General features: G+C 63.8%; 201 protein-coding genes and 17 pseudogenes (2 of these 218 cut by a window edge). 104 read left to right on the top strand and 114 right to left on the bottom strand.

The features are described from left to right. The 9 genes and pseudogenes from ACPTTC_RS33200 to ACPTTC_RS33160 form a co-directional block, all read left to right on the top strand. Position 1 carries a 1-nt sliver of a MarR family winged helix-turn-helix transcriptional regulator gene (locus tag ACPTTC_RS33200; protein WP_423395559.1) on the top strand. Its footprint begins 446 nt before the window's first position, so only 1 of the gene's 447 nt is visible here; the start codon falls outside the window, past its left edge; only part of the stop codon is in view: it crosses the left edge, with 1 base visible at position 1. Between the two features lie 95 nt (positions 2-96). Then, entirely contained in the window at positions 97-738 is a 642-nt protein-coding gene (locus ACPTTC_RS33195; protein ID WP_423395558.1) for a paraquat-inducible protein A, read from the top strand. Then, a complete protein-coding gene (locus tag ACPTTC_RS33190) occupies positions 735-1,373 on the top strand; it encodes a paraquat-inducible protein A (RefSeq protein WP_423395557.1) in 639 nt (212 codons plus the stop codon). Before ACPTTC_RS33195 ends, ACPTTC_RS33190 begins: the two co-directional genes overlap by 4 nt. Then, a complete protein-coding gene (locus tag ACPTTC_RS33185; RefSeq protein WP_423395556.1) occupies positions 1,366-3,006 on the top strand; it encodes an intermembrane transport protein PqiB in 1,641 nt (546 codons plus the stop codon). Before ACPTTC_RS33190 ends, ACPTTC_RS33185 begins: the two co-directional genes overlap by 8 nt. Then, positions 3,003-3,710: a PqiC family protein gene (locus ACPTTC_RS33180; RefSeq protein ID WP_423395555.1), complete on the top strand. Its 708-nt coding sequence runs from the start codon at positions 3,003-3,005 to the stop codon at positions 3,708-3,710. The genes ACPTTC_RS33185 and ACPTTC_RS33180 overlap by 4 nt, the downstream gene beginning before the upstream one ends. Before the next feature lie 251 nt (positions 3,711-3,961). Next, entirely contained in the window at positions 3,962-5,464 is a 1,503-nt protein-coding gene (locus ACPTTC_RS33175; protein ID WP_423395554.1) for a hypothetical protein, read from the top strand. After that, positions 5,461-8,922: an ATP-binding protein gene (locus ACPTTC_RS33170; RefSeq protein ID WP_423395553.1), complete on the top strand. Its 3,462-nt coding sequence runs from the start codon at positions 5,461-5,463 to the stop codon at positions 8,920-8,922. The genes ACPTTC_RS33175 and ACPTTC_RS33170 overlap by 4 nt, the downstream gene beginning before the upstream one ends. A gap of 13 nt (positions 8,923-8,935) precedes the next feature. After that, positions 8,936-11,689: an RNaseH domain-containing protein gene (locus tag ACPTTC_RS33165; RefSeq protein ID WP_423395552.1), complete on the top strand. Its 2,754-nt coding sequence runs from the start codon at positions 8,936-8,938 to the stop codon at positions 11,687-11,689. A gap of 288 nt (positions 11,690-11,977) precedes the next feature. Next, positions 11,978-12,612, top strand: a pseudogene (locus ACPTTC_RS33160) (transposase); the annotation flags it as partial. 141 nt (positions 12,613-12,753) lie between these two features. Here the strand turns inward: ACPTTC_RS33160 and tnpC (ACPTTC_RS33155) are convergent. From tnpC (ACPTTC_RS33155) to ACPTTC_RS33125, 7 genes and pseudogenes are all read right to left on the bottom strand, one after another. After that, the gene (gene tnpC / locus ACPTTC_RS33155; RefSeq protein WP_423391979.1) at positions 12,754-14,304 is read right to left on the bottom strand and encodes an IS66 family transposase; all 1,551 of its coding nucleotides are present in this window, start codon (positions 14,302-14,304) and stop codon (positions 12,754-12,756) included. 51 nt (positions 14,305-14,355) lie between these two features. After that, entirely contained in the window at positions 14,356-14,649 is a 294-nt protein-coding gene (gene tnpB / locus ACPTTC_RS33150) for an IS66 family insertion sequence element accessory protein TnpB (protein WP_057929670.1), read from the bottom strand. A gap of 44 nt (positions 14,650-14,693) precedes the next feature. Further along, a complete protein-coding gene (gene tnpA, locus ACPTTC_RS33145) occupies positions 14,694-15,095 on the bottom strand; it encodes an IS66-like element accessory protein TnpA (protein WP_423391978.1) in 402 nt (133 codons plus the stop codon). Between the two features lie 261 nt (positions 15,096-15,356). Further along, entirely contained in the window at positions 15,357-15,995 is a 639-nt protein-coding gene (locus ACPTTC_RS33140; protein WP_423395551.1) for an IS110 family transposase, read from the bottom strand. Next, positions 15,992-16,932: pseudogene (locus tag ACPTTC_RS33135) on the bottom strand (IS3 family transposase); the annotation flags it as partial. The gene ACPTTC_RS33140 and the pseudogene ACPTTC_RS33135, both read right to left, overlap by 4 nt. Before the next feature lie 47 nt (positions 16,933-16,979). Continuing rightward, positions 16,980-17,621, bottom strand: coding sequence for a glutathione S-transferase family protein (locus ACPTTC_RS33130; RefSeq protein ID WP_423394050.1), 642 nt, complete (start codon positions 17,619-17,621; stop codon positions 16,980-16,982). A 45-nt stretch (positions 17,622-17,666) separates the two neighbouring features. After that, positions 17,667-18,092 (bottom strand): annotated as a pseudogene (locus tag ACPTTC_RS33125) (IS66 family transposase); the annotation flags it as partial. Positions 18,093-18,144: 52 nt separating this feature from the next. On the opposite strand from ACPTTC_RS33125, the gene istA reads away from it, so the two are divergent. From istA to ACPTTC_RS33110, 3 genes are all read left to right on the top strand, one after another. After that, positions 18,145-19,623 (top strand): IS21 family transposase, encoded by a 1,479-nt coding sequence (istA, locus tag ACPTTC_RS33120; RefSeq protein ID WP_224755808.1) that lies wholly within the window; start codon positions 18,145-18,147, stop codon positions 19,621-19,623. Next, on the top strand, positions 19,616-20,413 hold the full coding sequence (gene istB, locus ACPTTC_RS33115) for an IS21-like element helper ATPase IstB (RefSeq protein ID WP_060091270.1): 798 nt from the start codon (positions 19,616-19,618) through the stop codon (positions 20,411-20,413). The genes istA and istB overlap by 8 nt, the downstream gene beginning before the upstream one ends. Before the next feature lie 86 nt (positions 20,414-20,499). Then, the gene (locus tag ACPTTC_RS33110) at positions 20,500-22,038 is read left to right on the top strand and encodes an IS3 family transposase (protein ID WP_423391215.1); all 1,539 of its coding nucleotides are present in this window, start codon (positions 20,500-20,502) and stop codon (positions 22,036-22,038) included. Positions 22,039-22,067: 29 nt separating this feature from the next. On the opposite strand, the pseudogene tnpC (ACPTTC_RS33105) reads toward ACPTTC_RS33110, so the two are convergent. The 3 genes and pseudogenes from tnpC (ACPTTC_RS33105) to ACPTTC_RS33095 form a co-directional block, all read right to left on the bottom strand. Continuing rightward, positions 22,068-23,351 (bottom strand): annotated as a pseudogene (gene tnpC / locus ACPTTC_RS33105) (IS66 family transposase); the annotation flags it as partial. Positions 23,352-23,382: 31 nt separating this feature from the next. Continuing rightward, entirely contained in the window at positions 23,383-23,745 is a 363-nt protein-coding gene (gene tnpB / locus ACPTTC_RS33100) for an IS66 family insertion sequence element accessory protein TnpB (protein ID WP_423395550.1), read from the bottom strand. After that, a complete protein-coding gene (locus tag ACPTTC_RS33095) occupies positions 23,721-24,248 on the bottom strand; it encodes a transposase (protein WP_423395758.1) in 528 nt (175 codons plus the stop codon). The genes tnpB (ACPTTC_RS33100) and ACPTTC_RS33095 overlap by 25 nt, the downstream gene beginning before the upstream one ends. Positions 24,249-24,277: 29 nt before the next feature. Between ACPTTC_RS33095 and tnpA (ACPTTC_RS33090) the strand changes: the two genes are divergently transcribed. The 3 genes from tnpA (ACPTTC_RS33090) to tnpC (ACPTTC_RS33080) are packed head-to-tail and all read left to right on the top strand — an operon-like array spanning position 24,278 to position 26,667. Continuing rightward, the gene (gene tnpA, locus ACPTTC_RS33090) at positions 24,278-24,709 is read left to right on the top strand and encodes an IS66-like element accessory protein TnpA (RefSeq protein WP_423391977.1); all 432 of its coding nucleotides are present in this window, start codon (positions 24,278-24,280) and stop codon (positions 24,707-24,709) included. Further along, on the top strand, positions 24,706-25,050 hold the full coding sequence (gene tnpB, locus ACPTTC_RS33085; RefSeq protein WP_089339208.1) for an IS66 family insertion sequence element accessory protein TnpB: 345 nt from the start codon (positions 24,706-24,708) through the stop codon (positions 25,048-25,050). Before tnpA (ACPTTC_RS33090) ends, tnpB (ACPTTC_RS33085) begins: the two co-directional genes overlap by 4 nt. Before the next feature lie 30 nt (positions 25,051-25,080). After that, positions 25,081-26,667, top strand: coding sequence for an IS66 family transposase (gene tnpC / locus ACPTTC_RS33080; protein WP_423391976.1), 1,587 nt, complete (start codon positions 25,081-25,083; stop codon positions 26,665-26,667). A gap of 177 nt (positions 26,668-26,844) precedes the next feature. Here the strand turns inward: tnpC (ACPTTC_RS33080) and ACPTTC_RS33075 are convergent. Together ACPTTC_RS33075 and ACPTTC_RS33070 are read right to left on the bottom strand one after the other, a co-directional pair. Further along, a pseudogene (locus tag ACPTTC_RS33075) lies at positions 26,845-27,027 on the bottom strand (transposase); the annotation flags it as partial. A gap of 55 nt (positions 27,028-27,082) precedes the next feature. Further along, complete coding sequence (locus tag ACPTTC_RS33070; protein ID WP_423395549.1) at positions 27,083-27,535, bottom strand: IS110 family transposase; 453 nt, start codon at positions 27,533-27,535, stop codon at positions 27,083-27,085. A gap of 45 nt (positions 27,536-27,580) precedes the next feature. Between ACPTTC_RS33070 and ACPTTC_RS33065 the strand changes: the two are divergent. After that, positions 27,581-28,102 (top strand): annotated as a pseudogene (locus ACPTTC_RS33065) (integrase core domain-containing protein); the annotation flags it as partial. A gap of 460 nt (positions 28,103-28,562) precedes the next feature. Here the strand turns inward: ACPTTC_RS33065 and ACPTTC_RS33060 are convergent. Both ACPTTC_RS33060 and ACPTTC_RS33055 read right to left on the bottom strand, forming a co-directional pair. Next, positions 28,563-28,853, bottom strand: a complete 291-nt coding sequence (locus ACPTTC_RS33060; RefSeq protein WP_423395548.1) for an H-NS family nucleoid-associated regulatory protein — start codon at positions 28,851-28,853, stop codon at positions 28,563-28,565. Between the two features lie 350 nt (positions 28,854-29,203). Then, entirely contained in the window at positions 29,204-29,938 is a 735-nt protein-coding gene (locus ACPTTC_RS33055) for a hypothetical protein (protein WP_423395547.1), read from the bottom strand. A gap of 341 nt (positions 29,939-30,279) precedes the next feature. On the opposite strand from ACPTTC_RS33055, the pseudogene ACPTTC_RS33050 reads away from it, so the two are divergent. The 3 genes and pseudogenes from ACPTTC_RS33050 to ACPTTC_RS33040 all read left to right on the top strand — a co-directional run. Further along, a pseudogene (locus ACPTTC_RS33050) lies at positions 30,280-30,636 on the top strand (TrlF family ATPase); the annotation flags it as partial. Next, positions 30,636-31,241, top strand: a pseudogene (locus ACPTTC_RS33045) (integrase core domain-containing protein); the annotation flags it as partial. The pseudogenes ACPTTC_RS33050 and ACPTTC_RS33045, both read left to right, overlap by 1 nt. Before the next feature lie 103 nt (positions 31,242-31,344). Beyond that, positions 31,345-32,592, top strand: a complete 1,248-nt coding sequence (locus tag ACPTTC_RS33040; protein WP_423395546.1) for an MFS transporter — start codon at positions 31,345-31,347, stop codon at positions 32,590-32,592. Between the two features lie 163 nt (positions 32,593-32,755). Here ACPTTC_RS33040 and ACPTTC_RS33035 read toward each other — a convergent pair whose 3' ends face one another. The 4 genes from ACPTTC_RS33035 to ACPTTC_RS33020 form a co-directional block, all read right to left on the bottom strand. Further along, complete coding sequence (locus ACPTTC_RS33035) at positions 32,756-34,312, bottom strand: hypothetical protein (protein WP_423395545.1); 1,557 nt, start codon at positions 34,310-34,312, stop codon at positions 32,756-32,758. Next, a complete protein-coding gene (locus tag ACPTTC_RS33030) occupies positions 34,309-35,073 on the bottom strand; it encodes a hypothetical protein (RefSeq protein WP_423395544.1) in 765 nt (254 codons plus the stop codon). The genes ACPTTC_RS33035 and ACPTTC_RS33030 overlap by 4 nt, the downstream gene beginning before the upstream one ends. Positions 35,074-35,363: 290 nt before the next feature. Then, positions 35,364-36,308 (bottom strand): nucleoside-diphosphate kinase, encoded by a 945-nt coding sequence (locus tag ACPTTC_RS33025; protein ID WP_423395543.1) that lies wholly within the window; start codon positions 36,306-36,308, stop codon positions 35,364-35,366. A 3-nt stretch (positions 36,309-36,311) separates the two neighbouring features. After that, the gene (locus tag ACPTTC_RS33020; RefSeq protein ID WP_423395542.1) at positions 36,312-37,115 is read right to left on the bottom strand and encodes a phytanoyl-CoA dioxygenase family protein; all 804 of its coding nucleotides are present in this window, start codon (positions 37,113-37,115) and stop codon (positions 36,312-36,314) included. 131 nt (positions 37,116-37,246) lie between these two features. Between ACPTTC_RS33020 and ACPTTC_RS33015 the strand changes: the two genes are divergently transcribed. From ACPTTC_RS33015 to ACPTTC_RS33005, 3 genes and pseudogenes are all read left to right on the top strand, one after another. Beyond that, the gene (locus tag ACPTTC_RS33015; RefSeq protein ID WP_423395541.1) at positions 37,247-37,390 is read left to right on the top strand and encodes a helix-turn-helix domain-containing protein; all 144 of its coding nucleotides are present in this window, start codon (positions 37,247-37,249) and stop codon (positions 37,388-37,390) included. Between the two features lie 12 nt (positions 37,391-37,402). Further along, complete coding sequence (locus tag ACPTTC_RS33010; protein WP_423395540.1) at positions 37,403-37,669, top strand: hypothetical protein; 267 nt, start codon at positions 37,403-37,405, stop codon at positions 37,667-37,669. A 116-nt stretch (positions 37,670-37,785) separates the two neighbouring features. Next, positions 37,786-38,184 (top strand): annotated as a pseudogene (locus ACPTTC_RS33005) (transposase); the annotation flags it as partial. A 76-nt stretch (positions 38,185-38,260) separates the two neighbouring features. On the opposite strand, the gene ACPTTC_RS33000 reads toward ACPTTC_RS33005, so the two are convergent. The 11 genes from ACPTTC_RS33000 to ACPTTC_RS32950 form a co-directional block, all read right to left on the bottom strand. Next, positions 38,261-40,057 carry a DUF4910 domain-containing protein gene (locus ACPTTC_RS33000; protein WP_423395539.1) on the bottom strand — a complete coding sequence of 599 codons (1,797 nt, stop codon included), beginning with the start codon at positions 40,055-40,057 and terminating at the stop codon, positions 38,261-38,263. Continuing rightward, entirely contained in the window at positions 40,054-41,340 is a 1,287-nt protein-coding gene (eno, locus tag ACPTTC_RS32995; RefSeq protein ID WP_423395538.1) for a phosphopyruvate hydratase, read from the bottom strand. Before eno ends, ACPTTC_RS33000 begins: the two co-directional genes overlap by 4 nt. A 308-nt stretch (positions 41,341-41,648) precedes the next feature. Further along, positions 41,649-42,608, bottom strand: a complete 960-nt coding sequence (locus tag ACPTTC_RS32990; protein WP_423395537.1) for a TauD/TfdA family dioxygenase — start codon at positions 42,606-42,608, stop codon at positions 41,649-41,651. Further along, the gene (locus tag ACPTTC_RS32985) at positions 42,605-43,558 is read right to left on the bottom strand and encodes a hypothetical protein (protein ID WP_423395536.1); all 954 of its coding nucleotides are present in this window, start codon (positions 43,556-43,558) and stop codon (positions 42,605-42,607) included. The genes ACPTTC_RS32990 and ACPTTC_RS32985 overlap by 4 nt, the downstream gene beginning before the upstream one ends. After that, positions 43,558-44,604, bottom strand: coding sequence for an aminotransferase class I/II-fold pyridoxal phosphate-dependent enzyme (locus tag ACPTTC_RS32980; protein WP_423395535.1), 1,047 nt, complete (start codon positions 44,602-44,604; stop codon positions 43,558-43,560). Before ACPTTC_RS32980 ends, ACPTTC_RS32985 begins: the two co-directional genes overlap by 1 nt. Further along, a complete protein-coding gene (locus tag ACPTTC_RS32975) occupies positions 44,601-45,665 on the bottom strand; it encodes an alkaline phosphatase family protein (protein WP_423395534.1) in 1,065 nt (354 codons plus the stop codon). Before ACPTTC_RS32975 ends, ACPTTC_RS32980 begins: the two co-directional genes overlap by 4 nt. Beyond that, on the bottom strand, positions 45,649-47,724 hold the full coding sequence (locus tag ACPTTC_RS32970; RefSeq protein WP_423395533.1) for an FAD/NAD(P)-binding protein: 2,076 nt from the start codon (positions 47,722-47,724) through the stop codon (positions 45,649-45,651). The genes ACPTTC_RS32975 and ACPTTC_RS32970 overlap by 17 nt, the downstream gene beginning before the upstream one ends. Next, on the bottom strand, positions 47,721-49,130 hold the full coding sequence (locus ACPTTC_RS32965) for an amidase (RefSeq protein ID WP_423395532.1): 1,410 nt from the start codon (positions 49,128-49,130) through the stop codon (positions 47,721-47,723). The genes ACPTTC_RS32970 and ACPTTC_RS32965 overlap by 4 nt, the downstream gene beginning before the upstream one ends. Before the next feature lie 3 nt (positions 49,131-49,133). After that, a complete protein-coding gene (locus ACPTTC_RS32960) occupies positions 49,134-49,319 on the bottom strand; it encodes a hypothetical protein (RefSeq protein WP_423395531.1) in 186 nt (61 codons plus the stop codon). A 15-nt stretch (positions 49,320-49,334) separates the two neighbouring features. Continuing rightward, positions 49,335-50,570: a hypothetical protein gene (locus ACPTTC_RS32955; RefSeq protein ID WP_423395530.1), complete on the bottom strand. Its 1,236-nt coding sequence runs from the start codon at positions 50,568-50,570 to the stop codon at positions 49,335-49,337. A 68-nt stretch (positions 50,571-50,638) separates the two neighbouring features. Beyond that, entirely contained in the window at positions 50,639-50,851 is a 213-nt protein-coding gene (locus tag ACPTTC_RS32950; RefSeq protein WP_423395529.1) for a hypothetical protein, read from the bottom strand. Between the two features lie 185 nt (positions 50,852-51,036). On the opposite strand from ACPTTC_RS32950, the pseudogene ACPTTC_RS32945 reads away from it, so the two are divergent. Then, positions 51,037-52,051 (top strand): annotated as a pseudogene (locus ACPTTC_RS32945) (IS30 family transposase). A 438-nt stretch (positions 52,052-52,489) separates the two neighbouring features. Further along, positions 52,490-52,843, top strand: a pseudogene (locus ACPTTC_RS32940) (transposase); the annotation flags it as partial. A 1,234-nt stretch (positions 52,844-54,077) separates the two neighbouring features. Here ACPTTC_RS32940 and ACPTTC_RS32935 read toward each other — a convergent pair. Further along, positions 54,078-55,166 carry a hypothetical protein gene (locus ACPTTC_RS32935; RefSeq protein WP_423395767.1) on the bottom strand — a complete coding sequence of 363 codons (1,089 nt, stop codon included), beginning with the start codon at positions 55,164-55,166 and terminating at the stop codon, positions 54,078-54,080. Here ACPTTC_RS32935 and ACPTTC_RS32930 point away from each other — a divergent pair. Together ACPTTC_RS32930 and ACPTTC_RS32925 are read left to right on the top strand one after the other, a co-directional pair. Continuing rightward, positions 55,132-55,533 (top strand): phosphoribosyltransferase-like protein, encoded by a 402-nt coding sequence (locus ACPTTC_RS32930; protein ID WP_423395528.1) that lies wholly within the window; start codon positions 55,132-55,134, stop codon positions 55,531-55,533. The two genes, ACPTTC_RS32935 and ACPTTC_RS32930, sit on opposite strands and share 35 nt — an antisense overlap. A 350-nt stretch (positions 55,534-55,883) precedes the next feature. Further along, positions 55,884-56,567 (top strand): hypothetical protein, encoded by a 684-nt coding sequence (locus ACPTTC_RS32925; protein ID WP_423395527.1) that lies wholly within the window; start codon positions 55,884-55,886, stop codon positions 56,565-56,567. 253 nt (positions 56,568-56,820) lie between these two features. Here ACPTTC_RS32925 and ACPTTC_RS32920 read toward each other — a convergent pair whose 3' ends face one another. The 4 genes from ACPTTC_RS32920 to ACPTTC_RS32905 all read right to left on the bottom strand — a co-directional run bounded on the left by ACPTTC_RS32920 (position 56,821) and on the right by ACPTTC_RS32905 (position 59,664). Next, positions 56,821-57,150, bottom strand: coding sequence for a hypothetical protein (locus tag ACPTTC_RS32920; protein WP_423395526.1), 330 nt, complete (start codon positions 57,148-57,150; stop codon positions 56,821-56,823). Between the two features lie 161 nt (positions 57,151-57,311). Next, positions 57,312-57,947: an Atu1372/SO_1960 family protein gene (locus tag ACPTTC_RS32915; RefSeq protein ID WP_423395525.1), complete on the bottom strand. Its 636-nt coding sequence runs from the start codon at positions 57,945-57,947 to the stop codon at positions 57,312-57,314. A 4-nt stretch (positions 57,948-57,951) separates the two neighbouring features. Continuing rightward, entirely contained in the window at positions 57,952-59,172 is a 1,221-nt protein-coding gene (locus ACPTTC_RS32910) for an MFS transporter (protein ID WP_423395524.1), read from the bottom strand. Between the two features lie 105 nt (positions 59,173-59,277). Next, positions 59,278-59,664 carry an ectoine synthase gene (locus ACPTTC_RS32905; protein WP_423395523.1) on the bottom strand — a complete coding sequence of 129 codons (387 nt, stop codon included), beginning with the start codon at positions 59,662-59,664 and terminating at the stop codon, positions 59,278-59,280. Positions 59,665-60,628: 964 nt separating this feature from the next. Between ACPTTC_RS32905 and pabB the strand changes: the two genes are divergently transcribed. Further along, a complete protein-coding gene (gene pabB / locus ACPTTC_RS32900) occupies positions 60,629-61,831 on the top strand; it encodes an aminodeoxychorismate synthase component I (RefSeq protein ID WP_423395522.1) in 1,203 nt (400 codons plus the stop codon). On the opposite strand, the gene ACPTTC_RS32895 is transcribed toward pabB, so the two are convergent. Together ACPTTC_RS32895 and ACPTTC_RS32890 are read right to left on the bottom strand one after the other, a co-directional pair. Beyond that, positions 61,812-62,078, bottom strand: a complete 267-nt coding sequence (locus ACPTTC_RS32895; RefSeq protein WP_423395521.1) for a hypothetical protein — start codon at positions 62,076-62,078, stop codon at positions 61,812-61,814. The genes pabB and ACPTTC_RS32895 overlap by 20 nt on opposite strands. A gap of 19 nt (positions 62,079-62,097) precedes the next feature. After that, positions 62,098-63,606 (bottom strand): PLP-dependent aminotransferase family protein, encoded by a 1,509-nt coding sequence (locus tag ACPTTC_RS32890; RefSeq protein WP_423395520.1) that lies wholly within the window; start codon positions 63,604-63,606, stop codon positions 62,098-62,100. A 14-nt stretch (positions 63,607-63,620) separates the two neighbouring features. Here ACPTTC_RS32890 and ACPTTC_RS32885 point away from each other — a divergent pair, with 14 nt between their 5' ends. Both ACPTTC_RS32885 and ACPTTC_RS32880 read left to right on the top strand, forming a co-directional pair. Further along, the gene (locus ACPTTC_RS32885) at positions 63,621-65,132 is read left to right on the top strand and encodes an MFS transporter (RefSeq protein WP_423395519.1); all 1,512 of its coding nucleotides are present in this window, start codon (positions 63,621-63,623) and stop codon (positions 65,130-65,132) included. Further along, positions 65,113-65,643, top strand: a complete 531-nt coding sequence (locus tag ACPTTC_RS32880) for an enoyl-CoA hydratase-related protein (protein ID WP_423395518.1) — start codon at positions 65,113-65,115, stop codon at positions 65,641-65,643. The genes ACPTTC_RS32885 and ACPTTC_RS32880 overlap by 20 nt, the downstream gene beginning before the upstream one ends. Before the next feature lie 189 nt (positions 65,644-65,832). Here ACPTTC_RS32880 and ACPTTC_RS32875 read toward each other — a convergent pair whose 3' ends face one another. The 10 genes from ACPTTC_RS32875 to ACPTTC_RS32830 all read right to left on the bottom strand — a co-directional run bounded on the left by ACPTTC_RS32875 (position 65,833) and on the right by ACPTTC_RS32830 (position 73,313). Further along, a complete protein-coding gene (locus ACPTTC_RS32875) occupies positions 65,833-66,120 on the bottom strand; it encodes a hypothetical protein (protein WP_423395517.1) in 288 nt (95 codons plus the stop codon). A gap of 49 nt (positions 66,121-66,169) precedes the next feature. After that, entirely contained in the window at positions 66,170-66,442 is a 273-nt protein-coding gene (locus tag ACPTTC_RS32870; RefSeq protein ID WP_175965334.1) for a hypothetical protein, read from the bottom strand. A 63-nt stretch (positions 66,443-66,505) separates the two neighbouring features. Further along, positions 66,506-66,703 (bottom strand): hypothetical protein, encoded by a 198-nt coding sequence (locus tag ACPTTC_RS32865; protein ID WP_423395516.1) that lies wholly within the window; start codon positions 66,701-66,703, stop codon positions 66,506-66,508. A 101-nt stretch (positions 66,704-66,804) separates the two neighbouring features. Further along, complete coding sequence (locus ACPTTC_RS32860) at positions 66,805-67,053, bottom strand: hypothetical protein (RefSeq protein ID WP_226200187.1); 249 nt, start codon at positions 67,051-67,053, stop codon at positions 66,805-66,807. A 128-nt stretch (positions 67,054-67,181) separates the two neighbouring features. Further along, complete coding sequence (locus ACPTTC_RS32855) at positions 67,182-67,364, bottom strand: hypothetical protein (RefSeq protein WP_423395515.1); 183 nt, start codon at positions 67,362-67,364, stop codon at positions 67,182-67,184. Between the two features lie 616 nt (positions 67,365-67,980). Beyond that, complete coding sequence (locus tag ACPTTC_RS32850; RefSeq protein ID WP_423395514.1) at positions 67,981-69,006, bottom strand: CDP-6-deoxy-delta-3,4-glucoseen reductase; 1,026 nt, start codon at positions 69,004-69,006, stop codon at positions 67,981-67,983. Between the two features lie 74 nt (positions 69,007-69,080). Next, a complete protein-coding gene (locus tag ACPTTC_RS32845) occupies positions 69,081-69,587 on the bottom strand; it encodes a disulfide bond formation protein B (RefSeq protein ID WP_423395513.1) in 507 nt (168 codons plus the stop codon). Beyond that, a complete protein-coding gene (locus tag ACPTTC_RS32840; RefSeq protein ID WP_423395512.1) occupies positions 69,584-70,984 on the bottom strand; it encodes a pyridoxal phosphate-dependent decarboxylase family protein in 1,401 nt (466 codons plus the stop codon). Before ACPTTC_RS32840 ends, ACPTTC_RS32845 begins: the two co-directional genes overlap by 4 nt. Before the next feature lie 36 nt (positions 70,985-71,020). After that, positions 71,021-72,247, bottom strand: a complete 1,227-nt coding sequence (locus ACPTTC_RS32835) for an MFS transporter (RefSeq protein ID WP_423395511.1) — start codon at positions 72,245-72,247, stop codon at positions 71,021-71,023. A 112-nt stretch (positions 72,248-72,359) separates the two neighbouring features. Continuing rightward, positions 72,360-73,313, bottom strand: coding sequence for an iron-containing redox enzyme family protein (locus ACPTTC_RS32830; RefSeq protein ID WP_226200176.1), 954 nt, complete (start codon positions 73,311-73,313; stop codon positions 72,360-72,362). A gap of 192 nt (positions 73,314-73,505) precedes the next feature. Here ACPTTC_RS32830 and ACPTTC_RS32825 point away from each other — a divergent pair, with 192 nt between their 5' ends. From ACPTTC_RS32825 to ACPTTC_RS32790, 8 genes are all read left to right on the top strand, one after another. Beyond that, positions 73,506-73,943: a 2Fe-2S iron-sulfur cluster-binding protein gene (locus ACPTTC_RS32825; RefSeq protein ID WP_423395510.1), complete on the top strand. Its 438-nt coding sequence runs from the start codon at positions 73,506-73,508 to the stop codon at positions 73,941-73,943. A gap of 67 nt (positions 73,944-74,010) precedes the next feature. Then, on the top strand, positions 74,011-74,295 hold the full coding sequence (locus ACPTTC_RS32820; RefSeq protein WP_423395509.1) for a hypothetical protein: 285 nt from the start codon (positions 74,011-74,013) through the stop codon (positions 74,293-74,295). Between the two features lie 12 nt (positions 74,296-74,307). Next, positions 74,308-74,751, top strand: a complete 444-nt coding sequence (locus ACPTTC_RS32815) for a hypothetical protein (RefSeq protein WP_423395508.1) — start codon at positions 74,308-74,310, stop codon at positions 74,749-74,751. A gap of 13 nt (positions 74,752-74,764) precedes the next feature. Beyond that, positions 74,765-76,090, top strand: a complete 1,326-nt coding sequence (locus tag ACPTTC_RS32810; RefSeq protein WP_423395507.1) for an ATP-grasp domain-containing protein — start codon at positions 74,765-74,767, stop codon at positions 76,088-76,090. A 2-nt stretch (positions 76,091-76,092) separates the two neighbouring features. Next, positions 76,093-77,415, top strand: coding sequence for an ATP-grasp domain-containing protein (locus ACPTTC_RS32805; RefSeq protein ID WP_226200170.1), 1,323 nt, complete (start codon positions 76,093-76,095; stop codon positions 77,413-77,415). A gap of 33 nt (positions 77,416-77,448) precedes the next feature. Further along, positions 77,449-78,693, top strand: coding sequence for an ATP-grasp domain-containing protein (locus ACPTTC_RS32800; RefSeq protein WP_423395506.1), 1,245 nt, complete (start codon positions 77,449-77,451; stop codon positions 78,691-78,693). Positions 78,694-78,721: 28 nt separating this feature from the next. Continuing rightward, positions 78,722-79,045, top strand: coding sequence for a ferredoxin FdxA (gene fdxA, locus ACPTTC_RS32795; protein WP_423395505.1), 324 nt, complete (start codon positions 78,722-78,724; stop codon positions 79,043-79,045). Positions 79,046-79,130: 85 nt separating this feature from the next. Then, positions 79,131-79,517 (top strand): nuclear transport factor 2 family protein, encoded by a 387-nt coding sequence (locus ACPTTC_RS32790; protein ID WP_423395504.1) that lies wholly within the window; start codon positions 79,131-79,133, stop codon positions 79,515-79,517. Between the two features lie 73 nt (positions 79,518-79,590). Here the strand turns inward: ACPTTC_RS32790 and ACPTTC_RS32785 are convergent, their stop codons facing one another. Next, complete coding sequence (locus ACPTTC_RS32785) at positions 79,591-80,625, bottom strand: helix-turn-helix domain-containing protein (RefSeq protein ID WP_423395503.1); 1,035 nt, start codon at positions 80,623-80,625, stop codon at positions 79,591-79,593. An 825-nt stretch (positions 80,626-81,450) separates the two neighbouring features. Continuing rightward, a complete protein-coding gene (locus ACPTTC_RS32780) occupies positions 81,451-82,056 on the bottom strand; it encodes a TetR/AcrR family transcriptional regulator (protein WP_423395757.1) in 606 nt (201 codons plus the stop codon). 110 nt (positions 82,057-82,166) lie between these two features. On the opposite strand from ACPTTC_RS32780, the gene ACPTTC_RS32775 reads away from it, so the two are divergent. The 4 genes from ACPTTC_RS32775 (at position 82,167) to ACPTTC_RS32760 (ending at position 86,652) form a co-directional block, all read left to right on the top strand. Then, positions 82,167-83,222, top strand: coding sequence for a sugar phosphate isomerase/epimerase family protein (locus ACPTTC_RS32775; protein ID WP_423395502.1), 1,056 nt, complete (start codon positions 82,167-82,169; stop codon positions 83,220-83,222). Positions 83,223-83,251: 29 nt separating this feature from the next. Then, positions 83,252-84,136 carry an alpha/beta fold hydrolase gene (locus tag ACPTTC_RS32770; protein WP_226200158.1) on the top strand — a complete coding sequence of 295 codons (885 nt, stop codon included), beginning with the start codon at positions 83,252-83,254 and terminating at the stop codon, positions 84,134-84,136. A 2-nt stretch (positions 84,137-84,138) separates the two neighbouring features. Then, positions 84,139-85,077, top strand: coding sequence for an alpha/beta hydrolase (locus ACPTTC_RS32765; RefSeq protein WP_423395501.1), 939 nt, complete (start codon positions 84,139-84,141; stop codon positions 85,075-85,077). 339 nt (positions 85,078-85,416) lie between these two features. Then, positions 85,417-86,652, top strand: coding sequence for an MFS transporter (locus ACPTTC_RS32760; RefSeq protein ID WP_423395500.1), 1,236 nt, complete (start codon positions 85,417-85,419; stop codon positions 86,650-86,652). Positions 86,653-86,679: 27 nt separating this feature from the next. On the opposite strand, the gene ACPTTC_RS32755 is transcribed toward ACPTTC_RS32760, so the two are convergent. The 3 genes from ACPTTC_RS32755 to ACPTTC_RS32745 are packed head-to-tail and all read right to left on the bottom strand — an operon-like array spanning position 86,680 to position 89,146. Then, on the bottom strand, positions 86,680-87,411 hold the full coding sequence (locus ACPTTC_RS32755) for a polysaccharide deacetylase family protein (RefSeq protein ID WP_423395499.1): 732 nt from the start codon (positions 87,409-87,411) through the stop codon (positions 86,680-86,682). Positions 87,412-87,434: 23 nt separating this feature from the next. After that, complete coding sequence (locus ACPTTC_RS32750) at positions 87,435-88,001, bottom strand: hypothetical protein (protein WP_423395498.1); 567 nt, start codon at positions 87,999-88,001, stop codon at positions 87,435-87,437. Further along, positions 88,001-89,146 (bottom strand): glycosyltransferase family 4 protein, encoded by a 1,146-nt coding sequence (locus ACPTTC_RS32745; protein ID WP_423395497.1) that lies wholly within the window; start codon positions 89,144-89,146, stop codon positions 88,001-88,003. The genes ACPTTC_RS32750 and ACPTTC_RS32745 overlap by 1 nt, the downstream gene beginning before the upstream one ends. A gap of 615 nt (positions 89,147-89,761) precedes the next feature. On the opposite strand from ACPTTC_RS32745, the gene ACPTTC_RS32740 reads away from it, so the two are divergent. Further along, entirely contained in the window at positions 89,762-91,063 is a 1,302-nt protein-coding gene (locus tag ACPTTC_RS32740; RefSeq protein WP_423395496.1) for a dicarboxylate/amino acid:cation symporter, read from the top strand. Between the two features lie 532 nt (positions 91,064-91,595). Then, the gene (locus tag ACPTTC_RS32735) at positions 91,596-93,530 is read left to right on the top strand and encodes an SMP-30/gluconolactonase/LRE family protein (RefSeq protein ID WP_423395495.1); all 1,935 of its coding nucleotides are present in this window, start codon (positions 91,596-91,598) and stop codon (positions 93,528-93,530) included. Here ACPTTC_RS32735 and ACPTTC_RS32730 read toward each other — a convergent pair. Next, complete coding sequence (locus tag ACPTTC_RS32730) at positions 93,505-93,903, bottom strand: hypothetical protein (protein ID WP_423395494.1); 399 nt, start codon at positions 93,901-93,903, stop codon at positions 93,505-93,507. The genes ACPTTC_RS32735 and ACPTTC_RS32730 overlap by 26 nt on opposite strands. Here ACPTTC_RS32730 and ACPTTC_RS32725 point away from each other — a divergent pair. Beyond that, positions 93,887-94,726, top strand: a complete 840-nt coding sequence (locus tag ACPTTC_RS32725) for a peptidyl-prolyl cis-trans isomerase (protein WP_423395493.1) — start codon at positions 93,887-93,889, stop codon at positions 94,724-94,726. The genes ACPTTC_RS32730 and ACPTTC_RS32725 overlap by 17 nt on opposite strands. A 25-nt stretch (positions 94,727-94,751) precedes the next feature. Here ACPTTC_RS32725 and ACPTTC_RS32720 read toward each other — a convergent pair whose 3' ends face one another. Continuing rightward, positions 94,752-95,189, bottom strand: coding sequence for a GNAT family N-acetyltransferase (locus ACPTTC_RS32720; RefSeq protein ID WP_423395492.1), 438 nt, complete (start codon positions 95,187-95,189; stop codon positions 94,752-94,754). 125 nt (positions 95,190-95,314) lie between these two features. After that, entirely contained in the window at positions 95,315-96,220 is a 906-nt protein-coding gene (locus tag ACPTTC_RS32715) for a LysR substrate-binding domain-containing protein (protein WP_423395491.1), read from the bottom strand. Between the two features lie 162 nt (positions 96,221-96,382). Between ACPTTC_RS32715 and ACPTTC_RS32710 the strand changes: the two genes are divergently transcribed. After that, entirely contained in the window at positions 96,383-96,883 is a 501-nt protein-coding gene (locus ACPTTC_RS32710) for a lipocalin-like domain-containing protein (RefSeq protein ID WP_423395490.1), read from the top strand. Positions 96,884-96,895: 12 nt separating this feature from the next. Here ACPTTC_RS32710 and ACPTTC_RS32705 read toward each other — a convergent pair whose 3' ends face one another. Beyond that, positions 96,896-97,252 carry a hypothetical protein gene (locus ACPTTC_RS32705; RefSeq protein ID WP_423395489.1) on the bottom strand — a complete coding sequence of 119 codons (357 nt, stop codon included), beginning with the start codon at positions 97,250-97,252 and terminating at the stop codon, positions 96,896-96,898. 132 nt (positions 97,253-97,384) lie between these two features. On the opposite strand from ACPTTC_RS32705, the gene ACPTTC_RS32700 reads away from it, so the two are divergent. Then, positions 97,385-98,680, top strand: a complete 1,296-nt coding sequence (locus ACPTTC_RS32700) for an MASE1 domain-containing protein (protein WP_423395488.1) — start codon at positions 97,385-97,387, stop codon at positions 98,678-98,680. A 13-nt stretch (positions 98,681-98,693) separates the two neighbouring features. Then, on the top strand, positions 98,694-99,509 hold the full coding sequence (locus tag ACPTTC_RS32695) for an alpha/beta hydrolase (RefSeq protein WP_423395487.1): 816 nt from the start codon (positions 98,694-98,696) through the stop codon (positions 99,507-99,509). 15 nt (positions 99,510-99,524) lie between these two features. Here ACPTTC_RS32695 and ACPTTC_RS32690 read toward each other — a convergent pair whose 3' ends face one another. The 7 genes from ACPTTC_RS32690 to ACPTTC_RS32660 form a co-directional block, all read right to left on the bottom strand. Then, positions 99,525-100,547 (bottom strand): MerR family transcriptional regulator, encoded by a 1,023-nt coding sequence (locus ACPTTC_RS32690; protein WP_423395486.1) that lies wholly within the window; start codon positions 100,545-100,547, stop codon positions 99,525-99,527. A 62-nt stretch (positions 100,548-100,609) separates the two neighbouring features. Further along, a complete protein-coding gene (locus ACPTTC_RS32685) occupies positions 100,610-101,581 on the bottom strand; it encodes an amidohydrolase family protein (protein WP_423395485.1) in 972 nt (323 codons plus the stop codon). A 1-nt stretch (position 101,582) separates the two neighbouring features. Continuing rightward, positions 101,583-102,530 carry a YncE family protein gene (locus ACPTTC_RS32680; protein WP_175956907.1) on the bottom strand — a complete coding sequence of 316 codons (948 nt, stop codon included), beginning with the start codon at positions 102,528-102,530 and terminating at the stop codon, positions 101,583-101,585. A gap of 43 nt (positions 102,531-102,573) precedes the next feature. Beyond that, positions 102,574-103,866, bottom strand: coding sequence for an MFS transporter (locus tag ACPTTC_RS32675; RefSeq protein WP_423395484.1), 1,293 nt, complete (start codon positions 103,864-103,866; stop codon positions 102,574-102,576). A gap of 194 nt (positions 103,867-104,060) precedes the next feature. After that, on the bottom strand, positions 104,061-104,978 hold the full coding sequence (locus tag ACPTTC_RS32670) for a dihydrodipicolinate synthase family protein (protein WP_423395483.1): 918 nt from the start codon (positions 104,976-104,978) through the stop codon (positions 104,061-104,063). 8 nt (positions 104,979-104,986) lie between these two features. After that, a complete protein-coding gene (locus ACPTTC_RS32665; RefSeq protein ID WP_011356645.1) occupies positions 104,987-106,159 on the bottom strand; it encodes an L-rhamnonate dehydratase in 1,173 nt (390 codons plus the stop codon). A gap of 50 nt (positions 106,160-106,209) precedes the next feature. Continuing rightward, positions 106,210-107,265, bottom strand: coding sequence for a 4-hydroxythreonine-4-phosphate dehydrogenase PdxA (locus ACPTTC_RS32660; protein ID WP_423395482.1), 1,056 nt, complete (start codon positions 107,263-107,265; stop codon positions 106,210-106,212). 114 nt (positions 107,266-107,379) lie between these two features. Here ACPTTC_RS32660 and ACPTTC_RS32655 point away from each other — a divergent pair, with 114 nt between their 5' ends. Further along, a complete protein-coding gene (locus ACPTTC_RS32655; protein WP_423395481.1) occupies positions 107,380-108,327 on the top strand; it encodes a LysR family transcriptional regulator in 948 nt (315 codons plus the stop codon). A gap of 363 nt (positions 108,328-108,690) precedes the next feature. Here ACPTTC_RS32655 and ACPTTC_RS32650 read toward each other — a convergent pair whose 3' ends face one another. Both ACPTTC_RS32650 and ACPTTC_RS32645 read right to left on the bottom strand, forming a co-directional pair. Next, a complete protein-coding gene (locus ACPTTC_RS32650) occupies positions 108,691-108,828 on the bottom strand; it encodes a hypothetical protein (RefSeq protein WP_423395480.1) in 138 nt (45 codons plus the stop codon). 96 nt (positions 108,829-108,924) lie between these two features. Further along, positions 108,925-110,202, bottom strand: a complete 1,278-nt coding sequence (locus ACPTTC_RS32645) for an MFS transporter (RefSeq protein WP_423395479.1) — start codon at positions 110,200-110,202, stop codon at positions 108,925-108,927. Between the two features lie 649 nt (positions 110,203-110,851). Between ACPTTC_RS32645 and ACPTTC_RS32640 the strand changes: the two genes are divergently transcribed. From ACPTTC_RS32640 to ACPTTC_RS32595, 10 genes are all read left to right on the top strand, one after another. Further along, positions 110,852-111,379: a CS1 type fimbrial major subunit gene (locus ACPTTC_RS32640; protein ID WP_301756559.1), complete on the top strand. Its 528-nt coding sequence runs from the start codon at positions 110,852-110,854 to the stop codon at positions 111,377-111,379. An 89-nt stretch (positions 111,380-111,468) separates the two neighbouring features. Then, positions 111,469-113,724, top strand: coding sequence for a TcfC E-set like domain-containing protein (locus ACPTTC_RS32635; protein ID WP_423395478.1), 2,256 nt, complete (start codon positions 111,469-111,471; stop codon positions 113,722-113,724). A gap of 33 nt (positions 113,725-113,757) precedes the next feature. Beyond that, positions 113,758-114,444 carry a pilus assembly protein gene (locus tag ACPTTC_RS32630; RefSeq protein ID WP_423395477.1) on the top strand — a complete coding sequence of 229 codons (687 nt, stop codon included), beginning with the start codon at positions 113,758-113,760 and terminating at the stop codon, positions 114,442-114,444. After that, on the top strand, positions 114,444-114,917 hold the full coding sequence (locus tag ACPTTC_RS32625; RefSeq protein ID WP_423395756.1) for a hypothetical protein: 474 nt from the start codon (positions 114,444-114,446) through the stop codon (positions 114,915-114,917). Before ACPTTC_RS32630 ends, ACPTTC_RS32625 begins: the two co-directional genes overlap by 1 nt. 242 nt (positions 114,918-115,159) lie before the next feature. Then, on the top strand, positions 115,160-116,131 hold the full coding sequence (locus ACPTTC_RS32620; RefSeq protein WP_301756562.1) for a hypothetical protein: 972 nt from the start codon (positions 115,160-115,162) through the stop codon (positions 116,129-116,131). A gap of 8 nt (positions 116,132-116,139) precedes the next feature. Continuing rightward, the gene (locus ACPTTC_RS32615; RefSeq protein WP_423395476.1) at positions 116,140-116,445 is read left to right on the top strand and encodes a hypothetical protein; all 306 of its coding nucleotides are present in this window, start codon (positions 116,140-116,142) and stop codon (positions 116,443-116,445) included. An 89-nt stretch (positions 116,446-116,534) separates the two neighbouring features. Further along, entirely contained in the window at positions 116,535-117,530 is a 996-nt protein-coding gene (locus tag ACPTTC_RS32610) for a hypothetical protein (RefSeq protein WP_423395475.1), read from the top strand. 8 nt (positions 117,531-117,538) lie between these two features. After that, positions 117,539-118,090, top strand: a complete 552-nt coding sequence (locus ACPTTC_RS32605; RefSeq protein WP_423395474.1) for a hypothetical protein — start codon at positions 117,539-117,541, stop codon at positions 118,088-118,090. A gap of 195 nt (positions 118,091-118,285) precedes the next feature. Continuing rightward, entirely contained in the window at positions 118,286-118,993 is a 708-nt protein-coding gene (locus ACPTTC_RS32600) for a hypothetical protein (protein ID WP_423395755.1), read from the top strand. Between the two features lie 165 nt (positions 118,994-119,158). Next, positions 119,159-119,845 (top strand): hypothetical protein, encoded by a 687-nt coding sequence (locus tag ACPTTC_RS32595; RefSeq protein ID WP_423395473.1) that lies wholly within the window; start codon positions 119,159-119,161, stop codon positions 119,843-119,845. A 39-nt stretch (positions 119,846-119,884) separates the two neighbouring features. On the opposite strand, the gene ACPTTC_RS32590 is transcribed toward ACPTTC_RS32595, so the two are convergent. The 4 genes from ACPTTC_RS32590 to ACPTTC_RS32575 all read right to left on the bottom strand — a co-directional run bounded on the left by ACPTTC_RS32590 (position 119,885) and on the right by ACPTTC_RS32575 (position 122,675). Continuing rightward, positions 119,885-120,970: an ATP-binding protein gene (locus tag ACPTTC_RS32590; RefSeq protein WP_423395472.1), complete on the bottom strand. Its 1,086-nt coding sequence runs from the start codon at positions 120,968-120,970 to the stop codon at positions 119,885-119,887. 2 nt (positions 120,971-120,972) lie between these two features. Next, positions 120,973-121,710, bottom strand: coding sequence for a response regulator (locus tag ACPTTC_RS32585; protein ID WP_423395471.1), 738 nt, complete (start codon positions 121,708-121,710; stop codon positions 120,973-120,975). Positions 121,711-122,038: 328 nt separating this feature from the next. Continuing rightward, positions 122,039-122,377: a hypothetical protein gene (locus tag ACPTTC_RS32580; RefSeq protein ID WP_423395470.1), complete on the bottom strand. Its 339-nt coding sequence runs from the start codon at positions 122,375-122,377 to the stop codon at positions 122,039-122,041. A 142-nt stretch (positions 122,378-122,519) separates the two neighbouring features. Next, positions 122,520-122,675 carry a DUF3309 family protein gene (locus ACPTTC_RS32575; protein ID WP_175965363.1) on the bottom strand — a complete coding sequence of 52 codons (156 nt, stop codon included), beginning with the start codon at positions 122,673-122,675 and terminating at the stop codon, positions 122,520-122,522. A gap of 209 nt (positions 122,676-122,884) precedes the next feature. Here ACPTTC_RS32575 and ACPTTC_RS32570 point away from each other — a divergent pair, with 209 nt between their 5' ends. The 7 genes and pseudogenes from ACPTTC_RS32570 to ACPTTC_RS32540 form a co-directional block, all read left to right on the top strand. Further along, positions 122,885-123,559, top strand: a complete 675-nt coding sequence (locus ACPTTC_RS32570) for a histidine phosphatase family protein (protein WP_423395469.1) — start codon at positions 122,885-122,887, stop codon at positions 123,557-123,559. Positions 123,560-123,578: 19 nt separating this feature from the next. Then, positions 123,579-124,610: a phosphotransferase gene (locus tag ACPTTC_RS32565; protein WP_423395468.1), complete on the top strand. Its 1,032-nt coding sequence runs from the start codon at positions 123,579-123,581 to the stop codon at positions 124,608-124,610. Between the two features lie 43 nt (positions 124,611-124,653). Next, complete coding sequence (locus ACPTTC_RS32560; RefSeq protein WP_423395467.1) at positions 124,654-125,418, top strand: SDR family oxidoreductase; 765 nt, start codon at positions 124,654-124,656, stop codon at positions 125,416-125,418. A gap of 7 nt (positions 125,419-125,425) precedes the next feature. Continuing rightward, the gene (locus ACPTTC_RS32555) at positions 125,426-126,184 is read left to right on the top strand and encodes an SDR family NAD(P)-dependent oxidoreductase (RefSeq protein WP_423395466.1); all 759 of its coding nucleotides are present in this window, start codon (positions 125,426-125,428) and stop codon (positions 126,182-126,184) included. A 33-nt stretch (positions 126,185-126,217) separates the two neighbouring features. Continuing rightward, the gene (locus ACPTTC_RS32550; protein WP_423395465.1) at positions 126,218-127,462 is read left to right on the top strand and encodes an acyl-CoA dehydrogenase family protein; all 1,245 of its coding nucleotides are present in this window, start codon (positions 126,218-126,220) and stop codon (positions 127,460-127,462) included. Between the two features lie 76 nt (positions 127,463-127,538). Further along, entirely contained in the window at positions 127,539-128,444 is a 906-nt protein-coding gene (locus ACPTTC_RS32545) for a LysR family transcriptional regulator (RefSeq protein ID WP_175956864.1), read from the top strand. Positions 128,445-128,461: 17 nt separating this feature from the next. Then, positions 128,462-128,566, top strand: a pseudogene (locus tag ACPTTC_RS32540) (allantoate amidohydrolase); the annotation flags it as partial. A gap of 14 nt (positions 128,567-128,580) precedes the next feature. Here ACPTTC_RS32540 and ACPTTC_RS32535 read toward each other — a convergent pair. From ACPTTC_RS32535 to ACPTTC_RS32515, 5 genes are all read right to left on the bottom strand, one after another. Next, positions 128,581-129,600, bottom strand: a complete 1,020-nt coding sequence (locus ACPTTC_RS32535; protein WP_423395464.1) for an AraC family transcriptional regulator — start codon at positions 129,598-129,600, stop codon at positions 128,581-128,583. A 100-nt stretch (positions 129,601-129,700) separates the two neighbouring features. Next, positions 129,701-130,897, bottom strand: a complete 1,197-nt coding sequence (locus ACPTTC_RS32530; protein ID WP_423395463.1) for a porin — start codon at positions 130,895-130,897, stop codon at positions 129,701-129,703. A 135-nt stretch (positions 130,898-131,032) separates the two neighbouring features. Next, the gene (locus ACPTTC_RS32525) at positions 131,033-132,217 is read right to left on the bottom strand and encodes an MFS transporter (protein ID WP_423395462.1); all 1,185 of its coding nucleotides are present in this window, start codon (positions 132,215-132,217) and stop codon (positions 131,033-131,035) included. Continuing rightward, positions 132,214-133,626 carry a D-arabinono-1,4-lactone oxidase gene (locus ACPTTC_RS32520; protein ID WP_423395461.1) on the bottom strand — a complete coding sequence of 471 codons (1,413 nt, stop codon included), beginning with the start codon at positions 133,624-133,626 and terminating at the stop codon, positions 132,214-132,216. Before ACPTTC_RS32520 ends, ACPTTC_RS32525 begins: the two co-directional genes overlap by 4 nt. A gap of 73 nt (positions 133,627-133,699) precedes the next feature. Then, complete coding sequence (locus ACPTTC_RS32515) at positions 133,700-134,926, bottom strand: amino acid deaminase/aldolase (protein ID WP_226200052.1); 1,227 nt, start codon at positions 134,924-134,926, stop codon at positions 133,700-133,702. Positions 134,927-135,356: 430 nt separating this feature from the next. Here ACPTTC_RS32515 and plcR point away from each other — a divergent pair, with 430 nt between their 5' ends. After that, positions 135,357-136,070: a phospholipase C accessory protein PlcR gene (gene plcR, locus ACPTTC_RS32510; RefSeq protein ID WP_423395460.1), complete on the top strand. Its 714-nt coding sequence runs from the start codon at positions 135,357-135,359 to the stop codon at positions 136,068-136,070. A 66-nt stretch (positions 136,071-136,136) separates the two neighbouring features. Then, positions 136,137-137,513: a pectin acetylesterase-family hydrolase gene (locus ACPTTC_RS32505; RefSeq protein ID WP_423395459.1), complete on the top strand. Its 1,377-nt coding sequence runs from the start codon at positions 136,137-136,139 to the stop codon at positions 137,511-137,513. A gap of 71 nt (positions 137,514-137,584) precedes the next feature. Here the strand turns inward: ACPTTC_RS32505 and ACPTTC_RS32500 are convergent, their stop codons facing one another. The 4 genes from ACPTTC_RS32500 to ACPTTC_RS32485 all read right to left on the bottom strand — a co-directional run bounded on the left by ACPTTC_RS32500 (position 137,585) and on the right by ACPTTC_RS32485 (position 142,994). Beyond that, the gene (locus ACPTTC_RS32500) at positions 137,585-138,718 is read right to left on the bottom strand and encodes a J domain-containing protein (RefSeq protein WP_423395458.1); all 1,134 of its coding nucleotides are present in this window, start codon (positions 138,716-138,718) and stop codon (positions 137,585-137,587) included. A gap of 108 nt (positions 138,719-138,826) precedes the next feature. Then, positions 138,827-139,141 (bottom strand): DUF4148 domain-containing protein, encoded by a 315-nt coding sequence (locus ACPTTC_RS32495; RefSeq protein ID WP_423395457.1) that lies wholly within the window; start codon positions 139,139-139,141, stop codon positions 138,827-138,829. Positions 139,142-139,294: 153 nt separating this feature from the next. Continuing rightward, the gene (locus tag ACPTTC_RS32490; RefSeq protein WP_423395456.1) at positions 139,295-141,679 is read right to left on the bottom strand and encodes a DNA polymerase II; all 2,385 of its coding nucleotides are present in this window, start codon (positions 141,677-141,679) and stop codon (positions 139,295-139,297) included. A 334-nt stretch (positions 141,680-142,013) separates the two neighbouring features. Beyond that, positions 142,014-142,994: a LysR family transcriptional regulator gene (locus ACPTTC_RS32485; RefSeq protein WP_423395455.1), complete on the bottom strand. Its 981-nt coding sequence runs from the start codon at positions 142,992-142,994 to the stop codon at positions 142,014-142,016. Positions 142,995-143,097: 103 nt separating this feature from the next. Here ACPTTC_RS32485 and ACPTTC_RS32480 point away from each other — a divergent pair, with 103 nt between their 5' ends. Next, positions 143,098-143,472: a nuclear transport factor 2 family protein gene (locus ACPTTC_RS32480; protein ID WP_423395454.1), complete on the top strand. Its 375-nt coding sequence runs from the start codon at positions 143,098-143,100 to the stop codon at positions 143,470-143,472. Positions 143,473-143,770: 298 nt separating this feature from the next. On the opposite strand, the gene ACPTTC_RS32475 is transcribed toward ACPTTC_RS32480, so the two are convergent. After that, positions 143,771-145,345: an EAL domain-containing protein gene (locus tag ACPTTC_RS32475; RefSeq protein ID WP_423395453.1), complete on the bottom strand. Its 1,575-nt coding sequence runs from the start codon at positions 145,343-145,345 to the stop codon at positions 143,771-143,773. Between the two features lie 394 nt (positions 145,346-145,739). Here ACPTTC_RS32475 and ACPTTC_RS32470 point away from each other — a divergent pair, with 394 nt between their 5' ends. After that, entirely contained in the window at positions 145,740-145,907 is a 168-nt protein-coding gene (locus tag ACPTTC_RS32470) for a hypothetical protein (RefSeq protein WP_423395452.1), read from the top strand. Between the two features lie 149 nt (positions 145,908-146,056). On the opposite strand, the gene ACPTTC_RS32465 is transcribed toward ACPTTC_RS32470, so the two are convergent. After that, entirely contained in the window at positions 146,057-146,362 is a 306-nt protein-coding gene (locus tag ACPTTC_RS32465; RefSeq protein WP_423395451.1) for a hypothetical protein, read from the bottom strand. A 74-nt stretch (positions 146,363-146,436) separates the two neighbouring features. Next, a complete protein-coding gene (locus ACPTTC_RS32460) occupies positions 146,437-147,483 on the bottom strand; it encodes an AraC family transcriptional regulator (RefSeq protein WP_423395450.1) in 1,047 nt (348 codons plus the stop codon). Between the two features lie 94 nt (positions 147,484-147,577). Between ACPTTC_RS32460 and ACPTTC_RS32455 the strand changes: the two genes are divergently transcribed. From ACPTTC_RS32455 to ACPTTC_RS32445, 3 genes are all read left to right on the top strand, one after another. Next, positions 147,578-148,597 (top strand): sterol desaturase family protein, encoded by a 1,020-nt coding sequence (locus tag ACPTTC_RS32455; protein ID WP_423395754.1) that lies wholly within the window; start codon positions 147,578-147,580, stop codon positions 148,595-148,597. 36 nt (positions 148,598-148,633) lie between these two features. After that, complete coding sequence (locus tag ACPTTC_RS32450) at positions 148,634-149,314, top strand: alanyl-tRNA editing protein (RefSeq protein WP_423395449.1); 681 nt, start codon at positions 148,634-148,636, stop codon at positions 149,312-149,314. A gap of 229 nt (positions 149,315-149,543) precedes the next feature. Continuing rightward, complete coding sequence (locus tag ACPTTC_RS32445) at positions 149,544-150,074, top strand: YcxB family protein (RefSeq protein WP_423395448.1); 531 nt, start codon at positions 149,544-149,546, stop codon at positions 150,072-150,074. Between the two features lie 89 nt (positions 150,075-150,163). On the opposite strand, the gene ACPTTC_RS32440 is transcribed toward ACPTTC_RS32445, so the two are convergent. The 3 genes from ACPTTC_RS32440 to ACPTTC_RS32430 all read right to left on the bottom strand — a co-directional run bounded on the left by ACPTTC_RS32440 (position 150,164) and on the right by ACPTTC_RS32430 (position 154,082). Continuing rightward, positions 150,164-151,783: a histidine-type phosphatase gene (locus ACPTTC_RS32440; RefSeq protein ID WP_423395447.1), complete on the bottom strand. Its 1,620-nt coding sequence runs from the start codon at positions 151,781-151,783 to the stop codon at positions 150,164-150,166. A 179-nt stretch (positions 151,784-151,962) separates the two neighbouring features. Further along, entirely contained in the window at positions 151,963-152,397 is a 435-nt protein-coding gene (locus ACPTTC_RS32435; protein WP_423395446.1) for a phosphatase, read from the bottom strand. Positions 152,398-152,723: 326 nt separating this feature from the next. Next, on the bottom strand, positions 152,724-154,082 hold the full coding sequence (locus tag ACPTTC_RS32430) for an NAD(P)/FAD-dependent oxidoreductase (protein ID WP_423395445.1): 1,359 nt from the start codon (positions 154,080-154,082) through the stop codon (positions 152,724-152,726). A 100-nt stretch (positions 154,083-154,182) separates the two neighbouring features. Here ACPTTC_RS32430 and ACPTTC_RS32425 point away from each other — a divergent pair, with 100 nt between their 5' ends. Next, positions 154,183-155,136 (top strand): LysR family transcriptional regulator, encoded by a 954-nt coding sequence (locus ACPTTC_RS32425; RefSeq protein WP_175956836.1) that lies wholly within the window; start codon positions 154,183-154,185, stop codon positions 155,134-155,136. Between the two features lie 33 nt (positions 155,137-155,169). On the opposite strand, the gene ACPTTC_RS32420 is transcribed toward ACPTTC_RS32425, so the two are convergent. Further along, the gene (locus tag ACPTTC_RS32420; RefSeq protein ID WP_423395444.1) at positions 155,170-155,370 is read right to left on the bottom strand and encodes a hypothetical protein; all 201 of its coding nucleotides are present in this window, start codon (positions 155,368-155,370) and stop codon (positions 155,170-155,172) included. 194 nt (positions 155,371-155,564) lie between these two features. On the opposite strand from ACPTTC_RS32420, the gene ACPTTC_RS32415 reads away from it, so the two are divergent. From ACPTTC_RS32415 to ACPTTC_RS32400, 4 genes are all read left to right on the top strand, one after another. Beyond that, positions 155,565-156,482, top strand: coding sequence for a helix-turn-helix domain-containing protein (locus ACPTTC_RS32415; protein ID WP_423395443.1), 918 nt, complete (start codon positions 155,565-155,567; stop codon positions 156,480-156,482). Between the two features lie 286 nt (positions 156,483-156,768). Further along, the gene (locus ACPTTC_RS32410) at positions 156,769-157,014 is read left to right on the top strand and encodes a type II toxin-antitoxin system RelE/ParE family toxin (RefSeq protein ID WP_423395442.1); all 246 of its coding nucleotides are present in this window, start codon (positions 156,769-156,771) and stop codon (positions 157,012-157,014) included. Between the two features lie 2 nt (positions 157,015-157,016). Next, entirely contained in the window at positions 157,017-157,379 is a 363-nt protein-coding gene (locus ACPTTC_RS32405; RefSeq protein ID WP_423395441.1) for an addiction module antidote protein, read from the top strand. 577 nt (positions 157,380-157,956) lie between these two features. After that, a complete protein-coding gene (locus tag ACPTTC_RS32400) occupies positions 157,957-158,844 on the top strand; it encodes an NAD(P)H-binding protein (RefSeq protein ID WP_423395440.1) in 888 nt (295 codons plus the stop codon). A 25-nt stretch (positions 158,845-158,869) separates the two neighbouring features. On the opposite strand, the gene ACPTTC_RS32395 is transcribed toward ACPTTC_RS32400, so the two are convergent. After that, a complete protein-coding gene (locus ACPTTC_RS32395) occupies positions 158,870-160,072 on the bottom strand; it encodes a benzoate/H(+) symporter BenE family transporter (RefSeq protein ID WP_423395439.1) in 1,203 nt (400 codons plus the stop codon). 182 nt (positions 160,073-160,254) lie between these two features. Continuing rightward, positions 160,255-161,280 carry a fatty acid desaturase gene (locus ACPTTC_RS32390; protein ID WP_423395753.1) on the bottom strand — a complete coding sequence of 342 codons (1,026 nt, stop codon included), beginning with the start codon at positions 161,278-161,280 and terminating at the stop codon, positions 160,255-160,257. A gap of 301 nt (positions 161,281-161,581) precedes the next feature. Between ACPTTC_RS32390 and ACPTTC_RS32385 the strand changes: the two genes are divergently transcribed. Next, positions 161,582-162,409 (top strand): phosphate/phosphite/phosphonate ABC transporter substrate-binding protein, encoded by an 828-nt coding sequence (locus tag ACPTTC_RS32385; RefSeq protein ID WP_423395438.1) that lies wholly within the window; start codon positions 161,582-161,584, stop codon positions 162,407-162,409. 125 nt (positions 162,410-162,534) lie between these two features. Here the strand turns inward: ACPTTC_RS32385 and dbpA are convergent, their stop codons facing one another. From dbpA to ACPTTC_RS32355, 6 genes and pseudogenes are all read right to left on the bottom strand, one after another. Next, entirely contained in the window at positions 162,535-163,932 is a 1,398-nt protein-coding gene (gene dbpA, locus ACPTTC_RS32380; RefSeq protein ID WP_060358332.1) for an ATP-dependent RNA helicase DbpA, read from the bottom strand. Beyond that, a complete protein-coding gene (locus ACPTTC_RS32375) occupies positions 163,929-164,126 on the bottom strand; it encodes a hypothetical protein (protein ID WP_059237929.1) in 198 nt (65 codons plus the stop codon). The genes dbpA and ACPTTC_RS32375 overlap by 4 nt, the downstream gene beginning before the upstream one ends. A 370-nt stretch (positions 164,127-164,496) precedes the next feature. Further along, complete coding sequence (gene mqo, locus ACPTTC_RS32370; protein ID WP_423395437.1) at positions 164,497-166,158, bottom strand: malate dehydrogenase (quinone); 1,662 nt, start codon at positions 166,156-166,158, stop codon at positions 164,497-164,499. Between the two features lie 509 nt (positions 166,159-166,667). After that, a complete protein-coding gene (locus ACPTTC_RS32365; protein ID WP_423395436.1) occupies positions 166,668-166,955 on the bottom strand; it encodes a hypothetical protein in 288 nt (95 codons plus the stop codon). A gap of 64 nt (positions 166,956-167,019) precedes the next feature. Continuing rightward, a pseudogene (locus tag ACPTTC_RS32360) lies at positions 167,020-167,166 on the bottom strand (Lrp/AsnC family transcriptional regulator); the annotation flags it as partial. A 39-nt stretch (positions 167,167-167,205) separates the two neighbouring features. Next, on the bottom strand, positions 167,206-168,075 hold the full coding sequence (locus tag ACPTTC_RS32355) for a mechanosensitive ion channel family protein (RefSeq protein ID WP_175956813.1): 870 nt from the start codon (positions 168,073-168,075) through the stop codon (positions 167,206-167,208). A gap of 340 nt (positions 168,076-168,415) precedes the next feature. On the opposite strand from ACPTTC_RS32355, the gene ACPTTC_RS32350 reads away from it, so the two are divergent. Both ACPTTC_RS32350 and ACPTTC_RS32345 read left to right on the top strand, forming a co-directional pair. Then, entirely contained in the window at positions 168,416-169,783 is a 1,368-nt protein-coding gene (locus ACPTTC_RS32350; RefSeq protein ID WP_423395435.1) for a M23 family metallopeptidase, read from the top strand. A gap of 165 nt (positions 169,784-169,948) precedes the next feature. Continuing rightward, complete coding sequence (locus ACPTTC_RS32345; RefSeq protein WP_423395434.1) at positions 169,949-170,233, top strand: DUF3144 domain-containing protein; 285 nt, start codon at positions 169,949-169,951, stop codon at positions 170,231-170,233. Positions 170,234-170,332: 99 nt separating this feature from the next. On the opposite strand, the gene ACPTTC_RS32340 is transcribed toward ACPTTC_RS32345, so the two are convergent. Next, the gene (locus ACPTTC_RS32340; RefSeq protein WP_423395433.1) at positions 170,333-171,166 is read right to left on the bottom strand and encodes a fucose-binding lectin II; all 834 of its coding nucleotides are present in this window, start codon (positions 171,164-171,166) and stop codon (positions 170,333-170,335) included. Positions 171,167-171,285: 119 nt separating this feature from the next. Then, positions 171,286-171,675 carry a fucose-binding lectin II gene (locus ACPTTC_RS32335; protein ID WP_175965404.1) on the bottom strand — a complete coding sequence of 130 codons (390 nt, stop codon included), beginning with the start codon at positions 171,673-171,675 and terminating at the stop codon, positions 171,286-171,288. Positions 171,676-172,617: 942 nt separating this feature from the next. Between ACPTTC_RS32335 and leuA the strand changes: the two genes are divergently transcribed. Further along, on the top strand, positions 172,618-174,327 hold the full coding sequence (gene leuA, locus ACPTTC_RS32330) for a 2-isopropylmalate synthase (protein WP_423395752.1): 1,710 nt from the start codon (positions 172,618-172,620) through the stop codon (positions 174,325-174,327). 435 nt (positions 174,328-174,762) lie between these two features. Here leuA and ACPTTC_RS32325 read toward each other — a convergent pair whose 3' ends face one another. After that, the gene (locus ACPTTC_RS32325; protein ID WP_423395432.1) at positions 174,763-175,536 is read right to left on the bottom strand and encodes an AraC family transcriptional regulator; all 774 of its coding nucleotides are present in this window, start codon (positions 175,534-175,536) and stop codon (positions 174,763-174,765) included. 134 nt (positions 175,537-175,670) lie between these two features. On the opposite strand from ACPTTC_RS32325, the gene ACPTTC_RS32320 reads away from it, so the two are divergent. The 4 genes from ACPTTC_RS32320 to ACPTTC_RS32305 all read left to right on the top strand — a co-directional run bounded on the left by ACPTTC_RS32320 (position 175,671) and on the right by ACPTTC_RS32305 (position 180,366). After that, positions 175,671-177,089, top strand: coding sequence for an efflux transporter outer membrane subunit (locus ACPTTC_RS32320; RefSeq protein ID WP_423395431.1), 1,419 nt, complete (start codon positions 175,671-175,673; stop codon positions 177,087-177,089). 47 nt (positions 177,090-177,136) lie between these two features. After that, a complete protein-coding gene (locus ACPTTC_RS32315; RefSeq protein WP_423395430.1) occupies positions 177,137-178,255 on the top strand; it encodes an HlyD family secretion protein in 1,119 nt (372 codons plus the stop codon). Continuing rightward, positions 178,252-179,835, top strand: a complete 1,584-nt coding sequence (locus ACPTTC_RS32310) for an MDR family MFS transporter (protein ID WP_423395429.1) — start codon at positions 178,252-178,254, stop codon at positions 179,833-179,835. Before ACPTTC_RS32315 ends, ACPTTC_RS32310 begins: the two co-directional genes overlap by 4 nt. A 126-nt stretch (positions 179,836-179,961) precedes the next feature. Continuing rightward, complete coding sequence (locus ACPTTC_RS32305; protein ID WP_175956806.1) at positions 179,962-180,366, top strand: peptide ABC transporter ATPase; 405 nt, start codon at positions 179,962-179,964, stop codon at positions 180,364-180,366. A gap of 169 nt (positions 180,367-180,535) precedes the next feature. On the opposite strand, the pseudogene ACPTTC_RS32300 reads toward ACPTTC_RS32305, so the two are convergent. The 6 genes and pseudogenes from ACPTTC_RS32300 to ACPTTC_RS32275 all read right to left on the bottom strand — a co-directional run. Further along, positions 180,536-180,655, bottom strand: a pseudogene (locus ACPTTC_RS32300) (XRE family transcriptional regulator); the annotation flags it as partial. 57 nt (positions 180,656-180,712) lie between these two features. Next, on the bottom strand, positions 180,713-181,522 hold the full coding sequence (locus ACPTTC_RS32295) for a prolipoprotein diacylglyceryl transferase family protein (RefSeq protein ID WP_423395428.1): 810 nt from the start codon (positions 181,520-181,522) through the stop codon (positions 180,713-180,715). A gap of 344 nt (positions 181,523-181,866) precedes the next feature. Further along, positions 181,867-182,460 (bottom strand): DUF4410 domain-containing protein, encoded by a 594-nt coding sequence (locus ACPTTC_RS32290; protein WP_423395427.1) that lies wholly within the window; start codon positions 182,458-182,460, stop codon positions 181,867-181,869. 220 nt (positions 182,461-182,680) lie between these two features. Continuing rightward, positions 182,681-183,688, bottom strand: a complete 1,008-nt coding sequence (locus tag ACPTTC_RS32285; protein WP_423395426.1) for a hypothetical protein — start codon at positions 183,686-183,688, stop codon at positions 182,681-182,683. Positions 183,689-184,014: 326 nt separating this feature from the next. Then, complete coding sequence (locus ACPTTC_RS32280; RefSeq protein ID WP_423395425.1) at positions 184,015-184,491, bottom strand: GNAT family N-acetyltransferase; 477 nt, start codon at positions 184,489-184,491, stop codon at positions 184,015-184,017. 203 nt (positions 184,492-184,694) lie between these two features. Further along, the gene (locus ACPTTC_RS32275; RefSeq protein ID WP_423395424.1) at positions 184,695-185,732 is read right to left on the bottom strand and encodes an aldo/keto reductase; all 1,038 of its coding nucleotides are present in this window, start codon (positions 185,730-185,732) and stop codon (positions 184,695-184,697) included. A 130-nt stretch (positions 185,733-185,862) separates the two neighbouring features. Between ACPTTC_RS32275 and ACPTTC_RS32270 the strand changes: the two genes are divergently transcribed. The 3 genes from ACPTTC_RS32270 to ACPTTC_RS32260 all read left to right on the top strand — a co-directional run bounded on the left by ACPTTC_RS32270 (position 185,863) and on the right by ACPTTC_RS32260 (position 188,596). Beyond that, the gene (locus ACPTTC_RS32270; protein WP_423395423.1) at positions 185,863-186,750 is read left to right on the top strand and encodes a LysR family transcriptional regulator; all 888 of its coding nucleotides are present in this window, start codon (positions 185,863-185,865) and stop codon (positions 186,748-186,750) included. A gap of 173 nt (positions 186,751-186,923) precedes the next feature. Further along, entirely contained in the window at positions 186,924-187,223 is a 300-nt protein-coding gene (locus tag ACPTTC_RS32265; RefSeq protein ID WP_226198896.1) for an ArsR/SmtB family transcription factor, read from the top strand. Positions 187,224-187,243: 20 nt separating this feature from the next. Further along, the gene (locus ACPTTC_RS32260; RefSeq protein ID WP_423395422.1) at positions 187,244-188,596 is read left to right on the top strand and encodes a pyridoxal phosphate-dependent decarboxylase family protein; all 1,353 of its coding nucleotides are present in this window, start codon (positions 187,244-187,246) and stop codon (positions 188,594-188,596) included. Between the two features lie 83 nt (positions 188,597-188,679). Here the strand turns inward: ACPTTC_RS32260 and ACPTTC_RS32255 are convergent, their stop codons facing one another. Beyond that, complete coding sequence (locus tag ACPTTC_RS32255) at positions 188,680-188,805, bottom strand: hypothetical protein (protein ID WP_423395421.1); 126 nt, start codon at positions 188,803-188,805, stop codon at positions 188,680-188,682. A 264-nt stretch (positions 188,806-189,069) separates the two neighbouring features. Between ACPTTC_RS32255 and ACPTTC_RS32250 the strand changes: the two genes are divergently transcribed. From ACPTTC_RS32250 to ACPTTC_RS32240, 3 genes are all read left to right on the top strand, one after another. After that, positions 189,070-189,537 carry a cupin domain-containing protein gene (locus ACPTTC_RS32250; protein WP_175965417.1) on the top strand — a complete coding sequence of 156 codons (468 nt, stop codon included), beginning with the start codon at positions 189,070-189,072 and terminating at the stop codon, positions 189,535-189,537. A 327-nt stretch (positions 189,538-189,864) separates the two neighbouring features. Then, the gene (locus ACPTTC_RS32245; protein WP_423395420.1) at positions 189,865-192,324 is read left to right on the top strand and encodes a GH92 family glycosyl hydrolase; all 2,460 of its coding nucleotides are present in this window, start codon (positions 189,865-189,867) and stop codon (positions 192,322-192,324) included. Positions 192,325-192,391: 67 nt separating this feature from the next. Next, on the top strand, positions 192,392-195,049 hold the full coding sequence (locus ACPTTC_RS32240) for a GH92 family glycosyl hydrolase (protein ID WP_423395419.1): 2,658 nt from the start codon (positions 192,392-192,394) through the stop codon (positions 195,047-195,049). Positions 195,050-195,071: 22 nt separating this feature from the next. On the opposite strand, the pseudogene ACPTTC_RS32235 reads toward ACPTTC_RS32240, so the two are convergent. Then, positions 195,072-195,224: pseudogene (locus tag ACPTTC_RS32235) on the bottom strand (ArsR family transcriptional regulator); the annotation flags it as partial. Positions 195,225-195,348: 124 nt separating this feature from the next. Between ACPTTC_RS32235 and ACPTTC_RS32230 the strand changes: the two are divergent. Beyond that, positions 195,349-196,176 carry an SDR family NAD(P)-dependent oxidoreductase gene (locus tag ACPTTC_RS32230; RefSeq protein WP_423395418.1) on the top strand — a complete coding sequence of 276 codons (828 nt, stop codon included), beginning with the start codon at positions 195,349-195,351 and terminating at the stop codon, positions 196,174-196,176. Between the two features lie 79 nt (positions 196,177-196,255). On the opposite strand, the gene surE is transcribed toward ACPTTC_RS32230, so the two are convergent. The 3 genes from surE to ACPTTC_RS32215 all read right to left on the bottom strand — a co-directional run bounded on the left by surE (position 196,256) and on the right by ACPTTC_RS32215 (position 198,253). Further along, positions 196,256-197,035 (bottom strand): 5'/3'-nucleotidase SurE, encoded by a 780-nt coding sequence (gene surE, locus ACPTTC_RS32225; RefSeq protein ID WP_423395417.1) that lies wholly within the window; start codon positions 197,033-197,035, stop codon positions 196,256-196,258. A 182-nt stretch (positions 197,036-197,217) separates the two neighbouring features. Continuing rightward, on the bottom strand, positions 197,218-197,526 hold the full coding sequence (locus tag ACPTTC_RS32220; protein ID WP_069250570.1) for an AzlD family protein: 309 nt from the start codon (positions 197,524-197,526) through the stop codon (positions 197,218-197,220). Beyond that, positions 197,519-198,253 (bottom strand): AzlC family ABC transporter permease, encoded by a 735-nt coding sequence (locus ACPTTC_RS32215; protein ID WP_423395416.1) that lies wholly within the window; start codon positions 198,251-198,253, stop codon positions 197,519-197,521. The genes ACPTTC_RS32220 and ACPTTC_RS32215 overlap by 8 nt, the downstream gene beginning before the upstream one ends. Positions 198,254-198,377: 124 nt before the next feature. On the opposite strand from ACPTTC_RS32215, the gene ACPTTC_RS32210 reads away from it, so the two are divergent. Next, positions 198,378-198,836, top strand: a complete 459-nt coding sequence (locus tag ACPTTC_RS32210) for an Lrp/AsnC family transcriptional regulator (RefSeq protein WP_012365188.1) — start codon at positions 198,378-198,380, stop codon at positions 198,834-198,836. Positions 198,837-199,062: 226 nt separating this feature from the next. Next, positions 199,063-199,632, top strand: coding sequence for a hypothetical protein (locus ACPTTC_RS32205; RefSeq protein WP_175965421.1), 570 nt, complete (start codon positions 199,063-199,065; stop codon positions 199,630-199,632). A 122-nt stretch (positions 199,633-199,754) separates the two neighbouring features. Here the strand turns inward: ACPTTC_RS32205 and ACPTTC_RS32200 are convergent, their stop codons facing one another. The 3 genes from ACPTTC_RS32200 to ACPTTC_RS32190 form a co-directional block, all read right to left on the bottom strand. Beyond that, positions 199,755-200,042, bottom strand: a complete 288-nt coding sequence (locus ACPTTC_RS32200; RefSeq protein WP_423395415.1) for a helix-turn-helix domain-containing protein — start codon at positions 200,040-200,042, stop codon at positions 199,755-199,757. Then, positions 200,029-200,370, bottom strand: coding sequence for a type II toxin-antitoxin system RelE/ParE family toxin (locus ACPTTC_RS32195; RefSeq protein ID WP_423395414.1), 342 nt, complete (start codon positions 200,368-200,370; stop codon positions 200,029-200,031). The genes ACPTTC_RS32200 and ACPTTC_RS32195 overlap by 14 nt, the downstream gene beginning before the upstream one ends. Positions 200,371-200,585: 215 nt before the next feature. Continuing rightward, on the bottom strand, positions 200,586-201,218 hold the full coding sequence (locus ACPTTC_RS32190; RefSeq protein ID WP_423395413.1) for a LysE family translocator: 633 nt from the start codon (positions 201,216-201,218) through the stop codon (positions 200,586-200,588). A gap of 304 nt (positions 201,219-201,522) precedes the next feature. Between ACPTTC_RS32190 and ACPTTC_RS32185 the strand changes: the two genes are divergently transcribed. From ACPTTC_RS32185 to ACPTTC_RS32165, 5 genes are all read left to right on the top strand, one after another. Continuing rightward, the gene (locus ACPTTC_RS32185) at positions 201,523-203,280 is read left to right on the top strand and encodes a ShlB/FhaC/HecB family hemolysin secretion/activation protein (protein WP_423395412.1); all 1,758 of its coding nucleotides are present in this window, start codon (positions 201,523-201,525) and stop codon (positions 203,278-203,280) included. Positions 203,281-203,343: 63 nt separating this feature from the next. Continuing rightward, complete coding sequence (locus ACPTTC_RS32180; protein WP_423395751.1) at positions 203,344-206,589, top strand: GLUG motif-containing protein; 3,246 nt, start codon at positions 203,344-203,346, stop codon at positions 206,587-206,589. Between the two features lie 601 nt (positions 206,590-207,190). Next, a complete protein-coding gene (locus ACPTTC_RS32175) occupies positions 207,191-210,295 on the top strand; it encodes an ATP-binding protein (protein WP_423395411.1) in 3,105 nt (1,034 codons plus the stop codon). 617 nt (positions 210,296-210,912) lie between these two features. After that, positions 210,913-211,584, top strand: a complete 672-nt coding sequence (locus ACPTTC_RS32170) for a response regulator (RefSeq protein WP_175956773.1) — start codon at positions 210,913-210,915, stop codon at positions 211,582-211,584. A 181-nt stretch (positions 211,585-211,765) separates the two neighbouring features. Further along, the gene (locus ACPTTC_RS32165; protein WP_423395410.1) at positions 211,766-214,852 is read left to right on the top strand and encodes an ATP-binding protein; all 3,087 of its coding nucleotides are present in this window, start codon (positions 211,766-211,768) and stop codon (positions 214,850-214,852) included. A 344-nt stretch (positions 214,853-215,196) separates the two neighbouring features. Here ACPTTC_RS32165 and ACPTTC_RS32160 read toward each other — a convergent pair whose 3' ends face one another. From ACPTTC_RS32160 to ACPTTC_RS32140, 5 genes are all read right to left on the bottom strand, one after another. Next, positions 215,197-215,739, bottom strand: a complete 543-nt coding sequence (locus ACPTTC_RS32160) for a fimbrial protein (protein ID WP_423395409.1) — start codon at positions 215,737-215,739, stop codon at positions 215,197-215,199. A 228-nt stretch (positions 215,740-215,967) separates the two neighbouring features. Then, positions 215,968-217,017 carry a fimbrial protein gene (locus tag ACPTTC_RS32155; RefSeq protein ID WP_423395408.1) on the bottom strand — a complete coding sequence of 350 codons (1,050 nt, stop codon included), beginning with the start codon at positions 217,015-217,017 and terminating at the stop codon, positions 215,968-215,970. A 26-nt stretch (positions 217,018-217,043) separates the two neighbouring features. Beyond that, positions 217,044-219,749 (bottom strand): fimbria/pilus outer membrane usher protein, encoded by a 2,706-nt coding sequence (locus ACPTTC_RS32150; RefSeq protein ID WP_423395407.1) that lies wholly within the window; start codon positions 219,747-219,749, stop codon positions 217,044-217,046. Between the two features lie 114 nt (positions 219,750-219,863). After that, complete coding sequence (locus ACPTTC_RS32145) at positions 219,864-220,628, bottom strand: fimbrial biogenesis chaperone (protein WP_423395406.1); 765 nt, start codon at positions 220,626-220,628, stop codon at positions 219,864-219,866. A 103-nt stretch (positions 220,629-220,731) separates the two neighbouring features. Continuing rightward, positions 220,732-221,274, bottom strand: coding sequence for a fimbrial protein (locus tag ACPTTC_RS32140; RefSeq protein WP_423395405.1), 543 nt, complete (start codon positions 221,272-221,274; stop codon positions 220,732-220,734). 691 nt (positions 221,275-221,965) lie between these two features. Here ACPTTC_RS32140 and ACPTTC_RS32135 point away from each other — a divergent pair. From ACPTTC_RS32135 to ACPTTC_RS32115, 5 genes and pseudogenes are all read left to right on the top strand, one after another. Further along, positions 221,966-223,290 (top strand): annotated as a pseudogene (locus tag ACPTTC_RS32135) (response regulator); the annotation flags it as partial. A 1,188-nt stretch (positions 223,291-224,478) separates the two neighbouring features. Continuing rightward, the gene (locus ACPTTC_RS32130; RefSeq protein ID WP_174920271.1) at positions 224,479-225,072 is read left to right on the top strand and encodes a fimbrial protein; all 594 of its coding nucleotides are present in this window, start codon (positions 224,479-224,481) and stop codon (positions 225,070-225,072) included. A gap of 55 nt (positions 225,073-225,127) precedes the next feature. Beyond that, the gene (locus ACPTTC_RS32125; RefSeq protein WP_174920273.1) at positions 225,128-225,844 is read left to right on the top strand and encodes a fimbrial biogenesis chaperone; all 717 of its coding nucleotides are present in this window, start codon (positions 225,128-225,130) and stop codon (positions 225,842-225,844) included. A gap of 122 nt (positions 225,845-225,966) precedes the next feature. Then, positions 225,967-226,662, top strand: a pseudogene (locus tag ACPTTC_RS32120) (FimD/PapC N-terminal domain-containing protein); the annotation flags it as partial. 121 nt (positions 226,663-226,783) lie between these two features. Continuing rightward, positions 226,784-226,836, top strand: the start of a protein-coding gene (locus ACPTTC_RS32115) for a fimbria/pilus outer membrane usher protein (RefSeq protein ID WP_423395404.1). It continues 1,639 nt past the right edge of the window; only the first 53 of its 1,692 coding nucleotides appear in the window; its start codon is at positions 226,784-226,786; its stop codon lies off the right edge, out of view.

The raw sequence follows: 226,836 nt of genomic DNA, 5'->3' as shown, positions 1-226,836 counted from the left end.
ACCCGTTACGTCGCAGCTGCTCCTTGCTGGTCGGCTTTGAAGCACTCGTCTCTACCGCCACCTGCTTCCTTAAACCTATCGAGCGAGTGTCGCCTCATGCCACAGACCGCGCTGATTGCCTGCCATATATGCGACACATTGCTGCGTAAGTCGCTGCTTGCCGGCGGCACGCACGCACGTTGTCCACGTTGTAACGAACTGCTGTATCGAGCCGGAGCGTTGCCGCTCGACCGAGTTTGTGCGTTCACGCTCGCCGCATTGATCACGTTCGTCATCGCGCAGGTCTGTCCGATCCTTGAGATGAACGTGAACGGCATGCACGTGCAGACTACGCTGCTCGGTGCGCTGGAGGCATTGTGGAATCAGGGCATGGGCGTCGTTGCCGCGATGGTGTTCTGCGCCGCGCTGCTGTTTCCGCTCGCTGAGATGGCGGCGCTGCTCTACGTGATGTTGCCGTTGCGCTCCGGCCGTATTCCGCCCGGTTTCGGCACGGTGTTGCGCGTGATCGGACTGATGCGCCCGTGGGGGATGATCGAGGTGTTCATGCTGGGTATCCTCGTCACGATCGTGAAGATGGTGAGTCTCGCTCGAGTGGTGCCCGAAGCGGCTCTGTTCGCGTTTGCGGCGCTCACGCTGATGCTGACCGTTGTCGTGATGGTCGACCCGTGTGTGTTATGGGATCTGGCGGACGGACTTCGCAGCGACAACGATACCGACGGTGGAGATGCGATCCGATGAAGATTACCGCTGCTCGGGAAGGCATGGCGAACTGCCACGTCTGCGGTCTTGTTCAGCCGTTTGCTGTTGATCTGCAGGGGGCGCGAACGCATTGCGCACGCTGTGGCGTCGCGCTGCACCTGCGCGCTCCGAACAGTCTCGCGCGCACCTGGGCGCTCCTGGTCGCGGCAATGATTCTGTACGTGCCGGCCAATCTGTTGCCGATGATGCGCACGTCGTCGATCGTCGGCTCACAGTCGGACACGATTATGAGCGGTGTCGTCTACTTCTGGGTGTCGGGCGACTGGCTGCTCGCGGTGGTCGTGTTTGTCGCCAGCATTCTCGTACCGATGCTCAAGCTCTGCGTCCTGCTGATCCTTGTGATCACCGCGCAGCGCCGTTCCTCCTGGCGTCCGATGCAGCGGACCAGGCTCTATCGGGTTGTCGAACACATTGGCCGCTGGTCGATGCTCGACATCTTCGTCGTGACGCTTACCGTTGCGCTCGTCCACTTCCGTTCGCTCGCCGTCATCACTGCCGGCCCCGGAGCGCTCGCATTTGGCTCGGTCGTAATCCTGACGATGCTAGCGTCGTTGCAGTTCGATCCTCGCCTGATTTGGGATCCAGTCGAAACCTCTGAAATTCACCATGAATAGTCCCAAAGTCCCGCAACACGATTCGAACGCAGGCGCTGGCCAACCTCCGTCCATTGCCGATCCGGTGATCGCTAAGCGTGCCGGCTGGTTGCCGTCACTCGTGTGGCTTGTGCCGCTGATCGCCGCGCTGATCGGCGTCGGCCTTGTCGTCAAATCGGTGCGCGAGCGCGGGCCGGAAATCACGATCAGCTTCTCCAATGCTGAAGGGCTCGAACCCGGCAAGACACAGGTGAAATATAAGGATGTCGAAGTCGGAACGGTCGAAACGATTCGACTCGCGAAAGATCTGTCGCATGTGCTGATTGATGTCCGGCTTAAGAAGGAAGCGGAAGATTTCGCTGTGAAGGGCGCGCGGTTCTGGGTCGTGCGGCCACGCATTGGCGCGACCGGCGTATCGGGGCTGGGCACGCTGCTGTCGGGCGCATACATTGGCGTCGACGCTGGTCGTTCAAAGGAAGTCGAGCGCACGTTCACTGGGCTTGAAACGCCACCAGCCGTGACGGGCGACCAGCACGGCACTCAGTACGCGCTGCGTGGTGATTCGCTCGGCTCTATCGATATCGGTTCGCCTGTCTATTACCGGCGCGTACAGGTTGGGCAGGTGGTCGGCTTCTCGCTGGACAAGCTCGGCACGGGCGTCACGTTCACGGTGTTCGTCAACGCGCCGTATGATCAGTACGTCCGCGAGAATTCGCGCTGGTGGCAGGCGAGCGGCGTTGATCTGCGCCTCGACTCGAGTGGGCTCAAACTCAATACGCAGTCGCTCGCGACGGTGATTCTCGGCGGTATCGCGTTCCAGTCGCCGGCCGATCACCCAGTCGGCGAGGTGGCCGCGCACGATATGGTGTTCCAGCTCGCGTCGGACGAGACACAAGCAATGCGCGATCCTGACGGCGAACGCGAACACGTCGTGATGAATTTCAACCAATCGCTGCGAGGGCTCGCGGTGGGTGCGCCGGTCGACTTCCGGGGTATCGTGCTCGGTGAAGTCACGAATATCGGCATCGACTATGACTCGAAGGCGAAGAACTTCAAGATGCCCGTGGCGATGAACCTGTATCCGGAGCGGCTCGGTAAGAGTTTCAGGGATGCGATTCGGAGCAAGGGGGAGCTGGAGCGTAGGCAAATTCTGCAGCGGCTGGTCGAGCACGGGCTGCGCGGGCAGTTGCGTACAGGCAACTTGCTGACGAACCAGCTCTATGTGGCACTGGATTTTTTCCCGACGGCTCCGGCTGTGAAGGTCGACATCAGCCAAGAGACGGTTGAATTGCCTACCGTGGCGAACACGCTCGACGAATTGCAGTCGCAGGTGGCTGACATTGCGAAGAAGCTCGACAAGGTACCGTTCGACCAGATCGGCGCGAATCTGAACAGCGCGCTTGGGAATGCGAACAAGCTGTTCAAGCAGCTCGACACGCAGGTGGCGCCGCAGGCGCGCGACACGCTGTCGGCAGCGAAGCAGACCTTTACCGCCGCGGAGGCGACGCTGCAGCAGGACTCGCCGCTGCAGTCCGACGTGCGCGGCGCGTTGAAGGAACTGACGCATACGCTGCAGTCGCTCAACATGCTCGCTGATTATCTGGAGCGGCACCCCGAATCGCTGCTGCAAGGCAAACCTGGAGACAAGCCATGACCGCACGCCTGCAACGACTGACTTGCCTCGCCTCGGGCGCCGGGAGTGTCGCGATTGCGGCAGCCCTGCTGGCTGGCTGCGCGTCGCCACCAGCGCGTTTCTATACCCTGGGGACAGACAATGTTGGCACGTCGAGCAGCACGCCGGCCTCACCGCCGTTCCTGATCCAGGTGCTCGCCGTCAACGTACCCGATCAGGTAGCGAGAAACCAGCTTGTCATCCAGAAGAGCGCCACTCAAGTCGCGATTCTAGAGCAAGAGCGCTGGGCGTCGCCGCCCGCCGACGAAATCCGGCGCACCCTATCCGGCGATCTTGCTACGCAGCTTGGCACGATCGATGTCGAGAATTCCGGGCATCCACGTGACATGCCCGTGTACCGCGTCAGTGTGAATGTAGTGCACTTCGACTCATGGTTAAACAAGCAGGTCGCGCTTGGCGCCGTGTGGAGTGTGCGCTCTGTCGGCTCGCAGGTGGTGATGACCTGTCGCACGGACGTGGTCGAGCCTGTTACAGATGGCTATGACGCGCTTGTCTCGGGCCACAAGAGAGCTCTCGGTCAACTGGCGAGAAGCATTGCAGTAGGGGTTCGGGCGATGGAAGACGGGCGCACGCGTATCGCGACATCCACCGAGCCGGGGCGGCCCATGAAGGCGAACACTTCGATCGCGAACCTATCAGCTCCGGTTGCGGCTTGCCGTAATTGACGGTCACGAATCCTCCGGTGTACGTCGCACGGGCATCGTCAAATCAGAGTTTGCGGCAAACGATATCGAAGTCCACGAATTCTCGACAATGTTTGATAGCAGCAACGCGAGGAAGATGATGATCGATATGGAAAGACAACGCGCGGTGCAAGCCTGTATTTGGGGGGCGGACCGCAGGGGCCGCGTAGGCGGTTCATTTCGAAGGAAATGTGCTGAGGTAGGGCATCGGTCATGAGTGGAATATTCCACTCATGACCGTGGAATATTCCACTGTGACGAAAATGTCCTCCTTGGCGCGGGCGTTGCAGAAGGAACAGGAGTGGTCCGGCTCTATGGACGAGCTTGTCCGCAAAGCGACAGCGCTGTGCGTGGCGCATGCAATTCGAGAAAATGTCTATCTCCCTGAAATCACCAAAGGCCTCGTAAAGAGCTATCGCTCGTATCGTATCCTTTCGCCCGCAGATGGAAAGAAGTTTGGATGGCACCATCTTGTGCAACTGATTGCTGCCCGCTTTCTCGTATCGCTCGGTTGGAAACGGGGTGAGGTTGGCACATATTTGCAAAGATACTCGGCAGAATTTCTTGCGTTGCATCTTGAAACTATCGACGATGTTCTCCGGACAAGTGAGGCCTCAGACCTTGTCATCGAAAAAATCGACTTCGAGAACGCAGCGGTCGCCACTCAGCTCCTTGCAGCCGGCATCGTGCAGCAGTATCAGTCGATTCGAGATGGTGCTGTCCTTGTTCACGATGCAACGATGAGCCCGCTGCTGTCGCAGGCCATGCTGTTGCTAGCAAGCTTCTACGTGTCTGCGGGCAAAGAGGACACTGTCGGATCGGTTCATGCTTTATTGGACAGGTGCCGGCATCCCCTGTCGGCCGACGCATGGCAGTTGGAAGTCTATTCGAATCCGGCGTTTCCTTATCACGGAATCCGTCTGCTTGATCCAGATCGCCGAATTCCAACACTCGACTGCGCCGAGCTCGCCCGGCAATCGTACTCCGAGCTTGATTTGCGGGAAAAGCTCGCGTTTGACGCGTTGCGGGCGATCAGCGAGCAATTCGTCGGTCGCCAGGAAGCAGCATATTCGGAGCTCAGACGTAGTGTGACGGAGCACCCTGTGACAACGACGCAAGAGTTGCAGAAGTTCACAAGGACTCTCAACTTGCAGCTCGCGGGCCCTTTCCTGTCAAGCTGCTACGAGCTTGTCCAGCCGCACCACTTGGTTGGTGGGAAGATGTATCTTTGCGAATGCTGTGGCGTTCCAATGAGGCGTTCTAGCGCAATCTCGACGCTTGTTGCATGTCCGACGCCTCAATGCAAGCAATTCGATAAGCCGCTGGAGAATTTATCCTATGTGTGGACATCAGATACGGTTGTAGCCAAGTCACATATCCTGATGTACTGGATCGGTCCAGGTATCGACGAGTGCACGCTTTATCGAAAAGCGAATGTTCATCAGCTGGGTCCCCGAATGTACCCTGCTCTGGACGCTTGCGATTTGAGTCTCCAGGACGACAGCGTCGGCATTGATGTAAAGAGCTATTCCAGTCCATTTATTCTTGCAGATAAATTAAACAAAGGGAACCTGGGTCTCGCGCCATTCAATAGGCGAATTGTCGCTATCAACGATCAGGCAATATCACGCTTCCGAGGCTACCTTGATATTGTGCGCGCCCGATATTCTGGCTCGCTCACGCTGGAATTTATGTCAGTCGGTCAGTTGCTGGCGAAAATGGAGAATTCATTTTGACGCCCCAACGCTTAAATCAACTCGGACTGCAGCGCCTCGATCTATTGTGCGGATTCATGCACCATGAGCTAGGCGAGAACTCACTTGTTCACGCTCCGGTGCTCCTGATGGGATATCAGTCCGTCACAGGTAGCACGCTGCTGAAGAGCAAGCAGATCGCCTTGGAGAACCTACGTCGATGCTGCAGTGGGCTTGGAACGCTCGCGGCGCTGCGAGCGGCGGCGGGGCGATACAACGACTTCGCAAGCTTCACTGCTGAAGGAAAAGGCTTTCGATTCGAGATCAACGAAAAGACACTGGAATTCAGTCCGATTTTTGATTTGATTAGTGATCCTCTTCAGACTGCACTTAGGGAACTTTATCTCCCCGCCGCGCCGATCGCTCATGATTTATCGTCTGCCGTTCCCGATCGGGAAATGTGCGTCAGTATTTCTTTTGATGGGGAAACCCGCCGCTATCCGATCAAGGGACTACCCCAAAACTTGCAGCCACCACCCAAGCATGCTGAGCGGAAACGTCGTCGTACGGCGTTGACGATTGCATGGGCTGACTTGATAAAAGAAGCCGAGCAGATGGATGCGATCGATCAAGAGATGAAGCGGTCGCGACCAGGAAACTGGGCGAAACGCATGCGTGCCACGAATTTGATGTCGCCAAGCGAAGCAGGCACGCTCGTCTCGGAGCCGTCCATCACGCTTCAGGGTGTTAAGCATCTGATCGGAGTTCCTGGCGCCGGAAAAACGACGTTGCTTGTCTGTCTACTGCGCTACCTCGGTGTGCGCGGCATCAAGACAGCGGTATTTTTTCCATCAATTGAGGTTTGTCGCCAGTATCTGGACGATCTGCGGCGCTATGACGTTGCGGCAGGCTTACTTGTCGGCCAAAGTCAAAAATCGAAGCAAACTCATGCATTCAAGCTCGCGGAATCGCTCGCCACGCACGACCCACTGCGCGGATTTGGCAGTACTGTAACTTCAACCCCATTGTTTGAGGGCGTCTGTGCGTTGCCGTGCTTGACATCGGCTCCGGCCAACGCGTTCTCCGTCGAGGACCATTTCTGCCGCTCGATCTTGCAGTCGAAGTCAAGCGATGGCACTACCAAAAGCAGGAAAGGATCTGAGCCGCATCTTTGTCCTGTGTGGACACTGTGTTCGCGTAACAAGGCATCACGCGAATTACCGGACATGGTGATATGGCTCGGGCACATTCGTTCCGCAGACACTCATGTACCACCTCATACAACGACCTACAACGAACGCTACTTTGACCTGATCGCTCGCAATTTTGATGTCGTCATTTTCGATGAGGCAGATAGCGCGCAGCAAGCGTTGGACATGAGTGGCATCGCGCAACTGAAATTGTCGGGATATCGATCTTCGTTTCACCACGATATTCAGGATGCGTCGCTTCGTGTCCTTGCGATCGGGGCAAACGCACGACTTCGTGACGAGAGCTTTGTGCAATTTTCACTTGAGTGTGCCGAGTTCGAAAAGCTGAACATTAGTCTCATCTCTGCGATCCATCGTCTCGACGAAAGGCACCGTAATGCACTCAGCGGTCTGCTCCTAACGCCCTTACGACTGATCGGTGACTGGTTGACTCCAAAACACGATGGCAGTCTCAGTCCATTGTCCGGCCGGATGGATATGCAGGCGCGAGCAAAAGAGGCGTTGAGCTATATTTGGGAGGATGCTGCCATAGCCGCGTTTCAGTCACGCAGGGAAATAGCAACTGAATCGCCGCGGCGCGACAGTCGTCGTTGGCGCAGGGTGGCCGAGACACTCAAGCGTACGCTTGCAAGCGTTGATGAAGATGCCAATAGGCTACGGCTGGAATTGACGGCATGGCTCAACACGACATCACTTCGAGATCGAAATGCGCAAGAAGACACGATCGAGGAGATCCTGTCACCCTACGTGCAGTCGAGTGATCCGGCGACGCGGAAAATGCTCGTCCGGCTTCTAATCTCAGTCACGTTCACCGTGCTGTCGTATCGCCGTCTGGAATTTCGACTGGAGGCGCTCGCCAGCGACGGCGTGATTTTGCCAATCAGAGTTGATGAACGCTGTTCGGCAGAGTTGCTCATGTCCTGCCCAGACAACCTGCTGGGTAGTTTGTCCGGCGTACGCTTCTTTACCGATCAAGAGGTTCAGTCGAAGCGCACCAATGACCGCGACGTGAAATTGCAATACATCGTATTCTCAGGCGCACCCCGCGCGTTCATGTATCGTCTTCATCAGTGGATAGCGGAGGCCGATGGGGTACGAAGCGGGCCCGCGGTACTTTTGACTAGTGCCACCAGTTACTTTCCTAGCAGTCCAGCATTTCATCTTGCGATCGAGCCTTCGTACTTGTTGCGTAGAGCGGAGCCGACGACGTCGGATACACCGTCCTACTACGCTTTCCGGCCGATTCCCGACCCGGACTCGCTCGAGCATGAACCGTTGCGCTACAGCGGAGTGAGTTCCGAGCGCACTCGTCTTAACAACTTACAAAAAATGGTCGCGGGCTTGCTCGATGGAGGGCCTCAGAAAGCGCGACTTGTCACGGATTGTGCCACCTTTGACGTCCAGCATGGGATAGGTCGTAAGGCCGCATTCGTGGTCAATAGTTACGATCACAGCCTGATGCTCAAGCAATTCATTGATCAACGCTATCCCGCATGGCGAGATCGCACTATCGCTGTCGTCAACAAAATACCTTCAAATGCTTCGCTACAAGGCTATGTCACGTCGAGTATGGTCGAGTCGTTGGGCGACAGTGCCGACTGGGATATTTTGATTTTTCCTATGGGAGCGCTAGGTCGCGGTACCAACGTCGTGTTTAGTAACGGACCTCGTCAACGTGACGCCACAATAGGAACACTGTACTTCCTTACGCGCCCACACCCCTCGCCGGACGATCTGAATTTTCTCGTGAGCATCGGAGCACAGTCGACCGTCGAATTCGATCGCCGTGACCTCACGGCCACTGAAAATCTGGACGATTTTTCGCAGGAGCTCAAGCAAGCCCGGAGCCTGCTATATCGCAATGTGGGTCACCTCTTGCGGCATCCTCTTTATGCTAGATCGCTCGGTAAAGAACTATTTACGCCATTTACCGCCAACGTTGCCGTGCCTTTGTTACAGACGATTGGTCGCGCTATGCGCAACGGATGCCCTGTGCAATGCTTTTTTGTAGACAGGTCATGGGCCGAGGAATCCAGTTTCCAGCGTGAGGACACCGAGGCAACCAGTATGCTAATTCAGTTGCGTCGGATTTTGGAGAAAGGGATAACGTCGAGCAACCTGCGGGAGGCGCTCTTGTTCAAAGAGTTGTTTGGATCATTTTATTCCGCATTGGAAAATATATCTGGACTTTATTCGTCGAATGTCGAGCAAGTGAAAAATTGCAATAAAGACGATGGCGGTGATATTAATGCGTCGCCGTTATGGGAAAGCAACAGTCCCGTACAGTAAAAAGGACCAGCGAATGAGTATCGAATATAAGCATATCTCGATGGCGCTTCAGTTTAATGCGATTGCTCCAGCCTTTGACAGCGAGATGGTAAGCATCGGCTGGACTGACGATGCAGCACAGACACTCAGCTGGATCGCGAGTCAGGCTGCCAGCAACGCAAAGCAACGTCGCGGAGTCGGTATTCTTCATCTTCCTTTTGTGACGTTGTCGACGCGGCTTCAATTGATTCAACCGGGGTGGGTATCGCTTTCGCGTGATGTTGAAACAAAGCGCATAATGAATTCCACTGAGATTTTACCGTTCGGTTACGTGCACGCAGATCAGTTGCGTGAGCAAGATGTTGTTGACGCGGTCGCGCACTGGATTGACGGTCCGCTTACTCATTTTGCGATAAAATTTGGCGTACCCATCGTGGGTATCGAACAGATGCGTAATTGCGTTGCCGGAAACAAATTACTCAGATTCGAGCGTCATAGGATCCGACTGTTCCCTTGGGGAACAGTGCCGAAAGGGCAACCAAGTCGATATCACGTAACCGCTGGTGAAATAGCGTCGATGCTCGAGGGTGTCGAAATTTTTCCGGACCTTGGCTCCGTTTTTCGGGTCGTAGATTCACCGCAATTTGATGCAGCTGAGCTGATGACTTTGCCAACAACCGCGGATGGCCATGATTTTAGCTTGGTCTGCAGCGTTTCGATCCAAACCGTTCCAGGGACTTCGCAACCGATCATCTACCTCAGGTTCTCACGTCGTCGTTGGGCGACCTCACTTGTTAAAAATCCGTTCAAGATTGATCGCATTGGTGGCTTTGTGTTTGCTCCAGGTCAGCGCCCCGGTCTCGCGTTTCGATTCGATCTGGACTACGTTCGTAACACTGGATGGAAGACTGACCAAGCCTATGAGCAGCTCGAGTCAGCGCTTTCCCTCACCCCGGGATACTCTCATGAAAAGATTGTTTGGTATCCATCTGGAGGTGACACGCGTGCCTTGGTCATGCAACGCGCGGGCTTGGCAGAAACACCCAAGTCGCGACTGAAAGCCGGTGTCCCGGTTGCGGACCAACTTGCAGGATTCGAACGTATCGTCGAGCGATTGAGCTCGCATGGTTTCGAGCCTTTTTCCGACTTCTTCGAAGTAAAGCGGAATACCCCTCGTCTACCTCGTCTCAGCGTCCTGCGTGCACCGCTTATCCTGTCACAATTGCTCGAAGCAACGACCGAGGAGGACAACGATGAAGAGCCTTCTACTCCCGAACTGCTTGATAAGCGAGTACTGGCGCTCACTAAAAGATCGTTGAGTGACTGGTTTGGCAGCAAGAGACCCGTGCTAGATCGACGTTACTCGAACGTCGCTGGAGTGGTAAGTGAAATGGTGCACGCCAGTGGTATCGCTGACGATAACGAACGTAGAACGCTTTGCATTCTGGTGCAGTCACCTCTTGAGAAGGTCTGGATGCAGACGGTTGCTCGTATGATGCTCGGGAAAGCCGTCGATGTACTGGTTGGGGAAATTCCTATCGGTGCACACGGTCCCCGCGAAGTATTGGAAGGGAGCGAGCCAGGTACTGGAAAAATGGAGCGCATGACCTTTCGCTGTAATGTTTGGGCGAACTTCGCCAAGAGTCTTGGCCTTGGACCACGTCCGATGTTTTTAATCCAGGCTGATGATTGGTATTCTGTTGATGGCAAGCGTCTTCCGGATGACTCAATCAACAAACCGGCATGCCGCCGCACACTTGCCACTGAGTTGGGAGCGACCGTGCAATATTTGCTACCCGCGCGTGCTCAAAAGTTGGACAACTATCTGATGCGGTTGCAGGCCGCTATTCTGGATCTGGTTTACGGTCACTCTGGTTGCGTCATGGGCCTCGTCCCGGCAATCGAACGTGCGTTCCCCAAGGAGAAGACGCGACCGCGACAGGTCGTCGCTATCGGATCCGTCAGTCTGTTCATGGGAGAAAGGCGAGGGACAGTCGTTGCGGCGGTTCGTATTGATTCGAAAGACAGCCGACCGATGATCCGATTGGCTCATCTGGAAAGCGAGCCGATCTACACTGATTGGATGCGGTTCGACGAAGGGTTAGGCTATGTGGCTAGGCGAACTCGACTTGAGTTGCCGAATAAGAAAAACGCACCCACCTTCTTTCAAAAGTTCCTGGCCGAAGTGTTGGATGAGGCGGCCGAACGGGACCCAAATTCAGTTGTGTTCATCGACTCGACCCGAAATGCAAGCATGTGGACACGCTTAACGGATCGGGCTGCCAAATTCGGACAGCAAGCCCTCGACGGTGAGACGGGTGGGAGAGAGAACTGGAGCGGGCTGCGCATCATTCGGGTACGGGACCAGGCGCCTACTATGGTGGCTCTGCGCGAGCACGATATTACACATGCCGACGGTAACCGCCTTGCAGTGGCCACGTCTGTTATGAGATTGTTCTCAGTATCCTGCAGTCTGGCACCTACCTACTGGTCCTATGGCCCGCCTGGTCAAACTAAGCGCGGAACGAGTTGTTATAGAAGCATGCTGCTTCCCGATCGACGGGGTGGAGGTGCATCGCTCTTCACGCCACAATATGGCCAGCACCAGACTCCGCGAGGCACGGAGTTTGTCATCTTGCAGGCCCAACCAGATGATGATCCCGACCAGCTCGCTATCTTTTCGGAATTGCTCCGGATCGGTGTTCCGCAAGCTCGAGGTGATATCTGGGTTAAGGTGCCGTCACCGCTTTTTGCGATCGACAAACTTGGAGACTATATGCGCTATTGACTGAATACATCGAGGAAATTTGAAGCAGTACATGTAGACATAACTTTGAGAGCTGTGCGTCGGTAGGTTATGGTTTGGTCGGCCCGAACGACTCGGCTAGCATCATCAGTCCAAGGCAATACGCCGACGCAGTAAAGCGGCCCTTTGGGCAGACGCATCAGCAACTCCCTAGTTGTCAGCCGACCACAATGACGTTGCCTTTCAATCTGACCCTGACCCAAGAAATAGTCCGGTTCAAAAGTAGAGAAATTCGGCATGATGTGTCCGAGCGGACACGAAGGCCATGCTATGAAGACGAGCAAGTTTACGGAAGAGCAGATCGCATTTGCACTGAAGCAAGCCGAGCTGGGTACGAAGGTCGAAGAGATCTGCCGCAAGCTCGGAATTAGCGAGGCGACTTTCTACAATTGGAAGAAGAAATTCGGAGGGTTGGGACCTTCTGAGTTGCGCCGGTTGCGCCAGCTCGAGGAGGAAAACGCGAAGCTGAAGCGACTCGTGGCGGACCTGAGCCTGGATAAGGCCATGCTGCAGGACGTACTAGCAAAAAAGCTCTGAAGCCTGCCCGTCGGCGCATGTTGATCGATGAGTTGCGTGATCGCTATCGAACGAGTCTGACGAAGACCTGTGCGTTGTTTGGCATGTCTCGTTCGCTGTATCGGTATCAGTCAGTCGCACGCGATTCGTCGGTACTGCTCATGCGTATCAAGGAGATCACCGCCACGCGCGTGCACTACGGGTATCGACGCGTTCACGTGGTCCTGCGACGGGAAGGCTGGCGAGATAATTGCAAGCGCGTCTACAGGCTGTATCGGGCGGAAGGCCTGTCGCTGCGGCATAAGCGGCCGCGGCGCAACAAGTCGGCACGACTACGGCAGCCTAAGCATATCGTGACTACGATCAACGAAATCTGGAGTATGGATTTCTCTATGGTCCACCCGCAAACCGCAAGCGCAGACTGGTGGCGATAGACGACTCGCGTTTATCTATCCGGCCTATAGCGATCCGATCGTAAGCACCCGATCAGCACCGTAGCGCATGTCGTTGACGGAGGGGTATCCGCGATGCTATCGGATGGGATCGACGTGAGCGGTAGACGGCAACAACGGCGCCACATGCCACGGCAGCAGCTCATCGACGCGATTGACCGGATGGTCAGCGATACGCTCGAGCACGTAAGCGAGATACGCCTCCGGATCGAGGCCGTTCAGGCGCGCCGTGCCGATCAGGCTATACATCGCGGCGGCCCGTTCACCACCGGAGTCGGCGCCGGCGAACAAGTAGTTGCGCCTCCCGATCGCGACGCCACGCAGCGCCCGCTCGGCGATCAGGTTGTCGATCTCCACCTGCCCGTCGCTGCAGTAATAGACCAGTGCCGACCAGCGATTCATCGCATACCGAAGTGCCTTGGTCGTGTCGGATTTCGCAGAGAGCGTGGCGAGCGTCGCTTCGAACCAGAGCTTCATGTCGTCGAGCAACGGCACCGCTTGTGCCTGACGTACTCTGCGTCGTTCATCGGGCGGTTTGCCGCGGATCTGCTCTTCGATCTTGTAGAGCGCGCCGATCCTGTGCAGTGCCTCTTCGGTTACGGCATTGGGACGCACCGCATGCAGGTCGTGGATTTTCCGGCGAGCGTGGGCCATACATGCAGCTTCCTGGATGGTGCCGCCGCGATACAGCTCGGCATAGCCGGCAAACGCATCGGCCTGCAGCACGCCGGCGAAGTGCGCGAGATGCTGCTGGGGATGTTCACCACGTCGATCCGGCGTATAGGTGAACCAGACCGCCGCCGGCTCTTCGGAGGCACTCGGCCGGTCATCACGCACGTAGACCCACAGGCGTCCTGTCTTTGTGCGACCGTTGCAGGGTGCCAGCACAGGCAGCGGCGTGTCGTCCCCGTGAACCTTGCCGCCGGCTAACGTGTATCGGCGTACGGTGTCGACCAGCGGTGCAAGCAGCGCCGTGATGCTTCCCATCCAATACCCCATCGCACCCGGCTCGATCTCGACGCCGTCGCGCGCGTACATGACTGCCTGGCGATGCAGCGGGATGTGGTACGCGAACTTCGACACGGCAATGTGCGCGAGCAGCGCCGGACCCGGGATGCCACGATCGATCGGTCGACTCGGTGCCGCGGCCTGTACGATGCGATCGCAGCATGCGCAGGCCAGCTTCGGACGGCGGTGGCGGATCACGCGGAAGTGCGCCCGGACGTATTCGAGCTGTTCCGCGACGTCTTCGCCCAGCAGTTTGAGTTGGCCGCCGCAATCGGGGCAGTCATCGTCCGCGGGCAGATGGATGCGCTCTTCGCGCTCAAGGTGATCGGGCAACGGCTTGCGGCCCACACCTTCGCGACTCGGCCGTTTCAACGCAGGAGCGGTGGCCATATCGGCCGAGCCTTCATCGGCCTGCAGGTCTTCCAGCCGCAATTCAAGCTGTTCGATCTGGCGATCCAGCTTCTCCGATTTCCGGCCAAACTGCATCCGGCGCAGCTTGGCGATCGTCAGCTTCAGATGTTCGATCTCGATCGCGCGCGACGAGAGCTGCTCGCGCAAATTGGCGACCATCGCCTTCAGCGCGTCAATGTCATCGGGGAGATCGGCGGGAGCAGCAGACATGCAGTGAGCTTACACGACGCCACCCTCAAGCTCGCCACGCGTAATGAACGTTTACAATGCGCTTCGCGGGCGCGCTGCATCGATCGGCTGCCGCCAATCGAAACCCTCGAGCAAGAGCGCGAGCTGAGCGGTCGTCAGCGCGACAACGCCGGCATCGGCGCGCGGCCACGCGAAGCGTCCTTTCTCGAGGCGCTTCGAGAGAAGGCACAGGCCGCCGTCACACCACCACAAGCACTTCAGCAAGTCACCTCGCTTGCCCCGAAACACAAACACGTGTCCGGAGAACGGATCTTTCTCTAGCACCGTCTGTACTTTCGAGGCCAACGAGTTAAAGCCGGAACGCATGTCCGTGACGCCCGCCGCGATCCAGATTCGCGTGTTCGGCGGAATCACTTCAGGCACTCTCGTAGATACCGTTCAGCGAACTCCTGTGACACGCCGCGGATGCGGATACGTCGCTTGCCAACCTCGATCTCGATTTCACAGCTCGGCGACATCGCCGGGCTCGCCGACACATCCAGCGTTTGCGGCAGAGAGTGGTTTGGGACGTTTTTCGATGGCAGATCGATCACATCAACTGGCAGCAGCGCGATGCTTGGTGTCGAAGTTGCACGTTGCGCTTCCAGTAAGCTTCTCCGCCACTGCGCGACCATATTGGCATTCAAGCCATGCGCACGGGCCACTTCGGCAATTGAACGATTCGGATCGTTCGCTTCAGCAGCAACCGCTTCCCGAAACTCCTTCGTGTAGTTCCTCGATCCCGGTTGTCTTCCATGCACTACTGGCTTCATCGATCTGATTCCCATTACATCTGATGGGAATCAGATTGCCTATGCCGCGCTCTCACGAACAGACGGTACATGTCGAGCGCTTACATCCGATCGAAGCCGGATCTGGCCTGCATGATGTAGTCGCACGCTTCCGTCCCAATTAGTGGCGCGGCATGATGTCTGCCGGAAGTCCATACGGGTTTTGGGAAGCGACGGATGGTCGTTTGCGCCATGCTGATTGGCTGCGCGAGCTGCGGAAAGTAACGGTGGTCAGGGGTAGAGCTATCGGTCTGCTGCGATTCCGGTGCGGTAGTTCAGGTTAAACTCCGCGCCGCTTCGCATGACAGCCCATGCAATGCGTACGAGTTTGTTTGCCAGTGCGCAGACTGCAATGTGCGCATGCCGGCGTTCGGCAAGTTGGATTAGCCAGTGCTGGATCGGATCGTTGGGATGCTTGTCTTTCCATACCCATAGCGCGCGGGCGCCCTGCACGAACAGGCGACGCAGATAACTGTTTCCCCTCTTTGTAATACCTAGCAAACGTGGCTTGCCGCCGGTTGTATGCTGTTGTGGCACCAGCCCCACCCAGGCGGCGAGATCACGTGCCCGCCGGAACGTTGATGCATTGCCGACTGCGGAGACGATGGCGGTCGACAGCAAGACACCGACGCCGGGAATCGTTTGAAGGCGTCGGCAAAGGTCACTCTCACGTGAGAGACATTTGAGCCGGTCGTTCATCTGTTCAATGGTTGTTTCCGTGTGATTCCACATGTCGAGCAACATGCGTCCAAGATCGCGCATCATGGGAGTTAAGCCGGCGTCTTCCTTCTCGAGCAGAGCGGGCAACACGGTGCGAAGCGCATAGAACCCCTGTGCAATCTCGATGCCGCTGACCTGCCTGACTTCTTCGGACCATTTCAATCTTGGAGAACGGCCTCGATTGCTTCAGTTGAACAATATCGCTGCTTGAACTCGTTGGGCGTCAGGTAGGCCAGACTCGAATGTGGCCGAACAGCATTGTAGTGACGCCGCCATTGGTCGATCACAACTTTCGCTTCCGTGCGGGTGCGGAACCATTCAAGGCTCAGGCATTCGTCGCGGAACTTGCCGTTGAAGCTCTCATCCGCGCCGTTCTGCCAAGGCTTGCCGGGATCGCTGAGCGCCATGTCCATGCCATTCTGCGCCGCCCACTTCAGGATGGCGCGCGACACGAATTCCGGCCCGTTGTCCGAGCGCAGATAGCGCGGTGCGCCGTGCAGGCTAATCAGTTGTGACAGAACCTCAATGACTCGCCCCGAGCGTATTGATCCGGCCACGTCGATGGCCAGGCATTCACGCGTGTACTCATCGATCACCGTCAGACACTTCAACTGCTGGCCGTTGGCGCACGCGTCGAATACGAAGTCGTACGCCCAGACATGCCGTACCGCCGTCGCTGGCTGCGGCCGAGGGCGGTGAACAGACACGCGTCGACGGGGTCGCTTGCGCGGCACCTGCAACCCGGCAAGACGCCACAGCCGCCAGGCCCGATCAACGCTCATCGAGTGACCCTGGCGCTCCAGAAAGATCTGAATGCGGCGGTAACCATAACGCGGATATTGTGCCGACAGAATGCTCATCGCTGCCAGCACCGGCGCGTCTCGCACGGCCAGCGTCGATTCGTAATGCAGCGCCGATCGGGCGACCGACATTAGCGCGCACGCACGCCGCTCTGACAGGCCCCGTGCTTTCGCGTAGGTGACCTGCTGGCGTCGAGCGGGCGCGCTCACCACTTTTTTGCGTTGATCTCTTTCATCACGTCCAGCTCGAGATCGCGCTCGGCCAGCATCTTTTTCAGCCGGGCATTTTCCTGCTCAAGCGTATGCGGTCAATTAACGACGCCCGTCAGCAACGTTGTAGCGCCGCTCATGGTTGGGTACGCACCATACTTTCGCGAACGGAGAATCGGTGCCACCAGTCCTTTAACTTTTTGCATCGATCCAACAGTAAGCCTGCTTCGGCTGCTTGCGTGAAGCAGGCAAACATGGGCGCAGCGTAGAGGTCAGCAATGCTCACCTGGTCGGCGACCATATAACCATTTCCGTCGCATAGTCGGTCAAGTTCGGCTAGGCACGTCGACGCAAGTGGCAACGCGATCGCAATCTTTTTTTCGTCTGTCGGCCGCCCCTCCTTAACAGCAACGACGCGTTCCACGTAGATGTCCCAGACCAAGGTTCGGTACGCATAGGCATCCATCACCCCCGCGATCTGATTGACTCTGGCACGTGCCTTCGCATCAGTCGGTTGCAGCTTGGGCCCGTCAAAGGCGTCATCGATGTAACGAACGATGGCACTGGTTTCGTAAAGGCAGAAGTCTCCATGCTGGAAGGCTGGGATGCGACCGAACGGGTGTCGTTTTAAATGTTCATGCGGAACACCGGCACTATCGAATACATCGACTTCGACAAGGGTATAAGGAATGCCCTTTTCTTCGAGTGCGAGCCTGGCTATCCGCACGTATACACTCCATGCGGCGCCATACAGTCTCACTACGTTGGCGGATGGCAATTGAATCTCTCCCCACTGAACTTACCTGAGTTGGAGTCCGACACATCAGCTTGGCAGCCATGCGCCGCAGAATACTCCAGGTCGGGCTTCATCTAGGCTCCACGGAAGGAGCTTAACGTAATCGTCGACCGTATTCGCCAACGGTAGCTTTGCGAACAGCCAGGTGAGATAGCGGTACGGATCGATGCCATTCGCTTTGCAGGTCTCGACTAGGGAGTATAGGTTGGCGCTGGCCTGCGCACCCGCGACCGTATCGGAGAACAACCAGCCCTTGCGGCCGACGACGAACGGCCGGATCGCGTTCTCGCAAGGGTTGTTCGAGATCGGCCAGGTGCCGTTCTCGACGTAGCGGACCAACTTCGGCCATTGTCCGCTCATGTACTGTTGATGTCCGCACAGAACTGACCCACTAGAGCTGAAAATTTTCATCGAATTTTGACCCACGTGATTGAATGCCCTGCTCAATCTTTGAGCAGGGGATACAAAGGTGATCACGGTGGGCATATTGGCCAAGATCAGGCGGATGTATTTCCGCGAGAAGGTCCCACTGCGCGAGATTGCGCGGCGTACGGGCCTGTCCCGAAACACGGTGCGCCGCTGGCTGCGGCAGACTGATGCTGTCGAGCCGAAGTATCCGAAGCGCGTCAGCCCGAGCGTCATCGACGACTGGGCCGCACAGCTGACAGGTTGGCTGCGTGCCGACAGTCATCGCCCGAAGCGTGACCGGCGCACCGCCCGGTTCATGTTCGAGGCGATCCGCGCCGAGGGTTACGCCGGCAGCTACGGCCGCGTAAGCGCGTTCGTGAGGCGTTGGCACGAGGAGCAGGCTGAGGCGCCTCGCAGGAAGGCCTTCGTGCCGCTCGCCTTCGAACCCGGCGAAGCCTTCCAGTTTGACTGGAGCTGCGAATACGCGTTTGTTGGCGGGCTACGGCGACGCCTGGAGGTCGCCCACGTCAAACTTAACTCCAGCCGCGCGTTCTGGCTCGTCGCCTATCCCACACAGAGTCACGAGATGCTGTTCGATGCGCACGCCCGCGCATTCGCCGCGTTCGGCGGCGTGCCGCGGCGCGGCATCTACGACAACATGAAGACCGCCGTGGACAAGGTTGGCCGCGGCAAGGAGCGTGCGGTCAACGCGCGCTTCGAAGCGATGTGCAGTCACTACCTGTTCGAGCCGGAGTTCTGCAACCGGGCTGCAGGCTGGGAGAAAGGCATCGTCGAGAAGAACGTTCAGGACCGGCGACGTCAGATCTGGCACGAAGCAGCGCTACGGCGCTGGGAAACGCTGGAGATCCTGAACGAATGGGTCGCTGGTCAGTGTCGTGAGGCGTGGCACATGCGGCACCCGCAGTGGCCTGAGCTGACAGTCGAGGATGTGCTGCAGGACGAGCGTACCCGGCTGATGCCCAATCCACGGCCGTTCGACGGCTACATCGAGCAGACCCTGCGAGTCTCGTCGACCAGCCTGATTCACTTCCAACGCAACCGCTACAGCGTGCCCACCGAGTACACGAACCAGTTGGTGAGCGTGCGCTGCTATCCGGCATATCTCAGCGTCGTCGCCAACGCCCAGGAGATCGCACGCCACGAACGCAGCTTCGAGCGGCACATGACCTTCTACGATTGGCGCCACTACGTCACGCTGGTCGAGCGCAAACCCGGCGCACTGCGCAACGGCGCACCGTTCATCACGATGCCGCAGCCGCTGCAACTGCTGCAGCGGCATCTGCTGAAACACCCGGGCGGCGATCGCGTCATGACGCAGGTGCTCGCTGCGGTGCGCGAACACGGGCTCGATGCGGTGCTGCTCGCCGTACAGGCTGCGCTGGATTCAGGACGCCCCAGCGCAGAGCACGTCCTGAACGTGCTGAGCCGGCTGAAGGCGCCCGTCACGAATGGCAGCCTCGCCACGACGAAACTCCAGCTCAAGGAAGAGCCCGCGGCCGACGTGAACCGTTACGAGACGCTGCGTGCCAACCCACCGGAGGATCGTCATGTCTAACGATATCGCGGCCCAGCTCAAGGGTCTTAAACTGCACGGCATGGCGAGCACGTGGCCGGAGCTGCTCGCGCAGTCGCGCCACACTGACTTCGAGCCGGAGCGCTTCATGAAGCAGCTGTTGATGGCTGAAACCGCCGAACGGCAGGTGCGCTCGATCGCCTATCAAATGACCGCTGCGCGCTTCCCGGCCCACCGCGACCTGAAGGGCTTCGACTTCGCGCAGGCACACGTCGACGAAGCGCTGGTGCGCGAACTGAGCGAGCTGTCGTTCCTCGAAAGCGCGCACAACGTCGTGTTCATCGGTGGTCCGGGCACTGGCAAGACGCACCTCGCCTCAGCGATCGGAATCGAAGCCGTACAGCGCCACGGCAAGCGTGTGCGCTACTTCTCGACCGTCGAGCTGACCAACGCCCTGGAGCAGGAGAAGTCCATCGGCAAACAAGGCCAGATCGCCCACAAGCTGATGTACGTCGATCTGGTGATTCTCGATGAGCTGGGCTATCTGCCGTTCAGCCAGACCGGCGGTGCATTGCTGTTCCATCTGCTCTCAAAGCTTTACGAGCACACGAGCGTCGCGATCACGACCAATCTCAGCTTCGGCGAGTGGGCGAGCGTGTTCGGGGATGCAAAGATGACGACAGCGCTGCTGGACCGCGTCACCCATCACTGCCACATCGTCGAAACGGGCAATGAATCGTGGCGCTTCAGGACCAGTTCTGCCAAGGCAAAGACAACAAGAAAAAGAGCAGCAAAACCAGCGGGTAACGAAGAGTTATCCACACCGGAATAGATGTACTACGCTGTCTCAGGGTGGGTCAGATTTAGATGAAATCGGTGGGGATGCGGACCAAATCTTGGACTACCTGGAGGTAGTCCATGTATTCATACGAAGACCGCGTTCGGGCGGTCGAGCTGTACCTGAAGCTTGGCAAGCGCATCAAGGCGACAATCCGCCAGTTGGGTTACCCGACGAAGAATTCTCTCAAGGCATGGTGCGAGGAATTCGAGAACAGCGGCGATTTGCAGAAGGAGTATGTTCGCGGAAAGCAGAAGTATTCAGAAGAACAGAAGAACGTAGCACTTGAGCACTACGTCAACCACGGGCGCTGCTTCGCCTTCACCCTCAGGGAATTAGGCTATCCATGTCGCCAGATACTGACGGCGTGGGTTCGCGAGCGCTATCCGGAAACCAGGAGATGCGTGGTTGGCAAGGCAGGTCGACCGGTCGCGTCACTGGCGTCCAGGCAGGCCGCGGTGTACGAACTATGTACACGCGAAGGAAGTGCGCAGGCGTTGGCGCGAAAGCTGGACGTTGACAGGGTGACGTTGTACAACTGGAAGAACCAGTTACTCGGCCGAGAGGCCCCTGCATCCATGAAACGCGACAAGCGATCACCTGCGGAGACGGATCGGGACGAACTGGAGCGGCAGGTCGAAGGGCTCCGACGCGACATTCGCAATTTGCAGCTTGAACACGACCTGTTGAAGAAGGCGAATGAACTCCTAAAAAAAGACCTGGGCGTCGACCTGCCACTCCTGAGCAACCGGGAGAAGACAACGCTGGTTGACGCCCTGAGAGAAGAATACGGCTTGGCTGAGCTGCTTGCGCGGTTGGACCTAGCGCGCAGCTCCTATTTCTACCATCGGTCGCCCATACGGGTTGCCGACAAATATGCAGAAGTCCGTCGTACCGTTGCAGAGATCTTCGAGGACAATCACCGATCCTACGGCTATCGTCGGGTGCAGGCAGCGCTCGGCCGACAACGTGTGTTTCTATCGGAGAAGGTCGTGCGTCGGCTCATGAAACAAGGCGGCCTCCACGCAGCCAGGCCCAGGCGGCGCCGATACCGTTCTTATATCGGGGAAATCAGCCCTGCCCCAGATAACATCATCAATCGCGATTTCCGTGCTGACGCCCCCAACGAAAAGTGGGTGACCGATATCTCCGAGTTCCAGATTCCTGCGGGTAAGGTATATCTGTCGCCCATGATCGACTGCTTTGATGGCATGGTAGTCAGCTGGTCGATCGGCACAAGCCCTGACGCAGAACTCGTGAATACCATGTTAGACGCGGCTATCGAGACCGTGACTGAAGCAGATAAAACGCCGATCGTGCATTCCGATCGCGGTGGCCACTACCGTTGGCCTGGCTGGCTATCGCGGGTTGCAAAGGCTAATCTGATTCGATCCATGTCGCGTAAAGCCTGTTCCCCGGACAACGCAGCCTGTGAGGGATTCTTCGGCAGGCTGAAGACCGAGATGTTCTATCCAGGAGACTGGCGTTCGACGACCATCGCGGAGTTCATTGAGGTACTGAGCGCCTACATTCGCTGGTACAACGAGAAACGGATCAAGGGCTCGCTTGGCTATCTCAGCCCCATCGAGTACCGTGAAAGCCTGGGGCTAACGACGTAAATCAGTCCAAGAAAATAGCCGCATCCCCGGTGGGTTAAGACTCGGTGGAAATCAACACTCATGTACTGCAATGCCTTGCCGAGCAGACTCGATGGTACGACGCCCGGCAGATGTTCGACCAACATGTGCTCGATGAGAGAGAGCACGTGGGCGCTGTATCGGGCGCGCAGTCGCTGCCGGCGTTCAGACTTCCACTTCGCGCTGCGCGCCTCGGCCGCGAACAGCTTGCCGATCAGCACGACGAATCGCGTGGCTAGCAGATCAGGCGAGCGTGCAGCCTTCGGCACCGACTCCTCGGCCTTGATGAAGCCGCGGCGTACGTGTGCCCAGCATCCGAGATGCACGAGATGGTGATCGTGGGCGATGCCGTTGTAGAGCTCGTACCCGTCAGTCATCAGCACGGTGCCAGGCTGCACGCCGGCATAGAGCTTCTGCGCATGCTGGGCGCCGCGTCCCGGCGAGTACGAGAACATTCGCACGGGCGGCCCCGAGCCGCTAACCTGCGCCCATAGGTGACTCTTCGCCTGCGGCCTTCGTCCCGGCTCCTTCAGCACCTGGAACGTTGTCTCGTCGCCGCAGATCAGGTCCGATTCGAGCAGCGCGTCGCGCATCAGGTTGATCACCGGCTGCGTGGCCAGACCTACCCGCACCACGCTGGCGGCCAGCGTGTTCGATGAGATGTCGCCGCCGAAGCGACGCAGCAGGGTGGCCTGGCGATACAGCGGCATACCGTACTGGTACTTGCCAGTGATGATCCACGCCAGCGCAGATTCCGTGAGCAGCCCGCGAGGGATGATGCGCGCCGGTGCGGGCGTCACCTTGATGCCGAGGTCGCAGCACGGACATGCGTACTTGACCCGCTGGTGCTGAACGACGCGCACCTGCTCGGGAATCACGTCGAGTTGCTCGCTCGTTTCCACACCGATCTCGACGAGAGCATGGCCATCATGCGCGCAGAACCGTTCGGACTCGGGCAACTCGTGCCGCACGACCTCGCGCGGCAGGTTCGGATCGAGTGGTTTGCGCCCACGCTTGCCACGCGTGCGGGCGGCGACCGATGTGCCGGGCATATCCTCGCGTGCGGGCGCGTCGGTAGCCGTCGCCAATGCCTCTGCTTCGTTGAACAGGCCGAGCTGGTCGGCATGGCGCGCCTCGCTCGAGGCGCCGAACAGTTCGTGCTTGTAGGCCCGCAGTTTCTCTTCGGCCAGATCGCGCTGAGCCGTCACGAGCCGAAGCTCACCGCGCAGCGCATCGCGTTCGGCGAGCAGTGCCTGGTATTCCTCAACACTCGGCATGACGGGGCTGTTCGGCATGGCCGATTAGACTATGCCTCTCGCGTGGTGTTCAGCTCATCCGCGCGTAATATCGCTGGGGATGCTTCTGGATCACCGCCAGGTCGATTCCGTCGAGCAGCCAGTGCAACTGCTCGGCGTTGAGCGTGATCGTGATCGTGATCGTGTCGCCTCCGTTCGGCCAGATGAAGCGATCGGCTTCGAGTCGCTTGAGTAGCAACCAGAAGCCATTGCCACCCCAGCCGAGAATCTTGATACGATCGCGACGGCGGTTGCCGAAGACGAATAGCGCCGAGGTCATTGGGTTCAGGCGCATCGCTTGTTCGACCAGGATCGACAGCCCGTTGATGCCCATGCGGAAGTCGACCGGATCGCGATGCAGGTAGACCTTCAGCGCTTCGTCGAACCGGAACACGGCAGCCTCCCGAGCATCTGGATCACCGTGGCCAGCTCATCGACACTCGCCTCGCCAAGATCGAATTCGACACCATTCGATAAGCGCACATGTAACGAGAGCGCCATCAACGACGTGTCCGGTGGCAGTACAGGGGAAACGGCGGGCACTGTCGATGGCGCGGTGACGACAGGGACAAATGCCGGCGCTTCACTCATCGGAACACCACGTGCCGAACCCGGGATGTCGATCGATACACCGTCTATCACCAGCGGGTCCGGTCTCGGTGGCGTTTGCAGCGTATGCTGCTGATGACGCGAGATCCAGCGACGCAACTGGTTCGGATTGACATCATGGTCCATGGCCGCCCGGGCGATCGATACCCCCGGCTTCAGGCAAAACTCGACCAGCTCACGCACGGCCTCTTCATCAAATTCCCGCCGACCATCCCGTCGACGGCCAACCACCAGTCTGCTTCGAAGGTCCTGTTTCTCTGTCAGTAAGCGACTCGCGATGGCCGTTATAGACCGCAGCGCGGACCGACGCCAAAGTGATGCCCATCATTTTCGAAGTGATGGACACCACTTTGTCAGATACGATGGAGAAACAGGGTAGTCGTAAAGGACGCCCGAACCATAGTGCCGAATTCCGGCGTCGCTTGGCGATGGCAGCTTGCGAGCCGGGTGTTTCGGTCGCCAAGTTGGCTCGCGAGCACGGTCTGAACGCGAATCTCGTGTTCACGTGGCGCCGCCAGTATCGCGCGGAACAGCAGGCTGCGGTGGTGCCACTGTTGCCGGTGGCGATTGTGGATGAGGCGTCGCGAGAAGCGGTGCCTCTGCCCGTGCCCACCATCGAATCTGGGATCGGGAAACCGGCTGTGCCCACCGGCACGATTGAGGTTCGAATCGGCCGAGCGGTGATCAAGGTCGACGGCGTGGTCGACACCGAGATGCTCCGAATGGTGCTGGGGAGCCTGCGGCCATGATCTCTCTGCCCCCGGGTACGCGCATCTGGCTCGCAGCGGGCGTGACCGACATGCGCTGCGGGTTCCAGGGGCTAGCCGCGAAGGTGCAGACCGCGCTCGAAGAGAATCCGCTGGGCGGCAATGTATTCATCTTCCGCGGCCGCCGCGGCGATCTTGTGAAGCTGCTTTGGGCGACCGACGACGGGCTCTGGTTGCTCGCGAAACGATTGGAACGAGGCCGTTTTATCTGGCCGCAGGCCGACGGCGGAAAGATCCATCTGACGAGCGCCCAACTGTCGATGCTGCTCGAGGGCATCGACTGGCGACAGCCACGCCGCACCGCCGCGCTGTCGATGTTGTAAACCGCGTCGAAGGCTCGTAAACTGCGACGCATGTCCAAAGATGCGCCGCTTCCTGCCACCGTCGCTGAGCTCCAGGCCCTGGTGCTCGCGCAGCAAGCATCGCTGCTTGAGCAGCAGGCATCGATCGCAAACATGGTGCGGGAGATCGCCGCCCGCGACGACGAAATCGAGCGCCTGAAGGTGCAGATCGACAAGCTCAGGCGAATGTACTTCGGGAGCAAGTCCGAGAAACTGGCCCGGCAGATCGATAGACTCGAGGCGCAACTCGAAGACCTGACGGCCGGCCAGGGTGCGGCAGACACGCGAGGGCATCGAGACAAGGCGTCGAAAGCGCCCCCCAGTCGAGCGCCCACGCGAGAGCCGCTGCCGCCGCACTTGCCGCGCGATGAAATCGAACTTACGCCGGATCCGGCTTGCCCCAAGTGCGCGACGCTGATGCAGCGGCTCGGCGAGGATGTATCCGAGCAGCTCGCCCGCGTGGCGGCCGCGTTCAAAGTAATCCGCACGATCCGCCACAAGCTGTGCTGTCCTGATTGCGGCCACATAGAACAACCCGCGATGCCCAGCCTGCCGATCGAGCGCAGCATTGCCCATCCGAGCCTGCTGGCCGATATTGCGGTATCGAAGTTCGCCGATCACCAACCGCTGTATCGCCAATCGGAGATTGCCGCACGCGACGGCGTGACGCTGGATCGCGCCAGCATGGGGCGCTGGCTCGGGCAGATTGCCGAGCTTTGCGTGCCACTTGTTGAAGCGATCCAGCGCTACGCGCTGGTCCCCGGCAAGGTGCACGTCGACGACACACCGGTCGCAGTGCTCGCACCAGGCAACGGAAAGACGGTGACCGGACGCTTCTGGGCCTACGTGCGCGACGATCGCCGCTCGGGCTCGACTGACCCGGCTGCGGTATGGTTCGACTTCTCCTCGGATCGCAAAGGGGTTCACCCTCAAACCCGGCTCGTCGCATTCCACGGCATCCTGCAGGCCGATGCCTACGCCGGATTCGATCAACTGTACGCGAGCGGCGAGATCCAGCAAGTGGCATGCTGGGATCACGCGAGGCGGTACATCTACGATGTTCACGTGCGCACGCCGACTCCGGATACCCAGCAACTGCTCGAGATGATCGGCGAGCTTTACAGCATCGAAGCCAACATCCGCGGCAAGGCGCCTGACGAGCGTCTGCGCGTGAGGCAGGAGAAGACCAAGCTGTTGCTCGCGAAGTTCGAAGCGACGATCAGGGCGAAACTCGCGACGCTGTCGACGAAGTCCGCGCTCGCCAAAGCGATCAACTACTCGCTGAACCACTGGGCAGCGCTCGTGTTCTACTGCGAGGACGGTCGGGCCGAGATCAGCAACGTGCTTGCCGAGAACGCCCTGCGCTGTGTCGCGCTCGGACGCAAAAACTATCTGTTCGTCGGCTCCGACAGCGGGGGCGAGCGGGCCGCTGCGATGTATAGCTTGATCGGGACGTGCAAGCTCAACGGAATCAACCCGCGTGCTTACCTGGAATACGTCCTGACCCACATCGCTGATCACAAGATCTCTCGCATCGACGAATTGCTTCCCTGGAACGTGGCCGGCAAACTGAAGCCGGCGACCCCACCTACATCCTAACCGTGTAGGTCACGGACTCCACCACGCCATCACCATCATGCCTCACGCGCGCGCGAATGGGGGACTGGCCTACCCGAGCCGCTTACCTCTGTCATCACGGTCTGAGTGCATGTGTCCACGCGGACACGTAGCATCTGACCTTTTTCCTACCATTGGTAGGGCGTCGTTTATTGACGGCTTACGCTCAAGCTGCTTCAACCTCTTCACGTCGGCGGCCTCCAGGCCGCCGAAATGTTGCCGCCAGTTGTAGATCGTCTGCTCGCTGATCCCGTGCTTCTTCGCTACCTCCGCGACCGGCGATTTGTCCGCCTCGCGCAGGATCGTGACCATCTGTTCTTCCGTGAACCGGCTCTTCTTCATGACTTCCTTTCTCCGTTGGAAGCCATTCTCTCAAGTTTCAGTTGGTCCGAAAATGTCAGGGCAGGTCACCGCGATCCAGCAGCAGTCCGCGAATCTGGTTGGTCAATGCCAGGCGTTGCTGGAGCATGCGTTCGCGGGCGCGATGCAGCGCCTGGACATCCATCTGTTCCTCTGACTTGAGCGGCACAAACCGCATCGTCGGAAGTCGGACAGCTTCGGCAATAGCCTGAGCGTCGTTAAAGTCGTTCTTCTGCGATTTGACGAACGGCTTGACGTACTGTGCTGGCAGAAGTTTGACGTCATGTCCGAAGCCCTGAAATTTGCGGGCCAGATACTGCGAGCCACAGCATGTTTCGATGCCGACAAGGCACGGTGGATCTTGTGCCATAAGCTGCAGGAGTTGATTACGCCCCAACTTCTCGCGCAGCACGACTTTGCCAGCAACGTCGCAGCCGACGACGTGGAACCAGCGCTTGCCGAGATCGATTCCTAACGTGACCGAGTTCATGGCAGCCTCCATGGGTGGTAGCGCCACTACGATAGAAGAAGCGGGTGGACCATACCATTAGTTGCCGATGCACTGTTCGATGGAAGACGTCTTCGGACACTGACCGTCGTAGACAACTACACACGGGAATGCTTGGCCATCGAGGTCGGCCAAAGTCTGAAGGGTGAACACGTGGTCGAAGCGCTGACGCGTATCACCGCCATGCACGGACACCCGGCCACGATCAAGGTCGACAATGGCAGCGAGTTCATCTCGAAGGCAATGGATCGCTGCGCGTATGAACATGGCGTTGAACTGGATTTCAGCCGACCAGGCACGCCCACTGACAACGCCAAGGTCGAAAGCTTCAACGGGCGCTTCCGACAGGAATGTCTGAACGCGCATTGGTTCTTGTCATTGGCCGACGCGCAGAGCAAAATCGACGACTGGCGCACGTACTATAACGAGGTTCGTCCCCACTCCGCATTGCAGTGGATGACACCTGCCGAATTCGCCCGTCAGGCAAAGGAATCCGCCTCGCCTGACAACTCAACCAAGCCGGAAATCTCCACTTCCGATCGGGACTAATTCTGGTTCAGGGTCACCGACTACCCAACGCCGCGTAGGTGCGTCTTTCCGGTGAACAAGGGCGCTTGACCGCAGATTTCGAACGTCTGAGTCCACCCCGAGGCGGCTGGCCAAGGAGAGGTGTTGCCCGACAACTGCCGGCCGTCCGAAGCCGGAAAGCACGCTTCGCTATCTCGGCACTGAGGTTGACGACGCCCTTAAGATGGCCGCGAGCGTGTGCACAACGGAAGCGGTGTCTGGCCAGAGGCCGCCTCTACACGTCGTTCCGGATGTGGTCTGCAGCGAGGCGCCCCCTTCGGCACGGGACGCCCTACGTTACTGTCTGGAGTGGCGTGTCAGTGTTCGAGCACGTAGATTGTATTTTGGAGGCAGCCTAGCAAGTCGTCGTAAGTGATGATGTCCATCATGTTCGCGTACTTGTTTAGTACGCCTTATCCATAAATTGACTGGACGAATAAACTTACTCTTGGATCAGAAATCGATCGCGATTCTTAGCCTCTTTGATCCAGGCCGGTGCGCGGCCGCGACCTGACCACGTGGCACCACTCTTGGGGTCGCGATATTTTGCTTCAACCGCGGCCGTTGCTGAGCGACCTCGCTGTTTGCCAAAGATGTCCTTTTCGGTTATTCCATACTCGGTGATTTTGGTACGGATATCAGCGACGACCGCGTCGAATTCGGCGACGCGTGCGGCTTCGGTCTGCTCCGCAAGCGCTTGCATCTTGGCTTTCAGTTCTTTGTATGTCGCCATACATTGCTCCCGTGGTTATGTTGGCCACATGATAGCGGTTTTGGAGCCGCTCGGGAGAGGATCCGGCAGAAGTGAAAGGCCTGTGTCGAAGTGCAAAGCAAGCTTGAGCGTAGATCAGGTGGGGTATAGTGTGCACCAAACCGTCAGGCTGCAATAGCGGACGTGGCTTGCTTTACCGTTGCCGCACCCATCAATCGCTTTCAATCGACCCCTAATATCGGGATGAAGATATGATGGTGCGGTTGGTGACCCTCGGGGCACGGTAGTGGCCTGGAATTCCGGAATCGGATTCTCGGATATGGAACTACGTGCCAAGATCCACCGCCCGAGCGTACATCCACGGCGTGATTTCATTTAACGAATGTACAGAAAGGCAGCATGTCAGGTGAGCTTACCGATCCGCTGCCTCGAACGAGTAGTGGAAGCGCTATTTTTGTCAATGTGATCGATTTAGCTTCCCCTTCGGACACTGGGAAAAAGGCCCCACCGGGTTCACTGTGCATAAAGAAGTCACCGAATTTTGCTCCGCATTTAACACAATGATTCATGTAATAACTTGATTCGGCCATTTTGCTCTGATCGATGTAGTAATTCGAACAATGCCCCCTTATAAGTCGCCGGACGGTGCCGTTGACTATGGTCATGTTACCGATGAACGTTCCAACAAATGAACCATAACTTGAGATGGTCCAGTCGATAGTTTTGATTCGATCATCGTCGTCATAGTCAAGCAGACGTTCCAGATAGTCGCCGGTACTCGCGAGGCAGTACACGGGTGAGATTTCTCCGCACCGCCAGCAAGACTGAATATTCTGGGCGATATAAAAGTAAGGTGCCACGTAGTGTGGCATCCAGCCCGATAACACTTCAATGTCACTATTGTCGGTTGCAAACCACCCGGTCGGGTCATCAAGCCATACAGCGCGGCCGACGAGGGCTTCAGCCTGTTCTTGCTTTGATAGCAACAGTGGCGTTCGCTCAAATGTGACGATATCGTCACAATCATCACGTAGATCGCCCAGTAGACGTATTTTCAACATCTCGTCCAGCAACTTAGATCGACGATCAATTGTGGATGAAGTCATATAGTTGTCTTCATTCGAAGGTGGAGCGACGGTAATTGCTTCGTGCGCTTTGCTAAAGTGAAATATGTATCGATATATACTGAGAAACGCTATCACACATGGGCGAAGTCGTCAAAGCCATCATTTTAAGGTACATATTAGACAATAATGGCGTGCTGCCGCCTTGTTGCGGGCCGGGTGCTCTGACTGCTTTTGTTATGTACAAGCGTTGCATACAGCGGGTTTTTGCTCATTTTTGATGCGGGTTCAGCATCGACGAACAATGCATTAGACTACGTGCTGACAACAGAGCAAGGCAAATCGCGTTTCTAGGTCGTAAAAATTAGAATCCGGGGATAATAATGATGGATGAGTTCGACACGCAAAGCGTTCGCGGATCTGTGTGGCACCGATGGGATCCGCATCTTCATGCGCCAGGCACTGCATTGAACGATCAGTTCAGCGGTGCTGATCCGTGGGAAAGCTTTCTCCACGCTATCGAGGAGGCTTCCCCGCAGCTGGATGCATTGGGAATCACGGATTACTTCGGTATTGATGGCTATGTGCAAGTGCTCGAGTTCACGAAGCAAGGGCGCCTTCCGAAGGTTGGCCTCATTTTTCCCAACGTCGAACTGCGCCTGAGTATCGAGACATCGAAGGCATCCGCGATCAACTTGCATTTGCTCTTCAACCCCGGTGATCTGGATCATGTCGATCGTACCAGTACACGGCAATCGATGACTGCTCGCGGTTCCGGGTGCTGGCAATCTACCCACGCAGAAACGCCCGAAATACGCTGCTCTTTCTTGATCGCGTCATTGAGGAGATGCCGTTCCCGATTCAGCGTGTCCAGACCGACCGGGGCGGCGAGTTCTTCGCTGAGTCGGTACAACGGCGCTTGATGAGAGAGTGCATCAAATTCCGACCGATCCCGCCACACCTTAATGGCAAGGTCGAGCGTTCACAGCTGACCGACCGCAACGAATTCTGGTCGCATCATCCGCCGACCGAGGATGCGATTGACCAACGCATTGAAGAGTGGCAGTTCGACTACAACTGGCGGCGCCCGCACGGCTCACTTGGTGGCAAGACGCCCATCGACCGTATCGCGGAGTTAGGCAAAGTCACACCTCTCGCGGAGGAGGTGGAAAGTGCCTACGACGAAACGAAAGAGCGAATTCGACACCGCGAATGGCGCGTCGACAAGACCCTCGCCAAGCATCACCGGCGAGTTCCACCACGAAACGAAAACGACGCTCTAAGAAGTGAAACGATGTCCGTGAATCGCACAGCGGACGCGACAAACGCGTTGACCATGATCTGAAGTCCGCCTAACCTATGAAACCACGCCGCCCGAACCTTCAACTACGGATGGAACACCGCCGATTCGGCTATTGCGCCGCCTCTTGACGATGAGAAATGAATCCATGGGAATTTCGAGCAACCAGCTGATTCGTCCGGCCACATCACCAATCCGTCAGGGCATGACGGTCCTCACATTGGGCGCTGCACATTTTGCAAACGATGCGGTGCAGTCAACAGTCGTCGCGCTCTATCCCGTGGTGCGTGCGGAATTCGGTCTCTCGTTCACGAAAATCGGTTTACTTGCCTTTATCTATCAGGTTCTGTCATCGCTATGCCAGCCATTGATCGGCTGGCTTGCCGATCGTTACCGCCACGCCGGTCTGCTCATCATCGGCATGCTGATCACCTTGCTGGGTGTGATCGCGCTGGGTTTTGCACCAAGTTTCGAGCTCGTCATCGCGGCGGTGGCGCTAGCCGGTATCGGTTCTGCCGCATTTCATCCGGAGTCGTCGCGGCTTGTGCGCTTGAATTACGGTATTCGCAAAGGGCTGTTTCAGGCAATTTACCAGGTGGGCGGCAATCTGGGCACCGCCGCCGCACCGTTGTTCGTGGCAGGTGTGGTGTTGGTGTACGGTCGCCCCAGTGTCGCGTGGCTTGCCGCACCGGTTCTCCTCGTGATGCTTGCTCTGGTAGGCGTATTGGATCTTCACCGATATGGTGCAGGCGCGCCGGCGCGAGCGGTTTTCGCACGAACTCAGGTCGGCGTACAGCGAGCCTCGCCTGCGAACGAGCTGCCCTCGAAGCGACGTCGTGCTCTTTTCGTGCTGGTGACGATCGTTTGCGTGAAGTACATCTACATGGCCAGCCTGAATGCCTACTACGTATTTTATTTGATGCAGCGATTTAGTCTTCCGCTTGCGGCCGCACAGGTTCATCTGACCGGATTCCTGCTTGCGCTGGGCGTCGGTACGCTCGTGGGCGGCGTGATCGGTGATCGCTTCGGGCGACGCAACATGATCGTCATGTCGATGCTTGCCACCTGTCCTTTGTCGATTGCCCTCCCTTATGCGGGCATTGAAGGTACCACCGTGCTGACGATCCTTATTGGACTGACCATCGCATCGACATTCTCGTCGATCGTCGTCTATGCGCAGGACCTGTATCCCGCGCGAGCCGGTTTGATTTCCGGGATTTTCTTCGGCCTGGCGGCGGGAGTGGCCGGGACTGCGGCTGCCGCCATTGGCATCGGTTCTGACTCGTTCGGCGTCGCAGCCGTGTTTCATGTTTGTTCGTTCCTGCCTTGCCTGGGCCTTGTCGCGTGGTTGCTGCCGAAAGACCCCATCGAAAAGGCAGTGACGTCCGGAGCGTGAGATGGCCGGTAGGCTTCGATGATCGACTTGGTGGAATTGACCGTGGACGAACGGAGACAGATGCGCCTCGCCGCGATCAAGGCCCGCCGCGTTGGATTTCGCGGTGATCGCCGCGAACGGCGGAGGGGAAATACGTCTTGCCGGACAGTAATTCAACGACCTGCTAGATACCGACCTGAAACGAAACCAGTACGCCTTGCCGGTATTGTTGATGTTCGCCCAGCCTCGCCAGGCCAATCAGCATGGATGTCGTTTCGGTTGATTGAAGGCCGCTGTCGAGCGGAAGCGTAATGTGATATCTCCGTGACGGCCCATTCGTGACTAATTTCACGCCGACTTTTCCGGACCATCCCGCACTGGTCTTGATCTGGAGGCCGTCGTCATCTGCCCGCTTGGCGATTTCCACGGCCTCGCTGTCCCACTCCGCCAACAGCCTCGTTTCGCCGTCGTGCCGGGCGATGCGAGCATCGATGGTCAACAGGCAGTCGGCGTTCGGCAGACGTTTGATGTCCACGGCCTCCAGCCGGACTTTGCCTTCCTCGCCAGACTCGCCGAACGTCAGGACCCTCGAATTCGGGCCGGTGCCGCGCACATCGTACGGATTGCTTCCGATCACGAGTTTCCGATCGGCCATGCCATGCAGCATGGCGGCCACCTCGCCGGTCGTCGGTTGCGACGCATAAGCGGTGGCGCCCTGGTCGAGCCCAGCTAGGATCGGCCCGAACATGGACCGACATATGGCCTCCGGTATCTCATTGCCTGCTTCCCTCGGCGACGACGGCGTGTTTGACGATCTCGACAAGCGCTGTCGAGTCTCGGCGATCCATCGCAGGGAAGCGGCAAGGTCAGGAAACAAGGCAAGGGAACGCGCCATGTCGGCCTCGCCGGCCATCCTCGCGAAGTCGTGCCACTCTTCGAGATCACCCATTCGAATGAGTGGTTTAAATCGGCAAGACAGTGACGTGCGCACAAAGAAATCGCGATACGCATGTGCCGCCGAAATCGTTGCGGCCGCGGCAGGTCCGGCAAATCTCACGTGATCGGGCATCTCGGGGAACGCGATGCTTCCCGTATTCAGCATATCGAAATGAATCTTGGAGACTTGATGCCCGAATTGCGCCATTGCCATGACGCCAGCTCGGGGAGGCGTCGAGCCCATGAAGCGCAAGGTAGGCGCAACCACCGGGTAATATCGGTGGAAGTCCACCTTCACATCATCGATTTCAATGTTTGCAAACTCATGGTCGGATGTCGTTCGATAAGTACGCGTTCCCAATGCGGTGAGCGACGCCAGACAAGCATTCTCGTCGGAGACGAGAAGGTCGAGGTCATCGCCAGAACGAAAATCGATCCGGCGCCCGGACAGGAGGTGGCGAGTGGCGCCTTTCAGATACAACACCCTCACGTCCCGATCGGCCACGCATCGCGCGACTTCTCGCAGCACTCGACGCTTTGGCTCGAAATCACGCCACATCGTCTCCAGCTCATCGCGCAGGCCTTGCTCGACCTGCCGGAGATGCGCGGGCCCTTGTGTCGAACCGGATTGCTGCATCCGTGTCATGCGATCATGCGCGGCCCCCATGATCTTGTGCAATCGACAGCCTTGCAGAATTTCTTCGGGGCTGAATGCTTCAAGGACGGAAGCCTCGGCGTGCCCCCCCGCCCAAAGCGCGATCGGAAACAGCCTGCGCAACGCAAGGACGCGACTTGATCCGCTCATGATGAAGTGTGCTCCGAGTAAAAGCCAATTGAGTCACCACGAATCCAATCTGGGCCGACCGTGCCGGGCAACAGATCTACGTGGCCTTCACGCTCGTCACACAGCAAGGTGGTACCCACTGTCAGGAAATTCCAGGGATTGTGATTGTCGAGTGCAATCGCGCGAGTGAGTTCGGACCGTGTCAGCGAACGGCTACCGCCGGCCTCGCGCATGCTGGCTGCTATTTCGGACGACATCGCGCCGTTGGCGACCAGTCGCTGCAGCGAGCGTCCGACATTCAGTTCACTGAGACGGACGGAGGCAGGCACCGGCGAGCGATCCGCGGCCGCATCAGCATTGGCCACGACTAATGCCAACGTGTTGCATTCGTCGTAGGACAAGCTCGACATACGAATCCGGTCGACTGTCGCGAAGTTCCAATTGTAGTGCCACGGCTCGGCACTGACATGTCGATTGACGTGGACGATCGATGCACTCACGACGCGAAATCCGTCACGAGTCGTGAAGTCGACAGCGCGCTCTACACGCCGTCCGACGATGGCGTCAGGCTTGAAGATCAGCAGGCCGAGGCGGCGTGCCACGCCAGCGGTGCCGGTCAACCAATGCTCGGCCGCTTCGGCCCAGCATTCGTGAAAATAGATGTCGGTCGCGAACAACGCCGGTTGGGCCGATGCGGCCGTCAGTTTTGTCCAATCTGCCGACGATGGCACAGGATCGACATCTTCGGCAACATCGCGATTCAATAGCAACTTATCGTTCATGGGTTTCGGCAATTTTTCGCGGGCAACTTTACTCTGTGACGACGATGTTCACGTTAGCGTCGGCTCTCGCATTGCGGGGTGGTAATTCCCCCGCAATCCGTAAGCACCCGGTCGCCCCACCTTGACCACCGCTCGCGTGCAAGGGCTACCATGGAGGCACCGGGCAGCTTGCGCGCAGCCGCCAACTGGGTCGTGAATCGTGCCGTGCTGCCGGCACTTCAGCAGCTCGTGCTCGAAGCGATGAATCGAGCCAGTTCAACGAGCTCCGGGCGCTCGGTGCGCCGCGCGCTTCAGCGATCATCGGACGTGGACCAAGCTGCAGCATCTACGCCGGCAATCTGCTTGCTGAAGCCGAACTCATCGTAGACGATGTAGCTGGATACGAGCAGGCCTAAATCCCAGCGGTCTAAGCGATGCATGATCGGCTGAAGAAGCCGTGCGAACGGCGCCCAATCGATCTTGCGGCCTTGGCGCATGAGTTCTAGATGTGCGGTGATCGCGGCCTTTGCGTGCTCTTCCAACTCAATGCTATTAGCCGCCGCTTGCTCGACCCGAGTGAGTGCGCCGGCTGCGTCGAAGATTTTCGGTGCCGCTTGGGATGTGGCAGCAATGTCCTTTAAGCGCTGGGCTGCGTCGAATGATAGTGGCTCTTGTTCCTTGAGGATTTGAAAGATACGCAGGCGATCCGCTTGTTCGAAGAGGATGCCCAGTTCGCGTACGAAATCCGCAGGCTCGTCGGCGACATGGATGTGGCTGAAGATTCGATTGGGCTGCCCGATCAACTGGCGTAGGCAGCCGGGCCATTGCAGCTCGAGCTGGGAGGGCCCTTTCAATGAGCTGATACGGACGGTAGCTGGTAGTGGTTGCCGAATCTCCTGAACGACGAGGAGCATAAGGCACTGGCCTTGCAGCACCAACTCGTTGGCTGCCAATCGGTCTAGCGTAGCCGAGGTAAGCTGGTACCGCCACATTTCACGCCATTGGAAGCGCCCTAAAACTGGATGCTCGACGGCGATCACCGTGAAGGCGTGCTTCTCGAGGAAATCAAGAATGGGCACGACCTTTCCAGCTAACACGCCGTCTGGTTTGACGACGATAAACGCGCAGTTGCGCAACGTTTGCGCGACCCCACTGTCTAGGACGCGCTGTGCGTCGGCTAGGCTCTCCCGGAAGTAGACCTCGCGCTCATAGAGCGTCGCCTTGTGGGGAATCCGTGTCAGCCAATCCCATTTCATCGGCTAGCACTCCACGATAGGGAAGCGGGGATGATCCAGCGGCTTGTCGATTTCCAGCCCCAATCCTTCCGTGCGGTGGTTTGGTGCGCCCGTGAACCTTGCGGACGGTGGCATCCACTGGTTGGCGTAAACCCAGCGTGGCTGCGTCGTTGTGTTGGGTGGAGCGTAGTGGACCACGGCGAGATTGTGCACAGTCGCATCGCCAGGTTGGAGATGGATTTCGGGCGAAACTTCGAAATCTTTCAGCACCCACGGATATTCGTCGACCAAGCTGATTTGGTCGCGCCGGTTCAGGAAGCGACCGAACAGACCAGCCTTGTGCGATCCATTAAGGAAGCGCATTGTGCCCATCTGTGGGGGGCAATCGACCAAGGGCGTCCAGATTGTGAGCGCGCCTTGGCGATCCAGTGGGTGATGTGGTAGGTCCTGGTGCCACGGTGTCGCTGTACCCCGCTGAGTGATCGGGACTTTTACGAAGACATGGTCGAAGTAGAAACGGACAGGGCCTCCCATAAGTCGGGATGCCACCTTCGCCAATGTTCGCGAATGGCTTAGCTCGTAAATCCATTCATCAGAATGCGAACAGCCGTCCCAACGCGAATACCAGTTGTATTCGTCGTCGATCCGCTGGTGCGGATCCAAGCGACTTACGGTCTTGGGTTCTATGCCCATACGCGATTGAGCACGGCTCAGCAGTCCCTCTACAGCCCAGGCAGGCCACAGCTTTTCCAGCTTGACCCATCCGTTCTTCTGATAATGCTCGACCTCTTCGTCGGTGACCTCTCGGATACTCGGCATTGCTTCCATGGATGGACCTTAATGAAGTGTTGCTGCTAAACGAGATTGACGTTTGCTAACTTCGGCGAACCGCTTACGCTGGAGCCCTGCATGAAGTGCGTCGTTATACTGACAAAAGTAGGGGGCGGACCCTGCAGCTGTTGTCGATCAATCATCCGTACCTGGACATGCGCTCGCGGGCGGCCGCTCTGCTGATGCTGATCGGTGGCGAGCTGTGTCCGATGGCTGTCGGCGAGAAACTCGGTATGAGCGGTCAATCGGTCTACAACTGGGTCCACACCTGACGCGAACAGAGTGTGATCGGATCGCTTGTCAAGATCGGTCATAAAGGCGGCCGCCCACGCGGCGCGTCGAGCGACGAGATAGTCGCCGCGATCGTGCGCGTCGCCTCGATCAAGCCGCTGACTCGCGGGCAAATCGTCCAGCGCCTCGCGGCTGAATTCGGCCCACTGTCGTTCGGGCATCTCGATACGCTGAGCGAGGCGCTCGAGCGAGAAAGCTTTACGTTCAAGCGCAGCCGCCTGTCGCTCAGAAAAAGCGCGACCCGCAGGCGTTCGCCATGAAGCAGACCACGCTCGACAAGCTGCAGCAGGTCGCGCGAAAGGCCGCCATTCGCTTGCGCTACCTCGACGAGCCGGACTTTTGCAGATCGCCGCCGGTTTAGCGTAGCTGGTCACCACGAGGCCTGCCTCACGAGATCGGACCGAATCCGCACTTTCGGTGTAGCGTTCCTGGCACCCCGGACTACAGCGTGAACACGCTGATCCACGTCACACATGCCCGCAGCAACAAAGGCCCAAACGTTGTCCGCATTATCGACGATCTGCTCGCGCCGGACCATGGCTACTCGAGCGTGACCGTGCTCGATAACGCGAGCATCCATCACGGCATCGACGAAGCGACGTGGGATCGATGGCTGGTCGATCACAAAGCTGTCCTTTTCTATCTGTCTGCCTACAGTCCCGAACTCAACAAGATCGAGATCGTGTGGCGGCAACTCAAATTTCGATGGCGACGCTTCGTCATCTGGACCAAGGAGACCATCGACGCTGAACTACCCGAACTACTGACTGGTTAGGGTACCAAATTTCAAATCAGTTTCTCGTGAGCACTTACATTAGAAGTTCTAAATTACGGTAAATCAATATAAAAAATTAGTCAATCAATTTAATGTTGCCAGAATTGATTAATTGATTCAGTAGAAAATGTGACTGTGCGGGGTCAGGAGGAACGGCCAAGGCAAAATGAGTTTCGCGCACCACCTGAGCAGGCGTGCGCGTGCCATCGCATCGTACTGCGTAGTTCAAAAGCAAAGCTAGTACTCTCTTGTCGGAGGCGATCATGCGCAGCACTTCCTGGCGGCTATTGACTTCCATGTGGGCAATCATTCCGCGTACATTCACTGGCCCCAGAAAGCCGGCGAGGAGCGTGCCGGTAGCGCGTGATGCATCAGCTGCTCGAAAACAATGGGCCGCGGGCTCTCCTACCTCTTGCTGGCTTTGCATCCATTCACAGCGATCTCGCATATAGCTTCGATATGCCTTTGACCATGCCGGAGCCGACTGCTGGTGTTGGGCATAGACTGCCTTGGACCACTCCTCAGTTCGGGCACACCAGGAACGGATGACGTTGTCCGTTTGTTCGGCGCCTAGTTGAGCGTAGCCTGCTGCCCAGGCCGCAAGCACCGTCGCTGCCGCGATGGATCGTCGTATTTCTGTTTCGCAGACCTTGTCAACGGTGTCGGCTGCCGAATGGTTGAAGCGGTCGCGCCAATGGGCAAATTGCACCAGCGGGCATCCGAAGTTGGGGCCCGCGAAGAGTGCGTGATCCGAGTAGCCGTAGAACGGGGCTCGTCGCCAGTACCCCGGTTGGTTCGCAGTTTGCGCGAACACTTCATCCACGACCTGCTCGGCGACAGCCGCCATCAAGCTCCCCTGAAAATCGGGACCATGCTCTACGATGAATGGACTGCCGCAAAGCGATACGCTCTCTCCCACCATATCCAAATTGATGATCGCGTGCGGGTGTTGTGACGTGCCCTGAGAGGCTAGTCGTTGATGCAGGTAGGCCGCAGTGCCGGTGAACTCCGGACCCCAGAAGAATCGCACTGTCTTTCCCTGTGATCCGCTTAATAAAACAGCCCTCAATTGCTGCAGCGTGTCTCCTACGCCCAAGAGTGCGGCAACACCCGATGCGTTATCGTTCGCCCCAGGTCGTGGATGGCAAAGGTGCGCCGTGAGCCAGACTTCTCCGGGCTGTGTGCCAGGAAGGCAGGCGGTAACTATGGGCATTGTTGCGCAGCGATCTACATCGATGGTCGAATGGAATCGTAGACCATTGGGGTCCTGTTTCATCCAGCTGCGAACAACTCCCAGTTGGTCCGGCGTAACGCTAAAGCCGAACATGAGCGTCGTTGCTGGTAGCTCCACTCGCCCCGGAAACTGCCCAAGTTCGGTGGAGCACGCGGTGCCGTCGGTCATAAAGCCCGACGCGCCACCATCAATGAGTCGCTCCAAGGTGTCGGACAGGTAGTATTCGCTACGGTCCAGGAGCACAAGCGCGCCCTGCAGCTGGCCAGACTCCAATGCACGCACCGGCCCGTGTAAGCCGCCGGCCGGTGTTGATGTGGAATGGGTTGCGATGCTGAAAGGCTGGAGCGAATGGTCGATGACCATTGATCGCCCAAGGTCCGTTTCGATGGCCAGTTGGGCTCGCAATGGGGTCCAAGGTGTCGGCGGTTCGAAAGTCCACCAGGACTTATCTGTCGTGAACTCCTGGATCGTCACGTCTTCCAAACCTAGTTCGCGCGCTGCTCCTGCCACGACGGCGGCCGCGGCGTGGATGCCTAGTGATGCTTGGTAGCGGTCGTATAGGGCGACGGCCCCGAGGTGCTTCATCACATCAGCAACGGGCGCGGACCGTAGCGCCTCGGCAACCAGCGCACCAATCATGGCGTTGCGACAAATGCGGTGGGGCCGGGGAAAATCGCTTGGCTACCCAGTTCTCGCTCGATGCGGATGAGGCGGTTGTACTTCGCGGTGCGATCCGAACGAGAGAGAGAGCCAGTCTTGATTTGGCCGCAGTTGGTCGCTACGGCCAGGTCGGCGATGCTGACATCTTCGGTTTCGCCAGAACGGTGCGACATCACGGCTGTGTAGCCCGCACGATGCGCCAGGTCAACCGCCTCGAGCATCTCGGTGATGGTCCCGATCTGATTGACCTTGACCAGAATGGAGTTGGCTAACTTGCGCTGGATCCCGTCGGCCAGGCGCGCCGTGTTGGTGCAGAAAATGTCGTCGCCCACCAGTTGGCAGGTTTTGCCAAGCCCGGCTGTGAGGATCGACCAGCCGTCGAAGTCTTCCTCGGCCATTCCATCCTCGATGGAAATGATGGGATAGTCGGAAACCAGCTTGGCAAGGTAGTCTGCTTGCTCGTAGGCGTGCCGCTTTATCCCTTCGCCTCGGTAGTCGTACACCCCGTCCTTGAAGAACTCACTTGCCGCGGGGTCCAGCGCCACGGCGATCTGTTCGCCGGGCCTGTAACCGGCTTTCTCGATGGCGCTCACTATGTGGTCGAGGGCTTGCGTTGCATCGCGGAAGTTCGGCGCGAACCCGCCCTCGTCACCGACGTTGGTGTTGTGGCCACCTTCGGACAAGGATTTACGCAGCGTGTGGAAAACCTCTGAACCCATTCGCACTGCGTCGGTAAAGGTGGGTGCCCCGATCGGCACAATCATGAACTCTTGAAAATCAAGAGGATTGTCTGCGTGTGCGCCGCCATTGATGATGTTCATCATTGGAACCGGCAGTGTACGTGCGCGCGTGCCTCCCACATACCGATAGAGCGGGATGCGAGCCGATGCGGCAGAAGCGTGCGCGACGGCCAATGAAACTGCCAGGATGGCGTTCGCGCCCAGGCGACCTTTGTTCGGCGTGCCATCCAGCGCAACCATGGTGGAATCGATCTCGGCCTGCCGTGAGGCATCTTTGCCGATCAGCGCCGCGCGTAGCTCACCTTCCACGGCGTGCGTCGCCTTGAGTACCCCTTTGCCAAGGTAGCGGGTGCGGTCGCCGTCGCGCAACTCGACGGCCTCGTGGATGCCCGTCGATGCACCCGAGGGCACAATGGCCCGCCCGATGCTGCCATCGGAAAGCGTGACCTCGGCTTCGACAGTGGGGTTCCCCCGGCTGTCGAGCACTTCATAGCCGGCAATGTGAGTGATGGTTGTATTCATCTGCTGTTGAATCCCTTGAAAAGATCTACGAAAGAAACGAGCAGCGGCAAAGCAGAAACGAAAAGCGTGCTCGACGAGCTAATTCAGCGGGGTGCGCGCCAGATCAATCAGCAGGCAGTCGAAGCGGAACACGACGCGGGACTTGCAGTCCCAGTTCGGGTGATTGGGGCTCACGATATTGTCTATCCAATTCTTACTTTCATTGGCTTGGCAGCTAACGGTCGGAAGTCTCTGCGCTGGACATCCCTACCTGCGTATTCGTCAAACTTCGACAGCCTCCCCGGCAAAGCCGAGAGGATCACAACGGACTAGTTGCCGTCGTAGGTGGCGCGGCCCTTTGTTCGATACCAGAGGCGGATCAGTCGACGCTTCTGCTCGGCATCGACGAAGGCACTGCGATAGTGAGCGCTCCAATGGTTGTTCACGTACTGGATCTCCCCCGAATTCAGCCGAAACTCCATGCTGAATTCGTCGTGGGAGAGCAGGCGTTCGAACAAGGCGAGCGCCTCCAAAAGCGCGTCATCGATGGGCACTTTGGCCAGTTCGTAGCCGTTGCGTATCAAATTTGGGGTTAGGCGCGCAGTCAGACGGCAACCGTCGAACGCGAGCATCGGCATGGCCAGTGTCTTGGGTTCGTCGGGGTGATGCTCGGCCTGGCGGTCGTAGATGCAAGGTGAGTACAATCGCTTCAGCAGGTCCGGCGCTTCTTGCAAGAACCGATTGTGTACGCTGTACAGGCTACAGAACCTGCTGTCTCCTCCGGTGGCTGCCTGCTGCAGGCAGAGCAAACCCACATAGTCCGGCACGACCTTGCCGAATGCGTTGTCGGTGTGGAACGACAACTCACCATTTGTGGCGGAGCCGCGCACGCCATAGCCGAACTTCTTGCCGCTGTCGGTAACCTCGTAAAGGATAGTGCCGTCCCAACGGGTCGCCACGGGGCGCGATAGCAGGAGGCCGAGTATCCAGTACGCGAAAATGGCTTCATCGGCACTGAGATGCTGAATGGGTAAACCGCCCAGCACCACAAGCCCCATGCCTTCGTCGAGTCGTGCTTGAACACGCTGCATCAGTTGTCGGCAGCCAGGCATCTCGAAGTCTGAAGCATGACAAAGCAGGAGTGGCAAAGGCGCGTGTCGAAAGCGCTCCACCGCTGCGAGGATTTCGCCTTGTTCTTTCACGCCAAGGTTCAGGCGCCAATATTCAGGGCGGACGTCGTTCCGTAACCATGCTTGGCGACCTAGGACAGGTTGATTCAGATGCATCATGCTTGCGTCTTCCTCCGCCAAGTCTGCAGGGTACCCGTCTCCAGGAGCCCCGTGACATTTGTGCGCTCGAGCGGAATCAGCCAGCTTGCCAGGCAGATAATGTCCCAGCGATCAGCTTGTTTGCAATCCATATCGACCAACTCGGTGAGCTGATCCCAGCCCAGTTTCTCCTCATTTGCCAATGCGATGGCCAGCTTGGCGGCGGCTTGCTTTTGAATCGCACCCGCCGCTTGTAATCGCATCATCGATGCCTGGATGTCCAGGTCGTGGACCGGTACCTCGGATTCGATCTGGTCAATGGCTGACACCAGACGCTCGTGGAGATTCGAGTCAAAATTCGCGTGCAATCGCTGGATGAGATTGATGCGCTGATTGCGCTCGAACAGGATGCCGAGTTCTCTCACAATGTCGGCAGGCTCGTCAGGAATGTGCACGAAATTGAGGACTCGATTGGGAGGGGCCAATACGCTTCGCATGTCGTCAGGGCGACGAAATGCGGCGACCGGTCCGCCCTTGAGGTCACTCAGCCTGACAGACGCTGGAACACCAGGGATGGGTTGCGTGTCCCGCAGGAAGAAGGTGAGAGTGGGACACGCAGAGAACCAGCGCGTCGAGAAGTCCAGCCGGTCGACCGGGTACACATGCCAGTCGTAACGCCAGATCTCACGCATGCTGTGCCGATTGAATTCCGTTCGCTCCACGCCGATCGGTTGAAAACCACGCTCGATCACATACTGCAGCATAGGCCGCAAGCGGCGTGCGACGACAGCATCCGGCTTTGCACACAGCATCGCCAATGAGTGAAGATGTCGGTGTGGATCGGATCCAAGGATGGTGACCCAGTCCGGCCAACACTCGCGAAAGTACAGGTCACTGCTGAACTGATGCCGCTTCGGCGCTTCCGAAGTCAGCAGGTTCCAATCGTTGGCCGACGCGCTTCTTTCCAGCATCAATTCACCTTTCCCAAGCAACGTAAGAAATGCTGCATCCGCTCCTCCCTGAGAGGAACACTCATACGTATCTTATAGCTGACGCGACAGAGATCGGAATCCCAGAACGGCTGGCGTTTGGCGAGGATGCCCCTTTCGCTTAACCAGTTGAAAGCGGTGTCCTGGACTGCTTTGCAAAACACAAAAGGAACGCCTTCGGCATGGTGGATCGTCTCCGGGAACCCGCTTGATATCAACGCTTCCACCATCTGCTCCTGCGCAGATTTCACTCTGACGCGAAGCGGTCCAGCAATTGAACCTTGGTTCAGGATGGCCCGCGCCAATCGAATCGACAAAGAACTGACTCCCATTGGGGCTATATGAGATCGCAGCGTGTCCGCCACTTCTCTGGTGGAAAGGCAGTAACCAAGCCGCAGGCTTCCCATCCAGTAGCCTTTAGCCAGGCCGCGCAGGACGGCCAGGTTGGGGCAATTGCAAATCTCGGAGGCCACGCTGAACGCGGGATCGTGGTAGTTGCCATAGGACTCGTCCACCACAACCACTCCGCTGGACTCGGCTGCAACAGAGCAGAGTGAACGGACCTCGTGATGCGTGAGCGTGTGCCCCGTAAGGTTGGGACGCTCAAGCAGGACAACCTTGGCTCCGGCTGGACCGGATTCACATTTAGCTCCTTGCGCTTGCACCCAATGAGGAAAATCTGGATAAATATCACCGATAGATCCAGCATGTCCTCGAGCGGCCAGGCTTGCCGCAGCCTGTAAAAGGCTATTGACACCCGCGGCACACGTAACAGCCACTGATCCCTCGCTTAAACCGAAATATGCGAGAACGGCAGGTGCGATGCTGCGCTCCCCGTATGGGTCATCGACTAGGTATGACGACAGGGAAGGTAGACCCTCTTCCGATTCCAGGGCCAGTTCCTTCGTAATTACATTGAATACATCGCATCCCAGCCACTCGCGCTCGTCGAGCGTCAACGCGAGGTTGAGCATTCCGGGCGTGTCCGTTAGCACCGCGCCTTGGTAAGACGTGACCGCCAGTGTCATGTCGTCATTCCCCATCGGGCAAAAGGCACGAACAATTCTTCGGTCGTCAGTGAGCCATGGTCGTACTGCAGGCCCGAGAAACTGAGGAATTCGTGCTCGCGTGCGATGAGGACGATGCTGCCAACGCGCTGTCGGGCTAGTGACCCGGCTGCGAAGATCTGATCGGCCCCCACTACATCAACGGTGCCTGCCAGAGCGGTGCGCAATTCTGCTATGAGCATCGGTGTGCGCTCCTTGGAAGCGTATATCCAGCGAGCGCGGCCAGCACCCCCGAGTTCGCAACCATGACGTTGCTGGAAGTCTTCCACCGTGCTTGCCACCAAAGGACTCGTCGATGTGGGTACGAGTCCGTGGTCTGAGTGCGCGAGCACTAGGCAGTTGTGTCGCTTCATCAACGAGGCAGCCAACTCGTCGGTGCGGCCCAGAAATTCGAGTGCTTCGTCGTTGTAGCCATGCGCGTGTACATGACGGTCGAGTTCCAAGAAGCACCAGACCAAGGATGGCACGTTGGCGATCATTGAGACGGCCTGGTCAATGGCCTCCAATGCGGCCCGGAGGATGCCGTCCACGTTCTCCATGGGTGAGGCGCTATAGAAACGCTGATTTCCCAGCGTGTGTGCGCCGCGGACCAAGGTGTCGCGCCAACTGCAAGGCACGTCCACCCAGTCGCCGAGGACGGCGACTGGGTGGAAGCCGAATGTTCGCGCATCGCTGAAGATATTGCCGCAGTCTGGTCCACGCATCGCTCCGTGGAACTGGTACACATTGATCAGTTTGGCGTCGTCGTCCATGAAGACTACGCCGGGAATACCATGCTCGTCGACGCTGCATCCGGTCAGACTACTCAGCCAGGCAGCGGATGACGTGGTGGGGAAGACAGAGCGCATGGGTTCCATCTCGGCATGCCGCCAATAGCGCCTCGCCAGATTCCAGGGCACACCATCGATTGCGAGGATGACAATTGGGCGCGGTCGATCGCTAGCCCGCTCATTCGCCAGGCAACTGCGCACCCGTTGGCGAAAATCGGTGATAGAGCTGACGGCCTCAGGACGAAACATCATCTTTCATCTGCTCTGTTGACCTCAGATCTTGACTCAACTGCTCCACTAGATCTTGTGCCCACCTCGCGGTGTGTCCAAGGATTGCGCTGTTTGACCCGGGGCGTGCAGCGCTGAGTTGGAAGTATCGCAGGCCCTCAACGGGTGCCCCAAAGATGGTAAGGCGCGTCTGAGGCTGTCCTTGCGCGTCCAGCGGATGAAAGCCGCTGCAAACGTCGAGCGCACCCGGGATGAAGTCTGGCTCGCCGATGATGCCTGGATTTCGCCAGTGACGTACGATGCCGCAGCGTAGCAGGTTCCGATACAACGGACTCTCATCCTGCAGTGCATTGAACGAGTGTCCGCGGCCTTCGATAGCAAGTTGGACAGGGATGGCTGCGCCAGTCGCCTTTCCGCGCACCATGAAGCCACCCTGTTCGGAGTCGGGCACCACCTCCGCATGCGGGCCAGCCGAGACGTCCACGACACCTGCTTCCACCAGAGCCAGCAACTTGCTCATTGGTTCCACGCCAGTGCCATTCGACATTCGTGTATATAGGCGAAAGTACAAGGAGGTGAATTGCCGATGGGAGCCTGCGCTCAGCCCGCCGAAATCCAAGATCTGCGACAAGATTGATCGAAGATCACGCCAGACGCCATCGGATGCCGCTTTCACCGGGTCGCTGAGGTTTCCTCGCTGAGCTTGTGCAAGATCTTCCCGGAGGTAGCGCAACGTGGCGCGTCGCCAGCGTTCAGGAGTTTGAGCATCCGCTTCGTCAAGGGGCCAAAACTGCCGGCGCCAGTTGAATTTCCGCTTGCGCATCTCCTCCGGCAGATTGAGCTGGTCGAATGCCGACTGCCCACTCTGTAGCAGCACGTCTATGACAGCATCGACTGGCGCCGAATTTTCTTTGGTCAAGTAATCGGCGAAGTTGGCTTGTGATACAGCCTTGAAGTCTTCGGCGAATGCTGATCCCACCAGCGATCGGTAGTACACGTACGCCATCTCCAGCACGATGATCGGAAAAATGTGCCGTTCAAAATCAAGCTGACGTACTTCACCATGAGGGAGTCTAGTTAGACGTCCCCATCGATCGCGCTGACCGCGGATCGTCATTTCGGTCAGAAATTGGCCTTTGTGTTCCAGTTTGACATGGGACACTCCAGTCCCATCCAGGGCCTTTTCGTTGTAGGGGCGGCAGGAGGTGAACATGCCGCTCGGGCTTGCGACAACGATACGCGGTTCGCGACCACTCGGGATGTACTGAGGTACCCCGATGGGATCGTTTGGCGAACGTGGCTGGAAGCGTCCGCCGCGTCCCTCAGTCAGATGCATGATCGTGTCGATCGCGGTAAGGCCCATACCCATCAGTGCCGTAGGAGCTCCAGGCGGAACCGTTGCTTCGTTCAGTCTTTCCTTCAGCGGATAGGGATAGTCGATGTAATGCGCACTGTGTCCGGCGGAGGCAGCATAGGTCGCCAGTACTTTTTCCTTAGAGTCTGGACTGGGTGTGCTCCGAGCATGCCCAGTCGTCAAGAGAACAAAGTCAGCTGCATATGTAGAAGATGTTCCGCAAGCGCTGGCTGTAATGCGGTAGCCATCGCTACCCAGGGACTGTAGGTCGATCACTTCGGCAGTGATCATTTCGATGAAAGTGTTGGGGTAGCTTTGGAGGATCTTGGCGTACCTGTGGAAAGCGTCACGCAACGCCATGCCATGAAGGTATCGCTGGGGGACATCGCTGGGCACAAGGTCGAATCGGGGATCGCCCGTGGCTTCGAACATGCTTCGTACCCATTCATAAAATGTCGGCCGGAGCGTCGATCTCAGGAGAGGACCTGCGTGAGTGACGGATTCGTCAGCGGCGAACGATATCTGGCTCGCCACTCGGTTGAGGTAGCTAGTAGGCACTTGCGATGGGCTATGTGTCGAACCGCCTCCGAATTCTCCACCTCGCTCGAAGACCAAGACTTTGATGGTGCAATCGAATGTAAGCGTCGACAGATGAGCGGCAAGCCGCTCGAGTGCATAGGTTCCCATTGGGCCGGCACCGACGATGGCAATCTGGCGGGACGGCTTCATAAAAATACCGGTCGTTTACCGTGATCTTTTGCTGCACGCTCGAAAGAAGCTGCGGCCTGAAACACGGTTGCCTCTGCGAAATTACGGCCCACAACCTGCATGCCCAGCGGCAGGCCTTCGCGTGTAAAGCCGATCGGCATGGACAACGCAGGATTGCCGGTGACGTTGAACGGGGCAGTCTGGACGGCAACACTCATGGCTGGCGGCGGCCAGTTGCGGGGAAACTCATCCAGTCGTGGCGCTGGCCCCATCCCGCAAGTGGTGATAAGGATATCGAATGGACCGAACACCTGCTTGTTGAATGACACCGTTAGTTCTCGCCGCATGCGGTAGGCTTGAATCAGGTCGCTTGCGGACAGGTTGGCGGCAGGGGCGACTCGCTGATAGGTATAACGTCCAAAGTCAAGCGGTCGCTCCCGTAGGTTCTGTTCGTGAATGGCGTATGCTTCTGCGGTCATGATCACGCGAGCACATGCCTTGAACAGGTTGAAATCGTCAAGCTCAATTTCTTCCACTTTGGCGCCCAACTCCGCGAAGCGCTGCGCAGCTCCGTCCATCGCGGTTACCACTTCGCGAGAAACGTCCGGTGCGTCACTAAAAAATCTCCGTGCATAGGCTATTCGCATGCCCGAGACGCCGACGTCAAGTCCCGTTGTGAAATTGGGAACTGGAATGTCGACGCTGCCGGGGTCCAAGGGGTCGAACCCAGCGATGACCTGCATCGCCGACGCCACGTCATCGACGCTCCAGCCCATGGGACCACAGTGATCAAGTGAATAGGATAGGGGATAGACGCCACGACGAGACACCCTGCCGTAAGTGGGTTTGAGGCCCACCACACCGCAGTGACAGGCTGGAGACCGGATCGATCCGCCAGTGTCGCTGCCCAGTGCAACTCGCACAAACCCCGCAGCCAGCGCAACACCGCTGCCAGATGATGAGCCGCCGGTGAAGTGATCAGTATTCCAGGGGTTGCGGGCAGGTGGCATCGGCAAGTCAAACCCAGGGCCACCGATAGCGAATTCGTGAGTATTTAGCTTGCCGACTAGAACTCCGCCTCCTAAGCGTAGCTTCGTCTCGACAGCAGCATCCTCGCTGGGAACATGGTCGACCAAGAGTTTCGAGTTGCAAGAAGTGACGACGCCGGCTGTAGCGTAGATATCCTTTAGTGCATAGGGAACCCCATGAAGAGGTCCTCGGTCTATACCTTGGGCAATTTCATCGTCGGCACGTCGAGCATCCTGCAACGCCCTTTCTTCGGTCACAGTGATGAAAGCGCATAGCTGTCGGTCGTACCTGGAAATCCGGTCGAGTGCGTACTTCGTCAACGCCATCGAAGTGACCGAGCCAGCTCGCAAGGCCGCACGAATTTCCGATACAGATAACTTGTGCAATTCTTCATGCATGGGCTAGCGCAGTAACGTTTGCAGGTTGAAGACTTGCGCGGGTTCACTTTCAACGCTACGAGAAACGCGCATCGAATCAGCCATCTGCCGAAGCTCGGAATCAACGAAGAGGTAGCCGGGCAGTAGATCCGCCGGTATTTCGGCATGAGGATCGGCAGCAGTGGGCAGGCTTGGCTTGTTCGATTCCATGTCACTTCCCTTGAGTTAGGCGGCGACTGTCGTGCTCAGCATCTTGCGAAAGCGCTCCCGCAACGGGAAGGGTACAAACCGTTCGACGTGGAAGCCAAGCTGTTCGTCAAGCTTGTAGGTGACGGGCTCCCGCATGCTCAATTCCGAGAAGCCATGGGCCAACTGCTCGACGTAACCGGGATACTGTGACTGCATCGTGTAGATGAGGCTGTAGTAGAGGTTGCGACCAAGCGAGAAACACGGGTAGCGCGATTCGTAGTTCTCCAGCGACATTTTGGGAAAGCAACCGTCGATGATGCGCTTGGGGCACAGCCAGAGCGGGAAGATCAGTGTGGTTTCGCCGATTACCCGGGCCGGGAATGGTGCTGGTTTCATACCGCTGGTTACGCGGAATAGCGCCTCGCACAGCACGTCCTCGAGATTCAGGCCAGTGCAAATGTATGAGGTTCCCAATTCCTTCGCTTTCTTGGTCAGGGCCAGGCGCACTAGCAGGGTCCCCAAGAACTCGAAATCGTCGCCCTTGAACTCCCGCTCGAAGCGGTCGATCAAGGCAAGATCGTCGGAGGGAATTCCCATCAGCTCCTTGACCTCCCCCTCTTCCATGACCGTCAGATCGAGACCGTAGGCCTCGCATAGTTCGCGTGCACGCGGTACGCCCTTGTCCCAGTCCGGAATGCCCATGATGATGACGGGGTGCACCTTGAGGCCATGGGTGCCGAGTTGGCTGAGCGCATATAACAGCGCGTTGCTGTCGCCGCCGCCGCTGACGCCGACGACTAGATCCGAGCCAGCAGGCACGGTAGTCAGCACCATGTCGGCCACGCGCTGAGCGATTACCGACTTGCACTCCTCGGGGCTGAGCTTCTTGAGGAAGGCCTCAGCTGAGGAGTTTGTGTTGTCCATCTTCTGGTAGAAGTACTCGGTCGCGTTGAGGGCGGACTCGGCCTCAATTGTCTTGAATTGCGACAGCGAGAACAGAAACGGATTCACATTCCGGTTGAAGTACAGGAGGATTTCGCCGGCTTCGTCGAAGTCGTGGAGTCTTCGGTCCAAACAAGGATTGAGCTTAGGCTCACCGCCGTCCCTGGGCACCACGTAAATGGAGATGCCCGACCACGGGATTCCGTGTCTGTTCAGAACGTCCAGCAGGCGTTCATTGCCTTCGCTGGTCAACTCCTGGCGCCCATGGGTGGAAACCAGTGACACGATTGGTTTAATCAGCTGCTCTTGGCCACCTTGTTGCTTTTTCATAGCGCGTTATCGCTTGATATTGTGAAGAAAGCAAATGGCCGTCCTATGGACGGCCATACTGGTATCGCTTACTGAGCGCCAGTTTCGCAGCTACCGCCGCAAATCACTTCCAAACCATGCTTGGAAGCCGATACGGCGTGGCGGCTCGTGCGCATTGCCTCAAGCTCTCGAACGCTGAGCGCGGCCGACTGGACGTTTCCAGCAGATGGAATAAGATTGACGGACGTCTTCTTCAGGTCAAAATTGCTAGCAATGCCAGTGGACAGTTTCAGATTTTGCATTTGATACTCCATTCAAAAAATTGAAACACGAAGCGCCCTTGAAATGGACGCATCAAAGTGTCGTCCTTCCTAAAGATGGTGTCAATATATAGTCGTCCTAAAATTTAGGTTGAAACAAGCTCGCTATCCACTAGTGTTTGCGAATGGCAAAGAAAACGTACCAATAACTGCAACCCGAAGAACGTATGCGAATCAATTTCTGGCGGGACACAGGCTTGAGCGTGGAGGCGATCGCCCGCAAACTCAATCGTGCACCATCGACAGTGAGTCGAAAACTGGCACACGATACACAATCAAACGGTCTGTACTGTCCGCGTGTCCACAGGCGTCCCGCACACCTGACGACAAGCGGCTCGCCCCGCGCCAAAACTCGCGCCGGATTCGGTGCCGAGAGGCGTCGTGCTCAAGTTCTTGTGCGAAGATCAGTAGCCGCATCAAGAGATCCCGGCTACCCTGAAGCGCGTGTTCCCTGACGATCCGAGCCTGCACGTGTCCTACGAAACGATTTACAACGCCATCTATGCCCAGCCTCACGGCGAACTGCGCCGTAGCTGATGCGTGTCTGCGCCAGCATCGCACCAAACGCCTATCAAGTTCGCGCGGTACAGACCGACGCGGGGGTATCCCCGATATGGTCAGTATTCACGTGCGCCAGCCCGAGGTTGACGATCGACTTATGCCGGGGCACTGGGAAGGCGATCGCATCAAGGGCGCTGGCAACAAGTCGACTGTGGCCGTGCTGGTAGAGCGCATGAGCCGTGCAGTGCTGTTGGCAAAGATGCCCGACGCTACCGCTGCTTCGGCGCTGGCTGCCTTCACGACCAAACTGCAGTCGATCGTCGAGCCGTTGCGCCAAAAACCGAACTACGATCAAGGGCGAAAAACGGCCCGCCATGCCGAGCTGACGGGCGCAACCGACGTGCGTGTTTAATTCTGCGACCCGCATAGCCTTTGGCAACGCGGTGCCTGCGAGAACACCAACGACCTGCTGCTGCAGTACTTGCCCAAGGGAACCGATCTGTCTGTCTACTCTCAAGAAGACCTCGACGCCATTGCCGACAAACTCAACACTCGACCGCGTGCAACGCTGAACTGCCACACGTCTCTAGAAATCCTTGCTCAGTCCTGGCTAACCCCACGGACAGGTTGCCCGTTCAGCAATCCGTGCAATGTTGCACTTCGCTCTTCAAGCCGCCCTAATCTTCACACTATAGTAGTCGGGCATGCGAAATTCAACGGTATCAACGGTACGCCAAATCACATATGGCCGACAGTTAGCCAAAGTGGTTACAATTTCACGGATTGGCGCACTTATTGAATGGAATGGGAAATTCTTTCATTTTGACAACGCCTCTTAGTGGCCGATTGACAAAATTATGGCGAAGGAAAATGGTAATCGATTGGAACCACGTTATTTCAATCACAACAAACTAGAATGATTGGCAATGAGTTCACTCAATGTCGATGCCGTGTGCGCATTTCTTCTAGGGGCGAAATTTGAGAGCTTCACCTAAGAGTAGCTAACACAAGTGTAAGCACTCGGTCAGCACCGTCTGTACGGGAGAGGGCGACGCAGGCAATCTGATTCCCATCAGATTGAGCTGAACCCCGAAGGTCGGACTCCGACCCGAAGGGGCTATGGGAAAATATAGGGATCAGGCCAAGCTGTCGGCCGTCAGAGATTACTGCTCCGGCGAGGCCGGCCTGAAAACTGTTGCTCAACGGCATGGCGTCAATGTTTCATCATTACGGCAATGGATTGCTGGTTATCGGACTCACGGCGAGGAAGGCGTGCGGACGAAGAAGCGAGCTCCCACGAATTTCAGCGCCGAATTCAAACTTTCGGTCCTGAAGCGGATGCACGAGGAAGGCTTACTGTCTACGCATCCGAGATGGTGCCCACTGTGCTTCCTCGAATGGCGCAACGCGGGACACGAACCCTATTTGCCGTTGATCTGGCAAGCCGCCCCGATTCTGGTTTGCCCAGTCCATAGCATGGCACTGCAGTATGAATGCCCAACCTGCCGACGGGTGCAGCCGTTTGTGCCACGCCATGCCCATGTTGATTTTTGTTCTCGGTGCGGCAGTTGGCTAGCGGCAAACCATAAGGAGCTTCGGGGAATCGCCAAAGCCAGCCGTCTCAGCCCACAGCAGCGGTACAACATCGATGCCATCGGCGAAATGATTCTCCGAGGCCCGGAAATCAGCGAACTGCTCACGGCACAACATCTGCAGACTCGCACTGCCGAGATAGCCGACCATCACTTCGACGGCAACCCGCCAGACGGCTCAGCGTATTGCGATGAACGTGTGCCAGTCGCGCGAGTGTCTACATATCGATTCGCAAGGCGGCCGCGAAGCGTCGTGCCGAGACGATCGGTGCAGCGCTTTCCGAGTCCCTCAAGGACGCCATGAACTGGTCGAAATCGAGGGGCGGTGTTGAATCGCGGGCCAGATCAGGATTCGTGACAGGTCGCTCTGCGCACATTATTTGCGCAGTTATGGCACAAGCAGTATCGACGGTGCGGGTCGCTGAAACACCCGGTTGCAGCGCTGCTTGTCGCCAAATTCAGTCGAGGAACTTAGGCAGGGGCGTGCCATTCCCAAAGACAACTTTTCTGAGAATTTCGGGGGCCACGGACATCTTTTCTGAGACAAGGGGCATATGGATTTCTCAAAAAAGATGTCCAAGTCCTTGATCTGTCTAGGGGCCCAAAGACACCTTTTCTGCGAGCCCACAGTTCTTGTTGTTGGTTCTCAGAAAAGATGTCCGCAGTCTCAATAAGTTGTCTTTGAATAATTGGCTACCGTTCACGTATAAGGGATGCGATCCATATCGACAGGCTGAAAATGATCGGAGAATATTTGGCGATGGTTGCATTCGACGCAATGTTTGATCGACGGTGTCAGATCGACGTTGCGCATCGGAGGCGCTCATTCGCCATTCCACGTGCGATCTGAGACAGGAAGGATATTTTTGCCCCAAGTGCAAAGATATGCTTCCCTGACAAAGTGCAACGTTATGCTTCCCGAGCAACAAAGCCGGCCTTGTGCCGGCTTTGTTGCTCGGGTGCGACTAGACGGGGCGCCGTGGCGCTTCAGCGAATGGCGCAGGCGAGCGTGCGAATCTCAGTTTGAGTTTTGGGCGTCGGCTTAAGCCGGAGCGCGGCTCAAAAAAGGGGCAGTTGCGTATCGGTAGTCTCCGATAGAAGGGCGAAGTGGTCGCTTATGCGAATCTGAGGGTCATCGCCGAAAGTTCTTGGACCTGAAAAAACCCCGGAGCCGTGGGGTCGAGACGGCCCCCTCCCTCCAGACTCTCAAGCCAATATCCAGCGATGACGCGCTGCAGTTGCATCCCTTTTTGAAATATCGAAATAGCGTGCTGTGTCGTTATCGCTTGACCAGCGATGACGCGACTACCCGATGACGCATTCTCAATTTGCACTTCTGCGCCATCCTGCGCGTTTCGATGGTTCCCCTCATGGAAAAAGAACATTTCCGGCTGATCGAGGGGGGCAAATTCAACGCTCGAATCGTCCTTTCCGATCCGCCCTGGACTGGATATGCGCTCCGCAGGTAGATATCCCACAACGGCAACGTGGCACAGTTTTGCCAAGGTCGACAACTGAGGAGCGTCGATTTTGCCGGACAGGTAAGGAATCTGAGCCGACAATCCGGAAAATGCAGCACAGACAAGCGCCTCGCGGCGCTGCCCCTGATTTTCCAGTCGTTCGATCCATTCCGGAACGACGGACGGAGGCAAAACGGTCATGGCGCGATAAAAGAGTTCGGGGCAATCCAGATCCGTCCACTGAGCCCGCCAAAGTCGGTCGAGTGCGGCCGCGCCCTCGAGCCGGAGCAGCGCCATGAACGCCGCGGACCTTACTGCACGGTCTTGATGCTCGAGCAGAATCGTCATGTCGCCAGCAAAGCGCTTCAAGCCGAACTGGCGAACCGTATTGGCAATCGCGGTCACGACCGCCGATGCCGAATCCCGCGGCGTGGAAGCAATGACGGCATCAGCCTCTTCGGGCGTTGCTGCGGCGTTCAGTCTGCATATGACGTCGAAATCGTTATCGAGTCCGGCGAGCCTGAATTCACCGATCCGATACCAGGCAGGCCCGATCCATTTTGCGACTTTTTCCATCAATGGATAGCGCGGCACCTGATTGTCCAACCATGTCCGATATTCTTCGAACCGCCCCCGATCGCCTCCTGCGAACGCAACGATAACTGTCGTTGATGACTTTTCGGGAACTGGTGAGACTTTAGTCAAGGGAATGCGAAAATTTCGATCCCAAATTTCCGCAGACATTTGGAGTCGCTATGTTGATGAGGGGCGTATATGTCTCTTTGTGCTGTTTGCCTTCCCGGAAGCGCTCGAGGTGCTTCGGAAAGAGTTTCCAGGTATAGAAGTTTCGGCCGCAACGGTTCTAAACGACGACCTCAGGGCATGCGACGATGAAGCCGGCATTTTTGAGACCGAGGGAGATCGGAAATTTGCGAAGGATGTTCTGCAGCAGATCGGTCGTGAGCTATCACCGAGTGCTCCACTAGGTCATGGTGCAATGGGAGCGTTGGTTGTCTTCCACAATGCTACACCAAACAATACATTGCCCATTTTCTGGAGTGCTGGATCGGTCCAGGAACGCCCGTGGAAGCCGCTGTTTCCACGATCATAGACAGCGGCGCCGGTATGGATATTGAGGTATGTCGGTGCCATGTGCAGTGATCTTTCCGGGCGGAGAATGACGAGCGCGATGAGGTCGGCGCTCCGACGCCCTGGCTTCCAACATTTTTGCCTGATCTGCGACTATCGGAAGACAGAGCGTGTCCGGGCTGGCCGGCTACCGGACCACATACGTGGGGATTGACGTTTTTCCGGGGCTGCGCCAGAATCCAAACTGGCTTATGAGAAAGCCAGCCGGCCCGCGCAGGCGAAGCATCGCATCTCTTCCTCACGTTTAACCTCTCCGAGCACTCGGGAACTGCGGGCCGTGCCTGAAATGAATGTGCTCGGTAGGAGTTAATCGTGTCCCAACTGACTACTCGTCTCCTTTTGGCCGACCGCGCCAAAGTCGTTAGCCTGCTCAAGCGTGTCGCAAAGAGTCTGAAGAAGAGCGATCCGGATCAAAAGCTTGCCGTGTACCACGACATCATTGCACGTTCGTATGGTTACTCGAACTGGTCGATGTTGCACAAGAATGCGGAACAGATGACTCTGCCGCAGTTTGAGGCGTTTGTCGCGCTCGTTGTGCAAAATGTCGACGTCCAGAAAGTTTTGCTGAGTCAGCCGGAGTTCTTCGGAATACTAACGGTAAAGTGTAGATTGTTCTCGAAGAGCCTCGGGTACCTCGCCGACGAGTTCAGTGATGGAGAGCCACAAGCGATCGTTCTTTCCGATTCAAAAAAGGTCCAAGAGATGATGGAGTCAAACGGTGTGTACTATTACAACGCCGGGAAGGTCCACATGAACAAGGAATTGCTCAGAAAGGGTTTCTTTGAGGTGCCGTTGGTCGTGCCGACTGAAGGCAATCTGGAGTGGGTTGAGGGATTCCATCAGGTAAATGCGGCCCTTGAAATGGGAGTGAGGATCGTCCCGATGGGAACGTCACTCGCTCTTGCGCAACACCTCAGTTCGCTCGTCGGCGCGAGTAACCGAAGCACGGTTGCTAGCCCGTTCGATTTCTCGGAGTGTGACGCCACAGTCATCTAACGCTCGCTCGTCGGCTCTGCTAACGGCTAGTCTGTCGCGACTGCGTATCCGTCTGACGTGCTGAGAGGACGCCGTTAGATTGCTGGATAGGAAATTCCCGCTCATCGAACGGGAATTCGAAGAGGTGGGGCTGGCAACGTACCGCGGAACGACGTCCAGTCCGATATGCCTCCCCGTTCCCTGTTTCTATCACCGACCAGAGGTCAGCGCGAGTAACCGGTATTCCGTTGACCTGCAAAGTGCGCTTCCCGCCTCACCCCGCTACACCCGCGTCGAGCGCAACGACGTAGCGTAGCAAGTCGTCTGCGCGTCCTTCCGACACCAGCTGTTCCGCTGTCGTGTAGTCGAAGATTGGCAACGGCTCATTGCGATACCAATACAGGGCCTTTGGGACGTCGCCAGAGATATCGGTCGCAGCTCGGATGATTCGCAGCGCTTCCCGAAGGTACTTTTGCACGCTTTCGGAGCGTTGTTTTTTGGGCCAAGTTCCATCGACACGCCCGAGCGGAGCCGCGAAAATCCCAAGGACAATTTTTCTGAGAGTTTCCGTGGCCGCGGACACTTTTTCTGAGACGAGTGGCATGCAGCTTTCTCAGAAAAGATGTCCAAGTCCTTGATTTCTATAGGTGGCCAAAGGCATCTTTTCTGAGAGCCCACAGTTCTTGTTGGTTCTCAGAAAAGATGTCCGCAGTCTCAATATGTTGTCTTTGAATTGATTATGAAAACGCCTTGGAATAATCCGCTTTAACCCGCGCAATTTTTGGAATTTGACGTCTGCGCCTTACCCCTCGCCGTGAGGCCGGCTTCAGCGGAATCCTGCCAGACGAATGCAACCAGATCCACTTCGACCGCAGCGTATCGAGGCAGCCGGAATGCGCTGAGTGACGTTCTGGCGTGTACGCCCGCTTCGCCGAACACGGAATACACCACCTCCGACGCGCCATCGGCGACGGCACTGTGTTCTTCGAATGCAGGGTCGCTTTGCATGTAGACGCCGATGCGCGGAACTGCCCGGACCCGATCGAGGGTGCCGAGTAACCGTTGTAATAGCGCGATGCAGCGTGCGACACAGATCATCGCGCCGCGCCGACCATTGTCCACCGACACTTCCGATCCGATCAAACCGCGAATGGTGATTTCGCCGTTAAGCTTCGGAAGTTGTCCCCTGACGAAGATCTGGTTGTCACAGCGCATGAGCGGAGCGTACCGCCCGGCCGCATCCAAGTCGTCGTCTACGGCGAGTCCCAGCGCATCGGCGATCGTCAACATCACGTCCAGCAATTCGCCGTAGGTTGCCGAACGTCCGTCGACCACCAGCGCGACTTTGTCTCGCCGGCTGCTCGCGCTGCGCTCGAAGTATTGCGGGAATCGTTCGATCATGGCATCAGCCTTCGTGTGAGGACACCGAGGCCGACGAGGGGCTGTGGCCTTTTCGAATGCGGGGCGCGAGCGAGACCAGCAACCCGAGGCAACCCATGCACACGGATAGCACCATGGTGACCGTGTCTGGCCCGAAACGCGTCGAGAACGCGCCTACCGCGACGCCCGCGAGCGGCTGTGTCATGTTGTTGAGGAGGATGATGACTCCCGTCGTCTTGCCGTAGTCGCGCGCGGGGATGAGCTTCTGCCGCGTGCTGCGGATGTACACGTTGAACATCTTGTCGAATCCGACGATCAGGAGGAAGCCGAAAACGTACCCTGCAATGCCCGGGCTGGCTGCCGCGATAACGCCGCCGATACAGATCGAACCGAAGCCGACGAGGCCGAGGACGCGCCTCGGGATATGCAACCTCGCCGTCATCAGCAGAATCGCGATCGTCACGCACGCGCCTGCAGTTTGCAGTCCTGCGTAATAGCGTCCGCTTTCGTGATGAAAGCCGGTGACCATCGCGGCGGATGTCGCGAGCGTGACGCCGATCACGAGGTTCTCCGCGGCAGCCAACATGATGACGGACTTGACGCCAGGGAGACGGATGACGTGAGACAAGGCCGTCTTGATCGGCGTGAACCAGGTGCCGTGCGTGCTTTCCGGCATCACGAATTCGAACGCGCTGGACTTTTGCCAATAGGCGAGCGCGACGTCGGCCGTGAAAAACAGCACGGCCGCGGCCACCACGACGAATTCCCAGCGCCACCACGACAGCAGGATCGCCGCGAGCATGGGGCCGAGCACCAGACCAAGCTGGTCGGCCAATTGCGAATACGACAACACTTTTTCGAAGCGATGGCTGCTGAATATCTGCGGCAGCATCACCTCGCGCGCAATGATGCCCTGACTCGTCAGCATGCCGCACAACGCGGACAGCGCGATCAGCCATCCGATGCCGCCGACGAGGTCATAGGCGACGACGCCCGCGACGCATACTGCCGCGCGGAGAACCTGACTGACTCGCATCAGTTTCGTGGGCGAATACCGGTCGCAAAGCGCGCCTAGAAACGGGAAGCACAGGTATCTCGGCAGTGTTTCGAGCGAAAATGCGATGCCCGACCAGGACACGCGACCTGTCATCTGAAAGATGACCAGTGGCACGAGAAACAACAGAATCTGGTCGGCGAGGCGGGCAAGGAAAAGCGAATGGAAAAAGGCTTGATGCTGGGCGCGCACGAACGGTCACCTTTCTTTTGCGCGGAGCGCGATGCATGCGCGCTCCTGCGGACGTTGCCGGGAGGTCTGGTACCCCGGGGCTTCCCGGAATGAGCGTATCGAGCCTCAGTAAGCGGACGCTTCCGCAGACTCCAGGTTATGCCGTTCGTGTCCCTTGAGTGGGGGATTGAAGACGCTGGCAAGCACCAGATCCCTGTCGTTGCCGCCGCGCAGGTAATGCTGGTCGTGTCGATCGAGCACGTAGAGGGTGCCCGGGCGGATCGGAAAGACGTTACCGTTCATGTCCTCGACCTCGCCTTCGCCTGCAATGCAATAGCAGGCTTCGAGACGGTTGCGGTATTGCAGGAGCGATTCCGTACCCGCACGCACCACCGTATGGCACACGCCGTAGCCCATGCCGTCCTTTTCCGTCAACAAGCGATGGCTTGTGCCGGAGCCCCATTCGACAAGCAGCCCATCCTTTTCGACGTCTCTCAGGTTCCTGGCGAACATATTCGCACTCCTTTCTTTTGTGTAAGAAATTATTGTCCTGCTCTCGGCGGAAGCGAAGCCACGAAAAAGCAAACCAGTGCCCGTAACAGAATGGCCGGCTAAGTCGTGTAGTTTTTCCACGTTAACCGCTGATGGCGTGGCGGGTCAAGGACGGAATATGGGGGAATTTCCGGTGATTATGTAAATCTTCCTTGGAGGTGTTGGGGTGAGGCTGGACGGGTGCAATGTAGTTTATCTACATTTTTTGTGGGTTGCCTGGTTTGTCGACATAATCCGTGGCGGTGTTTCCTGGCAGCGACACCGCCTTGCGATCGCGACGTAGCGAACAAGCAGAGCGATCTCCGGTGCGTACCAAGACGTTCTCGGGTGGGCACGGCCGGCCGAAGCCAACTCGGAGTTCCTCCAGTGATTGGCATCGAATGGCGTGGCCGGATCCGACGTGCCGCAATTCGCCGCGACGATCTAGGCGACAATCGCATTTCCTGAACGTATTCCGTTGGTGGGGGAAACCATGGACATGCAGTTAGCGGGTGAAGAACCGATAGTCAGATTCCGGGAAACGATCGACAAGGACGTGAGCGGAATTCCGAGGCCGTGGCAGATCAGGCGGGAGGACCGCGCGCGACGGCAGGACCACCTACGCCGAGCTTCGGTCACTGGATCTCACGGTGTGGACGTCTCTTGACGGCCGATGACAGTCATCAGCCGCGAGGCGGCGCGACCATGCGGGAGATTTTTCCAAAGACCACTTTTCTGGGAATTCCCGCACCCAAGGACGTCATTTCTGAGACGAGCGACATCGAGTCATCTCGGAAAAGATGTCCGAGTTATTGATTTCAATAGGGTGCCAAAGACACCTTTCCTGAGAGCCCACAGTCATGCCTCGATCTGAGTTGGCCAGATTTATCATCTTTACCCCAACGCACCCTCTAGGGGCCGACGCACCTATCGCGCGAGACGTCCAATGACCATCTGCCGATTTGAAAACGCAATCCAAAAGAAGGCGCTTGCCCTGTATGGATTGATCAGAAAAATTGAAGTCAAGGTAGCCGACGAACTGCCGTCGGCAATGGCCGATATCGAACGCGCACAGAAGGAAGGGTATTGGATTGCCCTCAAGCTGAGCTACTCCCTGGGCGAATGGCTCGAGCCGGCACTCATGGGCAAACGCGCCCCCTCGAAGAATAGCGGCGCGCCTCGCATGACTGCACTCGTCTTTGAGCGTGCTGTGCATGAAGCGGCATGGGAACCCCCACTTCACCCGCAATCCGGCCGCATTATCAGCGCGTCGCCGAGAATCAGATTCAACGAATACAGAGAAAAAGTATCAAAAATCAAGCGCTTGCTTGAAAGTGGCGATGTTTACCAGATAAATCTTACTTTCCCAATAGACGTCGAAATCGAAGGGAATCCTGAATCCATATACAGGGAAATAATAAATCTTCACCCGGTATCGCATGCGGCCTATATCGATGACGGCGAATCGCTAGTGCTGTCTTTCTCGCCTGAGCTGTTTTTGTCGCGCTCAGGAAGCATCCTGACCAGCCGGCCGATGAAAGGCACGGCTCCTCGGCATCGGCATCCGGCAGAGGATCTGATTTCCGCTCGCGCGCTACAGGCCAGCATAAAAGACCGAGCCGAAAATGCGATGATCGTCGATCTGTTGCGTAGCGATATGGGGAAAATCGCCCGCTTCGGCTCCGTCAAGGTCGAGAAGTTGTTCGATCTTGAACGCTATCCGTCGATATGGACCCTGACTTCTACGATCAAGGCGGATATCGGGCCGGCTTCCTTCTTCGAGATACTGCGAGCCCTTTTCCCTTGCGGCTCCGTGGTCGGCGCGCCGAAGATCGCAGCGATGCGCCACATCCGGCAACTCGAGATGGAAGACCGAGGCCTCTATTGCGGCAGTATCGGCTGGATGGCTCCCAATGGGGATTTTTCGCTAAACGTTGCAATTCGGACACTCGCGCTGGGAAAAAACGGCTCCGGCGTATATGGAGTCGGTGGTGGCGTGGTACTCGACTCCAAAGCGGATCTCGAATGGAGCGAATGCCAATGGAAATCGCGGGTATTAGGTAGCGTCAGCAGCGAAGGGTGGCGTGAAGCCAATCATTGCACTCACGCAAAACATCAGGAACTGGAAGTCAACGATGAATTGATGTGAGTTGTGGCGGCCCGAAATTCGCGCGTTCATCGATAGCGCGGCCACTGTGCAAAACGAAGTCGGTGCCGCGCAAGGACGGCAGAACGTATTGCGCCCCGACTTCGACCGAACCGGCCGGCGCAACGGCACGTGGCAGCATCGCGCCGGCAAGCCCCACCGAGACTGCGGCAGTGAGCGCATTCACGCTGCCGCTGACGAACACCTCGACCGAAGGAATGCCGGCTTCGTCGACCGCACGCAGGGCCATCGAGCGAATGGTCGCGCCTTCAGGCCACGATGGCGCGCCGCAGCCGCAGCACTGCGTCCGGCATGTTGCCCGGCAGCGTCGCGCCAAAGCCGATCACGAGCCCGGCCTTGCCGCCGCCGCGGTAATGCGGAGACAGCGGTGGCGTCTGCAGCCCGAGCGCCGTAGCGGCTTTCCATACCGCGAGATCCGCGTCCGGTGCAGCCGCGCCACGCAGCGCCGCGACGAGATGCAGGCCGGCATCGGGCGCGGCTCCCCAATCGAGCACGTCCGCGCAGTGGCATTCCAGCGCGGCCAGCAGCGCATCCCGACGCTCCGCATAAAGCATCCGCATGCGGCGCAGGTGCGTCGCGAAATGCCCTTCGCCGATGAATTCCGCGAGCGTGACCTGCAGCGGCGTCGGCGATTGCCGGTCAACCAGTGCGCGGGCGTGCGCAAAAGCCCCGGCGAGCCCGGGCGGCGCGATCAGGAAGCCGATCCTCAACCCGGGCGCGAGGACCTTCGCGAACGTGCCGACGTAGATCACGCGATTCGCAGCCGATTGCCGGCCGAGCGCGCGCAGCGGGTGCAGCGGCCGGCCGGCGTAGCGGTAGTCGCCGTCGCAATCGTCCTCGATGATCCAGGCGTTCGTACGCTCGGCCCAGTCCAGCAGCGCGAGCCGGCGCCGCAGGCTCATCGTCACGCCGAGCGGGTACTGATGCGACGGCGTAACCACCGCGAGGCGCGCGTCCGCAGCCAGCCGTGTACCGGCCTCGACGTCGAGGCCCTCCGCGTCGACCGGCACCGGCACCGCACGTGCGCCCGCGCTTTCGACCGCGCTGTGTCCCGCGACGAAGCCCGGGTTTTCGATCCACACCGTATCGCCTGCGTCGATCAGCAGGCGCGCGGCTAGCTCGATCGCGTGCTGCGAGCCGGACGTGATCACGACGTCGTCGGCATCGCACGGCAGGCCGCGCGTCACGCCCAGATGTTCGGCGATCGCCTCGCGCAACGGGCGGTATCCGGCCGGATCGGCGTAGCCGAGCTGGTCGGCGGTCGGCCGGCTGCGCCAGAAACGGGCGGACAGTCGAGTCCACGTGTCGTACGGGAACGCATCGAACGCGGGGGTGCCGGGCGCGAGCAGGCCCGGCCCGCGCGGCACCGGCGTGACCGGCAGTCCGGCCAGACGACGGCCCCGCTCGGACAGCGCCGGGTATGCATCGCCGCGTGCCGCGGTAACGGACAGCGGTGCCGTGGCGGCGGGCGGCGCCAGGTCCTCCGGCAACACGTCCGGCACGTAGATGCCGGAGCCGCGCTGCGCGCGCGCATAGCCCTCCGCGATGAGCCTGTCGTACGCCAGCACGACGGTCTGCCTCGACACGCCCAGTTCGGCCGCGAACGATCGCGTCGGCGGCAGGCGCGCGCCGGGACGCAAGTGGCCGCGCAGCACCGCTTCGCGCAGGTGACGGGCGATCTGCTCCTGAAACGGCAGCGCCGCTGCGGGATCGACGGCGAAAGCGCCCCAGACGGGTGGGGTGGCGCGTTTGCTCATGGCCTGAAAGTGGAGTGATTCAGTTTCCGAAAGTGGCTTTAGATAATAGTGCCACTTGTTGTTATCGTGCAAACCATGTCATTCCTTTCCCGATCACGCGCATGACTATCGAAGCGTCTTCCCTGCGCCGCGGCCTCGCGCTCGCGTCGCTCTATACAGGCGTATTCCTGCCGCCGCTGGATTACTTCATCGTCAATCTGGCGTTGCCGGCGATTCACGTCGGCCTGAAAGCCAGCGACGCGCAGATCCAGCTCACGGTCTCCGCATACGCGCTCGCCTATGCCGTCGTCCTGATCACCGGTGGGCGCCTCGGCGATCTGTACGGACGCAGGCGGATCTTCATAATCGGCATGGCAGCGTTCGTCGTTGCATCGGCGCTGTGCGGCATGGCGATGAGCGGCGAGGTGCTGGTCGCGAGCCGCGTCGTGCAAGGCATCAGCGCGGCGCTGATCACGCCGCAGGTCCTCGCGTCGATCCGCACTGTCTTTCCTGCGCAGATGCAGGCACGCCTGATGGGTCTCTACGGGTTCGTGTTCGGGCTCGCGTCGGTGGCAGGGCAAGTCGGCGGCGGCGCGCTGATCGATCTGCATCCCTGGGGACTCGACTGGCGCGTGGTATTTCTCGTGAATGTGCCGATCGGCATGCTCGCGTTGGTGGGAACCTGGCGGTATCTGCCCGAGAGCCGTGCGGAGCGCGGCGCGCGCATCGACGTCCCGGGTATGGTCGCGCTGACGATTGCGCTGATGCTGCTGATCTATCCGCTGACTGTCGGCCGCGAGCTGCGCTGGCCCGCATGGACATTCTGGAGTCTCGGCCTGTGCATACCGGCATTCGTTGCGTTCATCCGGATCGAGCGCTGGATTGCGCGGCAGGCGCGCGATCCGCTCGTCGATGTGGCGGTGTTGAGCCAGCCGGTCGTGGCAATCGGCTTGCTGCTCGCGTTCCTCTTCTACAGCATCGCGGCGTTCTTTCTCACTTACGGCATCTACCTGCAGGAGGGGCTCGGCTGGACCCCGCTGCAATCGGGCCTTGGCCTCGCTCCCTACGGTGCCGGCTATCTGCTCGCGCCGCTCGCGACGCCATGGCTCGCCCGCCGCATCGGCGAGGGCCTGATGCCGCTCGGGTTCGGTTGCCTCGCCGGCGGATTCGGGCTCTGCGCATTGCAACTGGGCCATGGCGCGCCGGAACTGCCGTTTTATATCGGTCTCCTGATTGCTGGGACCGGACAAGGGTTGGCGCTGCCGTCGCTGCAGCGGATCGTACTTGCGGACGTCGACACGCGCCATGCCGGCATGACCGCCGGAGCGATCGTCGCGATGCTCTATATCGGCGCCGCTTTCGCGGCCGCCTGCATCGGCGGTGCGTTCTTCGGTGCGCTCGGCGAGGGCGGCGGCGTGGCAGCGCACGCGCACGCGATGCGCATCGGCCTCGAATGGATGCTCGTGCCGCTCGTCGCGGGGTTCCTGGTTAGCGTCTGGATGGTGCAGCGTCGCGAGCGGACGACGCGTGCCGTGCGCGGCATTTGACCCGGCGCGCGAGGTCAGGGGGCGAGGCCGCCCGCGTGCGGCACGGGGCGCTCACGTCGTGTCCGCGACGCGATCCTTGCTGCCATACCGCCATCATCGCCGGCGAGTCGGCCCGCTTCGGACAGCCCGGACTGGCTGTCGGCACGATTCCCGGCTCGGCGGCACGCAATGCCTGCCGCGTTGGATCGGCAGAATGCGCGCGCTGGATGGGTGCCTACGCGCCCGCATCGTCACGGCATGGGAAGCGCAGGACGCCGGCCTCGTCACGCAGGTGGTCGCTGACGAGAACGTCGTTCCGCACGCGATCGCATATGCCCAAGAGGTGGCCGCCTACTCGCTTCCGGCACCGGTCCTGTTAAAGGAAGCGATCAACCGCACGGCCGAGATGTCCTTGTTGGCCGGCCTCGATTTCGAAACACGCCTGTTCTACTCGACCTTCGCGTTCGAGGACAGACGGGAAGGCATGGCCGCGTTTCTCGAGAAGCGAGCGCCCGTATTCCGGCATGCGTGACGCTGGCGCCATTTCATTTTCATGAGGAGCAGGTCGAGCATCATGACGAAACGCCATTTCATTCAGCAGATCGTTGTCCGCTATTCGGACTCCCCGACAGGCCCAGGCGGGTCAATTCCGGGTGAACATCAACGAGAGGGCCGCCCGCGGCTCGAACCAGTCAGCCGACGCCGGACGCCGGCAGCCTGATCACATGTCGAGGACCGAAGCTCCGCTCACCTTTCCGTCGATGATGTCCTTTCCCTGCTGCCGGGCGGCACGCCTTGCCATTCCAAAGTCGGAGAATGCATGCGGTTGGCCCAGCCTGAAAACACGGCTTGCGGTGGAGGTTGCGATCGCGCCCGGGCGACATATCCGTACCGCAATGTCATACCCTTCGGCGTAACGGGAATGTCCGTCAAAGCGACTGAATGTGCGGGCGAAGACGAGGGGATGAAGTTCGTACCCCTTGTAGAAAATATGCAGGTGTGTCGACACGTTGGTCACTCCACAGGGGACGACTCGCGATACTCTCGAACGAGGTTGTTCATTTCCGCTGCCGCAGCCGGCTCAGCAACTCGAGCACCATCGTGTCGGCGTCGTTGTTGATCATTTCCGCTCGCAACAGCAGGCCGCCAACACGAACGGTTGCATCCCAACTATCTTCCGTCATGACCTGATGGTTGCGTGCGAGCTGCTCGGCAAGCGTCAGGAGCGCCGCCATCCTTGGCGACTCGCCGGAAGTCCGGCGTTCCTCTCTTCCGGCGATTAGCCGGAACAGGCCCAGGACCGACTCGGCGGTAACGGAAGGGATAGTCATTCGAACTTTATACGCTCTTTCGATCCGCCCCGCCCATATATTCACGCCGGCCCCAGAACCTGCCTAGTACCGCCTCGCATACCCCTCGCGATACAGTGACGCGCCGATCGACGTCAGCAGTGTGACCTCATCCTCGCTCAATCGACTCCATGCCTCCGCCAACCAGCCGGCGAACTCGGCGCAAGCATGGTCCAGATCGGCGGCAGCCTTTCCCTGTGCGTTCATCCGCTCGAAGATTGTCATCACGTCATGGGGTGTCATGGTCGGTTCCTTGCAGCCGCATTGTGCAACTCCCGCGCGACGCGCTGACGAACGTCGTGTTATCGATCGAGGCTGCGTAACGACCGAGCCGCGAGGCTGGTTCAATCGATTCCCTGCGTCTTTTCGTACCCCTGGATTTTTTCTTCGAGCAAAGCGCGCGCGAGTGACCGAGCGGCGTCGCGCGCTTCCACGTTCGTCGCAAAATCCCCTTCGGTATCGTGTTGTTCGGAGAAGCCTGGATCCTCTCCGATGCGGTGCAAGTGGACGATGCCGCGATAGCGCCCAGACACGGTCTTCATCACGCGAAGGCGCGCCACGTGCGTATGGGTCGTACACACTTCGTCATCCATGATGCCTTCCTTGCCAAGACACTTGGTGAGACAACGACATAGCCGAATTCACTCGCCCGGCGGCGTCCGTGAGCGTGGTCCCCGGCAAACTTCGGCAAGGCGGCGTTATCGCCGCCTGCGCGGAGATGTCAATGTTTGCGATGCATCCACCCCAAGTGATGGGAATCCAACCATTGAACGACGTGCATACCTGGATGTTCGCTCTGGAAACGGCGCGCCAACGCGACTGCAACCACCGCGATCGCCGCAAGACCAACCACCCATCCAATCATCGACTGAGTCATGACAGCCTCCTTGTGGAATGCAGCCATGACTGAATTCTAGGCGTCTTGCAGCAAGGATTCCGAAGTCCTGCGTCATGCCGCGCAGACGAACCGCCTCCACAATCCTGGGGACGGTACGCTCGCCCTCTACCTGATCGGTAGCGCCCTATATCCAAGGTTCACAAACAACCACTCGTTGCGTGCGAGCGGGTGCGAAATACACGCTTTCGCGCGGACAATCGGACGAAGGGGAGCGAAACAGAAAATGCCCGCTCATCAAGCGGGCATTTGAAGAGATGGGGTGGGAACATGCCGCGGAACCACGTCCAAGCCGGTATGCGTCGCACCCTGTTTTTTCGCTGAACATAGGCTGGCTACGACGTGAGAGCAGCTGCAATTTTGCAAACCCGCAACGGGTGTACCCGACCCTATCCCGCCGCACCAATCTCGATCGATGTGACGTCACGCAGCAGGTGTTCCGTGCGCCCTTCCGACACGAGCTGCTCAGCGCTGGATCGTGGCGTCAATTGACGCAATGTTCGATCGGGATCCCGATGTCGTTGTAGTCGCATTGAAGGCACTCGATCGCCACTTCGCTTCGGGCGCTTGGCAGCCCGTCTTTCCATGGATTTCGGTTGCGGCGCTGACCGGCGCCCCGAACCCGTTACAAGGGCATCGGCATCGACGTCGTGAACGAATCCGCCAGAAACTCGCCGTTCGCCAACCGATGGTGCCGAATGAAATCGCGCTGCGCGGATTCGACCATCACCGGCGCGCCGCAGGCATACACCTGGTGGCCCGACAGATCGGGGAGGTCCTCGATCACCGCGCGATGGACGAAGCCGGTGCGGCCCGTCCACTGGTCGCCGGCGTCCGGCTCGGAGAGCACCGGCACGTACTTGAAGTTCGGAATCTCGCGCGCCCACTGTTCGGCGAGCTCGCCGAGGTAGATGTCCTTTTTGCGGCGCGCGCCCCAGTAGAGCGTCATCGGGCGCGTGATGCCCGTGTGCTTCACGTGCTCGACGATCGCCTTGATCGGTGCGAAGCCCGTGCCCGATGCGAGCAGCACGATCGGCTTGTCGGAATCTTCGCGCAGGAAGAACGTGCCGAGCGGGCCTTCGAAGCGCAGGATGTCGCGCTCCTTCATCGCGCCGAACACGTGGTCGGTGAACTTGCCGCCCGGCATGTGGCGGATATGCAGCTCGATCGGGCCCTCCTCGTGCGGCGCGTTCGCCATCGAGTAGCTGCGGCGCGAGCCGTCCTTCAGGATGAACTCGACGTATTGGCCCGCGAGATACTGCAGGCGTTCGTTGGCGGGCAACTGGAGCTTCACGACCATCACGTCGTCGGCCTTGCGCTCGAGTGCGGCGATCCGGCACGGCAGCTTCTTGACCTGCACGCCGTCGACGCCGGCGATCTCACGCACGTCGATCTCGAGATCGCACTGCGCCTTCGAGCAGCACAGCAGCGCGAGGCCGCGCGTGCGCTCGTCGTTGGACAGTGCCGAGGCGGCGTGCGGGCCCTGTTCGATCTGGCCCGACACGATCTGGCCTTTGCAGGAGCCGCACGCGCCGTTCCTGCAGCCGTACGGCAGGTGGACGTTCTGGCGCAGCGCCGCGGCCAGCACGGTTTCGTCCGGCTCGACCTGGAATTGCCGGCCGCTTTGCGTCAGCGCGACTTTGAATGTCATGGTGTCCTTGACGGCGGTGTGCGGACAAGGGTGTCGTTCGATCACACCGCGCGTCCGCGCATCAGAGGGAGGAATCAGGCGGCGCGGATGACCGCTTGCGCGCGTATCCGCCAGCCGAGCGCTGCCGCAATCGCGGCAAACCCCGCCAGCGCCCACATCGGCAGCGAGAGCCCGAGAATCGGCGGATACGGCGTTTCGCACAACCCGCCCACCTTGAAGACCAGCGGCAGCCAGTGCGCGGGCGGCAGGCTGTCGACCACCGGCTGCAATGCATCAAAGCCGCAACTGAAGCCCGGGTGGGCCTGCACGTAGATGTGCCGTATCGCGACCGCCGCGCCGGCCAGGGCAGTCGCCAGCGAGAGTCCGCGCAGCAACGCGACGCGGCGCCCGCTTGCTGCCGCCGCGAACGAGAATAGTGCGATCAGCAGGAACAGGTAGCGCTGGATGATGCACAGCGGGCACGGATCTTCCTGCCACGCCAGCTGGATCCACAGTGCGCCGGCGACGAGCGCAAGGCTGGCCGCGCCGATCGTCAGCAGCGTCCATCGCTCCGCCCGCGTGGCGTCGATCGGGGCGCTCATCGCAGTGCTCCGAGTGCGCTGACCAGCGACGCGAACACGCGGTCGACATCGCGTTCGTCGGTCCGCCAGTTGCAGAACGCGGCGCGCAAGCCCCAGGTGCCCGCATGGACCGTCGTCGTGATGAAGACGTCGCCGAGGTCGCGCACTGCGCGCATGTACGCGTTGATGCGTGCCTCGTCGGGCTGCTCGGCGAGCGTGAAGCAGACGACGTTGACGCGGGTCGGCGCCAGCAACGCAAGGCCCGGCTGCTCGGCAATCTGCCTGCCGAGCCGGTGCGCGAGCGCGATGTTGCGCCGGACGATTTCCGCATGGCCGTCGCGGCCGTACGCGGCAAGCGCGAACCAGGTCGACAGCGCGCGCAGCCGGCGCGAATTCTCCGGCGTCAGGTGGACGAAGTCCGGATTGTCGGTCGGCACGCCCAGGTACGCGGAGCTGTTCTGGAAGACCCGCACCTGCAGGTCGCGCCGGCGGCTGAACTGAACCGCGGCGTCGTACGGCACGTTCAGCCACTTGTGCAGGTCGATGCAGATCGAATCGGCGTCGTCGAGGCCGCGCACGAGCGCGGCGTGATCGGGCGACAGCGCCGCGAACGCGCCGAACGCCGCATCGACGTGCAGCCAGAACGGATAGCGCGAACGGAGCGCACCGATCGCCTGCAACGCGTCGTAGTCGACGGTATTGACGGTGCCGGCGTTCGCGACGACGATCACCGGCTCGCCCTCGAAACGCTGCAACGCGGCCTCGAGCGCATCGACGTCGATCGCCTCGCGGTCCTTCAGCGTCGGGATCTTCCGTACCGCGCGACGCCCGATGCCGAGCACGGACAGCGCCTTGTAGATGCTCGAGTGCGGGGTGCCGGACAGCACGCGAATCGGCGGCAGCATGCCCACGCCATCCTCCGCGATGTCGACACGCTCCGGGCAGCGTTCGCCCAGCCATTCGCGGCCGATGGCGAGCCCGACCAGGTTCGACATCGTCGCGCCGCTGACGAGCACGCCCTGCTGCGCGTCCGACAATCCGAACAGCTCGCGCAGCCGTGCGACGGTTTCGCGCTCGAGATCGGGCGCCGAGCTGTCGATACCCGCCGTCGGGTTCTGGTCGTACACGCTGGTCAGCCAGTCGCCGGCGAGCGCGGCGGGCGTTGCGCCGCCCGTCACGAAGCCGAGGTAGCGCGCGCCGGCGCTCCCGGAGAAACCGGGCGCCCAGCGCGCCAGGAAATCGTCGAGTGCCGCGTCGAAGCCGGGGCCCTGCGACGGCAGCGGTCGCGGCACGGCAGCGGGCGGCGCGAGTGCGGCCGGGCGCTCGTCGATGCGGTCCAGCACGTCGAGCGCGTGATCGAGGGTACGCTGCAGCACCGCTTCGATGCCGACGAGGTCGTGTGAGAGTTTGGCGTCCATGCTGTCAGTGAGGTGGGTGGAGGAAAGAAACGGACATCACGCGCGCGGGCGCAACGTCGCATACCAGAACAGCAGCGCGGTCGCGCTGAACGCGGCGCCGAGCGTACAGACGCCGGCCCAGCCGAAGCGCGCATACACGCAGGTCGACGCGATCGAGCCGGACGCGCAGCCGGCGGCGTAGAGCAGCATGTAGCCGGCCGTCAGGCGGCTGCGTGCGTCGGGGCGCACGCCGTAGATCAGGCTCTGGTTGGTCACGTGCACCGCTTGCAGGCCGAGGTCGAACGCGACGACGCCCACCACGAGCGCCACGAGCGAATGCATCATGAGCGCGGTGGGCAGCCATGACACGAGCATCAGCGCGAGCCCGATGCCGGACGTCCATTGCGCAAAGCCGCGATCGGCGAGACGGCCCGCGCGTGCGGCGCCGAGCGCGCCGGCCGCGCCCGCGAGCCCGAACAGCCCGATCGCCGTGTGCGACAGCGACAGCGGCGGCGCGCTGAGCGGCAGCACCATCGGCGTCCAGAGCGTCATCGCGGCCGCGAAGTGCAGGAAGGCGATGAAGGCGCGCACGCGCAGCACGCGCTCCTGCGCGAACAGTGAAAAGACCGACGCGATCAGGCGCGGATACGGCTCGGCGACACCCGGAAGGCGATGGTGCGGGAGTACGCGCGACAGGACGATGGCGAGCAGCAGCATGACGCTGGCCGACGTGAAATACACCGCGCGCCATCCCGCGAGGTCGGCGATCGCGCCCGAGAACGTGCGCGCGAGCAGGATGCCGAGCACGATGCCGCTCGTCACCGTGCCGACGACCTGCCCGCGTTCCGCCGGCTCGGCGAGCCCTGCCGCGAACGACACGAGCACCTGGGTGACGACGCTCAGAAAGCCGATCAGCGCCATGCCGGCGAACAGCACGGACGCGTGCGTGGCGGTGGCGATCGACAGCAGTGCGAGCGCACAGACGACCGACTGGATCAGGATCATCCGGCGCCGATCCCACAGATCGCCGAGCGGAACGAGGAGCAGGAGGCCGAGCCCGTAGCAGATGCTCGTGATCGTCATGATGCCGCCGATGGCGGCGCGCGAGATGTCGAACTGGTGCGCGAGCGTGTCGAGCAACGGCTGCGCGTAGTAGACGTTGGCGACGGCGAATCCGGCCGTCGTCGCGAACAGCAGCGTAACCGGACGCGTCAGCGTGGCGTGGGTGGGCGCCGCGCGGGTCTGCGGGGCGCGCTGTAGCGGCGACAGTTGTTCGAGGCTCATGATGGTGATGGGTAGCGAACCGGCATGAAGAAGGCAGACGGGGCGGCGCACGCTGGTCGCGCGGACCGCCCCGGGAAACGGCCAGGCGCGTGGGGTAGCCCGCGCTGCCGCGTTACTGCAGCGACTGGCGCATGTTCTCCATCACCTGGCCGGCGCCTTCGTAGTAATCCTTCTCGACGTTGAAGCGGATCAGGCAGCCGATGCAGATGTCCCGGATCGCGGCCGGGTTTTGCGTGGCGAGCGGCAGCAGCACGCGCTTCACCAGGCTATTGCCGTGCACCACGTCGATCTTCGTGTGCAGCACGTGGTACGCGATGACTTCCTCGGGCACCTGGTGGCGGCGCATGCCCTTCACCATCTTCGAGAAGCGGTACGGCACCGTGTCCTCGAGCAGCGTCAGCGTGCCGAGCAGACGGACCACGTACCAGCGACGCAGCGCGTACATCGACAGCAGGTTGCCGTTCTTCAGCGCGAGGGCCGACGACAGGATCGACGGATCGAAGCGCTGCAGGTACTGCCGGAAATGCGGCTCGGCCTTGCCGAACAGCAGCGTGTGCATGCCTTCCAGCTCGCCGAGCCCCATTTCGTCCCAGAAGTTCTCTGCGACCGCGAGCTTCATGTCGCCCAGCATCCCGATCTGCGACAGCGCGATCGTGTCGTCGAAGCGTCCGTCGACCTGGGCTTCGAGGCAGACGTAGAACGCGAGCTGTTCGAGCGTCGCTTCCTCTGCGAGAAAGCGGAAGAATGGCGCGACGGCTTCGCGATTCGTGCGACGCAGCGTGTAGTACCACTCTTCGAGCTGTTCGGCGTTCTCGGGCAGCCCGGACAGGTCGAGACGCGATTCCTCGTGGAGATTCCACTCGCTTTCCAGCGCCAGGATCTCGTCGTACTCCGCCGGTTGCGGAATCGTGTCGTATGCGCTCGGCGGCGCGAGTTCGCGCAGATAGAACGCGTTCAGGCGCTTCTGTGCGTCGAGCGTATTGCAGCGGGGAACGTCGGCCGCTTCGGGGCCGTGTGCCGCGCGGATCAGGTGCTGCGCTGCTGCTTGAATCGCTTGCGTAGACATGCTTGTCGCTCCAGTCTCGGGATGGGAGGGATTGCGGACCATTCGACTCCGCTGGCGGCGCACACCGGCGCAAGGCCGCGCTGCGAAGCCGACGATGATGGGAAATGTACTGAACGCGATGCGCGACGGTTAGCCGGCGCGTCTCAATGGATTGACAGTGCGTCCCATCCGCACGGCATTCGGCGTGGGCGCATGCACAGAAACGAATCGTCGGTTTGTTGGGACAAAAACGCTAACGGTGGCGGCCGCGCTTTTCATACATTACGTGCACCGGGTTCGCTGCTGCGTTCGCAGGTGACGGCGGTCCGGATGGACACGGAGGATGAAGCGATGCACAGACTGACGTTGCTGCCGCAGGGTATCGAAGTATGGCTTCCGGATCGCGCCGCGCTGACGGAGCTTGACTTCGAGCTGCACGGACAGGAATCGATTCCGTTCGGCTGCCGGGCAGGTGCGTGCGGCGCCTGTGTCATCGAAGTCCTGGACGGCCTGCCCAATCTCGGCAGCCGGCAAGGGGAAGAGACGGCCTTTCTCCGCACGCTCGGCTATCCGGACGAGCGCTTCAGGCTCGCGTGTCAATGCCGGCTGACCGGCGCGGCGACCGTGCAGGTCGCCACGCCCGACGGCTGAATCCATCAACGTTGCGTTCCATGCCTGTCTCCACGTCATTTATATAGGATTTCTTATGAGTAATCGTGTGAAAAACGCCGGTCTCGAGCACCGTACGCCGTTCCTGAATGCAGCCGCGGCCGCGCAGTTGCGCAGCGAGATCGATGCGCTGATCGATCGTCAGATCGACACGTGGTATGACACCGTGCCGTACGCCGCGCACCTCGAAGGCAAGTCCGTCGACAGCGAATACTACCGTCGCCACCTGATCGAAACGGCGTGGCGCATCCGGCTGCTGCGCGTGTCGGAATCGAAGGCCCTCGCCGAGATCGCGAAGCGCAGCCCGGAAGCGGCGCAGATCTGGGCGAACTAAGAGCGCGAGGAAATGCTGCACGACGACCTGTTCATCCAGGATCTCGAGCGCGCCGGCGTCACGCGCGATGCGTTTCTCGCGACGGAGCCGTACCTGTCGACGAAGCTGCTGACCGGCTACTTTTCGTATCTGCTCGATCACGAGGGCCCGCTCGGCGTCGTTGCGTACTCGTATCTGGTCGAGTACGTGAACGTGAAACTCGAGCCGCGCAAGATCGAGGCGCTGAAGGATTCGGTCGGCGAGCAGAACATCGGCGGGCAGATCGCGCATTCGCACACCGACATCAACGACGACCATCCGGGCGAAGTGTGGGCGGCGATCCGCTACCTGCTGCGCGACGACGATGACATCGCGGCGCTGAAGCGCTATCTGGGCGAACACCAGACGGTTCTCGCGCTGTATTTCAAGGAACTGTACGACGACAAGATTGCGTCGACGCTGAAGGCGGCAGCCTGACGGGAGAGCCGACATGCTGGCTGATGGCGTTCTGATTCTGAGTCACTGCGGTTATTCGTTCGTCGAGGATCTGGTCGCGGCGATCGGCCAGCGGCAATTGCATGCGTACGTCCTGACTTCCCGGCCGCTGCCGGAGCACGCGGGGCGCCTCGACGCGCTGCGCGCGCTGGCGGCCGGCGTTTATGCGGGCGACGCACACGCGCTGTCGGAGGAGGATGTCGACCGCACGCTCGACGCGTTGCAGGTGCGCGGCGTGCGGGTGCGCGCCTGCATTTCGGTATGGGAAGGCTACCGCGGGCTGATGGCGCATGCGAATGCACGCCTGGGCGTCGCGGATCTCGCACCCGCACGCGTCGAATCGCTGCGCGACAAGCTGCAGGTCCGCAACGCGCTGCATGCGGCCGGCCTCTCCAGCCGAACCGCCCGTGCGCTCACGCCGGACGTGCTGCGCGCGCTGCAGGCGACGGGCGGCGACTATTTCGTGAAGCCGGTGCAGGGTATCGCGTCGTATGGCGCCTTCCGGCTCACGCACGACACGACCTGGGCGACGCTCGAGGCGATCGCGGCCGAAGCGCGGGCGGACACGGTCTATGCCTCGGTGCTCGGCGACGGTGTGCGGTTCATCGCGGAAGAGTACGTGAGCGGAACCGAATGCAGCTTCGAGGTGCTGGCGATCGACGGCCGTCAGTATGTGGTCGCGATCCACGAGAAATGCGAACTGACCGAAGCGAACGGCACCGTGCTGGAAGACAGCTGCACCAGCCCGCCGGTATCGATCGCCGCACACGCATGCGCGGCCGGCATCGCGTGGCTCGGCAAGGTGTTCGCGCACCTTGCACTCGACTGGGGCTGCTTCCACGTCGAGGCCCGTTTCGACGGCGCTCGATGGGATCTGATCGAGATCAATCCGCGCGTGGGCGGCAGCCTGATTTCGCCGAGCGTCAAGGCGCTCAATGGCGCGGCGAACCTGCTCGACATGTGGCTTGCCGTGCTCCTGCTGGATGCCGATGCCGCGCGCGCGTCGCTCGCACACCTTGCCTACGGCGCCGACGGCCGTGCGGCGGGGCCGAACGCGACGGTCTTTCGCGTCTACTTCGCGTCGCCGGGGCGGATCGAGTCGATCGCGCTCAATCCGCTGCCGCGCGAGCCCGTGGTGACGCAGGTGCTGCTGAAGCCCGGCGACGAAGTCGATCCGGCATCACGCGAAGTATTCCTCGGCCAGTTGTTGTGGTCGATGAGCCGCGCGCAACGCGACGCCGAACTCGACACGCTGCTCGCGGCTTCCGTGGATGCCATCACCGTGCACTACCGGGTCGCCGAACCCGCGCTGGGAGCCTGATCATGACTGCTCGTTCCGCATCGACGCTGTTGATCGTCGATTACAACCTGAGCCGGGTGGAAGACGTCGCACACCTGGCGCGCTACGCGCGCGAGCGCTACGGCGCCCGGACGGTGCTGATCCGTTCAGGCCCGAGCGAACGTGACCGGCGTATCTGCGACGACGTGATCGATCTCGATCCGCTCGCGGACGGTTTCGTCGATGCCGCCGTTGCGCAGCTCGCGGGCATTGCGGGCGACCTGCGGGCCGGTATCGTGTTCTCGGACAACGCGGTCCAGCAGGGCGCCGCGCTGCTGGAGCGGCTCGGCCTTGCGGTCGATTCCGCGTCGCTCGCGGCCGGTGCGTTCAGCAAGCACGCGTATCGGGTCGCGGAGCACCGCGTGCGTGCACTGCTTGAAGCGCAGCGCGTGATGGTGCCGGACTACGCGGAGGCAGCGTCGGTCGACGATCTGCGGCGCTTCGCTGCGGCGCATCCGGGGGGCTTCGTCGTCAAGCCGTCGTGCGAGGGCAACAACCGCGGCGTGGTGGTCGTGCGCGATGGCGACAGCCTGGAGGCCGCGTTCGGCGAGGTCGCGCCGTATGTGTCGCGCGGCGTGATCTGCGAAGCGTTCATTCCGTTCGCGCGCGAATTCTCGTTCGACGGCCTGGGTGCGCTGGCGTTTACGACCGAGAAGGTCAGCGCGACCGGCCGCTATCCGGTCGAGGTCGCGCAGATCCTGCCGTCGCGGCTCGCCGATCACGAAGCGGACACGCTCACGCGCGCGGGCCGCCTCGCCAATCTGCTGGTCGGGCAACGCGACGGCCCGTTTCACAACGAGATCAAGCTCAGCGACGACGGGTTGCGGGCCGCTGTCGTCGAACCGAACCGGCGTCCGGCAGGCATGAAGATCTGGTGGCTCGCGCGCTGGGCTTACGGCGTCGATCTGTTTCACGCGTGGATCGACACGGTGTGGGGCGTCGCGCCGCCCGTGACGCTGCCGGCGCCCGCGCGCTTCGCTGCCGCGGTGATGCTGGGCGTGGCATACGACCGGCAGTTTTCACCGCAGGACGTGCGTGCCGGCGCGGACCCGCTCGGCGACGCGATTGCCGACACGGTGCGCACGCTCGGCTTGCGCGACGGCGCGCTGCAATCTCAGGGCTTCGAATGGCTGCACGCGGATCGGCGCTTCGTTCACGCGATCGCACGCGACAACGCCGATTTTGTCGCGCTCGCCTGCATCACGCTCGAACCGGGTGACGCCGATATTCGCGATGTCGTCGCGACGCTGCGCGCGAGCTGGCCGGCGGCACTCGATGCGGCCTGTGAAGTGCGCGCGGCGGCGTGACGCCATCGTCAATCAACTGGTCCGGAGACCGCGATGAACATTCTCGTATTGCACCGCGTGCCCTATCCGCGCATCGACTATGCGCGCGGCATCGATCACGATCGACACGACGTCACGTATTTCGGCAAGCGCGACATGCTCGACACGATTCCTGCGGCGCTGCGCTGCTCGCGTGTCGAGCGGGCCGGCCTCGCGTCCGCGTTCGATGAAGCGAGTGCGTGGCTCGCAGCCCGTCCACAGCGATTCGATGCCGTCATTTCCTTGTCGGAGTACGAATTGATCGACGCGGCGAAGCTGCGGGTGCGATTCGGCATCGCCGGAAAATCGGTCGAAGCAGTGATGCTGGTGCGCGACAAGGTGAAAATGAAGGCGGCGGTGCGCGACGCCGGTGTGCGCGTGCCGCGCTTCCTGCCGTTGCGCACATGGATCGAGGCGCAGGGGCACGCGCCGTGGCACGGCAAGACGGTGCTGAAGCCGCACAGCGGCGCGTCGAGTGCCGACGTCGTCGTGTTCGATACGCCCGCCGCGCTGTTCGATGCGTTGGCGGCGCGCTGCACGGGCGTCGCCGCGCTCGATTCGGACGCGCCGGGTATCGAGGACTTTCAGCTGGAGGAATTCGTCGACGGCCCGATTCTGCATTTCGACGGCATCGTCGTCGACGGCACGCCACGCGCGGTTACCGCGAGCCGCTATGTCGGCACCTGCCTCGGCTATGCGGCGGGCCAGCCGCTCGGGTCGTTCCATTTCGCGCTGAGCGACACGGCCCGGCGCTGGGTCGAGCGCGTGCTGGCCGCGGTGCGCATCGACACGGGCAGCTTCCACCTGGAAGCGATCGAACAGGACGGCGAACTGGTGTTCCTCGAAGTCGGCAACCGGGTCGGCGGTGCAGACGTGGTCGCGACGTTCGAACTCGCCACCGGCATCCACCTGCCGTCGGTCGAACTGCAACTGCTGACCGGCGCGCCGGCTAGCCTGCCGGCGCGCACCGCGTTCGCGCAGCAGCTCTGGCATGGCTGGTTCGTGTTTCCGGGCCATCACGTGCAAGGCGGCAGTTTCCACGGGTTCTCCGGCATCGAGCCGTTCCGCTCGAGCCCCGCGGTACTCGCCTGGGCCGAACTCGAGACGGGCCGCGCGTTCGCATCGAATATCACGTACTCGGCGCGCGAAACCCCGCTCGCGGGGATCATCGGCACGCCGAGCCCGGACGAGACGCGCGAGTGGATCGAGCGGCTGTTCGCATCCGCGTCGCTGTGCGTCTCCGTGCCGGCGTCCTCCTGACGCACGGGCCTTTCGACAGGAGCCGAACATGGCACACGTGATCACGGAAAACTGCATCAAATGCCGCTACACCGATTGCGTCGAGGTGTGTCCGGTCGATTGCTTTCACGAAGGCGCAAATTTTCTGGTCATCGACCCGGACGAGTGCATCGACTGCGGCGTGTGTCGTGCCGAATGCCCGGTCGGCGCGATCTTTCCCGCCGATGAAGTGCCGGCGGTGCAGTACGCGTTCGTCGCGTTGAACGCGACGCTGTCGAGGACGTGGCCGAGCATCACGCGCAGCCAGCTGCCGCCGGTCGACGCGGCCCGCTGGGCGAATGTCGACGGCAAGCTCGCGCTGCTCGAATCCTAGCCGGCGATACGACGATATACCGGCGTCGCGGCGGGAGCCGGTCTCGACAATCCCGCTTTGCCATTCACCATTCATGGAGGTTTGCATGGCACTCAATCCGCTGCAACAGTTCTTCTCGAAGGTTGGCGCCGGTGACGTACCGGGCGCGCTCGAGGTCATCGACGACGCAACGGTGTTCGAGCCGCAGGGCCCCGAGCACCTGCCGATCTACGGACGCTTTGTCGGCAAGGCCGGTGTCGAGCGCCTGCTCGGCACGCTGGTCGAGCAGTTCGAGACCGAGCAGTTCGAGATCCGCAAATGGGCCGAAGCCGACGATTACGTGTTCGCGTATGGTTACATGCAACATCGCGTGCGCAAGACGGGCCGGACCTTCAAGAGCGAATTCGCCGTCGTCGCGCGAATCGAGGGCAACGTGATCCGCCACTATCGGATTTTCGAGGACACGGCTGCCGCCGTGGCAGCGTTCGCCTGAGCGCCTGGCAGGATGCGTGTCCGGCCCGGTGCAGCGCGCGCCGGGCCGTCGTGCGCTGTGTTCGCCGCGAGGTTCAGCGAATCTGCGCGAGCCAGCCGCTGTAGTCGGTATCCGTGTGTCGCTGCAAGCGATGCTGCGCGTTTCCGGCGACGACGCGCGTTTCGCTCGGCGCGTGACCGAATTCCAGCTTGAATGCGCGGCTGAGTTGCGTGTTGCTGTTGAAGCCGTATCGGTATGCGAGATCGCCGATCCGGTGACGGGGGCTCTCGGGCGACATCAGCGCGCGGTGAATCGCGAGCAGGCGGCGCTTGCGGATGTAATTCGCGACACCGCCATCCTGCTCGAACAGCCGGTACAGACTCGAGCGCGAGATGCCGATTTCCTTGCAGATTCGATCCGGCGACAGGTCCGGCGATTCGAGGTTCTGCCGGATGTACTCCTTGATCTTCACGTACAGGGTCGACAGCAACTCGTTGCGCGCATTCGAGATCTCTTGAGCGGTCGGGCTGAGCATCGCCTTCACCAGGCTCAGCGTCGCCTGCTCGGCATGCAGCGCTTCCGACTGCGACAGCGTGCCGATCTTGTCGAGCAGGCTCCTCAGATAGCTGTCGAGGAGCTGGCTGATTCCGCCGCTGAAGATGGTGCCGTGGATGCTCGACGGCAGGCTCGGCAGCATGTCGCGCGCGACCAGCAGCGTGACCGCGTCGCCCGCCTGGATTTCACGGTGATAAGGACGAGCCTGGTCGACGACGAGGATATCCCCGGGCTGTACGAACACCGGCCGTCCATCGATTTCCCCGCGCACGCTTCCCGCGTCCCGCAGGTTGAACGAATAGTTGTCCATCCCGTCTCGCCGAATGAACGCCGCCGAACGGTTGAGCGCGTACGAGAGCGGAGCAGCCGCGCTCCCCGGATGATGATAGGTCCATTTACCTACCGAGATGTTGCCAAGCGTGTAGCCGATAAATTGGTAGTCGATTATCGGGTCAATCGGCGTGGTTAAAGCAAACTCCGCAATCGAATACTGGGTCTGCCATGCTTCGAGACGTTCTGCAGGTGAATAATCCTGCAGAGAGAAACGGAAAGGCGGGTGGGTCGAGCTACTCATCTTGTGGCCCTCAATATCGTATTTTGGTTTGCTAAATTATAGAGGGATTTCTTGAGGGAATGTGATGTGCGCAGGGGTGGGTGGCTATATAGATTTTCTTCTATCAATATGATTTTATTGAATGTTTGAATTGCGTCAGGATTGAGGGTGTTTCTGTTATTTTTAATGGGGTTCAATCGCGTGGGATAATTTGTGGGGCGGCCCAGGTATTAAAAATAGCCTGATGGTGAAATGGTGGTTACGTTTTTTTGAAATTTTATCGACTATTGCAAGCCGATATTTCTTTCGATTATCTTTCGCCGGCGCGTTGTGTGCTTTGAAGAATCGGGCCGGTGGGCTTTCCGCTGTATCTCAGGGCATGCGCCAGAATAAATGCGCTAATGTTGCAAATCGGGTGCTCGACAGATGTCCGTCATCACGCCATCTGCGAAAACTTTGCCTTCCCACATCCGGATGCCCTTGCGGACGAGCTGTCGTGCACGACGGAATGTAGGTCCGGCGTTGTCCGCAGCTGCTGTTTCTGCTGCTGATCGGGGTGGTGTGGCTGGCGCGTCCGGTACGTGCGCAAGGGAGTGATCAGGGGGAGCGCATTGAGCGCTTCCGCGAGGCATGGATGGGTGGAGTGGGACGCGATTCCGTGTGCGCGAATATTCCCGGCGGTCGCGACGTGCCGCGAGCGGCGATACCTCAAGGCCCGGAAGCTCTTGAATTGCGCTTGCTTCTGGTGTGCTCAAACCAGAGGGTGACACCGATTCAGCGTTCCCGACTGCGTCCGGGTCGCGACCGGAACGCCGCGTCCCGTCAGCCGTGCCGCGTCACGCTGCGTCACGCCGCGTCGCGCACCGCCATCGCGAGCGGCAGCATCGCCGGCCCGATGGAGGCGAGCAGCCGCTCTTTCGATACCCCGTCGCGGGATTGCACTGAAATGCCGTGCAACTGCGTCGCGTAGAAATCGGCCAGCGCCTTGATGTCGGTGCCCCGCGCGAGTTGCCCCTGTTCGGCTGCGAGCTGCAGGCGCTCGACGATCGACTGCGTGCGTGCGCGCCGATGGGCGGCCAGCCATTCCATCACCCCTTCGTTTTCGGCCGAGTAGTTGGTGGCGGCGGAGACCACCATGCAGCCGTGCGGCTGGCCGCGCCGGGTATAGGCGGCGACGGCGTCGCGCAGCATCCGTTCGACGGCTGCGCGGACATCGGTTTCCTCGACGAGCGCGCGATCGGCGAAGCCGCCTTCGCCTTGCTCGTAGAGCGCCACGGCCTCCTGGAACAGTGCTTCCTTGCTGCCGAAGGCGGCATAGATGCGCGCTGACGCAATACCCATCGCTTCGACCAGGTCGGACATCGACGTGCCTTCGTAGCCGTGTCGCCAGAACGCCAGCATCGCGCGTTTCAGCGCCGTGTCGCGATCAAATTCTCTCGGTCGTCCCGCCATATCCCTTTCGTCCGTCGTCACATCGTGCACCGATTTTATCGCGCGCCGTGTTGACACGCGCCGTTCCGCTGGCCTATTCTTTGTCGATCAACAAACAATAGGAGTTGATCATGCGTACCCTCAAGGGCCCCAGTCTCCATCTCGCGCAGTTCGCCGACGATGCGGCGCCGTTCAACAGCTTGCCGAACATCGCGCAATGGGCGGCCGGGGTCGGCTTCAAGGCGCTGCAGATTCCCGCGTGGGACGGCCGGCTGTTCGACGTGGCGACGGCCGCGGAAAGCCAGGCCTATTGCGATGACGTGAAGGGCATGTTGGCCGAACACGGGCTGGAGATCAGCGAACTGACCACGCATCTCTTCGGGCAACTGGTCGCCGTGCATCCGGCGTACGACGCCATGTGCGACAACTTCGCGCCCGAGGCCGTGCGTGGCAACCCGAACGCGCGTACCGCGTGGGCGCTGGATCGGCTCAAGCTGGCTGCGCGGGCTTCCCGACGCCTGGGGCTGACCGACATGGGCACGTTTTCGGGCTCGTTCGCGTGGCCCTACCTGTTTCCGTTCCCGCAACGGCCCGCCGGCCTGATCGAGACGGCCTTCGACGAGCTGGCGCGCCGCTGGCGGCCGATTCTCGACGTCTGCGATGAAAACGGCGTCAACCTCTGCTACGAGATCCATCCCAGCGAAGACCTGCACGATGGCGTCAGCTTCGAGCGTTTCCATGCGCTGGTCGGCCAGCACGCACGCTGCAAGATACTGTTCGATCCGAGCCATTTCGTGCTGCAGCAACTGGACTATCTCGCGTACATCGATATCTACCGCGAGCACATTCGCATGTTCCATGTGAAGGATGCCGAGTTTCTGCCTTCGGGCCGGCAAGGCATTTACGGCGGCTACGGGTCGTGGCTCGAGCGAGCCGGCCGGTTCCGCTCGCTCGGCGACGGTCAGGTCGACTTCAAGGCGATTTTTTCGAAATTTGCTCAGTACGACTATGCAGGATGGGCGACCATCGAGTGGGAATGCTGCCTCAAGGACCAGGAGGACGGCGCGCGCGAAGGGGTTGCGTTCATCAACGACCACATCATCCGGGTGACGGAGCGCATCTTCGACGACTTCGCCGGCGCCGCGGTCGATCAACGGCAAATCCACGACATGCTCGGCATCGCCTGAGCCGGCCCCCATTGCGAGGAACCATCAATATGTCCGCTCAGCTTCAGTCGTCGTCAGCCGACGCTCAACGCGTTGCCCATCAATACGTCCGCGTCGACGGCCAGCGCATTCATTGCGTGACGGCCGGCGCAGGCACCCCGGTCCTGCTGATTCCGGGATGGCCGCAAACCTGGTACGCATGGCGTCATGTGATGCAGGCGCTCGCCGCGCGCGGTTTCATGGCCGTCGCGGTCGATCCGCCCGGCACCGGCTATTCCGACCGGCCGCATGCGGGTTACGACACGGGCCACACGGCGGCCACGTTGCATCGCGTGATGGTGCAGCTGGGTTTCGATGTGTACCAGGTGGCCGGCCACGACGTCGGCATGTGGGTGGCCTATGCGCTGGCGAGCGATCGGCCCGAGGCGGTGAAGTCGCTCGCGCTCACGGAGGCGGTGATCCCCGGGCTGGCACCGGCGCCGTCGATCTTCGCTCCGCCGGAAGAGAACATCTTCCTGTGGCATTTCATGTTCAACCAGCTGGCCGATCTGCCCGAGACGCTGATTGCCGGACGTGAACGCGCCTATCTGGAGTTCATGTTCAACCGCTGGTCGTTCCGGCGCGATTGCGTGGCCGTCGATGTGTATATCGACGCCTATGCGGCGCCGGGCGGCCTGCGCGGCGGCTTCTCCTATTACCGCGCGATTCCGGAGACGATCCGGCAGAACCAGGCGCGGGCGCAGCGCAAGCTGACGATGCCGGTGCTCGCGATCGGCGCCGAACATGCCACCGGCGATGCGCCGCTGGTCACGATGCGCGACAACGCGACGGACCTGCAGGGCGCGGTCGTGCCCGATTGCGGCCACTTCATCATGGAAGAGGCGCCCGACGCATTCATCGGCCATCTGCTGCCGTTCCTGGAACGGAGCCGCTGAACATGCCGATCGACGACAACATCGCCGCGCTGCTGGCGCGCCTGGCGCTGGCTGAAGCGCCTGCGTCGCTGGACGCGTTGCGGCAGGCGACCGAGACGACACTGCGAGGCTGGCACGGGCCGCTGGAAGCGGTCGACCGCATGGAAACCTTCGCGGTGCCCACGCGCGACGGGCGGCAGATTCGCGTGCGGGTTTATTGGCCAGTGGTCGCGGCGGCACGCGCGGCACGGCAGCCAGCGATCGTTTATGCGCACGGCGGCGGGTGGTGCCTCGGCACGCTCGAGCTTTACGACAATCCTTGCCGCGCGCTGGCCAACGCGACGCAGTGCGTCGTGCTGTCGGTCGATTACCGGCTCGCGCCGGCGCACCGGTTTCCGGTGCCGGTGGAGGATTTCTGCGATGCGCTGGACTGGGTGTTCGGCGAGGCGGCCGGCCTGGGGCTGGACCCGGCGCGCATCGCCGTCGGCGGCGACAGTGCCGGAGGCAACCTTGCAGCGGCTGCCTGCCTGGTCGCACGGGAGCGGGGCGGGCCGTCGATCGCGCATCAACTGTTGCTGTACCCGCCGCTGGATGCGTCGATGAGCACGACGTCCTATCGGACCTGCGGGCAGGGCTACTACCTGACGCAAGCCATCATGCAGTATTGCTTCGACCTGTACCTGACCGATCCGGCCGATGCCGGCTCACCCCGCGTGTCGCCGCTGCGGGCGGCTTCGGTCGCGGGGCTGCCACCGGCCACGTTGCTGGCGTGCGAATACGATCCGGTGCGCGACGACGCGCACGCGTATGCGGAGCGATTGCGGGAGGCCGGTGTGCCGGTCGAATTGGTCGTGCTGCCGGGGATGATCCATGCATGCATCCATATGGTCGGCGTGACGCCGGCAGCCCGCCAGGTGTTCGACGTGGCCGGCGCGTGGATGCGCAGGGCGTTCCCGCGGTGAGCGTATGGCCGCGCGTGGAGGGTTGCACGGTCCGGCGGCCACGCGATATCAGGAAGACCGGCGCGATTTCCGCGGTGTCGACGGACTTCCTGTCCGACTGGGCACGCAGTCATTGACGCCCGACAGCAGGTTGTCTAGATTCTTCTCCATGCACGCACTTTTCATCACGACCACCACCACCACGACCGCCCATGGCGGGCCGGGAGGAGGTTGCGCGTCGTAGGTCAGTGCGTCGAACTCACCCCAAGCCCCGCCGGAAACGGACGGGGCTTTTTTCATGCTCCGCCTGGCCGGCATCGAACGTCAGCGGAGAACATGATGGATGATTGCGATTGCCGGGTGTCCGGCGACAGAGTCGACCCGTTTCGCCGGAAGCACAACGACCCAGCCGCATGGCTCACCGGAATCGTGGCAGGCGTGCCGACGTCGACGCGGCTGCTGCTGATCTTCCAGTTCCTGGTGAACCTGTCGGTGTTCGGGTCGCTGCCGCTGCTTGCCGCGTTCCTCGCCATGACGCGCCATCTGGATGCGAGCAGCGTCGCCAGCGTGCTGACGGTGAATCTGCTGGCGAGCCGGCTGCTGCCGCTGGTGCTGGGTGCGTCGACGGATCGCTTCAGCAGTCGCGTGCTGACGACGCTCGGCCTGCTTTGCCGTGCGGCGGGGTTCGTCGGATTCGCGTATGCGCAGTCGCTGCCGGGCCTGTTGACGTGGGCGTGCTTGTCCGGGCTCGGGGCCGCGCTTTACGAAACGACCGCGTATTCGATCTTCGGCTCGCTCGATGGCGCCGTGTGTCCCAAGGTGTTCGTGCTGAACAATCTGGCGCTCAATCTCGGTGCATTGATCGGCCCCGCGCTGCTGATCGTCGTGCCGGACACGAACGGGGCGCTGCCGTTTCTGGTGAGCGGCGCGGTGTTCGCGGTGCTCGCACTGGTTGCGCCGTGGATCGCGGGGCGAAGACGGCACACCGCAGTCGCCGCGCATCCGCCGCGCGGCGTGCTGGTTGCGTTCGGCGACCGGCGGTTTCGCCGGCTCTGCTGGGCGCTTGTCCCGTTCTGGACCGTGTATACGCAGATTTACGTATTCATCCCGTTGACCTTTTCGCATGGCGCATACGGCTATAACGGCGCGAGACCGTTCTACATCACGAACGCGTTGACCGGAATCGCCACCGCGTGGCTTGGCATGGGCTGGTTTCAGCGCACGCACTGGCGATCGATGATGGCGATCGGGCATGTCGCGTTGTGCGGCTGTTTTGCGAGTGCGGCACTGCTGTTCGCCGGCGACCGGGGCGCGGATGCGTCGCTCGTGATCCCGATCGTGATCGCGATCGTCTTCACGCTAGGCGAAAGCCTGATTTTTCCTGCGTCGAATATTGCGCTCGCCAACCTGACGACAGACGGCAATGCCGGCAGCTATTTCGGCGCGTCGGCGATTTCGTGGGCGATCGGCGGGATGCTCGGCAACTTCATCGGCAGCATCGCCGCAGGCTGGGCGACGCGCGCGCCGGGATGGTTCCTTTTTATGGGAATCGCGCTGACCGGCCTGCTCGCATTCCGCAGACAGCGGCCGGAATAGCCAGGGCGACGGTCGCGGCAGCGTGAACTACCTGCGTCTCCGAACCCGCGCCTTTGCGCACTTGAACCACAGTCGTATCGCACCGACGCCGCCCGCGACCGGAATCCGCGGCAACAGGAACCGATCGTCGTACGCATCGGCGCAGCCGCGCCGGGTCGTCGTCGCGTTGCGGTAACCCGCGGCGGCGACCTGGTCGCGCACGCGCGGGTCCAGGTCGCCGTACGGGTAGCAGAACGATTCGACGGGCTGGCCGCTCAACGCTTCGAGCCGCTGCTTCGATTCGATGATCTGAACCTCCGATACGTGCGCCGGCACGTGCGACAGCGCGACGTGATCGAGTGTATGCGAGCCGATCTCATGGCCGTGATCGCGCCATGCGAGCATGTCGGCGTACGTCATGAGCGGCGAGCGTGCGGTATCGGCGCCCGCATCCCAGTCGTTCTCGCCGCCGAACCGGCCGGCGACGAAGTAGCAGGTCGCGGTGAAGCCGAACGCGTCCAGCACGGGCATCGCATGCGTCAGCACGTTGCGAAAGCCGTCGTCGAACGTGATGCCGAAGACCTTCCCGCTGCGCTCGCCGCGCAGGTACGGCTGCAGTTCGCGCACGCTCAGGCCGCGGTAGCCGAGCCGCCGGAACAGCGTCATCTGGCGGCGGAACGCCTCGGGCGCGACGCTCAGGCTGCGCAGCCGGTCGAGCGGCGGCGGCGTGCGGACCTGGTGATACATCAGGATCGGGTAGCGCGTGGCGGGCAGCAGCATGAGCGGGTCGCGAGAACGGGGAGTTACGCGGCCTTGCGGAAAATCCGCAGGGTCTTGAAGTCGCCGACTTCGACGAAATCGGCATTCGCCGCCCATTGCTCGATGATCGGCTCGGCCTTCCGGTAGGCCGACGAGCCCTTGTAGAACAGCAGGTGGCCGTCGCGCGCGGTATGGCGTGCGAACAGGTCGAGCACGTCGGCGTCGGTCTTCGCGCCGTAGCGGCTGTTCGTCTCGTCGCGGAATTCGCACAGATGGAACAGCGTGACGACGTCGAACGCCGGCAGCAGGTCCGAGTGGCTCGTGTAGATGTCGCCGAAATAGGCCAGATAGGTCTTGCTCACCTCCGGTTGCCGCGTGACGAGATCGATGTACGACTTGTACTCCTTCGGCGACGCCGTCACGCCGAAGACGGTGTTGTTCAGGTGCGGCCGCGCGCATTCCACGCCGACATGGTGGTGGCCGCCGGTGCCGAAGTGATAGATGCGGATGCCGTTGAGGCGCGCGGTTTCCAGCCATTCGACGAAGTGCACGTCACACGGGCACTCCTGCGTGCGCAGGTCCCAGTACTTCTTCCAGATGTTCATGGCCATTAAACGGACCTCATGGATGTCACCCGACGATACGGGTTGTGGCGAATCGATTTCTGATAGACGGACAGCGTTGCGTCGACGAATCGTTCGAACGAGAACTCGCGCTTGCCCTTCAGCCGCGCGTTGTGTCCCATCGCTTGCACGCACCCGGGCTCGCGCATGATCGCGCGCAGGATTGCTTCGATCGCTTCGGGTTCGCGCGGCGGGACGACCCAGCCGTCCACGCCCGGCTCGACGTTCTCGGGCAGCCCGCCCACGCGCGTCACGATCACGGGGCAGCCGAGCGACATCGCTTCGCGGCACGCATACGACAGGCTCTCCTGGTACGACAGCACGAACGACACGTCGACGATCGAGAACGGTGTCCGCACGTCGTCGAGCCGGCCGGTGAAAGCGGTGCGCGCGGCCATGCGGTGCAGCGCGATCTGCTCGCGTTGCTCGCCGGTCGGCTCCGCGCCGACCAGCAGCACGCGAAACCGCTCGCGCTCGTGTTCCGGCAAGCGGCCCAGCGCCGCGATCAGGTCCATCCAGCCTTTCTCCGGCGCGGTGCCGGCGCTGCTGCCCAGCACGATCGCATCCGCGCCGGACGGCCCGAACAGCGCGATCTTGCGGCGGCGAATTTCGTCGCCGGCCAGTCGCTCCGCGGCCTGCCGGCGCACGCCGTGCTTGACGACCGTGACGTTTCCATACGGCGACCGGAGCGCGAGCATGCCCGCCACGTAGTCGCTGACCGCGATGGTGTGGTCGGTTGCCAGGCGGGCGCGCAGCACGTTGCCGAAGCTGTCGGCGCGATAGGTGTTGTGCTTGGTGAGCACGACCGCGGGCCGATACCGGCAGCCGAGCAGCGCGAGCATCACCTGCCGGTGATCGGCGGACCCGTTGACGTGGATGACGTCGAAGCGCTCGGCGACGATCCGCTGGCGCAGCCGGAGGATTTCCTGGCACAGCCGGTTCCAGCGCGGCTTGAATTCCATGTCGAAGATGGCCACGTCGGGACTGTCCTTCAGCAGTCGCGACAGGCGGCTGCCTTCCGGTGACGCGACGGTCACGCGATGATGCCGGCTCATCGCGGCGGCGAGATCGCGGACGTAGGTGTCCTGGCCGCCGCCGTAGTCGCCGTGGAAGTTGGTATACAGGATGTTCATCACGATGCCGCCTTTCCTCGATCATTCATTGGGCAGGATTACTGAGAAAAATGAATATCTCGGCCTGTTGAAAGCAACGACTCGAATCCGGTTCTGCGTTGCCGATGCGCAATTGCGCCATTGCGCATCGGCGCCCGGGCGGGACGTCACCGCGAATCGTTGCCAAATATTACAGACGCGTTACGGGCCGTAGTGTCAAGGTCTGCGCATCTTTGTGAGAATGTGTCGCGATCGTTGGCCGTGTCGTCACGCAGCGCGATGCCGCCGAGGCGCGGGGGAGTCCGGCGACGCGGTTCCCCTCGCCGGCACATGAACCGTGGCGAGCCCGGTGCGAACGGCGAGGTGGCTCGATTACCCCGCCGCCGACCACGCAGGAAGCGGGCAGGATCGCGACAAAACCTGCCTTTTCAACGACATCCGGACGCAGATCAACCCGGTCGACTTACAGCTTTGAAAGCCGGGGTGCCATTTGCGTTAGAATGCCCCCCCTTGTCCGCCATGGCGACCGCCAACGGCGGACTTGTCGCACCCAGTGAGACATGGGTTTCGATTCGTAGCCGGGCGCGAAAGCTGTGCCAGCCGTTAGCAACATACGCTTTGTGATTTGGATTACTAATGAAGAAGCACAACATCACCAAGTACATCGTTGTCGCGATGATTCTTGGAATCGCAGTGGGTTACGCTTGTCATAGCGCATTTCCCGACCCGAACATGGCGAAGGAGGTGGCCGGCTACGTGTCGTTGCTGTCCGACGTGTTCCTGCGCCTGATCAAGATGATCATCGCGCCGCTGGTGTTCGCGACGCTGACCGTCGGCATCGCGCAGATGGGCGACGGCAGCGCGGTGGGCCGCGTCGGCATCAAGGCGTTCGGCTGGTTTTTCATTGCGTCGTTCACGTCGTTGCTGCTCGGCCTGCTGACCGCAACGATCCTGCAACCGGGCAGCCATCTGAGCCTGCCGCTGCCGGCGTCCGATGCGGCCCTCGGCCTGAAGACGGGCGCCTTCACGCTGAAGGACTTCGTGGTCCACCTGGTGCCGAAGTCGATCGCGGAAGCGATGGCGAACAACGAAATCCTGCAGATCGTCGTCTTCTCGATCTTCTTCGGTACCGCGCTGTCCGCGCTCGGCGAGTCGGGCAAGCGCCTGACCGGCGTGATCGACGATCTCGCGCAAGTGATGCTGAAGGTAACGGGCGCGGTGATGTGGTTCGCGCCGGTCGCGGTGTTCGCGGCGCTGGCGTCGACGATCACGACCCAGGGGCTCGGCATCCTGCTCACGTTCGCGAAGTTCATGGCGAGCTTCTATCTGGCGCTGGCGCTGCTGTGGGGCGTGCTGACGCTCGCCGGCGTGACGTTCCTCGGCAAGCGCGCGTTCACGCTGATCCGGCTGATTCGCGAGCCGTTCCTGCTGTCGTTCGCGACGGCGAGCTCCGAAGCCGCGTATCCGAAGCTGCTGGACGCGCTCGACCGCTTCGGCGTGAACCGCAAGATCTCGAGCTTCGTGTTGCCGATCGGCTATTCGTTCAACCTCGACGGCTCGATGATGTACTGCACGTTCGCGGTGCTGTTCATCGCGCAGGTGTACGGTATCCATCTGCCGCTGGGCACGCAGATCACGATGCTGCTGATGCTGATGGTCACGTCGAAGGGGATGGCGGGCGTGCCGCGCGCGTCGCTGGTCGTGATCGCGGCGACGCTCAACCAGTTCAACATGCCCGAAGCCGGGTTGCTGCTGATCATGGGCGTCGACATGTTCCTCGACATGGGGCGCTCGGCTACCAACGCCGTCGGCAACTCGATCGCGGCGGCCGTGGTCGCGAAGTGGGAAGGGCAGCTCGACGATCCGCGCGACGACAACGATCCGGACAACGGACGCGCCATGCAGGTGAAGGTGCCGGAAACCTCGGCATCGGCATGATGCACGGCCGTGCGGCAGCGCAGCGGTAGTGGCGCGTTGCCTGCTCCCCGGTAATCGACGATCGCCGGCCTGGATTCGATATGGATTCAGGCCGGCGATTGTGTTTGGCGGAATCGTTCCACCGTGAATGCGGCGGACTTCGCCGATTCCCTGACGCCAGCGCTCGCCGTTTCAACCGGTCGCCGTTGAACGAGCGGCGATATTCCCGCAGGCACGAGCCTGATTTTCCCGATTCCCGATCCGACGCGTAAGTGACCATTCACTGTCGCGCAGCCGCGCTCGCCGTCAGCACGCATGAGTGCGACAGGCAACGGATCGAGGCCGAACCCGTGAAAAGCGCAACGGCGCGAGCGGTCCGCAATTTTTTTCGATTTATATGACGCTATGCTCGCGCTGCGCATGATCGAACGCATGCGGCACGTAATACCGACTGCGCCGGATGATTCAGCGGAAGAATTGACGCATCGCGGTTTTCAAGCCATCCGGCCGGCCCTTCATGTGAATGTTCGCACCCTTCAGGAGCGCATCCGTCATGGTCGCCAGACAACGGTTTCAGGCTGCGCTTCTTGCCGCCGCGATCGCCGCGATGACCCCCTGCGTTCACGCACGCAACACCACCGACTGGCTGGCGAACACGTATGGCACGCTCGCGGCCCACGTCGGCAACGTCGCCCGCTCGATGTGGGTCGCGCCCGAAGGCGTGATCTACACGGCGTCGATGTGGGACGAGGATGAGGGGGGAGTCGCGATCTACCAGGACGGCAAGAGCGTCGGCTCGATCGGCACGCACTCGGAGTTCCAGGGCAGCGCGATCACGGGCAACGCGACTTCGCTGTTCGTCGCGCTGCAGCCGGGCAAGACGTACGGCAGCGGCGCGGTGGGGCGCTACAACCGCGCAACGAAATATCGCGACCGCGTCATCCAGGTCAGCGCGGCGACCAACCAGCCTCGCATCGACGTCGTCACCGGGCTCGCGACGGCCGGCTCGCTGCTCTATGCGAGCGACTTCTACGGCAATCGCGTCCGCGTGTTCACCACCGACGGCGTGTGGCAGCGGGATATCAGCGTATCGGAGCCGGGCGCGCTCGCGGTGGACGGTGCGGGCAACGTGTGGGTGGCGCAGAAGCGCGCGGGCTCGATCGTCGGCTTCAGCCCGGCCGGTGCGCTGCTGAACACGATCCGGATGCCGGCCGGGTCGCAGCCGTCGGCGCTGTATTTCGATGCGGCGGCCGGGCAGTTGCTGGTGGGCGACGAAGGCCCCGACCAGAACATCAAGCGCTATACCGTGTCGGGCCGGCCCGCGCTCGCTGGCACATTCGGCGTACGCGGCGGCTATCTCGACACGACGACGGGCATCAAGGGGCAGGTCGGTGCGCAGCGCTTCACGCGCATCGTCGGGCTCGGCAAGGACGCCGGCGGCACGCTCTATGTGCTCAACAATCCGTGGGGCGGCAGCTGGGATCTCGGCCGCAACGGCGCGACCGACATCCATGCGTACAGCAGCACCGGCAGCCTGCGGTGGACGCTGCAGTCGTTGAACTTCGAAGGCATCGCCGCGCCGGATCCGGTCACGGATGGCGCGCTGTTCTACGGCGGTACGCACGTGTACCGCGGCGGCGCGGGCGGCACGTTCGTCGCGAACACGGTCGACCCGTTCACGTATCCGGCCGATCCGCGCATCGACATGAGCGACACGCAGCGCGACGAGCATTTCGGGCTGCTCGCGTCGGTGGGTGCGAACCGGATTCTCGTCGCGGCGGGCCAGAACCCGCCGATTTTCTACTTCTTCCACTTCGACGCGGCGAACGGCTATATCGCGATCCCGGACGGCTCGATTCCGGGCCCCGCGTTCAACACGACGCGGCGCGTGACGAGCGGCTTCAGCATCGACAGCAAGGGCGGCGTGTGGGCCGGCCTCGACAAGACCGGCGCGATTACCCACTACCCGCTGGCCGGCTTCGACGCGAGCGGCAAGCCGTCGTGGGGCCCGGGCGTCGCGACCCGCGTGCCCGACAGCATCCAGCCGCTCACGCGCATCGTCTATCTCGCGGACAGCGACACGATGGTGCTCGCGCAGGGCGCCATCGGGAGCAACGACTGGACGTCGATCGGCACGCGCATCGAGGTGTATCACGGCTGGCGCGCGGGCAACACGACGAAGCCGGACCCGGTGATCACGCTGCCGCACAGCGGGGCGAAATCGATCGACGCGGTGGGCAACCATCTGTTCGTCGGCTACTGGTTCAGCAGCAGCGGCCCGCTGTGGCCGAACGTGGACGCGTTCAACCTCACCACCGGCACCCTCGATACCACGCTGGTCAATGCGAGCCCCGCCACCGTGGACACCAGCAGCGCGATCGATGCGATGTACAGCATCCGCGCGTACCGTCGATCGAACGGCGAGTACGTGGTGATGAAGAACAACGTGAAAGGGAACAGCATCACCGTGTACCGGTGGATGCCCTGACTTCGATGAGGCGCGTGCGGCCGCCTCGACCTCGGTGGGCGGCCGGGCGCGCGAAGCAATGACGGCGTTCGTCGCGATTTCGCGGGATTTCCATGCCGTTTCCATCGAATTTCCACATCACGCGTTCGTAATGACCGGCGTGCGCAACGCGCGCCTCACCGCCCGCCGGGCGGCCGTCCCCCAACCACACGACGCGGAAAATCGGTTCCGGGCACAATGACAGCGGCACCGGCAGGCACTGCGCGTGCCCGCGACGATGAACCCAATCGACCGACTGGTAGCGCCGGCGCATTGCAGCGCCGGTGAATGTGCGCGGCAGCCCCATGCCGCGTTTTTTGAGCCGAAGTGACGAAACGATGAAGATGAAAACCACACCGAACCGCCTGTTGCTGATCGCCGTGCTGGCCGGCGCGCTGAGCGGTACTGCCCACGCAGAGACGGCGGCGCCCACGGCGACCGTCGCGACGGTCAACGGCACACCGATCACGCAGGCCGACGTCGATACGTTGCTGCGCGCGTCCGGGCAACCCGATTCGCCGCAGATCCGCCAGGCGATCAAGAATCAGCTGATCACGCGCGTGCTGGTTCAGCAGGCCGCCGAGAAGGCGAACTACGCCGACAAGCCCGAGGTCAAGGCGGCGGTGCAGCAGGCGAAAGCGAATGCCGAAGTGCAGCTTTACCTGCGCGACAACGTGAAGCCCGAGCCGGTGACCGAGGAACAGGTCAAGGCGCGCTACGACGAACTCGTGGCCGCGCTCGGCAAGAACGAGTACAAGCCGCGCCTGATCGTCGTCCAGGATCCGGTGACGGCCGCGACGGTGCTGAGCGAGCTGAAGGCGGGCAAGTCGTTCGAAGGGCTGGCGCGTCAGTACAGCGTGGCGCCGAGCCGCGATACCGGCGGCGAACTGCCGTGGGTGAGCTTCCACACGCCGGCGACGGAAGGCAAGACGTCCGGCTTGCCGTTGCCGGTCGCGCAGGCGCTCGAGAAACTGAAGGTCGGCGCCGCGACGAGCGATTCGATTCCGGTCGATGGCGTGCGGGCGATCGTGAAGCTGGATGCGAAGCGGCCGACGCAGGTGCCGGATTTCGCGACCGCGAAGCCGGCGCTTCAGCAGCAACTGCAGGCGGCCGCCGTGGAGAAGGCGAGTGCGCAGATGATCGGCAACTTGCTGAAGGACGCGAAGATCACGCAGTAATGCGGCGACGTCGGCACGCCGGACGTCACGCGCGCCAGACCATGCTCGCGCTCGTTTCGGTTTCCGATTCGCTGCGGAAGCCGAGCCGTTCGTAGAGCCGCCGCGCCGGGTTGCCATGCAGCACGCTGAGCGACACCGGCACGTGCGCGCGTGCGGCGTCGCTCAGTAGGGCGTTCAGCACCGCTTCGCCGATGCCCCGGCCCTGGCGCGCGGGGAGGATCTGGATCTGGTGAACGTGCCACTCGTCGGTCGCGCGCGTCACCTTCAGCAAGCCGATGGCGTCGTCACCTTCGCAGACGATCATCGCATCGTCGAAATTCGCGCGAATGCGCCGGTCATGCGCTTCGTCATCGGTCGGCGCGCCAACGCGTTGCAGGTGCTCGGTCATCGTGAGGCGACGCAGGTTCAACAGGAACGGCAGGTCGGCGGCAGACGCCGGGCGCAGGCGGATTGCGTGTGTCATCGGGCGGACTCGTTCGTTCGGGCATTCGGGATCGACGACGGGAAGGTTACCCCGGCGGATCATTCCCGATGTCGGGCAGCCGGTCAAAGGGCGCGGCGCCGAATCCGGCGCGCATGCGCGGCCGATCATGCGGCGCGCCGGCCGGACGCGTTTTGCACATCGGCGAGATTGGCGATCAGCGTGTCGACCACGACGCGTTTCAGGCTCACGAGCGCGGAAGGCGCGTCGCCTCCCCCCGCGTGGACGCACACGTCGACCGACGGCAGCGGCGGCAGGCCGTCGCGCTCGCCGAGCGGCCGCAGCGTCGGCGGCACTCCCGCCATCGTTCTCGCCGTGATGCCCAGTCCGCCCGCGACGCCGGCCCACAGGCTTTGCAGGCTGCCGGTCGTGTAAGCGAGCCGCCACGCGATGCCGGCCTGGTCGAGCGCATCGGTGCCCGCCTTGCGGAACAGGCACGGCGGCTTGTACAACGCCAGATCCAGCGGCGCGCCGGCGCGCGGACGCACGTCGATGCGTTGCGGCCCGATCCATGCCATCGGCAGCGTGACCAGGTGTTCGGCGTCGGCGCGATGCCCGCGGCCCATCGCGAGCACGATGTCGAGTTCGCCGCCATCGAGCCGGTCGAGTAACGCGCCGTTGCCGTCGACGACGATGTCGACGCGCACGCCCGGGTGCGTGCGCTTGAACTGGCCGAGCGCGACGGGCAGCCACGATTCGGCGAAGTCGCCGGGAAGCCCGAATCGCACGGCCCCCTCGATCGCCGCGCCGCGGATCGCGCCGACCGCCTCGTCGTTCAGTTCGAGAATGCGACGCGCATAGGACAGCATCAGTTCGCCGGCCTCGGTCGGCACGAGGCCGCGCCCCTGGCGGCGAAACAGCGGCTGGCCGATCTGCGTCTCGAGCTTGCGCATCTGCTGGCTGACCGCCGACTGCGAGCGGCCGATCCGGTCGGCGGCGCGGTTGAGGCTGCCGAGCCGATCCGCGGCGAGCAGCGTGCGCAGCGCATCCATGTCGAGATTCGGAAGCGTCATGATTCGGTTTTACTTATAAATCGATTTCGAATTATCGTATTTATTGCACATTCTCGTCGCTACCATCAAGTGAACCGGTCGTTCCGGTTCACGGGGATGCGCGCGATACGCGGCTGCGGATCTCCGTGAGGTGGCTTCCCTTCTTTTTGACGAGGACAGTGAATGAACATCCGCTCGATATTCCGCCAAGGCTTTCCCGGCATGCTGCTGGCCGCATCGATGATGCCCGGCGCCGCATCGGCCGCGCCGTCGCTCGCGGGGGCGTGGACGCTGGTCGCAGCCGACGTACAACATCCCGACGGTACGATCGGACGCGACTTCGGTGCCGATCCGAAGGGGCTGCTGCTGATCGACGCGCACGGGAACTATTCGCTGCAGATCTTCAGGTCGGAACGCCCGCGCTTTGCGTCGAACGACAAGGCGACCGGCACGCCGGACGAATTCCGGGAAGCCGTGCTCGGCTCGAGCACCCACTACGGCACGCTGACCGTCGATCCCGCGAACCACACGCTCGCGTTTCACATCAGCAATGCGTTGTACCCGAACTGGGCCGGGCAAACGCAGACGCGACGCTATCAATTGAAGGACGGCGAACTGAGCTACCGCGTGCCGCCGCGCGCCAACGGCGACATACCGATCTCGGTGTGGCGGCGAGTGGATTGACGCGAGAGGGCGTCACAGCCCCGGCAACCGAATCTGCAGGCCGGCCGGGCGATGGTCGAGGCCATCCGTGACTGCGTATTCGGTTTTTGCTCCGTCCGAGGTTTGCCACTTCGGCATGCGGACTCGGCGGGCGAGCACGCCGCCCTTGCTGACGCTGATCTGACCATAGTTCATGCACGACAGGAAGCCGGCGTCGGTGATCGCCGCGTGAATCTTCGCCGTGCCGTCGTACAGCCGCCGCTGCCGCCGCTGATGCCGGGTGCGATCCACCGGCCGCGGGCGATTTTGGCTGTCCGGCCAAAACGACGTTCCGACGTGCCCCTGACGTACCCGGCACGCACCGAACTTTTCCGATATTTTCCCGGTCACAACCGCCGGCGTGCGGGCGCGCCGGCGCCCGCACGCGCGTCCGGCTCCCGGGTATTCCCCGGCCTGCCCCGTCCGATATCATTCGCACATCGCGCGCCTGCCGCCCGCAGGCGCAGCACACAGGGATTCTCGATGGACACCAAACGATCGCGGCCGGGCCTCGCCGCCGCGCTGCTCTGGGCGGCGCTGTATCTCGCGACCGGCTACATCTCGCACCAGTTCAACGGCCCCGTCCGGCTGACGGGCTATATCTGGCTGCCGGCCGGCGTGACGGTCGGCGCGTTCATGCTGCGGCCGATGCGCGAATGGCTGACGCTGGCCGGCGCATTCCTGGTCGGGCAGCTCGCGCTGAGCGGCATCGAACAGGGCAATCTGGTCAACGCGGTGCTGTTCACGCTCGACGAGGTCGGCGCGGCCGCGCTCGCGGTGTGGCTCGTCCAGCGCGTGCGCTTCTCGCTCGAAGGGCTGTACTTCCTGCGCTCGGTGATCCTCGCCGGCCTGATCGCGGGCGTGGTCGGTGCGCTCGGCGGCGCGGCCTGGTACACGGTGGTCAAGGGTGCGCCGTTCTTCGACGTGTGGTCGGTGTGGAGCGCGTCCGATTTCGTCGGCGTGCTGCTGGTCACGCCGGTGCTCGCGTCATGGTCGCGCTTTCGCGCGCACCGCTCGGGCGACCACGAACGCTTCGACCTGGTGCTCGGCATGGTCTCGTTCGTGCTGGTCGTGGTCGTCGCGCTCGTGATCTTCGACGGCGACACGTCGCGGAAATTCGGCACCGGCGCCGGCTTCGCGCTGACGTACATCCCGCTGTTCCTCACCGTGGCGGTGACGCTGCTGCTCGGCGGCCGCGCGGGCTCGTCGTCGGTGCTGGCGCTCGCGCTGATCGTGATCGAGCAGACCGCGCAGGGTGACGGCCCGTTCTCGTCGTTTCACGAACACTACGGGAGTGCGCTGCTCGAGGCGCAGCTTTATCTGGCGGTCGCGTCGCTGCTGGTGCTGACGGTGAGCACGCTGAAGACGACGCGCGAACGCGTGCACGAACATGCTGCGGTCCTGCAGAACAACATGGAGCTCGCGCTCGCGAGCGCCGGCCAGATCGCGTACGTGCTCGATCCGGAATCGGGGCGGATCGAGTGGAGCGGCGACGTCGAGCGCGTGTTCGGCGTCGGCGTCGATGCGTCGCAGATCGCGAGCGTGCCGCTCGTGCTCGAACGCGTGCAGCCGGGCGACCGCGAGGCGCTGCGCGACTACTGGGATGCGGAGATTGCAGGCGAGGATCGCGCGTCGCTGTCGCTGCGTATCGTGCAGCGCGACGGCGGCACGCAGACGATCACCGATCACGGCGCGCCGCTGCTCGATTCGAATGTCGACGTGACGGTGGTGGCGGGCGTCTGGCAGCTCGAGCGCGTGTGGCCGGCGGCGGACGAATGAGCGGACGCGCGTCATGAGCGGCCGCACGGGCGTCCTGCTGATCCACGGGCTCGGCGGCACGCAATACGATCTCGGTTCGCTGCACAAGGCGATGCGGCGCGCGGGCGGCGATACGCACATGATCACGCTGCCGGGGCACGGCACCCGCCCGGAGGATCTGGTCGGCGTGCGCGCGGAGGCATGGCTCGACGCGGTGACCGAGCAGTATCGCGCGCTGGAAAACGACTACGACACGCTGCATGTCGCGGGCATGTGCATGGGCGCGCTGGTCGCGCTGCTGCTGTGCCACCGCGTGCAGCACGCGCGCGGCCGGCTTGCGCTGCTGGCCACGCCGGTGTTCATCGACGGCTGGTCGACGCCGTGGTACCGGGCGTTGCGGCATGTGCTGTACCGCGTGCCGGGTGTGGCGGAACGGATGCGTGTCGAGGAAGGCGATCCGTTCGGCATCAAGAACGCGACGATCCGCGCGATCGTGAAGAAGAAGTTCGAGCGCGAGGACAGTTTCCACTATGCATGGGTGCCGCTCGCATGCGTGCGGCAGGTCGACCGGATGCGCGGCTGGGCGCTCGAGGCCGCGGCCGGCACGCCGTGCCCGACGCTCGTGCTGCATGCGCGCGAGGACGAACTCACGAGCCTGCGCTCGGCCGATTTCCTGCTGGAAAAGATGCCCGATGCGCGCGGGATCGTGCTGGAGAACAGCTACCACATGATCTGCGCGGACAACGATCGCGACGACGTCGCGCGCCACGTGCTCGAATTCTTCGGGTTCGATCCGGTGCACGCGGTGAGTCCGGCGATGGCGCGCAGGATGGGGCGGCTGGCGTCGTGACGGCCTGACGGCGGCTCACGCCGCTTCCGGCCGGCGGGCAAGCCGCTCCCGGATCTCGGGCGACGCCAGGCACGTGGCCACGGCTTCGTAGCCGGGCGCACCGGGGTAAGGCGCCACGCGCGAAGGCGGGCTGTGATTGGCCGGGCACAGCAGCAGGGTTTCGTCGGGCCCGACCGCCGACAGATCGAGGATCGCCGACGAGCGCGTCAGCAGGAACAGCGGCCGCATGCCGGCGGCGGCGTGTTCACGCAGACGGGCAATCAGTGCCTGTTGCGTGGGCCGGTCGAGATCCTGTTCGATCATGTCGACGACCAGCGCGCGCGGGCCTTCGGCTTCGAGAACGGCGAGCAGCGCGGTCAGCGCTGCCGATGGCGTCGCGCCCCTTTCGGCGAGCCACGCCGAGGCGCGCTTGACACGCGACTTCAATGAAGGATCGGCGCGCAGCGCGGCAATCGCAGCCGCACCGTCGTTTTCCAGCCGATCGAGGCCGACGAACACGGCGCCGGGCAGTGAGTCGGCGAGCCGGCGCGCCAGCCGCGTCTTGCCGCTGCCGAGCGAACCGATGATGTAGTTCAACGGGCGGATGTCACGACATTCGAACCATTCACCGCCCCACGGCCACGGCAGGCTGAATGCCACGCCGGCACTGCTGTCGTCGACGATCCGCGTCAGTTCGCCGTCGGCCGGCATCCGGCCGCGTGCGAGGCCGGCGCGGATCGCGCGCACGCGGTCGACCTTGCGCACGAGATCCTGAATGCCGTGATCGAGCGCCGCTTCGTGAGCGGCCAGCGCGTCGTCCAGGCAGCGCGCGTCACCGTCGAGCACGCTTGCCACCTGCGCGAGACTGAGGCCGAGCGCACGCAGCGCCGCGATGTCGGCCGCGCGGGCGAGCGCGTCCGGGCCATACGCGCGGTAGCCGGCCGGCGTGCGCTCCGGCGTGACGAGGCCGTGCCGCTCGTACAGCCGCAGCGCCTTGATCGATACGCCGAGCCGCGCGGCGGCGGCCGATGCGTTCAAACGGGGCGTGGACGTGCTCATCCGTCACCTCTCTCTGCTGTCGATTCGTTGCGCTCAGCATAAAGGCGATCCCAAGGGCCGGGTCAAGCGCGACGGCACGCGAATCGATGAAACGCGGCCGCGCCGACGTCGATCCGGTACACCCGTAGCGCGTTGTCATGCCAGACCGCGCGGCGCTCGGCGTCGGCGAGGTGCGTCATCGCACGAGCGAACGTGCGCAGCAGCGCGGGATACGACACACGCAGCCCGGCCACGGGAAAGTTGCTGGCGAACAGGCAGCGCTGCGCGCCGAATATCGCGATCGTGTCGCGGATGATCCGCGCGTTGTCCGCGTCGTTCCACACGGCGTCGCGCAAGCCGAGTTCGGAAATCTTCACGGCCACGCGCGGCGACGCGGCAAGCGCCTCCATGCCGCGTCGCCAATGCGCGAGCCCTGCATCCGAGCGATCCCACGGCAGCCCCGCATGTTCGAGCACGACGTCGACGTCAGGTGCATCGGCCAGCAGCGCAGCCGCCTCCTCGAGATGCCAGAACGGCACGCGCAGGTCCCAGCACAGGCCATGCGCGACAAGGCGTTCCAGCGCGGCCGGCCAGCGCGGATCGCGCAGCGTGCCCGGCGCGTCGACGGATGCATCCGGTGCGGCCGCGGTGCGCGGCTTGAAGCGCACGCCGCGCACGCGCGGCCATGCGGCCTGCTCGGCGAGCCGTTCATCCGCATCGCCGGCGAGCAGGTCGACCCACGCGACGACCGCCGACGGCAGCCCGTGCGACGCCGCGACCTCGTGCAGCCAGCGCGTTTCCGCCAGTGCCTCGTCGCGCGCACGTTCGGCCTCGACGTGCACGCTGGCGACGATTGGCGCACCCTGCGCCGCGTGCCGGAGATCGTCCACCCCGAAATCGCGGCACAGCGCCGCGTAGTCGCCGAACATGAAGCGCGCCGGATCGTAGCCCTCCTGTAGCCACGGATAGCGCGCGCTCGCATCGAGCCGCCACAGGTGGTGATGCGCATCGACGAGCGCATCCGGCATGCCGTCGAGCGGCGACGTGTCGCGCATGTCAGCGTGCCCCGGCGAGCACATACGACGCATCGGGCTCGCGCAGCGTCGCCAGTGCGCCGACGAAACGCCAGGTATCGAGATCGAGCTCGCGCACGTAGTCGTCCTGGAACGACACGTACGCGACGCGTCGCGACGGATGGAACGACAGCGCGGTCGGATTCGCGGGCAGCGCGATGCGCTCGATTTCCTCGAGCTGCCGTGCATCGAACACGGAAATCGACCGCTCGCCCGAGTTGGTGAGCAGCAGCAGGTCGCGGCCGTCCGGCGCGGTCGTGCGGTAGATGCGGTTCGGATCGCTGCGCGTCTTCACGCGGCGGCCGCAGGTCATCGTTTCGGTATCGATCTCGACCAGCGTGTCGTCGCCGCGATTCGCGACGAACAGCGTGCGCTCGTCGCTCGACAGCGCATTGCCTTCGGGGCGCGGGCCGGGCATCACCGCGCGCGGCGCGACCGTCGCGTCGCGTGGATGGAATTGCGTGACGGTATTCGACAGCAGGTGCACGCCGTACGCACGGCTCGCATCGCGCGTGAGCGTGACGAGGTGCGTCTTCACGCCGCCGGACGGCACGGCCATGTTCGGCACGGGCTGTTGGGTCGGCTCGTCGAACACGAGCAGCATGTCGTGCGCCTCGCTCATCGCGTACAGCCGGCCGTCGCGGTCGCTTGCCATCCCGTGCGGCCGGTAGTACGGCCACAGGTCGAGCATGCGCGTGTGCGTGCGTGCGGCGAGATCGATCTCGGCGATCCGGTGGTCGCCTTCATGGCCGCGCGACCACGCGGTCTCGATCCCGAAGATGCCGACGTACGCAAAGCGTTCGTTCACGTCGACGGTGAACTCGTGCGGGAAGTTCGGCAGCACGACGTGCTTGAGCGCGGCTTTCGTGTCGAGGTCGTAGAAGCTGAAGGTATGGGCGCATTTCTGCACCAGCAACAGGATGTCGTTCATGGTGAGTCTCCGTAATTTCGTTCGGTATCCAGCGTATCCCGTCTCAGTCCTCGCAGCGTTTCGGCAGCGTCAGCGCGAGCAGGCCGGCCACCGCGAGCGTGATCGCGAGGCTGTACACGCCGGCCGCCGCGCTCACGTGCTGGGTCAGCACGCCGACCGCATACGGGCCGCAGAACCCGCCGAGATTGCCGAGCGCGTTGATCAGGCCGCGCGCGCTGCCGGCCGTCTCGACGCTGCAGAGCTTCGGCGGAATCGCCCAGAACACGCCGGCGGCCGCCTGCAGGAAGAAGCCGCAGCCGATCAGGAACGCGAACGACACGGCCATCGATGCATGCGTGAGCACCGACAGCGCCAGGCACGCGGCGAAGCCGACGAGCGGCAGCAGCACGAACAGGCGGCGCTTGCCGGTTCGATCAGACAAATACGACGTGACGAACATCCCGATCACCATCGCGACATACGGCAGCATCGCGAGCAGGCCGACCTTGCCCATCCCCGTGTGCGTGAGGTTTTTCAGCAGGGTCGGCAGCCACATCGTATAGCCGTAGATGCCGACCTGATAGCAGAAGTTGATCGCGATCAGCAGCCAGATCGTCGGGTTGCGCAGCATCTCGCCGAACGATGCGGCGGCCGGCGTGCCGGCCGCGCGCTTGCGTTCCTGTTCGTCGCGCAGCGCGTCGAGGATGTAGGCCTTCTCGCGCGGCGACACCCAGCGCGCGGTCTCCGGGCCGTCGTCGGCGAACAGCAGCCACACGACGAGGCACAGCAGCGACAGCGCGCCCGCGCTGAAGAACAGGTGATGCCAGTCGTACGCGGCGAGGATGAAGCCGGACAGCGGCGCGGTGATCATGCCGGCGAGCGGCACGAACATGATGACCATCGCATTCGCGCGGCCGCGTTCGCGGTCGGGAAACCAGTGGCTGACCATCGTCAGCACGACGGGCAGCATCCCGCCCTCGGCCACGCCGAGCAGGAAGCGCAGCGTCAGCAGTTGCCAGGTATGCGTGACGAACCCGGTCAGCACCGACAGCACGGCCCAGCTCACGAGCGACCACGCGATGAAGGTCTTGCCGCTGCCGAGCGCCGCGCGCCGGCCGCCGGGAATCTGCAGGAACAGGTAGCCGAAGAAGAAGATGCCGCCGGCAAGGCCGGCCATCGTCGCGTCCATGCCGAGATCGGCGTTCATCCCGCCGGGCATCGCGAACGCGATGTTCACGCGGTCCATGTAGGAAATGATGCAGGCGAGCAGCAGCGGCGGAATCACGCGCAGCCAGCGGCGGCGCGGAATCGCTTCGCCGGCTTCGTATGCCGGGGTGGCCGGGTTCAACGAATTCATGATGTCTCCAATATTGTCGATCTGCGGCAGCGATCTTCTGATGGACCGCTGTCACGCCGTGACGAATCCGCACGGGGCTAACCGCCGATGCGCAACGCAGGTACGCATTTCCCATCGGCGCGAACGTCTGTCCGGCTGCGCGGCGTGCGCGTCGGGCCGCAGCCGTGAAGCGCACGCCGCAGGCGTCCGGACGTCTAATGCCCCCAGCGCAGCACGAGCGGATCGAGCCGCCGCGCCGTGTCGAGCAAGCCGGCGCGCACCTGGGGATGCAGTTCGGGCCACGGCGCGCGCGGTGCGTCGCACGCGATCACGCCGCCTTCGCGCATCAGCGCCTTCGCGGTCAGGAAGCCGGACTGGCGGTTCTCGTAGTTGATCAGCGGCAGCCAGCGCGCGTACTGCTCGGCTGCTTCGTCGCGGCGGCCGGCGAAATATGCGTCGGTGATCCGGCGAATCCCGTCCGGATAGCCGCCGCCCGTCATCGCGCCGGTCGCGCCGGCATCGAGATCGGCGAGCAGCGTGATGCCTTCCTCGCCGTCCCACGGCCCCTCGATCGCATCGCCGGCGAGCGCGATCAGCTCGCGCAGCTTCGACGCGGCGCCGGCCGTCTCGATCTTGAAGTACGACACGGCGTCGATCTCGCGGGCGAGCGACGCGAGCAGCGCTGCCGGCAGCGCGACGCCGCTCGCGGGTGCGTCCTGGATCATCAGCGGAATGTCGAGGCCGTCCGCGGCTTCGCGGAAGAACGCTCGCACCTGCGCCTCCGGCACGCGGAACGTCGCGCCGTGGTACGGCGGCATCACCATCACCATCGCCGCGCCGAGCGCCTGCGCGTGCCGGTTGCGTGCTGCGCAGATCCGCGCGCTGAAGTGCGACGTCGTGACGATCACCGGCACGCGGCCCGCGACGTGCTCGAGCGTGGTGCGCGTGATCAGGTCGCGTTCGTCGTCGCCGAGCGCGAATTGCTCGGAGTAGTTCGCGTGGATGCAGATGCCCTGCGAACCGGCATCGATCATGAAGTCGAGGCAGCGGCGCTGGCCGTCGAGATCGAGTGCGCCGTGTGCGTCGAAGATCGTCGGTGCGACCGGAAAGACGCCCTGGTAGCGTGCGTGCATGGCGGGCCTCACTCGACGATGTCGAACTGGTCGAGGAACTCGGTCTTCAGCGTGAGGCCGAGGCCCGGCACGTCGTCGCGCAGTTGCACGAAGCCGTTCTCGGCCACCGGCTCGCCGTCGAAGATGTAATAGAACAGCTCGTTGCCGACCTCGACGTCGAACATCGGGAAGTACTCGCTCATCGGCGACGCGAGCGTGCTCATCGTCAGGTGATAGTTGTGCATCTGGCCCGCATGCGGAATCACCGGCACGCTGTACGCCTCGCACAGCGCGTTGATCTTGTGCGCCATCGTGATCCCGCCGACGCGGTTCGTGTCGTACTGGACGACCGACACGGCCTTGCGGTCGAGCAGCTGCTTGAAGCCGTACAGCGAGAATTCGTGCTCGCCGCCGGAGATCGGAATGCGCGTCAACTGGTTCAGCTCCGCATAGCCGTCGATGTCGTCGGCGATCACCGGTTCTTCCAGCCAGCGCGGCTGGTATTTCTCGAGCTTCGGCAGGATGCGCTTCGCATACTCGAGGTTCCAGCCCATGTAGCACTCGAGCATCAGGTCGTTGTCGTAGCCGATCACCTCGCGGATCGCCGCAACCGACTTCAGGTTCTCGGTCACGCCTTGCTGGCCGTGCGCGGGCCCGTAGCCGAAGCGCATCTTGAACGCGCGGAAGCCTTCCTTCAGGTAGCGCTGCGCTTCGTCCTGCATCTCTCTCAGATCGGTGCGGTAGAGCTTCGAGTAGTAGCAGGGGATCTTTTCCTTGGTGCGGCCGCCGAGCAGCTTGAACACGGGCTTGCCGACGCTCTTGCCGAGGATGTCCCAGATCGCGATGTCGACCGCCGAGATTGCCGCCATGCCGATGCCCTTGCGGCCCCACGCGTGGGTCGCGCGATACATCCGCTGGTTCAGGTATTCGTAGTCCCACGGGTCCTGGCCGATCACGAGCGGCGCGAGGTACTGGTCGATGATCACCTTCGCGACATGTGGCGCGAGCGCGACGTTGCCGAGGCCGACGATACCGTCGTCGGTCTCGACCTCGACGACCGTCCACGAATGGAAGCGGAACGTGCTCATCGTTTCCTGCGGCGCGTACAGCAGATCCATCGCGTTCGAGCAGAAGTTGCCCTGGGGCGGAACGGTCTTGCCTTTCCACTGGAATACGCGTGCGCGCACGGAACGGATTTTCATGATGGTGTCTCCGGTAATTGGTGTTGTCGGGTGCGGGAGGCGCGCGAACGTCACGCCGAAACGGTGGCAGTGCGGCGCGCGGCGCCCATCCGGCAGGCGATCTGCAGCGCCTGCCAGGTTGCGCCGACGTCGGCTGTGCCTCGGCCCGCGATGTCGTACGCGGTGCCGTGCGCGGGCGTCGTGATCGGCACGGGCAGCCCGCCCTGCACGGTCACGCCGCGCGAGAAGCCGAGCAGCTTGATCGCGATCTGCCCCTGGTCGTGGTACATCGTGACGATCGCCTGGTAATCGCCGGCCTGCGCCTTCAGGAAGATCGTGTCAGCGGGGAACGGGCCGTGGAACGGCGCGTCGGTCGGCCAGTCGCGCGACTGCAGCTTGCGCACCGCCGGCTCGATGATGTCGACTTCCTCGCGGCCGCAGCTGCCGCCGTCGCCGCCGTGCGGGTTGAACGCGGCGATCGCCACTTTCGGCGCGGCGACACCGTTCGCGAGCAGCGACCGGTAGATCAGTTCGGAGGCCTGCTCGATCCGCTCGATGCTCAGGTAGCGCGGCGCATCCTTCAGCGGAATGTGCGACGAGATGCGCGCGGTCCACAGCTCGCCGAGCGTGTTGAATTCGCAGAAGTAGCTGGTCACGCCGAGCGCTTCGGCGAAGTGGTGCAACTCGTCCTCGTGCTTCAGCCCGCCGAGCTTCATCGCGTATTTGTTCAGCGGCGCGAAGCAGATCGCGTCGATGTCACCGGCGAGCGCCGCGTCGAGGCACAGGTCGAGCACGGTCAGCGTCGAGCGGCCGCCGGCCGCGCCGGGCTGCCCGACCGTGACGTCGGCCGGGGCGATCGTGTCGACGGCGACGAACGCGGCGCGCGCGGTCGAGCGCCGGCCGCGCGCGGCGGCGAGCGATGCGACGGGCTCGACGTCGACCGTCACGCCGGCCACGCGCTGGCCGGCTTCCCACAGCCAGCGATCGCCGATCAGCACGAGATTCGCGCGGGTGGTGGCGTCGGGGCGGGCGAGCAGTTTCGCGATCAGCTCGGCGCCGATGCCGGCGGGGTCGCCGAGCGTCAGCGCGACGACGGGCAGGGGAGCGGTGGGCGAGGGGGTGGTCATGCGTGTCTCCGGTGGCGGCGCGTGGCCGTTTGTCTATGGGGTTGATGCTAGGTAGACGGAATGAGTCGGTAAATTGAAAACTCTTGATGAATCGATAACCTGGAGTAATCAGAGATGGGCTCGATCGACCGACGGGACTCGACCCCGCAGTTGCTGAACCGGCTGCGCATGCGGCAGATCGCGCTGCTGCTGGCCGTGGACGAGTGCTCGACGCTGCGCGCGGCGGCCGAGCAGATGGGCCTCACGCAGCCGGCCGCGACGAAGATGCTGGCCGAGCTGGAGAGCGCGCTCGGCCAGCGGCTGTTCGACCGTGTCGGGCGCGGGCTCGTGCTGAATCCGGCTGGCGAGCGCGTGCTCGGCTATTTCCGCGGCATCCGCGGCAGCATGGAGGCGCTGAATCGCGAGCTCGGCGAGCTGCAGCTCGGCAGCGCGGGGCGGCTGGCGATCGGCAGCATCATGGCGGCGTCGCCGGGGCGGCTCACCGAGGCGCTGGTGCAGTTGAAGGCGCGTTACCCGCTGCTGGCGATCGACATCGCGGTGGATACGAGCGACAGGCTGATGCCGCAGCTGCGTGAAGGCGTGCTCGAAGTGGTGATCGGGCGCCACGTCGGGACCGATTGCGACTTCCGCGTGGTCGACGACGAGGCGCTCGCGATCATCGCGGGCCGCGACCATCCGCTCGCGGGCGCGGGGCCGGTGGCATTCGACGCGCTGCTCGATTACGCGTGGATTCTGCAGCCGGCCGGCAGCCCGGCGCGCGAGGTCGTCGAGCGCGAGTTCAACGCGCGGCACCAGCCGATGCCGCGCGGGCTGGTCGAAACGGGGTCGATCCTGACCACGATGAACCTCGTCGACCGCTCGCCGATGCTCGGCGTGATTCCGCTGACGGTGGCGCGGCGCAATGCGGAGCACGGGCTCGTCGCGATCATCGATTACACGCTCGAACAGAAGCTGCCGTCGTACGGCAGCCTCGTGCGGCGCGACCGGCCGCTGAGCATCCCCGCGCAGCAGTTTCTTGCGCTGTTTCACCGGGACGGGGCGGGAGATGACGGCGGTGTGTAACGGTGTGGCTTGCCAGCCGAGGCGGCCGAGCCCGCCGCGCCGACCGCGTTGGCCGAACCAGCCGCGGCAGCCGGGTAGGCCGGACCAGCCGAGTCAGCCACGCCGGCCGAACCAGCCAGGTCAGCCACGCCGGCCGAGTCAGCCGAGTCAGCCGAGTCAGCCGAGTCAGCCGAGTCAGCCGAGTCAGCCGAGTCAGCCGAGTCAGCCGAGTCAGCCGAGTCAGCCGAGTCAGCCGAGTCAGCCGAGTCAGCCGAGTCAGCCGAGTCAGCCGAGTCAGCCGAGTCAGCCGAGTCAGCCGAGTCAGCCGAGTCAGCCGAGTCAGCCGAGTCAGCCGAGTCAGCCGAGTCAGCCGAGTCAGCCGAGTCAGCCGAGCCAGCCGAGCCAGCCGAACCAGCCGAACCAGCCGAACCAGCCGAACCAGCCGAACCAGCCGAACCAGCCGAACCAGCCGAACCAGCCGAACCAGCCGAACCAGCCGAACCAGCCGAACCAGCCAGGCAAACCGGGCCGGTCGCACGCCGCCGTCGCGGCACACGGTGACGCGAGACGGCGCCGCCGCCCGGACAGCCGACGCAGGCGAACCCGAAGCGACCCGCTTCAGTGTGCCGACGGCGCGGCGGGCGCGTCGGCGAGCGCCGGCATCGACACCGACAGCGTGCGTTCGGGCCGAATCCGCAGCGCGGCGACGATGCCGATCAGCAGCATCGCGACCGAGCCGATGAACGGCACGGTCCAGCTCCCCGTGCGATCGACGAGATAGCCGAACAGGATCGGCGACAGGATCCCCGAGATCGCGGAGCCCGCGTTCATCATCCCGCTCGCGATGCCGGCGTGGGTCGGCGCGATGTCGCTCGGCACGGCCCAGATCGGCCCGATCGTCAGTTCGAGGCACAGGAACGACCCCGACAGGCACAGCGCGACGCCGGCCGTCGAGTGCACGACCGCGAGCGGCAGCAGGCACACGAGCGCGCCGACGAAGCTCGCGACGATCACGCTCTGGCGCGACAGCGCGAGGTTGCCGGTCTTTCGGTAGATCCGGTCGCACAGCCAGCCGCCGAGCGTGTCGCCGGCCACGCCCGCGAAGAACACGCCGGATGCGAACAGCGCGGTCGACTTCAGGTTCAGGCCCTGGCCGTTCAGGAAGAACGTCGGCAGCCACGTGAAGAACAGCCACGCGGTCCAGCCGTAGCAGAAGTAGACGAAGATGGTCGGCGCCATCCGGCGGAACAGCGGCCCCCACGGTGTCGGGCCGGCGGGCGGCGCGGGGCGCGCGGCACGCGGGCGGCCATGGCCGGCTTCGTCGCCGAGCGGATATTCGCGGAAGCCGACGATCCACCAGGCGAGCCACACCAGCGTCACCGCGCCGATCACGAAGAACGCGGCGCGCCACGACAGCCAAGTCATCAATGCGGCGACGATCGGCGGCGTGACCGCGTTGCCGAGCCGCGAGAACGAATGCGTGAAGCCCTGCACGACGCCGCGCCGCTCGCGCGGGAACCAGTGTGTGATCGCGCGGGCCTGGGCGGGCAGCGTCGCGCCTTCGCCGATGCCGAGCAGCAGGCGCGCGGCGAACAGCAGCCCGAGGCTGTGCACGAACCCGGTGGTGAAGGTCGACACGACCCAGATCAGCCCGCAGCCGATCAGCGTGATGCGGGCGCCGAACCGGTCGGCGATCCAGCCGCCGCCGATCTGGCAGATGGCATACGAATACGCGAACGCGGAGAACGCGACGCCAAGTTCGGTATTCGACAGGCCGAGTTCGGCCTTGATCGCGCCGGCCGCGGTCGCGAGGTTCACGCGGTCGACGTAGAGGATGAATGACAGCGCGCACAGCAGCCACAGCGTGTGGCGCCGTTGACGGTGATCGTTAGGCATGTGTCTCGCTCCGTTGTCGTGCGCGGCGTTACACGGACGCCGCGTCGATTGGCGCAGCCAGCATCGCGCGCCGGGGAGGAGCCGTCTAATGAATCTTTTGGATCGGTTGATAACCTGAGGCATTCATTTCAGCCCGGGCGCATCGACCTGATCCGTGGCGGTGCGGTCGACTGCAGGTTCCGTGCAGTAGCGCTTTCCTCGCCTTCGATGCGCTGACACGGCGCCTGCTCCGCGCGGCACACCCGCCATCCCGAACACCCCGTTCCATGCGCGTGGATGCGCCTGCCCGGCACACAAGCCGTCTCGCCACGCGACAGCCGCTGCCTGCCGCGGCGGCGGCGTGCCGATCGACGCCTGAGCGCTGCAACCACGCGCACTCGATCCGCTGCGAAAAGCATTCTGCTTGCCTCGCCTCGCACAATTCTTTAAATCAACGTAACAATCATGGGCTTAAGGTGACAGTTTTATATTTTTTGGAACTTGAACTAGTCATTTTCATTCGCAATTAAGAACTCGTCTCATTTTCAGCTGGCGTCTACGTCCATAGACTTGCAGCGGTGGGATCTATTTCTCACGTATCGAATTTCCATCGATTATTTATTCAATGCGATTCGAACTAAGAAGCTCATTCTTTAATAGGAATTACTCGATGAAACTCAGCAAACTCGTTTTGGCAATGGGCGTCACCACGGCACTGTTCGGCATGGCACATACGGCACAGGCCGATACGGTGTCGAAGAAGATCACGCTGACCGCCCAGATCAACGACGGTATTTTCGTGTCGAAGCCGGACGGCTCGACCTGGTACGGCACGGAAGAACTGAACGCCACCGACTACACGCAGGCCAAGTTCGAGAAGACGCTGCCGATCCGCGTCTGGTCGAAGAACGCCGACTTCAACGTGTCGCTCGCACAACCGCTGAAGATGTCGAGCGGCGCGTACGAAATGAAGAACGCGAAGGTTTCGCTGTCGGGCAACGGCGGCGATGCTGAAGTCAAGTTCGGCGCGGTCCAGAAGGTCACGCAAGTGACGGCTGGCAACGGCGGTTTCGACGAAATCCACAACCTGAAGATCAACGTCGACGCACCGATCCAGGTCGGCACGAACAGCACGAACGGCAGCTACAGCGGCGATCTCGTGATGGTGTTCGAACCGGTCGCAGCAGCAGCACCGTAACCCGTCCCGTACGGAGCCCCGATTCGATCGGGGCTCTCCCTGAAGAATTCCATGCCAGCCCGTCCCAACCCTCCCTAGAAGAAATCAGCGTGGTCGCCTATCAAGCTCCTTTCCGTTTCAACAAGCTGTGGCTGGGTGCGTTTCTTTTTGTTTCGTCATACTCATTCGCACAACTAAAGGTAACGTATGGCGTGCCCGAAGGGTTCAGTTCGACCGAACTGGACGATAGTGCGAACTATGTCGCGACCTTCAACGGGCGCACGCTGCCGGGGTTCATCAGTTATTCATCGAAGGCCGCGTCGCTTGAATTCGACGCGGCCAAGTATGCAGCAAACGGTATTTCCCCCGACGACGTCGACACGATCCGGAGCGTGATCTCGCAGCTCGACTACAAGCGCTGCAGCAAGGGTTGCGACATCTTGATAGACGGGTACCACGTTACCGTCGACAAGCTGAAGCGGTCGATCTCGATCCGCGATTCGCGCGAAGACTACATCGCGCCGCAAACGGGTTTCGGGCTGGTCAACAACCAGGCTCTCGACTTGCGGGCGGCGTCCGACGGTTACCGTGCGGTCAACGTGAACGGCAACACGTATGTCGGGCTGCCGCTCCAGAGCTTCGGCTACATGAGCTGGTACGCGAACCGTACCGAAATGCGCCATTCCAGCGCCAGCCAGCAGGGGCTGTCTTCGTACTACCTGCAGAAGAATTTCGCCCAAACATACGTGCGGGCGGGCAAGCAGAACAACATCGATTACGCGGCCGGCACGGTCAACACGCTGCTGTCGCCGAGCTTCGACCAGTTCGTGACAGTCGGCAGCCAGACCCACCTGCAGGTCGACAGCAAGGCCGGCTCGCTCATCCTCTACGCGTCGGCCGAAGGCAACTACGAGTTCTACCGGAACGGCCGGCAGATCCTGAAACGGCCGGCCGTGCTCGGCCGCAACGAGATCAGCTTCGCCGATCTGCCGGGCGGCTATTACTCGGTCGAGGTCCGCCTCGTCGACCGCAACGGGAATGTGGTCAACCGGGAAACCCGTGAGGTCAACAACCTCAATTTTGGCGCGAGCAGCGGCAACGCATGGCACGTGACGGCCGGCAAGGAGATGGGCAACGGCGGCTATCTGCTCGAGGCCGCGGTCAGCCGGAATTTCAAGCAGTTCTACCTGAATGGCTCGATGCTCGCCGGAAAGGGCGGCAAATGGGCGGCTGAAGTCAACATCACGCGGCCGACGCAACTGGGCGGGGTCGACATCACACCCACGCTCGGCCTGTTGAGCGGAGAACGCAGCACGGGCGGCTACGTCAACCTGTCGATGGCGAGCGAGGCGCTTGGCAGCCTGATGGTCAGCCGCTACCAGAATACCGCCGTGTCGCGCTTCTACATCGGTCAGCCGAGCACGGCAGTGTCGTATAGCCGCGCGTTCCGCGGCGTGACGTTCGGCTACAACTACCAACGCTCGACGTTCAGCGAATCGCAGCAGGCCGAGGCGCGCTGGAACTACCGGCCGAACGGCCTGTGGGGCACGTTCGCGCTCGGTGTGCAGAAGGGCGGCTATCAGGGCCGCGGCGGCTACGGCGTGTATTTCAACATGACGATGATGCTGGACAGGGCGCAGGCGAGCTTCAGCGCCGCGCATTCCGGCGGCCAGACGCAGATCAGCGGCGACGTCCGCAAGGATTTCCAGGACGGCTTCGGCATGACATCCGTCGGCCTGACGGCGAACCGGATCGGCACCAATTACGGCGTGAACGTCTACGGTACGCGCTCCGGCACGCGCGGCGACGCGTCGCTGAACCTGGGCCAGAGCAGCGGTGGCGGCAACGTCGATTTCAACTACCGCGGCATGGTCGCGGCCAGCAAGGACGGCGTTGCGTTCGGCCGCTACAGCTCGAGCGGCAGCGCGATGCTGTTGAAAACGCCGGACCTCCAGGGCGTGAAGTACGGGTTCAACGTCGAAGGCAGCCCGGTGGCCGGCAACAGCACGTATGCGGTGCCGCTCAATGCGTATCGCGACGTGTCGTTCGCGCGCGTGATGAGCAACAGCGAGCAGTTCGACATGAACGTCGAGGTGCCGGCGAACATCGTCCGGGCTCACCCGGGCCAGGTCTACGCGGCATTGGCGAAGGTCGACATCAACATGGTGTACAGCGGCTTCCTGAAGGATACGAACGGCAAGCCGGTGAGCGGCAAGGTGATCGAAACCGGCGACACGGTGCATCCGAACGGGCTGTTCTCGATCGTCAGCAAAACCTTGTTGTCGCAGATCACGCTCGACCAGGACGGCCATCGCTACACGTGCAGCCTGAAGGACGCCGGCGGAAACGACTTCCGCTGCCAATGATGGCGCACCCAACCATTGACAGGAATTGACGACATGAAACTGAACTTGCGAACCGCGCTTCCGATCGCGTGCGCGCTGCTGTTTGCCGCCGCTCAACCGGTGCATGCCGACGGTGAGCTGATGGTGATGCCGGCCACGACCAAGGTATTCAACAACCACGACCAGACCGTCACGGTGAAGAACATGGGCGACGCGCCGCTCTACCTGTCGATCTCGGCGCAGAAAGTGATGAATCCGGGCAAAACGCCTGAAGAGAAACAGAGCCTCGGCGAGCTGCAGCATCCGGGCATGCTCGCAAGCCCGGACAAGCTGACGCTCGGCCCGAACCAGTCGCGCTCGATCACGCTCAGGTCGCTCGCGGAGCCCGAGAACGAAGAACTGTACCGGCTCTATATCGTGCCGGTCAGGTCGCTCAAGGTGGACGACGCGCCGCAGGACAAGATCACCGCGCCGATGTCGGTATCCGTCGGCTATGGCGTGCTGGTGCGGCACATGCCGCCGCCGGGCAAGCAACGCATGAGCTGGGCACACCGTTGCGAGAGCGGCGGGCTGACGCTCGAGAACACCGGCAACGTGCGCCAGGTGTTCAACGATGTGAAGTATGACGGCGCGGCGTCCGCACAAACGATCGCCGTATTCCCGGGCACGCCTCAGCACTTCGCGACGAAGCGGATGACGTTGCGTGTCGACGACAAGCCGCAGACGCTGGAGTGCCCGTGATGATGCGCGTGGCGCGCACCGCAATCGGGGTGCTGGCCGCGCTGGCCTGCACCTCCAGCATGGCCGCCGGCGTGCTGAAGCTGTCGCGCATGGAGCTGACGCTCGAGCCGGAAAAGCCGGCGCCCGAACTGTATGTCGAGAACGCCGGCGATACGCCGCTTTACCTGGACATCGAGCAGCACCTGCTGACCAATCCGGGCGATTCTCCCGAGGATCGGGTGCCGGTAGGGGAGGTGGAGCGACCCACGCTGCTGGTGGTGCCCGGGCGCTTGGCGCTGGCGCCGGGGCAGAAATATCGAATCGGGCTGAAAGAACTGGCTGTGCCTTCGAAAACGCAGGTATGGCGCGTTACGTTCCGGCCAAACGAGCGGATTGCTGTCGATGCCGGTCAGAGCGAAGGTGCGCCGGCTCCGCTGTTCGTCAATGTCGGATATGGCGTGGTGATCTACCAACGTGCGGCGTTGGCTCAGTAACCGGCGGTTGCCGAAACAATGTGCGCCGCTGCCGTCGAGATGACGCGTGGCTGTACACAATCGCACATGGAGTGTTGCGCGGATAAGGTCGTTTCCTCACATCGCCAAGCATGCAACGCAGGTCGCAGGGGCCATTTCCAGTTATGACCAGCTTGACGTATTGACTTAATCGGAATGAAGAATCGATGAAAAGCTTCGGAGTTATTCGGCGATGGCGAGGTTGCATCTTTGGTGCATGTCTGATGGTGCTTTCGTTCAACGCTGTGGCCTACAAGCTTCAGTACGCCAGCGTGATCACCAACTACAGCGGGTGCGTGTGGAAAAACAACGGAGACGGAACGAGTACGCTTCAGGTGACCGCTAATTTTAAATCCATTACGGGTAATCTAGGGGTATTGCCGAACGGTAAACCCTCGCCTGACAGTGATTTTATATCTAGAGGTATCCTGATCTATACGTATGATGCTAATGGGAACATGCTGCCAAGCAGCAACGCGGCAAATTATGTCGCTATCAACGGCAGTAAATCCACTAGCGGCTTTGTGAGTGACGATTACGTGATATATAGGCTCGGCGCGAGCGAGTGGGATCCTTCCAACTGGAAAAATAGAAATCCGTTCACGGCTGTGATCGAGGTGATGATCAACAATGCCGAAATCAGGGACTGGCCCGGCATTTCCATCCGTGCCGGCAACTACAAGATAGGCGACGACGTCGGCGAGATTACCGGCGGGGCCTATGTCACCAACACTGGCAGTGCCAACACCTGCCAGGTGATCAATCCCGAAGTCCCGCCACCGCCGACGCCCTCTCTCGTGGTAGATGTGGCGGCACCCGACTGGAATCTCGAGGAATTGCCGCGAGGCGATGGCGAGAAGACGCTCGCCGGTGCGGCGCAGCAGCTCTGCTTCGCGTACACGGGCCTCGACGGCTATCGTAATTTCGTGATCAATGCGTCGAGCGCGAACGGTATTTCGGGTAACCGTTATCTGCTCAGGAATACCAGCAAGCCGTCCCAGACGATTCCGTACGACATGACGCTGGACAGCGGTAGCGCAACGTTCCGGCTGCCGAATGCGAGCGCAAGCCCGGTGCGATTGAACGACAGCGCGCGCACCTGCTTTGTTCCGACGTTCAGGACCTCGGTCAACGCGACCGTGGATGCTGGCGACTACAGCGATGTGCTGTCGTTCACGGTCGTCACGAAATCATAGGAAGCGAAATGAGCAAAATCATCCTGAGCGGATTGCTGGCCGCACTGGTGCTCCAGCCGATGTATGCGTCGGCGGAAACCCTGGAGATCAGGGGCAAGACGCAAAGCAAGATTACAGCCAAGGTTGTCCGCCCGAACAATTTGATCATCACCGACGACAAGGGCGGCTGGTTCGGGCAGGGCCTGACGATGCAGCAGCTCGGCAGCTGGGAGACGGCGTACGAGGTGGACGCGCGGCTGCGCGTGGTATCGACGACGGGCAGATTTCAGGTCCGCATGGATCAACCGCTGATATATCGAGTGTTGCGCGGATAAGGCCGTTTCCTCACGTCGCCAAGCATACAACACAGGTCGCAGAGGTCATTTCCAGCCTGACGGTTTGACTTAATCGGAATGAAAAATCGATGAAAAAATTCGGAATGATTCGGCGGTGGCGAGGTTGTCTATTCGGCGCATGCCTGATGGGCCTTTCGTTGAACGCATCTGCTGGGTGGGACCTTATACCCGCCGACCTGGTTTATAGCTATGATGCGTGCGCGTGGATAAATAACGGGGATGGGACCAGTACTCTTCAAGTGGTATTTGACTATAAGGCTTCCGATTTGAACATCGGATTCAGCACTTTCGTATCCCGGGGCGTTCTGGTCTACACGTATGACGCGAACGGAAAGATGAAGCAAAGCACGGCGGCGGCAAAGTCTGTCAAGATGCGCGGCGTTGAACACTTTAGGGCGTCAATTGTTGGCAACTATCACGTGACGTATTGGGGGCAGTATCTCTGGGCAGCACGCTACGCACACAAGGCCCAGGTCGAGGTGATTATCGACAATGCCATCATCAAGGATTGGCCCGGCATTACGCTCCGTGCCGGCATCTTTACTGATGCCAACGATCGCGGCGAGGTTACTGGTGGCGTCTATCTCACCCCCGTGAGCGGGAGCAGTTCATGCAAGGTGATCGATCCCGAGGTCACGCCGCCGGATCCGCCGGCCATTCTCGCGGTAGATGTGGCGGCACCCGACTGGAATCTCGGGGAATTGCCGCGAGGCGATGGCGAAAAGACGCTTGCGGGTGCGGAGCAGCAGCTCTGCTTCACGTACATGGGGTTCAACGGCGGTAGTCGCAATTTCGTGATCAATGCGACGAGTGCGAACGGTGTTTCGGGTAACCGGTATCTGCTCAGGAATGCGAGCAAGCCTGAGCAGACGGTTCCGTACGACCTGACGCTGGACAGTGGCAGCGCGACGTTCCGGCTGCCGAATACGAGCGCCAGCCCGGTGCTGTTGAACAACAACGCTCGGACCTGCTTCGTGCCGACGTTCAGGACCTCGGTCGACGCAACTGTGGACGCTGGCGACTACAGCGATGTGCTGTCGTTCACGGTCGTCACGAAATCATAGGAAGCGAAATGAGCAAAATCATCCTGAGCGGATTGCTGGCGGCGCTGGCGCTCCAGCCGATGTACACGTCGGCGGAAACCCTGGAGATCAAGGGCAAGACGCAGAGCAAGATTACGGCCAAGGTCGTGCGCCCGAACAACCTGATCATCACCGACGACAAGGGCGGCTGGTTCGGGCAGGGCCTGACGATGGAGCAGCTCGGCGGCTGGGAGACGGCGTACGAGGTGGACGCGCGGCTGCGCGTGGTATCGACGACGGGCAGATTTCAGGTCCGCATGGATCAACCGCTCGATATCCGGAACCAGGCCAAGCCGACGCTCGCGTTCCGCAAGCCGGCGGTCAGCATCGGCGCCGAAGGGGCCGACCAGAAGCCGCTCGTCGTCGGGCAGGTGGTCGAGTTCGACAACCCGGCGCCGCCGTCGCCCAACGTCGATTCCGAAGGCTATTACCGTCTCGCCGTTTCCGCGTATCCGCCGGAAGGCGACTTCAGGAGCACGGTCGGCACCTATACGGGCACGCTGTCGCTCGTGTTCGAGCCGGTCGTCGTGAAACAGCAGTAGCAGTGGTCGTCTCCCCGTCGCGGAGACGTTCCGGTTCTTCACCGCCCGCCGTGTCGCGGGCGGTGTGCTTTGGATTTTCCGTTTCCGAGTGTCGTCTGCGTCAAAGCTTGCATGCGCGCATGCAAATGGCAAATCGGGCGCGACGGCAGCACCGGCATGCCTTCCCGGGGTGCCGATTCAACTGGACACCCCAACATGAGATTGCGTTCATTCCTTCTTTCGATTGCGACCACGCTCGCCGGGCTGATTCCGGGCGTCGCGGTTGCGACGATCGACGTGTTTCCGAAGGAAATCCCGGTCGATTCGGGCACAGCAAGCGTGCAGATCGTCAACAACGGCGATCGCCCCGAGTACGTGACCATTTCATTGTCGCGCTTGCTCAATCCCGGCGTGCCGCTGAAAGACGAGAAGCTCGAGCCGGTCGGCAACGAAGCGAATCCGGCGCTCTATGCCTTCCCGTTCAAGCTGACGCTCGCGCCCGGGCAGACCAAGAGCATTGCGTTGAAGCCGTTGCGGGCGGTTCAGGCCGAGACGGTGTATCGGCTGGACGTCAAACCCGAGATCAAGGTGATGCCGCGGGGGCAGCAGAAGGCGACCGGGAGCATCGTCGTCAATCTGGGATTCAGTGCGCTCGTCCGGCAGATGCCGGAGCGCCGGAAGGAGGCATTGTCCGTTGCGTGCGACGCGCACGGTGCGCGGCTGACGGCGACGGGAACCGTACGTTATGCGGTGAAGGACGCGAAGGTCGACGGGCAGGCGGTCGAACCGTTCAATGTGTACCCGGGCGTGCCGCGACCGCTGCAAGGGCGCGTCGTCGAGATTCCGGGGCAGCCGACGTGTCGCGGTGGGGCCGCTCCGGCGGATGCGAGCGCAAGCGGAGCGGACGCCCTCTGGCCGCGTTGACAGGCGAGGCCGGCATCGCCCGTCGGCGAAGGGGCGAATGAATCTTCCGGATCATTTGATAACCTGACGCATTCGTTTGCCTGTCGGGCCGCCTCTCGCGCCGGATCGGGCGGGCGACGCAACGCGATGCCCGGACCGAACGGGATCGCACAGGCAGGTGAGACCGTGAACGATATCGAAGAACTTTCGCTCCACCGGGACAGCCGCTTCTGGGAGCTGCCGCCGGTGAAATGGTGGATCCGCGGGCACGGCCGCGACGGCTATTCGTTTCGTCTGCTGCTGTGGCCGCCGGTGATCGTGTTCGTGCTCGAATTCCTCTGCATGCTGTTCGACGCGCTGTACACCAGCATCGGCATTAGCGCCATCGCGACGCTGTTCCTCGGCTTCGCCGGTTACCACGGCGCGCAGCGCGAATGGCTCGTGCCCTCCGCGACCACGCGCGCGCTCGTGAAGGCACGCATGAAGAAGGCGGCCGAGCGGTTTTCGTCGCTCGGCGTGGGCGCGACCGTGCTCGCGATCTTCGTCGCGGCGACGTCGCTGTCGCTCATGATGTCGGGTCGGCCGGTGCTGGACAGCGTCTCGAAGGAGGCGGTGTCGATCTTCATCGCGCTGGTGTTCCTGCCGGTGTACGTGTCCGGCGCGGTGCGCAAGCTGGCGATCGCGCGGATCGAGGAGCTGGAGGCGCTGCGCAACGCGACCGTCGGCACGAAGCTGATATTCGACCGGGCCGGCGCCGTGTGCGCGGTCGTCGTGCAGGGCGCGGCCGGGAAAGGGAAAGTGTCCGTGGCCGAGTACACAGTGCTCGGGTTCAATCCGCCGCTCGAACAGGTCGGGCGCGAACCGCGTGCGTGACGGTAAAAGGCGGCGTAAAGGAGGCGCTGAGGCAGCGTCTCAAGCCGGAAAGCGCGCGTGGTCCGGCGCCGCCACGAGGTTGTCGGGCCACTGCACTTCGAATCGCGTACCGCCCGCGCCGGTCGGCATGCAGACGGCTTCGCCGTGATGCGCATGGGCGATTGCCGCGACGACGGCAAGCCCGAGGCCGCTGCCGCCGGGCTGCGATTCGTCTACACGCCGGAAGGCCTTGAACACGTGCGGCGCGAAATCGGCCGGGATGCCGGGGCCGTCGTCCTCGACGCGCAGCCGGCACATGCCTTGTTCGATCCGCGTCTGGATGCGGATCGCGCCGGGCACCGCGTGGCGGCGCGCATTTTCCAGCAGCGCGAGCAGTGCCTGACGGATTCGCACCGGGTCGCAGCGCACGCGCCGCGTGTCGAGATCGAGCACCGGATGCTGGCCGGCAGCCTGCAGCGCATGGGCGAACACGTCGACCACGGCGCGCACGTCGGCGGCGAGATCGGCGTCGCGGATCTCGATGCTCAGATGGCCGCCATCCGCGAGGCTGACCACGCGCAGATCCTCGATCAGCCGCGTCAGCCCTTCGACTTGCGCGAGCAGGCTGCGGAACTGCGCTTCGTCGGGCTTGAACACGCCTTCGGCGAGCCCTTGCAGGCGCCCGCGCAGCACCGTGACGGGCGTGCGCAGCTCGTGCGCGATCGCGGCGTTCCAGATCGCCTGCTCGTTGGTCACGCGCTGCAGCTCGTCGGCGAGCGCGTTGAAGTTGTCGGCGAGCAGCGCGGCTTCGTGCAGCGAGCGGTCGCCCGCGACGGCGCGCGCGCCGAGATCGCCGCGCGCAACGCGGCGAATGCTTTCGGTGACCGAGTTCAACGGCACGAGGATGCGGCGTGCGAGATTGACGGCGACCGCGACCGACAGCACGAGGCCGACCGACGTGGTCGCGATCAGCCACAGCCATTCCGGCGCGGTCGGCAGCCAGTCCTTCGTGTTGAAATGCGCGGGCCAGTAGTTGAACGCGACGTAGTAGAAGAGGATGGCGGTGAGCACCATCAGCAGCGTCACGCCGAACACCATCCCGGCCATCGTCAGCGCGATCTGCCGGCTCAGGCCGTCGAGCTTCACGTTCAACTCCAGAGCTTGTAGCCGACGCCGCGTACGCTGGCCGGCACGCCCCGCACGCCGAGATCGTCCAGCTTCTTGCGCAGCTTGCTGACGTGGCTGTCCACCGTGCGCTCCAGCGCGTCGCCTTCCGGCAGGCAGGAGGCCATCAGCTCGGCGCGGCTGAACACGCGCCGCGGCGCACGCGCGAGCTGTGCGAGCAGCTTGAACTCGGTGAGCGTCAGCACGAGCCGGTGCCGCTCGCTGCCCACTTCGAGCGTGGCTTCGTGGTGTTCGAGGTCGATCTCGAACGGCGCGACCCGCAGCACGCGCTGTTCTTCCTGGCGGGAGCCGGCCATCGAACGGCGCAGCACCGCCTGCGCGCGCGCAACGACTTCGGCGGGATTGAACGGCTTCACCACGTAGTCGTCGGCGCCGATGCGCAGGCCGGTGAGCTTGTCGATGTCCTGGTCGAGCGCGGTGAGCATGATCACGGGCGTGTCGCCGCGATGACGGATTTCGGCGAGCACCTTCCAGCCGTCGACGTGCGGCATCTGCACGTCGAGCAGCACGAGGTCGGGCTTGAGCTGCAGGTGCAGTTCCAGTGCGCGGCGGCCGTCGGCCGCGTGCACGGTGCGCAGGCCGCCGCGCGCGAGATAGGCGGTCAGGATCTCGGCGATCTCGGGTTCGTCCTCGGCGATGAGGACGAGCGCCTGGGCGTCCTGGCCGGCGCTGGAAGGGGGCGGGAGATCAGGCAGGGCCATTCGAGTGAGTCCATCGGGGTTTCCATCGAGCCGCCATACTACCGCATGGGAAACGCCGTCGAACGGAGGTGGGGCGGCGGTGCGCGGTAGCGCGTGCCGGCGCGTTCACGAACGGCATGACGAAGATGGCCGCGCCCGACGAGGCCGGCTCGCGTCAGCGGCCGATTGCCTTCAGCAGCGCAACGGCGGCGAGCGTGCCGATGCCGTTCGATGCGAGCGGGCTGTCGCCTGTGATCAGTTTGCGGCCCTGATGGCAGCGGCCGGTCATGCCGGGGGCGGCTGCCGGCTATCTCGGCGACGCCACGACACCGGACGCGCGGTGAGCACGCTATGGATAGTCGAAATACTTCGCGACCCCCTGCCGGTCGCCATCGAAATCGATGGTGGGGCACGAGCCGATCTCGGGGCGCCCGCCCCAGGTGAGATGCAGCACCGAATAACGGTCGGGCTCGTCGACGTGGGTGCAGATCACGTCATCGCAACCCAGTGCGTGAGCGATCACTTTGAGATTCCGCCGGTAGAACGGATGCCCGGGGTGGATTTCGATTTCAAGTTCCGCCTGGATGCGTGTGTGATCCGTATCGCACGCGCGTGACGGATCGTCGAATGTGCACCACTCGTCCGAACCTGCCGCCTGGTCCAGCTTCGTTTCGTCGTTGGAGGTCATGGGTTGCTCGTCTCGCGCGTCATGCCCGTGAATCGGCTGCCGGCCATCCCGGCGTCGGGATGGGCGCTTCGGGGATGCCCGGCCGGGCCGGTCGCCATTGTTTCATACGGGACGCGGCCTGCCCGACCGGCGCGCTGCGGCCTCAGATGCGATCCAGCAGCACCAGTATCACGACGATGATGACGATCAGCCCGACGGTGCTCGAAGGCCAATAGCCCCAACTTCGGCTGTGGGGCCATGCAGGAAATGCACCGATGAGTATGAGAATCAGGATGATGATAAGGATCGTACCGAGCATCGCACCCCTCCTGGAACGGATTGGACATCGCGGTTCTCCCGCCGAGGGCGAGTGGAGCAATGTGTGTGCCGCGAGGGCGCTAGCCGGACAACGGCAGGATCCGGACAGGAGGCGAATTCACGAGATGAATACCCCCGGATTCAGAAAATAAAGTTTAAAAATGCGTCCCCGCCCCCTATGCTGAATCCTTCTGATCTGGCGGGCATGCGATGGCTGAACTTTTTCTGGTACGGCACGGGCAGGCGTCCTTCGGCACGGACGACTACGACCGGTTGTCCGCGGCGGGCGAGCAGCAGAGCGTCTGGCTCGGCGAATACTTCGCGCAGCAAGCGCTCACATTCGACCGCGTGATCTGCGGCACGCTGAACCGCCACGCGCAGACGGTCGACGCGATCCTGCGCGGGATGGGCCGCGAAGGCGCGCCGGTCGACCGCCACCCGGGCCTGAACGAGTACGACTTCCACGGGCTGTTCGCCGCCGCCGCGCACGACTACCCGGACATCGCCCGCCTTGCGGCCGGCTCGATGAAGGAGCATTTCCGCGCGCTGCGGCAGGTACTGCAGCTCTGGTCGGAAGACAAGCTCGGCGATTCGGCCCCCGAGACCTGGGCGCACTTCCAGCAGCGCGTGGCCGACGCCCGCGCGGCCATCCGCCACGGCGGCGGCCAGCGCGTGCTGGCGGTGAGCTCCGGCGGCCCGATCGCGGTCACCGTGCAGCAGGTGCTGGCCGCACCGCCCGCGAGCGCGATCGCGCTGAACCTGCAGATCCGCAACAGCAGTCTTTCGCAGTTTTTCTTCAACGCCGATGCGTTCCACCTCGCGTCGTTCAACGGCATCCCGCATCTGGAGGATCCCGAACGACACGCGCTGCGAACCTACGGCTGACCCACGAACGATCGCGACGATGACGAACTCTACCCAGCAACTCGACGTAGCCCGCCTCACGCGCTATCTGGAAGCGCACGTGCCGGGCTTCGAAGGCCCGGTCGACACGGAGAAGTTTGCCGGCGGCCAGTCGAATCCGACTTTCCTGCTGCACGCAAAGAGCGGCCGCTACGTGCTGCGCCGCCAGCCGCCGGGCGAACTGCTGAAGTCCGCGCATGCGGTCGACCGCGAATTCCGCGTGCTGCGCGCGCTGTCGGGCACCGCGGTGCCGGTCGCGCGTCCGTATCACCTCTGCGAGGACCGCGACGTGATCGGCAGTATGTTCTATGTGATGAGCTACGAGGACGGCCGGATCTTCTGGGATCCCGCGCTGCCGGAACTGCCGAAGGCCGATCGCGCGGTGTGCTACGACGCGTTGCTGCAGACGATGGCCGCGTTGCACGACGTCGATGTCGATGCGGTGGGCCTCGCCGACTACGGCCGCCCCGGCAACTACTTCGAGCGCCAGATCGGCGTGTGGACGAAGCAGTATCGCGCGGCCGAAACCGAGCGCCTCGACGCGATGGAAACGCTGATCGACTGGCTGCCGAAGGCGTGCCCCGCCGACACGGGCCGGCCGACGCTCGTGCATGGCGATTTCCGGATCGACAACCTGATGTTCGCGCGCGACAGCTATCGCGTGCAGGCCGTGCTCGACTGGGAACTGTCGACGCTCGGCAACCCGCTCGCCGATCTCGCGTATCTCTGCATGTGCCTGCGGCTGCCGTCCGGCGGGCAGGTGCGCGGGCTCGCGGGCCAGGATCGCGCCGCACTCGGCGTGCCGGACGAAGCGGCGATCGTCGCGCGCTATTGCGAACTGCGCGGCATCGAGCCGATCCGCGACTGGCACTTCTATCTGGCCTTCAGTTTCTTCCGGCTCGCGTCGATCACGCAGGGCGTGAAGGCGCGCGCGCTGCAGGGCAACGCATCGAGCGAGCAGGCGCTGCGCGTCGGCGCGATGGCCGGGCGGCTCGCCGAACTCGCCGTCGGCGTGATCGACGCGCATCGCTGAAGCCGCCGGGCACGACACCACATCAATGGAGGAGCACAGCAACATGGCAACGAACCTGTTCGACCTGACGGGCAAGATCGCACTGGTGACGGGCGCGAGCCGCGGCATCGGCGAGGAAATCGCGAAACTGCTCGCGGAGCAGGGCGCGCACGTGATCGTGTCGAGCCGCAAGCTCGACGACTGCCAGGCCGTGGCCGACGCGATCGTCGCGGCAGGCGGCCGCGCCGAGGCGCTGGCCTGCCACGTCGGGCGGCTCGAGGACATCGCCGCGACGTTCGAGCATATCCGCGGCAAGCACGGCCGCCTCGACATCCTCGTGAACAACGCGGCCGCGAACCCGTATTTCGGGCACATCCTCGATACCGACCTCGCCGCGTACGAGAAGACGGTCGACGTGAACATCCGCGGCTACTTCTTCATGTCGGTCGAGGCCGGCAAGCTGATGAAGGCGCACGGCGGCGGCGCGATCGTCAACACGGCGTCGGTGAATGCGCTGCAGCCGGGCGACCGGCAGGGCATCTACTCGATCACGAAGGCCGCGGTCGTCAACATGACGAAGGCATTCGCGAAGGAATGCGGGCCGTTCGGCATCCGCGTGAACGCGTTGCTGCCGGGTCTCACGAAGACGAAGTTCGCGGGCGCGCTGTTCGCCGACAAGGACATCTACGAGACCTGGATGGGGAAGATCCCGCTGCGCCGCCATGCGGAGCCGCGCGAAATGGCCGGCACCGTGCTGTATCTCGTGTCGGACGCGGCGAGCTACACGAACGGCGAATGCATCGTCGTCGACGGCGGCCTGACGATCTGAGCGCGCGATGAAGATCGACAGCTACGCCGGACAGGCCGTGATGATTACCGGCGCCGCGAGCGGCTTCGGCGCGCTGCTCGCGAGCGAGCTGGCCGCGATGGGAGCGCGCGTCGCGCTCGGCGACCTGAACGGCGAAGCGCTCGAACGCGTGGCCGCGCCGCTGCGCGCGGCCGGCGCCGACGTGATCGTGCAGCGCTGCGACGTGCGCGTCGAGGCGGAGGTTGCCTCGCTGGTGCACGCGGCGGCCGAGCGTTTCGGCCGGCTCGACGTCGGCATCAACAACGCGGGCATCGCACCGCCGATGAAGGCGCTGATCGACACCGACGAAGCCGATCTCGACCTGAGTTTCGCGGTGAACGCGAAGGGCGTGTTCTTCGGGATGAAGCACCAGATCCGCCAGATGCTCGCGCAGCGCGAAGGCGTGATCCTGAACGTCGCGTCGATGGCGGGGCTCGGCGGCGCGCCGAAGCTGGCGGCCTACGCGGCGTCGAAGCATGCGGTGGTCGGGCTCACGAAGACGGCGGCGATCGAATACGCGCGTCACGGTATTCGCGTGAATGCGGTGTGCCCGTTCTACAGCACGACGCCGATGGTCACCGACAGCGATATCGGCGACCGGCAGGACTTCCTCGCGCAGGGCTCGCCGATGAAGCGGCTCGGTCGGCCCGAGGAGATCGTCGCGACGATGCTGACGCTGTGCGCGAAGGAAAACACTTATCTGACCGGGCAGGCCGTCGCCGTGGACGGCGGTGTCTCGGCCTTCTGACGGAACCGAACGAACGGAATCGAGGAGTCGATCATGGACTTTGGCTACACCCCGAAAGTGGAAGAACTGCGCAGCCGCGTGCGCGCATTCATGGACGCGCACATCGTGCCGCGCATCCGCCAGTGGAACGAGGAAGTGCATGCGGGCCAGTATCCCGTGTCGTTCATGGAGGAACTGAAGGAGCGCGCGAAGGCGGAAGGGCTGTGGAACCTGTTCCTGCCGCACCTGAAGGACGACGAGCCTGGCACGGGCCTGACGAATCTCGAATACGCACCGCTCGCCGAGATCATGGGGCGGGTGAGTTGGGCGTCGGAAGTGTTCAACTGCAACGCGCCGGACACCGGCAACATGGAACTGCTGCACATGTTCGCGTCGCCGGCGCAGCGCGAACAGTGGCTGAAGCCGCTGCTGCGCGGCGAGATCCGCTCGGCGTTCGCGATGACGGAGCCCGATGTGGCGTCGTCGGATGCGACGAACATCACGACGCGCATCGAGCGTGTGGGCGACGAGTACGTGATCAACGGCCGCAAGTGGTTCATCACGAACGCCGCGCATCCGAACTGCAAGATCTTCATCGTGATGGGCAAGACCGATCCCGAGGCCGAGTCGCACCAGCAGCAGAGCATGATCCTCGTGCCGCGCGACACGCCGGGCGTGACGATCGTGCGCAACATCGCGGTGGTCAATCACGTCGCGCCGGAAGGGCACTGCGAAATCACGTTCGACAACGTGCGCGTGCCGGCGAGCAACCTGCTCGGCGAGGAAGGCAGCGGCTTCGCGCTCGCGCAGGCACGCCTCGGGCCGGGCCGCATCCACCACTGCATGCGTTCGATCGGCGCGGCCGAGCTCGCGCTGGAGCTGATGGTCGACCGCGCGCAGTCGCGCATCGCGTTCGGCAAGCCGCTGAACCGGCACGGCACGGTCGGCGAATGGATCGCGCGTTCGCGCATCGAGATCGAGCAGGCGCGCCTGCTGGTGCTGAAGGCCGCGTGGATGATCGACAAGGTCGGCGCGAAGGCCGCCCGCAAGGAAATCGCGATGATCAAGGCGCTGGTGCCGACCGTGTACACGAACGTGTGCGACCGCGCGATGCAGGTGTTCGGTGCGGCGGGGTTGAGCCCCGATACGCCGCTCGCCGACCTCTGGACCTGGGGCCGCGCGCTGCGCTTCGCCGACGGCCCGGACGAGGTGCACCTGCAGGCGATCGCGCGGATGGAAATCAAGGACGGCGAGCCGGGTTCGACGGCCCCGTACCTGACGCCGCCGCCGCGCGCCTGAGCGTCGCGCCGCGATGCGCAGGGCCGTGGACGAACGGGAGGCGCACGCCGTAAGATGCCGGCAAGGAGATCCGGCGATGCGCCTTTCGAAGATTGACCTGAACCTGTTCGTCGTATTCGATGCGATCTACACCAAGCGCAACCTGACGCGGGCGGCCGAGGTGCTGAACCTCACGCAGCCGGCCGTCAGCAACGCGCTGGCGCGGCTGCGCAAGACCCTGAACGATCCGCTGTTCGTCAGCACGCCGGCCGGGATGATGCCCACGCCGCTGGCTGAGAACATCGTCGGCCGCGTGCGCGAGGCGATGCAACTGCTCGATTCGAGCGCGCACGAAGGCGACGTGTTCGATCCGGCATCGTCGACGCGCGTGTTCCGGATGAGCATGAGCGACCTGACCGAAGCGCTGCTGCTGCCCGCGCTCGGCGAACTGCTGCAGACGCATGCGCCCGGCATGCACGTGCGCAGCTACACGATGGACCGCCGCGAAGTGGCGACCGCGCTCGCGAACGGCTCCGTCGACCTCGCGATCGACGCACCGCTGATCGGCGACCCGCATCTGCACCAGGCGCTGCTCGTGCGCGACCGCTATGCGTGCATGATCCGTGACGGTCACCCGTTCAAGGGCGACACGCTCACCATGGACGACTACCTGTCGATGGGGCACATCCACGTGTCGAGCCGCCGCAAGGGCAGCGGGCACGTCGACGCGGAACTGACGCGCCTCGGCCTGCGCCGCACCATCCAGATGCGCGTGCAGCACTACATGGTCGCGCCGCTGATCGCGATGCGCGGCGATCTCGCATTGACGGCGCCGCTGCGGCTGCTGCAGCGCTATCCGGCGCGCATTCTCGAACTGCCGTTCGAGATGCCGGCCCTCGAATACTTCTGCTACTGGCATCGCAGCGCCGATCAGGATCAGGGCAGCCGGTGGCTGCGCGAGCAACTGATGACGCTGATGGGCGGGAGCGGCGAGGCGGTGTGACGGAGGCGGTTGCGCGTCACGTGCTGCTCGAATGGATCGAGCCGCAGCAGTTGCTCGACGGCACGCGCGTGCTGTATCAAACGCTCGTCGCGCTCGATCGTTCGCTCGCGGGCGCGGCGTAACGGCGGCCGGGCCGCTACACCGCCCGTTGCCCCTCTCTCGGCCCGTGCCCGGTCCACCGCTTGAACGCGCGCCGGAAGTTGTGCGCGTCGCTGAACCCGACTTCGTGCGCGACGTCCTCGATCGACAGCCGCGGGTTGCTCAGCAGCGTGAATGCGCGCTTGCGGCGGATCGTGTCGATCACCGTTTGATACGACGCGCCCTGATCGGCAAGCCGCCGCCGGAGGGTGCGCTCGCTCATGCACAGCTGCGCGGCGATCTCGGCGAGCGACGGCGCATGGCGCAGGTCGCGCCGCATGATCCGTTCGATCGATTCGAGAAACTCGGTACCTTCGGGTTCGGGCGGCAGCGCGTCCTGCAGGAATTCGAGCGCCTGGCGATGCGCGAGCGGATCGTGGGTCGCGATCGGGCGGTTGCCGAGTGCGGCGTCGCACGAGAACAGGTTCTGCTCCTGTTCGAACCGCACGGGGCACGGGAACACGCGCGCGTACTGCTCCGCATAGGCCGGCGGCGGGTAGCTGAGATCGATGACCTTCGGCTGGAACGCGGGGCCGACGAGCGAGCGCCCGATCTTCATGAAGCTGCCGAACGCTTCCTCGACGAGGAACGCCTCGATGTCCGGTTCGAGGAAGACGTTGGTCGCGCGGACCGACAGCGTGCGCGCATCCGAGACGACTTCGAAGCGCATCAGCGGCCCCGTGTGGCGCTGCAGCTCGATGCCGACCACGATCGCGTCCTTCAGCGTCGGGCTCGTCAGCATCGCATAGCCGACCAGGCCGATCGACGCGATCGTCTCGCTCGTGCCGAGTTCGAGGCCGAGCGCCCGCCCCGGCGCCATGTCGAGCGCGCGGCGGATCATCGTGCTCGCCTGGCGCAAGGAAATCCGGCACGACGGATTCGACAGGTCCGCGACGTCGAAGCCGAGCCCGAGGCACAGCCGCGTGGGGTCGATGCCCAGCTCCTTGCTTGTCTCCGCGAGGCACCGCAACAGATGGACCGGCAGATTCGCCGTCGTATAACGGTCGGGTTCGTCCATGGATGCTCCGTATTTTTTTCCATGGATTGTACTCGTCCCGCCCGGCCGGAGGCCTGGCGCCGCCCCGGCCACGATTGCCCACATCCCGCGCGGCCCCGCTTCAGAAGTAGTGCCGCAGGCCGACCGTCGCGCCGAGCTGCGTGGTGCTCGTGCTCGGTGCCTGCCCGTTGATGCCGACGAGCTGCGCGCCGATCAGCCCGCCGCGATAGATCGCGTAGTCGACCTCCGCATACAGCATGCTGCGCTTCGACAGGCTGTAGCCGGCAATCACCTGGAACTGGCGTGCGCGGCCGTCGAAGTCCGATGTATAGCCGGACTGCGTGGTCCACCATGCGTTGACGGCCGCCGTGAACGTCTGCGTGAAGCGGACCGTCAGCCCCGCGAGCGCCATCTTGCGGCGGCGGAACCCGCCGGGCACCGATGGATCGACCACCTGCGCGGGCGAGATGATGCCGAGCGCCGCGAGATCGGTGGGGCCGAACGGGCCGTTCTCGAACGACGTGAAGTCGTTGTCGCGCGCGTTCTCGATATAGCCGGCGTTGACGGTCGCGTTGCCCAGGGTGACCGAGCCGCCGCCGCCGTAGACGTCGAACTTGCCGTGCGTGACGTCGTCCCAGCTGCGCATGAACGATGCGCCGACCGTGAACGGGCCCTTGTCCGGCGCATACGCGACCGCCGCGCCGGTTTGGGCGCCGAGCACGCCGCCGCCCGCATGGCCGCCGGGCGAGTACTGCGCGAGCAGGTACAGGCTGCCGAGCTGCGCGCCGTACTGGATCATGTTGCTGGTGCGCGCGGCCGCGAGCATCGTCTGCTCGGGCTTGAACAGGTTGAAGTACGGATCCTGCGGGCCGGCCCACAGGTTCGAGCCGTAGGTCAGCGACACCATCTCGAACGGCACGTTGTACTGGCGGCCGAGCGTGAGCTGGCCGAGCGACGTCGACGTCAGCCCCACGTACGCGACCTGGAAGAAGTTCGGCGAGCCGGCCGGCACGATGCTGCCGCTGTTCGGGCCGAAGTGGCTCTCGACGTTGAACTGCGCGGACAGCCCGCCGCCGAGATCCTCCTGCCCCTTGAGGCCCCAGTAGCTTTCCGTCAGGCCGCCGCCGTCGGCCATCGAGATCCTGCGGCCCGTCGACACCGGCGAGCCGTCGGCGCCGTAGGACACGCCGTGCGTTTCGTAGCGGATGCCCGCATCGATCACGCCGTACAGCGTCACGTTGCCTTGCGCGTGCGCGCCGGTACCGGCCAGGACCAACATCGCGCAGCACGCGGCGCGAACGCTATCGTGACGATTCATTATTCTGGACTCCGCATCGACATGGGGAGACGGCTCGCACCGCCGGAAACGACTGTAGAAAGCCAAATTTGCGCGGGCCAAGGCCGCGGCGGCCAATCTCGTGGTGCGTCGCGGCCACCGCATGACGCAGTGCGCTCAGGGCGACGCGCGCGCCACCGCACCGGGCGCCGCGCGGCGCAGCGCGAGCCGCACGAACGGGGCGGCGGCCAGCACGGCCACGCACAGCACGTGGGCGACGCGCGTGCCGCCGAAGCGGCCGAGCAGCGCGCCCGACAGCGCGGTGCCGATGCCGGCTGCGAAGAACGTGACGACGAGCGTGCGCGCGACCAGCGAGCCGTCCGGGTCGACGTCGGACAGCATCCCCGTGAGGAACGGCACTATCACGAAGAACGCGCTGTTCAGCACGAACTGGCTCAGGAAGTACGCGCTGCCGCCGCGCGCGCTGAAGAACCATTCGATCGACGCGATCATCGCGAGCTGCGCGGCCCAGATCAGCGCGAGCCGGTGCGGGTGGCTGGCCGGATGCGACGGAATCGCCGCGCCGATGAAGCCGAGCAGCGACGACACCGACAGCAGCACGCCGATCGTCGTGGGCGACAGCCCGGCGCGCTCGCCGACGAAGCCGGCGATCGCCCATTGCGACGCCTGCACGCCATAGACGAGCGCGGTCACGACCCAGATCGCGATCACCGGCCGCCACGGCAGCGTGCCGGCGCGCACGTGGGTGTGCGCGGGCGCGCTCGCGAATGCGTCGATGCCGCGGATCGCGGGCGCCAGCGCGGCGACGACGGCCGCCAGCAGCGCGAACACCCAGTGGCCGAGCCAGCCGGCCGGCAACGCGGAGATCAGCACGAGGATGCCGCCGTTGATGACGCCCGCGAGCAGGTTGATCTGCCCCCACAGGCGGTCGGTCGACGCGCGCTGCGACACGCCGGATGCGACGACGACGAACAGCATCCCTTCGAACAGCCCCGTCATCCCGCGCGCGACTGCCGCGGACACGATCTCGGGCGCGACCGCGCTGAGCGCCTGCCCGGCGATCGTGCCGACCAGGCCGGCCAGCGTGAACGGCCGCGCGGCGCGCGCGATCCGGTGCGACAGCAGTGCGCAACTGATCGCGATGCCGAGGATCTCGGCGCTGACGAGCGCGGTCGCGGTGCCTTCGTCGAGCCTGAAGCGCGTCATCACGGCTGCGACGAGGAACGGCGACAGGATCAGGCCGTTGGTGGCCGCCGCGAACGCGAGCGCCAGGCGGACGACGGCGCCGGTCGACGGATCGGGACGCGCCTGCGCGGCCGCGTGCAGCGTGGCTGTGCTCATGATGCCTCCTGGTCGGATCGCGGCCGATCGTGTGCGACGCCGGCCGTTTCGTGCATCGGGTGTGTCGCTCGGCGGGCCGGTGTGGCGCGAGCGGAGGCGGATGCGGCCGCGCTTGCGCTTCGCGGCAGGCCGAACAGCGTGCGCAGGTACGGCGTCAGGAAGCGGCCGTGTGGGTCCATCCGTTCGCGCAATGCGAGGAAATCGTCCCAGTGCGGATAGCACGCCGCCAGCTCGGCGGCCTTCATCGCATGCACCTTGCCCCAGTGCGGCCGCCCGCCGTGATTGCGGCAGATCGCCTGCACGCCCGAGAAGTACGCGTCGAACGGCATCCCGCGATACTGGTGCACCGAGATGCGCACGCTGTCGCGCCCGTAGTCGGGGCTCAGCCAGATGTCGTCACCGAGCACCCAGCGGTATTCGATCGGGAACATCAGCGGGAAGCTGCGGCGCGCGATGAACGCGCGGATTTCGCGCAGCGCGTCGGCGCCGCGTTCGGCCGGCACCGACCATTCCATTTCGTTGAAGCGCACGCGGCGCACCGTCGACAGCATCGCGTAGCTCGCATCCACGTGCCGGCCGGCCGACACGGTCGATGCGCACAGCCGGCTCAGCGCCGGGCATAGCGACGGCACGCGTTTGCCGAGCCCGCACAGCGCGCCGAACACCGTGTTCTCGAGGAACGATTCGGATGCGCGGCGCGTCCAGTGCACCGAGTCGGCCGGCTCGTCGGTGATGTCCCATGCCTTGGTCAGCACGCTGTCCGTATGCGGGAACCAGTAGAACTCGAACGAGCGATGCTTCGCGATCAGCGCGTCCGCTTGCGCGAGGCAGTCGTCGAGCCGCATGCCGCCGCGCTCGAGGCGCAGCTTGAACGCGGGCACGAGGCGCAGGCCGATCTCGGTCAGCACGCCGAGCGCGCCGAGCCCGATCCGGCCGCCGGCGAACAGGTCGGGGTGCGTATCGGCGCTCGCACGGATCTCGCTGCCGTCCGCGCACATGAAGGTCAGGCTGTCGATCTGCGTCGACAGGTTGCCGAGCGTGATGCCGGTGCCGTGCGTGCCGGTGCTGGTCGCGCCGGCGATCGACTGCACGTTGATGTCGCCGAGGTTCTCCATCGCGAGGCCGTGCGCGGCGAGCGCCGGGCCCAACGCCCACAGCCGCGTGCCGGCATGCACGCGCGCGACGCGCCGGTCGCGGTCGACGTCGATCACGCCCTGCATCGCGTCGAGCGACAGGATCACGTCGTCGGTCTGCACGAGCGGCGAGAACGAATGACCGGCGCCGGCCGCGCGCACGGTGGCGCCGGCGGCCGCCGCGTCGCGCAGCAGCGCCGCGAGCCCGGCGCGCGACGCAGGCGTCGACACGGTTGCATCAGGACTGCAGACATATCCCGACCAGTTGCGCCACATGGCATTGTCTCCGTGGTTGTCGCTTGAATGGGGTGAACGGGTTGACCGGTTGGAACGACGCGCAGCGCGCCCGCTAGAAAAAGCTCTTGCCTTCGCCGCGATAGGTGGGCGCCTCGCCGACCACACGGCCGCCGCGGATCAGCAGCAGCGTGTTGAAGCGCTCGCACAGTTCGCCGGCCTTCGCGTGGCGGAACAGGATCGGGTCGCCGATCGCCGGTGCGACGCCGCGCGGCACGCGCACGGGCGTCTGCACCTCGCCCGCGCCTTCGTTGTCGATCAGCGTGCAGCCGGCCGGCAGCCACGGTCGCGGCAGGCGGCTCTTGCCGGCCGGGCCCGAAGCGATATAGCCGCCGCCCGAACAGGTCACGATGCCCGGCCGCGGAATCCGCACGACCGGCAGCGCGAAGCCGGCGGCCGGCTGCGCATGAAACGCCGCGTAGTGATCGAACAGCGCCGGCGCGTAGAGGCCGGAGCCGGCCGCGAGTTCGGTGACCGATGCGTCGCCGAGCGTGCTTTCGAAGCTGCCGGTGCCGCCGCCGTTCACGAAGCGCAATGGGCGGCCCGCCGCCGCGAGCGCCTGCACGGCCGCCTGGCGGCGCGCGTTGATCTCGCGCGCCGAGCGGCGCTTCAGGTGGCGCACCAGCGCGTTGCGCGCGCCGTTGCCCGGCGCCGTGTCGGCCACGCCGGCGATCTGTCCTTCGTAGCCCATCAGCCCGTCGAGCCGCACGTGCTGCCGCTCGCCGATGCGGTTCGCGAGCGCGAGTACGCCGGCCACGTCGCGCACCGGCGAGCGGTACATGCCGAAGTACAGGCCCGGATACGCGGACGACATGTCGAGATCGATCGCGAGCGGGATCGTCACGCGTTCCTCGTGTGCGATGCGGTCGATCGCATCGACCTGGGCATCGGCGTCGACCATCAGCGTGATCGAGCGGCCGCGCCTGAGCTGCGTGGCCACCGCGCGCAGGTCGTCGGGCTCGACGGTCGGATACGCGACGACGATGTCGTCGAAGCCGCCGTCCGCGAGCCACGCGGCTTCCGCGGCCGAGTAGCACAGCAGCCCCTGCATGAACGGGCCGGCGGCGAGCACCGCGCCGATCAGTTCGCGCGAGCGCACCGACTTCGTCGCGAGCCGGATCGGCAGGCCGCGTGCGCGGCGCTTCAGGTCGGCGAGGTTCGCGTCGAGGCAGTCGAGGTCGACGAATGCGGCGGGTAGCCGGCGGCCCGCGAGCGCGTCGCGATAGGTCGGATAGTCGTGGACGGCGGCGGGCGCGCGATGCGGAAGGTCTGCACGGCTCATGGAACGGGCTCGGCTGGGTGGGGTGTGCGTCGCGCCGACCGTTCGGCGCGTGTCGGAAACCAGCATAGGGCGCGCCAGAATCACGACCAAGCGCTCAGCGGGTCGTTCGACGGGTCTTTTCCGGCCATTCGTATCGGCCGCGCCGACGCATGGCCCGCGTGCCGCGCGCGGCTGGATCGCCGCTTGCTTGGCGTCGCGGCATACATCGCGCGTGTTGGCCCGAACCGCCGCCGGGCGGGCGTGGCGCGCGACCTTGGGCGCCTGGCCGTGCGACAACGAAATGCGTTTCAAACGTCTTGCCGGACGTGGCCAACGCGACCGGGTTTAGTGCCTGCGTTCTAGCGCCGCTTTTGACTGCGTGCCGGATTCGACCTAGAACCTACTCGCGGATGCACCGGCGAAGAACGGCATGACGTGACGAGGAGGCGACGTGAAGAATAACAGGGCACTCTGGCGGCGCACGGGCGCGATCGCGGCGATCGGCGTGGCCGTCGTTGCAGTCTGGCGATATGAAGCGACGACACCGGCGCAAGCCGCGTCATCCGGCACACCGGCTGCGACGGCGAGCGTGGTGCCAGGCGTGGCCGAATCGTTCGGCACCGGCGCGGCGACGCGCGGCCCCGAGGAACGGCGGCTCGACGTCGATGCCCTGCGTCGCAGCCTGGCAGGGCGGCCCGATGCGGATACCGAAGTGAAGCGCATCGTCGCATTCGCACGCTTTCGCGACGAGGTCGCCGCGTACGGCGATCGCCGCAACAGCATGCCGCAAGCGGAGCGCGCCGCACTCGCGCGCCGGATTCTCGACGAACTGCCCGACCATGTCGCGCGCAACGAGATCGTGCCCGTGCAGGCCGAAGCGCTGAGCGCGGCGCTGCTCACCGATACCGAAGCCGACCCCGCGACACGCAGCGCGGCGATCCGGTCGATGCGTGCGCAATGGGACGCCTATGCGCAGCAGACGCTCGGCCCGTCGCCGGCGCAGGACCCGCGCTATCTCTCGTACGAACAGCAGAGCCGCGACGTCGTCCGGCAGGTTCAGGCGAGCATTCCCGATCCCGACCAGCAGCAAGCCGTCATCGCGCAGCGCCTGCAGGCGCTGCGTGTCCAGCTGTTCGACGGCGCTTCACCGTCCGGCGTGCACTGAGCGCCGAATCCGCGACGCCGGGACGGCGCCCGGCGGCCGCGTCATGTCCATCGACAAGGAGGGGAGATGTCCACAGCACGATGCCTGCTGCGCGCGGCCGTTGCCACGCTGCTCGGTTGCGCGGCACTGAACGGCCACGCGGCCGATACGACGATGCCGGATCCGTCGATTCCCTATTATTCGTGGTACGAAGTGACGTTGCCCGAGAGCACCGGTGCATCGTGCGGCAACGGCACGCCGATGCGCTTCTACGTCAACCGTGCGCAGTCGGACAACCTGCTATACATGATGGAGCCGGGCGGCGCCTGCTGGGACTACGGCACCTGCACGCAGACATCGACCGGCGCCGAGGCCGGCCTCGGCGGTTTCAACCCGGACGGCATCCCGCACAACTACATGAACGGCACGGCGAACGAGAGCCTGCTGTCGTCGTTCCTGTCGCCGCTGCTCACGCGGATGGATCTCGCGCACATTCTCGTCGGCGAACCGAAGGTCGAGACGCAGCAGTGGACACAGGTTTTCGTGCCCTATTGCACCGGAGATATCCACATGGGCAGCGCGGTGCGCAACTACACGTCGCCGAGCGGCGACTGGCGGCTGCAGCACTACAGCGGGCTGAAGAACATCCAGGCCGTCGCGCAGTGGCTGACGTCGCACGGCTTCGGCAAGCCGAACCGGCTGCTCGTGTACGGGATGAGCGCGGGCGGCTACGGCACGCTCGCGAACTACGCGACGCTGCGCAACACGCTGCAGCCGCAGGCGCATAGTTCGCTGCTCGACGACGCCGGCACGGTGTTCAACACGCCGTTCGATGCGGACGCGGCCACGCATCCGTCGGTCGGCCTGTACGACCGGGTGCGCACCGAGTGGGGGATGACGGGCCCCGACGGGATGATCACCGTGAACAGCCGACTGACCCGCCATTTCGATCCGGGCAACATGGGGAGCGCGTATGCGGCGCTGTCGGCGACATTCCCGCACGACCGCTTCGGCTTCTCGAGCTACCAGCGCGACAAGATCATCGCCGCGTATCACTATCGCGCGTTCGTGCCGGCCGTGATCGCGGCGCCCGACGACGCGACGAAGGATGCGCTGTCGCTCGCGATGTTCGACCAGGAGCTGGACGGGCTGAAGCAGACGCTGAACCCGCTGCCGAACTTCGGCTACTTCATGCCGTGGGCGCGCAACGATTTCATCGACAACCATCAGGTGACGGCGGTCAGCTTTACCGGGTCGGGGATCCACGAGAACGGCATCGACGCGGATATCGGTACGTTCGTCGACAACCTGCTGAACCAGCAGGACCCGGCCGATACGCCGGTGATGAAGGCGTTCCGCACGCAGCAGTGGTCGGACTTCACGTTCTCGACGTTTCTTGCGTGGATCGACAGCATCTTCAACCTGACCGGCGAAGCGGGGCCGATCTCGGGGCACCGGGCGTGATGCGGGGCGCGTGAGCAAGTGACGGCGGCACCGCGTGCCGCCGTTCCGTTCGGCCGGATGCGCGTGCGCGCTCAGAACGGCTCGTCGTCGAACCGGGACGAAGCGGGCCGGCGCTTCATGTCCTTCAGCCAGTCCCGGACCTTTTCCGGGTCGTCGAATGCGTGCAGCGCCACGGTCAGGTCGTGGTTGCTGCGCTGCATGCCGGCGATGTCGCGCGTGAGCATGCGCATCACGGTGTCGGGCGCGACCTTGACCGACGACGCGATCCCGTAAGTCCGCCGGAAGCCGGTTTCGACGTGCTGGATCTCCTGATCCAGCTCGCGGAGCTGTTCCTCGAGAATGCCGTTGTAGCGTGTCAGCCGGTCTTCGCTCAGGCCGTCGATCGCGCGCCGGTCGATCTGTTCGATTTCCAGCTGCAGCTCCAGCAGTTGCAGGAGATTGCCCTTCGCATACGCGTGGTTGACCCGCTGCATCAGCACGGTCTTGCGCGCCTGCGCTTGCGGATCGGTTTCGCGATCGGGATGGAGCGCGCTCGCGAGCTTGCGATAGACCTCGCGGATCGACTTGCTCGATTCGGCCTGCTCGGCTTCGCGCTTCGCCACCGCGGCCGATTGCCGGGGCGCTTTCTTGCGTTTCGCGCGCTGCGCCTCGCGGGCCTCGTGGGCGGCCATGTCACGCCTGAACTGCTCGTCGAGTTCGGCCTGCATGCGCTCGGCGAGTTCGTCGGGCGATAGCGTGTCGAGATCGTCTGCCGGTGCAACGCCGGGCATCGGCTCCGGTTCCGGCTCCGGCTTCGCCGGTGCGCGGTCGACCGGTGCGGTGGCGTCGTCGCCGGATGCGCAGTGTCGGTTGTGGATGATTTTCACCTGCGCGTCGTCGCTGACGTCGAGCAGGTCGCGCGCCATGCCGGCGATCAGTTCGGAAAGGGTGCGTTGCTCGGCCTTGCTCAATCCTTTTTGCAGGAATGCGTCGTCGAGCAGATTGAGCAAGCGGATCCGCAATGCGGTCGATGCCTGCTCGAGCGGCAGCAGGCCGTCGACGAATTTCTTCTGGAAGGCCGGCATGACGGCTTCCCACGCGCCGAGACGCTCGCGCCGCTGCTCGATTTGCTTGACGAGCGTATTGAACGTTTTCTGGGCGTTCGACAGGCTGGCTGTCTGATGGCCGGGTGCGATGACGACCGCGGCACCGCGACGTGCGGTCATGTTGAATGTCCTCCGGCCGCGGCGGGAGGCGCAGCAGGCCGGTATTTTAGCCGGATGGGCTGCGGGAGGCACGTCAGGGCGTGTTTCCCCGACGCGACCGGCGGCGCGTTACTGCTTCACCGCTTCGACGGCCGGCACGCCCGACTCCGTGACGGGTACGCCGTTCGACCCATAGGCCGTATCGGCATGCTTGCGTTCGGCGAGGCGCTTGGCGGCCAGGCGCTCCTGCGCGGCGACGATGTCGCCCGGATAGTTCTCGCCATCGGCGGCGATCGGGTCGTAGCCGACCGATTCGAGGTCGAACAGCTCCTGGCGCACCTGGGCGCGCGTGAGCGTCGAGTGCGACGACTGCGCGTACGACACGGCCGGTGCGGCGAGGAGAACGGCGGCGGTAGCGGCGATGGTGACGATGATGGATTTCACGATTTCCTCAGACGGTTTCGTTACGGTCCTGCACGCATTCGCTTGGCTGAACCGACGAGACGAGTTTAGGAACCCGGACCGCCCGGATAAATGGAGAATCCGTGACTGCAGTGTTTCAGGATGAGCAAGAGTGGGCAGCGCGGTGCCGTGGCATCAGTCGCCAAACAACTGCCCCTGCCCGGAGATCACGCGTTCGAAATCGTCGCGCAGGAACGGCAGGATCGCGTCCGCGACGGGCTGCAGCTGGCGGCTCAGGTAGAACGCGTAGTCGATCGGCGAGCGGATGGTTTCGAGCGGCTCGGGGCCGGCCGTCGTCATCACGTAGCTGATCCAGCCGCCGCGCTGATACTGCAGCGGCCGGCCCTGTGCCTGGTTGAACTCGTCGGCGATCCGCGCCGCGCGCACGTGCGGCGGCACGTTGCGCTCGTATTCGCGCAGCGGCCGGCGCACGCGCTTGCGGTAGACGAGCTGGTCGTCGAATTCGCCGGCCAGCGTGCGCCGCACGGTGTCGCGGATGAAATCCTGGTACGGCTCGCGGCTGAACACGCGCCGGTACAACTCGCGCTGGAACTGCTGCGCGAGCGGCGTCCAGTCGGTGCGCACCGTTTCGAGCCCCTTGAAGACGAGGTCCTCCCCGCCGCCGGCCGCTGCCGCGAGACCTGCGTAGCGCTTCTTGCTGCCTTCCTCCGCGCCGCGCACGGTCGGCATCAGGAAGCGGCGATAGTGCCGCTCGTATTGCAGCTCCAGCGCGCTCTCGAGCCCGAAGTGGTCGCGCAGGTGCGCCTGCCACCAGCGGTTCACGTGCTCGACGAGCGCGCGGCCCTTGGCGCCGGCTGCGTCGTCGTCGTGCGCGCGGCCGAGCCACACGAACGTCGAATCGGTATCGCCATAGATCACTTCGTAGCCCTGCGCTTCGATCAGCTCGCGCGTGCGGTGCATGATCTCGTGCCCGCGCATCGTGATCGACGACGCGAGGCGCGGGTCGAAGAAGCGGCAGCCCGTCGAGCCGAGCACGCCGTAGAACGAGTTCATGATGATCTTCAGCGCCTGCGACAGCGGTGCGTTGCGCTGCCGTTTCGCGTCGTCGCGGCCTTCCCACACGCGGCGCACGATATCGGGCAGGCAGTGCGCGGTACGCGAGAAGCGCGCGCCGAGAAAGCCGGGCACCGATGCGTCGTCGCCGGGGTTCGCGAGCCCTTCGATCAGCCCGACCGGATCGATCAGGAACGTGCGGATGATCGACGGATAGAGGCTCTTGTAGTCGAACACGAGCACCGAGTCGTACAGCCCGGGGCGCGAATCCATCACGAAGCCGCCGGGGCTGTTCTGCCCTGTCACGTCGCCGAGGTTCGGCGCGACGTAGCCGAGCCGGTGCATGCGCGGCAGGTACAGGTGCGTGAAGGCCGCGACCGACCCGCCGGTGCGGTCGGCCGCGAGGCCCGTCACGCTCGCGCGTTCGAGCGCGAAGGACAGCAGGTCCGCCTTGTCGAAGATGCGCGTGACGAGCTCGCAGTCCTTCAGGTTGTAGCGCGCGAGCGCCGGCTTGTCGTGATCGAAGCGGCGCTGGATCTCGTCCATCCGCTGGTACGGGTTGTCGATCGACTTGCCTTCGCCGAGCAGGGCCTGCGACACGTATTCGAGGCTGAACGACGGGAACGTCCACGTCGCGGATTTCAGCATGTCGATGCCGTCGAGGATCAGCCGGCCGGCCGCGCCCGCGAAGAAGTGGTCGGGCTGCTGGCCGTGCGCGCGCCAGTCGAGCACGCTGCCGCCGCGCCCGAGCTTCAGCGGTACGCCGTATTGCTCCGCATGGGCGTGCAGGATGCGCAGGTCGAACTGCACGAGGTTCCAGCCGATCACCGCGTCGGGATCGTGTTCGTCGAACCATTCGTTGAGCCGCGCGAGCATCGCGGGCCGGCTGTCGCAGTAGTCGAGGCGGAAATCGATCGCGCCCGCTTCGTCGCTGTCGCCCCCGTTCGGCGGGCCGAGCATGTAGACCTGTCGTTGCCCGCAGCCTTCGAGCGCGATCGAATACAGCTCGCCGTGCACGCTGGTTTCGATGTCGAGCGATACGCAGCGCAGCGCCGGGCGATAGCCGCTCGCGGCTTTCAGTTCGGCGCCGGTCAGCGTGCCGTCGCGGCCGGGCTGGCCGCGAAACTGCACGCATGCCGTGATGAAACGCTCCATCGCGTAGCGGTCGGGCGGCTGCACGTCGGCTTCGTAGACGTCGACGCCGGCTGCCGCGAGGCGCTTCTGCAGCCCGGACAGGTGGCGATAACGCTTGCAATAGAGGCCGACGACCGGCCGCCGCCGGAAGTCGCGCAGCGCGAGCGGGCGCAACTCGGCCTCACGCTCGCCGGCCAGCGCGCGTTCGGCGAGCGTCTGCTGTTCAGCCGGAATGAACGCGACGGCTTCCTGCGGGCGCAACCGCACGCGGCGCGGACCCTGTCCGGTTGCCAGCCAGAACTCGATCTCGATGCCGGACGCGGTGTCCCGCCAGTGGCGGGTGAGGATGAAACCCTGCTCGAACTCCGTCAAAACGCTTGCTCGTCGTGGATGCCCAGGCGGCGGATTTTAGCGCTTGAATGGAGGTCGTGCCGGCGGCGGCGTGCGTGGCAACAGGTGGCAGGAAGCCATCGGGCGAGGCACGATCGTGTGTGGGCCGGCCGGCGCCCCGATTTCTCGAAGCGCTTGACGGCAGGTCCGACCGTTCGCGGGCAGGCGAATGAGGATGCCGTTTCGCATCTGACCCAGGCCGTGCCGACGAAAAGATGAATCGACCGCCGGGCGATATCCACGCCGTGCAATGGACGCGAGGACATGGCGATGACGGTTGAAACGGAAGGTCAGGCGCGCGACGGCAAGAAGGGGATTACTCGCGCCGCAGCGTCTCGAGCAGGGTGGGCGACGGCTGCCGGCAGCCGCCAGGGTTTTTCGACTGTAGCCCGGGCATCATGCCGGCAACAAAGTCGATGAACGCCCTGACCTTGGCCGGAACGTGGTTCCGGCTGGGATAGTAGACGTAAAGGGGGAACGTCTCGTCGCGCCAGTCCGTCAGAACCGGCTCCAGCGTGCCCGCACGCAGGTGCGTGTCGATCCCGAGGTCGATCACCTGGGCGATCCCGTAGCCGGCAACGCAGGCGCCGATTTTGGTGCCCGCGTCCGTGAGCGTCAGGTTCCCGCTGACGGCCACCTTCACTTTCTCGTTGCCACGCCAGAACTCCCATTCGAAGGGTCTGCCGGTAGCCGGGTCGATGGCCAGGATGCATTCATGGCCATCATCGACAAGATCCTGCGGCGACCTCGGCCGACCGCGTTGCTCCAGGTACGACGGCGCGGCTACAGTCAGGACCCGCGGACTGTATAGCCGGCGGCAAACCAGGGTTGAAACGGTTGGCGGTCCGAACCGGATGGCGAGATCGAATCCGTCGCTTACCAGGTCCGAGAGGTCGTTCCGGGTCTCCAGCTTCAGTTGAAGGGCAGGGTGGGCCTTCATGAACTGGGCCAGCTCCGGCGCCAGCACAAGGCGGGCGAACACGGCATCGCACGCCACGCGGAGCGTACCGTTGACGATCGAGGTCTGGTCCGAGGCGCTGACGGTCGCCTCTTCGATTCCCTGGAGCAACGGCAGCACCTTCGACAGCAGCGCATGGCCGGCGTCCGTCACTTCGACGTGCCGGCTGGTGCGATGCACGAGCTTCGCGCGCAGACGGTCCTCCAGTCGCTGGATAGCGCGACTGACCGCCGGCTGCGTCTTGCCCAGACGAGATGCCGCACGGCCGAAGCTCCCGGATTCGGCCAGGGCTGCGAGGACGAGCAAGCCGCTGACGAGTCCCCCATCGAGGTCTTCCATGATCCATGTGTTCCTGTAATGGCAGCGATAACCGGGTCGCCGTAGCCGAGGGTGGGGAGGATCGCTCACTATACGAGCCGTTCACTACCGAGGAAAGCCAGCCATGACCCAGACCCATGCCGTAGCCGCCTTGATCGAGGACTACTTCAATTTGGCTTATGAGCCGAAGAGCCGTGACTTCGACAAGGTCTTTCACCCGAGTTGCCTGATTCAGTGGCTGGATGAAGGCCAGTTGCGCATCCTGTCGTCGCAGGAGTATGCGGCGCTCATCAACGGGAGGCCGAGTCCGCGATCGACAGGCGCGCCGAGAGATGAAGCGATCCTCTCGATGGAGAATATCTCGGACGGCCTTTCAACGGCGACGGTGCGGGTGCGGATCGGAAACCGGCTGTTCAACGATCACTTCGTCATGCATAAGGTGGCGGGCAACTGGTTGATCGCAACCAAGGCGTCCGCCTTGGTGCGTACGTTCGACTGACGCGCCGCACGGCGGATGCGGATGACAGCCCGGATGCATGAGCGCGCGACAGCATGCACGTCAGCACCGGCGAACAAACTACCCCGGGAAACGCAGCGATTCCCCGGGTTTTGCGTACGCGATCGAACATTGAATGACTTGAAGCGGGTGCCGGGGACCGGACTCGAACCGGCACCCCTCAAACACGCCCGTCGTGCTCGATCGTTCCATCATGCCCCGTCGGTGATGTCACCCTGGCAAAGAGCCGCGTGCGCGTCGATGAGCAGCCGTCGGTACGGATGTGTCGGCGACGCCGCCCCTACAGCGGCGCCCACGCGAAATCCTGCTTCAAATGCGCCAGCCGCTGCGGCCGCTGATACAGATAGCCCTGCGCATAGTGAATCCCGACCGCGTGCAGCGCGCGATGCTGCACTTCGGTCTCCACCCCCTCCGCGATGATCTTCAGGTCGTAGTGATGCGCAACGGATGCGATCCCTTCGATCAACCTCGCGCTGCCGCCGTTCAGTTGCGAGACGAACTGGCGATCGATCTTCACGTAGTCGAAGGGAAAGCGCGACAGCATGTCGAGATTGCTGTGATGCGTGCCGAAATCGTCGATCGCGAACTTCGCGCCTTTTGCTCTCAGCGCGTGGAAGATCGCGGTGGTCCGCGCGTTCTTCTCGAGCAGGATGCGCTCGGTGACTTCGAGCACCAGCGTAAAGCCGGGCGGCAGCGCGCGAATCGCCTCCTCGACGACGGACACGAACCGCGTGCGCTCGAGATCCTTCGGCGCGATGTTGACGGCGATGCGCAGCGGCGCGGACGGCGTCAGCGCGGACAGTTCCGACACGGCTGTCCGCAGCACGAATTCGGTCACTTTCGGCAGCACCGCGCTCGATTCGATCTGCGGGATGAACACGGCCGGGCTGATGGCCCCCCACTTGGGATGCTGCCAGCGCAGCAGCGCCTCGACGCCGACGGTCCTGCGCGTCTCGACATCGACGATCGGCTGGTACACGACATGGAGCTCGTCGCGCCTGAGTGCGTTGCGCACGGCCTTCAGCAGCAGCCGGCGCGGCGCCATCGCCAGCAGGTAGGCCGCCATCACGAGGCCATCCGCCAGCAGCACGATCGTGATGCCGATCAGCCGATAGTGTTGCCGGACCTGCGACGTATAGTGTGCGGATGCGGCAACCTGCACCGTGAACGGCCAGCGGAGCGACACGATCGTGCTGCCGCCCGCGGGTTCCGCGGCCGATTCCGGCGAAAACTTCCCGTGCTGATCGAGATGGCCCGCACCCGCGATCGACAGCGTCGCGGTTTCCGTCCCGTAGCGGGCGCCGTGCGCGAGCGCGTCGGCCACGTAGTCGCCTTCGATCAGGTAGAGCACCCCCGCACCGGGCGCGGTGGCGTAGAACACGGGCAGCACCGGAATGCCCTGCTGGAACGGCGTCTGGCGCAATAACGTGACGCGCGTCGATCCCGGTTCCGGCTCGTGTATGTACGCGTCGAGCGGCAAGTCGATCGCCCCCAGCGCCGATGAGCACATGACGCGACTGTCGTGCACCAGCGCAACGGCGCGCAGGTAGCGCAGGCGCGTGCCTATCTCGGCGAGCGTCCGGAATACTGCCGGGCATGGCCGTCCGACGAGCGCGGTCAGCTCGTCCACATGGCGCAGGCGCGCACCGTCGAGGATGCGGTCCACCGACGCCACGATGTCGTTCGCGATGACGCGTTCATGCTCGGTGACGGCATCGCGCGCATAGCGGTCGGCAAGCGCGATTGCGCATGCCGGCACGAGCACGCAAACGATTACGGCGACGAAAAAGGCGACCCGCGGCCACGCACCGCTGTGCTGGAAAACTGCCTTCGAGCCTGGCGTTAACGCCGACATTCCCGCGGTCGCCTTCGGTGTTGTGTGTAGGGAGAGGCAAGTCGAGCCGGTCGACACGCGAACTCGGCCATTCATTTCGGAGGCTTGCGTCCATGAACATGTGCATATGGCGCACGTATATAGACGTAGCACACCGAAAAAACCCCGGCCGCATGGTCTTGCGGCCGGGACGAAAAGACACCGTCTCTTGGCACGAGGATGGTGCGCGGCAAGTATAAGATGCGATGAGGGATTACGAAATATTGTTATTCAACAATTAGTGTATTTTTGTGATTGTGTCTCGACACGAAACACTCTTTCGGGATGCTGTCTTTGTCGACCTGCCGGCGGCCTGCGATCGGTCGCCGCGCGATACGGTCGCGCGGCTCGCCCGAACTTCGGGATGGAAGATGCCGTGCCCACGGTCATCGTGACCGATGGTGCAGCCGCAGCCGACGGCGGTTCGCTGTGGATCCGGATCGACGTGAACGGGCAGGCCGGCAACCTCCTGCCCGATCGCGCGCTCGCTTCGCGCGGTACGCCGCGCTACAACGCCATCAGCGGTGATCATGCGCCGTTTTAGAAAGGTGATCGAAAGAAATGGCTTGCGCTGCTGCGCAGCATTGCCGCCCCCGCGATGTGGGCCGGCAGGGTCGGCACGTTCATGCAGGGGCTGCAAGCGTCTGAAGGTGCGTGAACGATACAGTGCCGGCGCGTCGCACGAGCCGCGATTCAGAAATCGTTGCGCATCTTGCGGAGCAGATCACCGCCCGACTGATGCGTGTCCACTGCGGTGAGCACGTCGGTCAGGAACCACGGCAGGTTCAGTTGCGTATTGGCGTCGCCGACGCATACGCGGATTGGCGGCGCCTTCGACGGCGAGCGGGTGTCGCGCGTGGCGTCGCGGGACGGGACGCAGTTTTTCGCGTGCGCTTGGACGGGCGCCGGCTCGGCGCTGCCGGATGCTGCATCGGCGGCGGCCGGCAAGCTGACGGCGGCCAGCAGGGTCAGGACAGCGGCAGTGGCAACGTGTTTCATGGGATTCTCCGGCGATGCTCGTTCGACCGCGCGGGCGGACGCGAGTTCGTCGGCGGCGCGCTGGTGCGTCGCGCTCAGCCGCGCGCGACTTTCGCTGCCCGCGCAGGTTGCCGGCTGCGCCACTGCTGCGGCGATTCGCCGGTCCAGCGCCGAAAAGCACGCGTAAACGCGCTGTGTTCCGAATAGCCGAGCAGCCAGGCGACTTCCGCGAGCGTCAGCCGGGGATCGTTCAGATGGTCGATCGCGAGCCGCCGCCGCGTGTCCTCGCGCAGTATCCGGAAGTTGAGCCCGAGTTCGGCAAGGCGTCGATGCAGCGTGCGCGATGACACATGCAGGTCCGACGCGATCTGTTCGATGCTTGCTTCGCCCTGCGTCAGCAGGCGCGCGACGGCTTCGCGCACCGACTGTTCGAGATCGTCCGTCTGCCGCAGCTCGGCAAGCAGCGCGCTCGCCTGGCGTTCCATCATCTGCAGCAGCGCGTCATCCGGCTGGCGCAGCGGCTGCGTGAGCAGGTGCAGCGGGAACGCGAGGCGGTTCACCGGCTGGCCGAACCGCACCGGGCAGCCGAAATAGTCGACGTACGGCCGTTCGTCGGCGGGTGGCGGGTGCACGAAGCAGACCTCGTCGGGCCCGTGACGCGTGCCGGTGATGTTGCGCGCGAACTGGACGATGGCCGTCAGCGCGACTTCGTCGACGAGCGGGCCGAGCGGCTCGGGCGCGTCGTGCCATTCGATCTCGACCGATGTCTGCCCGACTCGCACTTCCATGCGCGCGACGTTTGCGATCAGGTGTTCGTATTGCTGCCAGCGTGCGAGTGCGGCGCCGGCATCGCGACAGGCATGCAATGCGTAGCCGAGCGCACCGAGATGGGCGGGCGTGATTCGCTGGCCGACGTGCAGGCCGAGCAGCGGATCGTCGAGCGCACGGACTGCACGTTCGAGCAGGCGCCGCCAGTGGGCGCTCGCGTACAGCGTGAGCCCGCGATCGTCGTCGGGTGGCCGCGCCTCGCCGAGCACGCGCGCGGCATCCTTGCCCTGCTCGGACAGATAGTCGAACAGCAGCCGCACGTAGGTGCTCGAGTAGTAGATGCGCTGCGTCGATAGCGGGGAGGCGGCGGGCATGGCGGAAAGTGTCAAGTAATCGTCGGCAAGTGTCAACGCGGGTCGACCCGTGCGCGACCATACTGCCGGTCAGTTCCTGATCGAGGCCGTGACCATGCCGACCGAATTGATGACGTGGCTCCATGCGTTCCTGGGTAACGACGTGGACTGGAAGCAGGTGCTGCTGATCGGCATGACGCCGGTCTTCCTGATCGCGTTCGCGATCGAATACGCGGTGATGACCGGGCGCGGCCGCCGCGCGCCGTTTCGCTGGAAGGAGATCGTCGCGAACCTGTCGCTCGGCGCCGGCTATCAGGTGGCCGAGACCGTGATGGGGCTCCTGTTCACGGGCGCGATCTTCGCGTGGGTCTACCGGCACCGGCTGTTCGACGTGCCGGTGAACGGCTACACGATCGTGCCGATCTTCGTCGTCGTGGAGTGCTGCTACTACTGGTTTCATCGCACGTCGCACCGCGTGCGCTGGTTCTGGGCCGCGCACGTGCCGCATCACAGCGGCGAAGTGATGAACTTCACGACGGCGATGCGGCAGTCGCTGCTGAATGCGTTCGTCGGCGTGTTCGTGTTCTACCTGCCGCCGGTGTGGCTCGGCATCCCGCCCGCGGTCGTGCTGTTCCTGCTCGCGGTCGATCTCGCGTACCAGTACTTCGTGCATACCGAAGCGATCGGGCGGCTGCCGCGCTGGTTCGAGTACGTGTTCGATACGCCGTCGAACCATCGCGCGCATCACGGCCGCAATCCGCATTACATCGACAGGAACTATGGCGGCGTGCTGATCATCTTCGATCGCCTGTTCGGCACGTACGTCGAGGAAACGGAGCCGGTCGACTACGGGATCACGCAGCAGATTCGTTCGTACAACTTCCTGGTGCTCAACCTGCACGAATTCGTCGACATGTGGCGCGACGTGCTTGCACCCGGGCCCGTCCTGCAGCGGCTGAAACACCTGTGGATGCCGCCCGAATGGGAGCGGCCGGGGCATCGGTCGATTCGTACCTGGAGTGTCGAGCGCAAGGGCGAGGAGGAGACCGCGACAGCATCGCGTACGATGCCCGACGAGGGTGCGTCGGCGCAAGGGCGCAAGATCGTACAAGCCACGGGTACGCGATCCGGCTAGCCTGCGTGTTTTCCTCGGCGAAAGGCACGGCGGGCGATGACGAAGAAAATCTTCTGGGACGATCCCTACCGGACGACGCTGGATACCGTCGTCAGCCACGTCGACGGCGATCGCGTGCAGGTGGACGCGACCATCTTCTTTGCGTTTTCGGGCGGGCAGGAAAGCGACGCGGGGTCGCTGGGCGGCTATCCGGTCATCCAGGCCGAAAAGCGGGGCCTCGACATCGTCTATACGCTGCCGCGCGATCATTCGCTGGGTGTCGGCGATCGCGTGACCTGGCGCATCGACTGGGCGCGGCGGTACCGGCTGATGCGCCTGCACTTCGCGGCGGAAATGGTGCTGCAGCTGGTCTATCGGCTCAGGCCCGGCATCGAGCGCATCGGTGCGCATATCGGGCAGGACAAGGCGCGCATCGACTTCGCGAGCGACGCGAGCCTGGCGCCGTTGTTTCCCGAGATCGAATCGGCCGCGGCCGACCTGTCAGAGCGCGACCTGCGCATCGTGACCGACTTCAGCGATGTCGACGCACAACGCCGATACTGGACAGTCGACGGCTTCGCGACGATGGCGTGCGGCGGCACGCATCCGGCGTCGACCGGCGAGATCGGCATGCTGACGCTCAAGCGCAGGAATACCGGGAAGGGTAAGGAGCGGATCGAGGTCATGCTGGTCGAACCGGAGGGGGCCGGCGGGCAGCGGGGCGAGAAGGTTTCGTGACCCTCGGAAGGGCGCGCCCGAAAGGCTGAAGGCCGTCACCGATACGCAATTCGGCAAAGCCCTTGTTCCGCACAGGTATATTGACGGCCCATGCATCGAATGGCCGGCGATTTCGCGTGGCTTCGTTTGCAGGTCACCCTGCGCACGCGTCGCCGGCTGTCCGGATCGCGGCGCTTGTGGTGAAACATCCCGCGCAAGCATAAAAACAGCGACCATTCCGAGCCCGCGCATGAGCGATACCGAAATCGTATTTCAATTGACCGTGGATGACCTGGTCCACGCTTACCGCCTGAATCTTTGGCGCAGATATCACTGGAAATATCTGCTCAAATCATTCGCGATCGTGGTGATCGCGTACATCGCGCTTTTTTTCGGTGGCTTCCGGGTGGTAACCGGCGCTTGGCTGGAATGGCGCAATGTCTGGTGGATAGCGGGAATCGCGGCGGTGGTGACGATCGGCGTGCCGCTACTCAATCATCTGGTGTTGCGTCGTGCCGCTCGCAAGATCTACAACCAGCAAAGGACACTCCATCAGCCGCACACGGTCGTCTGGCGCAGCGAATGTTTCATCGTCGAAACCCCGACCTCGCGCGAGGCACTTCGCTTTGAAGATCTGGTTCACTGGAGCGAGGATCGTTATGTGATCCTGCTTTATCAATCGGCGGTGATGTTCCGCCTCATACCGAAGCGGGGGCTTGCGGAGCCGCAATTGGCCGCACTGCACCGGACGCTGCTTCAGAACGGCGTCCGCAAGCGCTAGCGAGCCGGCGAGCGCATGCTGAAACCCGGACGCGCTGCGTCGTGCGGGTGTCGAACGTGCTCGTCGCGGCATGCGTGCTCCGCGTCATCTCACTGATACCCGTAACACTGCCTCAACCCCGCGTAGTCATAGAAGTGGCTGCCCGGCGCGATCTTCGCACCGTCGCACGCGGCCTGGAAATCCGTTTCGCGTTCGTTGTACAGCATCTTCACGATGAGACGCGAGCCGTTGCGATAGACGTCCCACTGCATGTTTGCGGCCATCGGCGACACTTGGTCACCGCGCCACGGGTTGTTCGCGTACGTGTAGGTCTGCGCCTGCGGCGTCGGCACGAACACGTTCTTCAGGTTCATGACCGATGCGAACGGAATCACGACCTCCGCGTGCGTGAAGCGCAGCTTCGCGGCGCGGGTCAGGTCGCCGCGTGCGATCGCATCGACTTCACCGAAGAAATCATCCTGCAACACCTTCGCCATCCGGTACGTGACGGGGTTCGCTTCCTGGATGCCGGGCCCCTTCTGGTAGTAGTCCTCGGCATCCTGAAGATACGCGAGATACTGCGCTTGCTCGGAACCGATGTACTTCTCCATCGTGACGCCGCCGGTTTCCGCCGTCATCGCGGGCGCGACCTGCAGCAGGTTGTACAGCACATTCACCGCATCGACGGCCGTCGCGATCTTCGTCTTGCCGTCGCCCTTCAGCGTGTTGGTGAACTTGCCGTCCGCCGACGTGAATGCATAGGTGCCCGTGTTCGCGAACGTGTAGCCGTCGGTGCCGAGCTTCGCGATGAATGCCTGCGACACCAGCGTGGACAACACGGTTTGCGCGACGTCGGCTGCCTGCGGCGCGGCCTTGATCGCGTTGAGCTTCGCGGCCACCGTCGCGTCGTTCGCATAGGCCTGGTATGCCTGGCTCGCCTGGTAGGTCGCGTAGTACGGATTGCCTGTATCGGTCACGAGATCGGTGGCCGGCTTCAGCGAGTGGAAATACAGCAGGAAGCGGTTGGCGCCGGCCGGCTGCGCGACCGGCGCGTTCGCGGGATAGCCGGACGGCGCGGCGGGCAGCGTGATCGCCGTGGCCAGCGCCGGCTGTGCAGCCACGAGCGACGCGGAGAAATATGTCGAGCTGTCGACCGCGCGGTCCTGGCCCGAATTGACGACGACGACCTGCCGGTTGCCGGCCGTGAACAAGGCGGGCAGCCGCTGCGCGAGACGTGCGGCGAGCTGCTGGTGCTCGCGGATGCCGGTTTGCGTGAGGTTGCCATACCCGGGCGTCGAGATGCCCGCCACGCCATAGCCGAGCAGCGCATTGGCCTTCATCATCGCGTACGTGTCGGCCTTGAGCTGCGCGCCGAGCGCGGTCAGTGCGCCGTCGGCCTCGGCCTTGACCAGCATCGCGTAGATCGCGCCGTCGTACTTGAAGCCCGACAATCCACGCGAGCCGTGGCGCGCGACGAGTTCCGTATAGACGGGCGCGTAGCCGGCGGGCGGCGCTTCGTACGTTGCGGCGTCCTGCTGCGGACGGTACGGCGTCTTCGTCTGGTAGTAAGTCGCGGGTGTCGGCTTGGGCTGAGGCTGCGGCTGCGGTGCGGGCGTCGAACCGCTGGTGTCGGCGGAGGCCGCGGGGGGTGTCGAGTCGTCCCCGCCGCAGGCGGCGAGCAGCAGGCAGGTAATCGCGAAGGCGGTGGCGGTGCGGATCGGGCGTGTCATCGTGGCGTGCAACGGGCGGGACGATGCAGGTTCGCGTCGTCCCGTCTCCGGGAGGGATCGGTCAAGCCCGGAAGTGTTACAAGCAACTTTGACAGCAGAATGTCAGAAATGAGTCAGGCAATCGTCGGATTGCCGCCGGATCGCGGCAGGCCGGCCACCGCCGGCCCGTGTGCCGGCGTTCAGTGCAAGCCGGCCGATGCGATCGAGCGCACGGTGTCGGTGATGTGCACGCAGCGCGACAGGCCGAAATGCTCAGCTTCGCGGCGCTCCGGTTCGCTGCTCGCAATCGCCACCGCGCGTTCGGGCGGCACGCCGAGTGCCTGCAGCGCGACGTCGAAAGGATGCCGGTTTGATCCGGAGTCCTGCTGATTGGCGTCCGTGACGACGACCGAGAAGCGGTCGAGGTTCGCGCGGCCGAACTGGCCTTCGAACATGTCGCTGAGCCGTGCGGCCGGCAGCGTCGTGACGAGACCGAGTCGATATCCTTCTTCCGATGCCCGGTCGAGCCACTGGATGATCGCGTCGCGTTGATGGCGCGATTCATGTGAATCCGGCGTTGCTTCGATTTGCGCGAATGCTGCGTCGAGACGGGTGACGATGGCTTCGATAACCACGGTGATTCCTCTTCAGAGACGTGATGATCCGTTCGCCGACGGGAATGCCACACACCTTAGCGTCTATCCCGAAAACGCGACCAATTAATATTTATACCCGACCCATACGGTTTGGTTAATGAATGGGGTGGCGAGCCAATGTGGGCGCGGGATGCGTGTCGCACCGCATATTCCGCGCGAAGCGCATCGTATCGACGGCCTTCGATGTGATGCACCCGATTCGCGTATGCGGTGAATGCACCGCACAGGTGCGCATGAAAAAACGGCATATCGAGCGATGCACGCCCGATATGCCGCCTTGCGACACCGCGTGTGAACGGGTGCGATCAGTGCAGCTTGATCGACGGCTGGTTGCGGCTTTGCAGCCAGTGGCTCAGCGACTGGAACAGCGCGCGCTTCACGCCGACCACGCTGAACAGGTGCTTGCGATACAGGAACTTGTACAGCCCGATCGCGGCAAGCCCGTCGACGATCAGCGAGCGCGAACGCACGCTGATGTCGGCCTGGTACACGGCGCCCGCATGCCCGAGCGACACGACGGTGCCCGCATCGCGGAACGTGAAGCCGGCCACCGGCTTGCCGGCGACCCGCCGCGCGAATGCGTTGACCAGGTACACGGCCTGCTGATGGGCGACCTGCGCGCGCGGCGGCAGGAAGCCGTTTGCGCCCGCCGTCGGGCATGCGGCGCAGTCGCCGAACGCATACACGTGCGGGTCGTCCGGCGTTTGCAGCGTATCGGTCACGATCACCTGGTTCGAACGATTGAGCGCGATGTCGCCGATCTGCTGCAGGAACGCGGGGCCTGCCACGCCGGCCGCCCAGATGGTGATGTCGCTCGCGAGCCGTTCGCCGGTCGAGGTCGTCACGGCATTCGCGCCGACTTCCGCCACGCGTGTATCGGTCAGCACGTCGACGTTCAGCGCGCGAAGCTGCGCGTGCATCTTGCCGGACAGCCGCTCGTCGAGCGCCGGCAGGATGCGCGGGCCGCCTTCGATCAGCCGGATGTGCACGTCGCGCGCGGACACCAGCGCCTTGAAGCGGTACGTCGTCAGTTGCTGGATCGCATGCCGCAAGGCCGCTGCCAGCTCGACGCCCGTCGCGCCCGCACCGATCACGTTGATGCAGATCGGCGCCGCGCGCCGCGCGGGCTGCTGCTCGGCCAGGTGATTCGCCTTCGTGCAGGCCGCGAGGAACTTCCGGCGGAAATCCTCGGCCTGGTCGAGGTTTTCGAGCGGCAGCGCGTGGCGCGCCGCACCCGGCACGTTGAAGAAGTTCGTCACGCTGCCGACGGCGAGCACGAGATCGTCATAGCCGAGCTCGCGCTGCGGCAGGATTTCCGTGCCGTCCGCGTCCTGCACGGCCGCGATCGTCGCGGTGCGGGCCGCGCGGTCGACCCGCTGCAACGCACCCTGCACGAAGCGGAAACCGTGACGCTTCGCTTGCGCCGCGTATTCGATCGTGTGCGATGCCGGGTCGCGGTGGCCCGACGCGGCTTCGTGCAGCAGCGGCTTCCAGAAGTGCGTCGGATAGCGGTCGACGAGCACGACTTCGGCTTGCCCGCGGCGTCCGACGGTATCGCCGAGACGCGTGGCGAGGTGCAGGCCGCCGGCGCCGCCGCCGACGATCACGATGCGCGGCAGGCGCGGTGCGCGGCCAGTTGCAAGGTTGGGCGTGGTGTTGTCCATGTTGGGCTCCCGCTGAATGACGATTCGGATGACATTGCTCAAGAACCGACGATATAGTTTCGAACCTACGCGAACAATTTAATGTTTATAAGCGACCCATATGTATTCACTTATAGGAAAGACCGCGACGTTCCGGCAGTTGAAGGCGCTGGACATGATTGCGCGGCTCGGCAGCGTGTCGCGGGCGGCCGAGGAGCTGAACCTGACGCAGCCGGCCGTGTCGCTGCAGGTTCGCCTGCTCGAGGAGGCGGTGGGCGCCGCGTTGCTGCAGCGGGTGGGGCGCGGCGTGCAGCTGACCGCGGCCGGCGAGATCGTGTCGCGCTATGCGCGTGAGATCCTGCATCTATGGAGCGAGGCCGGCGACGAAGTGGCCGCGCTGACGGGCGATCTCGGCGGCACGCTGCGGATCGGCGCGATCACGACGGCCGAGTACCTGATTCCGCCGCTGCTCGTGAAATTCACCGCGACGCGTCCGCATGTGAAAACCTATTTCAAGGTTGGAAATCGCGACGACATCATCCGCATGCTCGCGACGCATGAAATCGATCTCGCGGTGATGGGCAGCGCGCCGAAGGAACTGCGCACGCATGCGGTCGAATTCGCGAAGCATCCGATGGTGTTCGTCGCGGCGCCCGGGCACCCGCTGATGCAGCGCAAGCGTGTCGCGCTGAAGGATCTCGAATCCGCGCACCTGCTCGTGCGCGAACGCGGCGCGGGTACGCGCTCGACCGTCGAGAGCCTGTTCAAGAACGCCGGTTACCGGTTCCATGTGGGCTCCGAACTGTCGAGCAACGAGGCCATCAAGCAGATGGCCGAAGCGGGGCTCGGCGTTGCGTTCCTGTCGCTGCACGCGTGTGCACTCGAACTGCGCACCGGGCTGCTCGGGCAACTGCCGTTTCCCGGCAACCCGATCGAGCGCGAATGGTATGTGGTCACGCTCGCCGACCGGCGCATTTCGCAGGTCACGGGGCTGTTCCGCGATTTCCTGATCAAGCAGGGCGCACCGGTGATCGACGGCGCGATGGTGGCGCTGCACGAGCGGCGGCGCAAGTAGGCGGACGATGCCGGCCGGGTGGCCACGCGCAGGTCAGACGAGCCCGAAGTCGTCGTTGCTGTCGGGGATCGACGCGAGCAGCCGTTCGAGCCGGTACCAGCCGACGATGCGCAGGCACCAGGCGGCGAGCGTCGCGCGGACGTCGCGGGAGCGGGAGCCGGATGACGAGCGCGGGGCGGCGGCAGGCGAGTGCGCGGTGAACGCTGCGCGTTGTGCAAGGCACTGATGGGGCATGACGGTCTCCGTAGGTGTCGGATGGGGCCATCGTAAGCGGCGCGGCGCCCGCCGGCGCGCACGCAAGGATGGCCATGAGCAGGAACGGATGATCTTTTCCTGCTCGGCCCGGGCGCGCCGCCGGCGGGCCGGGCAGGCGGCCCGAAAACGCGTCACAATGCGCGTTCGACATCCCCATCCACTGGAGGAAGGCCATGAGCGATGCGATTCTCGCGGCGCCGACGGACAACGGCGTCCCGGTCAGCCTGCGCTCGAGCCGCGGGCTCGGCTGGCAGGGCTTCGGCGCGTCGCTGCTGCAAATCCGCGCGGGCACCTATCGGATTCCGGCGGCCGAGCATCACCGGATCGGCGTGCATATCGGGTCGCCCGTTCGCGCGGATTGCGTGTGCGACGGCGAGCGCGTGTCGCGCATCCAGGCGCATGGCGACGTCGACGTGATTCCGGCTGGCCTGCCCGGCCAATGGACCGACAGCGCCGACTGCCGGATCCTCCATATCGCGCTCAGCGACACGTTCGTGCGGCGGACCGTTGAACAGCTCGAGCTGAAGCCGTCGCGGGGGCAGATCCGCCGCCGGCTGCAGGTGCGCGACCCGCGCCTGCAGCACATCGCGTGGGCGATGGCCGCCGAACTCGAAGCGGAGGACGCGTCGGATCCGCTCTATGCGGAAAGCCTGTGCACGGCGCTCGTCGCGCGGCTGGTCGACGGCCAGCCGGCGTTCCGCGAGCGCCGCCGCGCGCTCGCGCCGAAAGCGGCCGCGCGCGTGATCGACTATGTCGAAGCGAACCTCGACCGGCGCATGACGCTCGCCGAACTCGCGGCGCTCGCGTCGATCAGCGTGCCGCATTTCAAGGTGCTGTTCCGCGAAACGCTCGGGATGCCGGTGCACCAGTACGTCGTGAGGCGGCGGGTCGAGCGCGCGAAGGCGTTGCTGCTCGAAGGGCGGCTCAGTATCAGCCAGATCGCGCTCGAAGCGGGATTCGCGCATCAGAGCCACATGGCGAACTGGATGAATCGCGTGCTGGGCGCGACGCCGACGGAGATTGCGCGATCGGGGGCGCGTGGGGGGCTGCGGCTGGCTTACGGTGGTGAGGGTAGTAGGGGCGACGTGTGAGTGTCGATTCACTTGCCGGGATCGAGCTTTGGTGCTCGATCTGCTGAGCGGTTGATATTCGTCTGGAGTAGCAAATCGAAGAGATCAACGTCGCGGGCACGGAATCTTGTGCCCGTCGGATGCGGCCGGCTTGCCGTCGACGCTGAAATCTGTGGCGGCCTTCGTCGATCACGCAAGCGCCGTGCAGCGGTCGTGTGCACCGATCTCCAGCGCGTGCAACGGCATGCTCCAGGACCAACCATGTTGGACGCAACGAGCGTGAGACTGAGAAAACTCGGCAGCCAAGTTGTCCCCTGTCGGTTGCGCGGCGATCAACTTGCGCATCGAGCGGGCGAAGCTCGGCAACCTCGGCCAATGGCGGGCAGTCGGCGACGGCGTCAATGAAATGAAGATCGATGTAGGGCCGGGATATCGAGCCTACTTCGTGCGACGCGGGAAAATCATCGTCGTGGTGTTGTGCGGTGGGGACAAGTCGACCCAGAAGAAGGACATCAGGGTGGCGAAGCAAATCGCCGGCGAACTGGAGGATTGAGTATGAAAATAAGCGAACTGGCCGAATTCGACGGCTCGAAGTACCTGAAGGACGAGGAAACGATTCGTCACTACCTGGCGCAAGCGTTCGAAGATGGGGATCCGCGGCTGATCCAGGCCGCGCTCGGGAATGTTGCGAAGGCACGCGGTATGACGGCGCTGGCGCGCGAATCTGGCGTGAAGCGTGAAGCGCTCTACCGCGCACTGTCGGAAGGTGGAAACGCCGAATTCGCAACGATCATGAAGGTTGTCAGCGCGCTGGGATTGCACCTGACCGTAGCCCCGGCCGCGCCAGCGGCCGAATCGGCGCCGGCTCCAGCACCAACGCGGGCGCGCTCGCGCGCTCGCGCGGCGGCGCACGCATAGCGGTCATTGGCGGCCGGCTGTGCATACCGCACTGTGCCAGCCAATGCGTGCATCCTGCCGGCGTTGCCGGCGGGACGGGAGACCGCACAGAATCTGTGCGAGGCGGGTTAAAGCTCTGGCTCCGACTGATGAAGCCCCATAAGGTAAGGAAACGAGGTATCCGACTGTCGGACGCCAACAATGCAACGCTTCATGACCGGAAGTCCAACGACATGTCGAGCGTGCTGTTGTATCAGCGGGTGAAAATCGTCGAAGATTCGGGGGAAGCTTTTCAGTCCGTCGACTGCGGCAATCGGGATGTCCTGTACGCCGCAACGTCAGGTCGTTCACCCTCAGTTAGAAATCGCCTTACCGTCTCACGTTTCGATGGGCCTGTTGAAGCGTAACGCCCTTGGGCGTGAGCGGCTCGTCTATCGCAGGCGTGTTCGTTCACGGGACCGGCGACGCAGCGGACAACTTGCATAGCAGCCGCCCCCTGATCCGTCATCCTTTTCTGATCGATTCATCCCTCCCTGCGCGCCGTCCCGCTCGCCCGTGCCGACAATCACCCCACCTTCACCTCCCCCAGGAGCGAATCGTGTTCGTGATCTTCGGTGCATCCGGCAACGTCGGCCAGTCGACCGTGACCGCCTTGCGCAAGGCCGGTCATCCCGTGCGCGCGGTGTTGCGCGACCCACGCCATCGTGAACGTTTCACGCAGCTCGGCTGCGACGTCGTGATGGCCGAGCTGACGGACGCGAACGCGATCGCGTCGGCAATCGACGGCGCACAGGCCGTGCAGATACTGTGCCCGGTGCCCGTCGCCGACCCCGATCCGGCCGCGACGATGACGCGGACGATCGATGTCGCGACCGCCGCGCTCGCGGCCAATCCGCCGCCGGTGCTGCTCGCGCTGTCGGACTACGGCGCGGAACGCGACGGCAATACGGGCATCACCCGCCTGTTTCATCACTTCGAGGAGCGGCTGCGGACGATCCCGACGCACGTAACGCTGCTGCGTTCGGCCGAGCATCTGCAGAACTGGACGCGGATCCTGCCGGTCGCGCTCGGCACCGGCGTGCTGCCGAGCTTTCACCATCCGGTCGGCAAGGTGTTCCCGACAGTCTGGGCGCCCGATGTGGGGGTGATCGCGGCGCGGCTGCTGCTCGATGCGCCCGAAGGCGGCAACGGGCCGCGCATCGTCAGTGTCGAAGGGCCGCGAAGGGTAAGCGTGACGGCGATCGCCGATACGCTCGGCGCGGCGGCCGGCCGGGCAATCGTCGCGCATGAACTGCCGCGCGACACCTGGGCCGCGACGCTGCTGCGTGCGGGCCTCAGCGAACGCCACGCGCAGCTGATCGTCGATCTCTACGACGTGCACAACGCCGGGCAGATCGACGTCGAGGCGGGTGTGTCGGAGCGGCTTTACGGCACGACGACGCTGACCGATGCGCTCGCGCAACTGGTGCGCCAGCACGCGCGATAACCGTGGCGGCGACGCGTGTTGCGCATCACGCCTGTCGCCGCACCTTGTTCAGTACCGCATACGAAAGCGACCCGATCACGATCCCCCAGAACGCGGAGCCGAGCCCGAGCCACGTCATGCCCGACGCGGTCGCGAGGAACGTGATCAGCGACGCCTCGCGGTGATTCTCGTCCTCGAAGATTCCGTGCACGTTCGCACCGATCGCGCCGATCAGCGCGAGCCCCGCGAGGATCGCGACGAACGCCTTCGGCAGCGCGAAGAACACCGCGACGATCGTGCCCGCGAAAAGGCCGCCGATCAGGTAGATCGCCCCGTTCGTAAGCCCGGCGATGTAGCGCCGGTGCGGATCTTCGTGCGCGTCCTTGCCGGTGCAGAGTGCGGCCGTGATCGCCGCGACGACGATCGTGATCCCGCCGAAGCACGCGACCACGAGCGACATCACGCTGGTCGCCGTGATGATCGGGCGCGCGGGCGTGTGATAGCCGGACACGCGCAGGATCGTCATGCCCGGCAGGAACTGGCCGGTGAGGCTGACGACGACGAGCGGCAGCGCGAGGCTGAGCGTCGTGCCGAGCGTCCATTCGGGCGCGATGAAGATCGGGTGCGCGATGCTCGCCGACACGTTGCCGAGATGCGTCATCCCGAGCAGCGTCGCCAGCACGGCGCCCGTCAGCAGGACGAGCACGATGCTGTAGCGCGGCAGCGCGCGCTTGAAGATCACGTAGGCCGCGATCATTCCGAACGCGAGCGCGGGCTGCTCCGACGCCGCAGCGAACGCATGCGTGCCGAACGGCAGCAGGATGCCGGCCATCATTCCGCACGCGATGCCGCGCGGAATGTGGCGCACGAGCCGGTCGAAATAGCCGGTTACGCCGATCAGCAGGATGATCAGCGCGGCCGTGATGTATGCGCCGACGGCCTGGTTGAGCGTCAGTTGCGGAAACAGGCCGACGAGCAGCGCGGTGCCCGGCGCCGACCACGCGGTGATGACCGGCACCTTCAGCTTCCAGCTCGCGAACAGGCCCGAGATGCCCGCGCCGATCGAGATCGCCCAGACCCACGACGACACCATCGCGTTCGACGCATGCGCCGCCTGCGCGGCCTGGAAGAAGATCGCGAGCGGGCCCGCATACGAAATCAGGACTGCGAGAAAGCCTGCGGTAATCGCGGAGACGGACCAGTCGTTGCCGATCGCGCGGATTGCGCCGGGCGGGGTGTTCGGTTGCATCGTCGTGGGGGCGTGCGGCGTGCGGCCGGGACAGAGCCGGGGCGAATGATGGTTGGAAGCCCCGGACGAGCCGTCATTCTGGGCATGGCCGACGCAATTGGCAATGCGCGGACGGGAGTGGTGTTGTCGGCGTTTCGTAAGAAAGATGCGGCGGGCGGACGAATCGGCGCCTTCGCCGCCCGTCACGTACTGATCTGCAACACCTTGTCGACCACCGCCACCTTGATCCCGCTCCCCGTCGACAACGACGCCGTGCCCTGATCGAACGGGTGCACGGGCGTATCGGTCGGCGTCCACGCATGGCGCGCGAGCAGCTCGCGATACCCGCCGCGAATCACGAAGCCGCCGCATTTCTGCGCATACGCGTCGCGGCGCATCCGGTATGCGCGCGGCAGGTCATACCACGGCAGCTTCGGCAGGTCGTGATGGACGAGGTGATAGTTGTTGTTCAGGTACAGCAGCCGCATTGCGAAGCCGGCTTCGTTGATCGCGATGCGCGCCTTCGGATGCGGCGCGGCGCGGTGCTCGTACAGCGAGCGGATCATCGCGATCGACAACGCGGGCCATGTGACCGCGAGCAGGTAATACCACCACGGCACGCCGATCGCCCGTTGCAGCCACGCGAGCAGCGCAACCACGCAGGCGATGTGCGTCGCCCACATCGGCAGATAGCGGAAGTCGCCGCGTCGGCACGCGGCGAATGCATCGACGCACATCGCGGCGATGCTCAGCGGCGGCCCGGCGACGAAGCGTCCGATGAACGTCTTGCGGGCGATGGTCAGCACGCGCCGCCAGCGCGGCAACTGCGCCCAGCGTTCGCGTGTGACGTAGTTCGTTTCGGGATCGATGCCCGGCACCGTCAGGTCCTCGTCGCGATGATGGTCGAGATGCGTGTCGCGATACAGCGTGTACGGATACCAGACCGTCAGCGGCGGGTAGCCGAGCAGCTTGTTCACACGCGCGGAGCGCGTCGGATGGCCGTGCAGCAGTTCGTGTTGCAGCGACAGGTGCCACGCGCCGAGCAGGATCAGCGGCGGCGTCGCGGCCGCGAGCGACAGGGTTCCGTCGCGTACGAGCAGCAGCACGGCGAGCCAGCCGCCGTAGATCGCGACGACCAGCAGCCAGGTCGGCCACTCGGTGCGGGCGGTGAAGCGGGTGTCGAGCGCGGCGATCGCACGCGCGTGGTCGACGTCGAAATATTCGGCCATGGCGTTGAGGCGGGATTGAACGGGCAATGCGGGGAACGAGCGGTTGAACCGGTGCGCTCGGCCCGGGTGCGCAGGTGTCTCGCGGATCACGGTCGGCCTGTCCGGGATCACGCGCGGTGGCGAAGCGCGGGCAGGCATCACGACGGTACCGGGATCGCGCCGCGCGGCCAACCAATCGATTCGCATTTGCTTATCGTCGCGCGGCCGATAAGCTTCGGGCGCACCGCGCCCCGTTCGGCCCCCGTTTTGCCGGGATCGAACCGGATTCCGCTGCGCGAGCGGCGATGCGTAGAATGCCCGCATGAGCCCATGGATCGCCGCCCTGCCGATGTACAACGTGACGCCGCGCCACGACGCGCTGTGGCGCGCGCTGCTGCGCGATGCACTCGATGCGTTCGCGAACGCGGGCGGCGGGGCCGCCGAAGTGGCGCCTCCCGATGAACCCTTCGACGACCTGCATGCGCTTTGGCGGCGCGACGATCTGCTGCTGTCGCAGACCTGCGGCTATCCGTACCGGATGCTGGGCTTGCGCGATGTCGTGCGACTGATCGCGACCCCCGTGTTCGATGCGTACGGCTGCCACGGCGCGCACTACAGTAGCGTGCTGGCCGTGTCGGCGCGCGCGCATGCGGGCGGCGCGACGACGCTCGCCGCATGCCGGGGGCTGCGGGCCGCCTTCAACGGCCGAGATTCGCACAGCGGGATGAACGCGCTCCGGCATGCGGTCGCGCCGCATGCGCGCGACGGACGATTCTTCGGATCGGTGGCCGCGCTCGGCTCGCATCTGAACGTGCTGCGTGCGCTGGCTTCGGCGGAGGCCGATTGCGCGGCGATCGACTGCGTGACGTTCGCGTACGTGCGCGACGCGCTGCCCGGATTGCTGGCGGACATCCGGATCATCGGGATGACGGCATCCGCACCGGGGTTGCCGTTCATCGCATCGCGGGCGCTGGCGGACACACAGGCCGCCGCATTGCGGGATGCGCTCGACCGCGCGGTGTCGGCCGATGCGGAACGGGCGCGCGTGCTGCGGCTGAAGGGATTCGAACGATTGTCGCCAGCCGATTACGATGCGATTGCACTGTTCGAGCAGCAGGCGGCCGCGTACGGTTATCCCGCGCTGGCCTGAGTGCGGCGCGCAGCGCGCCCGCGCCGACGCCGGACACGTTCTTCAGATCGCCATCGGTTTTCAGCGTGTCGAACGCATGGTCGACGGGCGAGCGCGCCGCGTGGGTGTCACGGCGCGCGCCGGCATCACTCTTCGTCCATCAACCGGACCTTGACCCGCTTGCCCTTGATCTTCCCTGCATTGAGCTTGCGCAGCGCGTCGCGCGCCACGCCACGCTCGATGGCGACATAGGTCGAGAACTCGGTCACATTGATCTTGCCGATCTGCTTGCCGTCGAACCCGGCGTCGCCGGTCAGCGCGCCGAGCACGTCGCCCGGGCGGATCTTGTCCTTGCGCCCGCCGAGGATCTGCAGCGTTTCCATCGGCGGCGTCAGCACGCCGTCGTCGGCCGGCTTCAGTTCCGCGAGCGGATGCCATTCGACGTCGCGCTTCTGCGCCTGCTCGATCGCACCCACGCGGCCCATCTCGTCCATGCTCGCGAGGCTCAGCGCCCAGCCGTCCTGATCGGCGCGGCCCGTGCGGCCGATGCGGTGCACGTGCACTTCGGGGTCGGGCGTCACGTCGACGTTGATCACCGCTTCGAGCTGCGCGATGTCGAGCCCGCGCGCGGCGACGTCGGTTGCCACCAGCACCGAGCAGCTGCGGTTCGCGAACTGGATCAGCACCTGGTCGCGTTCGCGCTGGTCGAGCTCGCCGTGCAGCGCGAGCGCGTGGAAGCCCTGCGCGTGCAGCACGTCGAGCAGGTCGCGGCACTGCTGCTTCGTGTTGCAGAACGCGATCGTGCTCACCGGCCGGTAGTGGTTCAGCAACTGGCCCACCGCATGCAGCCGCTCGTTTTCCGTCACTTCATAGAAGCGCTGGCGGATCTTGCTGTTGTCGTGACGCTCCTCGAGCTTCACTTCCTTCGGGTTGCGCAGGAACTGCTGGCTCAGCTTCGCGATGCCGTCCGGATAGGTCGCGGAGAACAGCAGCGTCTGGCGCGTGGTCGGGCACATCCGTGCGACCTTCGCGATGTCGTCGAAGAAGCCCATGTCGAGCATCCGGTCGGCTTCGTCGAGCACCAGCGTGTTCAGCGCGTCGAGCTTCAGGTTGCCGCGATCGAGGTGATCCATGATGCGGCCCGGCGTGCCGACGACGATATGCGCGCCGTGCTCGAGGCTTTGCGCCTGCGGGCGCATCGGCGTGCCGCCGCACAGCGTCAGCACCTTCACGTTCTCTTCGGCGCGCGCGAGGCGGCGCACTTCCTGCGCGACCTGGTCGGCGAGTTCGCGCGTCGGGCACAGGATCATCGCCTGCACGTCGAAGCGGCGCGCATCGAGGCGCGCCAGCAGCGCGAGCGAGAACGCGGCGGTCTTGCCGCTGCCCGTCTTCGCCTGCGCGATCAGGTCCTGGCCGGCCAGCGCGACCGGCAGGCTCGCGGCCTGGATCGGCGTCATGTCGACATAGCCGAGCTGCGCGAGGTTGGCGAGCGTGGCGGGCGTCAACGGCAGTGCGCTGAACGGCGTGGCGGTCGGCTGGGTCATTCGAGGTCTCCGAGGTAAGGCTTGCCTTCCATCTGTTCGTAGACGACGGTGCCGTCGTCGCCCTCGAAGCGTTCGAGATAGTTGCGCGCGCCGCACAGCGGGCAGCGGAACAGCAGCCCCTGGCCTTCGTCCTTGATGACGACGTCGGACTGTTCCCACTGCGTGCCGCAGCTCTGGTTTCGGCAGGTAAACAAGGTCTTTCTCCAGCAGAATTCGGTTGAGGTGGCGCCTGGGCGGGCGCGGCAACGACGGGCGGCGCTCGCGCGGTTCGGGCGCGGGCCGCATCGGGCGTCGCTTGGATTGCGTCGATGCGGATGATGGATCGGGCGGCGACGGGGTCGCGCGTGCCGCAATTCTAGCGGAAGCGGGCAGGCGAATGCGGACGATCGGCTGCGGGGGGCCGGTTGCGGGCGACCGGCTGCGGGCGCTGCGTGCAAGGACAGCGCGCATTCAGCGCGCGTTGTTTCCGGAAAACAGGCCCCGATCGCCGCCCCAATGAAAAACGGCCGCCCCGAAGGGCGGCCGTGTCATGCGGCGCAACGGTGTCGCGCGGCGACTGGCGCGTTACAGCGCCATGTCGGCCGACGCCTTCGCCGGGCGGGCCGGCGTGGTGCCGGTGGCCTGCGACGGGACGTTGACGTCGATCTTCGGCGGCGGCGAGAGCTGCAGCACGTCGCTGGTGTACGTCCATTCCTCGACGACCTTCGCCGGGCTGTCGTTCAGCTTCGTGCCGTAGCTCGGCACGATCTGGCGGATCTTCTGCTGCCACTCGGGCGTCGCGACCTTGTCCTTGAACACCTTCTTCATCAGGTTCAGCATGATCGGCGCGGCCGTCGACGCGCCCGGCGATGCGCCGAGCAGGCCCGCGATGCTGCCGTCCTGCGACGCGACGATCTCGGTGCCGAGCTTCAGCACGCCGCCCTTCACCGGGTCGCGCTTGATGATCTGCACGCGCTGGCCGGCCTGCCACAGGCGCCAGTCTTCCTTCTTCGCGTTCGGGAAGTATTCCTTCAGCGCGTTGAAGCGGTCGTCGTCGGACAGCATCAGCTGGCCGGCGAGGTACTGGACCAGCGGGAATTCGTCCACCCCCACGCGCATCATCGGTGCGACGTTGTGCGTGTTGGTGCTCTTGAGCAGGTCGAAGTACGAACCGTTCTTCAGGAACTTGGTCGAGAACGTCGCGAACGGCCCGAACAGGATGATCTTCTTGCCGTCGATGATCCGCGTGTCGAGGTGCGGCACCGACATCGGCGGCGAGCCGACCGACGCCTTGCCGTATGCCTTCGCGAGGTGTTGCTTCACGACGTCGGGGTTGTCCGTCACGAGGAACGAGCCGCCGACCGGGAACGCGCCGTAGTCCTTCGCCTCGGGGATGCCCGACGCCTGCAGCAGGTGCAGCGCGCCGCCGCCCGCGCCGATGAACACGAACTTCGCGTCGACCGATTGCGCCGGTTCATCCGAGTGCAGCTTGACCCACGTCACATGCCACGTGCCGTCGGCATTGCGCTTGATCTCGCGCACTTCGCTCGACAGCGACAGCGTGAAGTTCGGTTGCGTCTTCAGGTAGCCGACGAACTGGCGCGTGATCTCGCCGAAGTTCACGTCGGTGCCGATCGGCGTCCACGTTGCCGCGACCTTCTGGTTGCGGTCGCGGCCTTCCATCATCAGCGGCACCCACTGCTTGATCTGGTCGTAGTCTTCCGAATACTGCATCCCGCGGAACAGCGGGCTGGCCTGCAGCGCTTCGTAGCGCTTCTTCAGGAAGCGGACGTTGTCGTCACCCCACACGAAGCTCATGTGCGGCGTCGAGTTGATGAACGAGTGCGGGTTCTTCAGCACGCCCTGCTTGACCTGCCACGCCCAGAACTGGCGCGAGATCTGGAACGACTCGTTGATCTCGACGGCCTTCGAGATGTCGATCTTGCCGTCCGCCTTTTCCGGCGTGTAGTTGAGTTCGGCGAGCGCCGAGTGGCCGGTGCCGGCGTTGTTCCAGCCGTTCGAGCTTTCCAGCGCGACGCCGTCGAGGCGCTCGACCATCGTCATCGACCAGTCAGGTTGAAGCTCGTGCAGCCAGACGCCGAGCGTCGAGCTCATGATGCCGCCGCCCACCAGCAGGACGTCGACCTTCTTCGTATCGGCGGCATGCGCGGACGACGCGGCGACGCACAGCGCGAGCGCCGACAGTATTACCCGTAACGTTTTGATCACAGCAGATCCCTTTTTCAACTTGGATGCATCGGTTTGCCAAGCCGCCCGGCGCGTGTGTCGATCGCGGCGAATCGCGTATCCGGAGATCCGGATCGCGAATCCGGAATTCCGGATCGACGCGGCGCGCCGTTGCATTTGCGCACGCGAAGCCGTCGGAAGGACACCTTCGGATCGGCTTCCTGCGGGCAGGCAAGCGCCTGCGTCACAGTGGCGCACGACGCGCCCGGGCCCTTGCGGCAAGCCTGGGCGGAAGGCGCTTCAGGCTGCGTGGAAAGAGGCTGCGCGCGACGCGTTTTGCGGGAGCGGGGTGGCAAGGGGCGCGTAATGTAACCGAACTCGTTTGCTGTGTCACAAACGAAAAATACCGTTGTTTTTGTGGGGTTTTTTGTGTGTCCGGGTTTCCGGAACGACGGTCGCGGGAAGCGGGAAAGATGGGGGTAACCGAGCGGGATCGGGAGGGAATTTCGGGGGCGTCGCGTCGTGTCGCGGCGGCGGGCCGCGACACGATCGCGTGACGTCACGTCACTTTACTTCGCGGCGCCGTTCCGGCAGAACTGGTCGTACGCTTGCGCCGAATTCGCGAAGCCCTTTTGCTTGGCGAGTTCCCACGGGCGCTCGCATTGTTGCGTTGCTTCGCACCACGAATAGCCGGCCGACGGGATGCAGCCGTGCGCATCGCGATCGCTGCCGACCATCGGCGGTGCGGCCGGCGCCGGCGATTGAGCCGACGGCGTGGATTGCGCGGCACAGGCGCTCAGTGCCAACGCGCAGGCCAGCGTGGCGGCCAGCGACACGGAAGGGAGGAATCGCGTCATAAAGTAGTGCTCCATGGGATGAGTTTCGGAGTTTCGGGGGAGGCTTCCACGTTCGTCGCGCCGTTCAGTCGCCCGGCACCGGCACGCGCGATGAGAACTTTACCTCGCGCAACGCGAGGCTCGACTGAATCGACGAACCCCCGGCCTGCTTGCGCAGCACGCGCTCGACGAATTCCGCGTACGCGTCGAGATTGGCCGCGACGACCTGCATCGCGCTCGAGAAGATGCCGGGCTTCGCGGCCTTCGCCGATTAAAGCGCGCGCGTTTGTGCGCGGTCGGCGCGACGCTCCGTGTCGTGCACGACGTGCAGCTCGCGCGTGCGGATCGGCAGCGCGCAATGCGCGTCGGCGAGCGTCTTGCGCACCTGGCGCGCGATGCGCCAGCGCATCGCCCAGAAGTTTTCGGTATGCGTCCACACACGGATGTTCGCGACGACCGTGCTGTCGTCGAAGCGCATCACCATCACGTCCGGCGCGGGATCCTGCAGCACGTCGGGATCGGCCGCGGCCAGCGCGCGCAGCGCGTCGAGCGCACGATCGATATCGTCATGCACCGACACTTCCACTTCGAGATCGAGGCGGCGCGTCGGGTTGCGCGTGTAGTTGCGGATCGAGCTGCCCCACAGCGCGCTGTTCGGCACGTATTCGCAGATGCCGTCCGGCTTCGTCAGCCGCGTCATGAACAGCCCGACCTCGTCGACGGTGCCCGCGACGCCCGTGCCGCCGTCGATATAGTCGCCGACCTTGAACGGCCGCAGCAGCAGAAGCATGATGCCGGCCGCGATGTTCTGCATCGTGCCCTGCAGCGCGAGCCCGATCGCGAGGCCGGCCGCGCCGAGCACCGCGACGATGCTCGCGGTTTCGATGCCGAGCTGCGACAGCGCGCCGACGATTGCGACGATGCGGATGCCCCAGACGGCGACGTCGCAGAGGATCGGCCGCAGCGTGTCGTCGACGCGCTCCTTGTTGGAGAGCAGACGGTTCAGCCAGTTGCCGATGCGTTTCGACAGCCACCAGCCGGCGACGAGCAGCGCCAGGCCGGCGCATAGCTTGATGGAGAGGGTGGACAGCGCGTTCCACAGGAACGTCCAGCGTTCCGGGTGCAGGTGATCGAGCAACATGACGGGATTCCGGTTTGAAGGCACAGTGCGCGATGCGTCGCGTGCCCGCCGTGGTCGGGCAGGCTTGCGGCTGACGCGCCGGCAGCGTTCGACTGTACACGGCGCGCAATGGTTCGCGCGAACAGGTGGGGTCGAATGCCGCGTAGCCGGGCGCCGTGCCGCGAAATCGCGATTTCGATTTAGTACTAAGCGGCTGTGCGTTCAAATGAGACTAGTCCTATTCAGCTGCGTCGATCACGCCGATACACTCGGTTTTACGTTGCCGGGTCGCACCGATCGTTCCTCCGCGATACCCGGCTCTTTCCCGATTTTTCACTGACAGACAGCGAGTGACGACGTCATGCGGTTAGACCTGCGTTTCCGTCTCGCACGCGAGCAAGGTCAACCCGCACAGCGCGGCGTTCGCGGTGTCCCGATGCGCCGCACGCTGCTGCGCGGCGTCATCGCGGCGGCCTGTGTGGCCGGCGCGCCGGGTGCGGTGGCGCACGCGTCGCACGACGACGCGCCGTTTTCGCCCGTGATGGTTGACCTTGTCGACGTGCCCTTTTTCAATGCCGCGCGCACGACGTGGGGCGGCTTGCATGCATCGACGGCCGCGCCGCTCGACGTTGCCTACGCGTCGTCTCATGCGTCGACCGTGCCGACGGCCGGCGAACGCGACGACCCGGTGGCGCGCTTCGGTGCATGCGTGGCTTACCGCGTGCTGTGCGACGCGGCGCGCGGGGCGGTCGAACGCGCGTACGCATCGAGGTTCGACTACGGTCTTGCGTCCGCGTTGCCCGTGACGGGCCAGCACGCTGCGTTCGAGCGGCGTCCCGTCGATCTTGCCGCGGCCGAGCCGTTCGTGCTCGCGGAAGCCGATCGCGGCGCGCGTGGCGGCGCGATCGTCGGCAGCCTGCAGGCGTCGCTGGCGCGCGCCGATCTGCCGGCCGGCGTTGCCGCGCAGATTACCCGCATGCTCGCCGGCCGCGTCGACCTGAAACAGCGCGGTGCGCTTGGCGACACGTTCCGCGTTGCATACGAACCGGACAGCCACGCGACACGGCCGGGCGGCGTGCGCGTGACGGCGCTCGAGCTTCGTTTGCGCGGCCAGCACATCGCGGGCGTATGGTTTGCGCCCGATGCCCGTTCGCCGGGCGCGTATTACGACCTCGACGGCGTGCCGCTCGCCGGCGCGCGGTTTGCGATGCCGGTCAGCGCAAACCGCATCAGCTCGCATTTCGGTGCGCGCGTGCATCCGGTGACCGGCGCGCGTCACGTGCATTCCGGCGTCGATCTCGCGGCGCCGGCCGGGCGTGCGGTTCATGCGTCGGAGCGCGGCGTCGTGACGTTCATCGGCACCGAGCCGCGCGGCTACGGCAAGTACGTGGTGATCCGCCATGACGGCGGCTATGCGTCGTACTACGCGCACCTTTCGGCATTCGAGCCGTCGCTGCGAACCGGCGCGCGGGTCGCGCGCGGCCAGCCTATCGGCGCGGTCGGCAGCACGGGTACGGCCACGGGGCCGCATCTGCACTTCGAGGTCCGGCGGCATGATCGCCTCGTCGACCCGGTCGCGCTGGTACAGGCGGGCAAGACGGCGAAGCTGAGCGGTGAACGGCGTGTGGCGTTCAACCGCGTGGCGCTCGATGCGCGCATGCGCCTGGCGTCGGCTGCTTGGTCGCAACCGGTGGCGATGTCGAATCCTGCCGGATCGCGGGCCGGTTGACGGTCGGCGCGGTGCCGCCGGTCGCGGCGGGCGGCATCGTTGCATGCATGCGTCGATGTGCGCGCATGCAATGCCGAATTGCCGGTCATCGTGCGAAGCAACATGGTGGTGCAGCCCCCTGAAATACGGGACAATGACCCTCACTTCACGCGCAGCGCATAAGCCATGGAAGTCGACGAAAATTTCTATGCTCGTGCAGACGAGCACATCGAGCTATCGAACGAGCAGCTTCAAAAAGCACCGAGTCGTGGCAAAGTCAGCGCATCGATGATGTATGCGACCGCACGATTCAACGCATGGCTCAGCGCATCCGGCCATGAGTCCGGTGCGGACATGGCCGCGACGCGGGAAGAAACGGTCCGGTATTTCTGCGACGAATACAGGAAGGCACTGGAACTTCACCTCGACGAATACATCGACAATTTCGATCGTTACATGCGGCCGAACTGACGGTGTCGGGGCTGTCGCGCGTGGCGGAGGAGACGGGCACGCGCGTTGAAATGAATCGCCACGCCGGGCGGCGTGGCGAGGGGCGCTGCGTGATGCTGCTTAACCCAGCGGCCAGTTCAGGAACACGATGCCGTCGTTGTAGTCGTCGTCGGTGCCGTCTTCCGAGCCGACGATCCCGAAGTACGTCTTCTTGAAGAGATCGACCTGCCGCGAGCCGAGCCGCGACGGCTTGCCGTTCGCCATCACGATCACGCGCACGCGTCCCTTACCGGAGTCGAGCACCTTGGTGCCGAGGTTCTGGTCCTGCACGCCGGCGCCCTTGAACGTGGCGACCGGTTTCGGGTTGTCGTCGACGTAGATGTCGATCGTCTGGTCGTTCGCCGCGTTGGTGAGCGCGGTGACGCCGAACTTGACGTTCGGCGGCAGGTTGAACGTGCCGTCGCGCTCGCCGCCGCCGCCGATCGTGCCGCTACCCGTGCCGCCCGGGTTGCCGCCCGCTCCGGTTTCGCCGCTTCCGCTGCCGGTCGACGACGATTGCGCGGCCGTGTCCCCGATCGCGGAAATGCTCGCATACGAGGTGATATGCATCGCGCTGCCGCGCACGCTTCTCCACTGGCCCTTCACGAACGTGACGCCGCTGCCGACGTCGATCGTCGCCACCAGCGTGAACGGCATGCGGCCGGTATTTTCCGGCACCTTCGACGAATAGGTGAAGGTGCCGTCCGCGACGACGCCCTTGTCGGTCGTGATCGCGAAATTAATGCCGGGAAAGTTGTTGCCGGTCGCGTACGGCGTCGGCACGTTGAGGATGACCAGAAGTTTGCCGTCGCGAATGTCGGCCTTGGCGATGTCGATGTACAGGCCCGGGATGTCGACGTAGGTTTCCGATGTCGCCACCGGTGCACTGATGATCGAAGCCGAAAGGAGGGGCATGGATGTCTCCGTTGTTAGGTCGGGTTCAGACGCAAAAAGGGGGGCCGCTGAATGCGGCGCGTCACCGCCGGCCGGCCCGCGGGCGGCCGGCGGTGGTCGGTCGTCACGCGCGTGTCAGGTCAGCCGATCGGCCACTGGAGCACGACGATGCCATCGTTGTAGTCGCTGTCGTGGCCGTCTTCCGACACGACGATCCCGAAATTGACCGTGTACGGCGAGCCGTCCGATTTCTTGCCGGTGATCGGCGCGAGGCGCGCATCGGTGGCCGACGGCTTGCCGTTCACCGACACTTCGAAGCGGATCTTGCCGTTGCCGGAATTCAGCGTCGCTTCACGCGTGCCGTCGCGCGTGGTCAGCTTGTAATAAGCGGCGGGTTCCTTGCTGTCGCCGATGAACAGCTTGATGTGCTGCTGTTCGGCGGCATTCGCGAAGAAAATCGCGCGGAAATCGGTATTCGGCGGAATCGAAAACTCGCCGGCGCGATTGGATGACGTTTGAAAATCGGCCATGCTTTCCTCCTGGGGAATGATGGGTAAGGCTTCAAGCCATGTCGCGCAAACGTTTGCCGTTTGAAATGCGACATACCGAGCATGCCGAAAAATAAATCAGAAAATATTCGCCGGGGAATGGCTATTGTTCAGTCAATCGAAAATCAAGATTAATCGATTGAGTGAAATGTATTTAATGGGTGGTGTTTCGATATATTCGGGAAATTATATCGACGGGTGTGTCGATTTTCTGAATGATGCGCGACGGTACAGGCGGGGCGGGAGGTGGGAGCAATCGGGCTTGGGCGCGGGCGCTCGGCGTTCGCATATGGCAGCGTTGGTTTCAACATCAGCATCTCAGTCGTGGCCGCGCCCACCGGCCACCACCGAACGCCCGCACCGAAACCCGATCGCGACAGGGAAGGGGGTGCGGCAACCGGCGAAGTACGTTGACCAACTCACTCCGAACGTGAACAGGGGCCTCACCGGCGCCGCACCCATGAAGCATATCGACGCGGCGCCGCGCCGCCTATCGGACTGGACTGATTCTGAGCGATCAGATGCAACGCCATGTGCGCTCGGCTAGTTGACAGCCCCCATCCGCCTGTGATTTGATTTCGGCCATGCAAGCCGCCCAGCCCCTCTTCTCGCTACGACTACTAGCCCGTTTCTCCGGGCTGGGTCTGCGGCTGCGCGCTTTCCATCTGCTTCTTTCCTGAAGCGCCAGATCTCCCCCGCATCACCGACCTGGCCCCGGTTGTCGACCGGCGCCTGAGTTCGTCCTTCTTCCGAATCGCTCCGCTCCGTCCCGGTCGCTCAACCGCCAAGGCTGTCGTTCGCCGTACCGCTTTGCCGTCGTGCCGTTTTCTACCGTTTTCATCGCTGCGCGCGCAGCCTGCCCTCACGATTGATGGCCAGCGCGCGGCGGTTTCCCGACAAACCGACCGAGGACCGAACATCATGATGCTGAAGAACCCCGCGACGAAGTACCGACCGTTCACACCCGTCAACCTGCCGAACCGCACGTGGCCCACGCGCACGATCACGCAAGCGCCGATCTGGATGAGCACCGACCTGCGCGACGGCAACCAGTCGCTGTTCGAGCCGATGGACGCGGCGCGCAAGATGCGGATGTTCAAGATGCTGGTCGCGATCGGCTTCAAGGAGATCGAGGTCGCGTTCCCGTCGGCGTCCGAGACCGACTTCAACTTCGTGCGCGAGCTGATCGAAGGCGGCCACATTCCCGACGACGTGACGATCGAGGTGCTCACGCAGGCGCGCGACGACCTGATCGAGCGCACCTTCGACTCGCTGCGCGGCGCGAAGCGCGCGATCGTGCACCTGTACAACGCGACCGCGCCGGAATTCCGCAAGATCGTGTTCGGCCTCGACCGCGATGGCGTGAAGGCGCTCGCGGTGAACGCCGCGCGCACGATCAAGCGCTTCGCCGATGCCGCGACCGACACGCATTTCACGCTGCAATACAGCCCCGAAACCTTCACGGCAACCGAGCTCGATTTCGCGAAGGAAGTCTGCGACGCCGTGTTCGACGTGTGGCAGCCGACGCCGGAGCACAAGGCGATCGTGAACCTGCCGGCCACCGTGGAAGTCGGCACGCCGAACTTCTACGCGGACCAGATCGAATGGATGCACCGCAACCTCGCGCGCCGCGATGCGCTGATCGTGTCCGTGCATCCGCACAACGACCGCGGCACCGCCGTTGCCGCGGCCGAGCTCGCGGTGATGGCGGGCGCCGACCGGATCGAGGGCTGCCTGTTCGGCAACGGCGAGCGCACCGGTAACGTCGACCTCGTCACGCTCGCGCTGAACCTCTATTCGCAGGGTGTCGATCCGGGCCTCGATTTCTCGCAGATCAACGAAGTCGCGCGCATGGCCGAGGAATGCACGCAGTTGCCGATCCATCCGCGCCATCCGTATGTCGGCGACCTGGTGTTCACCGCGTTCTCCGGCTCGCACCAGGATGCGATCAAGAAGGGCTTCGCGGTGCAGCGCCCCGATGCCGTGTGGGAAATGCCGTACCTGCCGATCGATCCGAGCGATGTTGGCCGCACGTACGACTCGATCATTCGCGTGAACAGCCAGTCGGGCAAGGGCGGTATCGCGTTCCTGCTCGAGCAGAGCTATGGCGTCGTGCTGCCGCGCCGCCTGCAGGTCGACTTCAGCGCGGCCGTGCAGCGCCTGACCGACGACAGCGGGCTCGAAGTGACGAGCGCACAGATCTGGTCGCTGTTCCAGCAGGAATACGTGGAAGGCGATGCGCCGCTGCGATATGTCGGCCATGAGCTGACCGAGCGCGACGGCCGCGAGACGATCGTGCTGACTGCCGATGTGCACGGCGAGCGCCGCGTGCTGCGCGGTGAAGGCAATGGCCCGCTCGACGCGCTGATGCACGCGTTGCGTACGCCGCTGCGGATCCAGCACTACGAGGAGCGCGCGTTGTCGCAGGGCGCGGATGCGAAGGCGATCGCGATCGCGGAACTGTCCGGCACGGGCGTGCGCGGCAGCGCGTTCGGCGTCGGCATCGATGCGAACCTGACGACCGCGTCGATTCGCGCGGTGATCAGCGGCATCAACCGCGCGTATGCGCGCGCGGACGAAGCGGCGCAGGCGACGTTTTTTGGTGCTCAGCAGGCGGTGAAGGCCGTCGCGTAACGGGCGGCCCGGCGGCCGCGCCGGACATGTCCGGCGCGGTCGTGTCGTCGTCCGTGCGGTTGCTGCCGCACGGACGGCAAGCTTGGCGCGCAGTTCCGACTTCATGAAATTCACCCGCGCGCGCGTCTTGGCGTCGCGATGCTTGCGCGACGGATACGCCAGAAACACCCCCACTTCCTCCGCCCGGCAATCGGGCCGTACACGCACCCACGCGCCTGAACGTAGTCCGTCGTCCGCGACGCACGCCGGCAGCAGGCCGATTCCCGCCCTTTCCCGTCCCTTCCCGAACCGCGATCTCGAGCGATCTCGCGCGATGTCGCAACGTCGGCCGTCGTCGCCGGCTCGAATGCGATCGTTGCCGTATTCGCACCGCGTGTCAGCGTCCATGCGCGTGCGCACGTCGGCGCGCGATCGTCGCGATACAGGCAGTACGGTTCAGCGCCGCGGGAAGTATTCGCTCGGCGGCACGCCGAGTGCCTTGCGGAACATCGCCGCGAACGCGCTGGGGCTGTCGTAGCCGTGCTCGAGCGCGAGTTCGAGGATCGGCGTGCCGGCGGCGAGACGCGGCAGGCTCAGCAGCAGGCGCGCATGGCGGCACCATGCACCGTGCGTCATCCCCGTTTCGCGCTTGAAGGTGCGCGCGAGCGTGCGCTCGTTCATGTGCGCGTCGCGCGCCCACGATTGCAGCGTGACGACCGATGACGGTTCGTTGATGAGCCGCGTGCACAGCGCGGCGAGCACCGGATGGCGCGGCATCGGCACGTGCAGCGACAGCAGCGGCGCGATCTCGATTTCGTCGAGGATCAGCGCGAGCACGCGACCCGCGCGATGCGAGAGGTCGTAATCCGCCGGCAGTTCGCTCGCGGTCACGATCAGCTCGCGCAGCAACGTGCCGACCTCGATCACGCGGCATTCACGTGGCAGGCTCGGCCGCACTTCGTGTGCGACGAACACCGTGCGCATCTGCACGTCGCCGGCCATTCGGATCTCGTGCTGCGTGCCGCCCGGCACCCAGACCGCACGCCCCGTCGGCACGACCCAGCTACCGGCATCCGCATGCACGAGCATCACGCCGGAAATCGCGTGAATCAGCTGGCCATGCCGATGCGAATGCGGCGGATACGCGATGCCGGCCGCCGCGTCGGACGCGACGACGGCGATCTGCTTGTGCTTGTCCTGGTGCTCGAGCGCGCTGAAAAATTGATCCATGTGTCCATTTCTCGACGACGAATGCGCTTTGCGCGCGAGATCGACCGAATGGGTCGAAATTACCATAGGCCCATCGTTTGTTCGACTGCCATTGCACGATGCGCGCCTCGTCATTTCCTCCGGTTTCCTTCCGTTTGTCCGTTGCTGCCGCGCTGCTGAGCGCCGCGATGCTTGCCGCCTGCTCGGTCGGCGCACCGTACCGTCCGCCGGTGGCCGATGCGGCGCGCACGGCGCCGTTCGACGCGGCGGCCGATGCACCCGTCGCGTCCGGCGGGGCATTGCCCGATCGCTGGTGGCAGCTGTTCGACGATCCGGCGCTCGACGCACTCGTGCGCGAAGCGCTCGCGCAGAACCGCGATCTCGCGGTGGCCGCGGCGCGCGTCGCGCGTGCGCGGGCCGTGCTCGACGAAGCGGACGCCGCGCGGTTGCCCGATACGACGGCCGGCTTCGGCGTCGACTACGGCAAGCTCGCGTCCGACCAGATCGTCGCGAGCGCGAAGGGCACCGATGCGCGTACGCGCTGGGGTTTCGCGCCGTCGTTCGCGGTGTCGTGGGAAGTCGATCTGTGGGGGCGCGTCGGCCATCTCGTCGACGCCGCGCGTGCCGATTCCGAGGCCGTGCAGGCTGCGTCGGATGCGATGCGCGTCGCGGTGGCCGCCGAAACGACGGCCGCCTATGCGCAGGCGTGCGCGTACGGCGAGCGGATCGACGTGGCCGAGCGCTCGGTCGCGATCGCCGACCGCCTCGCCGCGCTGACCGCCCGGCAACGTGCACACGGTCTCGTGTCCGATCTGGAAGTCGCGCGATCACGCGCGTTCGCCGACGACACGCGCGCCGATTTGCCCGCGCTCGCAGGCGCGCGCCGTGCCGCGTTGTATGAACTGGCCGTGCTGACCGGGCACGCGCCCGGCGCGATTCCCGACGCGGCCGCGCGCTGTCGCGCGACGCCGTCGCTGGTGCGACCGTTCCCGGTCGGCGACGGCGCCGCGCTGCTTCGGCGCCGGCCCGATCTGCGCGAAAGCGAGCGGCGGCTCGCCGCGTCGAACGCACGGATCGGTGTCGCGACGGCCGAGCTGTATCCGTCGATCGTGCTCGGCGGTTCGGTGAACTGGCTGTCGACGACCGGCGATCCGTCGTCGCTCGGCGACAAGTACGCGATCGCGTGGGGCGTCGGGCCGCTGATCACCTGGCGCTTTCCGAATGTTGCAACGAGTCGCGCGCAACTCGCGCAGGCCCGCGCGGACGATGCCGCCGCGCGTGCGTCGTTCGATGCGCAAGTGCTGCGCGCACTGAAGGAAACCGAGCAGGCGCTCGCACGCTATGGCGCCGAGTGGCGCCGCAAGGCCGCGCTCGACACCGCGCGTGCCGAGCACGCACGCGCTTACCGGCTGGCCGAACTGAACTACGACGCGGGCGCGCTGGATTTTCTCGGCGTGCTCGACGCACAGCGCAGCCTCGTCGCGGTCGATGCCGCGCTGGCCGCGTCGACGCAACAGGTCGCGCTCGATCAGGTGGCCGTCTTCAAGGCACTGGGGGGCGGCTGGCAGCGCTAGCCGCCTGTTCGTGACTCCGCCCGCACTCAACCATTCCGATTCCGATCATGAGCACCACAGCCGTCCCCGAGAAATCCGCCCGTTTCGCGCGGCGCCACTGGATCGCCGCCGGCGTCTTCTTCACCGTCATCGCGCTGGCCTGGTTCGGCTGGCGCTGGTGGACGGTGGGCCGCTTCATCGAGCACACCGACGACGCGTACGTACGCGCCGACATCGTGACCGTCAGCCCGCGCGTGGCCGGCTATGTCGCACGCGTGGCCGTCGACGACAACCAGCCCGTGAAGCGTGGCGACGTGCTCGTCACGCTCGACGATCGCGACTATCGCGCGAAGCTTGACGATGCGCAGGCGGCCGTTGCCGCGGCCGACGCAACACTGCGGGCCGAGGAAGCCGCGGCCGCCACGCTCGACGCGCAGGTCGGCCAGCAGCGCAGCGTGATCGAGCAGGCGCAGGCCGACGCGGCCGCCGCGCGTGCCGAAGCCACGCGGCGCGATGCCGATGCGGCGCGCTATCGGCAGTTGTTCGCCGAATCGGCCGCGAGCGGGCAACGCTGGGAACAGGCGCACGCCGATGCGCTGAAGGCGCGTGCGGAACTGGCCCGCGCGAGCGCGGCGGTGCGCGCGCAGGACGACCAGCAGACGGTGCTGCGCCGGCGCCGCGCACAAAGCGCGGCTGCGATCGAGCAGGCGCGTGCACGGCTTGCGGCGTCCCAAGCGAAGCGCGCGCTGGCACAACTGGATGTCGCACATACGGTGATCCGCGCGACGCGCGACGGCACGATCGGCCAGCGTGCGGTGCGCGCGGGCCAGTACGTCGAGGTCGGGATGCCGCTGCTCGCGGTCGTGCCGCTGCGCGACGTGTACGTCGTCGCGAACTTCAAGGAGACGCAGCTCGGCGCGATGCATGACGGGCAGCCAGTCGAGATCGACGTCGATACATACTCGGGCCGCACGCTGCACGGCCGCGTGCTCGGGCTCGCGCCGGGCTCGGGCGCCGAATTCGCGCTGCTGCCGCCCGACAACGCGACCGGCAACTTCACGAAGGTCGTGCAGCGCGTGCCCGTGAAGATCCGCCTCGATGCACCGCCGCCGGGCCTCGTGCTGCGGCCCGGCATGTCGGTGATCGCGCGCGTCGATACGCGCGGCGCGCCGGGAGCCGGGTCGTGACGGCGGCCGCAACGCAGGCCGCGCACGACGAAGCCGTATCGCTGCGCGCATGGGTCGCGGTGCTCGGCGGCGTATTCGGCTGCTTCATGGCAGGGATGAACGTGCACGTGACGAACGCGTCGCTGCCCGACATCCGCGGTTCGCTGGGCGCGAGCTTCGAGGAGGGGTCGTGGATCTCGACCGCGTACCTCGTCGCCGAGATCGTCGTGATTCCGCTCACCGGCTGGCTCGTGCAGGTGTTCTCCGCGCGCCGCGTGCTGCTCGTCGGCGCAACGGGGTTTCTGGCGTTTTCGATCGCGTGCTCGGTCGCGCCGAACATCTCGTCGATGATCGTCGCGCGCGCGTTGCAGGGCGCGTTCGGCGGCGTGCTGATTCCGCTGTCTTTCCAGCTGATCGTCACCGAGCTGCCGCCGTCGAAGCATCCGTTCGGCATGGCGCTGTTCGCGGTGGCGAACAACGTCGCGCAGGCGGCCGGGCCGTCGCTCGGCGGCTGGCTCACCGACATGTATTCGTGGCGCTGGATTTTCTATCTGCAGATTCCGCCCGCGATCGCGCTGATCGTGGCGATCGCATGGGCGATCCGCCCGGTGCCCGTGCAGTTGTCGAAGCTGCGCCAGGCCGACTGGTTCGGAATCGCGACGATGGCGCTCGGCCTGAGCGCGCTGCAGATGGTGCTGGAGGAGGGCGGTCGCAAGGACTGGTTCGCATCCGACCTGATCGTCGAGCTGTCGATCGTCGCGGCGGCGGGGCTCGCGGCGTTCGTCGCGATCGAGCTGCGGCGCAAGGAGCCGTTCATCAACCTGCGGCTGCTCGGCCGCTACAACTTCGGGATCGCGAGCCTGATGCAGTTCCTGTTCGGCGCGGTGGTGTTCGGGGTGGTGTTTCTCGTGCCGAACTACTTCGCCGAACTGCACGGCTACAGCGCGCGCGACATCGGCCTCGCGATGATCCCGTACGGGCTCGTGCAGTTCGTGATGTCGTTCCTGACGCCGCCGCTGATGCGCCGCACGAGCCCGCGCGCGACGATCGTGCTCGGCTTCGCGCTCGTCGCGGCAGGCTGCCTGATGAACATCCACCTGAGCGCCGACGCCGCATCGAATGTGATCGTGCCGTCGCTCGTCGTGCGCGGGATCGGGCAGTCGCTGGTCGTGATCGCGCTGTCGGTGATGGCCGTCGACGGAATCGAGAAGGCGCAGCTCGGTTCGGCGTCAGGCGTGTTCAACATGGTGCGCAACGTTGGCGGCGCGATCGGCATCGCGGTGGCGAGCCAGATCGTCGTCGAGCGGCAGAAGCTGCACGCGATGCGGATCGGCGAGGCCGTTTCGCCGTTCTCGGCAGCCTTTCAGGAACGCATGACGATGCTGGTGCGGCTGCTGTCGCGTGTGCACGTGCCGCGTGCCGATGCGTTGCCGGGTTCGTCGACCGGCGGCGTGCACGAGCTGGCCCTCGCGCTCGTGAATCAGCGCGTGATGCGCGAGGCGCTGCTGATGGCGTACAGCGATACGTTCCTGATCGCGGGTGTCGCCATGGTGGGGTGTACGGCAGCTGCGTTCGTATTGAAGGGAAAGAAGAAAGCGTGATGGGGACAGACGCCTGACAGGGAAGCCTGACATAGCTGACAGGCGATGACTTCTTGCAATGGGCGTATCGTGCATGCGTCGCGCGCGAGGCTGTTCTCCCGCGCCCATCACGATGAGGAGTGTGGCATGACGAAGGATGATTCTCTGAGGGGACAGATCAAGGAGCAGGCCCAGGCCGCGGATCGTCACAACCTGGCCCGGCCGGCCGCGAACGGCGCGCTGTGGGCGCGCGGTCTCACGACGCAACGGGTTGCCGACCTGTTCAAGACCCTGCAAGGGTTGCCGGGGCACTGGATGCAGTTGCAGAACGAGGTCAACGCCGGGAACCGCTATTTTTACGGCGTGCAGAATGGCAGCGTGACGACCGACGAGGGGAAGGCGCTGATCCGCTGGATCGCCAATGCGGTCGTGAGCGCCGCCGGGAATGCGCAGTTCGACTTCCCGCTGCAGCAACTGCGTTTCACCGCCGACATGGGCTGGCTGAAGCTCCAGCGTGTGCAAGGGCGCGTGATGGTGTTTTCGCAGCCTTGACCGTCAGTTCCGGCGCGTCGCCGGAATCCGCGGCGATCAGTACGGTGCCGGCGTATCGAGGGTGATCGCGGAGCGCCGGTACGTTGCTCCCGCTCGCCTGTGACGGGCCTTCGGCGGCGGCCGGGCCCGGCCCGCTACACACACTGCGTTTCGTTCATTCCGCGGGCCGTCAGACCGACACCGTGATGCCGGCCGAACGCGGCGGCCCCGCAGGCCGCACCACGATTTCCACATGCTGGCCCAACGACGCCAGCGTCTGCATCAGCCGTTCCAGCGAAACGTTCCGGAGCCTTTCGCGCTGCTCGGGCGTGACGACGCGGTGCCGCTGTCCTTCGGACGGCGCGCGTTACTGGCCGAAGCGGTCCGCCACGGCATCCTTCAGCCGCGCGGCGGTGATCTCGCCCATGTGCGATTCGACGAGATTGCCTTTCGCGTCGAAGAAGAGCGTCGTCGGCAGCCCGCGCGAACCGTAGGTCTGCATCGCGTGCAGCGTGCGATCGAGCAGCACGTGATCGAACCGCAGCCCCTTCTGTTCGAGGAACGCGCGCACCGCTTGTGCGTCTTCGCCCTGGTTGACCATCAGCACCGTCATCCCGGGATGATCCTGCTGCGCTTGCGCGAGGATCGGCATTTCGCGTTGGCACGGCGGGCACCACGTCGCCCACAGGTTCACGACGACGGGCTTGCCCGCGAAGCGTTGCACCGGTACCGGCGTGGCGTCGAGCGCTTCGAGCTGCAACGCTGCAAGCGGCGGCGCGCTGTGCTGCAACGTGGCGAGCGTGCCCTGCGCGATGCCCCATGCGGCAACGCCCGCGAGCATGCCGGCCATCACCGGGCGACGCAGCGCGGGCAGGCCGCGCAGGCGCCAGCCCGCGAACACGATCGCGGCCGCGAGGCCGATGCGCCAGTCGAAGCCGCCGTCGCCGAGCGCGATGATCGAGCGCGGTGCGGCCGCGTACTCGTGCCACCACTGCGCGACGTAGCCGATACGCGCGGCGAGCAGGCCGAGCAGCAGCGTGTCGAGGATCAGGCTCGATGCGGTCTTGTGGTGTCCATCAGGCGGGCGGCGCTGGATGAGGCGCGCGACGAGCCACGCGAGCAGTGCCGCGACGGCTACCGCGACGACGCGGATCGAGAAGGGACCAATGCTCAGCATGAAGAAGGATGGGGTGCGAACGAGCGGGGCTGGAGACGGGATTGTCCGCCACGGCGACGAAGCCGTCGACGGTCGTGTCGGCGATTCGACAGGTCGCCGCGGATGGGGGTTCCCGCCGAGAACGTAACGGCTCGTTGCGAATTCGACGGAAGAGGCAGGATCAGGGCGCCGTGATTTTCAGGCATGCAGGCTGCAAATCGGACGGGCCCGGTGGTCAGCGGCGGTCAGCGGAATCGCGTTCATCGACACGACACGGGCCGGATATGCGCTTCGTCGTCGCAGCGGCGAGCGCGGTGGTCGACGCCCGACGGGCCGTGCATGCGGGGCCTGTCGGGCGTCGGCGATTACAGCTTTCTCGACGGGGCTTGCGCTGCGTCCGCTTGCTGCGCGTCGGTCGCCGGATCGAGCGTCGTCAGCGTCTTCTCGGTGAACTTCTCGTACAGCCAGTTCAGGCGCGTATCGTCCATGCCGCCGGCGAGGCCGCCGAGCGCATACGAGGCCGACACCTTGAAGCGGTCGATCTGATGATTGTCGGCGTCGGTGAGCGTCACGGTGCCGTCGACGTGATCGTTGCCCGCCATGAAGCCGAACATCACTGCCGAGAAGCTCGAGCGCACGCGAATGCCGTTGACTTCGATGTTCAGGTGCATCGCATCGGTCGAACCGGCCGTTGCCAGCAACTTGCGTGCGGCCAGTGCGCTTTCGATTTTCCCTTTCAGGTTCTCGGGGCTGAATTTCAGATTGTCTTTCAGCGCGTCTTGCGCGGCTTTGTCGAGCGTGACTTGAACGATCACGGGTTTCGAGCCGAATTTGGGCGTCGATGCAGTTGCGATAGCCCCCGGCTGATCGCCGGCGTCGCGTGTCACGCTGCTCGCGCAGCCCGACAGAAAGCCGATCGTTACCAATGCCAGAGCGGCATGACGGAATACAGATTTCATGATTTGGTCTTTTTGGTTTGGGTTATTTGAGATGGCTCTGAGGCCGGGCGGAAATCTAACACCGGACGAATCAATTCAAAAGGTCGAATAGATCGACAATCGATTCGGGATTTATTGATCGCGATGTCGTACGCGAATGGAATGCCGGTTGACCGCGTTGCGAGCGCGTGGGGGGCTGGCGATCGGGCGTGACTGCCGTGGGGCGGATTACTGCGGACGATTACGGTCCGTTGCCGGACCCCGCGCCGCCGAGCCGATACGCGGTGAAGAACTCGTACCAAGGCGACCCTTCCCCAACCGGCACGTTGAGCGCCGCGGTCCGCCGCTTCAACACGCCGAACACGTCGTTGATCCGCGCCGTCTGCCCCGCATCGTTGAACGGATAGGGCCGCGCCCGGCCGGCCGCGAATGCGCCATACGCAATCGCAAGCAGGCGCGCGCTGTCGTCGGTCGACGCGATTGCGCCATTGATCATTTCGGCGAAGCGCGGCCGGTCTTCGGCGCGCGATCCGGACAGGCACAGGAACACGATCGCCGATAGTTCGTGCAGATCCTTCACCCGTAGCAGCCCCGGCAGCCGCGCGACGATCCGCTCGACCGGTTCATCGCGCAGGGCATCGCCGAAGTCGAGCACGGCGGTCATCGGATTCGTGTCCGCTTTCAGGCGATCGAGCGCCGACGATACGGCCGACGCGCTCGCCCCGTCGGGCGACGCGGCCGGAGCAGCCCGCAACGCATCGGCCACCTGCTGCGTCCATTCCGGAAAGATCATCCGCACGTTGCCGAACTGTTCGCCGCCTTCCGCCGCCGGATTCCAGCGATACACGATCGTGCCGCCGCGAATGAACGGCGAATACAGGTGCTCGGGCGTTTGGGGCAGCGGCCGCCGGTTGATCGGCAGCCAGGCGAGCGTCAGCCAGTCGTAGCGGCCGGTGGCGGGCACGGCAGGGCTCGAGCTCGCGACGACCTGCCACGTGCCGCGATTCGCATAGCGGCGCCGCGCATCGGGTACCGGAACGGTCTGGCCTTTTGCGGTGTCGAAGTACGTCGTGCCGGTCACGTTCGCGCCGCTGTCTGCGGCCGGCGTGATGATGGAGATGACCCACGACGCGCCGTCCGCCGACCGATAGTCGGACGGCTTCAGCGTGGCGACGTCGTGCACCATGCGCGTTTCCGCCGCGACGGGGCTGGGCGGGAGATTGGCGGGCGCGGCCAGGATGCTCGGCATGGGATTTCCTCGGAATCGGGTGCGCATCGCCGAGCGAGGACGACGCGCGGCGGCGCGGATTGTTTTATGTCACTGTAGAACGTCGCCGCCGGAAACGGAAACCGGCTGCGCGATGCTCCTGCTCACGCGTGCCGCTGTTTTTGTGGATCGAGGCGCGGGCGGCGGGTTGAGCGGGGCGCCGGGGGACACAAAAATCGACCGAAAGGAGGATCGTGGATCCCCGGGGTGACAAGGTTTGCCGAAGCGGCTGTTCCGGAAGCGATCATGGCCTTCAATCGGGCCGGGCAATCCACGAGATGGCACTTGCCCGCGCGTCGCCGTTCAGCTCAACGCGACAACTCTTTCCGGTAGAGCACGGCTCCCGGCTTTTCCGCGATGGTGTCGTAGAGCCGCATCGCCGTGTGATTCGTTTCGTGCGTCTGCCAGTACACGCGTTCGGCGCGATGCGCACGCGCGGTGTCGTACACGGCTTCGATCAGCGCGCGGCCGACGCCCTTGCCGCGCTCGCTGTCGAGCGTGAACAGGTCCTGCAGGTAACAGGTCGGCCCGGCGAGCGTCGTGCTGCGGTGATACAGGAAATGCACGAGCCCGACGAGCCGGCCGGCGCGTTCGGCGACGAGCGCATGCACGGGTTCGTAGACGTCGAAGAAGCGCGACCACGTGAGCTGCGTGATGCGCAGCGGCAGCGCGGTATCGTCGAAGCGGCCGTAGAAACGGTTATAGCCGTCCCATAGCGGCAGCCACTGGTCGTAGTCGTCTTCCGTGACCGCGCGTACGGTCAGTCCGGTGTCGTTGGCGTTCATGCTGGCGGACCTGTCGAGGAGAAGTGCGCGCACCGCCGATCCGGCAGGCGCGTCGCAGGTCTCTACGATAGGAAGTTCGCGGCCCCATGGGTAGGCCCATGACGACGACTTTTCTTGGTGCCACGATGCGCGTGATTCTTGTGAGGTTGGCTGACCGTCAGCCGGCCTAAGGCGACACGGCCACCTTCGCCGGCCGTCGGCGCTTACCCGCGCAGCGGCGGATTGAGTTGCGCGAACGCCTGCTGGCGGCGATACGGGAAGTACGGATACGGTGCTTCCACCGCGCTCGCCGCGTCGAGTTTCGCGACCTGCGCATCGGTCAGTGCCCAGCCGGCCGCGCCGAGGTTCTGCCGCAGCTGTTCCTCGTTGCGCGCGCCGATGATCACCGACGACACGGTCGGGCGCTGCAGCAGCCAGTTCAGCGCGATCTGCGGCACGGTCTTGCCGGTTTCCTCGGCGATCGCGTCGAGCGCATCGACCACGTCGTATAGGCGCGCGTCGTCGACCGGCGGCCCGAAGCTGGCCGTTTCATGCAGGCGGCTGCCTTCGGGCAGTGGCGTATTGCGCCGGATCTTGCCGGTGAGCCGGCCCCAGCCGAGCGGGCTCCAGACGAGCGCGCCGAGCCCCTGGTCGGCGCCGAGCGGCATCAGGTCCCACTCGTAGTCGCGGCCGACGAGCGAGTAGTAGACCTGGTTCGCCACGTAACGCGACCAGCCGTGCTGATCCGCCACTGCCAGCGACTTCATGATCTGCCACCCCGCGAAGTTCGACACGCCGATGTAGCGCAGCTTGCCCGCGCGCACGAGATCGTCGAGCGTCGACATCACTTCCTCGACCGGCGTGCCCGCGTCGAACGCGTGGAGTTGCAGCAGGTCGATGTAGTCGGTGCCGAGGCGGCGCAGCGCGTGGTCGACGGCGCGCACCAGCCGCGCGCGCGACGTGCCCGCGTCGTTCGGGCCGGCGCCGGTCGGCAGGCCCGTCTTCGTCGAGATCAGCACCTGGTCGCGGCGTCCCTGGATCGCGGCGCCGAGCACGCGCTCGGATTCGCCGTCCGAATACACGTCGGCCGTGTCGAACAGGTTCACGCCGGCCTCGAGGCAGATGTCGATCAGGCGGCGCGCTTCGTCGACACCCGTGTTGCCCCATGCGCTGAACAGCGGGCCGGTGCCGCCGAACGTGCCGGCGCCGAAGCTCAGGACGGGAACCTTGAGGCCGGAGCGGCCGAGGGTGCGGTATTCCATGGCGGGTTTCCTTGGGGTGATCGAAGTGTCGAGCGGCGGCCGCGTGGCCAGGTGTCGCCACACTGTATCGCTTGCGGATATTTCGGATAATTGGGCAGACTTCGAAAATATCGTTCGGAAGAGGCGAATAATGCTGCTCGATAATCTCGCGCTGTTCCTGCGCATCGTGGAGAAAGGCGGGCTGGCCGTGGCGGGCCGAGAGTTCGGGCTGTCGCCGGCCACCGTGTCCGAGCGGCTGACCGCGCTCGAGCGCCACTACGGCGCGGCGTTGCTTACGCGCACGACACGCGCGATCAGCCTGACCGACGAAGGCCGCATGCTCGTCGACGGCGCGCGGCGCCTGCTGGCGGAGGCCGATGAACTCGAAAGCCGCGTGCGGCTCGGTGTGCAGTCGCTGTCGGGGCCCGTGCGCCTGAGCGCGCCGGCCGATCTCGGGCGCGAGCGCGTGGTGCCCGTCGTCGACGCGTTTCTCGCCGAGCATCCGGGCGTCACGGTCGACCTGCATCTCGGCGACGGTTACGTCGATGTCGTCGGGCAGGGGCTCGATTTCGCGATTCGGCGCGGCACACTCGCCGACAGTTCGCTGCGCATCCGTTCGCTCGGCCGGGCGCGGCGCGTGGTGTGCGCGTCGCCCGCGTATCTCGCGGCGCACGGCACGCCGCAGCATCCGGACGAACTCGCCGCGCACGACTGCATCGTGATGCGCTTCGGGCCGGACCTGTATGCCGAATGGCCGTTCAGCATCGAAGGCGAACCCCGGCGCGTGACGGTGCGCGGCCGGCGCGTGGCCAATGATGGCGCGCTCGTGCGCGCATGGTGCGTCGCGGGGCATGGCGTCGCGCTGAAGTCGCTGGTCGACGTCGAGCAGGATCTGGCGTCCGGCGCGCTCGTCGAAGTCCTGCGCGCGTTCTCGCCGGGCGACGTCGATTTGCAGATCGTCTATCCGGGCAACGCCGTGCAACCGCGGCGCGTGCGTGCGCTGATCGACAGGTTGGCGCAGGCGCTGGGCGAGGGGTAACGGGCAGGTTCATGCGGTCCGCCGAGCGTTGCGGCGCGTGTCTCGCCACGATCGTATCGAAGGCCGGCGTGACGATCCGGGGGCGCGATACCGCCAGTTGAAACCGGCGTTCCCGCGATTGCACACATTTCGTCATTTAGCTAATATTCGAAACGTTAAATGAAACCGAACCCATGGACGACGTCACCCGTATCAGCGCACTGGCCAACGAAAGCCGCCTGGCCGTGATGCGCTGGCTCAAGCAGCCACACAAGCATTTCCCGCCGCAGCCGCACGGCGATTTCGACGAGCTCGGCGTGTGCTGCACGTACATCACCGAGAAGCTCGGCATCGCGCCGGCCACGACCACGCGCCACATGCGCATCCTCGCGGATGCCGGGCTCGTGCAGGCGACCCGCGCCGGCAAGTTCACGTACTACAAGCGGATCGACGGCGCGCTGCAGCAGCTCGGCCGCGATCTTTTGCAACTCTGACTCCCACGAAGGCAACCGACATGGACGAACTTGCATTGCTGGCCGACGCCGACCGGCGCGCGCACGCGTATCTGGCCGCGACGAACGAGCGGCGCGCGTTTCCCGACGCGGCCGCATTGGCCGGCCTTGCGGCGTTCGACGAGCCGCTGCCCGATACGGGCCGCGCGGCCGACGACGTCCTGCGTCTGCTCGACGAGCGCGGCACGCCGGCGACCGTCGCGTCGAACGGACCGAACTACTTCGGCTTCGTGATCGGCGCCGCGCTGCCGGCCGCGGCGGCGGCCGAGCGCTTGATGCTCGCGTGGGACCAGTGCGCGTCGTCGTATGCGAATTCACCGGTGGCCGCGACGATCGAGCGCCAGGCCGCGCGCTGGGTGGTCGACGTGCTCGGGTTGCCCGAGGGGAGCGCGGTCGGCTTCGGCACCAGCGCGACGGCCTGCACGCTCGTCGCGCTGGTGGCCGCGCGGCGCGCGCTGCTCGCGCGCAAGGGCTGGAACGTCGACGAGGACGGCCTGATCGGCGCGCCCGAGGTGAAGGTCGTGATCTCCGAACTCGCGCACATCACGGTGAAGAAGGCGCTGCGCGTGCTCGGTTTCGGGATGAAGCGCCTCGTCGTCGCGCCGGTCGACACGCATGGCCGCATCGACCCGGCGCACATGCCGCCGCTCGACGACATGACGATCCTCTGCGTACAGGCCGGCGAAGTGAACACCGGCGAGTTCGATCCGTTCGCGGCGCTGATTCCGCCCGCGAAGGCGGCCGGCGCATGGGTGCACGTCGACGGCGCGTTCGGCCTGTGGGCGCGTGCATCGTCGAAGCGTGCGCTGACGGACGGCATCGACGGCGCGGACAGCTGGACCACCGACGGCCACAAGTGGCTCAACACGCCGTACGACGGCGCGATGGTGATCTGCCGCGACGCGGCCGCGCTTGCGACCGCGATGAACAGCGACGCCGTCTACCTGAGCGGCGCGCAGGACGCGCAGAAGAACCTGAACCTCGAATTCTCGCGACGCGCGCGCGGCATCCCCGTGTGGGCCGCACTGCGTTCGCTCGGCCGCGCCGGCGTGGCCACGATGGTCGAGCGGCACTGCGCGCAGGCGGCGCGGGTCGCGGACGGGCTGCGCGCCGCCGGCTACGACGTGCTGAACCGCGTCGTGCTGAACCAGGTGCTGGTGCGCGCCGGCACCGACGATGAAACGGCTGCGATCCTCAAGGCTGCGCAGGCATCGGGCGACGTGTGGTTCGGCGCGACGGTGTGGCAAGGGCGGCCGGCGTTCCGGATCAGCGTGTCGTCGTGGCGTACCGAAGACGCGCATATCGATCGTCTCGTGGCATTGCTGACGGCGTTGCGCGGCGTGCACGTGCGCTGAGCGGCGACAACGCGGCGGCGCGCGCGGAGGTTCACTCCGTCACGCGCGGCGCGTTTCGCGTATGCGCCGGATAGGCCGCATCGTCAGCGCACCGAGTCGGGAAACGCGTGCATCGAGAACGCGAACGCGGCTTCCGCCGGCGCCTCGATCTCCGCTTCGCCGCTCTCCAGATGATCGTCGAGATCGCCGCGATCGTCGCGCACGGTCATGCGTTCGACGCCGATGCGCGCCTGCCGCGATGATGTTCGTGCCGTGCAAGGCCGGCTTGAGCCGCGACGAAGCGGAAGATGCCGATCCGGTGCCCCTCGCGCAAGGCGCGTCGGTGCTGGCTAACTGGCGGATTGCGCGCGTTAGCCGCGCGCGGTGGCGGGGCTCGCAATGCCTCTGCAAGCGTGAAAATAACGGACAATGGCCGCTGCGCGCGCCATGCCGGCGCAGCGTTCAACCGAAGCATTCACGCTTGCGAGAACCCCATGTCGACTCCCTTTCCCCGGGAACTGCTGAAGGCCGCCGATATCGCGAAGATGGAACCGGTGCGCGCGGTGCATTCGCTGAATCCCAATGCCGTTCGCCTCAAGCGACAACTCAGCGACCTGACCGGCCTGACGCAATTCGGTGTTCACCTGCTCACGCTGATGCCCGGACACGAATCGGCCGAGTATCACCGTCACCTGTACGAAGAGGAGTTCGTGTACGTGCTGTCCGGCACCGGCGCGGTCACGATCGGCGAGCGCACCGACGCAATCGGGCCCGGCGATTTTCTGGGCTTTCCGCGCGGCGGTGAAGCGCATACGGTGCAGAACACCGGCGATACGCCGCTGGAGCTGCTCGTCGGCGGGCAGCGGCTCGAACACGACGTCTGCGAATACCCGCGAGTCGGCAAGCGGCTCCATGTCGCGGGCGAACTCGAAGACTATGTCGATCTGCCGAAGCGGCCTTGATCGCCAATCGTGCATTCAATACGCCATTTCGCATAAAAACTGAATCAATCACCTCTTGTTTAGATAAACGAAATAAAAATTCGTAAAAATACGGGGTAGAGAAAACACGTCTATTTGGGCACGCTTGTGCCCATTGTCCGTTCCTGGGCGCTGGTATTTCGACATGCCGGCGCATCCTTTTTCAGGTGTGCGAATACGGAAATAAATACACGCACCCGGGATTTTCGACCGATCGGCCGGGCAAGCGGAATTCATCAAAAACATCCTGATTCAAAGATCAGTAATTCGAATCAATATCCTGATTCAAGAACGATACGGAGACAGGCGATGTCGAGGAACCGGAGGTGGGGAGCGGCGCTGCTGGCGCTGTGCGTTGTCCTGGCTTCATGCGGCGGCGATGGCGATTCGCCGTCGGCGGTTGCTGCAAACCAGTCGGCGTCCGCGCAGTCGCAGGGCAATGAAAACGGCGACGGCGGCAACCGCAACGAAAACAGCAACGGCAACGAAGCGGCAAGGAAAAATGCCGACCTCCGCGTCGTGCAGTACGTCAATCCGCTGATCGGCACCGACTACGCGACCGACCAGCCGGCCGACCCGGTCGGCTCGGGCCTGGGTGGCGGCACGTTCCCGGGGCCAACAGTGCCGTTCGGGATGATGCAATGGAGCCCGATGACACCGACCGCCCAATACGACAGCAGCAAGGGCGACGGCTCCGGCTTCTCCGGCGGCTACTGGTACGGCGACACGTCGATCAACGCGTTCAGCATCCTTCACCTGAGCGGCACCGGCTGCTGGGCGAACGGCGGCTACCTGAACGTGATGCCGCAGCTCGCGCCTGGCGATGCCGGCACACCGGCCAGCTTCACTCACGCGAATGAAACCGCGCAGGCCGGCTACTACGGCGTCACGCTCGGCAACGGCATCAAGGCCGAGCTGACGACGACAGTGCGCACCGGTTTTGCGCGCTTCACGTATCCGGCGCTCGCGCAGGGCCAGCAGGCGACGATCGCGATCGATCCGACCGTGCTGAACAATCGCGCGCAAGGCACGACGAGCGACACGATCAGCCAGGTCGGCGACCGCGCGCTGTCGGGCACGATCGCGGGCGGCGGATTCTGCTGGGCCGGGCACGCGGTGCCCGTCTACTACTATGCGGAATTCAGCCAGCCGTTCGCGGCGAAGCCGGCGCTGTCGGGCAACAGCCCGGTGACCGTCACGTTCAATGTCGACCGCAGGCATCCCGACGTGATGATGAAGCTCGGCATCTCGTTCGTCAGCGAAGCGAATGCGAAGGCGAACCTGCGCGCGGAGAATCCGGAGACGGATGCGCAAGGCAACCGGAACTGGCGTTTCGACAAGGTGCGCAGCGCGGCGAGCGCCGCATGGAACGCGCGCCTGAACGCGATCCAGGTCAAGGGCGGCAGCGACGCCGACAAGACGAAGTTCTACACCGCGCTGTATCACGCGTCGCTGCACCCGAACGTGTTCAACGACGTGAACGGCCAGTATCCGGACTTCTATGCGTCGAACGGCGCATCGACCGCGCCGACGCGTCAGGTGGAGAAAGGCCGCACGATGTACGCGAACTTCTCCGGCTGGGACATCGACCGTTCGTTCATCCAGTTGCAGGCGCTGCTCGACCCAGTGCGGACCAGCGACATCGTGCAGTCGCTCGTGCTCGATGCGAAGGCGTGCGGCGCGTTCCCGCGCTGGGCGTACTTCAACACCGAGACGGCCGTGATGCCGGGCGACGCGGGCTCGATCATCGTCGCGAACGCGCATGCGTTCGGCGCGACGAACTTCGACACGCAGGCCGCGCTGTCGATCATGAAGAGCAGCACGGCGCCGGGCGCCGCGTGCGCCGGCACGCCGGTGATGGGCAGCCGCGCGGACTACGACCGGCTCGGCTACGTGCCGTCGTCAGGCTCGGGCGACAACCAGACCGCCTCGAACACGCTCGAATACGCTGTGCGCGACTTCGCGGTCTCGCGCTTCGCGACGGCGCTCGGAGATACGGCGACGGCCGGCACGCTGCTGAAATCGAGCGGCAACTGGCAAAACCTGTTCGATCAGGGCGCGATCCGGCCGAAGACGTCGGCCGGCGCGTGGGTCACCGACGGCACGGGCTTCATGGAAGGCAATTCCGAGCAGTACACGTGGTACGTGCCGCACGATCTCGCCGGCGTGGTCGCGCAGGCCGGTGGCGCGGCAGCGGTCGTCAAGCGGCTCGATACGTTCTTCACGCACCTGAACATCGGCACCGTGCAGCCGTATTTCTACGTCGGCAACGAAGTGACGATGGCCGTGCCGTGGGTCTACGCATGGGCCGGTGCGCCGTCGCATACGCAGCGCGTGCTGCATGCGTCGCTCGCGAACGAGTTCGGCACCGGCGCGGCCGGGCTGCCGGGCAACGACGATCTCGGCGCGATCTCGGGCTGGTACGTGTGGGCCGCGCTCGGTCTCTATCCGGTCGTGCCGGGCGTGAGCGGCGTCGCGCTGTCCAGCCCGCAGTTCGAGAAGATCACGGTGCGCGTCGGGCAGAAGGACGGCAGCTATCGCTTGCTGCACATCGTCGCGCCGGGGGCAGGCTCGGGCGACAGCGCGTCGTTCTACGTGAAGTCGCTGAAACTGAACGGCGCCTCGTACTCGGCCGCATGGCTGCCGTTCGAGCAGATCGCGAAGGGCGGGCAGCTGTCGTACGCGATGACGTCCAATGCGAGCGCCACGACCTGGGGCACTGACGCATCCGCGATGCCGTCGTTCCCGCGGGCGCCCAGCGCGCCGTAACGGTCGGGAAGATCAACGAGCGGTTCTGGCCAACGGGATCGACGCAGAGAGAGGGAGGGACGAACGGATGAAGCTACGTCATGTGGTGGGCATCGGGTGCCTTGCCGTGCTGTCGGGGTGCGGGGGCGATCAGTCTCCGACGGATGCGAGCGTGCTCGCGCAGATGTCGACCGCGCAGGGCAACCAGAACGATCAAGGCAACCAGAACGACCAGGGCGATCAGAACGGGAACGGTGGTGCAGCCAAGCGGTCAGTGCTGCACAGCGTCGACCCGATGATCGGTACCGCCAATCTCGACATCAACGCGGACTGGAGCAGCGGCGTGCGAGGCCACGGCCACGTGTATCCGGGCGCGACCGTGCCGTTCGGGATGGTGCAGCTCGGGCCGGATACGGCCGGCGGCGCACACACGCTGCCGTGGAATTGGGATCGCACGTCGGGCTACCAGTACGACGATCCGTTCATCACCGGCTTCACGCATACGCACCTGTCGGGTACCGGTATCGGCTCGGGCGGCGAAGTGCGGTTCCTGCCGACGCTTGCGCCGGTCGATGCAGCGACGCTGGCCAAGGTCGCCGCCGATGCGTCGATCACCTATAACGCGTCGTTCAGCCACGACGACGAAACCGCGAGCCCCGGCTACTACCGCGTGAAGATGGCGCCGGTCGGCAGCGGCAATACGCCGTGGCACGTGCAGGGCGCGAAGATCGTCGCGGAGATGACGGCCACCGCGCACGCAGGCGTGCATCGCTACACGTATTTCCCGAGCGCGGTCGCGCAGAAGCGCAGCATGATCGTCAGCATCGACAACCCGATCGGCGGCTCGACCGCGAGCGGCAAGATCCAGGTCGTCGACGCGCAGACGATCGCCGGGTGGGAGATCACGAACAACTGGGCGAACAACAAGCCGACGTATTTCGTCGCGCGTTTCTCGAAGCCGTTCGATACGCGGAACGTCGCGTTCAGCGCCGACGGCTTCAAGGCCTACCTGACGTTCGCCGACGGCAACGACAGCGGCGGCGCGGTCACGGTGAAGGTCGGCATCTCGCCGTCGAGCATCGCGGATGCACAGGCCAATCTCGCATCGGAAGTCGGCGCGAAGTCGTTCGACCAGGTGCGCGATGCGGCCGAGCGCGTGTGGAGCGCCGCGCTCGACCGGATCCGGATCAAGGGCGGCAGCGCCGACCAGCGGACGATGTTCTACACGTCGCTGTATCGCACGATGCTCGCGCCGACCGTCTACAACAACGCGGACGGCAGCTACGTCGGCACCGATTCGACCAACGACGGCACGACGTCGCCGCCGACCACGAGCAAGCATGCGAATCCGGGCTTCGACTACGCGTCGACGTTCTCGCTGTGGGACACCTTCCGCGCCGAGTCGCCGTTGATGACGCTGGTGCAGCCCGAACGCGTCGACGGCTGGGTGAAGTCGCTGCTCACGCAGTTCAAGCAGAACGGCAAGGGCGAGCTGCCGGTGTGGCCGCTCGCGCAGACGGAAACCTTCACGATGGCCGGCCACCCGTCGATCCCGCTGATCGCGGATGCGTACCTGAAGCACCTGACGAGCGCGGGCATCGACGACATCTGGACCGCGTTGACGACCACGCAGAGCGCGAGCGCGCACGGCTTCGACCAGTATCGCCGGAGCGGCTACGTGTACGCGGGCGACAACGCATCGGTGTCGACGACGCAGGATTACGCGTTCGACGACTGGGCGACCGCCGCGGTCGGCAAGGCGGCGGGCAAGCGCATGGCCGACTACCGGCCCTACCTGCAACGCAGCCAGAACTACCGTAACGTGCTCAACCCGGTGCTGAACAACGGCTGGACGTTCTCGCAGCCGAAGGATTCGCAGGGCAACTGGGTGGCGGGCTTCGATCCGACGGCCGCGGAGAAGACGGACTTCTCCGAATCGAATGCGTGGGTCGATACGTGGAACATCTTCCACGACTTCCCCGGCCTCGTGACGCTGCTCGGCGGCAAGAGCCGGTTCATCGCGCAGCTCGATCGCACGTTCGATCCGGCCAACCCGCTGACCTTCCTCGACAACCAGGGTTTTCCGGACCTGACCGGCCGCAGCGGCCAGTTCTTCGCGGGGAACGAGCCGGCGAACCACCTGCCGTACCTGTACGACGTCGCGGGCATGCCGTCGAAGACGCAGGACCGCGTGCGCACGGTGATGGACGACATGTATTCGCTCGCGCTGACGGCCGGCGATCGCGCGCGCTTGAGCGGCGACAGCCTGAAGGCCGCGCTGGCCGATCCGCGCCGCGTGCGCTATTCGGCGATTCCCGGCAATGACGATTGCGGGCAGCTGTCCGCGTGGTACGTGCTGTCGGCGCTTGGCATCTATTCGCTGAATCCGGTGGGCGGCGTGTTCTACCTCGGCACGCCGCTGTTCGAGGAAGCGACGATCGACATTCCGGTTGCGTCGGGCGGCGGGGGCGGAAACGGCATGAAGTTCGGCGCGACGCGGCGTTTCAAGGTGACCGCACATACGGCCGGCGGCGGCGCGCCGTCATCGGTGAATCGCTATGTCCAGTCGGTCAGCCTGAACGGCACGCCGCTGCATCGGCCGTACATCACGTACGACGAGATGAAGGCGGGCGGCACGCTCGTGTTCGTGATGGGTTCGGCGCCGAACGACGCATGGGTCAGCACCTGGAACGGGCAGGATCCCAACAGCGCGCTTGCGCCGTCGCTGGCGTTGGCGGGCCAGTAGCGGCAGGCACCAACAGGCATGGGCGCGCGCGCCGCAGGATCCGCAGGTGCCGCGACGTGTTCGCGAACGTCATCCCCGACAGCGCCGTCAGTGCCTCGACCGACCGTTCACGCTGGGCGGGGTGCTCCGGCAATTCGAGCCGGGCCGGATGGCCGGGCGCCTGCGCGAGCTCGGCCCTGCGATCGGCGCGCTGTCGGCCGGCCTGATGGCCGACCGCTACGGCTTCGCCGCCGCGACGTTCGCGTCAGGGGCGTCGTCGCGATTATGATGCGGGAACGCCACTGACAGGGTTCCCCGATATGGACGCGCCGCTTCCGCCGATCGCTGTTCCGATTCCCGAAACGGAACCTGAAGCCGAGACCGAAACCGTTGCCGAGCCGCGCGCGTCGCGGCTGCATCGGCCGGTCGCGCTCGTCACCGGTTCGACGTCGGGGATCGGCGCGGCGGTTGCGCGCCGACTGGCGGCGGACGGCCATGCGGTCATCCTGCATTCGCGCCGCTCGGCCGACGTGGGGCGCGCGATGGCGCGGGAACTCGGCGCGGCCTATGTGCAGGCCGATCTCGCCGACGACGCCGAGCGCGTGCGCCTGATCCGCGAAGCCGTTGCCGTGCACGGGCGGCTCGACGTGCTCGTCAACAACGCGGGCGTCAGCCGCGTGATTCCGCATGACGACCTCGCCGCGGCGACTCCCGACGTGTGGCGCGAGATGCACGAGATCAACGTGATCGCACCGTTCCGGCTCGTCGCCGAGGCGGAGGCCGCGCTGCGCGAGGCGGCGTCGCACGGGCGGGCCGGGTGCGTGGTGAACGTCAGCTCGCATGCGGGCGTACGGCCGAAAGGCGCGTCGATTCCATATGCGGCGGCGAAGGCCGCGCTGAATCACACGACGCGGCTGCTCGCGCGCACGCTTGCACCGGCGATTCGCGTCAATGCGGTCGCGCCGGGGCTCGTCGATACGCCGCTTACGGCCGACTGGACGGACGCGCAGCAGCTCTGGCGCGAGCGCGCGCCGATGCGCCGCGCGGCCACACCGGACGACATCGCGCAGACGGTCGCGATGCTCGTCGCGTCCGACTACGTGACGGGCGAGATCGTGATGCTCGACGGGGGAATGAACCTGACGTGATGCGGTGAAGCAGCCGCGCACCCGCGCGCAGGTGTCACGTGCGCGCTGACCGCGACCGCTTGCTGGCCGGATCAAGCGATCAACCGAGGCGCGATCGCAGTTGCGCGAGCGCCTGGTCGTGCGTGCGCTCGAACTTCAGCGGCGTGACGGCGACATACCCATCACCCAGCGCGACCGTTTCCGAATCCGCATCGTCGTCGCGCGGCGCGCGTGCGAGCTTCAGCCAGTGATACTCGAAGTCGCGCGGGTCGCACCTCGACACGATCTCGACGCCCTGCAGCGTACCGGCGCCCTGGTTCGTCACCTTGAGGCCACGCACGTCCTGCGCGGGCCGCGGCGGGAAGTTCACGTTCAGGCACGCATCGCTGTCCCAGCCGGCGGCAACGAGCCGGCGAATGACGTCCGGCGCAAGCGCGAGCGCGGTGTCCCAAGGCACCGCGTTGCGATCGGTGAAGGCCTGGCTCAGCGCGATGGCCGGCACGCCGACCAGCATGCTCGTCATCGCGGCGCCGACCGTGCCGGAAAACACCGTTTCGGTACCGAGGTTCCCGCCGCGATTCACGCCGGACAGCACGATGTCGGGCCGCGCGTCCTTCATCAGGTGGCCGATCGCGATCGCGACGCAGTCGCCGGGCGTGCCGCGCACCGCGAAACGGCGTTCGCCCTTGCGATGCACGTGCAGCGGGTCGTGCAGGCTCAGCGAATGCGACGTGCCGCTCTGGTCTTCAGCCGGTGCAACGATCCACACTTCGCGCGCCAGTTGCGTGGCAACCTGTTCGAGCACGTCAAGGCCGGGGGCATCGAATCCGTCGTCGTTGGTGAGCAGGACACGATCGAACAGCGGGCGGGTTTCTGGCATCGGGACGATCCTCGTGGAGATGGGCAATGAGAGGGGGGCGTGCAGTATGGCGCCAGCCACAAGGCTAGCATTCCCGCGTGAGGATCGTCGTGTCGCGCGATTGGCGCGGATGCGAAAACGGGCGCATCGCGCGCCCGTTGGTCGGTGTGCGTGCCGCGACAGGCGCGGCGGGCCGGAACCGTTCAGCCGAGCAGGTGCCGCAGCAGGCCGGCCGACACGACGCCGACGATGACGGTCGGCAGGATCGACAGGCGCGTCGCCGCGATCAGCGTCACGGCCAGCGCGAGCAGGTCGGCCGGGCGCGTCGACACGAAGGCCGGCGCGATCACCGAGATCAGCACGCAGCCGGGCACGTTCTCCATCACCGACGCCATCCGGGGGCTCAGCGTGCGGTTGCGCAGCAGCACGTAGCCAAGGATGCGCGACAGATACGTCGTCGACGCCATCAGCACGATCGTCGCGACCGTGCTGAAATCCGGGAAATCAGGCATCGCGCGGCTCCCACAGCAGCGCGGCGACCAGCCCCGCGCAGGCGCCGGCCGCGACGTACCACGCGCCGGGCACGGCCAGGTGCGTGGCTGCGGCGACGACGAGGCTCACGAACCACGGGCGGCTCGGGCGCATCCCTTTCCACATCCCGCGCAGCAGCACCAGGAATACCGCCGTGAACGCCATGTCGAAGCCGTACTGCTCGACGTTGCCGATCGTCGGGCCGACCGCCGCGCCGAGCGTGGTCATCGAGATCCACGTCAGGTAGAGCCCCACGCAGATGCCCGCGTAATAGGGCACGCTGATGTGCGTGGCCGAGCGCGCCCGCGCGTCGGCGAGCGACATCGCCCAGCTTTCGTCGCACATGAAGAACAGCGCGAAGAGCGCGCGGCGGCGCGGCAGGCGGCGGATATACGGCTCGAATGCGGCGCCCATCAGGATGTGGCGCGAATTCACGAGGAACGACATCGCGACGATCAGCGCGATATGCGGCGGCGATGTCCACAGATGGATCGCCGCGAATTCGGAGCCGCCGCCGAAGTTCATGCCGGTCATCATCGGCACTTCGAACAGGCTCAGCCCCTTCTGCGCGGCCTGCGCGCCCAGCACGAGCGCGAACGGCACGAAACCCAGCATGACGGGCAGCGCCGCGCGCAAACCGCGACCCATCTCGGCGACATAGGCGGGCTTCTCGCGAAGCCCTGACGACGTTGAAACGCTACTGCTCATTACTCCTCCTTCGGGGGAGGAATTGTCTGCTTTTTTGACTCGAATCGGGTTGCGTTGTGGCCAGATTTTTCTCAAAATTTGGCATTGAACGCGTGATACGCAAATTTTTTGGAATTGAATGCCAATGAAACTTGACGCCATCGACCGCCGGATCCTGAGCGCGCTCCAGCGCGACGGCCGCATGCAGAACGTGGAGCTCGCACACGAGGTCGGGCTGTCGCCGTCGCCGTGCCTGCGGCGCGTACGGCTCCTCGAGGAAGCCGGCGTGATCGAGAAATACGTGGCCGTGCTGAATCCCGCGAAAGTCGGCAAGGGGCTGACGATCTTCACGCGCGTGTGGCTGAAGGGGCAGGACGCGGAATCGGTGAACCGCTTCGCCGAGGCCGTCCAGCAGATGCCGGAAGTCGTCGAGTGCCACCTGATGGCGGGCGATTGCGATTTTCTGCTGCGCGTCGTCGCGGCCGACATCGACGACTACCGGCGCTTCCAGATGGAAACCCTCACGCGCATTCCAGGCGTGCTGAGCGTGAAGACCGACATTCCGATGCAGAAGGTCAAGCTCACGTCGGCGCTACCGACCTAGCTCGATGCGGGTGCGTGTCATGCGACGGACGGGTCGACGAACGGTCACGGCTCGGTGACAATCGCTCGGTAGACTGACGAATCGCAGCGCTTCGAACCGGTTGCCTGAGTGGTCGCGCGACGTTCGATGCGCAAGCAACTAACGGTCAATGCCGATGCGATCGGGCGGGCGGTGCTGCGCGCCGGTTCATGCGCCGGCGCGGGCGTTTCTTCTTGTCGGGCCATTCATGCAGCCAATCAACACGCCGTGGAATTCGCTGGAAATCGTCAAGCTCGTGCTGGGCGTGCTGACGCCGTTGTCGGTCGCGTGTCTCGGCTGGCTCGTCGCGCGCCGGCTGAAGCGGCTCGAACTGGTGCAGTGGACCAACCAGCGATTGATCGAGAAGCGGCTCGCGCTATACGACGCGGTTGCGCCGCAGCTCAATGCGTTGCTGTGCTTCTACACGTGGATCGGCTACTGGAAGGACATCTCCCCGGACGACGTGATCCGCGCGAAGCGCGACCTCGATCGCACGTTCCACATCTACCGCTACCTGTTCGACGACGACGTGTACGACGCGTATCACACGTACATCCACGCGCTGTTCGACATGCATACGGGCCCGGGCCGCGACGCGCGGATCCGCTCGCTGATCCAGGCCCCCGACGGTGATCGGAGCGTGCACGGCTCGTACGAATGGAAGCCGGCGTGGTCCGAACGCTTCTCGACCGCGAATGTCGTGCCGAAGGACGACGTGTTGCGTTTCTACACGCAGTTGATGGAGCGGCTGCGCGTGGCGCTGGGCGCGACACGCTGAAGGCCGGCATCGCGCGTCGCGACGATGTCGCGTGCGACTGACGGCTCACCTGCTTCGCCTCCCGGCTGATCCCCGCCCGCGCACTGACGGCCGATTCATGCATGGCCGGGTGTGGGTGCGATTCAGGCAAACGAGATCACGAGTTTCTTGCCGCACGCGGCGGCATACTTGCGCAGCGTCTCGATCGATGGAGAGTGCTGGCCTGTCGCGAGCGCGCGTTCAAGCCGCGTGATGGCAGGCGCCTTCGTGCCCATGCGCTCCGCCACTTCGGCTTGCGAAAGACCGGCGGCTCGCCGGGCGGCCAGCATTGCGTCGAGCAGCGCGAATTCCTCGCGGTTCAGCCGGTCGTATTCGGCGCGTACCTTCGGATCGGACAACGCGAGCTCGCGCAGTGCCTTATAGGTTGCCATAACGAATCTCCTTCAATCGGCGGCGCGCAGTTTCCAGCTCTTTCTGCGGCGTTTTCTGCGTCTTCTTCACGAAGCAGTGAAGCATGACGATCCGCCGGTTGACGACCGCACAGTAAAACATACGGGCGATACCTTCCAGGCCCTTCAAGCGCATTTCATACAACCCGTCGCCCATCGGCCTGGTGTGAGGTTCGCCCAGATTCGGGCCGTACTGCTCCATACGGTCAGCGAGTGCGAAGAACCTGGCGGTCAGCGTCTTCGGCAACGCAAACACGCCTGCCTCGACTTGCTCGCTGAAGAAATGGATTTCATACGCGACGGTTCGCATAGTAACAAATTTGTTATTTCCTTGCAAGAAGGAGCGCCGTCGCGTCTGTCATGAGGGCGGCTCGTCGAATGCACGGAAGCACCGGAGAAACGTCTGGACGTTTCTCCGGTGCTTCGTTGCCGATGTGCGAGCCAGATTGTTTGCCGGCGGGCCGAATTCGACTAGTTGTCCGAATGGATATCAGGTCTGCCGGTTTACCTCGGGAGGCGGAGAGATCAGTTCCGCCCCGCCACCGCGAGTCGCGCGGCGAGCCCCACGAACACCGACCCGAGCAGATACTGCGGCAGCTTCGATGGGCGGCGGCGCGCGCCGATCCGCTGGCTCAGCCGGCTCGCGGACAGGATGACCGCGCCGTTCACGACGATGCCGATCAGGTTCAGCACCGTCGCGAGCACGAGAATCTGCACGGCGATCGAACCGTGCCCGGGGCGCACGAACTGCGGAAACAGCGCGAGCACGAACAGCGCCATCTTCGGGTTCAGCAGGTTCGTCGTCAGCCCCTGGCGGAAGATCGCCGCGGTCGAGTGGCGGCGCTGCGACGCGACGGGTGACGGCGCGGTTGCATCCGAACGGAACGTCTTCCACGCGAGATACAGCAGATAGGCGGCGCCCGCGAAGCGCACGATGTCGTACGCGATCGGCACCGCGAGAAAGAGCTGCGACAGTCCGAGCGCGGCGGCGAGCGCATGGCAATAGGTGCCGGCCTGAATGCCGGCGAGCGTCGCGAAGCCCGCGCGCCGGCCCTGGCTCACGCTGCGGGACGCGATCAGCAGCATGTCGGGGCCCGGCGTGGCGGTTAGCGCGAGACATGCGCCGGAGAACAGCGCGAGCGTGGAGAAGTCGATCATGGGCGTCCCTTTTGCGTGAGCGGCGTAAAAGGAATGCCACTTTAGGCGTGCCGCCGCAGGTGGTCAACCGTGCTCGCGCGATGATTGGGTCGACGGCCGGCTTCCATCCTTTCGATCAATCGGAAGTCGTCTTTACCATTCGCACGCCTCGTCCGGCCGCGCCAGCAATTAACAATTCAGTCACGAATTTTCGTACGTGATCTAAATACATGCGAAATGTCCGTCTGTAGCATTCGGCGCTTGAGTTACAGCTGGCAAGTGCCTTGCCGGCAAGGTCCGAATGTGTTCCATGTGGGTAGATCATATGCAAGTCGCCGACCGCCGTCGGGCCGTCATCGGTCGCGTCGAAGCGGCACGGTCACGCGAGGCCGGTTCGCGTTCGGTGTCGCGCGACCTCGGCGTGGTCCTGCGGGTTCGCCACGCAATGTGTGTGGCGCTGATCTGCGGTGGTGTCGCGAGTCTTTTCGAGCCGGTCCATGCACAAGTGCCGGATGCAGGGCGAGCGATGCGCGATATCGAGGCGCCGCGGCCGGATCTGCCGCCGGAAGCCTCGCCCGAACTGACGGTGGCGCCGTCGGAAGAGGCTGCCGAGCGCGCGCCCGAGTCGGGGCCGCGCGTGCTCGTTCGCGCATTCGCGCTCGACGGTAATACCGTGTTCGGCAACGACGAGTTGCAGCCGCTCGTCGCCGATCTTGCGGGCAGCACGCTGGGTTTCGCCGATCTGCAGCGCGCCGCCGCGCGCATCACTGCCTACTATCGCCGCCATGGCTACGTGCTGGCGCGTGCCTACCTGCCTCGCCAGGACATCGACGACGGCGTCGTGCGTATCGAAATCGCCGAAGGGCGCTATGGAGCGATCACGATCCGGAATCATTCGCGCGTGTTCGATGCCGCGCTGCGCCAGCCGCTCGCGGCGTTGCATCCGGGCGATGTCGTACGCGGGTCCGCTCTCGAGCGCAGCCTGTTGCTGCTCGACGACCTGGCCGGCGTCGCCGCGCGCGGCACGTTGCGTCCGGGCGATACGCCCGGCACCACCGATCTCGTCGTCGACGCCGACAAAGGGCCGCTCGCGTCCGGGTCGCTCGAATTCGACAACTTCGGTGACGTCGCGCTCGGGCGCTACCGTGTCGGCGCCAGTGTCGACGTCAATTCGCCGCTGCGGCTCGGCGATCGCCTGAGCCTGCGCGGGCTTCTCAGCAACGAACTGCAGCGCTACTACCGTGCTGCGTACCAGCTGCCTGTCGGCCCCGTGTCCACGCGAGTCGGCGTCGCGTATTCGTCGCTGCGCTACCGGCTCGGCGGAGCATTCTCGGATCTCGATTCCAGCGGCCGGGCGAGCGTGCAGACCGCGTACGTGACCCAGCCGCTCGTGCGCGCACGCAATCTGAGCGTCACCGCGCAGGCCCAGTACGAAAACAAGAACCTGCGCGACGACTACGGGATATTCGCTATCCGGCGCGACAAGAACATCGGCCTGTGGACCTTCGGCGTCAGCGGCAACAGTCAGGACGGCTGGCTGGGCGGAGGCCGCAACGGGTTCTCGGTGATGTTCGGTGTCGGGCGGCTGCGCAGCAACGATCCGTTCGAAGCGGATGCGCTGAAAAAATCGATCGGCAGCTTCACGAAGCTGAACGTGAGCGCGCTGCGGGTGCAGGCGCTCGGGCGTCGGTTCGAGCTGTACGCGCAATTCAGCGCACAGCTCGCGTCGCGCAATCTCGACGAATCGGAGAAATTCAGTCTCGGCGGCCCATACGGCGTGCGCGCGTACGCGCTCGGCGCCGGCAGCGGCGACCAGGGCTGGCAGGCCAGCGCGGAGTTGCGGTATCTCGTCGCGCCGGGCTGGCAGGTCAGCACGTTCGTCGACGCCGGGCGCGTGCAGGCCGACAAGTTTCCGTGGACGCGTGAGCGAAACATGCAGCACATGCAGGCCGGCGGTGTCGGCGCGAGCTGGTTCGGCGCGAAGCGCCAAGTGACGCTGACGGCTGCGTGGCCGCTCGGCGCGGCGTTCGGCTCGCCGACCCGCGCGCCGAGCGTATGGGTTCAGGCCGCTCAGTATTTCTGAGCGTGCGTGATCGGTCCGTCCGGCAGGACGGGTTTTATAAGGCAGATTGAAGAGGATACCAAAATGAACAAGGCCTATTCACTGGTGTGGAACGAAGCACAGGGTGGCTGGTGCGCGGTCGGGGAAACGGCGCGCCGTCGCGGCAAGTCGGGCGGCGGCAAGCGCCTGCTCGCGGCGGGCGTGTCGCTGCTGGGGCTGGCGGCGTCGGGCGCGTACGCGCTGCCGACGGGCAGCGAGATCATGTCGGGGCAGGCCGACATCGCGAAGTCGGCGGACAACAAGACGATGTCGATCAACCAGCACACGGACAAGCTGATCACGAACTGGCAGGACTTCAGCGTGGGTAGCGGCGAGCGGGTGTCGTTCAAGCAGCCGACGAACCAGTCGATCGCGCTGAACCGGGTGGTCGGCGCGAACGGCAGCCAGATTCACGGCCAGCTGGACGCGAACGGGCGCGTGTTCCTGGTGAACCCGAACGGCGTGATGTTCGGCTCGGGCGCGCAGGTGAACGTGGGCGGTCTGGTGGCGTCGACGCAGAACCTGTCGGACGCGGATTTCCTGGCCGGTCGCTACCGGTTCGCCGGAGCCTCGGGCCAGTCGGTGGAGAACGCCGGGACGATCACGGCGGCGGATGGCGGCAGCGTGGCGCTGCTGGGCGCGCGCGTGTCGAACACGGGTGTGATCCGTGCGCAGATGGGCCGCGTGGCGTTGGGCGCGGGTAATGCGTTCAACGTGAACTTCGACGGCAACGGGCTGCTAAACCTGCAGGTCGAAAGCGGGGCGGTGGACGCGCAGGCGCACAACGGCGGGCTGCTGAAGGCGGACGGCGGGGAGGTGCTGATGACGGCGCGCGCGGCAGGCGATCTGCTGGGTTCGGTGGTCCGGAACAGCGGCACGATCGAGGCGAAGGGCCTGAGCAGCCGCGCGGGGAAGATCACGCTGGACGGCGGCCAGGTTCAGGTCGGCGGGAAGCTGGACGCGAGCGCGCAGGACGCCTCGACGGCGGGCGGCACGGTGACGACGCGCGGCGAGCGCGTGACGGTGTCGCGCGACGTGCAGGTGGATACGCGCGCGGCGTCGGGCCGCGCCGGCCAGTGGGCGATCGAAGCGGCCAACGCCGGGGTCGGCGGTAACGCCGCGATCGATGGCGAGACGCTGTCGCGCAACCTGGGCACGACGAACGTGGCGCTGACCAACACGTCGGGCGACCTGACGGTGGGCGACGCGGTGAACTGGGCGAGCGACAACGCGCTGGCGCTGACGTCGAAAAAGGGCAACGTCGACCTGAAGCAGTCGCTGACGGCGAGCGGCGCGAACGCGGGTGTGACGATGAACGCGGCGCAACGCATCCGCATCGGCAACAAGGTGACGCTGACCGGCGAAAACGCGAGCCTCGCGCTGAACTCGGGCAATGGCCATACGCTGACGGACGATGCGGTAGTCACGCTGTCGGGTCGCAATGCGTCGTTCTCGGCGAACGGTGAAGCGTATCGCGTGATTCACGATCTCGCGGGGCTGCGCGGCGTCGATGCCAACATGAACGGCCGCTACGTGCTGGGCAACGCGATCGACGGCAAGGGTGCGCAATTCCGCAGCCTCGGCGGCGACAGTGCGTCGTTCAGCGGCGTGTTCGATGGTCTGGGCAATACCATCGGCAATCTGTCGGTCTCGAATCCCGGCAGTGCGGTCGTCGGGTTGTTTGCGGTCAACACCGGCCGCATCGCCAACCTCGGGCTCGACAAGATCACGGCGCGCACGCCGGCCGGGTACACGGCGTCGCCGGTCAGCGTCGGCGCATTGGCCGGCTACAACCTGGGCGACATCACCAACGTAAAGGCGAAAGACGTCCTGGTGAGCGGCAACGGACGCGCGATCCTCGGTGGCCTGGTCGGCAGCAATATCAGCGGACGAATCGATCGCGCATCGGTTTCGGGCCGCGTCGAAGGCGGCAGGGACGCGCTGTACGTCGGCGGTCTGGTCGGAGAAAACCGCACGGCCCTCCAGCCGGATCTGGGCGACGCGACCATCAGCAACAGCCACGCCGACGTCAAGGTCAGCAGCGAGTCGGCCGGTGATACGGGCGGCCTGGTCGGTGTCAACCGCGGCGTCATCACGGCGTCGACGGTCGCGGGTAGCGTCACCGCCCTGGCCCGCGATGCGCGTGTCGGCGGCCTCGTCGGTTACAACGAAGGCGGGGTGATCAAGGCTGCTTCTTCGTCTGCGAGCGTGCGGGCCGGCCACGATGCGACGGCGGGCGGCCTCGTCGGCTACAACGCCGCGTTGATCGACGCATCCGACGCGACGGGCGACGTAATCGTGGGCGACAACGGGAAGGCGGGCGGCCTTGTCGGGGAAAATCGCGGCAAGATCGCTGCGTCGACGGCGAGCGGCAGCGTTCAGGCCGGCAACGGCGCGATGGCGGGCGGTCTCGTGGGATTGAACGAAGGCGCGATCCGCGCATCCACTGCGCTCGGTAATGTCTCCGCGGGCGCCGGCAGCCAGCTGGGCGGTCTCGTCGGCCATAACGCGGACAAGGCCGAGATCCTCGCATCGGACGCACATGGCAAGGTGGAAGGGCGCAACAACGTGAAGGCGGGCGGGCTCGTGGGCTCGAACATCGGCAAGGTGGACGGTTCGTCGGCCAGCGGCGCGGTCAAGGTCGGTGCGCAGAGCCAGGCAGGCGGTCTCGTCGGCGACAACAACGGCCTCGTGGCCGCTTCCTCGGCGGGCGGCACCGTATCGGCCGGCGACGACAGCATCGCAGGTGGTCTCGTCGGCTGGAACGGCGCCCTCGGCAAGGTGGTGAGCGCCTACGCAAGCGGGGCCGTGAATGTCGCCGGCAGGGGCAGGGCAGGCGGCCTGGTCGGCCTCAACTGGGGCAGCGTGTCTTCGTCGGGCGCGTCGGGCGACGTCGTTGCCGGCGCTGGCAGCTACGTCGGCGGCCTGGTCGGCCACAATCACACGATTGCTTCGATCGACGCGTCCGACGCCTTCGGTTCGGCGAAGGGCGGCGATGGCAGTTCGGTTGGCGGCCTGGTCGGCAAAAACGACGGCAAGATCGCGTCGTCGTCGTCGTCAGGCTCGGTGTCCGGCGGGCGCAATGCACGGCTGGGTGGCGTCGCAGGCGAAAACTTCGGCAACGTCGATCGTTCGAGCTCGCGCAGCCGTATTGCCTATACGGCCGGCTACGACCAGTTGTACGGTGGGCTGGTCGGCCTCAACTTCGGCTGGATGAGCGGCAATGGCGTGAGCGGAAACGCGGCGGCGGTGCCGCTCGCGGGCCTCGATTTCGGCGAAATCCGGAACTGATCGGTCCCGTTCGGGGAGGCGTGGCGGGTTGCCGCGACGCCCGCCTCCCCGGCGCGTCGCGTTGTCGTGACTTTGGTCCAACGCCCGTTCGGCACGGGTGCCGTGCGGGTCGGCGGGCCGGCGGGCCGGCGATGGCGGCACGCGCGCCATCGTCGTGTCTGCCTTCGTCGCAACGATGCTTTGCAAGGGTTCTTCGCGTCGATCCGCGAAGAACCCTTTCTTTTGGGTGGCGAGCCGGGCGCGGCCGGAAAGTCGCGGGACAGTCGGTATGCGGCGCCGTCGTTACGCATCAAGGTAGCCGCGCGACCGTGCTATCCCTGAAAAACGCCCACTCATCGTATTGCCTGAGCGGCTCACCCGCCGAACGCGCTGTCGGCGCAATGCGAAACAAACGGCTCATATTTCCTGCATCAAATTTCGTTCAAGTCCGAAATTGCGAGGCCGTTCGATGTGACGTGTACGAAATGGTTCGTACGATGCGGACACCCCCGCAGGCCTTTGGCATGATCGGAATCCCCCTTCTTTCCAGGTGTTTTCCGAGGCGGTCACGGATGTCGGAACGATGTCGTTCCGGTCGCGTTCGCGATCGCCGCCGCGCGCCATGTCGCAGAGCCCGCTTCAATCCCTTCGTCGTTACCAGAGCATTTCGGTGTTCGGCGGCGGCATCGTCGTCACCATCCTTGTCCTGATCGCTTGCGGTCTCGGGATGGCGTCGATCGTCTCGGGATATGTCGAAGGGGAGCGGCGCAACTACCTGAACGGCCTAGAGCAGACGCTGAACGAAATCCAGGTGAGCGAAACCTCGTTCCGCAACGGCGTCGCGAACGCGCAACTGATCTGGCAGGAGGCCAGCGCCGCGCCGGCGGTGGTCGTCGACACATTCTTCCTCGACGACCAGCGCGTCGCGACCCGTCCGCATCCATCGCTTGTCATCGGCGTGCCCGCGCAAACCGGCGATCGGGCCGAAGTCGCGCGCTATCTGTCGCTGTCGATGCTGTTGGCACGCATCTGCGCGGCCAGTTCGATCAATCGCGGGCGCACGCTCGAGGGCTACCACTACAGCACGCGCACAGGTTTGTTCGCGCTGGTACCCCATCGAAACCGCGACGATCCGGCGCTGGTTTCACCCGAAAGCCGCGCACGCGTGCTGGACGCGCTGCGCGTCGATTTCGAACGCCCGTATCCGGGCATCACCGACTCGCGCCCGCACGTGCGCTGGCTGGCGCCGTTCACCGATCCCGTATCGGGGCAGCCGCGCATCCGGCTCGCGGCCGAGGCGCGCGACAACGGCAAGCCGTTCGCGGTGCTCGTCACCGAATATCCGCCCGATTACCTGCTGTCCTGGCTCGCCGACTATCGTCCCGAAGGCATGTTCTACATCACGACGGCCGACGGCCGGCTCGTCACGATGGATCCGGCGGCGCGCGAAACCGGTCGCGTGGAAAGCCTGTTGAAGCTGAACCCGTCGCGGGGCGGTGCGTCGGCGTTGGGGGCGCCTGTGTTCCGCGACGGCTTCCTGCTGTTTCACGGCAAGCTCGAATCGACGGGCTGGACGCTTGCGTATGCGCTGTCGTGGACCGACATCGCGGCCGGCGTCGCGCGCTCGGCCGGTACGCTCGGCGCCGCGACGCTGCTCGCGCTCATGGTCATGTGGGGGTTGCTGCTGCGCTTTCATCGGCGAGAGTTCGTGCCGCTCTACGCGCACTCGCAACGCGTGTTCGACAGCGAAGCGCTATGCCGCAGCGTGATCGAGATGGCGCCGATCGGGCTCGGGCTGATCGCGCGCGACGACGGGCGTTGCATGCTCGTGAGCCCCGCGCTGACGGACATGATCGGGCGGATCGGCGGCGACTATCACGCGCTGTCGAGCCAGGTGGTCGACGCCTGGCAGGCGCGCGGCGATGCAGGCGGCGAGCAGCACGGCGGCCTGCTGCTGGGCGACGTGCAAGCTGCGCCGCTGCACCTCGAATTCGTTGCGTGCGGCGCACGCTATCAGGGCACGGACGTGCTGATCGTCGCGGTTGCCGACGTGACCGCCAAGCGGCAGCTCGTGCAGCAGCTGGAAGAGGCCGTGCGCGCGGCCGATTCGGCCAATGCCGCGAAATCGTCGTTCCTCGCGGCGATGAGCCATGAGATCCGTACGCCGCTGAACGTGATTCTCGGCAACCTCGAACTGCTCGAGCGCTCGGCGCTCGACGCGACCCAGCATGGCCGCGTTCACACGCTGCGCACGTCGGCGACGAGCCTGCTCGCGCTCGTCAGCGACATTCTCGATTTCTCGAAGATCGAGGCCGGCGCGATGTCGGTCGAATCGATCGCGTTCGACGTGACCGCGGTGGTCGAGCGCGAGCTGAACGCGTTCGCGACGATCGCGAAGGCGAAGGGGGTGCAGCTGTTCTGCGAGATCCATGCGAGCAGTACGCAACAGATGCGCGGCGATCCGACCCGGTTCGCGCAAGTGCTCCGCAACCTGCTGGGCAACGCGCTCAAGTTTACCGACGTCGGCCGCGTGACCGTGCGCGTCGCGGTCGTTGCCGACAGGCACGATGCACCGGAGCTGTCGGTCGAGGTCGAGGACACCGGCATCGGCATCGCCGACGAACATCGACGCAAGCTGTTCAATGCATTTTCGCAGGTCGATACATCGATCACACGACGTTACGGCGGCACGGGGCTCGGGCTTGCGCTGTGCGACCGGCTCGTCGCGGCGATGGGCGGCCGCATCGCGGTGGAGAGCCAGCCGGGCGTCGGCAGCCGGTTCAGCGTGCTTCTGCCGCTCGGCATGGACGTCGTCGCGCTCGACCGGCCGCGCGCGGCACACGCCCGCGCGCTGGCGCTGATCGCCGCGCATCCCGGGTGGCGCGATTTTGCGTTGCCGCATCTACAGGCATGGGGATTCGACGTCTGCGTGTACGACAGCCCGTCGAGTCTGCCGGCCGGCATGGCACGACGCGGCGCGGTCGTGTTGTTCGGCGATTCCGACACGTGGTCGCGAGCGGATCTGAACAGCCTGAGCGATTGCGCGCCGCTGATACTCGCGACACCCGATGGCCCGCTCGAACCGTATCGCGCGGGCGGCACGGTACGCGTATCGAGTTATTCGCTCGGCGGCTTGCGCGCCGCGCTGGCGCTCGGCGGCCAGATGGGCGATGAAAGCGGGATCGATGCCGTATCGGGCGACGACCCGCGGCGTGGCGATTCGCATGCTCGCGATTCGGCAACGGTCCCCGCATCGCGCGACGCGGCCGCGCACGGCAGTCGCACATTGCGCGTGCTCGTCGCAGACGACGAAACCATCAACGACTCGATTTTCAGCGAGCAACTGTACGCGCTCGGCTGCGCGGCAACCGAGGTCGGATCGGGGCGCGCGGCACTCGAATCGCTGGCCAGCGACGACTGGGACGTGCTGCTGATCGGCGACGACCTGCCCGACATGCGCGCGCAGCAACTGGCGGAAGCGGCACGTGACGTCGATCCCGCGTGCGACGTGCTGGTCGTGACGTCGCATTTGACGCCCGAGGGCATGCACCGCTGCACGACAGCCGGTGTCCGACGCGTATTGACGAAACCCGTGACGCTCGGCCACCTGCGCGGCGCGCTTGCGCATGCGTGGCAGCGCCGTAACGCGACTTCGGCGAAGGAGCCGTGCGCGGCCATGTGCACATCGAGATCAACCAATCATGAAACAGCTTTGCATGACAAGTAACCGACAGCATCGTACGCGTCAACGCGTATCCAACATAACAAAGGCAGGGTGCCGACGCACGTTCACGTTGCGCGGCAGATTTCAAATCAATACTGGAGGGGAACATCGTGCGTCATGTAGGGAAGATATTCGCACTGTTGCTCGATTTCGCCGCACTTTCTGAGAAGTCTCGTCGGGAATTCCTGACGATGATGAACGAGTTTCTGCTCATGTCGCCGGTTCAGCGGCGCCGTACCCTGATCGAGTGGAAAAACAGGGTGGATGACAATACGCATGACCTACCAGGCGATTCGAGCCACCGATAGCGCGCCGTGTAGCGGCCCAGCCGAGCTGCGAGAGAGCGCGGCCGGCATCCCGTAACGGCTCCGAGCCGTCGTGATCTTCGGACAATCTGCACGGTGCGGCCGTGCGGACGCGTCGTGTGCACGGCGAGCGCCGGCGCATCGTCCGCCGTACGGCCACGCGTCGATCGAAGGGCAGACCGGGATTTATCTTAAAATTGAGGCATTATTTGTCCGGTGCGCCGAATACGGCCAGCCATCGACACGATGGCGCGAGCATGCTCCCGTCGCGGCGGGGACCGGATGCGTGACTGAAAGCCTCGGGGAAACAGGAACATGGACGAATTCTTTGTACGCGTGATGGTAGCCGACGATCATCCGGCGTCCGCGCTCGGTATCTCGCAGGCATTGCAGGGCAACAGCACGATCAAGCTCGTGGGCACCGTTTCGAACTCGACGGACCTGGTCGCGGCGCTCGACGCGCAGCAGAGCGATGTGCTCGTGCTCGACTACGTGATGCCGGGCGGCAAGTACGGCGACGGGCTCGTGCTGTTGTCGTTCCTGCAGCGCCGCTATCCTGCGCTGCATATCGTGACGATCACGATGATCGACAATCCGAGCGTGCTGCGCGCGATCCACAAGCAGGGCGTGAGTTGCATCCTCAGCAAGTCCGATGCGATCTCGCACCTGATCGGCGCCGTGCATGCCGCATACGTCGGTGCGAACTACATGTCGCCGTATATCAAGCAACTCCTGCATGACATCGAATCCGAGCCCGCCACTCGCGCGCTGACCACGCGCGAGATCGAGGTCGTCCGCTTGTTCGGCGCAGGCTACACGGTGGGGGAGATCGCCGCGCAGCTCCATCGCAGCAAGCAAACCATCAGTTCGCAGAAGTCGAGCGCAATGAAGAAACTCGGGATCGTCCGCGATGCGGATCTGATCCGCTATAACGACGAGCAGAACCTCTCCGGCGCGCCTGACGGCGATGCGTCGTCGTCGACGTGACGCGCGCGCGAGCCGGTTGCCGCTCTGGATCGGCTTCAGCGCGGACGCCGTCGAAGTGAGGCCCTACGTGTGGGTGGCGGCACGCCACGCCACGTGACTGCCCTGTTTGACAGGGAGGCGATGCGCCGGCATCGGCGAATGACGCGGCATGCCCGGCCACGAGCAACGAGATCGATACGACATGCCCGCAAAGCTCAAGAGACTTGTTTCGTACCCCGCCGTGGCCGGTCGCAAGCCATTCGAGCCGGGGCGCGTCCGGCGGCAGCAGCAGTTCCTGCTGTATGCCAGCGGCGCGGCGATCTCGGCATTCATTCTGGCGTGCGCGACGCTCGTGCTGCTGCTCGACGTGCAGGAGTCCCTCGAGCGCTTCCGGGTCGAGTTCACGGGGCGCCGGGCAGAACTCGTTGCCGAGGTGGAGATCATGAGGGCGCTGCGCAATCGCTATGTCGAGGACATGGAACTGCAATGGGCCAGCGTCGTTGAAAATCCGCGAAGCCTGCCCGGGGTGCTCGCCGGCAAGCACGGCAAGCAGACGTTCGTCGGGCGGAACGGGCGAATTGCGATCGCGGCATTCGCCGACATCCCGCCGGCCGCATCAGCGAACAGTCACTTGCCTTATCTCGCACGCTATCTCGAGCCGGTCGAGATCATGGGCGTCCTGCCGCCGGCACAACCGGCCGATCCGGGCGGTTCTTCCTATCTGATCGATCCGAATGGCGAGTTCATCGTGACGGCAGGGCATCCGTTGGTGAAACGAGCGCTTGCGTTGCCAGGCGGTTTCGATGTCAAGGCACTCGTCGCGCAATTGCGACCGATGACGAACGATACGTCCGTATCGATGGCGCCCGTCGCTCGTCAAAACACGATCACGCTCGAGCGGCGATTCGATCCGGTGCTCGGACGCTCCGTGCTGCGGATGGTGCAATGGGTGCTTGGGGCGAACGGCAGGCCGGTCGTCTGGTTCGTCATCAACAGCCCGCCGCTGATCGAAGGGATACTGCGCTCGCCGGGCGCCGGCACGGAATATGCGCTCGTCGATTCCGGCGGACATCTCCTGCTCGGCCGGCAACCCGACAGCACGATGGTGGCGCGCGCGCTCGAGCATGCGCGCCACGACGATGGCGAGCGGGCGGCCGCACATCGCGTCGGCATGAACTTCGTCGTCAGCGACAGGGTACCGAGATCGGACGACGTGGTGATGGCGACCATCTCGTGGCGCGCCGTTTTGAATGATGTAGCGTTGCGCGCGAGCCTGACCGTCGCGCCCGCGCTCTTCGCGATCGCGCTACTGTGGATCGCAATCGTGACGTTCGACCGGCGCGCACTGCGTCCGGCGAATCGGCGGGCGATTCGCCTGATCGAAAGCGAGGCGCTCAACCGGACGCTGATCCGCACGGCGCCGGCCGGGCTTGTGTTGCTGTCGTTCGCCGACGGCGAAACGATCATGCGCAACGACGCGCTGATTGCTTACGAGCAGGACGTGTCGGGCGAGCCGCTCGGCAAGCGCTTGTGGCGCGCGTACCGGGACGGCGCGCTTGCCGGCCATGCGCGTACGCGCGTGACGCGGGAGCTGGCCGTCGAGCGCGCGGGGCACGGCACCGTCTATCTCGACGCGCACATCGTGCGCACCCGGTACCGCGGGATCGACGTGCTGCTGTGCACGCTGCTCGACATCACGGCCCGCAAGCAGGCGGAGGAGAAGCTGCGCGAGGCGCGCGAGGCCGCCGAGTTCGCGAACAAGGCGAAGTCGACGTTTCTCGCGACGATGAGCCACGAGATCCGCACGCCGCTCAACGCGATCATCGGCAACCTGGAACTGATGGAGCGCGCGCAGATGGCGGCGCCGCTGCGGCGCCGGCTGGGGACGATCATGTCGTCGTCCGATGCGCTGCTGCGCGTGATCAACGACGTGCTCGACCTGTCGAAGGCCGAGTCGAACCAGATGGCGCTGGAAAGCATTCCGTTCGACCTGCGTCGGGTCGTGAACGACGTGGCTGCGATCTTCCGCCCGCTCGCGGATGCAAAAAACCTCGCGCTGACCTGCCGCATCGCGCCGGATCTCGCCGACGGTTACGTGGGCGATTCGACCCGGCTGCGGCAACTGGTCTCGAACCTCGTCAGCAATGCGATCAAGTTTACGAAGCGCGGCGGCGTGACGATCGACGTGCGGCTTGCAAAGGCGAGCCCGGCCGGCCGTGGCGTCGAAATCGCGGTCAGCGATACGGGCATCGGCATTCCCGAAGACAGCCTGCCGACGCTGTTCGACGTCTATGTCCAGACCGATGCGTCGATCTACCGGCGCTTCGGCGGCACGGGGCTCGGGCTGCCGCTGTGCAAGCGCATCGTGACGCTGATGGGCGGCGCGTTGAAGGTCGACAGCCGTCTTGGCGAAGGCACGGTTTTCGTGGCTGCATTGCCGTTGCCCGAAGCGCCGTCTGGCTGGCGAGACGATGCGCCGGAACCCGGGACGTTCGTGGATGCCGCGCGCGGGTACGACACGGAGATGGACGCCGAAGCGGGCGCGGAGGCTCCTGCCGAGTCCGACGATGAAGAACCGCTGAAAGTGCTCGTCGCCGAGGATCATCCGGCAAGCCGGGCGTTGCTGCGCGACCAGCTCGACGCGTTGGGCTACGACGCGACGATCGTCTCCAACGGCATCGAGGCGATGCGCGCCTTCTTCGAGCGACCGTACGACGTCGTGCTGACCGATCTCGGCATGCCGGAACTCGACGGCTTTGCGCTCGCGAACTTCCTGCGCGAGCAGGGTGCGCGGGTGCCCGTGATCGCGATGACGGCACACGCGACCGACGAGGATCGCCGGCGCTGCGAACAGGCCGGCGCGGTGGAAGTCGTGCTCAAGCCGCTGTCGATCGAGACACTCGACGCTGCGTTGCGGCGGCATGCGGGACGCGACGCGACGTCGCCCGCAGCGGCGACCGAGCGAATGCCTGTCGCGCCCGCGATGACCGACGAGGTGCGGCACACGCTGCACGAGGCCACGCTGCATTCGCTCGCGGCGATCGGTGACGCGCTCGCGAGCGGCGACGTGGATACGTTGCGCATCGAACTGCATTCGATGCGCGGTGGTTTTGCGCTGGCGGGCGATGTCGAGGCCCGCGACGCATGTGCGCGCGCCGAACACGCGATGCAGGAAGGCGGCCCGGCAGCATTGACGCGCATCTGGCATTCGGTCGAGGAGGCTGTTCGGCTGGCACTCGGACGGCTGTCGACGGGTGACGGGACGGGTTCGGATGGGGCGGAAAAATAATCCGACGTATTGATCGTCGGATCGGGGCTCGCGGCCGTCGTATCCGGCATCGCTGTTTGAGCAGCACGACGCTCGCCGCGCAGACGCAAACGCGTTCCTACCTGTTCAAGCAAGGCTGAATCCCCGCGATAGCCGCGAGAAATGCCGAGGTGTGTGGCGGGGTTCTGCGTGAAGGATTGTCTTTCTGATCGACCACCGACGCATTGGAAACACGCGTCGTTTCTCCCCCGGGATAACGGGCAATCGCCGCCTTGTTCCGGCGGGGCGTACTCTGAGTACGCGGACTGTGGCGAGCCCGCGCATCGGTAATACCCCGGCGCGCGAGGGGCGCGCCGGGGCATCGATTACTGATACATGATCGAGTACATGACCGACGTGTTCACCGTGCCCTGACCTGCGGCGCCGCCCGTCGCGACGTACTGCGCGTAGTACGGGAGTTCCGCCGCGCCGTTCGCCAGCGGGACGACCTTCGAGTTTTCGTCGGCCTTGCCGACCCCGATGTTGGTCGTGTCGCCGTTAAGCAGGCCGACTTCGACGTTTTTCGCCGTTCCCGATGCGTTGATCAGTTGACCGGTCGTCGAGTTGACCGTGGTACCCGGCTCGAAGTGCGTATAAACATTGCCCGTCGCCGGCGAACAGTTCTTCAGGCTGATCTTGAACGGCGTGCGGCCGGCCGTCGACCCACCCGAAGCGAGCGACGACGTCGACACCTTCGGCAGCGCGACGGTGAAGTCCTTGCCGCCGGTGCCGTTACCGTCGATCGTGCAGGTCTGCGTGCCGATCTTGCCGTTGATCGTGATCGTGCCGTCCGCGGCGTGCGACACGGCCGGCAGTGCTGCCGCGGCAGCGATGGTGAGAGCGGCGATGCTGGAGAATGCGAGTTTCATGTCAATTCCTCTAGTACTAGGAGATGTAAAAACGGACTCCGCCGTCGAGCCGTCCGTATGCCGTGACCGGCCGTACGGGCGACACCCGACTTCGTCCGTCAATGATCTTCCGATGCAATCCTGAAGGACTGCGAAACAGAAGCCTGCTTCAGCCATCGATCGAGCGATGACCGCCGTAGTGCACCGGCCGTTCGCGATTGCCTGACGACCGGTACGCTACCGAATCACTTACTGGTAGCTCATCGTGAACGTCGCGACACCCTTGACCGTTCCGCCAGACACCTGGCCGGTCGCGATGTATTGCGCGGACAGCGGAATGCTGGTCGTTGTCGCGGACGGCCCGACCAACCATTGGTTGGTATTGCCAGGCGCGATGGAATCCGGACCGTAACCGACGGGTTGTCCGTTTCTCAGGATGCGAAGCTTCACGCCTTTCGCCGACGAATCGGGCGTGAGGGTCAATTGATTGCCGGTATTGCTCTGATCGGTCAAATCGGTCAGTGTCACGTAAACTTTCGACCCGGATTTGCAGTTCAAACCGATATTGAATTCCTTATCCCCCGCTGTCATGCCAACAGCATTGAGTTTGCTTGCCGCGATGGGCTGTAATGACACATTGACCGACGGCGTGGTGACCGTGCAAGTATTCGGCATGATGATCAGTTTTCCGGTTTTGTTGAACCAGTAGAACTGATACCTGACTCCGGAATGGGGGGCTCCCCGGCTTACTATACCTATGTTCCAAATGCCGGCGGGAAAGGTCGTTGGGAGCGATGCGTTATATATTTCGTCACTGAGCTTGATTAATTCGACTTTGACGCGAAATTGCCCATCAATCGGCTTGGTAGTCGGATTCGCGGGGGCCCAATCCTGTTGGGCACCGCCATACACCATCGTGACCTCTCCAGTATCAAGATTGGTAAAGCGCAATCCTAGCGAGCGCGAAGTTGCAGAGTACGGAATGTAAACCACGCCAGGGATGTTGGATGGGGATCCGCGATCAACGAAATAGGTTTGATAGCCTCCGGGCGGGGTTGTGTTGGCTCCGCAGACATAATCCATTGGTTCCACCGTCGTTGTTGCCAAGACGGCACCGTTCGGTGTGTCATAGGAGACGTATACATTGCCGAAGGTGAAGATGCGTTGGTAATCGCTCGAGTTTCCGTTGCCGAAACGGCAAAGATTGGTTTGCGCCAGGCTGGGGTTCGAATTAAACCAGCTTGCAAAGAAAATAATGGAAATAAAAAGATATTTGAATCTCATGTTTTCATGTTCCATTTATCGTGATTTCGATTGAATTCGACTCAGTGAAAGGCGGCGCTCAGTTGCGAGTCATCGCTCGAGCGGACCGTCGCGTCGCCGGTTTGATCTGAATCGGTGAAATGCCCGCGCGCCTCCGTTGCGACGGCGGCTTGCGGGAGCGTATTCCCTGGCACGGTGCGCGCGCATATCGCGTCGACCCGCGCGTACACTTCGGCCTTGTCGTGTTTGGTCGGTAAGCGGTAGCTGAGCGAACAGACTTCGGTTGCGCGATTGCCCCATTTCGCCGTCAGCACACCGGTTTCGCCCAGGCCGCGGGCGAACAACATGCCGCCCTGTCCGGAAAATCCGATGGTCTTGCCTTCTGCATCGACCACCGTGCTCCCGAACGGCACCGGTTCGCCGTCCGGCTGACGCATCGTCAGCAGCACGGCTCGACCGGTCACCGTCTCGAACTTGAGCTTGACCATCGAGTTCGCTCGCGGCGCGATCTGCTGACTGGTCGTCAGCATTTCGACGTCGCTCGGAATGCCTTTCGGATCGAGCTCGATGGTGTTCATCTTGTACGGCGTCAGATACGGGAGCACCGCATAGCCGCGCCCGTCGATCCGGACGTCCGTGCCATTCGTGATGCGCGCGCCGACGGCGTCCTTCGCCTCGATGATCGCGGCCGTTTCGCCGAGGTCGTTGGCGAGCGTGATGCCGCCCGCATGGCCGACGATCGCGCCCGACATGCCGGCGGACACACTCGAGTAACCGCTGCCGCCGCTCGCGCTAGCGGAGAGCGTCGCGTACGGGCTGCGATACTGCGCATTGCCGCCACCGGACGTCGCGCCCCCGCCGGCGTTGACGTTCACGCCATACGAGAATGCATTGGCCGTTCCGACGGTACCGGTCAGCGCCATCTGCCCGGTTGCACCGTTGCTGTCGTGCGTGACGCTCGTGGTCAGTGTCGGCGCGTACGACCGCCGGCCGAGCGGAACCGTCACGTTGGCGTACACCTGGTTGTTCAGGCGGCCCGTATAGCCGTCGCGCTGCCTCGAAACGGACAGGTTGTAGCTCAGGTTGACGCCGCCGATCCGCAGGTTGTTGTTGTAGCCGAGCTGGAATTGCGTCGTCGTGCCCTGGCGGTTCCAGTAGCTGGCTGTCGAGCCCACTGCGAACAGGCTGCCGCGACCTTCGCCGAGCGTCTGGTTCAGCGTCAGCTGAACCTGGTTGCGTTGCCGGTATGCGATGTTCGGATCCGCGCCGGCCGCGGCCCGCTCGCGGGCGTACGTCGCGTCGCGCAGTTCCCAGTAGCCGCGCGACGAGTAGCGATACGCGGCGACCGCGATGTTCGTGCCGGTTGCCTCGACGGATTTGCTGTAGCTCAAGCGCACACTCTGGCCGCTCGTCGCCGACACGCCCGGGATACGCGCACTGGCGTGCGTGACGTCGATGGCGAGCGCGCCGGCCGGCGTGTTGAATGCCGCGCCGACCAGCCCGGCCAGATAGTTTTCCGCGACGATCGCGCCGACGTAACCCGTCAGCAGGTTGCTGATGCCGCGCTGATACGTGGCCTGTGCAAAACTCGGATGACGCTCGAGTTGCGGCTCGCGCAACTGGCCGAGCGCGACGCCGAAACGCGAGATGCCGGGACGCAGCGATTGCACGACGGCCGAGTACGGCACCGTGAAGCTGCGCTTTTTGCCGTCGGCCTCCGTGACGGTGACGAGCAGGTTGCCGCCGTAGCCCGTCGCGTACAGATCGTTGATTTCGAACGGACCCGGCGCGACGTTCGTTTCGTACAGCACGGCACCGTTCTGCGTGACCTGGACGTGTGCGTTGCTCGTTGCGACGCCGCGAATCACCGGTGCATAGCCGCGCATCGAATCGGGCAGCATCCGGTCGTCCGTTTCGAGCGTGACGCCGCGCATGCCCACGCTGTTGAACAGCGTGCCGTCGGTGTACGTCTCGCCGATCTTCAGCTGGCTGCGCCAGGCCGGCAGGTCGCGCTGCACATAGGTATTGAGGCTTTGATAGCGGCTGTCGCCCTGCGATTGCGCGGTATAGGTGCCGTTGTGCCGGAAGTGCCAGTTTCCGATGTTGACGCCGGCATTCAGCCCCGCATACGCCTGCGTGCTTGCATAACCCGACGACGCGTTGCGGTACACGTTCGTGTTGTATTTGAGCGTCGCGCTCGGTACACCGTCGTCCCACAGTTCCGGACTCACGTAGCCGCGCGGATTGCGCAGCAGCGCCGCCTGCGGAATGCTCACGTTGAGGCGGAGTTCCGACATGTCGAATTCGTACGTGGCGTCGGCGACCAGCTTGTCGACGTCCGTGCACGCGCCCGCCCGAACCTGCGCCAACTTGGCGCGCGCGGTGTCGGTCAGTGCCTGGTCGTCGAGGCCGAGCCGGGTCACGAGCGTGCGATCGAAACACGGCCGTGCGTCGTCCGCTCCCGCTTCCGCGCTGAAGCGTACCGTCGAGCGGCCGCTCCACGTGTTGTTGACGTAGAGATCGACCAGATAGTCGCCCGCCGGGACCGGATTGCCTTTCGCGAAGCGGCCGAGATCGAGTCGCTGCCCGCGCGGTTTCATCATCAGCGTGTCGTTGAACTGAACCTGCGCTACGTCGAAACGATCTGCCGGTGCGGCCAGCGCGCCGACAGTCCAACTGCCGAGCGTTGCCATGACGAGCAGATAGCTCGGCTTGAGCGCGAAACGCGCCGGTGCCTCCAGTGTTCGATTGTGATGATCTGTTCGCATGAATTCGATGTATTAATGCCGCATCTGCATGATGCGAACGACGGATTGCCAGTGCCGGTGCGATTGCCACGCCGGCCGGTCAGCTACGAGTGATTCAGGGATGGTCGGGCGGCGTCAGTGCGCTTTTTTCGGCGCGTAGTTGCCTTCGATGCCTGCGCCGTAGTCGTTGAGGAACGTGTAGTCGACCTCGATCGGCCCCGCTGGCATCGACGGCACGTTACCGAGGTCGAATTGCTCGGTCGCGCCGGGCTTGACCATGCCGCCCTTGTCGTTGGTCCACGTGGCGCCGCCGGACTTGACGGTCAGCTTCGTGAACGTCACGTGGTAAGGCGTCGGATTCTTCGCTTGCAGTGCATAGCCGCCGCCGGCCTTCGGCGCGAAATTCCAGGTGACCTTCTCCGCCGACTCGTCGGCCACGCCCTGCAGCGCGGCGGGACGGAAGAACAACTTGATGCGCGAGCGGAACGCGAGCTGCAACAGGTTGGGGGCGTCCGGATCGTTGGCCGCCTGCGGCGGGACGTCGAGCACGTTGAGCCAGTACAGTGTTTCCTTGTCCTGTGCGAGCGGCGCCTTCGTGTAGATCAGCCTCAGGCTTTGGCCTTTCTGCGGATCGAGGCGGAACAACGGCGGTGTCAGCATGAACGGCACCTTCGACTCGTCAGGCAGCGCGTTCGCGTTGCCGTCGTCCAGCCAGGCCTGCACGAGCGAGGGCCTGTCGCCGTCGTTGGTCAGCTTGACCGTGACCTCGCGCTCCTGTTCCGGATAGACCACGCGCGTTCCGTTGATTACCACGCTCGCATCCGCTGCGCCAATGCCGGACAGCGACGCGACCAGTGCCGCAGCGCCCACGCTCGAACGCCAGTTCATTGACTTCCCCATCGCCGATTTCTCCTTGTAAATAGACAGATCACATACCGTCGGTCGGACGCGGCCCGTGCGCCGCGTTGCTCCGCGAGCCCGGGCCGCTGGTCGCGAGACCGGATTACTGATACGAGACCGAGTACATGACCGACGTGCCGACCGTGCCGGCCGTGGCGCTGCCGCCGGTCGCGACGTATTGCGCGTAGTAATCGAGGGTTGCCGCGCCACCCGAGATCGGCACGACCTGCGAGTTCTGCTGTGCCTGGGCCGCTCCGAGCTTGATGTTCGAACCGTCCTTGTTCAGCAGGCCGACCTCGACGTTCTTCGCGTCGCCCGTCGCATTGAAAAGCTGGCCCGTCTGTGCGTTGACCGTCGTGCCCGGTTCGAAGTACACCGAAGCATTGCCCGAGTTCGGCGAGCAGTTGGACAGTGCGATGCGGAACGGCTTGCGACCGGCCGTCGACCCCTGCGTGGACAGCGACGACGTCGACACGGTGGGCAGCGTGACGGTGAAGTCCTTGCCGCCGCCGTCGCCCGAGATGTTGCAGGTCTGGGCGGTGATCTCGCCGGTGATCGTGATCGTGCCGTCCGCCGCATGGGCCGACGACGCAGCGGCGAGGAGACCCGCTGTCGCCATCAGGATGGAAAGTGCTTTTTTGGACATGTGATTACCTGTGGTTAATGGTCTTGCGTCGAGAGATGACGCACCGACGTTTCCTTTGCACTGCTGTTGCCGTTGCTGAGACACGCCGGTCGCAGCGGCAGGAAACAGGTGACATTGTTTCCGAGTAAGAGGGTTGAAAGAATTGGTCGAGTCCCAATGGATTGGTAAATGAGCTCGTTCTCGTACGAAATTTTTGTCAAACAACATCAAGTGCGAGGTGGTCGCACGAGTCGCACGAGTCGCACAAGTGACTGGCGTGAGACCAATCTTGCGGCGCTACTGCGCGTCTCGATCTGGCATTTTTTGATCACGGGAAATTGATTCGGAATACGTATGAGTTGGCTGATGTGTCGAGAGCGGAATGTGCCGGGTGACGGGTATGCCATTCGGCAAAGACCGATGGCCTGCTCGTATGAGCTATGCCAAACGAAACTTCCCGGCCTTGCCTGACATCTGTCTTAACCTGCTCGAGGCAGATACGACCATCAACGAAGACATCATGAATCGAAGACTCGAGACCAGCGCAGATGGCGGAAGCGTGCTTCCGTCGAGGCACGTCCGCAGGCAGTGCGCGTACATGCGTGATGCCGGCGCGTGCGGTCGAGCGCGCGAGATACGGCACCGTCTATCTCGATGCGCATTTCGTGTGCACCAGGTGCCGCGGGATCGACGTGCCGCCGTGCGGGCGCTGAAGTCAGAGTCGAACCGGATGGTGTTGGGACGCATCCCGTTCGACCTGCGGTGTGTCGTAAACGACATCGCTGCGATTTTTCGCCCGCTCGCGGATGCGAAAAACTTCGCGCTGACATGCGGTATTGCACCGGATCTCACCGACGGTTACGGGGTTGATCCGATCTGGCTGTGCAACTTGTTTTGACAATCGTTGGCAATGCGATCAAGTTTGAGGGGTGCGGCGGCGTGACGCTCGACGTGCGGCTTGCAAAGGTTGGCCCGGCCGGCCGTTGCGTCGAAATCGCGGTAAGCGATACGGGTATCGGCATTCCTGAAGACAGCCTGCCGACGCTGTTTGGCGGCTATGCCCAGACCGATGCGTTGATCGACCGGCGCTTCGGTGGCATGGGGCTCGGGCTGCCGCTGTGCCGGCGCATCGTGACGCTGACGGTTGGGGCGTTGATTGCCGACAGCCGGCTGTGCGAAGGCACGGTTTTCGTGGCTGCGCTGCCGCTGCCCGAAGCGCCGTCCGGCTGGCGAGACGATGCGCCGGAACCCGGGACGTTCGTGGATGCCGCGCGCGGATACGACACGGAGATGGACGCCGAAGCAGGTGCGGAGTCCGACGATGAAGAACCGCTGAAAGTGCTCGTCGCCGAGGATCATCCGGCAAGCCGGGCGTTGCTGCGCGACCAGCTCGACGCGTTGGGCTACGACGCGACGATCGTCTCCAACGGCATCGAGGCGATGCGCGCCTTCTTCGAGCGACCGTACGACGTCGTGCTGACCGATCTCGGCATGCCGGAACTCGACGGCTTTGCGCTCGCGAACTTCCTGCGCGAGCAGGGCGCGCGGGTGCCCGTGATCGCGATGACGGCACACGCGACCGACGAGGATCGCCGGCGCTGCGAACAGGCCGGCGCGGTGGAAGTCGTGCTCAAGCCGCTGTCGATCGAGACACTCGACGCTGCGTTGCGGCGGCATTCGGGGCGTCCCGGATCCATGAGTCGGGGGCGTCTCGATCAAGTCGCGCCTCCCGTCATGACGGACGAGATCATGCGAACGTTGTGCGCTGCATCGTTGCATTCGCTGACAGCGATCGATACCGCGCTGTCGAATGACGATGCCGATCTGGTCAAGATCGAACTGCACTCGATGTGCGGCGGCTTCGCACTAGCGGGTGCCACGGAGGCGAGGGATGCGTGCGCGCATGCCGAAAAGGTCCTGACAGAAGGCGGCATCGAAGCAATGAAGGCCGCGTGGCCGCCGCTCGAGCGGCAGATCGAATGTGCGCTCGAACGGCTGTCCGGGGTCGGACCGAGTGGATCGGGCGAGCCGGTCTGATTCGGGAACGGGCGCCGCGCCGCTGCGGGCCGGTATGGTGGCCGCCGACCCAGGATCTTCATTGTGGGGGCGAGCTATTCGAACATTCGTGCGGTACGGTTCCGGGAGCGGCCGTCGGGCCGGCTGTGTCGACGCGTGCCCGTGTTGCAGTCGACGTTGTCGCGTTCCTGCAGTGTTTCATCAGACCATCCGCTGTCATCCGGCGTGCGTCGGGGCGCAATTTGACGCCCGGCAGGTATCTACATATCACCGTTTTCGTCCGGAGCGCGGTACTCGTCAATGCGATTCAAACCAAAACATCAATGGATCATTGACGCAATACATCGCTCACGGGATCAGTCTCCGGTTCGTTCGGGCGCTGAAGTCGACGGCCAGGCCGGATGGCTCAAGGAGCGCCCATGAAAGATCGAAGGCCTTGATACACCGGCAGTGACAGGGTGCATCGCCGGGTCGATGCCGTCCCCGATATCCGCGTTGCAGGCAAAGAGGTAACTGAAATCGCGAAGGCAAGATCCGGCACAAGAGCGTGCCCGTGGTCTTCACGACACGCGGCTATGCGAGCCACGCGACGCGAGATGCAATCGGAAGGTCGCGCATTTTGTTAAATGAATTTAACGATTGGCGACTTGAATCCGAAGGATCCAGAAATTAGTACTTGTATCAGACGTATGCATCGATGGTATAGAACTTGTCCTATTTTTGGGTGGGTGCTCGGTTGGTATTATTGTCACACCGGTTAAGTCCTATAAAAACACATGATGCAGGCGTGAGATTTCAATATTCATGAATTAGTTAATCTTGTAATTAGGATCTGCTCGGTGTTGCACCATATGCATGGTGGCCTGTCGATTCGTCCGATCGTCAATCTGTCAAACGAGACGAACTGATTCCTGAGTCTCCGCACTGAGTGTGACGAAAATCCCGGTGTGAAGTGTCGTGTCGCACACGACCCAATATGCGATCTGTCTTGATCAGCTCGTCGGCATCGTGAGGTGCCGCGGCAACGTGTCTGCGTATTCACGATTTTTAGAGTCTCGATCGGAGTGGCGATCGAATATTTTTATCAAAATAGTCGGGAGGTTAATGGCTGATAAATTCAACGAAGATTAGTGATGCAAACGAGTTGTGTGAAGATTTGACTTTGGCGGATGGCCAGAGTTTATTTATTGAATAAAGGATAGGTTGGAAATGAAAAAAATCACGATGATGATGGCTGCCGCTGGTTTCGCATTCACGGCGATGAACGCAGCCCACGCTGCGGACGGCACGATCAACTTCACGGGCGAGATCGTTGCTGCATCGTGCGGCATTGCGGGTGGTAACGGGACTTCGGTGACCGGTGAAAAGGGCAAGCAGTCGATCGACGTCAAGCTGGGCAAGGTCAGTGTGGACGCGCTGTCCGGTAGCGCCGCCGGTGGGATTGCCGCTGGTACTGCGATCAACCTCAGTCTCGACTGCGGCGCGACCGCCAAGGGTCTGACGACGGTCAAGGTTCGCTTCGACCCTGCCAGTGGTTCGGGTGTGGACGGTAGCGACAACCGGCTGTTGAAGACGACCGGTACGGCCAAGGGCGTGGGTATTGGCATCTATAACACCGCAGGCACGCTGCTGAACCTGAACGCCAACGAGACGTTCGATGCGGATCTGGTCAATACCGGCACCCCGGAGGCGCCGGTCTATAAGGCCGACCTGGCGCTGCGCGCCGCCTACGTGAAGGCCGGTGCCGAGGTCGTGGCCGGTCAAGCAAACGGCACGCTGCCGTTCACGCTGACCTACGAGTAATCCACCTTCGGGCGGGGGGCACATCCCTCGCCCGATCAACGATTTTCCATTCGATATGAAACGATTCCACTTTGCCGGGCTGGCCCTGGTCAGTTCGCTGTTGTTGTCTACTGGCGCTTCGTTCGCCGGCGTCACGCTCGACGGAACCCGCGTCGTGCTGGCCGCGCCGAGCAAGGAGGCGTCGATTCTGGTCCGCAACCGTGCGCCGGACGACGTGATGATTCAGTCGTGGATGGATGCGAGCGACGGAAAGTCGGACGTGCCGTTTGCGATCACGCCGGCGCTCGGCCGTCTCGGTGCCGAGAAGCAGCAGACGCTGCGTGTCCTTTACTACGGTCAGGGCCTGCCGGCCGATCGCGAGTCGGTGTTCTGGCTCAACGTGCAGGAGATCCCGCAGAAAGCCAAGACCGACAATACGCTGCAGATTGCCGTGCGTCAGCGCATCAAGTTCTTCTACCGGCCCGCCGGCTTGCCGGGCAAAGTCGAGGAAGCACCCGCGCAACTTCGCTGGCGGCTCGTTCAGCGCGATGGCAGCACGCAGCTCGAAGTCACCAATCCGTCGGCCTACTTCGTCTCGCTGGCGTCAGCCAAGGTGCAAAGCGGTGGCCGGGACTATGCCGCGGCCGCCGAGATGGTACCGCCGTCCGCCACCCGCCATTTTGCCGTCAAGGATCTACCGGCTGGCGCCGTCGCAGCGGGTGCCAAGGTCCACTTCGAATCGATCAACGACTACGGCGCCGTCGAACCGCACGACGTCACCACCGGTCGTTGACGCGACCAGGTCGATAGATCGTATTCCTCTTCATCTTCGTTATCTCCGGGCCGGTGCCACGGGGAAGGGAGTGTTCGCGCTTGCGATGCCGCTCGGGAGGTGAATCAACTTAGAGAAAAGGTATGGAGAACTTCACGAAGGAACGAGACGTCTGGACGGCCGCGCAGATCGGCATGCCGTGTCTTGCGTTGCTTGGCCTGATGTTGCCGACGCACGGCCACGCGGTGGAGTTCAACGAAACCTTTCTGCGCAAGGGCGAAGGGCCGGTCGAGCTGAGCTATTTCGAGAAGGGCAGTTCGGTGCTGCCCGGCAGCTATGACGTCGACATCTACCTGAATCACACGCTGGTCAAGCGTCAGGACGTGGCGTTTCGTGCCGATGCCGACGGTACCGTCAAGCCGACGGTGACCCTCGGGATGTTGCGCACCGCGGGCGTGAATGTCGCCCGGCTGGAGAAGGACGGGCGCATTGCCGCAGGCGCGGATGACACGACGATCGTGGACCTGCCCGCCGTGGCGGACGGCGCTTCAGTGGAATTCGAGTCGAATACGCTGTCGCTGAACATCAGCTTTCCGCAACTGTATGTATCGCGAACCTCGCGCGGCTACGTGGACCAGTCGCTGTGGGACGACGGCATCCCCGCTTTGTACAGCGACTATCAAATCAGCTACAGCCGCAATGATGGTCACGGCCGCAGCAACGAATATTACTTCGTCGGTTTGCGCAACGGCTTCAATGCCGGCGGCTGGCGTTTTCGCAACGAATCGTCGCTCACCGGCACTACAGGTGCGGGCAGCCGTTTCTCCAGCAACCGCAGCTACGTGGAGCGCGACATCCGGCGCTTGCGCAGCAAGGTAGCGGCTGGCGAGCTGTATACCGTCCGGCGACATCTTCGACAGCGTGCGCTTCGTTGGCGCACAGATCGGCACCGATCTCGGCATGCTGCCCGACAGCGAGGTCGGCTTCGCGCCGGTCGTGCGCGGGATCGCCGA

It is taken from the genome of Burkholderia mycopellens (assembly GCF_964265025.1).
Classification (GTDB): Bacteria; Pseudomonadota; Gammaproteobacteria; order Burkholderiales; family Burkholderiaceae; genus Burkholderia.
This window is presented reverse-complemented; position numbering and strand designations above follow the sequence as displayed.

What these genes read in the sequence shown, in the direction of transcription:
- ACPTTC_RS33195 (WP_423395558.1), top strand. Translation starts at nt 97, where the DNA reads ATGCCACAGACCGCGCTGATTGCCTGCCATATATGCGACACATTGCTG.
- ACPTTC_RS33190 (WP_423395557.1), top strand. Translation starts at nt 735, where the DNA reads ATGAAGATTACCGCTGCTCGGGAAGGCATGGCGAACTGCCACGTCTGC.
- ACPTTC_RS33185 (WP_423395556.1), top strand. Translation starts at nt 1,366, where the DNA reads ATGAATAGTCCCAAAGTCCCGCAACACGATTCGAACGCAGGCGCTGGC.
- ACPTTC_RS33180 (WP_423395555.1), top strand. Translation starts at nt 3,003, where the DNA reads ATGACCGCACGCCTGCAACGACTGACTTGCCTCGCCTCGGGCGCCGGG.
- ACPTTC_RS33175 (WP_423395554.1), top strand. Translation starts at nt 3,962, where the DNA reads ATGACCGTGGAATATTCCACTGTGACGAAAATGTCCTCCTTGGCGCGG.
- ACPTTC_RS33165 (WP_423395552.1), top strand. Translation starts at nt 8,936, where the DNA reads ATGAGTATCGAATATAAGCATATCTCGATGGCGCTTCAGTTTAATGCG.
- tnpC (WP_423391979.1), bottom strand. Translation starts at nt 14,304, where the DNA reads ATGTCTGCTGCTCCCGCCGATCTCCCCGATGACATTGACGCGCTGAAG.
- tnpB (WP_057929670.1), bottom strand. Translation starts at nt 14,649, where the DNA reads ATGCGTTCCGGCTTTAACTCGTTGGCCTCGAAAGTACAGACGGTGCTA.
- tnpA (WP_423391978.1), bottom strand. Translation starts at nt 15,095, where the DNA reads ATGAAGCCAGTAGTGCATGGAAGACAACCGGGATCGAGGAACTACACG.
- istA (WP_224755808.1), top strand. Translation starts at nt 18,145, where the DNA reads ATGTATTTCCGCGAGAAGGTCCCACTGCGCGAGATTGCGCGGCGTACG.
- istB (WP_060091270.1), top strand. Translation starts at nt 19,616, where the DNA reads ATGTCTAACGATATCGCGGCCCAGCTCAAGGGTCTTAAACTGCACGGC.
- ACPTTC_RS33110 (WP_423391215.1), top strand. Translation starts at nt 20,500, where the DNA reads ATGTATTCATACGAAGACCGCGTTCGGGCGGTCGAGCTGTACCTGAAG.
- tnpA (WP_423391977.1), top strand. Translation starts at nt 24,278, where the DNA reads ATGCCCATCATTTTCGAAGTGATGGACACCACTTTGTCAGATACGATG.
- tnpB (WP_089339208.1), top strand. Translation starts at nt 24,706, where the DNA reads ATGATCTCTCTGCCCCCGGGTACGCGCATCTGGCTCGCAGCGGGCGTG.
- tnpC (WP_423391976.1), top strand. Translation starts at nt 25,081, where the DNA reads ATGTCCAAAGATGCGCCGCTTCCTGCCACCGTCGCTGAGCTCCAGGCC.
- ACPTTC_RS33070 (WP_423395549.1), bottom strand. Translation starts at nt 27,535, where the DNA reads ATGAACTCGGTCACGTTAGGAATCGATCTCGGCAAGCGCTGGTTCCAC.
- ACPTTC_RS33060 (WP_423395548.1), bottom strand. Translation starts at nt 28,853, where the DNA reads ATGGCGACATACAAAGAACTGAAAGCCAAGATGCAAGCGCTTGCGGAG.
- ACPTTC_RS33055 (WP_423395547.1), bottom strand. Translation starts at nt 29,938, where the DNA reads ATGACTTCATCCACAATTGATCGTCGATCTAAGTTGCTGGACGAGATG.
- ACPTTC_RS33040 (WP_423395546.1), top strand. Translation starts at nt 31,345, where the DNA reads ATGGGAATTTCGAGCAACCAGCTGATTCGTCCGGCCACATCACCAATC.
- ACPTTC_RS33035 (WP_423395545.1), bottom strand. Translation starts at nt 34,312, where the DNA reads ATGAGCGGATCAAGTCGCGTCCTTGCGTTGCGCAGGCTGTTTCCGATC.
- ACPTTC_RS33030 (WP_423395544.1), bottom strand. Translation starts at nt 35,073, where the DNA reads ATGAACGATAAGTTGCTATTGAATCGCGATGTTGCCGAAGATGTCGAT.
- ACPTTC_RS33025 (WP_423395543.1), bottom strand. Translation starts at nt 36,308, where the DNA reads ATGAAATGGGATTGGCTGACACGGATTCCCCACAAGGCGACGCTCTAT.
- ACPTTC_RS33020 (WP_423395542.1), bottom strand. Translation starts at nt 37,115, where the DNA reads ATGGAAGCAATGCCGAGTATCCGAGAGGTCACCGACGAAGAGGTCGAG.
- ACPTTC_RS33000 (WP_423395539.1), bottom strand. Translation starts at nt 40,057, where the DNA reads ATGATTGGTGCGCTGGTTGCCGAGGCGCTACGGTCCGCGCCCGTTGCT.
- eno (WP_423395538.1), bottom strand. Translation starts at nt 41,340, where the DNA reads ATGAATACAACCATCACTCACATTGCCGGCTATGAAGTGCTCGACAGC.
- ACPTTC_RS32990 (WP_423395537.1), bottom strand. Translation starts at nt 42,608, where the DNA reads ATGATGCATCTGAATCAACCTGTCCTAGGTCGCCAAGCATGGTTACGG.
- ACPTTC_RS32985 (WP_423395536.1), bottom strand. Translation starts at nt 43,558, where the DNA reads ATGCTGGAAAGAAGCGCGTCGGCCAACGATTGGAACCTGCTGACTTCG.
- ACPTTC_RS32980 (WP_423395535.1), bottom strand. Translation starts at nt 44,604, where the DNA reads ATGACACTGGCGGTCACGTCTTACCAAGGCGCGGTGCTAACGGACACG.
- ACPTTC_RS32975 (WP_423395534.1), bottom strand. Translation starts at nt 45,665, where the DNA reads ATGATGTTTCGTCCTGAGGCCGTCAGCTCTATCACCGATTTTCGCCAA.
- ACPTTC_RS32970 (WP_423395533.1), bottom strand. Translation starts at nt 47,724, where the DNA reads ATGAAGCCGTCCCGCCAGATTGCCATCGTCGGTGCCGGCCCAATGGGA.
- ACPTTC_RS32965 (WP_423395532.1), bottom strand. Translation starts at nt 49,130, where the DNA reads ATGCATGAAGAATTGCACAAGTTATCTGTATCGGAAATTCGTGCGGCC.
- ACPTTC_RS32960 (WP_423395531.1), bottom strand. Translation starts at nt 49,319, where the DNA reads ATGGAATCGAACAAGCCAAGCCTGCCCACTGCTGCCGATCCTCATGCC.
- ACPTTC_RS32955 (WP_423395530.1), bottom strand. Translation starts at nt 50,570, where the DNA reads ATGAAAAAGCAACAAGGTGGCCAAGAGCAGCTGATTAAACCAATCGTG.
- ACPTTC_RS32950 (WP_423395529.1), bottom strand. Translation starts at nt 50,851, where the DNA reads ATGCAAAATCTGAAACTGTCCACTGGCATTGCTAGCAATTTTGACCTG.
- ACPTTC_RS32930 (WP_423395528.1), top strand. Translation starts at nt 55,132, where the DNA reads ATGCGAAAATTTCGATCCCAAATTTCCGCAGACATTTGGAGTCGCTAT.
- ACPTTC_RS32935 (WP_423395767.1), bottom strand. Translation starts at nt 55,166, where the DNA reads ATGTCTGCGGAAATTTGGGATCGAAATTTTCGCATTCCCTTGACTAAA.
- ACPTTC_RS32920 (WP_423395526.1), bottom strand. Translation starts at nt 57,150, where the DNA reads ATGCCACTCGTCTCAGAAAAAGTGTCCGCGGCCACGGAAACTCTCAGA.
- ACPTTC_RS32915 (WP_423395525.1), bottom strand. Translation starts at nt 57,947, where the DNA reads ATGATCGAACGATTCCCGCAATACTTCGAGCGCAGCGCGAGCAGCCGG.
- ACPTTC_RS32905 (WP_423395523.1), bottom strand. Translation starts at nt 59,664, where the DNA reads ATGTTCGCCAGGAACCTGAGAGACGTCGAAAAGGATGGGCTGCTTGTC.
- pabB (WP_423395522.1), top strand. Translation starts at nt 60,629, where the DNA reads ATGACCATCTGCCGATTTGAAAACGCAATCCAAAAGAAGGCGCTTGCC.
- ACPTTC_RS32895 (WP_423395521.1), bottom strand. Translation starts at nt 62,078, where the DNA reads ATGGCCCTGCGTGCGGTCGACGAAGCCGGCATTCCTTCGGTCGAGGTG.
- ACPTTC_RS32890 (WP_423395520.1), bottom strand. Translation starts at nt 63,606, where the DNA reads ATGAGCAAACGCGCCACCCCACCCGTCTGGGGCGCTTTCGCCGTCGAT.
- ACPTTC_RS32870 (WP_175965334.1), bottom strand. Translation starts at nt 66,442, where the DNA reads ATGACTATCCCTTCCGTTACCGCCGAGTCGGTCCTGGGCCTGTTCCGG.
- ACPTTC_RS32865 (WP_423395516.1), bottom strand. Translation starts at nt 66,703, where the DNA reads ATGACACCCCATGACGTGATGACAATCTTCGAGCGGATGAACGCACAG.
- ACPTTC_RS32860 (WP_226200187.1), bottom strand. Translation starts at nt 67,053, where the DNA reads ATGGATGACGAAGTGTGTACGACCCATACGCACGTGGCGCGCCTTCGC.
- ACPTTC_RS32855 (WP_423395515.1), bottom strand. Translation starts at nt 67,364, where the DNA reads ATGGCTGCATTCCACAAGGAGGCTGTCATGACTCAGTCGATGATTGGA.
- ACPTTC_RS32850 (WP_423395514.1), bottom strand. Translation starts at nt 69,006, where the DNA reads ATGACATTCAAAGTCGCGCTGACGCAAAGCGGCCGGCAATTCCAGGTC.
- ACPTTC_RS32845 (WP_423395513.1), bottom strand. Translation starts at nt 69,587, where the DNA reads ATGAGCGCCCCGATCGACGCCACGCGGGCGGAGCGATGGACGCTGCTG.
- ACPTTC_RS32840 (WP_423395512.1), bottom strand. Translation starts at nt 70,984, where the DNA reads ATGGACGCCAAACTCTCACACGACCTCGTCGGCATCGAAGCGGTGCTG.
- ACPTTC_RS32835 (WP_423395511.1), bottom strand. Translation starts at nt 72,247, where the DNA reads ATGAGCCTCGAACAACTGTCGCCGCTACAGCGCGCCCCGCAGACCCGC.
- ACPTTC_RS32830 (WP_226200176.1), bottom strand. Translation starts at nt 73,313, where the DNA reads ATGTCTACGCAAGCGATTCAAGCAGCAGCGCAGCACCTGATCCGCGCG.
- ACPTTC_RS32825 (WP_423395510.1), top strand. Translation starts at nt 73,506, where the DNA reads ATGCACAGAAACGAATCGTCGGTTTGTTGGGACAAAAACGCTAACGGT.
- ACPTTC_RS32815 (WP_423395508.1), top strand. Translation starts at nt 74,308, where the DNA reads ATGCTGCACGACGACCTGTTCATCCAGGATCTCGAGCGCGCCGGCGTC.
- ACPTTC_RS32810 (WP_423395507.1), top strand. Translation starts at nt 74,765, where the DNA reads ATGCTGGCTGATGGCGTTCTGATTCTGAGTCACTGCGGTTATTCGTTC.
- ACPTTC_RS32805 (WP_226200170.1), top strand. Translation starts at nt 76,093, where the DNA reads ATGACTGCTCGTTCCGCATCGACGCTGTTGATCGTCGATTACAACCTG.
- ACPTTC_RS32800 (WP_423395506.1), top strand. Translation starts at nt 77,449, where the DNA reads ATGAACATTCTCGTATTGCACCGCGTGCCCTATCCGCGCATCGACTAT.
- fdxA (WP_423395505.1), top strand. Translation starts at nt 78,722, where the DNA reads ATGGCACACGTGATCACGGAAAACTGCATCAAATGCCGCTACACCGAT.
- ACPTTC_RS32790 (WP_423395504.1), top strand. Translation starts at nt 79,131, where the DNA reads ATGGCACTCAATCCGCTGCAACAGTTCTTCTCGAAGGTTGGCGCCGGT.
- ACPTTC_RS32785 (WP_423395503.1), bottom strand. Translation starts at nt 80,625, where the DNA reads ATGAGTAGCTCGACCCACCCGCCTTTCCGTTTCTCTCTGCAGGATTAT.
- ACPTTC_RS32780 (WP_423395757.1), bottom strand. Translation starts at nt 82,056, where the DNA reads ATGGCGGGACGACCGAGAGAATTTGATCGCGACACGGCGCTGAAACGC.
- ACPTTC_RS32775 (WP_423395502.1), top strand. Translation starts at nt 82,167, where the DNA reads ATGCGTACCCTCAAGGGCCCCAGTCTCCATCTCGCGCAGTTCGCCGAC.
- ACPTTC_RS32770 (WP_226200158.1), top strand. Translation starts at nt 83,252, where the DNA reads ATGTCCGCTCAGCTTCAGTCGTCGTCAGCCGACGCTCAACGCGTTGCC.
- ACPTTC_RS32765 (WP_423395501.1), top strand. Translation starts at nt 84,139, where the DNA reads ATGCCGATCGACGACAACATCGCCGCGCTGCTGGCGCGCCTGGCGCTG.
- ACPTTC_RS32755 (WP_423395499.1), bottom strand. Translation starts at nt 87,411, where the DNA reads ATGCTGCTGCCCGCCACGCGCTACCCGATCCTGATGTATCACCAGGTC.
- ACPTTC_RS32750 (WP_423395498.1), bottom strand. Translation starts at nt 88,001, where the DNA reads ATGGCCATGAACATCTGGAAGAAGTACTGGGACCTGCGCACGCAGGAG.
- ACPTTC_RS32745 (WP_423395497.1), bottom strand. Translation starts at nt 89,146, where the DNA reads ATGAACATCCTGTATACCAACTTCCACGGCGACTACGGCGGCGGCCAG.
- ACPTTC_RS32740 (WP_423395496.1), top strand. Translation starts at nt 89,762, where the DNA reads ATGAAGAAGCACAACATCACCAAGTACATCGTTGTCGCGATGATTCTT.
- ACPTTC_RS32735 (WP_423395495.1), top strand. Translation starts at nt 91,596, where the DNA reads ATGGTCGCCAGACAACGGTTTCAGGCTGCGCTTCTTGCCGCCGCGATC.
- ACPTTC_RS32725 (WP_423395493.1), top strand. Translation starts at nt 93,887, where the DNA reads ATGAAGATGAAAACCACACCGAACCGCCTGTTGCTGATCGCCGTGCTG.
- ACPTTC_RS32720 (WP_423395492.1), bottom strand. Translation starts at nt 95,189, where the DNA reads ATGACACACGCAATCCGCCTGCGCCCGGCGTCTGCCGCCGACCTGCCG.
- ACPTTC_RS32715 (WP_423395491.1), bottom strand. Translation starts at nt 96,220, where the DNA reads ATGACGCTTCCGAATCTCGACATGGATGCGCTGCGCACGCTGCTCGCC.
- ACPTTC_RS32710 (WP_423395490.1), top strand. Translation starts at nt 96,383, where the DNA reads ATGAACATCCGCTCGATATTCCGCCAAGGCTTTCCCGGCATGCTGCTG.
- ACPTTC_RS32700 (WP_423395488.1), top strand. Translation starts at nt 97,385, where the DNA reads ATGGACACCAAACGATCGCGGCCGGGCCTCGCCGCCGCGCTGCTCTGG.
- ACPTTC_RS32695 (WP_423395487.1), top strand. Translation starts at nt 98,694, where the DNA reads ATGAGCGGCCGCACGGGCGTCCTGCTGATCCACGGGCTCGGCGGCACG.
- ACPTTC_RS32690 (WP_423395486.1), bottom strand. Translation starts at nt 100,547, where the DNA reads ATGAGCACGTCCACGCCCCGTTTGAACGCATCGGCCGCCGCCGCGCGG.
- ACPTTC_RS32685 (WP_423395485.1), bottom strand. Translation starts at nt 101,581, where the DNA reads ATGCGCGACACGTCGCCGCTCGACGGCATGCCGGATGCGCTCGTCGAT.
- ACPTTC_RS32680 (WP_175956907.1), bottom strand. Translation starts at nt 102,530, where the DNA reads ATGAACGACATCCTGTTGCTGGTGCAGAAATGCGCCCATACCTTCAGC.
- ACPTTC_RS32675 (WP_423395484.1), bottom strand. Translation starts at nt 103,866, where the DNA reads ATGAATTCGTTGAACCCGGCCACCCCGGCATACGAAGCCGGCGAAGCG.
- ACPTTC_RS32670 (WP_423395483.1), bottom strand. Translation starts at nt 104,978, where the DNA reads ATGCACGCACGCTACCAGGGCGTCTTTCCGGTCGCACCGACGATCTTC.
- ACPTTC_RS32665 (WP_011356645.1), bottom strand. Translation starts at nt 106,159, where the DNA reads ATGAAAATCCGTTCCGTGCGCGCACGCGTATTCCAGTGGAAAGGCAAG.
- ACPTTC_RS32660 (WP_423395482.1), bottom strand. Translation starts at nt 107,265, where the DNA reads ATGACCACCCCCTCGCCCACCGCTCCCCTGCCCGTCGTCGCGCTGACG.
- ACPTTC_RS32655 (WP_423395481.1), top strand. Translation starts at nt 107,380, where the DNA reads ATGGGCTCGATCGACCGACGGGACTCGACCCCGCAGTTGCTGAACCGG.
- ACPTTC_RS32645 (WP_423395479.1), bottom strand. Translation starts at nt 110,202, where the DNA reads ATGCCTAACGATCACCGTCAACGGCGCCACACGCTGTGGCTGCTGTGC.
- ACPTTC_RS32640 (WP_301756559.1), top strand. Translation starts at nt 110,852, where the DNA reads ATGAAACTCAGCAAACTCGTTTTGGCAATGGGCGTCACCACGGCACTG.
- ACPTTC_RS32630 (WP_423395477.1), top strand. Translation starts at nt 113,758, where the DNA reads ATGAAACTGAACTTGCGAACCGCGCTTCCGATCGCGTGCGCGCTGCTG.
- ACPTTC_RS32625 (WP_423395756.1), top strand. Translation starts at nt 114,444, where the DNA reads ATGATGCGCGTGGCGCGCACCGCAATCGGGGTGCTGGCCGCGCTGGCC.
- ACPTTC_RS32620 (WP_301756562.1), top strand. Translation starts at nt 115,160, where the DNA reads ATGGTGCTTTCGTTCAACGCTGTGGCCTACAAGCTTCAGTACGCCAGC.
- ACPTTC_RS32615 (WP_423395476.1), top strand. Translation starts at nt 116,140, where the DNA reads ATGAGCAAAATCATCCTGAGCGGATTGCTGGCCGCACTGGTGCTCCAG.
- ACPTTC_RS32610 (WP_423395475.1), top strand. Translation starts at nt 116,535, where the DNA reads ATGAAAAAATTCGGAATGATTCGGCGGTGGCGAGGTTGTCTATTCGGC.
- ACPTTC_RS32605 (WP_423395474.1), top strand. Translation starts at nt 117,539, where the DNA reads ATGAGCAAAATCATCCTGAGCGGATTGCTGGCGGCGCTGGCGCTCCAG.
- ACPTTC_RS32600 (WP_423395755.1), top strand. Translation starts at nt 118,286, where the DNA reads ATGAGATTGCGTTCATTCCTTCTTTCGATTGCGACCACGCTCGCCGGG.
- ACPTTC_RS32585 (WP_423395471.1), bottom strand. Translation starts at nt 121,710, where the DNA reads ATGGCCCTGCCTGATCTCCCGCCCCCTTCCAGCGCCGGCCAGGACGCC.
- ACPTTC_RS32580 (WP_423395470.1), bottom strand. Translation starts at nt 122,377, where the DNA reads ATGACCTCCAACGACGAAACGAAGCTGGACCAGGCGGCAGGTTCGGAC.
- ACPTTC_RS32575 (WP_175965363.1), bottom strand. Translation starts at nt 122,675, where the DNA reads ATGCTCGGTACGATCCTTATCATCATCCTGATTCTCATACTCATCGGT.
- ACPTTC_RS32570 (WP_423395469.1), top strand. Translation starts at nt 122,885, where the DNA reads ATGGCTGAACTTTTTCTGGTACGGCACGGGCAGGCGTCCTTCGGCACG.
- ACPTTC_RS32565 (WP_423395468.1), top strand. Translation starts at nt 123,579, where the DNA reads ATGACGAACTCTACCCAGCAACTCGACGTAGCCCGCCTCACGCGCTAT.
- ACPTTC_RS32560 (WP_423395467.1), top strand. Translation starts at nt 124,654, where the DNA reads ATGGCAACGAACCTGTTCGACCTGACGGGCAAGATCGCACTGGTGACG.
- ACPTTC_RS32555 (WP_423395466.1), top strand. Translation starts at nt 125,426, where the DNA reads ATGAAGATCGACAGCTACGCCGGACAGGCCGTGATGATTACCGGCGCC.
- ACPTTC_RS32550 (WP_423395465.1), top strand. Translation starts at nt 126,218, where the DNA reads ATGGACTTTGGCTACACCCCGAAAGTGGAAGAACTGCGCAGCCGCGTG.
- ACPTTC_RS32545 (WP_175956864.1), top strand. Translation starts at nt 127,539, where the DNA reads ATGCGCCTTTCGAAGATTGACCTGAACCTGTTCGTCGTATTCGATGCG.
- ACPTTC_RS32535 (WP_423395464.1), bottom strand. Translation starts at nt 129,600, where the DNA reads ATGGACGAACCCGACCGTTATACGACGGCGAATCTGCCGGTCCATCTG.
- ACPTTC_RS32530 (WP_423395463.1), bottom strand. Translation starts at nt 130,897, where the DNA reads ATGAATCGTCACGATAGCGTTCGCGCCGCGTGCTGCGCGATGTTGGTC.
- ACPTTC_RS32525 (WP_423395462.1), bottom strand. Translation starts at nt 132,217, where the DNA reads ATGAGCACAGCCACGCTGCACGCGGCCGCGCAGGCGCGTCCCGATCCG.
- ACPTTC_RS32520 (WP_423395461.1), bottom strand. Translation starts at nt 133,626, where the DNA reads ATGTGGCGCAACTGGTCGGGATATGTCTGCAGTCCTGATGCAACCGTG.
- ACPTTC_RS32515 (WP_226200052.1), bottom strand. Translation starts at nt 134,926, where the DNA reads ATGAGCCGTGCAGACCTTCCGCATCGCGCGCCCGCCGCCGTCCACGAC.
- ACPTTC_RS32505 (WP_423395459.1), top strand. Translation starts at nt 136,137, where the DNA reads ATGTCCACAGCACGATGCCTGCTGCGCGCGGCCGTTGCCACGCTGCTC.
- ACPTTC_RS32500 (WP_423395458.1), bottom strand. Translation starts at nt 138,718, where the DNA reads ATGACCGCACGTCGCGGTGCCGCGGTCGTCATCGCACCCGGCCATCAG.
- ACPTTC_RS32485 (WP_423395455.1), bottom strand. Translation starts at nt 142,994, where the DNA reads ATGGAAGACCTCGATGGGGGACTCGTCAGCGGCTTGCTCGTCCTCGCA.
- ACPTTC_RS32480 (WP_423395454.1), top strand. Translation starts at nt 143,098, where the DNA reads ATGACCCAGACCCATGCCGTAGCCGCCTTGATCGAGGACTACTTCAAT.
- ACPTTC_RS32475 (WP_423395453.1), bottom strand. Translation starts at nt 145,345, where the DNA reads ATGTCGGCGTTAACGCCAGGCTCGAAGGCAGTTTTCCAGCACAGCGGT.
- ACPTTC_RS32465 (WP_423395451.1), bottom strand. Translation starts at nt 146,362, where the DNA reads ATGAAACACGTTGCCACTGCCGCTGTCCTGACCCTGCTGGCCGCCGTC.
- ACPTTC_RS32460 (WP_423395450.1), bottom strand. Translation starts at nt 147,483, where the DNA reads ATGCCCGCCGCCTCCCCGCTATCGACGCAGCGCATCTACTACTCGAGC.
- ACPTTC_RS32455 (WP_423395754.1), top strand. Translation starts at nt 147,578, where the DNA reads ATGCCGACCGAATTGATGACGTGGCTCCATGCGTTCCTGGGTAACGAC.
- ACPTTC_RS32450 (WP_423395449.1), top strand. Translation starts at nt 148,634, where the DNA reads ATGACGAAGAAAATCTTCTGGGACGATCCCTACCGGACGACGCTGGAT.
- ACPTTC_RS32445 (WP_423395448.1), top strand. Translation starts at nt 149,544, where the DNA reads ATGAGCGATACCGAAATCGTATTTCAATTGACCGTGGATGACCTGGTC.
- ACPTTC_RS32440 (WP_423395447.1), bottom strand. Translation starts at nt 151,783, where the DNA reads ATGACACGCCCGATCCGCACCGCCACCGCCTTCGCGATTACCTGCCTG.
- ACPTTC_RS32430 (WP_423395445.1), bottom strand. Translation starts at nt 154,082, where the DNA reads ATGGACAACACCACGCCCAACCTTGCAACTGGCCGCGCACCGCGCCTG.
- ACPTTC_RS32425 (WP_175956836.1), top strand. Translation starts at nt 154,183, where the DNA reads ATGTATTCACTTATAGGAAAGACCGCGACGTTCCGGCAGTTGAAGGCG.
- ACPTTC_RS32420 (WP_423395444.1), bottom strand. Translation starts at nt 155,370, where the DNA reads ATGCCCCATCAGTGCCTTGCACAACGCGCAGCGTTCACCGCGCACTCG.
- ACPTTC_RS32415 (WP_423395443.1), top strand. Translation starts at nt 155,565, where the DNA reads ATGAGCGATGCGATTCTCGCGGCGCCGACGGACAACGGCGTCCCGGTC.
- ACPTTC_RS32405 (WP_423395441.1), top strand. Translation starts at nt 157,017, where the DNA reads ATGAAAATAAGCGAACTGGCCGAATTCGACGGCTCGAAGTACCTGAAG.
- ACPTTC_RS32395 (WP_423395439.1), bottom strand. Translation starts at nt 160,072, where the DNA reads ATGCAACCGAACACCCCGCCCGGCGCAATCCGCGCGATCGGCAACGAC.
- ACPTTC_RS32390 (WP_423395753.1), bottom strand. Translation starts at nt 161,280, where the DNA reads ATGGCCGAATATTTCGACGTCGACCACGCGCGTGCGATCGCCGCGCTC.
- ACPTTC_RS32385 (WP_423395438.1), top strand. Translation starts at nt 161,582, where the DNA reads ATGAGCCCATGGATCGCCGCCCTGCCGATGTACAACGTGACGCCGCGC.
- dbpA (WP_060358332.1), bottom strand. Translation starts at nt 163,932, where the DNA reads ATGACCCAGCCGACCGCCACGCCGTTCAGCGCACTGCCGTTGACGCCC.
- ACPTTC_RS32365 (WP_423395436.1), bottom strand. Translation starts at nt 166,955, where the DNA reads ATGACGCGATTCCTCCCTTCCGTGTCGCTGGCCGCCACGCTGGCCTGC.
- ACPTTC_RS32355 (WP_175956813.1), bottom strand. Translation starts at nt 168,075, where the DNA reads ATGTTGCTCGATCACCTGCACCCGGAACGCTGGACGTTCCTGTGGAAC.
- ACPTTC_RS32350 (WP_423395435.1), top strand. Translation starts at nt 168,416, where the DNA reads ATGCGGTTAGACCTGCGTTTCCGTCTCGCACGCGAGCAAGGTCAACCC.
- ACPTTC_RS32345 (WP_423395434.1), top strand. Translation starts at nt 169,949, where the DNA reads ATGGAAGTCGACGAAAATTTCTATGCTCGTGCAGACGAGCACATCGAG.
- ACPTTC_RS32340 (WP_423395433.1), bottom strand. Translation starts at nt 171,166, where the DNA reads ATGCCCCTCCTTTCGGCTTCGATCATCAGTGCACCGGTGGCGACATCG.
- ACPTTC_RS32335 (WP_175965404.1), bottom strand. Translation starts at nt 171,675, where the DNA reads ATGGCCGATTTTCAAACGTCATCCAATCGCGCCGGCGAGTTTTCGATT.
- leuA (WP_423395752.1), top strand. Translation starts at nt 172,618, where the DNA reads ATGCTGAAGAACCCCGCGACGAAGTACCGACCGTTCACACCCGTCAAC.
- ACPTTC_RS32325 (WP_423395432.1), bottom strand. Translation starts at nt 175,536, where the DNA reads ATGGATCAATTTTTCAGCGCGCTCGAGCACCAGGACAAGCACAAGCAG.
- ACPTTC_RS32315 (WP_423395430.1), top strand. Translation starts at nt 177,137, where the DNA reads ATGAGCACCACAGCCGTCCCCGAGAAATCCGCCCGTTTCGCGCGGCGC.
- ACPTTC_RS32305 (WP_175956806.1), top strand. Translation starts at nt 179,962, where the DNA reads ATGACGAAGGATGATTCTCTGAGGGGACAGATCAAGGAGCAGGCCCAG.
- ACPTTC_RS32295 (WP_423395428.1), bottom strand. Translation starts at nt 181,522, where the DNA reads ATGCTGAGCATTGGTCCCTTCTCGATCCGCGTCGTCGCGGTAGCCGTC.
- ACPTTC_RS32290 (WP_423395427.1), bottom strand. Translation starts at nt 182,460, where the DNA reads ATGAAATCTGTATTCCGTCATGCCGCTCTGGCATTGGTAACGATCGGC.
- ACPTTC_RS32285 (WP_423395426.1), bottom strand. Translation starts at nt 183,688, where the DNA reads ATGCCGAGCATCCTGGCCGCGCCCGCCAATCTCCCGCCCAGCCCCGTC.
- ACPTTC_RS32280 (WP_423395425.1), bottom strand. Translation starts at nt 184,491, where the DNA reads ATGAACGCCAACGACACCGGACTGACCGTACGCGCGGTCACGGAAGAC.
- ACPTTC_RS32275 (WP_423395424.1), bottom strand. Translation starts at nt 185,732, where the DNA reads ATGGAATACCGCACCCTCGGCCGCTCCGGCCTCAAGGTTCCCGTCCTG.
- ACPTTC_RS32270 (WP_423395423.1), top strand. Translation starts at nt 185,863, where the DNA reads ATGCTGCTCGATAATCTCGCGCTGTTCCTGCGCATCGTGGAGAAAGGC.
- ACPTTC_RS32265 (WP_226198896.1), top strand. Translation starts at nt 186,924, where the DNA reads ATGGACGACGTCACCCGTATCAGCGCACTGGCCAACGAAAGCCGCCTG.
- ACPTTC_RS32260 (WP_423395422.1), top strand. Translation starts at nt 187,244, where the DNA reads ATGGACGAACTTGCATTGCTGGCCGACGCCGACCGGCGCGCGCACGCG.
- ACPTTC_RS32255 (WP_423395421.1), bottom strand. Translation starts at nt 188,805, where the DNA reads ATGACCGTGCGCGACGATCGCGGCGATCTCGACGATCATCTGGAGAGC.
- ACPTTC_RS32250 (WP_175965417.1), top strand. Translation starts at nt 189,070, where the DNA reads ATGTCGACTCCCTTTCCCCGGGAACTGCTGAAGGCCGCCGATATCGCG.
- ACPTTC_RS32245 (WP_423395420.1), top strand. Translation starts at nt 189,865, where the DNA reads ATGTCGAGGAACCGGAGGTGGGGAGCGGCGCTGCTGGCGCTGTGCGTT.
- ACPTTC_RS32240 (WP_423395419.1), top strand. Translation starts at nt 192,392, where the DNA reads ATGAAGCTACGTCATGTGGTGGGCATCGGGTGCCTTGCCGTGCTGTCG.
- ACPTTC_RS32230 (WP_423395418.1), top strand. Translation starts at nt 195,349, where the DNA reads ATGGACGCGCCGCTTCCGCCGATCGCTGTTCCGATTCCCGAAACGGAA.
- surE (WP_423395417.1), bottom strand. Translation starts at nt 197,035, where the DNA reads ATGCCAGAAACCCGCCCGCTGTTCGATCGTGTCCTGCTCACCAACGAC.
- ACPTTC_RS32220 (WP_069250570.1), bottom strand. Translation starts at nt 197,526, where the DNA reads ATGCCTGATTTCCCGGATTTCAGCACGGTCGCGACGATCGTGCTGATG.
- ACPTTC_RS32215 (WP_423395416.1), bottom strand. Translation starts at nt 198,253, where the DNA reads ATGAGCAGTAGCGTTTCAACGTCGTCAGGGCTTCGCGAGAAGCCCGCC.
- ACPTTC_RS32210 (WP_012365188.1), top strand. Translation starts at nt 198,378, where the DNA reads ATGAAACTTGACGCCATCGACCGCCGGATCCTGAGCGCGCTCCAGCGC.
- ACPTTC_RS32205 (WP_175965421.1), top strand. Translation starts at nt 199,063, where the DNA reads ATGCAGCCAATCAACACGCCGTGGAATTCGCTGGAAATCGTCAAGCTC.
- ACPTTC_RS32200 (WP_423395415.1), bottom strand. Translation starts at nt 200,042, where the DNA reads ATGGCAACCTATAAGGCACTGCGCGAGCTCGCGTTGTCCGATCCGAAG.
- ACPTTC_RS32195 (WP_423395414.1), bottom strand. Translation starts at nt 200,370, where the DNA reads ATGCGAACCGTCGCGTATGAAATCCATTTCTTCAGCGAGCAAGTCGAG.
- ACPTTC_RS32190 (WP_423395413.1), bottom strand. Translation starts at nt 201,218, where the DNA reads ATGATCGACTTCTCCACGCTCGCGCTGTTCTCCGGCGCATGTCTCGCG.
- ACPTTC_RS32185 (WP_423395412.1), top strand. Translation starts at nt 201,523, where the DNA reads ATGCAAGTCGCCGACCGCCGTCGGGCCGTCATCGGTCGCGTCGAAGCG.
- ACPTTC_RS32180 (WP_423395751.1), top strand. Translation starts at nt 203,344, where the DNA reads ATGAACAAGGCCTATTCACTGGTGTGGAACGAAGCACAGGGTGGCTGG.
- ACPTTC_RS32175 (WP_423395411.1), top strand. Translation starts at nt 207,191, where the DNA reads ATGTCGCAGAGCCCGCTTCAATCCCTTCGTCGTTACCAGAGCATTTCG.
- ACPTTC_RS32170 (WP_175956773.1), top strand. Translation starts at nt 210,913, where the DNA reads ATGGACGAATTCTTTGTACGCGTGATGGTAGCCGACGATCATCCGGCG.
- ACPTTC_RS32165 (WP_423395410.1), top strand. Translation starts at nt 211,766, where the DNA reads ATGCCCGCAAAGCTCAAGAGACTTGTTTCGTACCCCGCCGTGGCCGGT.
- ACPTTC_RS32160 (WP_423395409.1), bottom strand. Translation starts at nt 215,739, where the DNA reads ATGAAACTCGCATTCTCCAGCATCGCCGCTCTCACCATCGCTGCCGCG.
- ACPTTC_RS32155 (WP_423395408.1), bottom strand. Translation starts at nt 217,017, where the DNA reads ATGGAACATGAAAACATGAGATTCAAATATCTTTTTATTTCCATTATT.
- ACPTTC_RS32150 (WP_423395407.1), bottom strand. Translation starts at nt 219,749, where the DNA reads ATGCGAACAGATCATCACAATCGAACACTGGAGGCACCGGCGCGTTTC.
- ACPTTC_RS32145 (WP_423395406.1), bottom strand. Translation starts at nt 220,628, where the DNA reads ATGGGGAAGTCAATGAACTGGCGTTCGAGCGTGGGCGCTGCGGCACTG.
- ACPTTC_RS32140 (WP_423395405.1), bottom strand. Translation starts at nt 221,274, where the DNA reads ATGTCCAAAAAAGCACTTTCCATCCTGATGGCGACAGCGGGTCTCCTC.
- ACPTTC_RS32130 (WP_174920271.1), top strand. Translation starts at nt 224,479, where the DNA reads ATGAAAAAAATCACGATGATGATGGCTGCCGCTGGTTTCGCATTCACG.
- ACPTTC_RS32125 (WP_174920273.1), top strand. Translation starts at nt 225,128, where the DNA reads ATGAAACGATTCCACTTTGCCGGGCTGGCCCTGGTCAGTTCGCTGTTG.